At 59.9% G+C, this 230,185-nt stretch carries 209 protein-coding genes, 1 tRNA gene, 2 other RNA genes and 2 pseudogenes (2 of these 214 only partly in view); 89 read left to right on the forward strand and 125 right to left on the reverse strand.

Translation table 11 applies throughout. The annotated features are described in order from the left end of the window. The 11 genes from Q4481_RS05330 to Q4481_RS05380 form a co-directional block, all read left to right on the forward strand. On the forward strand, positions 1-17 hold the 3' portion of the coding sequence (locus Q4481_RS05330; RefSeq protein ID WP_304375283.1) for a GntR family transcriptional regulator. It extends 757 nt beyond the left edge of the window; the window shows 17 of its 774 coding nt (coding positions 758-774); its start codon lies beyond the left edge, outside the window; it ends in the stop codon at positions 15-17. A gap of 11 nt (positions 18-28) precedes the next feature. Next, the gene (locus Q4481_RS05335) at positions 29-1,039 is read left to right on the forward strand and encodes an SIS domain-containing protein (RefSeq protein ID WP_304375493.1); all 1,011 of its coding nucleotides are present in this window, start codon (positions 29-31) and stop codon (positions 1,037-1,039) included. Continuing rightward, positions 1,036-2,211, forward strand: coding sequence for an N-acetylglucosamine-6-phosphate deacetylase (nagA, locus tag Q4481_RS05340; protein ID WP_304375284.1), 1,176 nt, complete (start codon positions 1,036-1,038; stop codon positions 2,209-2,211). Before Q4481_RS05335 ends, nagA begins: the two co-directional genes overlap by 4 nt. A gap of 5 nt (positions 2,212-2,216) precedes the next feature. Further along, a complete protein-coding gene (locus Q4481_RS05345; RefSeq protein WP_304375285.1) occupies positions 2,217-3,716 on the forward strand; it encodes a xylulokinase in 1,500 nt (499 codons plus the stop codon). Positions 3,717-3,793: 77 nt separating this feature from the next. Beyond that, a complete protein-coding gene (locus Q4481_RS05350) occupies positions 3,794-4,534 on the forward strand; it encodes a GntR family transcriptional regulator (protein WP_304375286.1) in 741 nt (246 codons plus the stop codon). Then, positions 4,531-5,259, forward strand: coding sequence for an SIS domain-containing protein (locus tag Q4481_RS05355; RefSeq protein WP_304375287.1), 729 nt, complete (start codon positions 4,531-4,533; stop codon positions 5,257-5,259). Before Q4481_RS05350 ends, Q4481_RS05355 begins: the two co-directional genes overlap by 4 nt. Before the next feature lie 39 nt (positions 5,260-5,298). Further along, positions 5,299-6,579 (forward strand): ABC transporter substrate-binding protein, encoded by a 1,281-nt coding sequence (locus Q4481_RS05360; RefSeq protein ID WP_304375288.1) that lies wholly within the window; start codon positions 5,299-5,301, stop codon positions 6,577-6,579. 27 nt (positions 6,580-6,606) lie between these two features. Then, positions 6,607-7,482 (forward strand): carbohydrate ABC transporter permease, encoded by an 876-nt coding sequence (locus Q4481_RS05365; protein WP_304375289.1) that lies wholly within the window; start codon positions 6,607-6,609, stop codon positions 7,480-7,482. Beyond that, entirely contained in the window at positions 7,479-8,306 is an 828-nt protein-coding gene (locus tag Q4481_RS05370) for a carbohydrate ABC transporter permease (RefSeq protein WP_304375290.1), read from the forward strand. The genes Q4481_RS05365 and Q4481_RS05370 overlap by 4 nt, the downstream gene beginning before the upstream one ends. A gap of 12 nt (positions 8,307-8,318) precedes the next feature. Beyond that, entirely contained in the window at positions 8,319-9,413 is a 1,095-nt protein-coding gene (locus Q4481_RS05375) for an ABC transporter ATP-binding protein (RefSeq protein ID WP_304375291.1), read from the forward strand. 254 nt (positions 9,414-9,667) lie between these two features. Beyond that, positions 9,668-10,159 carry a hypothetical protein gene (locus tag Q4481_RS05380; RefSeq protein WP_304375292.1) on the forward strand — a complete coding sequence of 164 codons (492 nt, stop codon included), beginning with the start codon at positions 9,668-9,670 and terminating at the stop codon, positions 10,157-10,159. Between the two features lie 308 nt (positions 10,160-10,467). On the opposite strand, the gene Q4481_RS05385 is transcribed toward Q4481_RS05380, so the two are convergent. The 8 genes from Q4481_RS05385 to Q4481_RS05420 form a co-directional block, all read right to left on the reverse strand. Further along, on the reverse strand, positions 10,468-11,709 hold the full coding sequence (locus Q4481_RS05385; RefSeq protein WP_304375293.1) for an acyl-CoA dehydrogenase family protein: 1,242 nt from the start codon (positions 11,707-11,709) through the stop codon (positions 10,468-10,470). 29 nt (positions 11,710-11,738) lie between these two features. Then, a complete protein-coding gene (locus tag Q4481_RS05390; protein WP_304375294.1) occupies positions 11,739-12,533 on the reverse strand; it encodes an SDR family NAD(P)-dependent oxidoreductase in 795 nt (264 codons plus the stop codon). Then, positions 12,523-14,139 (reverse strand): class I adenylate-forming enzyme family protein, encoded by a 1,617-nt coding sequence (locus tag Q4481_RS05395; RefSeq protein ID WP_304375295.1) that lies wholly within the window; start codon positions 14,137-14,139, stop codon positions 12,523-12,525. Before Q4481_RS05395 ends, Q4481_RS05390 begins: the two co-directional genes overlap by 11 nt. An 87-nt stretch (positions 14,140-14,226) precedes the next feature. Further along, positions 14,227-15,735: a sugar ABC transporter ATP-binding protein gene (locus Q4481_RS05400; RefSeq protein ID WP_304375296.1), complete on the reverse strand. Its 1,509-nt coding sequence runs from the start codon at positions 15,733-15,735 to the stop codon at positions 14,227-14,229. A 1-nt stretch (position 15,736) separates the two neighbouring features. After that, positions 15,737-16,831 (reverse strand): WD40 repeat domain-containing protein, encoded by a 1,095-nt coding sequence (locus tag Q4481_RS05405; RefSeq protein WP_304375297.1) that lies wholly within the window; start codon positions 16,829-16,831, stop codon positions 15,737-15,739. After that, entirely contained in the window at positions 16,828-18,945 is a 2,118-nt protein-coding gene (locus Q4481_RS05410) for an ABC transporter permease (RefSeq protein ID WP_304375494.1), read from the reverse strand. The genes Q4481_RS05405 and Q4481_RS05410 overlap by 4 nt, the downstream gene beginning before the upstream one ends. A 78-nt stretch (positions 18,946-19,023) precedes the next feature. Next, the gene (locus Q4481_RS05415; RefSeq protein WP_304375298.1) at positions 19,024-20,052 is read right to left on the reverse strand and encodes a sugar ABC transporter substrate-binding protein; all 1,029 of its coding nucleotides are present in this window, start codon (positions 20,050-20,052) and stop codon (positions 19,024-19,026) included. A gap of 39 nt (positions 20,053-20,091) precedes the next feature. Continuing rightward, positions 20,092-21,072 carry an ABC transporter permease gene (locus tag Q4481_RS05420; protein WP_304375299.1) on the reverse strand — a complete coding sequence of 327 codons (981 nt, stop codon included), beginning with the start codon at positions 21,070-21,072 and terminating at the stop codon, positions 20,092-20,094. Positions 21,073-21,262: 190 nt separating this feature from the next. On the opposite strand from Q4481_RS05420, the gene Q4481_RS05425 reads away from it, so the two are divergent. Next, complete coding sequence (locus Q4481_RS05425) at positions 21,263-22,033, forward strand: FadR/GntR family transcriptional regulator (protein ID WP_304375300.1); 771 nt, start codon at positions 21,263-21,265, stop codon at positions 22,031-22,033. 2 nt (positions 22,034-22,035) lie between these two features. Then, positions 22,036-23,070: a phosphotransferase family protein gene (locus tag Q4481_RS05430; protein ID WP_304375301.1), complete on the forward strand. Its 1,035-nt coding sequence runs from the start codon at positions 22,036-22,038 to the stop codon at positions 23,068-23,070. A gap of 59 nt (positions 23,071-23,129) precedes the next feature. Here the strand turns inward: Q4481_RS05430 and Q4481_RS05435 are convergent, their stop codons facing one another. Beyond that, on the reverse strand, positions 23,130-23,780 hold the full coding sequence (locus Q4481_RS05435) for an alpha/beta hydrolase (protein WP_304375302.1): 651 nt from the start codon (positions 23,778-23,780) through the stop codon (positions 23,130-23,132). Between the two features lie 4 nt (positions 23,781-23,784). Further along, positions 23,785-24,741 carry a VOC family protein gene (locus tag Q4481_RS05440; RefSeq protein ID WP_304375303.1) on the reverse strand — a complete coding sequence of 319 codons (957 nt, stop codon included), beginning with the start codon at positions 24,739-24,741 and terminating at the stop codon, positions 23,785-23,787. 169 nt (positions 24,742-24,910) lie between these two features. Here Q4481_RS05440 and Q4481_RS05445 point away from each other — a divergent pair, with 169 nt between their 5' ends. Further along, positions 24,911-25,894, forward strand: coding sequence for a LysR family transcriptional regulator (locus tag Q4481_RS05445; RefSeq protein ID WP_304375304.1), 984 nt, complete (start codon positions 24,911-24,913; stop codon positions 25,892-25,894). Between the two features lie 81 nt (positions 25,895-25,975). Here Q4481_RS05445 and Q4481_RS05450 read toward each other — a convergent pair whose 3' ends face one another. The 9 genes from Q4481_RS05450 to Q4481_RS05490 all read right to left on the reverse strand — a co-directional run bounded on the left by Q4481_RS05450 (position 25,976) and on the right by Q4481_RS05490 (position 35,313). Continuing rightward, positions 25,976-26,863 carry an intradiol ring-cleavage dioxygenase gene (locus tag Q4481_RS05450; RefSeq protein WP_304375305.1) on the reverse strand — a complete coding sequence of 296 codons (888 nt, stop codon included), beginning with the start codon at positions 26,861-26,863 and terminating at the stop codon, positions 25,976-25,978. Positions 26,864-26,870: 7 nt separating this feature from the next. Further along, a complete protein-coding gene (locus Q4481_RS05455) occupies positions 26,871-28,625 on the reverse strand; it encodes an FAD-dependent oxidoreductase (RefSeq protein WP_304375306.1) in 1,755 nt (584 codons plus the stop codon). After that, entirely contained in the window at positions 28,625-29,701 is a 1,077-nt protein-coding gene (locus Q4481_RS05460) for a branched-chain amino acid ABC transporter permease (RefSeq protein ID WP_377352964.1), read from the reverse strand. Before Q4481_RS05460 ends, Q4481_RS05455 begins: the two co-directional genes overlap by 1 nt. Position 29,702: 1 nt before the next feature. Next, a complete protein-coding gene (locus tag Q4481_RS05465; RefSeq protein ID WP_304375307.1) occupies positions 29,703-30,566 on the reverse strand; it encodes a branched-chain amino acid ABC transporter permease in 864 nt (287 codons plus the stop codon). Further along, on the reverse strand, positions 30,563-31,273 hold the full coding sequence (locus tag Q4481_RS05470; protein WP_304375308.1) for an ABC transporter ATP-binding protein: 711 nt from the start codon (positions 31,271-31,273) through the stop codon (positions 30,563-30,565). Before Q4481_RS05470 ends, Q4481_RS05465 begins: the two co-directional genes overlap by 4 nt. Further along, a complete protein-coding gene (locus tag Q4481_RS05475; protein WP_304375309.1) occupies positions 31,273-31,992 on the reverse strand; it encodes an ABC transporter ATP-binding protein in 720 nt (239 codons plus the stop codon). Before Q4481_RS05475 ends, Q4481_RS05470 begins: the two co-directional genes overlap by 1 nt. Positions 31,993-32,093: 101 nt before the next feature. Next, a complete protein-coding gene (locus tag Q4481_RS05480; protein WP_304375310.1) occupies positions 32,094-33,371 on the reverse strand; it encodes an ABC transporter substrate-binding protein in 1,278 nt (425 codons plus the stop codon). Between the two features lie 23 nt (positions 33,372-33,394). Continuing rightward, on the reverse strand, positions 33,395-34,456 hold the full coding sequence (locus Q4481_RS05485) for a maleylacetate reductase (protein ID WP_304375311.1): 1,062 nt from the start codon (positions 34,454-34,456) through the stop codon (positions 33,395-33,397). Beyond that, positions 34,453-35,313 carry a dioxygenase family protein gene (locus Q4481_RS05490; protein ID WP_304375312.1) on the reverse strand — a complete coding sequence of 287 codons (861 nt, stop codon included), beginning with the start codon at positions 35,311-35,313 and terminating at the stop codon, positions 34,453-34,455. Before Q4481_RS05490 ends, Q4481_RS05485 begins: the two co-directional genes overlap by 4 nt. An 80-nt stretch (positions 35,314-35,393) precedes the next feature. On the opposite strand from Q4481_RS05490, the gene Q4481_RS05495 reads away from it, so the two are divergent. Continuing rightward, on the forward strand, positions 35,394-36,344 hold the full coding sequence (locus Q4481_RS05495) for a LysR family transcriptional regulator (RefSeq protein WP_304375313.1): 951 nt from the start codon (positions 35,394-35,396) through the stop codon (positions 36,342-36,344). Between the two features lie 213 nt (positions 36,345-36,557). Here the strand turns inward: Q4481_RS05495 and Q4481_RS05500 are convergent. The 4 genes from Q4481_RS05500 to Q4481_RS05515 all read right to left on the reverse strand — a co-directional run bounded on the left by Q4481_RS05500 (position 36,558) and on the right by Q4481_RS05515 (position 39,538). Beyond that, positions 36,558-36,633 (reverse strand) — tRNA-Lys (locus Q4481_RS05500). A 128-nt stretch (positions 36,634-36,761) separates the two neighbouring features. Beyond that, positions 36,762-37,673 (reverse strand): PhzF family phenazine biosynthesis protein, encoded by a 912-nt coding sequence (locus Q4481_RS05505; RefSeq protein WP_304375314.1) that lies wholly within the window; start codon positions 37,671-37,673, stop codon positions 36,762-36,764. Continuing rightward, a complete protein-coding gene (locus Q4481_RS05510; RefSeq protein ID WP_304375315.1) occupies positions 37,670-38,410 on the reverse strand; it encodes an NUDIX hydrolase in 741 nt (246 codons plus the stop codon). Before Q4481_RS05510 ends, Q4481_RS05505 begins: the two co-directional genes overlap by 4 nt. A gap of 21 nt (positions 38,411-38,431) precedes the next feature. After that, the gene (locus tag Q4481_RS05515) at positions 38,432-39,538 is read right to left on the reverse strand and encodes an endonuclease/exonuclease/phosphatase family protein (protein ID WP_304375316.1); all 1,107 of its coding nucleotides are present in this window, start codon (positions 39,536-39,538) and stop codon (positions 38,432-38,434) included. Between the two features lie 283 nt (positions 39,539-39,821). Between Q4481_RS05515 and Q4481_RS05520 the strand changes: the two genes are divergently transcribed. Continuing rightward, positions 39,822-40,205 carry a DUF4189 domain-containing protein gene (locus Q4481_RS05520; protein WP_304375317.1) on the forward strand — a complete coding sequence of 128 codons (384 nt, stop codon included), beginning with the start codon at positions 39,822-39,824 and terminating at the stop codon, positions 40,203-40,205. A gap of 59 nt (positions 40,206-40,264) precedes the next feature. On the opposite strand, the gene Q4481_RS05525 is transcribed toward Q4481_RS05520, so the two are convergent. The 3 genes from Q4481_RS05525 to betI form a co-directional block, all read right to left on the reverse strand. Beyond that, a complete protein-coding gene (locus Q4481_RS05525; protein ID WP_304375318.1) occupies positions 40,265-41,197 on the reverse strand; it encodes an L-lactate dehydrogenase in 933 nt (310 codons plus the stop codon). Between the two features lie 130 nt (positions 41,198-41,327). Beyond that, complete coding sequence (locus Q4481_RS05530; protein WP_304375496.1) at positions 41,328-42,557, reverse strand: aminotransferase-like domain-containing protein; 1,230 nt, start codon at positions 42,555-42,557, stop codon at positions 41,328-41,330. 150 nt (positions 42,558-42,707) lie between these two features. Further along, positions 42,708-43,337 (reverse strand): transcriptional regulator BetI, encoded by a 630-nt coding sequence (betI, locus tag Q4481_RS05535; protein WP_304375319.1) that lies wholly within the window; start codon positions 43,335-43,337, stop codon positions 42,708-42,710. A 103-nt stretch (positions 43,338-43,440) separates the two neighbouring features. Between betI and choX the strand changes: the two genes are divergently transcribed. The 3 genes from choX (at position 43,441) to Q4481_RS05550 (ending at position 48,717) form a co-directional block, all read left to right on the forward strand. Next, positions 43,441-44,385: a choline ABC transporter substrate-binding protein gene (gene choX / locus Q4481_RS05540; RefSeq protein ID WP_304375320.1), complete on the forward strand. Its 945-nt coding sequence runs from the start codon at positions 43,441-43,443 to the stop codon at positions 44,383-44,385. A 19-nt stretch (positions 44,386-44,404) separates the two neighbouring features. After that, positions 44,405-45,418 carry an alcohol dehydrogenase catalytic domain-containing protein gene (locus tag Q4481_RS05545; protein ID WP_304375497.1) on the forward strand — a complete coding sequence of 338 codons (1,014 nt, stop codon included), beginning with the start codon at positions 44,405-44,407 and terminating at the stop codon, positions 45,416-45,418. A gap of 275 nt (positions 45,419-45,693) precedes the next feature. Then, positions 45,694-48,717, forward strand: coding sequence for a calcium-binding protein (locus Q4481_RS05550; protein ID WP_304375321.1), 3,024 nt, complete (start codon positions 45,694-45,696; stop codon positions 48,715-48,717). 168 nt (positions 48,718-48,885) lie between these two features. Here Q4481_RS05550 and Q4481_RS05555 read toward each other — a convergent pair whose 3' ends face one another. The 4 genes from Q4481_RS05555 to Q4481_RS05570 form a co-directional block, all read right to left on the reverse strand. Next, positions 48,886-49,656: a hypothetical protein gene (locus Q4481_RS05555; RefSeq protein WP_304375322.1), complete on the reverse strand. Its 771-nt coding sequence runs from the start codon at positions 49,654-49,656 to the stop codon at positions 48,886-48,888. Positions 49,657-49,730: 74 nt separating this feature from the next. Further along, a complete protein-coding gene (gene ilvC, locus Q4481_RS05560) occupies positions 49,731-50,750 on the reverse strand; it encodes a ketol-acid reductoisomerase (RefSeq protein WP_304375323.1) in 1,020 nt (339 codons plus the stop codon). A 42-nt stretch (positions 50,751-50,792) separates the two neighbouring features. Next, positions 50,793-51,443: a TetR/AcrR family transcriptional regulator C-terminal domain-containing protein gene (locus Q4481_RS05565; protein WP_304375324.1), complete on the reverse strand. Its 651-nt coding sequence runs from the start codon at positions 51,441-51,443 to the stop codon at positions 50,793-50,795. Positions 51,444-51,543: 100 nt separating this feature from the next. Continuing rightward, positions 51,544-52,164 (reverse strand): TetR/AcrR family transcriptional regulator, encoded by a 621-nt coding sequence (locus tag Q4481_RS05570; protein WP_304375325.1) that lies wholly within the window; start codon positions 52,162-52,164, stop codon positions 51,544-51,546. Positions 52,165-52,262: 98 nt separating this feature from the next. Between Q4481_RS05570 and Q4481_RS05575 the strand changes: the two genes are divergently transcribed. From Q4481_RS05575 to Q4481_RS05585, 3 genes are all read left to right on the forward strand, one after another. Then, the gene (locus tag Q4481_RS05575; protein ID WP_304375326.1) at positions 52,263-52,982 is read left to right on the forward strand and encodes a hypothetical protein; all 720 of its coding nucleotides are present in this window, start codon (positions 52,263-52,265) and stop codon (positions 52,980-52,982) included. Positions 52,983-53,096: 114 nt separating this feature from the next. Further along, positions 53,097-53,786, forward strand: coding sequence for an aspartate/glutamate racemase family protein (locus tag Q4481_RS05580; protein ID WP_304375327.1), 690 nt, complete (start codon positions 53,097-53,099; stop codon positions 53,784-53,786). An 85-nt stretch (positions 53,787-53,871) separates the two neighbouring features. Then, positions 53,872-54,228 (forward strand): DUF4087 domain-containing protein, encoded by a 357-nt coding sequence (locus Q4481_RS05585; protein ID WP_304375328.1) that lies wholly within the window; start codon positions 53,872-53,874, stop codon positions 54,226-54,228. Positions 54,229-54,276: 48 nt separating this feature from the next. Here the strand turns inward: Q4481_RS05585 and Q4481_RS05590 are convergent, their stop codons facing one another. Further along, positions 54,277-54,834 carry a GyrI-like domain-containing protein gene (locus Q4481_RS05590; RefSeq protein ID WP_304375329.1) on the reverse strand — a complete coding sequence of 186 codons (558 nt, stop codon included), beginning with the start codon at positions 54,832-54,834 and terminating at the stop codon, positions 54,277-54,279. A 516-nt stretch (positions 54,835-55,350) separates the two neighbouring features. Continuing rightward, positions 55,351-56,103, reverse strand: coding sequence for a pyridoxine 5'-phosphate synthase (locus Q4481_RS05595; protein ID WP_304375330.1), 753 nt, complete (start codon positions 56,101-56,103; stop codon positions 55,351-55,353). A 543-nt stretch (positions 56,104-56,646) separates the two neighbouring features. Between Q4481_RS05595 and Q4481_RS05600 the strand changes: the two genes are divergently transcribed. Together Q4481_RS05600 and Q4481_RS05605 are read left to right on the forward strand one after the other, a co-directional pair. Next, on the forward strand, positions 56,647-57,207 hold the full coding sequence (locus Q4481_RS05600) for a MerR family transcriptional regulator (protein ID WP_304375331.1): 561 nt from the start codon (positions 56,647-56,649) through the stop codon (positions 57,205-57,207). A gap of 384 nt (positions 57,208-57,591) precedes the next feature. Beyond that, entirely contained in the window at positions 57,592-58,092 is a 501-nt protein-coding gene (locus tag Q4481_RS05605) for a DUF4405 domain-containing protein (protein WP_304375332.1), read from the forward strand. Here Q4481_RS05605 and Q4481_RS05610 read toward each other — a convergent pair whose 3' ends face one another. After that, positions 58,093-59,220, reverse strand: coding sequence for an ATP-dependent DNA helicase (locus Q4481_RS05610; RefSeq protein ID WP_304375333.1), 1,128 nt, complete (start codon positions 59,218-59,220; stop codon positions 58,093-58,095). A 154-nt stretch (positions 59,221-59,374) separates the two neighbouring features. Between Q4481_RS05610 and Q4481_RS05615 the strand changes: the two genes are divergently transcribed. The 4 genes from Q4481_RS05615 to Q4481_RS05630 are packed head-to-tail and all read left to right on the forward strand — an operon-like array spanning position 59,375 to position 62,656. Then, positions 59,375-60,538: a calcium-binding protein gene (locus tag Q4481_RS05615; protein ID WP_304375334.1), complete on the forward strand. Its 1,164-nt coding sequence runs from the start codon at positions 59,375-59,377 to the stop codon at positions 60,536-60,538. Positions 60,539-60,570: 32 nt separating this feature from the next. Beyond that, on the forward strand, positions 60,571-61,851 hold the full coding sequence (locus Q4481_RS05620; protein WP_304375335.1) for an SDR family oxidoreductase: 1,281 nt from the start codon (positions 60,571-60,573) through the stop codon (positions 61,849-61,851). Beyond that, positions 61,851-62,348, forward strand: coding sequence for a DUF2269 family protein (locus Q4481_RS05625; RefSeq protein WP_304375336.1), 498 nt, complete (start codon positions 61,851-61,853; stop codon positions 62,346-62,348). The genes Q4481_RS05620 and Q4481_RS05625 overlap by 1 nt, the downstream gene beginning before the upstream one ends. A gap of 11 nt (positions 62,349-62,359) precedes the next feature. After that, positions 62,360-62,656 carry a YwqG family protein gene (locus Q4481_RS05630; protein WP_304375337.1) on the forward strand — a complete coding sequence of 99 codons (297 nt, stop codon included), beginning with the start codon at positions 62,360-62,362 and terminating at the stop codon, positions 62,654-62,656. A 93-nt stretch (positions 62,657-62,749) separates the two neighbouring features. On the opposite strand, the gene Q4481_RS05635 is transcribed toward Q4481_RS05630, so the two are convergent. Next, the gene (locus tag Q4481_RS05635; RefSeq protein ID WP_304375338.1) at positions 62,750-63,775 is read right to left on the reverse strand and encodes a helix-turn-helix domain-containing protein; all 1,026 of its coding nucleotides are present in this window, start codon (positions 63,773-63,775) and stop codon (positions 62,750-62,752) included. A gap of 183 nt (positions 63,776-63,958) precedes the next feature. Between Q4481_RS05635 and Q4481_RS05640 the strand changes: the two genes are divergently transcribed. Then, complete coding sequence (locus tag Q4481_RS05640) at positions 63,959-64,786, forward strand: calcium-binding protein (protein ID WP_304375339.1); 828 nt, start codon at positions 63,959-63,961, stop codon at positions 64,784-64,786. A gap of 99 nt (positions 64,787-64,885) precedes the next feature. Here Q4481_RS05640 and ilvN read toward each other — a convergent pair whose 3' ends face one another. Both ilvN and Q4481_RS05650 read right to left on the reverse strand, forming a co-directional pair. Then, positions 64,886-65,458, reverse strand: a complete 573-nt coding sequence (gene ilvN, locus Q4481_RS05645) for an acetolactate synthase small subunit (protein ID WP_304375340.1) — start codon at positions 65,456-65,458, stop codon at positions 64,886-64,888. A gap of 21 nt (positions 65,459-65,479) precedes the next feature. After that, positions 65,480-67,258, reverse strand: coding sequence for an acetolactate synthase 3 large subunit (locus Q4481_RS05650; RefSeq protein WP_304375341.1), 1,779 nt, complete (start codon positions 67,256-67,258; stop codon positions 65,480-65,482). A gap of 337 nt (positions 67,259-67,595) precedes the next feature. On the opposite strand from Q4481_RS05650, the gene Q4481_RS05655 reads away from it, so the two are divergent. Further along, positions 67,596-69,617 carry an ATP-binding protein gene (locus Q4481_RS05655; protein WP_304375342.1) on the forward strand — a complete coding sequence of 674 codons (2,022 nt, stop codon included), beginning with the start codon at positions 67,596-67,598 and terminating at the stop codon, positions 69,615-69,617. Positions 69,618-69,622: 5 nt separating this feature from the next. On the opposite strand, the gene miaA is transcribed toward Q4481_RS05655, so the two are convergent. Continuing rightward, entirely contained in the window at positions 69,623-70,519 is an 897-nt protein-coding gene (miaA, locus tag Q4481_RS05660) for a tRNA (adenosine(37)-N6)-dimethylallyltransferase MiaA (RefSeq protein ID WP_304375343.1), read from the reverse strand. On the opposite strand from miaA, the gene serB reads away from it, so the two are divergent. Together serB and Q4481_RS05670 are read left to right on the forward strand one after the other, a co-directional pair. Beyond that, the gene (gene serB / locus Q4481_RS05665; RefSeq protein ID WP_304375344.1) at positions 70,518-71,408 is read left to right on the forward strand and encodes a phosphoserine phosphatase SerB; all 891 of its coding nucleotides are present in this window, start codon (positions 70,518-70,520) and stop codon (positions 71,406-71,408) included. The two genes, miaA and serB, sit on opposite strands and share 2 nt — an antisense overlap. A 32-nt stretch (positions 71,409-71,440) precedes the next feature. Continuing rightward, positions 71,441-72,007 (forward strand): GNAT family N-acetyltransferase, encoded by a 567-nt coding sequence (locus tag Q4481_RS05670; RefSeq protein WP_304375345.1) that lies wholly within the window; start codon positions 71,441-71,443, stop codon positions 72,005-72,007. Positions 72,008-72,025: 18 nt separating this feature from the next. Here Q4481_RS05670 and Q4481_RS05675 read toward each other — a convergent pair whose 3' ends face one another. From Q4481_RS05675 to Q4481_RS05700, 6 genes are all read right to left on the reverse strand, one after another. Next, a complete protein-coding gene (locus Q4481_RS05675) occupies positions 72,026-73,609 on the reverse strand; it encodes a Do family serine endopeptidase (RefSeq protein ID WP_304375346.1) in 1,584 nt (527 codons plus the stop codon). A gap of 25 nt (positions 73,610-73,634) precedes the next feature. Next, the gene (locus tag Q4481_RS05680) at positions 73,635-73,820 is read right to left on the reverse strand and encodes a DUF2065 domain-containing protein (RefSeq protein ID WP_304375347.1); all 186 of its coding nucleotides are present in this window, start codon (positions 73,818-73,820) and stop codon (positions 73,635-73,637) included. Continuing rightward, a complete protein-coding gene (gene hflC / locus Q4481_RS05685; protein WP_304375348.1) occupies positions 73,817-74,725 on the reverse strand; it encodes a protease modulator HflC in 909 nt (302 codons plus the stop codon). The genes Q4481_RS05680 and hflC overlap by 4 nt, the downstream gene beginning before the upstream one ends. Next, on the reverse strand, positions 74,722-75,813 hold the full coding sequence (gene hflK, locus Q4481_RS05690; RefSeq protein ID WP_304375349.1) for an FtsH protease activity modulator HflK: 1,092 nt from the start codon (positions 75,811-75,813) through the stop codon (positions 74,722-74,724). The genes hflC and hflK overlap by 4 nt, the downstream gene beginning before the upstream one ends. A gap of 115 nt (positions 75,814-75,928) precedes the next feature. Then, on the reverse strand, positions 75,929-76,453 hold the full coding sequence (locus Q4481_RS05695) for a dihydrofolate reductase (RefSeq protein ID WP_304375350.1): 525 nt from the start codon (positions 76,451-76,453) through the stop codon (positions 75,929-75,931). Then, positions 76,450-77,244, reverse strand: a complete 795-nt coding sequence (locus Q4481_RS05700; protein ID WP_304375351.1) for a thymidylate synthase — start codon at positions 77,242-77,244, stop codon at positions 76,450-76,452. Before Q4481_RS05700 ends, Q4481_RS05695 begins: the two co-directional genes overlap by 4 nt. Before the next feature lie 104 nt (positions 77,245-77,348). Between Q4481_RS05700 and ssrA the strand changes: the two genes are divergently transcribed. The 3 genes from ssrA (at position 77,349) to Q4481_RS05715 (ending at position 78,576) form a co-directional block, all read left to right on the forward strand. Continuing rightward, positions 77,349-77,707, forward strand: a transfer-messenger RNA (tmRNA) gene (ssrA, locus tag Q4481_RS05705). 139 nt (positions 77,708-77,846) lie between these two features. Further along, positions 77,847-78,356, forward strand: coding sequence for an SspB family protein (locus Q4481_RS05710; protein ID WP_304375352.1), 510 nt, complete (start codon positions 77,847-77,849; stop codon positions 78,354-78,356). Between the two features lie 7 nt (positions 78,357-78,363). Beyond that, positions 78,364-78,576, forward strand: coding sequence for a DUF4169 family protein (locus Q4481_RS05715; RefSeq protein WP_304375353.1), 213 nt, complete (start codon positions 78,364-78,366; stop codon positions 78,574-78,576). A 25-nt stretch (positions 78,577-78,601) separates the two neighbouring features. Here the strand turns inward: Q4481_RS05715 and Q4481_RS05720 are convergent, their stop codons facing one another. Then, positions 78,602-79,087, reverse strand: coding sequence for a thioesterase family protein (locus Q4481_RS05720; protein WP_304375354.1), 486 nt, complete (start codon positions 79,085-79,087; stop codon positions 78,602-78,604). A 108-nt stretch (positions 79,088-79,195) separates the two neighbouring features. On the opposite strand from Q4481_RS05720, the gene Q4481_RS05725 reads away from it, so the two are divergent. The 3 genes from Q4481_RS05725 to Q4481_RS05735 all read left to right on the forward strand — a co-directional run bounded on the left by Q4481_RS05725 (position 79,196) and on the right by Q4481_RS05735 (position 85,920). Beyond that, positions 79,196-80,608, forward strand: a complete 1,413-nt coding sequence (locus tag Q4481_RS05725; protein ID WP_304375355.1) for an FAD-binding oxidoreductase — start codon at positions 79,196-79,198, stop codon at positions 80,606-80,608. Positions 80,609-80,709: 101 nt separating this feature from the next. Then, entirely contained in the window at positions 80,710-84,342 is a 3,633-nt protein-coding gene (locus tag Q4481_RS05730; protein ID WP_304375356.1) for an AsmA family protein, read from the forward strand. A gap of 141 nt (positions 84,343-84,483) precedes the next feature. Beyond that, entirely contained in the window at positions 84,484-85,920 is a 1,437-nt protein-coding gene (locus Q4481_RS05735) for a methyl-accepting chemotaxis protein (protein WP_304375357.1), read from the forward strand. 51 nt (positions 85,921-85,971) lie between these two features. Here Q4481_RS05735 and Q4481_RS05740 read toward each other — a convergent pair whose 3' ends face one another. Genes Q4481_RS05740 through Q4481_RS05750 form a run of 3 tightly spaced genes read right to left on the reverse strand, consistent with a single transcriptional unit; the run spans position 85,972 to position 90,526 of the window. Next, positions 85,972-86,196: a ribbon-helix-helix domain-containing protein gene (locus Q4481_RS05740; RefSeq protein WP_304375358.1), complete on the reverse strand. Its 225-nt coding sequence runs from the start codon at positions 86,194-86,196 to the stop codon at positions 85,972-85,974. A gap of 2 nt (positions 86,197-86,198) precedes the next feature. Then, positions 86,199-89,306 carry an efflux RND transporter permease subunit gene (locus tag Q4481_RS05745; RefSeq protein WP_304375359.1) on the reverse strand — a complete coding sequence of 1,036 codons (3,108 nt, stop codon included), beginning with the start codon at positions 89,304-89,306 and terminating at the stop codon, positions 86,199-86,201. Next, a complete protein-coding gene (locus tag Q4481_RS05750; protein ID WP_304375360.1) occupies positions 89,303-90,526 on the reverse strand; it encodes an efflux RND transporter periplasmic adaptor subunit in 1,224 nt (407 codons plus the stop codon). Before Q4481_RS05750 ends, Q4481_RS05745 begins: the two co-directional genes overlap by 4 nt. Before the next feature lie 202 nt (positions 90,527-90,728). On the opposite strand from Q4481_RS05750, the gene add reads away from it, so the two are divergent. After that, the gene (add, locus tag Q4481_RS05755; protein ID WP_304375361.1) at positions 90,729-91,763 is read left to right on the forward strand and encodes an adenosine deaminase; all 1,035 of its coding nucleotides are present in this window, start codon (positions 90,729-90,731) and stop codon (positions 91,761-91,763) included. 58 nt (positions 91,764-91,821) lie between these two features. After that, positions 91,822-94,317 (forward strand): ATP-dependent helicase, encoded by a 2,496-nt coding sequence (locus Q4481_RS05760; protein ID WP_304375362.1) that lies wholly within the window; start codon positions 91,822-91,824, stop codon positions 94,315-94,317. Between the two features lie 98 nt (positions 94,318-94,415). Here the strand turns inward: Q4481_RS05760 and Q4481_RS05765 are convergent, their stop codons facing one another. Next, entirely contained in the window at positions 94,416-95,216 is an 801-nt protein-coding gene (locus Q4481_RS05765; protein ID WP_304375363.1) for a hypothetical protein, read from the reverse strand. A gap of 90 nt (positions 95,217-95,306) precedes the next feature. Continuing rightward, positions 95,307-95,627, reverse strand: a complete 321-nt coding sequence (locus tag Q4481_RS05770) for an ArsR/SmtB family transcription factor (RefSeq protein WP_304375364.1) — start codon at positions 95,625-95,627, stop codon at positions 95,307-95,309. Positions 95,628-95,710: 83 nt separating this feature from the next. Between Q4481_RS05770 and Q4481_RS05775 the strand changes: the two genes are divergently transcribed. Together Q4481_RS05775 and Q4481_RS05780 are read left to right on the forward strand one after the other, a co-directional pair. Beyond that, positions 95,711-96,910, forward strand: coding sequence for an MFS transporter (locus Q4481_RS05775; protein ID WP_304375365.1), 1,200 nt, complete (start codon positions 95,711-95,713; stop codon positions 96,908-96,910). A 217-nt stretch (positions 96,911-97,127) separates the two neighbouring features. Then, positions 97,128-98,558, forward strand: coding sequence for a methyl-accepting chemotaxis protein (locus Q4481_RS05780; protein WP_304375366.1), 1,431 nt, complete (start codon positions 97,128-97,130; stop codon positions 98,556-98,558). Positions 98,559-98,568: 10 nt separating this feature from the next. Here the strand turns inward: Q4481_RS05780 and Q4481_RS05785 are convergent, their stop codons facing one another. Both Q4481_RS05785 and Q4481_RS05790 read right to left on the reverse strand, forming a co-directional pair. Then, on the reverse strand, positions 98,569-99,852 hold the full coding sequence (locus Q4481_RS05785; RefSeq protein WP_304375367.1) for an NAD(P)/FAD-dependent oxidoreductase: 1,284 nt from the start codon (positions 99,850-99,852) through the stop codon (positions 98,569-98,571). Between the two features lie 136 nt (positions 99,853-99,988). Then, positions 99,989-100,744, reverse strand: coding sequence for a polysaccharide deacetylase family protein (locus tag Q4481_RS05790; protein WP_304375368.1), 756 nt, complete (start codon positions 100,742-100,744; stop codon positions 99,989-99,991). Between the two features lie 142 nt (positions 100,745-100,886). On the opposite strand from Q4481_RS05790, the gene Q4481_RS05795 reads away from it, so the two are divergent. From Q4481_RS05795 to Q4481_RS05805, 3 genes are all read left to right on the forward strand, one after another. Beyond that, positions 100,887-102,980 carry a S9 family peptidase gene (locus tag Q4481_RS05795; protein ID WP_304375369.1) on the forward strand — a complete coding sequence of 698 codons (2,094 nt, stop codon included), beginning with the start codon at positions 100,887-100,889 and terminating at the stop codon, positions 102,978-102,980. A gap of 369 nt (positions 102,981-103,349) precedes the next feature. After that, on the forward strand, positions 103,350-104,807 hold the full coding sequence (locus Q4481_RS05800) for a TadE/TadG family type IV pilus assembly protein (RefSeq protein WP_304375370.1): 1,458 nt from the start codon (positions 103,350-103,352) through the stop codon (positions 104,805-104,807). Positions 104,808-105,113: 306 nt separating this feature from the next. After that, on the forward strand, positions 105,114-106,475 hold the full coding sequence (locus Q4481_RS05805) for a TadE/TadG family type IV pilus assembly protein (protein ID WP_304375371.1): 1,362 nt from the start codon (positions 105,114-105,116) through the stop codon (positions 106,473-106,475). Here the strand turns inward: Q4481_RS05805 and Q4481_RS05810 are convergent, their stop codons facing one another. Together Q4481_RS05810 and Q4481_RS05815 are read right to left on the reverse strand one after the other, a co-directional pair. Then, a complete protein-coding gene (locus tag Q4481_RS05810; RefSeq protein ID WP_304375372.1) occupies positions 106,476-107,387 on the reverse strand; it encodes a c-type cytochrome in 912 nt (303 codons plus the stop codon). It lies immediately after the preceding gene. 108 nt (positions 107,388-107,495) lie between these two features. Continuing rightward, complete coding sequence (locus Q4481_RS05815; protein ID WP_304375373.1) at positions 107,496-107,933, reverse strand: c-type cytochrome; 438 nt, start codon at positions 107,931-107,933, stop codon at positions 107,496-107,498. A 240-nt stretch (positions 107,934-108,173) separates the two neighbouring features. On the opposite strand from Q4481_RS05815, the gene Q4481_RS05820 reads away from it, so the two are divergent. After that, the gene (locus Q4481_RS05820) at positions 108,174-109,376 is read left to right on the forward strand and encodes a glycosyltransferase family 87 protein (protein WP_304375374.1); all 1,203 of its coding nucleotides are present in this window, start codon (positions 108,174-108,176) and stop codon (positions 109,374-109,376) included. A gap of 21 nt (positions 109,377-109,397) precedes the next feature. Here Q4481_RS05820 and Q4481_RS05825 read toward each other — a convergent pair whose 3' ends face one another. Further along, positions 109,398-110,000, reverse strand: a complete 603-nt coding sequence (locus Q4481_RS05825) for a superoxide dismutase (protein ID WP_304375375.1) — start codon at positions 109,998-110,000, stop codon at positions 109,398-109,400. A 183-nt stretch (positions 110,001-110,183) separates the two neighbouring features. Between Q4481_RS05825 and Q4481_RS05830 the strand changes: the two genes are divergently transcribed. The 3 genes and pseudogenes from Q4481_RS05830 to Q4481_RS05840 all read left to right on the forward strand — a co-directional run. Continuing rightward, entirely contained in the window at positions 110,184-110,639 is a 456-nt protein-coding gene (locus tag Q4481_RS05830; protein WP_304375376.1) for a hypothetical protein, read from the forward strand. 83 nt (positions 110,640-110,722) lie between these two features. Continuing rightward, complete coding sequence (locus tag Q4481_RS05835) at positions 110,723-111,781, forward strand: patatin-like phospholipase family protein (RefSeq protein ID WP_304375377.1); 1,059 nt, start codon at positions 110,723-110,725, stop codon at positions 111,779-111,781. A 59-nt stretch (positions 111,782-111,840) separates the two neighbouring features. Further along, a pseudogene (locus tag Q4481_RS05840) lies at positions 111,841-111,930 on the forward strand (ZinT/AdcA family metal-binding protein); the annotation flags it as partial. A gap of 42 nt (positions 111,931-111,972) precedes the next feature. Here Q4481_RS05840 and Q4481_RS05845 read toward each other — a convergent pair. Beyond that, positions 111,973-112,347, reverse strand: a complete 375-nt coding sequence (locus tag Q4481_RS05845; protein WP_304375378.1) for a hypothetical protein — start codon at positions 112,345-112,347, stop codon at positions 111,973-111,975. A gap of 278 nt (positions 112,348-112,625) precedes the next feature. On the opposite strand from Q4481_RS05845, the gene Q4481_RS05850 reads away from it, so the two are divergent. Further along, a complete protein-coding gene (locus Q4481_RS05850) occupies positions 112,626-114,185 on the forward strand; it encodes a helicase HerA-like C-terminal domain-containing protein (protein WP_304375379.1) in 1,560 nt (519 codons plus the stop codon). 53 nt (positions 114,186-114,238) lie between these two features. Here the strand turns inward: Q4481_RS05850 and Q4481_RS05855 are convergent, their stop codons facing one another. Together Q4481_RS05855 and Q4481_RS05860 are read right to left on the reverse strand one after the other, a co-directional pair. After that, positions 114,239-115,012 (reverse strand): VOC family protein, encoded by a 774-nt coding sequence (locus tag Q4481_RS05855; protein ID WP_304375380.1) that lies wholly within the window; start codon positions 115,010-115,012, stop codon positions 114,239-114,241. A gap of 21 nt (positions 115,013-115,033) precedes the next feature. Beyond that, positions 115,034-115,765 (reverse strand): DUF899 domain-containing protein, encoded by a 732-nt coding sequence (locus Q4481_RS05860; protein ID WP_304375381.1) that lies wholly within the window; start codon positions 115,763-115,765, stop codon positions 115,034-115,036. A gap of 60 nt (positions 115,766-115,825) precedes the next feature. On the opposite strand from Q4481_RS05860, the gene Q4481_RS05865 reads away from it, so the two are divergent. Then, positions 115,826-116,272 (forward strand): MarR family winged helix-turn-helix transcriptional regulator, encoded by a 447-nt coding sequence (locus Q4481_RS05865; RefSeq protein ID WP_304375382.1) that lies wholly within the window; start codon positions 115,826-115,828, stop codon positions 116,270-116,272. 4 nt (positions 116,273-116,276) lie between these two features. On the opposite strand, the gene Q4481_RS05870 is transcribed toward Q4481_RS05865, so the two are convergent. Continuing rightward, positions 116,277-116,699 carry an organic hydroperoxide resistance protein gene (locus Q4481_RS05870; protein ID WP_304375383.1) on the reverse strand — a complete coding sequence of 141 codons (423 nt, stop codon included), beginning with the start codon at positions 116,697-116,699 and terminating at the stop codon, positions 116,277-116,279. A 112-nt stretch (positions 116,700-116,811) separates the two neighbouring features. Between Q4481_RS05870 and Q4481_RS05875 the strand changes: the two genes are divergently transcribed. Continuing rightward, the gene (locus Q4481_RS05875) at positions 116,812-117,243 is read left to right on the forward strand and encodes a MarR family winged helix-turn-helix transcriptional regulator (RefSeq protein ID WP_304375384.1); all 432 of its coding nucleotides are present in this window, start codon (positions 116,812-116,814) and stop codon (positions 117,241-117,243) included. Between the two features lie 12 nt (positions 117,244-117,255). Here Q4481_RS05875 and Q4481_RS05880 read toward each other — a convergent pair. The 3 genes and pseudogenes from Q4481_RS05880 to Q4481_RS05890 all read right to left on the reverse strand — a co-directional run. Then, positions 117,256-117,786: pseudogene (locus Q4481_RS05880) on the reverse strand (L,D-transpeptidase); the annotation flags it as partial. An 11-nt stretch (positions 117,787-117,797) separates the two neighbouring features. Beyond that, positions 117,798-118,016, reverse strand: a complete 219-nt coding sequence (locus Q4481_RS05885; RefSeq protein ID WP_304375385.1) for a hypothetical protein — start codon at positions 118,014-118,016, stop codon at positions 117,798-117,800. 77 nt (positions 118,017-118,093) lie between these two features. Then, positions 118,094-118,291, reverse strand: a complete 198-nt coding sequence (locus tag Q4481_RS05890) for a hypothetical protein (protein ID WP_304375386.1) — start codon at positions 118,289-118,291, stop codon at positions 118,094-118,096. A 190-nt stretch (positions 118,292-118,481) separates the two neighbouring features. On the opposite strand from Q4481_RS05890, the gene Q4481_RS05895 reads away from it, so the two are divergent. After that, entirely contained in the window at positions 118,482-119,867 is a 1,386-nt protein-coding gene (locus Q4481_RS05895; protein WP_304375387.1) for a TIGR03808 family TAT-translocated repetitive protein, read from the forward strand. 26 nt (positions 119,868-119,893) lie between these two features. On the opposite strand, the gene Q4481_RS05900 is transcribed toward Q4481_RS05895, so the two are convergent. Further along, positions 119,894-120,838, reverse strand: a complete 945-nt coding sequence (locus Q4481_RS05900) for a trypsin-like serine peptidase (RefSeq protein WP_304375388.1) — start codon at positions 120,836-120,838, stop codon at positions 119,894-119,896. A 172-nt stretch (positions 120,839-121,010) separates the two neighbouring features. Between Q4481_RS05900 and Q4481_RS05905 the strand changes: the two genes are divergently transcribed. Then, the gene (locus tag Q4481_RS05905) at positions 121,011-121,505 is read left to right on the forward strand and encodes a CreA family protein (RefSeq protein WP_304375498.1); all 495 of its coding nucleotides are present in this window, start codon (positions 121,011-121,013) and stop codon (positions 121,503-121,505) included. A 67-nt stretch (positions 121,506-121,572) separates the two neighbouring features. Here Q4481_RS05905 and Q4481_RS05910 read toward each other — a convergent pair whose 3' ends face one another. Together Q4481_RS05910 and Q4481_RS05915 are read right to left on the reverse strand one after the other, a co-directional pair. Continuing rightward, the gene (locus Q4481_RS05910) at positions 121,573-122,037 is read right to left on the reverse strand and encodes a chemotaxis protein CheW (RefSeq protein WP_304375389.1); all 465 of its coding nucleotides are present in this window, start codon (positions 122,035-122,037) and stop codon (positions 121,573-121,575) included. Then, entirely contained in the window at positions 122,037-124,013 is a 1,977-nt protein-coding gene (locus tag Q4481_RS05915) for a methyl-accepting chemotaxis protein (RefSeq protein WP_304375390.1), read from the reverse strand. Before Q4481_RS05915 ends, Q4481_RS05910 begins: the two co-directional genes overlap by 1 nt. A 243-nt stretch (positions 124,014-124,256) precedes the next feature. Here Q4481_RS05915 and Q4481_RS05920 point away from each other — a divergent pair, with 243 nt between their 5' ends. From Q4481_RS05920 to Q4481_RS05930, 3 genes are all read left to right on the forward strand, one after another. Then, complete coding sequence (locus Q4481_RS05920) at positions 124,257-124,397, forward strand: hypothetical protein (RefSeq protein ID WP_304375391.1); 141 nt, start codon at positions 124,257-124,259, stop codon at positions 124,395-124,397. A 134-nt stretch (positions 124,398-124,531) separates the two neighbouring features. Continuing rightward, positions 124,532-125,092 carry an SCO family protein gene (locus Q4481_RS05925; RefSeq protein WP_377353035.1) on the forward strand — a complete coding sequence of 187 codons (561 nt, stop codon included), beginning with the start codon at positions 124,532-124,534 and terminating at the stop codon, positions 125,090-125,092. Positions 125,093-125,094: 2 nt separating this feature from the next. Further along, a complete protein-coding gene (locus Q4481_RS05930; protein ID WP_304375393.1) occupies positions 125,095-125,970 on the forward strand; it encodes a 50S ribosomal protein L11 methyltransferase in 876 nt (291 codons plus the stop codon). Between the two features lie 178 nt (positions 125,971-126,148). Here Q4481_RS05930 and Q4481_RS05935 read toward each other — a convergent pair whose 3' ends face one another. Beyond that, the gene (locus Q4481_RS05935) at positions 126,149-126,286 is read right to left on the reverse strand and encodes a hypothetical protein (protein ID WP_304375394.1); all 138 of its coding nucleotides are present in this window, start codon (positions 126,284-126,286) and stop codon (positions 126,149-126,151) included. A 250-nt stretch (positions 126,287-126,536) separates the two neighbouring features. Here Q4481_RS05935 and panC point away from each other — a divergent pair, with 250 nt between their 5' ends. The 5 genes from panC (at position 126,537) to Q4481_RS05960 (ending at position 130,334) form a co-directional block, all read left to right on the forward strand. Then, entirely contained in the window at positions 126,537-127,394 is an 858-nt protein-coding gene (gene panC, locus Q4481_RS05940) for a pantoate--beta-alanine ligase (protein WP_304375395.1), read from the forward strand. A gap of 12 nt (positions 127,395-127,406) precedes the next feature. Further along, positions 127,407-128,237: a 3-methyl-2-oxobutanoate hydroxymethyltransferase gene (gene panB / locus Q4481_RS05945; protein ID WP_304375396.1), complete on the forward strand. Its 831-nt coding sequence runs from the start codon at positions 127,407-127,409 to the stop codon at positions 128,235-128,237. Between the two features lie 103 nt (positions 128,238-128,340). Further along, positions 128,341-129,264 (forward strand): hypothetical protein, encoded by a 924-nt coding sequence (locus Q4481_RS05950; protein WP_304375397.1) that lies wholly within the window; start codon positions 128,341-128,343, stop codon positions 129,262-129,264. A 75-nt stretch (positions 129,265-129,339) separates the two neighbouring features. After that, positions 129,340-130,032 carry an AzlC family ABC transporter permease gene (locus Q4481_RS05955; protein WP_304375398.1) on the forward strand — a complete coding sequence of 231 codons (693 nt, stop codon included), beginning with the start codon at positions 129,340-129,342 and terminating at the stop codon, positions 130,030-130,032. Further along, complete coding sequence (locus tag Q4481_RS05960; protein WP_304375399.1) at positions 130,032-130,334, forward strand: AzlD family protein; 303 nt, start codon at positions 130,032-130,034, stop codon at positions 130,332-130,334. Before Q4481_RS05955 ends, Q4481_RS05960 begins: the two co-directional genes overlap by 1 nt. A gap of 21 nt (positions 130,335-130,355) precedes the next feature. Here the strand turns inward: Q4481_RS05960 and Q4481_RS05965 are convergent, their stop codons facing one another. Together Q4481_RS05965 and Q4481_RS05970 are read right to left on the reverse strand one after the other, a co-directional pair. Continuing rightward, a complete protein-coding gene (locus Q4481_RS05965; RefSeq protein WP_304375400.1) occupies positions 130,356-130,862 on the reverse strand; it encodes an acyl-CoA thioesterase in 507 nt (168 codons plus the stop codon). 85 nt (positions 130,863-130,947) lie between these two features. Next, positions 130,948-132,783, reverse strand: a complete 1,836-nt coding sequence (locus Q4481_RS05970; protein WP_304375401.1) for an aminopeptidase P family protein — start codon at positions 132,781-132,783, stop codon at positions 130,948-130,950. A gap of 184 nt (positions 132,784-132,967) precedes the next feature. Between Q4481_RS05970 and Q4481_RS05975 the strand changes: the two genes are divergently transcribed. Next, the gene (locus Q4481_RS05975) at positions 132,968-134,359 is read left to right on the forward strand and encodes a calcium-binding protein (RefSeq protein WP_304375402.1); all 1,392 of its coding nucleotides are present in this window, start codon (positions 132,968-132,970) and stop codon (positions 134,357-134,359) included. Positions 134,360-134,501: 142 nt separating this feature from the next. Further along, complete coding sequence (locus Q4481_RS05980; protein ID WP_304375403.1) at positions 134,502-135,674, forward strand: calcium-binding protein; 1,173 nt, start codon at positions 134,502-134,504, stop codon at positions 135,672-135,674. Between the two features lie 102 nt (positions 135,675-135,776). Here Q4481_RS05980 and ligA read toward each other — a convergent pair whose 3' ends face one another. The 11 genes from ligA to Q4481_RS06035 all read right to left on the reverse strand — a co-directional run bounded on the left by ligA (position 135,777) and on the right by Q4481_RS06035 (position 150,508). After that, positions 135,777-137,930 carry an NAD-dependent DNA ligase LigA gene (ligA, locus tag Q4481_RS05985; protein ID WP_304375404.1) on the reverse strand — a complete coding sequence of 718 codons (2,154 nt, stop codon included), beginning with the start codon at positions 137,928-137,930 and terminating at the stop codon, positions 135,777-135,779. Positions 137,931-137,996: 66 nt separating this feature from the next. After that, positions 137,997-138,821 carry an endonuclease/exonuclease/phosphatase family protein gene (locus Q4481_RS05990; RefSeq protein ID WP_304375405.1) on the reverse strand — a complete coding sequence of 275 codons (825 nt, stop codon included), beginning with the start codon at positions 138,819-138,821 and terminating at the stop codon, positions 137,997-137,999. A gap of 82 nt (positions 138,822-138,903) precedes the next feature. Then, a complete protein-coding gene (gene cls, locus Q4481_RS05995; RefSeq protein ID WP_304375406.1) occupies positions 138,904-140,352 on the reverse strand; it encodes a cardiolipin synthase in 1,449 nt (482 codons plus the stop codon). A 68-nt stretch (positions 140,353-140,420) separates the two neighbouring features. Further along, a complete protein-coding gene (gene recN / locus Q4481_RS06000) occupies positions 140,421-142,094 on the reverse strand; it encodes a DNA repair protein RecN (protein ID WP_304375407.1) in 1,674 nt (557 codons plus the stop codon). 15 nt (positions 142,095-142,109) lie between these two features. Next, positions 142,110-142,952 (reverse strand): outer membrane protein assembly factor BamD, encoded by an 843-nt coding sequence (locus tag Q4481_RS06005; RefSeq protein WP_304375408.1) that lies wholly within the window; start codon positions 142,950-142,952, stop codon positions 142,110-142,112. A 192-nt stretch (positions 142,953-143,144) separates the two neighbouring features. Beyond that, a complete protein-coding gene (gene lpxC / locus Q4481_RS06010; RefSeq protein ID WP_304375409.1) occupies positions 143,145-144,098 on the reverse strand; it encodes a UDP-3-O-acyl-N-acetylglucosamine deacetylase in 954 nt (317 codons plus the stop codon). Positions 144,099-144,363: 265 nt separating this feature from the next. Beyond that, positions 144,364-146,172 (reverse strand): cell division protein FtsZ, encoded by a 1,809-nt coding sequence (gene ftsZ / locus Q4481_RS06015; protein WP_304375410.1) that lies wholly within the window; start codon positions 146,170-146,172, stop codon positions 144,364-144,366. A 58-nt stretch (positions 146,173-146,230) separates the two neighbouring features. Next, positions 146,231-147,562 carry a cell division protein FtsA gene (ftsA, locus tag Q4481_RS06020; protein ID WP_304375411.1) on the reverse strand — a complete coding sequence of 444 codons (1,332 nt, stop codon included), beginning with the start codon at positions 147,560-147,562 and terminating at the stop codon, positions 146,231-146,233. Beyond that, on the reverse strand, positions 147,559-148,506 hold the full coding sequence (locus Q4481_RS06025; RefSeq protein WP_377352997.1) for a cell division protein FtsQ/DivIB: 948 nt from the start codon (positions 148,504-148,506) through the stop codon (positions 147,559-147,561). Before Q4481_RS06025 ends, ftsA begins: the two co-directional genes overlap by 4 nt. Further along, the gene (locus Q4481_RS06030; protein WP_304375499.1) at positions 148,473-149,399 is read right to left on the reverse strand and encodes a D-alanine--D-alanine ligase; all 927 of its coding nucleotides are present in this window, start codon (positions 149,397-149,399) and stop codon (positions 148,473-148,475) included. Before Q4481_RS06030 ends, Q4481_RS06025 begins: the two co-directional genes overlap by 34 nt. A gap of 200 nt (positions 149,400-149,599) precedes the next feature. Continuing rightward, positions 149,600-150,508, reverse strand: coding sequence for a hydrogen peroxide-inducible genes activator (locus Q4481_RS06035; protein WP_304375413.1), 909 nt, complete (start codon positions 150,506-150,508; stop codon positions 149,600-149,602). Between the two features lie 107 nt (positions 150,509-150,615). Here Q4481_RS06035 and katG point away from each other — a divergent pair, with 107 nt between their 5' ends. After that, the gene (gene katG, locus Q4481_RS06040) at positions 150,616-152,787 is read left to right on the forward strand and encodes a catalase/peroxidase HPI (RefSeq protein ID WP_304375414.1); all 2,172 of its coding nucleotides are present in this window, start codon (positions 150,616-150,618) and stop codon (positions 152,785-152,787) included. A 54-nt stretch (positions 152,788-152,841) separates the two neighbouring features. Here the strand turns inward: katG and Q4481_RS06045 are convergent, their stop codons facing one another. Beyond that, the gene (locus tag Q4481_RS06045; RefSeq protein ID WP_304375415.1) at positions 152,842-153,591 is read right to left on the reverse strand and encodes a MauE/DoxX family redox-associated membrane protein; all 750 of its coding nucleotides are present in this window, start codon (positions 153,589-153,591) and stop codon (positions 152,842-152,844) included. A gap of 50 nt (positions 153,592-153,641) precedes the next feature. Between Q4481_RS06045 and Q4481_RS06050 the strand changes: the two genes are divergently transcribed. Beyond that, on the forward strand, positions 153,642-154,073 hold the full coding sequence (locus Q4481_RS06050) for a MerR family transcriptional regulator (RefSeq protein ID WP_304375416.1): 432 nt from the start codon (positions 153,642-153,644) through the stop codon (positions 154,071-154,073). Here the strand turns inward: Q4481_RS06050 and Q4481_RS06055 are convergent, their stop codons facing one another. The 20 genes from Q4481_RS06055 to Q4481_RS06150 all read right to left on the reverse strand — a co-directional run bounded on the left by Q4481_RS06055 (position 154,074) and on the right by Q4481_RS06150 (position 175,841). Further along, positions 154,074-154,910 carry a GGDEF domain-containing protein gene (locus Q4481_RS06055; RefSeq protein ID WP_304375417.1) on the reverse strand — a complete coding sequence of 279 codons (837 nt, stop codon included), beginning with the start codon at positions 154,908-154,910 and terminating at the stop codon, positions 154,074-154,076. A gap of 132 nt (positions 154,911-155,042) precedes the next feature. Further along, entirely contained in the window at positions 155,043-156,005 is a 963-nt protein-coding gene (gene murB / locus Q4481_RS06060; RefSeq protein WP_304375418.1) for a UDP-N-acetylmuramate dehydrogenase, read from the reverse strand. Continuing rightward, positions 156,002-157,417, reverse strand: coding sequence for a UDP-N-acetylmuramate--L-alanine ligase (gene murC / locus Q4481_RS06065; RefSeq protein ID WP_304375419.1), 1,416 nt, complete (start codon positions 157,415-157,417; stop codon positions 156,002-156,004). Before murC ends, murB begins: the two co-directional genes overlap by 4 nt. Further along, positions 157,414-158,538, reverse strand: coding sequence for an undecaprenyldiphospho-muramoylpentapeptide beta-N-acetylglucosaminyltransferase (gene murG, locus Q4481_RS06070; protein WP_304375420.1), 1,125 nt, complete (start codon positions 158,536-158,538; stop codon positions 157,414-157,416). The genes murC and murG overlap by 4 nt, the downstream gene beginning before the upstream one ends. Before the next feature lie 6 nt (positions 158,539-158,544). Further along, positions 158,545-159,705, reverse strand: a complete 1,161-nt coding sequence (gene ftsW / locus Q4481_RS06075; protein ID WP_304375421.1) for a putative lipid II flippase FtsW — start codon at positions 159,703-159,705, stop codon at positions 158,545-158,547. 117 nt (positions 159,706-159,822) lie between these two features. Continuing rightward, entirely contained in the window at positions 159,823-161,214 is a 1,392-nt protein-coding gene (murD, locus tag Q4481_RS06080; RefSeq protein ID WP_304375422.1) for a UDP-N-acetylmuramoyl-L-alanine--D-glutamate ligase, read from the reverse strand. Between the two features lie 7 nt (positions 161,215-161,221). Next, positions 161,222-162,322, reverse strand: a complete 1,101-nt coding sequence (gene mraY / locus Q4481_RS06085) for a phospho-N-acetylmuramoyl-pentapeptide-transferase (protein ID WP_304375423.1) — start codon at positions 162,320-162,322, stop codon at positions 161,222-161,224. Positions 162,323-162,354: 32 nt separating this feature from the next. Next, entirely contained in the window at positions 162,355-163,767 is a 1,413-nt protein-coding gene (locus Q4481_RS06090; RefSeq protein WP_304375424.1) for a UDP-N-acetylmuramoylalanyl-D-glutamyl-2,6-diaminopimelate--D-alanyl-D-alanine ligase, read from the reverse strand. 3 nt (positions 163,768-163,770) lie between these two features. Further along, positions 163,771-165,225 (reverse strand): UDP-N-acetylmuramoyl-L-alanyl-D-glutamate--2,6-diaminopimelate ligase, encoded by a 1,455-nt coding sequence (locus Q4481_RS06095; RefSeq protein WP_304375425.1) that lies wholly within the window; start codon positions 165,223-165,225, stop codon positions 163,771-163,773. Between the two features lie 40 nt (positions 165,226-165,265). Beyond that, entirely contained in the window at positions 165,266-167,026 is a 1,761-nt protein-coding gene (locus Q4481_RS06100; protein WP_304375426.1) for a peptidoglycan D,D-transpeptidase FtsI family protein, read from the reverse strand. After that, positions 167,026-167,418: a cell division protein FtsL gene (ftsL, locus tag Q4481_RS06105; RefSeq protein WP_304375427.1), complete on the reverse strand. Its 393-nt coding sequence runs from the start codon at positions 167,416-167,418 to the stop codon at positions 167,026-167,028. Before ftsL ends, Q4481_RS06100 begins: the two co-directional genes overlap by 1 nt. Before the next feature lie 2 nt (positions 167,419-167,420). Beyond that, the gene (gene rsmH / locus Q4481_RS06110; protein WP_304375428.1) at positions 167,421-168,443 is read right to left on the reverse strand and encodes a 16S rRNA (cytosine(1402)-N(4))-methyltransferase RsmH; all 1,023 of its coding nucleotides are present in this window, start codon (positions 168,441-168,443) and stop codon (positions 167,421-167,423) included. 17 nt (positions 168,444-168,460) lie between these two features. Beyond that, positions 168,461-168,901, reverse strand: coding sequence for a division/cell wall cluster transcriptional repressor MraZ (gene mraZ, locus Q4481_RS06115; protein ID WP_304375429.1), 441 nt, complete (start codon positions 168,899-168,901; stop codon positions 168,461-168,463). Between the two features lie 329 nt (positions 168,902-169,230). Continuing rightward, positions 169,231-169,623: RNase P RNA component class A (gene rnpB, locus Q4481_RS06120), an RNA gene on the reverse strand. 62 nt (positions 169,624-169,685) lie between these two features. After that, a complete protein-coding gene (locus tag Q4481_RS06125) occupies positions 169,686-170,870 on the reverse strand; it encodes an NAD(P)/FAD-dependent oxidoreductase (protein WP_304375430.1) in 1,185 nt (394 codons plus the stop codon). Positions 170,871-170,898: 28 nt separating this feature from the next. Then, positions 170,899-172,185: a hypothetical protein gene (locus tag Q4481_RS06130; RefSeq protein WP_304375431.1), complete on the reverse strand. Its 1,287-nt coding sequence runs from the start codon at positions 172,183-172,185 to the stop codon at positions 170,899-170,901. A gap of 35 nt (positions 172,186-172,220) precedes the next feature. Further along, a complete protein-coding gene (locus tag Q4481_RS06135) occupies positions 172,221-173,918 on the reverse strand; it encodes an Hsp70 family protein (protein WP_304375432.1) in 1,698 nt (565 codons plus the stop codon). Between the two features lie 87 nt (positions 173,919-174,005). Then, positions 174,006-174,755, reverse strand: coding sequence for an N-acetylmuramoyl-L-alanine amidase (locus Q4481_RS06140; protein WP_304375433.1), 750 nt, complete (start codon positions 174,753-174,755; stop codon positions 174,006-174,008). Beyond that, positions 174,752-175,462: a J domain-containing protein gene (locus tag Q4481_RS06145; RefSeq protein WP_304375434.1), complete on the reverse strand. Its 711-nt coding sequence runs from the start codon at positions 175,460-175,462 to the stop codon at positions 174,752-174,754. Before Q4481_RS06145 ends, Q4481_RS06140 begins: the two co-directional genes overlap by 4 nt. A 154-nt stretch (positions 175,463-175,616) precedes the next feature. After that, positions 175,617-175,841 (reverse strand): hypothetical protein, encoded by a 225-nt coding sequence (locus tag Q4481_RS06150; protein WP_304375435.1) that lies wholly within the window; start codon positions 175,839-175,841, stop codon positions 175,617-175,619. Positions 175,842-176,113: 272 nt separating this feature from the next. Between Q4481_RS06150 and Q4481_RS06155 the strand changes: the two genes are divergently transcribed. From Q4481_RS06155 to Q4481_RS06170, 4 genes are all read left to right on the forward strand, one after another. Then, a complete protein-coding gene (locus Q4481_RS06155; protein ID WP_304375436.1) occupies positions 176,114-177,325 on the forward strand; it encodes a pyrophosphate--fructose-6-phosphate 1-phosphotransferase in 1,212 nt (403 codons plus the stop codon). A 116-nt stretch (positions 177,326-177,441) separates the two neighbouring features. Continuing rightward, entirely contained in the window at positions 177,442-177,735 is a 294-nt protein-coding gene (locus tag Q4481_RS06160; protein WP_304375437.1) for a hypothetical protein, read from the forward strand. A 2-nt stretch (positions 177,736-177,737) separates the two neighbouring features. Then, entirely contained in the window at positions 177,738-178,226 is a 489-nt protein-coding gene (locus Q4481_RS06165; protein WP_304375438.1) for a phage holin family protein, read from the forward strand. Positions 178,227-178,515: 289 nt separating this feature from the next. Next, complete coding sequence (locus tag Q4481_RS06170; protein WP_304375439.1) at positions 178,516-179,391, forward strand: lytic transglycosylase domain-containing protein; 876 nt, start codon at positions 178,516-178,518, stop codon at positions 179,389-179,391. Positions 179,392-179,480: 89 nt separating this feature from the next. Here Q4481_RS06170 and Q4481_RS06175 read toward each other — a convergent pair whose 3' ends face one another. Both Q4481_RS06175 and Q4481_RS06180 read right to left on the reverse strand, forming a co-directional pair. Continuing rightward, a complete protein-coding gene (locus tag Q4481_RS06175) occupies positions 179,481-180,929 on the reverse strand; it encodes a serine hydrolase domain-containing protein (protein ID WP_304375440.1) in 1,449 nt (482 codons plus the stop codon). Between the two features lie 83 nt (positions 180,930-181,012). Then, entirely contained in the window at positions 181,013-182,602 is a 1,590-nt protein-coding gene (locus Q4481_RS06180) for a putative bifunctional diguanylate cyclase/phosphodiesterase (protein WP_304375441.1), read from the reverse strand. 193 nt (positions 182,603-182,795) lie between these two features. Here Q4481_RS06180 and Q4481_RS06185 point away from each other — a divergent pair, with 193 nt between their 5' ends. The 5 genes from Q4481_RS06185 (at position 182,796) to Q4481_RS06205 (ending at position 188,175) form a co-directional block, all read left to right on the forward strand. Then, positions 182,796-184,043, forward strand: coding sequence for a BtaA family protein (locus Q4481_RS06185; protein ID WP_304375442.1), 1,248 nt, complete (start codon positions 182,796-182,798; stop codon positions 184,041-184,043). Continuing rightward, positions 184,040-184,720 carry a class I SAM-dependent methyltransferase gene (locus Q4481_RS06190; RefSeq protein ID WP_304375443.1) on the forward strand — a complete coding sequence of 227 codons (681 nt, stop codon included), beginning with the start codon at positions 184,040-184,042 and terminating at the stop codon, positions 184,718-184,720. The genes Q4481_RS06185 and Q4481_RS06190 overlap by 4 nt, the downstream gene beginning before the upstream one ends. A 146-nt stretch (positions 184,721-184,866) precedes the next feature. Continuing rightward, positions 184,867-185,649 carry a glycoside hydrolase family 25 protein gene (locus Q4481_RS06195; protein ID WP_304375444.1) on the forward strand — a complete coding sequence of 261 codons (783 nt, stop codon included), beginning with the start codon at positions 184,867-184,869 and terminating at the stop codon, positions 185,647-185,649. 278 nt (positions 185,650-185,927) lie between these two features. Next, positions 185,928-187,124 (forward strand): lytic murein transglycosylase, encoded by a 1,197-nt coding sequence (locus tag Q4481_RS06200; protein ID WP_304375445.1) that lies wholly within the window; start codon positions 185,928-185,930, stop codon positions 187,122-187,124. Between the two features lie 127 nt (positions 187,125-187,251). Next, positions 187,252-188,175 (forward strand): DMT family transporter, encoded by a 924-nt coding sequence (locus tag Q4481_RS06205; protein WP_304375446.1) that lies wholly within the window; start codon positions 187,252-187,254, stop codon positions 188,173-188,175. A gap of 431 nt (positions 188,176-188,606) precedes the next feature. Here the strand turns inward: Q4481_RS06205 and metF are convergent, their stop codons facing one another. The 4 genes from metF to Q4481_RS06225 all read right to left on the reverse strand — a co-directional run bounded on the left by metF (position 188,607) and on the right by Q4481_RS06225 (position 193,663). Next, positions 188,607-189,506 carry a methylenetetrahydrofolate reductase [NAD(P)H] gene (gene metF, locus Q4481_RS06210; RefSeq protein ID WP_304375447.1) on the reverse strand — a complete coding sequence of 300 codons (900 nt, stop codon included), beginning with the start codon at positions 189,504-189,506 and terminating at the stop codon, positions 188,607-188,609. Between the two features lie 2 nt (positions 189,507-189,508). Further along, the gene (locus tag Q4481_RS06215) at positions 189,509-190,528 is read right to left on the reverse strand and encodes an ArsR/SmtB family transcription factor (RefSeq protein WP_304375448.1); all 1,020 of its coding nucleotides are present in this window, start codon (positions 190,526-190,528) and stop codon (positions 189,509-189,511) included. 580 nt (positions 190,529-191,108) lie between these two features. After that, a complete protein-coding gene (gene ettA, locus Q4481_RS06220) occupies positions 191,109-192,758 on the reverse strand; it encodes an energy-dependent translational throttle protein EttA (protein WP_304375449.1) in 1,650 nt (549 codons plus the stop codon). 113 nt (positions 192,759-192,871) lie between these two features. Further along, entirely contained in the window at positions 192,872-193,663 is a 792-nt protein-coding gene (locus Q4481_RS06225) for a ribonuclease T2 family protein (RefSeq protein ID WP_304375450.1), read from the reverse strand. Between the two features lie 223 nt (positions 193,664-193,886). Here Q4481_RS06225 and Q4481_RS06230 point away from each other — a divergent pair, with 223 nt between their 5' ends. Both Q4481_RS06230 and Q4481_RS06235 read left to right on the forward strand, forming a co-directional pair. Next, complete coding sequence (locus Q4481_RS06230) at positions 193,887-194,825, forward strand: alpha/beta fold hydrolase (RefSeq protein WP_304375451.1); 939 nt, start codon at positions 193,887-193,889, stop codon at positions 194,823-194,825. A 204-nt stretch (positions 194,826-195,029) separates the two neighbouring features. Continuing rightward, complete coding sequence (locus tag Q4481_RS06235) at positions 195,030-196,691, forward strand: thiamine pyrophosphate-binding protein (RefSeq protein WP_304375452.1); 1,662 nt, start codon at positions 195,030-195,032, stop codon at positions 196,689-196,691. A 52-nt stretch (positions 196,692-196,743) separates the two neighbouring features. Here the strand turns inward: Q4481_RS06235 and Q4481_RS06240 are convergent, their stop codons facing one another. The 4 genes from Q4481_RS06240 to Q4481_RS06255 all read right to left on the reverse strand — a co-directional run bounded on the left by Q4481_RS06240 (position 196,744) and on the right by Q4481_RS06255 (position 201,187). Next, positions 196,744-197,631, reverse strand: coding sequence for a calcium-binding protein (locus tag Q4481_RS06240; RefSeq protein ID WP_304375453.1), 888 nt, complete (start codon positions 197,629-197,631; stop codon positions 196,744-196,746). Between the two features lie 215 nt (positions 197,632-197,846). Then, positions 197,847-199,736, reverse strand: a complete 1,890-nt coding sequence (locus Q4481_RS06245) for a methyl-accepting chemotaxis protein (RefSeq protein ID WP_304375454.1) — start codon at positions 199,734-199,736, stop codon at positions 197,847-197,849. A gap of 228 nt (positions 199,737-199,964) precedes the next feature. Next, complete coding sequence (locus Q4481_RS06250) at positions 199,965-200,297, reverse strand: protein tyrosine phosphatase family protein (protein ID WP_304375455.1); 333 nt, start codon at positions 200,295-200,297, stop codon at positions 199,965-199,967. A 53-nt stretch (positions 200,298-200,350) separates the two neighbouring features. Then, complete coding sequence (locus Q4481_RS06255) at positions 200,351-201,187, reverse strand: DUF4432 family protein (protein ID WP_304375456.1); 837 nt, start codon at positions 201,185-201,187, stop codon at positions 200,351-200,353. Between the two features lie 138 nt (positions 201,188-201,325). On the opposite strand from Q4481_RS06255, the gene Q4481_RS06260 reads away from it, so the two are divergent. Beyond that, on the forward strand, positions 201,326-202,738 hold the full coding sequence (locus tag Q4481_RS06260; RefSeq protein WP_377353013.1) for a L,D-transpeptidase family protein: 1,413 nt from the start codon (positions 201,326-201,328) through the stop codon (positions 202,736-202,738). Between the two features lie 253 nt (positions 202,739-202,991). Beyond that, positions 202,992-204,362, forward strand: a complete 1,371-nt coding sequence (locus tag Q4481_RS06265) for an aminotransferase class I/II-fold pyridoxal phosphate-dependent enzyme (RefSeq protein WP_304375457.1) — start codon at positions 202,992-202,994, stop codon at positions 204,360-204,362. A 67-nt stretch (positions 204,363-204,429) separates the two neighbouring features. Here Q4481_RS06265 and Q4481_RS06270 read toward each other — a convergent pair whose 3' ends face one another. From Q4481_RS06270 to Q4481_RS06290, 5 genes are all read right to left on the reverse strand, one after another. Beyond that, complete coding sequence (locus tag Q4481_RS06270) at positions 204,430-205,575, reverse strand: iron-containing alcohol dehydrogenase (RefSeq protein WP_304375458.1); 1,146 nt, start codon at positions 205,573-205,575, stop codon at positions 204,430-204,432. Further along, entirely contained in the window at positions 205,575-206,957 is a 1,383-nt protein-coding gene (locus Q4481_RS06275; protein WP_304375459.1) for an aldehyde dehydrogenase family protein, read from the reverse strand. Before Q4481_RS06275 ends, Q4481_RS06270 begins: the two co-directional genes overlap by 1 nt. Positions 206,958-207,031: 74 nt before the next feature. Next, complete coding sequence (locus Q4481_RS06280; protein WP_304375460.1) at positions 207,032-208,399, reverse strand: glutamine synthetase family protein; 1,368 nt, start codon at positions 208,397-208,399, stop codon at positions 207,032-207,034. Between the two features lie 104 nt (positions 208,400-208,503). Beyond that, positions 208,504-210,051, reverse strand: a complete 1,548-nt coding sequence (locus Q4481_RS06285; RefSeq protein WP_304375461.1) for an amino acid permease — start codon at positions 210,049-210,051, stop codon at positions 208,504-208,506. 103 nt (positions 210,052-210,154) lie between these two features. Beyond that, a complete protein-coding gene (locus tag Q4481_RS06290) occupies positions 210,155-210,928 on the reverse strand; it encodes an N-formylglutamate amidohydrolase (protein ID WP_377353017.1) in 774 nt (257 codons plus the stop codon). Positions 210,929-211,055: 127 nt separating this feature from the next. Here Q4481_RS06290 and Q4481_RS06295 point away from each other — a divergent pair, with 127 nt between their 5' ends. The 5 genes from Q4481_RS06295 to Q4481_RS06315 all read left to right on the forward strand — a co-directional run bounded on the left by Q4481_RS06295 (position 211,056) and on the right by Q4481_RS06315 (position 216,017). Next, on the forward strand, positions 211,056-211,973 hold the full coding sequence (locus tag Q4481_RS06295) for a MurR/RpiR family transcriptional regulator (RefSeq protein ID WP_377353019.1): 918 nt from the start codon (positions 211,056-211,058) through the stop codon (positions 211,971-211,973). Between the two features lie 163 nt (positions 211,974-212,136). Continuing rightward, a complete protein-coding gene (locus Q4481_RS06300; protein ID WP_304375501.1) occupies positions 212,137-213,195 on the forward strand; it encodes an ABC transporter substrate-binding protein in 1,059 nt (352 codons plus the stop codon). Between the two features lie 88 nt (positions 213,196-213,283). Then, the gene (locus tag Q4481_RS06305) at positions 213,284-214,177 is read left to right on the forward strand and encodes an ABC transporter permease (RefSeq protein WP_304375464.1); all 894 of its coding nucleotides are present in this window, start codon (positions 213,284-213,286) and stop codon (positions 214,175-214,177) included. Continuing rightward, positions 214,174-214,956 (forward strand): ABC transporter permease, encoded by a 783-nt coding sequence (locus Q4481_RS06310; protein WP_304375465.1) that lies wholly within the window; start codon positions 214,174-214,176, stop codon positions 214,954-214,956. The genes Q4481_RS06305 and Q4481_RS06310 overlap by 4 nt, the downstream gene beginning before the upstream one ends. Then, positions 214,956-216,017: an ABC transporter ATP-binding protein gene (locus tag Q4481_RS06315; RefSeq protein ID WP_304375466.1), complete on the forward strand. Its 1,062-nt coding sequence runs from the start codon at positions 214,956-214,958 to the stop codon at positions 216,015-216,017. Before Q4481_RS06310 ends, Q4481_RS06315 begins: the two co-directional genes overlap by 1 nt. Positions 216,018-216,045: 28 nt before the next feature. Here Q4481_RS06315 and Q4481_RS06320 read toward each other — a convergent pair whose 3' ends face one another. Further along, on the reverse strand, positions 216,046-216,201 hold the full coding sequence (locus Q4481_RS06320; protein ID WP_304375467.1) for a hypothetical protein: 156 nt from the start codon (positions 216,199-216,201) through the stop codon (positions 216,046-216,048). A 230-nt stretch (positions 216,202-216,431) separates the two neighbouring features. Continuing rightward, positions 216,432-217,955, reverse strand: coding sequence for an MDR family MFS transporter (locus tag Q4481_RS06325; RefSeq protein WP_304375468.1), 1,524 nt, complete (start codon positions 217,953-217,955; stop codon positions 216,432-216,434). A gap of 133 nt (positions 217,956-218,088) precedes the next feature. On the opposite strand from Q4481_RS06325, the gene Q4481_RS06330 reads away from it, so the two are divergent. Beyond that, complete coding sequence (locus Q4481_RS06330; RefSeq protein WP_304375469.1) at positions 218,089-218,607, forward strand: MarR family winged helix-turn-helix transcriptional regulator; 519 nt, start codon at positions 218,089-218,091, stop codon at positions 218,605-218,607. On the opposite strand, the gene Q4481_RS06335 is transcribed toward Q4481_RS06330, so the two are convergent. Then, positions 218,602-219,648 carry a lysine-2,3-aminomutase-like protein gene (locus Q4481_RS06335; RefSeq protein ID WP_304375470.1) on the reverse strand — a complete coding sequence of 349 codons (1,047 nt, stop codon included), beginning with the start codon at positions 219,646-219,648 and terminating at the stop codon, positions 218,602-218,604. The two genes, Q4481_RS06330 and Q4481_RS06335, sit on opposite strands and share 6 nt — an antisense overlap. Next, positions 219,645-220,721 carry an EF-P lysine aminoacylase EpmA gene (epmA, locus tag Q4481_RS06340; RefSeq protein ID WP_304375471.1) on the reverse strand — a complete coding sequence of 359 codons (1,077 nt, stop codon included), beginning with the start codon at positions 220,719-220,721 and terminating at the stop codon, positions 219,645-219,647. Before epmA ends, Q4481_RS06335 begins: the two co-directional genes overlap by 4 nt. Positions 220,722-220,856: 135 nt before the next feature. Here epmA and efp point away from each other — a divergent pair, with 135 nt between their 5' ends. From efp to Q4481_RS06360, 4 genes are all read left to right on the forward strand, one after another. Then, positions 220,857-221,426 carry an elongation factor P gene (gene efp / locus Q4481_RS06345; protein ID WP_304375472.1) on the forward strand — a complete coding sequence of 190 codons (570 nt, stop codon included), beginning with the start codon at positions 220,857-220,859 and terminating at the stop codon, positions 221,424-221,426. A gap of 213 nt (positions 221,427-221,639) precedes the next feature. Continuing rightward, a complete protein-coding gene (gene tauA / locus Q4481_RS06350) occupies positions 221,640-222,647 on the forward strand; it encodes a taurine ABC transporter substrate-binding protein (RefSeq protein WP_304375473.1) in 1,008 nt (335 codons plus the stop codon). A gap of 94 nt (positions 222,648-222,741) precedes the next feature. Further along, the gene (locus Q4481_RS06355; RefSeq protein ID WP_377353024.1) at positions 222,742-223,536 is read left to right on the forward strand and encodes a taurine ABC transporter ATP-binding protein; all 795 of its coding nucleotides are present in this window, start codon (positions 222,742-222,744) and stop codon (positions 223,534-223,536) included. Next, a complete protein-coding gene (locus Q4481_RS06360; RefSeq protein WP_304375474.1) occupies positions 223,533-224,366 on the forward strand; it encodes an ABC transporter permease subunit in 834 nt (277 codons plus the stop codon). The genes Q4481_RS06355 and Q4481_RS06360 overlap by 4 nt, the downstream gene beginning before the upstream one ends. Before the next feature lie 15 nt (positions 224,367-224,381). Here the strand turns inward: Q4481_RS06360 and Q4481_RS06365 are convergent, their stop codons facing one another. The 7 genes from Q4481_RS06365 to hutC (Q4481_RS06395) all read right to left on the reverse strand — a co-directional run. Further along, the gene (locus Q4481_RS06365) at positions 224,382-225,230 is read right to left on the reverse strand and encodes a branched-chain amino acid aminotransferase (protein WP_304375475.1); all 849 of its coding nucleotides are present in this window, start codon (positions 225,228-225,230) and stop codon (positions 224,382-224,384) included. Between the two features lie 123 nt (positions 225,231-225,353). Beyond that, positions 225,354-226,103, reverse strand: coding sequence for a histidine utilization transcriptional repressor HutC (hutC, locus tag Q4481_RS06370; RefSeq protein ID WP_304375476.1), 750 nt, complete (start codon positions 226,101-226,103; stop codon positions 225,354-225,356). Further along, complete coding sequence (locus Q4481_RS06375; RefSeq protein WP_304375477.1) at positions 226,100-227,098, reverse strand: zinc-dependent alcohol dehydrogenase; 999 nt, start codon at positions 227,096-227,098, stop codon at positions 226,100-226,102. The genes hutC (Q4481_RS06370) and Q4481_RS06375 overlap by 4 nt, the downstream gene beginning before the upstream one ends. 7 nt (positions 227,099-227,105) lie before the next feature. After that, positions 227,106-228,422, reverse strand: coding sequence for a histidinol dehydrogenase (gene hisD, locus Q4481_RS06380; RefSeq protein ID WP_304375478.1), 1,317 nt, complete (start codon positions 228,420-228,422; stop codon positions 227,106-227,108). 23 nt (positions 228,423-228,445) lie between these two features. Beyond that, the gene (locus Q4481_RS06385) at positions 228,446-229,213 is read right to left on the reverse strand and encodes an SDR family NAD(P)-dependent oxidoreductase (RefSeq protein ID WP_304375479.1); all 768 of its coding nucleotides are present in this window, start codon (positions 229,211-229,213) and stop codon (positions 228,446-228,448) included. A 99-nt stretch (positions 229,214-229,312) separates the two neighbouring features. Next, positions 229,313-229,558 carry an acyl carrier protein gene (locus Q4481_RS06390; protein ID WP_304375480.1) on the reverse strand — a complete coding sequence of 82 codons (246 nt, stop codon included), beginning with the start codon at positions 229,556-229,558 and terminating at the stop codon, positions 229,313-229,315. 131 nt (positions 229,559-229,689) lie between these two features. After that, positions 229,690-230,185, reverse strand: partial view of a histidine utilization transcriptional repressor HutC gene (gene hutC / locus Q4481_RS06395; RefSeq protein WP_304375481.1) — the 3' portion only. 248 nt of this gene lie beyond the right edge of the window; only the last 496 of its 744 coding nucleotides appear in the window; its start codon lies beyond the right edge, outside the window; the stop codon is at positions 229,690-229,692.

Below are 230,185 nucleotides of genomic sequence, written 5' to 3' on the forward strand. Positions count from 1 at the left end.
TCGGAGAAACAAAGTGACCCTGTCGCTCATGAAGCAGGAGACCCGTCAGGCAGCCGATGTCGTCGCCCAGATGCTGGCGGCGGAACGAGACAATTTCGCCCGGCTCGCAGACCATTTCGAACGTCAGCGTCCGAAGGTCGTTTCGACGGCGGCGCGCGGCTCCTCCGATCACGCCGCGACCTTCTTCAAGTATCTGTTCGAGATCATGACCGGCTATCCGGTCGCCTCCATCGGCCCTTCGGTCGCATCGGTCTATGAGACCAGACTGCATCTTGAGGGCGCAGTTCACGTGACCGTTTCACAATCCGGCGCCAGCCCGGACATCGTTGCCTTGCAGAGTGCCGCGCGCAGGGGCGGCGCCTTCACTGTCGCCGTCGTCAATGTGACGGAAAGCCCGCTTGCGCGGGAGGCTGATCTGGTCATTGGCCTTCATGCCGGCCCGGAACGAAGCGTCGCCGCCACCAAATCCTGCCTTGCCGCCGCCGCGGCGCTTGCCGGCGTGACGGCTGCGATTACCGGCGATGCTGCTCTTGTGAACGCACTCGAACGCCTGCCGCAGGCACTTGCGGCAGCAACGGGCACGCCGGACAGCACCCTCGTTGACAAAATCGCCCCCAGTCATTCGCTCTATATCACCGGCCGTGGAACGGGTTTTGCTGTTGCGCTGGAAGCCGCCCTGAAAGCCAAGGAAACCTGCGGCCTGCACGCGGAAGCCTTCTCGCTCGCGGAAGTCATGCATGGGCCGATGCGCCTTGTGGAAGCCGGTTTCCCCATTCTGGCCTTCACGCAGGAAGACGCCGCGTCGACCGCAAGCGACGAGGCGATGGCACGCCTTGCCGGATTGGGCGCCGACATCATGACGATCGGCCATGACAGCGGAGGAACGCGCACGATTGCGACGCCCACGACCGGCCATGGCCTTCTGGATGCCTTGCCCGCCCTGGCGGCCTATTACGGCCTGATCGAGGCCGTAGCACAAAGGCGTGGCCTTGATCCGGACAGGCCTCGCAATCTCAGCAAGGTCACGGAGACGATATGATGGAACGCCTTGCCCTCATCGGAGCGCGAATTTTCGACGGCGAACGGTTCCATGAACACAAGGCCCTCGTGCTGCGCGGCGGGAAGATCGAAGCCCTGGTCGCGACGGCCGATCTCGACCCGACCATTCCGCGCCGCGACCTTGCGGGCGGCGTTCTGGCACCGGGCTTCATCGACGCACAGGTCAATGGCGGTGGCGGCATCATGCTCAACGATGCACCGCGTCCCGAAACGATGGCGCGCATTGCAGCGGCCCACCGGATCCACGGTACCACCAGTCTGCTGCCGACGCTGATTACCGACGGCAGGCAGGCAATCGAAAGCGCCCTCGAAGCGGCCGCCGATAGTGTGCGTTCGGATCAGGGCGTGGCTGGCCTTCATCTCGAAGGTCCCCATCTGGCGCCGGCCCGGAAAGGTGCCCACCCGGCGGAATTCATGCGTCCCGTCGTGGCGGACGATATTGCGCTCTACATATCCTTTGCCGAGCGGATCGGCACCTTGCTGCTCACGCTTGCGGTCGAACAGGTTACGGCAAAACAAGTCGCGGAACTGACCGAGGCAGGCATCATCGTCAGCATCGGCCACAGCGATGCAAAGGCGAGCGAGGCACAGGCCCTGTTCGATGCCGGTGCCCATGGTGTCACCCATCTTTTCAATGCCATGAGCCAACTCGGCAATCGCGAACCCGGACTTGTCGGCGCCGCGATCGATCATCCTTCCGTCTGGTGCGGCATCATCGCCGATGGCCACCATGTCGATCCTATCAGCCACAGACTGGCGCTGCGAGCCAAGCGCGCTGTCACAGGTCCGGGGCGGCTTTTTCTGGTCACCGACGCCATGGCGCTGGTCGGCTCGACCAGCGATCACTTTCTTCTCCATGGGCGAACCGTGCGCCGGACCCCGGGCGATCTCTGCGCCAAACTGACACTCGATGACGGTACGATCGCCGGTTCCGATCTCGATATGGCCTCGGCTATTCGCTTCTGTGTCGAACGGCTCGATCTTTCGCTCGCCGAGGCGCTCGCGATGGCGACCAGCTACCCGGCCCGTTTCCTGAAGATCACCGACCGAGGCATGATCAAACCGGGCCTGCGGGCCGATCTCGTCCATCTCGATGCATCGCTATCCGTAACGGATACCTGGCTATCGGGTCGCTCGGCTTCGGGAGCCTGACCGACATGGCGCGCTACTATGTCGGTCTCGACGCTGGTTCATCGATCTGCAAGGCCGCGATCTTCGATCGCGACGGTCGCCAGCTCTCGGAAGCCGCGCGGCGGACGCCGTTGTCGAGACCGAACCGCGGCTGGAGCGAACTCGATCCCGACACCAGCTGGAATGCCACGCTCGCGGTGATCGCCGAAGCGGTGGCATCGAGCGGCATCGATCCAGCCGAGATCGGCGGCATCGGTCTGTCGGCGGCCATGGTCGGCGCCTGGATTGTCGATGGCGACGGGATGGCGCTACGCCCCGGCATCATATGGGAAGACAGTCGCAGCCAGCCGATCATCGACGAGATGGTGGCCCGGGATCCGGGCGTGCTTTCGCGCATCTTCCTGTCATCCGGCTCTGTCATGCAGCAGGGCTGCACCCTGCCCGTCGTCGCCTGGTTAGCCCGCCACGAACCGGAGATGCTGGCAAGGGCCAGGCATGTTCTGAGTTACAAGGATTACCTGCGCCTCAAACTGACCGGAAAGGTCGCGACGGATCGCAGCGAAGCCTCCGTGATCCCCGGCAGCGCCGAAGCGCGTGACCGGTCGGACGCGATGATCACGCTCTTCGACCTTGGTCCATTCCGTCCTCTCTTTCCCGAGGTCCGGAATTCGGAGGAATTCATCGGCGGCCTGACTGAGACCGTCGCCAATCGTCTCGGCCTGCCAGCCGGACTGCCGGTGACGATCGGCGCCGGAGACGTCGCGGCAACCGTGATCGGCGCCGGCGGCCTGCATGCCGGCTCGGCGATTGCGGTTCTCGGCACCACCGTCATGGTTGGCATCTGCCACGACAGGCCGGTTTTCGCGCCTGCGGATGTCGGCTTGCTGTTCTCTCTTCCCGGCGACCTCTGGTACCGGTCCATGGTCAACGTTGCCGGCACGCTGAATCTCGACTGGGCCATCGAAACCCTGGCACCCGATCTCGCACCCCCGCCCGACCGCTACCAGCGTGTCACTGCGCTGGCCGAGAGCGTGCCGATCGGCGCGCGCGATCTCGTCTATCTGCCCTATCTCAGCGAAAGCGGCATCATCGCTCCGGTCGTCGATCCGGCGGCGCGAGCCCAGTTTTCAGGCCTTTCACCGCGCCATGGCCGGGCCGAACTGTTCCGCGCCGTGTTCGAAGGGGTGGCGTTTGCGCTCCGCGATCTCTTCGACACGCTCGGTTTCGTCGATGGCAGCGTGCTGCTGACCGGCGGCGGCGGCCGAAGCGCTTTCTGGTCGCAGATGATCGCCGACATTCTGGCCCGACCGATCGTCGTGCCGGAGGGAACCCAGTTCGGCGCGAGGGGCGCGGCCCTCCTTGCCGCAACCGCCGCCGGCGACTTTGCCAATATCCGTGAAGCCTCCGCTGCCGTCCGGGGCGGCGGCGTCACCTACCATCCGGATCTTTCACGCAGCCATGCCTATACCGAAGCGCATGCACGCTATCGCCATCATCGCGATCGCCTGCTGATGAAAGATTTGTGACGGAAGCTATTCTCGCCTCTTGACTCGGCCAATTGGTATATACCAATATGAATTTGGCATATACCAATGAGGCTTTCGTGACCGACCAGGACGCTCCGCTCTATTTGCAGATTGCCACACGGCTGAAGGACGATATCCAGTCCGGCCGCTTGAAGGCCGGCGAAAAGATCGCCTCGGAACGGGTGCTTGCCGAAGATCTTGGGGTCAGCCGGATGACGGCGCGCCAGGCGCTGCGCCATCTGGTCAACAATGGCCTCCTTGAAGCCCGCGTTGGCCAGGGAACCTTCGTCGGCGCCAATGTGATTGACCAGAAGCTGCATTCGCTCACCGGTTTCACCGAAGAAATGTCGAACCGTGGCCGCCAGGTCTCGAGCATCGTCGTTCTGTCGGAGACCCGCCAGGCGGATCCGCAATGCCGGGCCGCACTCAAGCTGCCGATGAATGCGCTCGTGCAGAGACTGGTGCGCGTGCGTCTGGTCGACGGCATGCCGGTTGCCCGGGAAACGACGGATATCCGTGCCGACAAGACCCCCGGCCTTCTCGATCTTGCGGATTTTGCCAGCCAGTCGGTTTACCAGATGCTGCGAAGCCATTTCGGACTGCTGCCGACGACGGCGGAGCAGACGCTGGCGGCTTCCGTGGCCTCCAACGAGATTGCCCGGTCGCTCGGGCTGACGGATGGCGCTGCCGTCCTCAATCTGACGCGTCTCACCTTCGACCAGCATGGCCAGCCAATCGAATTTGTCCGGTCGGTCTATCGTGGCGATGCATTCGTCATGAAGGTCGATCTCGTGCTGGATGAGAGGATTACCCAATGACCAAGGCAAGCGACCGCTATCTCGCTGACCTCACCGCCCGCCTGAGCGCCATTCGCACCACGCTCGCCGATCCGATGGCGCAAGCAGCAGCCTTGATTGTCGAGGCCGCCCGCAACGATCACCGCCTGTTCGTCTTCGGCACCGGCCACTCGCACATGCTAGCCGAGGAAGTGCATTATCGCGCCGGAGGTCTGGCCATTACCGTGCCGATCCTGGCCGGACCGACGATGGTCCACGAAGGGGCTGTGGCCGGCACCGTTTACGAGCGCATGGAAGGCATCGTGCGGCCGATCTTCGATCGCTACACGATCGGACCGGGCGATGTGCTGGTGGTCTCCTCCAATTCCGGTGTCAATGCCGCGCCGATCGAAGCCGCCCGCGTCGGTCGCGAAAAAGGCGCCAAGGTGATTGCGATCACCTCCGTTGCCTATTCGACAGCCGCCGCGCGGGGCCGCACACGTCTGGCCGATCTCGCCGACGTGGTGCTCGACAACAATTCCCCGCCCGGAGATGCCGTTGTCGAGGTTCAGGGCAGCGAACTCAAGGTCGGGCCGGTCTCGACCGCCATCGGCGTTGCGATCATGAACGCCATCCTCGCCGATGTCGCCGACCAGCTCTCCTCCGATGGGGACGCCCCGATCTATCTCAGCGCCAACATGGATGGCGCCACCGAAATCAACCGGAAACTGGTCGAGCGGTTCCGGAAGCGCAATCCGCATCTTTGATACGCCTGCCAACCGAAACAACGAAGAAAGGGAACTAAAATGATCAGACAGACCCGAATGATCCTCGCTTTCGCCGCCTCGCTGCTTTCCTCCGCAGCCTATGCCGCACCGGTCGAAGTAACCCTGTGGCACATGGAACAGCCGCCGCATCGCGTCGAGCGCATCCAGCAGCTGATCGATGCCTTCAATGCGGCCCATCCCGATATCATCGTCAAGCAGGAGCCGCAGAACTGGGGCGAAATCTACGCCAAGGCACCGGCTGCACTTTCCGCCGGCGCCGGCCCGGACATGCTGTTCGCCATCCCGGATTTTGCGCCCATCCTCAAGAATATCGGCGCGCTGACCTCGGTCGCCGATTTCGTGTCCGAGCTCGATGCCAAGCACAAGTTCGTGCCGAGCACCGTCCAGTCCTATTCCTATGATGGCGGCGTCTGGGCGGTTCCGCTTTACAACATGACCATGAACCTCTGGTACCGGAAGAGCGATTTTGCCGCCGCCGGCGTCAAGGTTCCGACCACCTGGGCAGAATGGGAAGACGTCGCCACCAAGCTTTCGAAGGATGGCGTCTTCGGCATCGGCGTTCCGGCCAACAAGCAGCTCTACACTGACCAGACCGTCTATAGCCTGATGGTCAATGGCGGCGCCACCGAACTCTATAACGAAGACGGCTCGCTGCGGTTCGACAATCCCCAGACCGTCGCATCCTATGAGTTCTACACCAAACTCAACAAGCTTTCGCCGCCCGACAGCACCTCCTGGACCTGGGGCGAAGCCGAAGCCTGCTTCGTGTCGAAAAGCTGCGGCATGATCATGCAGTTCTCGGTCATCTCGACCTACGACACCCAGGGCGGCGGCGATCCGGCCGATCTCGGCGTGGCAGCCATTCCGCATGCCGAAGGGCAGGAAGGCAACAACACCATTGCCTATGCCAATGCCGTGATGCTGCTGTCCAAGGACGAAGCCAAGCGCAAGGCATCCGAGCAGTTCATCAGCTGGCTGCTCGAACCCGAGAACTATGGCAAGTTCCTCAACATGGAACCCGGCCTGTTCATGCCCGTGACGGAAGATGGCGCCAAGGCCGAAAGCTTCTGGAGCGACCCGATGGTGGTGAAGTACAAGTCGCAGATCGAGACCGCGATCGCCAACGGCAAGAACGGCAAGCTGTTCGGCTTCACAAGCGGCCGCACCTTCCCGTCGATCGCAGCGATCTCGGCCCAGAACCTCATCGCCGCAACGCTTCAGGACATCGTGGTCAACGGCAAGGATGCGGCAACCGCCGTCACCGAAGGCCAGGCCGCGATGGTCAAGGCGTCCAACTAAGCGCTACCGGGGATCAGGATTAAACCCATGACGAATTCGCGCCTTCTGGCCTTTGCCTTTGCAGCGCCCGCCATGGCCGTCCTGGTCCTGATCCTCGGCTGGCCGCTCGTCTCGGCTTTTCTCCTCAGCCTTCAGGACGTGCGGTCCGTCGGTGCGGCCGGCCAATGGGTCGGCTTCGCCAACTACCAGAAAGTACTGGCCGATCCGGTCATGTGGCGTTCCATGGGCATGAGCCTCGCCTGGGTCTTGGCCAATGGTGTGCTCCAGACTGGCCTTGCCCTCATGGCAGCCCTGGTGCTGAACGAACAGTTCCCCGGCGTGAAGATCGCCAGAACCTGGATCATCCTGACCTGGATCGTGCCGACGGTGGTGGTGGTCATCATCTGGCGCTGGCTGTTCTCCACATCGGGCGGCATGATCAACCCGCTGATGATCAATATGGGCCTGATCGAACGCCCGGTCGGCTTCTTCAATTCGCCCTGGAGCGCGTTTGCCACGCTGGTCTTCATCAACTCCTGGCGCTGGTTTCCCTTCATCACCCTGATGCTGCTTGCCGGCATGACGCGCATCCCGGCCGATCTCTACGAGGCTGCGCGGATCGACGGCGCCAATGCCTGGAAGCGCTTTTCCCGCATAACCTGGCCGCTTCTGAAGCCGACGATGGCCGTGCTCGGCGTGGTCGGTACCCTGCTCTCGTTCAATGTATTCGACATTATCTGGCTTTTGACGGCGGGTGGCCCCGCCGGTGGCACCCGGACGCTGCCGATCCTGATCTACGAAACCGCCTTCAAGGGGTACCGGCTGAGCGAGGCCGCGACCCTTTCGGTGATCGCCACACTCGTCCTCGTCGCCTTTGCGCTCGTGACCGCGCGATCGATGGACAATGAGGGAGGCCGCACATGAACCGCTCCCCGGCCATCAACCTGCTGCTCGGACTGTCGTTCCTGTTCATTGTCCTTCTGGTCGCCTTGCCGTTCTGGTGGGTCTTTAGCGGCTCTTTCAAGTTGCCTCAGGAAATCATTGCGCGATCGCCGACATTCTTTCCGCATTCCTTCACCCTCGATCACTATATCCGGCTGATCGCGCGTTCCGCCTATGCGACCTATGTCGTCAACAGCCTCATCGTCGCGCTTTTTTCGACACTGTTCACGCTTCTGATCGCGGTTCCCGCCGCCTATGCCTTCTTCCGCATGGAGTTCCCCGGTCGGGAGACGATCTACCGGATCATTCTGCTCGCCTATGCCTTTCCGAGCATCGTCGTTCTCATTCCCCTCTTCGGCATGCTCGCCAAAATCGGCATGATCGACACCCTGCCCGCGCTGATGCTGGTCAATGTCACCTTCGCGCTGCCCTTCTCCATCTGGATGCTGCGCTCCTTCTTCGCCTCGGTGCCAAAGGAAATCGAGGAGGCCGCGATCATGGATGGCGCCGGCCCGGTGACGCTATTGCGGCGGGTGATGATTCCGCTGATTGCGCCCGGCATTGCCAGCGTCGGCATTTTTGCCTTCATCTCCTCCTGGACCGAATATGTGTTCGCCTCCGTGCTGATCATCTCGGATGTCAAACGCACCGTTCCCGTCGGCTTTTCAGGCATCATCGGCCAATATCAGATCGACTGGGGGCTGCTTTTGGCCGGCGCCGGTCTGGCTGTCCTGCCGGTCATCATTCTCTTCGCCTTCATCGGCCGCTGGTTCGTCAGCGGGCTGACCGAAGGCGCGGTCAAATAAGGATAGGCACCCATGGCCGAATTGAAGCTCAGCAATGTCAGGAAGTCCTTCGGCTCGACCGAGATCATCAAGGGCGTCGATCTCCGCTTCGGCACCGGTGAGTTCGTGGTGTTTGTCGGTCCCTCCGGCTGCGGCAAATCCACCCTCCTGCGCATGATTGCCGGCCTCGAACAGGTTTCAAGCGGCGCGATCGAGATCGATGGCATCGATGTCACCAACACCGATCCGTCCAGGCGCGGCATTGCCATGGTGTTTCAGTCCTATGCGCTCTATCCGCACATGACGGTTGAGGAGAATATGGGCTTCGGGCTCGAAATGGCCGGCATTCCCAAAGGCGAGCGCCAGCAGATCGTGCGCCGGGCTGCTGAAATCCTGCATCTCGAACCCTATCTTCAGCGTAAGCCGAAAGCACTCTCGGGCGGCCAGCGCCAGCGTGTCGCCATCGGTCGCGCCATCGTGCGCAATCCCAAGATCTTCCTGTTCGACGAGCCGCTCTCCAATCTCGACGCGGAACTGAGGGTGCGCATGCGGCTCGAAATCGCCAAGCTGCATGCGACCATCGGCGCCACGATGGTCTATGTCACCCATGACCAGGTGGAAGCCATGACGCTTGCCAGCCGCATTGTCGTGCTGCGGGCCGGCCATGTCGAACAGGTCGGCGCGCCGATGGAACTTTACGCCAATCCCGACAATCTTTTCGTGGCCGGCTTCATCGGCTCGCCGAAAATGAACTTCGTGCCCGCTACACTTGTCGGTCGCGGGGCCAATGGCAGCGCGCTCGTCTCCATCCCCTCGCTCGGCATCGCCGAGATGGCGATAGCGCCACGCAATGGCGCAGCCGATCTTCCGGCCGGGATCCTGGTCGGCATCCGCCCCGAGCATTTCCGTTCGGACAATGCTGCGGGCACCACCATTCCGGTCTCGCTGCGCTGCGATGTCACCGAACAGCTCGGCAATGTCTCCTACCTCTATTCCCAGCGCGACGGCGACGACAGCCTGATTGCCGAATGGCGCCGCCCGGACCGGCCCCAGGCAGGCAGCCGCGTCTCTCTCTGGATCGACCCGTCCGACTGCCTCCTCTTCGATCCCACCGGCCCCCGGCTCTGAAACCGGCGTTTCTGACTTTCGAACCGCGCATCTGTGAGGGGGCGACCAGCTCTTCAATTCATAGTAAGCGATGCGGCGCTGACACGCATGTTGGCTGGCTGGTGGGCCGATGGAATTTCATCCTCCAGACTGGGTGTGTTGCGCCTGCACATTGGATTTCGGGGCAAAAACAGCTGAACTTGATCAAGTTCTGGAGCTGGGCTACGAACGCGTTCGCTGCTTCGATCGTGAATGTCAGTTCCGTGGGGTCCCAGATGAGCGTTGTCGACTATTTGGCGGATCATCAATTGCCGCTATATGGAAGCTCCATTTCAGAGGCGGACGGGAAGCAGCTCTTGTCTAAGCTTCACCAGGGAATAGCCCTGGAAACCTATGTTGCTCTACTTCAATCGTTTCCGCTGTGTGGCGTCTCGTTCGCGCTCTCGGAAGACCACGACTTGTCGGGGTTTGGTGCTGAAGTTCAGATGATGAATACAACCCAGATGTTGAGTGAGGCATTCGACGCTTACCCCGGGATCGTCGTAACAAAGTTGGGATACATCCCAGTTGGCATGTGCTTGTTAGGGTCAGGCGATTACTATTATCTGAATGCCAAGGCTGGTGATCCAAGCAACCCTCCTTTAGTACGTGTTCCTCACGATGCCATGACATCGGCAACAACTTACGCTGAAGAGCAGATTGAGGTTGTATGTTGCTCGTTTACAGACTTTCTTGGAGCGGCCACGATAGATGCGCCCGCTGCCTGATTGCCAGTGATCCAGTTTGGTCGGCAGCGACATTCAGGCACGTTTATACCACCGAATAATCCTACGGGAACAGTTCCTCGATCCGACACTACTCTTTGCCGTTGTCGAGAGTGGTGCGCATGGCGGGCGGATAGGTCTGCGGTTCGATGGCGTTGGGTGTACCCATTTCGATCCACGCCTCCGTGAAGATGGCGACAATCGAACATACATTGCCTGCTCCACCGTAAGCCTGGCGCGTCGCGAACCGGATGCACGTCAACCGGCACCATGGAATGATACCGGTTGGAGAGGACGGTCGGTCGGGATCATCATTCCGTATAGAGATATTTGAGCGACTGGCCGAGGTTCTTGCCGCGCTCCTTCAACTCCATCTTGCCGATCGAGCGCAGATGTACCTCATCGGGTCCGTCGATCAGCCGCAGGGCGCGACCCCAGGTGAAGATGTCGCCGAGCGGTGTGTCGGGGCTGAGCCCCATGGCGCCGAAGGCCTGGATGGCGCGATCGGTAACCTCGCACTGCATCTGCGGGATCAGCGTCTTGATCATCGAGATTTCCTTGCGCGCGGAGCGTGCGCCGCCCTGATCGATCATCCAGGCGGTTTTCAGAACCAGAAGACGGGCCTGTTCGATGGCAACGCGCGAACGGGCGATCCATTCGAGGATCGTATCGCGCTCGGCCAGATGGCGGCCGAAGGTCTTGCGTTCCTGCACCCGGTCGCACATCAGATCGAAGGCCACTTCGGTCTGGCCGATCGAGCGCATGCAATGGTGGATGCGGCCCGGCCCCAGGCGCGCCTGCGCCATCATGAACCCGTCGCCTTCCGTACCCAGCAGGTTTTCGGCCGGAACGCGGACATTTTCAAACCGCACTTCGCAATGGCCCTCGGGCGAGAAGTGGTTGAGAATGTTGATGTTGCGCACAATGGTCACGCCCGGCGTATCGCGCGGCACCAGAACCATGCTCTGCTGCCGATGCGGCTCGGCGTCCGGATCGGTCTTGCCCATAACGATCATGATTTTGCAGTTCGGATGCGCCGCGTTGGTGATGAACCACTTGCGGCCGTTGATGACATAGTCATCGCCATCGCGACGGATGCTGGTCTGGATATTGGTGGCATCCGAGGAAGCCACGTCAGGCTCGGTCATGCAGAAGGCGGAGCGGATCTCGCCGGCCAGAAGCGGTTTCAGCCAGGCCTCGTATTGCGCCGGCGTGGCAAACATGTGCAGAAGCTCCATGTTGCCGGTGTCAGGCGCATTGCAGTTGAAGACTTCCGACGACCAGAAGACCCGCCCCATAATTTCGGCGAGCGGCGCATAATCGAGGTTGCTCAGGCCCTGACCGGGCTCGTCCTCGCGCAAGGACGGCAGAAACAGGTTCCAGAGCCCTTGCGATTTGGCAAGCGCCTTGAGATCCTCCATGAAGGAGACCGGATACTGGCCAGCCTTGACTTCCTTGTGCCAGAGCCGATCCCGGGGGATCACATGCTCCTCCATGAACTCCGTCAATTGCTGCCTCAGCGCATTGCAACGATCCGAGTATCCAAATTCCATCCGAACATCCTCTTCTCTCTGAAAGGTTCCTACATTGCGGTCAGGCCGCCATCGATTCCGAGCGCCTGTCCTGTCATGAAACTGTTGCGTGGATCGGCCGCGAACCGCACCGCGATCGAAATCTCGTCCGGTTCGGCAAGGCGCCGCATGGGAACGCCCTGGGCCAGCCCCTCGGTATCGGGATGTGCCTGCCCGGCCGTGATTGCAGCGAGCATGGGCGTGCGCACGAATGAGGGGCAGACGGCATTGATGCGAATGCCGCGACGGGCATATTCCAGTGCGCTCGATCGTGTGAGCCCGATCACCGCATGTTTCGACGCCGCATAAACCGCAAGATTCGGCGCCCCGACCAGACCCGCGACCGATGCCATATTGACGATGGCACTGTGCTGCCCGGTGTGGGAAAAGGCCTCGCTCATCACCCGGAGTTCATGCCGCATGGCATGGATGACGCCGAGAACATTGACCGCAAGGATCCGTTCGGCCTCCTCCGGCCCGGTGTCGGCAAGCCGCGTAAAGGAAGAGGCAATGCCGGCATTGTTGACGGCAATATCCAGCCTGCCGAAGGTCGCGAGCGCCGTCGCAACCATGGCTTCCGCGGTGGCCTCGCGCGTGACGTCGCCGACTGAGATCGCAACCGCCGCCCCCATAGACTGGAGTTCGCCGGCAAGCGCTTCCAGTGCTCCACCATCCCGATCGGACATAAGCAGGCTCGCGCCCTCTTCGGCGAAATCGCTGGCGATCTTGCGCCCGAGGCCACCCACAGCACCGGTGATCAGGACAACCTTGCCCGCAAACCGGGCCTCATCATTCTCACGTGTCACGCATGGCCTCCTGTCGCAGCAGGGTCTTCACCAGTTTGCCGTTCACGTTCCGCGGCAGCGGTTCGCTACGGATCGTGAACCGGTCCGGCACCTTGTAGTCGGCCACGCGAGCCGCCAGGAAAGCCCGCAGATCGTCAGCTGTGACCGCTCCATTACCATCGCCGGCAACAACGAACATATGGCCGCGCTCGCCCAAAACCGCACAGGGATAGGGAACCAGGGCGGCTTCCCGCACACCCTTCATTTCCATCAGCAGATTTTCGATCTCCGCACTGAAGATCTTGTAGCCGCCGCGATTGATCATATCCTTCTTGCGGTCGTGAATGCGGATGAAGCCGTCCGCGTCGCGGCTCGCGACATCGCCGGATTTCCAGTAGCCCTGCTCGAAGGATGCGGCATCTGCCTCGGGATTTTGCCAATAGCCCGGCACCACCATCGGGCCCTTGATCCAGAGTTCTCCCTGCTCACCCTCGCCAACATCGCGACCCTCTTCGTCAACGATCCGCAACTCGCCGCAGGGCACGGCACGACCGACGCTGTCGTTTGAAACCGATGTGCCGAGCGGAACCAGCGTCGTGGGTGACGTTGTCTCGGTGGCACCATAGGCGTTGTGAAGGCTGAGCCGCGGCAGCATGTCGGCCATGCCTTGCTTGATCGCTTCCGGCATCGGCGCGCCGCCAAAGGCGCCGATGCGCCAATCCGGCAGCATGCCGGCCTTGAGCGCCTGCCGATGCAGCAGAAGCGCATACATGGCCGGGACCATGATCGTGTAGGTCATGGCATGTTCTGTGGCCAGTTCGACGAAGCGGGTCGTCTCGAAATGCGGCATCATGATCAGCGTGCCGGCACAGCCGAACATGACCAGGATCTGCGCGCCCAGTCCCGTCACATGCGTGCAGGGCACCGCCAGAACCGTGGCTTCGCCTTCTGCGAGCTCGAAGACCATCTGGTAATGCAGGACGCTGTGCACCATGCCGAGATGCGTGATCTTGGCCCCTTTCGGCCGGCCCGTCGTGCCCGATGTGTACATCAGAACGGCACAGGCGTCCTCATCGATCGCGGGCGCCCCGAAGGGGCGAGCATCCTTGCCGGTTGCCAGAAAGGCCGCATAGTTCGTGCCGCCTTCGACCTCGACGCCAACCCCGATGCGGAGCCCGAGCGAGGGAACCTCGATCTGATCAGGTTGTTCTGCCGCGGTTTCCGCGTCGCAGAGCACGGCGCTGACGCCGGCATCGCGATAGAGCCCGCCCAGTTCGGCCCGGCGATGGCGGTGGCCGACCGGCATGGCGATGAAGCCGGCCTTGAAACATGCGACGAGACCGACAACGAACTCGATCCGGTTTCCGGTGTTGAGCGCAATCCGGTCACCGGCTTGAAGGCCTGCCGCACGCAAGGCGGAAGCAAACTGCTCCGCCTCCCGATCGAGCGCGGCATAGGTCAGCGCCCGGTCAACGTCGCGAACCGCTTCGCGATCCGGGGCGGACCGCACCGCCGCATCGAAAATGGCGCGCATGTTTTGAGGCCGTGGGGACAGGCAAAGAAGCGATCTGTCGCCGAAATGGGTTTCCCGTTGCAAGGCGACTTCGCCTGGCGCGATACCGGCCATCATATGCTCCTTCCCGCATTGCCCGTCGGGCGCCGGTGGCACCGGCGCTCCCTCCCCGACCGTCGATTTTCTTCCATGCCAACGGTGTCAGTGAACGGCGGCAAAGATGATCTTCTCTTCGCTGGCATCCTTGGCTTCGAACTCCTCCACAATCTGGCCCTGCCGCGCGACAAGGATGCGGTCTGACAGGGTGAGGATTTCCGGCAGGTAGGACGACACGACGACAACCGCGATGCCCTCGTCTGCCAGCTGTTCGATGAATTCATGGATTTCGCGGATGGCCCCGACATCCACCCCGCGCGTCGGCTCGTCAAAGATGACCAGCTTCGGCTTCTTGGTCAGCGATTTGGCGATGACGACCTTCTGCTGATTGCCGCCCGAAAGCTCGATGACCTTGGCATCGCTGCTGATCGCGCGGATATTCAGCCGCTTGATCCAGTGCTCGGCCAGCGTCCGGGCGCTGCGGTAATCGATGATGTTCCACATGCTGCGGTTGGCGACGGTGTCGCCCACCTGGATGTTCTGGCCGATCGTCATCGTTTCGAAGAAACCCTCGATCTTGCGGTCTTCGGTGACATAGACGATGCCATCCGCAACCGCAGGTCCCGGCACGCGATAGCGAACCGGCCTGCCGTCGAGATAGATGTTGCCGCCATGGAACAGGTCGCGTTTGTAAATGCCCGCCACCACCTTCATCATTTCGGTACGGCCAGAGCCGATCAGACCGAAAACGCCCGTCACCTGCCCGGCAAAGAGCGAGAAGGACGCGTTGCGAACGGCGACACCCATGGAGATGTTTTCGACACTGAGGGAACGTTCGCCCGCCGGACGTTGCCGCACCTCGCGCTTGTCGAGATTGGCATAGGCGGACTCCGACAGGTCGCGGCCAATCATGGCCTTGACGATGCGGCTGCGATCAAACTCGGCGCAGGGGCCGCCATCGACGATGCGCCCGTCGCGCAGGACGGTGATCGAGTCCGATAGGCTGAGTGCTTCCTCAAGCGCATGCGAGATGAAGATCACCGACACGCCACTTTTCTTCAGGCGTCGCACCAGGCTGAAGAAATGGTGTTTCTCCTCCGGCGTGAGCGTGGCAGTCGGTTCGTCGAAGATGATCACCCGCGCCTTGTGGTGAACGGCGCGCGCAATCTCCACCATCTGGCGCTGGGCGGCACCGAGTTCGGAGACATAGTGCGTCGGGTTGACGTGGAAATTCAGCGACTGGAGGAACTGCTGGGCCGCAATATTGAGCTTGCGCAGGCCGTTGAACAGTTTCTCGTCGCCGAGATAGATATTCTGGGCAACCGACATGGTCGGCACCAGGCTGTTTTCCTGATAGACCATGGCAATGCCCTGCGAGAGCGCCTCGGCAGGCGAACGGAACGTCACCTCCTTGCCATCCAGAAGCAGCGTGCCCGAGGAAAGCTGGTAGACGCCCGCCATCACCTTGGTCATGGTGGACTTTCCGGCCCCGTTCTCGCCGAGCAACGAGTGGATCTCGCCCGCCATGAGACGGAAGTTGATGTCCTCGTTGGCCACGGCACCGTGGAACTCTTTCCGGCCGCCACGGATTTCGATGATCGGTGTCTTGCTCATGTCAGATCTCCGCTTCCGGTAAGGCCAGAACGACGCCATCGCCTTTGGCGCCGATCCACAGATGCGGTTCGCCGCCAAGATCGGCTGTCGCAACGCTCGTGATCCCGTGCACGCGACCGTTCGCGCGGCTATGCAGGCTCGAACGCGGCCGCAAGTCCTGATCGAGGCGAACGACCAGCCCGTAGGACAGGCTCGGCGCCCAGGGCTTGAGGACGCCCATCTGCTTGACACCGCCCCCTTGCAGCACTTCGCGGAAATCACCGCCCGAACGGAGCTTCGGCGCCACCCAGAACTCTTCCGGCACGGTCGCCAGCATGCGTTGGAGATATTCCTTTTCGGCCAGGGTGAACTCGACGAGCTGATTGCGGGGCGCAAAGATGCTCAGCCAATAGCCGCCGCCCTTTGCCGGAACGATCCGCGACGGATAGCCCGGCAACCGACGAAGTGGCGTCGGTTTGGGGGCCGCGCCCGGCTGTTGCGGATCGACCAGCACCAGGCGATGCAGCCAGCTCTCGGAAACGATCAGTTTGCCATCCGGGCCGACCGCCAAGCCGTAGGGCCAGGCAAGGTCCCGGGCCAGTTCCACCGGGGTCGCAGCACCCGCTGTCCAGATGAGCACCCGCCCGGTCGTACCATGGCTCATAAGATCGCGGCTCCAATGGGCCGGTGTGTTCTTCGGCGAGCCGCTGGCGATCGCCAGACGACCATCCTGCAGGAAGAGCAGTGCCGTCGGACAGGACACATCGATCCGGGCAAGCTGTTCGCCACCGGGCGAGGAAAAGACAAGAACGCGCCCGTCGTCGAGACCAACGGCGAGACGTCCGTCCGGCGCCACCGCCAGAGCCGAGATGGCATTGTCGAACTTGGTGACGGTTTCGGAGATCGTCCCCGTAAGCCGCAGAAGCTTTGCGCCAGAGCTGGCAAGGAGCCCATCTGCGGTGGCGGTCAGATTGTCGACCGCATCGATACGATGGAGCGCCTCGCAGCCATCGAGCCGCTCGTTTGCCTTCAGCGGGCCGTCCATGACGGGCACGAAAATGCTGGCATCCCCGCGTCCGAAGACATGATCGGCGTAACGTCGGATGGCACCAATCATCGCATGTCTCCCCAGTAGGACTTCATTCCCTGCCAAGCCTGATCGGCGTCGGACAGTCTGTATTTTCCGATCCTGTTGTTGGAGATGCCGCCGAGATAAAGGTAGCCCTTGTGCTCACGCATGGACGTCACCATCGGATGATTGACGCCCCCCAGATCCCACAACGAGGTAACCACCTCGCCGGTTTCGGTGAACTTCAGGATACAGCCGGTATTGATGTTCGGAAACAGCCAGTTCGAACCGGAGACCCGGCGCGACATCCGCTTGCGGTAGTCCGGCATCTTGAGCGCCAGGTCGAGCGCAGGACCGCGCATGCCCACGAGTGCCAGCCAGTAGCCGCCGTCCGAAGCACGATTGATATTGTCGGGATAGCCGGGAAGATTGTCGATCACCACCTCGACCTTGCCCGCCTTGGGCCCGTCGAACCAGTAGCGCGAGATGCGGCAGGCCCAGGTTTCGGCAAAGAGGAAGGACTTGTTGTCACGGCTCATGCAGATGCCGTTTGGAAAGACCAGTCCGGACAGGACGGTTCGGGTGCGGTTCGTCCGCGGATCGTAGCAGACGATACGACCGTTGCCGCGGCTTTCCAGAGCATCGACCGGCCAGTTGTGCAGGTCGTAACGCTTGGTGGCTTCGGAAAAGAAGATCCGGCCGTCGTGAGCGATATCGAGGTCGTCGGCGAGGCTGAGACGGGAATCGTCGATGATCGAGGTCAGCGAACGGTTGGTCTGGTCCGTCACCTTGCGGACGTCTCCGTCCGGCGACACCGCATAGACGCCCATTCCGCCGACGCAGGTCACCAGATTGCCCTCTTTGTCGAAGGCCATGCCCAACGGGTGGCCGCCGATATGGGCAAAGACTTCATGCCGACGATAATCTGGTGCGAAGAAGCGTACGATATCGCCCTGCCGGGTGCCGGTATAGAGATTGTCGCTGGCATCGAGGATCACGTCTTCCGGACCCTCGACATCGCCAAGACCGATCAGTTCCACTTCGCGCAAGCGGTTGTTCTGGGCATAGGGCGAGCCGCTGTCGGCTGCGGTGGCAGGGGCCGGCGGCAGCGCGGAATAGGCCGGCGAAACATAGACCTTGTTGAGGATTTTGGTGCGGTTCTTGGTCCAGCGCACTTCCACGATTACCGACAGAAGCAGTGTCAGGCCGAAAATCAGAGCCGTCGCACCGCCCTGGATGCCGAACTGGATCAGACCGTTGGAGAGGAACAGGACGATCAGACCGCCCAGAAGCGCCTTGGCCACCGAGCCACGACCGCCACCAAGGCTGGTTCCGCCGAGAATGGCCGCGGTCAGCGCCACCATCTCCATGCCCATGCCGGTTTCGGCGCCGGTGCTGGCCAGCCGGGCGGCATACATATAGGCCGCGATGGCGCACAGGAGGCCGCTGACGACATAGGTGAAGAACACGGTGCGGCGGACATTGATACCGGCATTATAGGCCGAGCGGCGGGCGCCGCCGACGGAGACCAGATGCCAGCCAGCCCGCATGCGGCTGATGACGATATGCGTGAAAAGGAAAATCACCGCTGTTGCGAGGATCGTGTAGGGGATGCCGATGAGGTCGCCCTCCCCGATTTCCGCCCACAGTTCGGACTCCGGGAACACGGACGAGATCTCGACCGCGTGTTTCAGCAGCAGAATATCGACGATGGCGCGGAAGATGATCAGCGAGACGAGCGTTGTCAGAAACGCGCGCATTCTCATGAAGCCGATCAGCACGCCGTTGAAGGCGCCACAGACGATGCCCGTCAGCGCAGTCAGGACAAAGGCGGTTGCGGGATCGAGGCCGAGAGCGTGGACGCAGTAGAGCGCGACGAAATTGGAAACGGCAAAGATCGAGCCGACCGACAGATCGATACCGCCGCCCAGCATCACGATTGTCAGGGCAAGCGTCACCAGTCCGAGTTCTGCGAACTGGCGGCTGTAATCACCGAGCGCATAGGCGGAATAAAATCCCGGCAAGGAGACATAGAGCCCGATCAGGAGCAGCAGCAACGCCGTAAAGGGAATTGCATTGTCGATCCACCGCTTGGAAAGGATTTCGCCAAGGATGTGATCAGGCACGAGTCGATAGCGCCACTTTCTGTAGGTTTCCAGCATCGCCACGTTTTCTCTTCAGATAGTTGTGAGGGGCATGGCAGCGGCTGCCTGGACAGCCGCGCCTTGTCTCGGGACGCGTTACTTCGATGCGAGGCTGTCGACAGTCCAGCAGGCGCCGAAGTTGCGATACTTGTCCAGCGTCTCCGGCGTCAGCATCTGGAGCTGGGTGTAGAGCGAGTAGTTGTTCTCGCCCGGAGCCGACTTGGACTGCAGAAGGCTTGTGATGCCGTTTGCCAGATCACGGGCCTGGCCCGGGACGTCGTAGCTGATATCGAGGTCGAACACGCCATCCTTGAGATTGTCGCAGCCGGCCTTGCCGCCACCGCCGGAGGTGACGATGAAGATATCCTTGTCGCGACCGGCCTGCTTGACCGCAGCGCCGGTGCCGACATCCATGCCGTCCCAGAAGCCGATGATGCCGCAGAGATCCGGATGCTGCTGGAGCGTCGTTTCGGTGATCGCGCGCGCCTTCGATGCATCCCAGTCCGCAGCCTGGTTGGAGACGACGGTGATTTCGGGATGCTTTTCAAGGACCTGCGAGATGCCGCGCAGCTGATAGGCGCTTGCGGCTGCCGTCGGCGGACCCTGTACGATCGCGATCTTTCCGGACGTGCCGGCGCTGCACTTTGCCACCACGGCCTCGGCAGCGCGACGACCGATATCGACATAGTCGGCACCGGCGAAGACATCCGTCGAATAGGCCGACTTCATGTTGATCTGCAGCACGCGAATGCCCGCCTGTTCGGCCTTGCGCAGAAGCTTGGCATAGGTCTGGACGTCGGGGTTATGCACAACGATCGCATCGGGCTTTTCGGCGATCAGCGACGAAATGGCCCGCGAGCCGGCTTCGGTGCTCCAGTTCGGATCCCGCACATCGACGCTGATGCCGAGGGGCTCGAGCTGGTTCTTCATGCCGGCATACCAGCCGTCGGTCAGGTCGAAGCCGAGTGCGAGCGGCACGAAGACGACCTTCTTGCCCTTGAGCGCCTCATAATAGGCATCGCGCTGCGGGTCGGCCATCCCCAGTTCTTCGGCCTGCACCGCCGCGGTTGCCGGCAACAGGAATGCGAGCGCCATGGTGGCCAGTCTAGTCTTGAACGATGTCATTGCTTCCTCCCAGGATATGACAGTTGGTTTACGGTTTGGTCAGATATCGCCTTGCTGACTCGTCTGTTCGTCACGAGGATTGAGGATCGTGTCGGCAAGGATGGCGAGCAGAAGGATCACTCCCTTGATCAGGCTCTGCTCGTTGTAGGAAATGTTGAGAATAATCATGCCGTTGAGCAGCGTACCGATCAGCATCGTGCCAATCAGCACATTCTTCATGCCGCCGCGCCCGCCCGAAAGCCCGATCCCGCCGACCACGACGACCAGAAGCACGTCATAGATGAGCGTCGAATTGAACATGCGGGAATTGATGTTGTTGACGGCACCCGCCGTCAGGAGCCCGGCAAAAAAGGCGACCAGACCGGCGAAGATATAGATGAGGATCGTTGCCGGACGCGCCGGAATACCGGCCGACCGTGCTGCGACCGGATTGTCTCCCATCGCATAGATGAAGAGGCCGAGAGCCGTCTTGCGTAGCACGAGATGCGCCAGGGCCAGCACGCAGATGAAGCAGATGACCGAGATGGGAAGGCCGAAAACCTGTCCCCGCCCCAGCGTGAAGACCCAGCCGGCATCTTCCGGCAGGTAATTGGCTTCCGACCGCAGGAACAGCACCCGCCCGGCACCATAGATCACGCTTCCCATCGCAAGCGTGGTGAAGACCGCAGGGATGTCGGCGTAGGCAATGATTGCGCCCGTGACGGCGGTCGCCACCACGACGAAGACAAGCCCGAGCAGCGCGCCTTGCCAGAAGGGCAACCCGCCCACAAACGGCCCGTCCGGGCTCGACAGGACGATGGCGACGCCAGCGCCGATCACGAGCGATGCGATCAGGGACAGGTCAATCCCGCGGCTGATGACCACAACGGCCATTCCGACCCCAAGGATACCGAGAACCGAAACGCTTCTCAGCAGCGTGAACAGGTTCCCCGCCGACAAAAACCCGTCCAGAAAGACGGAAAACCCGGCAAAGAGCGCCACGGTGATCGCAATCACGATCGTTTCGTGGGTCGCCTTCACCGAACGCCCCCGACCCTGAAGAACGGCAGTTTTTCCTGAAGTTTGCGTCATGTCACACGAGCTTTTCTGTTGCCTAATGTCCATTTGTCTGACAATGTGATATTACTATAATCAGAGAAGCCGACCAGTTGCAAGGGGGGTGCGCGATTGATATTTCAATGGGCCACCCAGCTGCGGAGAAACAGGAAACATGAAATCTCGCCCCATCGTCGTTCAGACTTCCTACAGGGAGGTCTTCAACCAGCTCGAAGACGCCATTCTTCGAGGCGAACTGAAAATGGACGAGCCGCTTCCGACGGAGGCGGAACTCTGCGAGATCCTGCAGGTGAAGCGTTCAACGGTGCGCGAAGGGATTCGGCTCCTGGAGCAGAGTGGTCTCGTCACCCGTAACAGCGCGCGCCGTCTCGTCGTTTCGGCACCGAACGCCAACCGGTCATCCGAAAACATCATCCGGTCGGTCACACTCAACAAGGTAACGCTGGAAGAGCTTTGGCGGGTGCAGCGCGAGCTGGAAGCATTGGCCAGTCGGCTCGCCTGCGACAGCATCACCAAGCCGTTGCTCGAAGAACTGTCGGCGAACATCGAACAGACCCGGGTATCGCGGGACGATCCGAAGACGATCGTCCGCATCGACATGGAGTTCCATCGGCTGATCGCCCATGCCTCCAACAACCGCGCCCTGACGCTTGCCCGGGATCCGCTCGGATTGCTGCTCTATGCCTCGAGCGACTTCGTCATCACCCGGCTTGCCCAATCGACCGACCGCCTGATCGCCGCCCATCAGCGCATCTATGATGCCATTGCAGCCAACGATCCCGAAAATGCTGCCAAATGGATGCTCAAGCACATGGATGACTTCAAGCGCGGCTGCATCATGGCCGGTGCTGTTTTCGACGATCCCATACTCGACTTCGTCGATATCGATGTCCTCTCCGACCTCACGGAAGCTCTAAGAAAGTAACCATGCAAGACAGCCTGCATATTGATTTCGACCTGTCCCGTCTTGGATCCTATCTTGCCGGTATCTGGCCTGAGGCAGGCCGCCTGATCGGCGTTCAGCGCTATAAGGGAGGCCAGTCGAATCCGACCTACCGGCTCGATTTCGAGCATCGGCGCGCCGTTCTGCGCCGCAAGCCCTTCGGCACGCTGCTCAAGTCAGCGCACGCCATCGAACGCGAATACCGCGTGCAGGATGCGTTGAAGGGAACCGGCGTGCCGGTGGCACGCATGATCCATCTGTGCGAAGACCCCGCAGTGATCGGCGCGGCATTCTACGTCATGGAACATGTCGACGGCAGGATCTTCTGGGACCCGGCCCTTGCCGAAATCGACCGCTCCGACCGCCGCGCCTATTATGAAGCGATGGCGCGTGCGCTCGCGTCCCTTCATCGTGTCGATGCCCAGACAATCGGGCTCGGGGATTTCGGCCGGCCGGGCAGCTATTTCGAACGTCAGGTCGCGCGCTGGACGACCCAGTATCGCGCAAGCGAGACAGAAAAGCGCCCGGATATGGATCGGGTTATCGCCTGGCTTGCCGAAACCCCCTCGCCCGCCGATGACCGCGCCACGCTCGTGCATGGCGATTTTCGCATCGACAACATGATCTTCGACCCGGCACGGCCTGAAATTCTGTGCTTCCTCGACTGGGAACTGTCGACCATCGGGCACCCCTTCGCCGACATTTCCTATCAATGCATGCAGTGGCGCCTCCCCAATCAGGGGGTGATCAGTGGCCTTGGCGGCATCGACCGCACCGCTTCGGGCATTCCCACGGAAGACGAGTATCTAGCAATCTATTGCGAAGCGGCGGGAATTCAGGAAATCCCGCACTGGTCCTACTATCTGGTGTTCAACTTCTTCCGCCTTGCCGCAATTCTCGATGGCGTCAACCGAAGGGTTCTCGATGGCAACGCCGCCGATCCTGAGCGCGGACGCAAGATGGCAGCATCCATTCCCATGCTGGCGCAGATGGCCGTCGAAATCATCGACCGGGGCTGACCGAGCCCATTGGGCAGACTGAACCGCCCAGTGATCATCAGGTCATTTGCGCGGCGCGCCTACCACCAGGAGCCGCGCGCCATATCCATCAGCATGGAATCGAAGGTGGCGATTTCGCTGTCCGACACCTCGTGGGCGCGGTCCGGCAGCACATCGCAGCGAAGACGGGCGCGGGCGCGGGCCAGCGTTTCGGCGGCACTCACCATCGACGCGACGGGAATCCACGGATCCTTGTCCGACCCCGTGAGAAAGACCGGCAGTCGATCGAGATCGGCAAAGGGCCGGTCGCAGGTCGCAGTGCCGACCCGGCAACCGGTCAGGTTCACCATCGCGCCGTTCCAGGGGCCATGCCGCATGGCATATTCGAGCGCCAGGCAAGCCCCCTGGCTGAAGCCTGCAAGCACAAGCGGCTTGGCCTGATGGCGGCCCTCGTCGAGCCCCGTAACCAGGCTTCGCACATAGGCGATCGAATGATCGAGCTGCTGGCGGGTTTCATCGGTCAGCGCTTCGGTCGCACGCGCGCTATACCAGCTCTTGTCGCGCGCACGCGGCAGAACGAAAGCGACATCCTTCGTCTTCAGCCTGGAAATCACCTGCTCCTGCATGTCCTCGGGCGTCTGGGTACGCCCGTGAATGAACACGCAGTGAACCAGGGCCTCCCCGGGCGGAACGCCGAGGAGGAGAGGTTCATCATGGTGGACCATCGACATGATCTCAGAAATTCGCGGGTTCCAGGCCCGCTATGAGTTCCTGCTTGCGATCTTCGAACCAGGGCGGGAACACAAGCGTGGTGCCGATCTGATCGGCCGGCTCATCGAGTGCCCAACCACCTTCGACCGACCAGGCAATCTCGAACAGGGCACCGCCGGGCGAGCGCACATAGCAGGATTTGAAATAGTTGCGATCCTTCTGGTCGGAGACATCGGTGAAGCCGAGCCCCTCGAGATGCGCCTTGAGCTTGAGCTGGTTTTCCTCATTGCCGGTATTGAGCGCCAGATGGTGGATCGTGCCGCCCGCCAGCGTCCAGGTGCCCTGCGGACCGTTCGATTCGTGAATGACTTCGACGATGCTGCTCGGTCCGCCAGTGTTCGGCACACTGAACATCAGGCCTTCATCGCTGTCGGCTTCCTTCTTCATCGACATCCCGATGCCGAGGAAATCGTCCATCGCGGAACGGTCGAAAACGGCGATTGCGGCACCGTAGATACCCTTGATGCCATGGGCGGCAGAAACGCCCTGCGCTTCGTTGACGATCGACGGACGGCTGTCTGCCGGGCTCTCGACCAGTTCATGCGGAATGCCGCAAGGATGGGCGAAGGCAACGCGGGTGATGCCGAAACGCGAAATCTTGGTGGCGCCAATGCCCTTGCCGTTCAGCCGGTCGACCCAGTAATCGGCCGAACCGACCGGAATGGACTGCTGGATGATCTTCGACTGGTTGGTACCGCGACGGCCATAGACGGCAGGCTTGCGGAACGGGAATGTGGTGATGATCGTCGAGGCGTCGCCGTTCCGCGACCCGTAATAAAGGTGATAAACGGGAATGACACCGTCAAAGAGAACGGTGCGCTTGACCGAATAGAGGCCGAGTATCTTCGTATAGAAATCGTAATCTTCCTGCACACCATCGGTGCACAGCGTCAAATGATGGTAGCCGCTGACAAGAGCCATTTTGTCCTCCTCCGAAAACAGTCCCACAGTCCGGATGCGGTTCCTCAACCGCAATTTTCCGGGGCCACGGCCCGATGCTGCAACCAGCAATCATCCGTGATCGATAGGACTATAGCCGATACAATCGCCTATTGATTGACATTATTCATACGTTCTATAGCAATTTGCTATGAAGATCGTTGAAGCCCATCTCGTCCAGCTCGCAGCTGTCATCGAAACCGGCGGTGTGACGGAAGCCGCAGCCATGCTCGGAATGACCCAGTCGGCCATTTCCCGCACGATTTCGATTCTCGAAAAACGCATCGGCGAGCCTTTGTTCGTCTCCGGCCGCCGCCCGATGCAGCCGACCCCGCTCGGAGAACAGCTCGGACAACAGGGCAAATCGATCCTCGCCTCTTCAAGAAAGGCAATGGAGATCATCCGCAGCTTCAAATCCGGCTCATCCGGTCGGGTGCGGATTGGCGGGGTGCCCTTCTTCATGGATGCCGTCGTCTCGCCGATGATCGCGTCGTTCCAGCGCGACGAGCCGGGCATCATGGTCCATCAGTCCTACGGCAACTATCCCGATCTCGTCGCCGAACTGGATTCGGGCCAGATCGATCTCGCGGTGACGCCGACAGGGGCGGTGGACCTGCGCGCCGATCTCCATTTCGAACCAATTCTGCCCGCCCGCAATGTTCTGGCCTGCAGCGCCGGCCATCCGCTGGTGCACAAACGCACGCTCGCGACCGAGGATATCGTCAATTATCCCTGGGTCGCGCCCCTCCCCGGCTCGCCCCTGGTGCTCGACCTGCACAATATCCTCCTGACGCTCGGGCTTGAGGAACTCGGCCTTCGCTATGCCGGTGGATCACTCTTGAGCGTTGTGAACTATCTCGCCGGAACCGATGCACTGGCAGTGCTTCCGCATTCAGTTGCCTATGCCTTTCGCGGCGAAAACAAGATCACCATCGTTCCCGTCGACATTCCGCAGCCGGAACGGGTGCTGGGCATCATGACGCGCAAGAGGCCCTATTCGAATCCGGCCGGCCGCAAGTTCATCGGCCATCTGCGCCGGGAATTCGCCGAGCTTCGCCGCGCCGTGGAAAAACACGAGAAGACCATTCGTTGGATCCAGGGCCCGTTCATGGGCGAACGAAAGTCCGCGGAATAACCGGAATGACAAAGGGAGGCCGCCGGTTGGCGCCCTCCCTGCATTCGCTGATCAAGTATCCAGCCGGTACGGCGAAGGCTCTCAGGATGCCTTTTGCCGCGCCAGCACGAAATCATGCGTGACGTCCCAGAATTCGCCTGCGAATTCGTAGGTCCGGGCGCGTTCCGGATCATGCACCTTGTTGAATTTGGCCAGCAGGCTTTCCTTCACCCCGAACACCGCATCCGAGTTGATATAGGGATCATCGGGATCGAAGATATGCGTCGTCAGCGTTTCGAAACCGTCGGCGCTGATGATGTAATGCAGGTGTGCCGGCCGATAAGGATGGCGTCCGAGATGGCCGAGCAATTGGCCGACGGGACCATCGTCCGGGATCGGGTAGAATTTCGGCTTCACGGCCCGGAACCAGTAACGACCGTCGACCCCGGTACGAAACACGCCGCGCAGATTGAAATCAGGCTGGATGCCCTTCTGCTGCACGTCGTAGAAACCCTCGTCATTGGCCTGCCAGACATCGATGACAGCATTGGCAATCGGCTTGCCTTCCGTATCGAGGATGCGGCCTTCGATGACCATGTCCTCGCCCTTGCTGTCGAGGCAGATGTTCGACCCCATCGGCAGTTCCGGCGCATTGGCCACATGAAACGGGCCAAGCACGGTGCTCTCGGAGGCTCCGGAAGGTTTGCGATTGTTGATCGCATCGACCAGCATCGAGACACCGAGCACATCCGACAAGAGGATGAATTCCTGCCGCCATTCATTGCACATCTGACCGGTCCTGGTCAGGAACATGATGGCTTCGAACCATTCGTCCTGTGTCGGTTCCAGTTCCTTCACCGCCTCATGCAGCTTGCGGGTGATAACTTCCATCACCTGCTTCAGCCGCTCGCTCTTCGCACCGGCATTGCGTCCGGTGACGACCTCGACCGAGTTCTCCTCGGTAAAATAGCCTTTTTCATACGCTTCCATGCTCGCCTCACCGGTCCAGGATTGTTTTCAGGACGCGGCGCAGAGCCGCTTCCGGGTCAGCTGCCAGGGTTTCTGCGCGCCAGGCGACGTGATGGTCCGGTCGGACCAGAATGACACCTGAATCCCCCACCTCGCGGGCGCGGGCCCAATCGCCATAATGATCCTGCCATTTCTGGCGCGGACCGATCACATGGGTTTCGATCGGCAGGCCGAGTTCAGCCGAGAGTGTCTTCGCCGCATCGACCCATCCCTTGCCGCCGATGCCGGTCAGGATCGTGAGTTTGCCATGACCGCAAAGATCGAGCGTCGAGCGTTTCTGGTTGTTGTCGTTGAACAACCAGGCATGCGGCACACGCGCGCCGGGCCAGGTCGTCTGCTGGAAATGCAGTTCCGGATCGAGATCATAGGCGGGCTCCGGTTGGCCATCAGCAGCAACAGCCGACGACCGGTATCGATGGTTCATCTCCACGCCATGAGCGTCGAATTCATAGACCTTTGCAGCGATCGCTTCACGCAGCGCGGCGCGCTGGTTCTCTGCCGCCGGCGTATCCTCACAGCGGCGATCCATGTTCTCCTGCATCTTCACCGGATCGATCGAATCGAGCAGGCCGAGTGCGCCGAAGATCGGGCCGAATTCCTCGATCGACTTGTTGGCGCGGGTGACGATCTGCTTGGCAACCGGCGCGCGCTCTTCGCTGTAGCTTTCGAGAAGTCCCGGACCCGCCTGCCCCTTGACCACCATCGCAAGCTTCCAGGCGAGGTTGAAACCGTCCTGGATCGAGGTGTTCGAGCCGAGACCGTTCGATGGCGGATGGCGATGGATCGCATCCCCCATGCAGAAGACGCGGCCCTTTTGGGCTCGCGTGGCATAGCAATTGTTGACGGTCCAGGTCGAAACGGATGTGATTTCGATATCGATGTCCGGATCGCCGATCAGGTCGCGTGCGACGCCTTCCGCAAAGGCATTGTCGACATGGGCCACGCCTTCATTGATATCGTAGCCCCAGTTGATCAGCCATTCGTTCCACGGCCTGATCATGCGCACCAGCCCCATGCCGATGCCGCCGACATTCGAACCGGGCTGCAGCACCCAGTAAAGCACGGACGGACGGTGGGCGACATAACGCGTGAGGTCGGCTTTGAAGATGATGTTCATCGAGCCGGCCACGCCCATCTTGCCCTCGAATGGCAGGCCGATATGCTGAGCCACGAGCGAGTTGCCGCCATCGGCACCGACGAGGAACTTCGAGCGAACGGTGAATTCCTTGCCAGTCAGCCGGTCGCGACAGGTGGTCGTGACACCGTCGGCATCCTGCTCGTGGCTGACATATTCGGTCGACATGCGCGCCTGCGTTCCCCGCGAGCAGGCAGTCTTGAACAGCAGCGGCTCCATGAAGGTCTGCGGCAGGTCGTTCATTTCCGTCGGCGACGAGAGCAGATGCTCAGCCTTGGATTTCGGATGGGTTCCCCAGGTCTTGAGGCGACCGAGTTCCTCACCGGCGATGGCGGTGCAGAAAACGTTTTCGCCCATGATTTCCTGCGGGCTGCACTGCTGATAGGCTTCGGCTTCGACCTCATGTCCAAGATCGCGCAGCACTTCCATGGCGCGCTGGTTGGTAATGTGGGCGCGCGGCGTATTGGCGAGCCAGCGATAGCGGTTGATCGCCATGTTTTCGACGCCGTAGCTTGACAGCAGCGCGGCGGTTGCCGATCCCGCCGGACCGGTTCCGATAATCAATACGTCAGTTTCGATGTCAGCCATCATGCACTCCCTCGGTCGTCATTGCGTTGGCCCGCCAGAATACGGCGGACAGGAAAGATCTGGATTGCGGTTTTGTCGGTGAAGAGGCCCCAGAGGCCACGCGGCGCAAACAGCATGACCGCGATCCCGATGAGGCCAAGGATAAGCAGATACCAGGAGCCATAATCAGCGAGCAGGTTCTGCAGCAGATAGAAGACGATGACGCCGACGATCGGCCCCTCGAGCGTACCGATGCCGCCGATCACCACGATGAAGATCACATAGGCGGTCCAGTCGGGGACGGAGAAGGCGGCATCCGGCGAGATGCGGGCCTTCTGGACATAGATGATCGCACCGGCCAGCCCGGTCACGAACGCCACGACCAGATAGACGAAGGACTTCGTCCAGAGGGGATCGACGCCGACGGAGCGCGCCGCTTCGCGGTTGTCACGCACGGCGGCAAGTCCGAGCCCCTGCTTGGAGCGCAGAAGCTTGTAGATCAGGCCGATCGTCGCCACCGTCAGCAGGAGTGCCAGCCAGTAGCAGACGATGTCGGTTGCCTGCGGCCCCCTGACGCCGAGCAGGTCGGCCACGAAACGGACACCGAACATGTCGCGCGTCGCCCCCGAGGGCAGCGAGGTTCCGGTGCCGCCGCCAAGCGCCTTCCACTGCGCGAGCAACAGCCGCACGACCTCGGCGATCACCCAGGTTCCGATCGCGAAATAGGCACCATGCAGGCGAAAGACGAAGAAGGCCGTCGGCACCGACAGAAGAAGAGCGGCAAGACCGCCCAGAACGATCGCGGCAAGCGGATCAAGCCCCATCAGGCTGACGCCGGCAAACATCGCATAGGCTCCGAACCCGACAAAGGCTTGCTGACCGACCGAAACAAGCCCGGCATAGCCGGCAAGCAGGTTCCAGCACTGGGCGAGCACCAGCATGGTCAGAATGAAGAACAGATCCTGGATGACGGCCCGTGGTGCAAACAGCGGCGCCAAGGCAGCCAGAAGCACGATCGCAAGAGTGAGAATCAGCAAGACCTGCGAGCCGCGGGTACGGGTCGAAACGGTCCAGGGTGAAGAGGTGCGTTCGATCATGTCAGTCCACCGCTCTTGGGAAGAGGCCGCGCGGGGCAAACAGCAGCACGACGAGGAAGGCAATGTGGCCGGCAAGGATCTGCCATTCCGGGTTGATCGCCGCACCCAGCGTCTGCGCCACGCCGATGATGATGCCGCCGGCAAGCGTGCCCCAGAAGGAGCCAAGTCCGCCGATGATCACCGCTTCGAAAGCATAGATCAGCCGTGCCGGCCCTTGTGTTGGGTCGAAATTGGCGCGCGTGCCGAGGTAAAGGGCTGCGATCGTCACCACCATCATGGCAATGCCGGTTGCCGTTGCGAAAAGACGTTCGGCGCGAATGCCCATCAAGCCGGCCGTCGCCCTGTCATCGGAGGTGGCGCGAAATGCCCGTCCGAGCGAGGTGCGGTAGAAGACGAGGTTGAGCGCCACGATGACAGCGATCGCCGACAGGAAGGTCAGAAGCGGCATGGTGCCGATGTTCAACGGCCCGACCTGCAGGGAGGCCGTCTCGAGCGCCCCTGCCGAAATGCGCCGGCTATCGGCTGAAAAACCCTCAAGCAGGCCGTTCTGGATCACGACCGACAGACCGAACGTTACGAGCAGCGGCGGCAGGATATCATTTCCGAGCGTGCGGTTGAGAACCAGATATTGCAGTGCCCAGCCGAGCGCGAACATCACCGGCAGTGCCACCAGAGCCGCAAGGAAGGGATTGAGCCCGAGCGCGCTCACCAGCAGCAGCACGAGAAAGGCCGCAAGCACAATCAGATCGCCATGCGCGAGGTTGACGAGCCGCATGATGCCGAAAACGAGACTGAGACCGGCTGCGAACAGCGCGTAGAGACCACCAAGCAAAACACCCTGAAGAATCGTATCGAGCCAGTTCATTTCGCATGCACTCCAAAATAGGCCGCATGAATATCGTCCCGGCTCAGCGATGCGGGTGTTCCCGTCAGCGTCACCCGACCCTCCATCATGCAATAGACGCGGTCGGCAACCTTCAGGGCCTGGCCGATATCCTGCTCGATAATGACGATCGAAGCGCCGGTTGCGCGTATTTTCGGAAAGGCCGCATAGATGTCCTTGATGATGACGGGTGCCAGCCCGAGGCTCACCTCGTCGCAGAGCAACACGCGCGGATTGGACATCAGAGCACGCCCCACCGCCACCATCTGCTGTTGGCCACCCGATAGCGCCGTGCCGGGGGAGTTGCGCCGCTCCTTGAGCACGGGAAAGAGATCATAGATCGCGTCCAGCCCCCAGAGACCGCCGCCACTGCGGCCGTAGCGACCGATCAGCAGGTTCTCCTCGACGGAGAGCGACGGAAAAAGCCTGCGCCCTTCCGGCACCATGGCAATGCCCTGGCAGACCACATCGGGCGCGGGCAAGGCACCGATCTTTTTGCCTTCATAGAGGATCTGTTCGGGCGCATTGCGGATCAGGCCGGATATGGAGCGCAACAACGTGGATTTGCCCGCACCATTCGCCCCGATCACGGCCACGGTTTCGCCCTCGTCGACATGCATGTCGACACCGAACAGGGCCTGGAAATCGCCGTAGAAGGCCGTCAGTCCATGTGTTTCAATGAGTGCCATCAGACATCGATCCCGAGATAGATTTCGCGCACCTCTTTGGAGGCCATGATGGTCTGGGGATCACCCACACCGATCACACGACCGAAATTGAGCACCACCAGACGGCTGACCACCGAGGTAAGCGCGTGCAAGACATGCTCGATCCAGATGACCGAGACACCCCGCCGATGGACCGCGCGGATCGTTTCCACCAGTTGATGACATTCCCCCTCCGTCAGCCCACCGGCAATCTCGTCGAGCAGCAGCACTTTCGGATCGGTCGCAAGTGCACGGGCCAGTTCAAGCCGCTTGCGCTGCAGGAGCCCCAGCGTTCCCGCTGGCTGGTTGGCGCGGTCGATCAGCCCGGTTTCGACCAGGATATCGGCGCAGCGATCCCCAACATCCCGCTCCGCCTTGCGCGAGCCGAAGGAGGCGCCGACCAGCAGGTTTTCGAAGACGGTTAGCTTCTCGAATGGCTGGGGAATCTGGAAAGTGCGGCCGACACCGGCAAGACAGCGCGCCATCGGCGGTTGCCGGGTCACATCGTCGCCGGCGAAGGTGATGGTGCCCGCATCGACCCGAATATTGCCGGTGATCAGGTTGAAAAGGGTCGACTTGCCGGCACCGTTGGGCCCGATCACACCGAGCGCCTCGCCATCGTCGAGTGAAAACGAAATCGCATCGGCCACCTTGAGCGCACCGAAGCTTTTCGAGACATTTTCCAGGGCGAGTATCGGCATCGGTTTCTCTGCATCCGCGTGTGTCGCATCAGACCCTGGCCGAGCCGGGCTCCATAACGGAACCGGCTCGGCCAGATGTCGCGCTCAGGCAGGGCCTGTCGTCAGGCGATGGCTTCCATCTTGCCGCCCGTCGGAATGGCCGGGGCGGTCTGGTTGTCGACAATGACGAGGTCGTAGCCACCGCCGTCCTTGAGCCGCCATTGGCCGCCGACCAGCGGGGTCTTGGCAATATTCTTGGCGGCAAAGGGCGGAAGGTTCGCGCCATCCCAGGCAACCGGACCGACGATCGTGTCGAGTTTCGAGGCGGCGATTGCCGCGATCACGGCCTGGCTGTCGGTCGGATCAGCCCGCTTCATCACATCGACGGCGAGTTCGAACAGCGCATGCACGAAGCCGATCGGTTGCGTCCACGGCCTGCCGGTAGCAGCCGTGAAACCGTCGGCGAGTTCCTTGGCGCTCTGGCCGGTCAGTGACGACTTGAACGGATGGCTCGCAGACCACCAGACTTCGCAGGAGAGATTGTGCCCGTTCTTGCCAAGTGCCTCGACCGCCTGCGGAAACAGGATCGCCTTGCCGATCGACGCCACTTTCGGCTTGAAACCCTGCTGTTGGGCCTGGTTCCAGAAAGTCGTGAAGTCCGGCGGGATCATCACCCCGGTGATGACCTCGCTGCCAGCGGATTTGAAGGCATTGATCTGGGCCGAGAAATCGTCGGTCAGGTTCTGGTAGCGACCGGGATCGACGAGCGAATAGCCCAGTTTGTCGAGCACCGGCGGGAAGCCGACCGCCTTGTCGCCCCAGGCATTGCCATCACCGTCGTTCGGAAACAGCCCGCCAACCTTCTTGTTGGTCTCAACCTGGCCCCACATGTTGGTATAGACGGCAATCACATCTTCCAGACCCCAGAAGAAGTGGAAGACGCTGTTGAACGGTTTCCACGACGAAGGATCGCCGGGATTGGCCTGCTGGCCGATGAACCAGGGCTGCCAGGGGGCGGCCGTGGAAATGCAGGGCACTTCCTCGGCTTCGCAAGTCGTCGCGACCGGGTTGGTCGTTTCCGGCGTCGAGGCAACCAGCACGAGATTGACCTCGTCATCGACGATCAGTTCCTTGGCGACTTCCGCCGCCCGGTTCGGGTTGGACTGGCTGTCCTTGACGATGACCTCGAAATTGAGCCCGGCAGCCTTGGTGGCAGCCATGAAGCCGTCGATGATGAATTTGTCGGCTTCCGCAAAGGCGGCAAGCGGCCCCGTCTGCGGACTGACATAACCGAGCTTGATCGGCGCATTGGCGGCAAGCGCCGGTAGCGCAAAGCCCGAGGTCGCTGCCAGTGCTCCCGTGGCAGCGGTGGATTTGATGAAGTCGCGTCTCGTGAACATATGCTTTCTCCTCCCAAAGAAATTCAATATGGCGGCCGTGCTCCGCTCCAGGCATCCTGCAGAAGCGACCGGATCGAAGCACGATCGATCGGTCGCGGGTTGGCATAGGGGTTTTTCGTCGCGATCTCGGCCGCACGGTCGAGATCGGCTTCGGTGAGACCGAAATCCTTGAGCGCCATCGGCGAACCCACCGCTTGCGCGAAATCGTACAGACCCTGGCCGGGCGTGCCGCCGAAAATAGCGGAAATCGGCGCCATCAGCTCCGGCACCACGGATGCGTTGAAGCCGATTGTATGGGGCAGCATGACGGCATGGGTCTCGGCATGCGGCGTATCGAAGCTGCCGCCAAGCGTGTGGCAGATCTTGTGATGCAGCGACATGGTGATCTGGCCGAGAACGGTGCCGCAGAGCCAGGCGCCATAAAGCGCCTTACTGCGCGCCTCGCCATCGCGCGGACTGGCAATGATGGTCGGCAACGCCTCCTTGAGCGCGCGCATGCCTTCGATCGCCATCAGGGTGGCAATCGGGTTGCGATCCGGCGCATAGAGCCCTTCGGCGGCATGGGCGATCGCGTTGAGCCCACTGGTCACGCTCATGGTGACCGGCAGGCCAAGCGTCAGTTCCGGATCGTAGATGACGACTTCCGGCGTGATCTTCGGACTGCGGATCGTCGTCTTGATGCCGTCTTCGGTCTGGCCGAGAATAGGTGTGACTTCAGACCCCGCATAGGTGGTCGGGATGACGATCTGCTGAATATCCGTCCGCCAGGCCATGGCCTTGCCCAGTCCGGTGGTGGAGCCTCCACCCAGGGAAACAACGCAATCGGCGCCGAGTGCTGCGGCATGGGCGACCGCCCGTTCCGTGACCTCGACCGGCGTATGCATGGTCGCCTCGGTGAATGTGCCGACCGCAAGCGGTCCGAGCCTTTTTGCCAGTCGCTCCGCATCGGCGGCCTGATGTGGCGTCGACAGAACAAGGGCGCGTCGGCACTGCAAGTCCTCGACGGCCTTGCCGACCTCGGCGCTTGCACCATTGCCGAAGAGGATGCGGGCGGACGAACCCTGATAGGAAAAGGCCAAAGTCATGATGAAGCCCGCCCCTTCTTTGCCCGCACCATGACGAAGGTGAAATCGAGCGTCCAGCTGTCGCCCTTCCCCGCCGGCTCGAACGTGCCGATCAATTCCGGCTTGACCCCGAACAGGGCATCGCGACCGAGATGCGGATCGCTTGCATCATAGACATGGGTGCTGATCGGCTCGAAACCGTCGGCCTTGATGATGAAATGCAGATGCGCGGGACGCCGCATGGCAAAGCCGAGACCGCCGAGCAGTTGGCCGACAGGACCGTCACAGGGCACGGCATAGCCGCCCGGTCGCACGGTTCTGTAACGGAACAGGCCCGAAGCATCCGAGGTGAAGACGCCGCGCAGGTTGAATTCGGGCTGCTGGTCCGGCTGCTGGTTCTCATAAAGACCTTCGCCATTGGCCTGCCAGGTCTCGATCGTGGCTCCCGCGATCGGATGGCCGTCAAGGTCGCGGACATGGCCGGTCACCGAAAGAACCGAACCGACCCCATCCAGAGAAATATTGGCATCGTTCGGGAGTCGCGGCGCATCCGCCCTGTAGAAGGGGCCGCGCACAGTGTTGGGCGTCGCCCCTTTCGGTCGGCTGGTGTTGATCTCTTCGATCAGCGCCGTGACGCCAAGAAGATCGGAGAGCAGCACCCATTCCTGACGGCGACCATCACTGGCATGACCGACATCGGTGAGAAACTCGACGGTGCGGCGCCAATCGGCATGGGTGGGACGCGTCTGGCGGATGAGTTCATGCAGATGCTCGATGAACGGGACCATGAAGGCCTGCAAAGAACCGCCGGCCTGCTTGTCGAGCCTCTCGGCGACAAGCTGTGCGGAATTGCGCTCACTGAACGATTGATCTGCCATGGTTCCTCCCATGCAGAAACCTTAGCAACGGAGAACCGCGCACTTGATAATTTATTTCACGATTAATATGCATATTTGTTATGAAGTTCGATGAGAGACATCTCGTACAGCTGGCAGCGGTGGTCCAGGCCGGAGGGGTCACGGAAGGCGCAATCCTTCTGGGGCTGAGCCAGCCTGCCGTGTCGCGAACGCTTGCCATGCTGGAAAAAAGGCTCGGCGAGCCGCTGTTCATCAAGGGGCGCCGTCCTTTGCAGCCGACGCCCCTCGGCCGGGCGCTTGCCGATCACGGCCAGACCATGCTGACGGCGGCGCGCAAGGCCTCTGCGCTTGTCGAGGGCTTTCGGCATGGCAAGACCGGCCTTGTCCGCGTCGGCGGCACACCCTTCTTCATGGATGCACTGATCGCCGGCATGGTCGCGGGCTTCCAGAATTCCTACCCCGAAGTCCGGATCGAGCAGAGCTATGGCTATCTAAACGATCTGCGTTCGGCGATCGTCGCCGATCGCATCGATCTCGCCATCTGCCCGATTGACATGCTGGATGAAGGTTCGGGGATGCGTTTTCAGGAGTTGCTGCCAGGCCGCAATGTCGTCGCCTGCCGCGTCACCCATCCCTTGCTGCTCAAGCGCAAGCTCGCCGGGCCGGAACTGCTCGATTATCCCTGGATCGCGCCGCCGCCGGGCAGCCCGCTCTTGGCCGATCTCCGCAGCCTCGTCCTCTCGCTCGGCGCCACGGAAACCAAGATCCGCTATGCCGGCGGCTCCCTGACCAGTGCCATCAACTACATGAAGGAGAGCGATGCGCTGACGATCCTGCCCCATAGCGTCGTCTTCGCCTATCGTAACGACAAGGCGATCACAGCCTTGCCGGTCAACATTCCCCACCCCGAGCGGGCCCTGGGCCTTTTGACCCGCACCGGCGACCTCGGCGCACCGGCGACCGAGGCTTTCGCAGCCCATATCCGCAAGAGTTTCGAACAGTTGCGGCATCTGATCAAACGCCACGAACAATCCGTTGTCTGGGGCATGTGACAGGTGGCGACAAGGATGGAGCGCGGCTTCAAGCCACGGCACCCACTCGAGCAACATTTGCAACCGCTACAGAAGGCGATCAGGGAGATTGCGAGCAGCCCCGGTCAGCGCTCTTGCGCCTCGATAAGCGTTCCAAAGCGGAAGATAACAACACATGCGCAAGGTCGTCTTTCGACGACCACTTAACAAGTTCAATTTGCTTTTGAAGAGAGATGGTGGGTGATGTAGGGCTCGAACCTACGACCCGCTGATTAAGAGTCAGCTGCTCTACCAACTGAGCTAATCACCCGACCGGCGCCGTCGTTCCGGCGTCTGAGGGGGCGTATAAAGGGATCTGTTTTGGTTGGCAACCCCCATCGTCAAAAAACTTTCAAAAAGCCCGAACTTTTCTGCATCGGGCTTTTTTATGGTTGAAAATCAAAGGTAAAGCACGCCGGATGCAATACGTACTGCTTCACCGCCGATCCGCGCTTTCGCCACGGCACCCTTCTCGGCCTGGATATGCAGGTGAATGAGCGAGGGGCGCCCCATCTCCACCCCCTGTTCGATCAGAAGCGCGTGCTGGCCATCCGAAAGTCCATCGAAATGGTGGATTGCACCGGAAAGTGCGGCCACCGCACCGCCGGTCGCCGGGTCTTCCGCAATCCCCATATCGGGCGCAAACATGCGGGCATGAAAGGCCGCCCTGTGATCGACGCCACCGCGGCAATAGAGATAGACAGAGAGCTGCGGATGTCCCGAATGGGCCATAGCCTTGTTCCACAGCAACGGATTGAATGTCACCGAGCCGATCGTCGCCATATCCCTGACCGGCAGCATCAGGAAGGGCACGCCGGCACTCCAGACCGACGCGGCGTGATTCTCGAACCCGATATCGGCAGCACTGATGCAGAGGGCATCGGCGATCGCAGCCGGATCAAGCGTCGCTTCCAGCCGCGCCGAGAGCCGCGGCAGGTCGAATTCGGCAAAGGATGTCTTGCCTTCCTGCAAACGCACGGCGCAGCGAACCGGACCGACCTTCTCCTCCAGCACGCTTACTACGTCGATGCTGGCGCCGGCATGGTTGAGCTCGGCGAGCGCGATGGCCGTGCCGACGGTCGGATGGCCGGCAAAAGGCAATTCGCGACCGGGTGTGAAGATCCGGATGCTGGCCGTATGGGCCCGGTTTTGCGGCGGCAGAACGAAGACGGTTTCGGACAGGTTGAATTCACGGGTGATCGCCTGCATGGCGGCATCGCTCAACCCCTCCCCGTCATGCACAACAGCGAGCGGATTTCCCGCCATCGCCTCAGCGGTAAAGACATCATAGATGGAATAGGCTCGGCTCATGGTCGGATATCCTTCTGTTCGGTGAGCCAGCCGAGAATCGGTGGCATGAAGAAAGCATAGTCGTGGGCCTGCGGATCGGCCGACCGGATCGGCACTGCCGCGGAAATTTCCGGCTCGGCCTCGGAGGCTATGTGGGCGCCGATGCGTTCGACGATATCGGCTTCGGAGAGGTCGAAGCGGAATCGGCGGAAAATCGTCACCGTATTCTGCGACCAGCAGGCATGGGCGACCGGATCCGCAAGGGCATCGCCGAGATCGAGCCCGGTTTCCTCGCCGACTTCGCGCCGCATGTTGAAATCGATATCGAGACGACCATCGAACACGTCGCTCGCATCCATCGAGCCGGCGGCACAATAGACCCGGCCGGGATTGGCGGTGGTTTCGGCCATGCGAATGGCAATGAGCGCTCCATCCTTTGTCAGGATCAGCGGCATGGCGAAGAGATGCGCGGCTTCCACGGGCCGTTCGGCGCGGCGCCAGTAGAGGAAGGCGGAGAAGGGAATCATGAAGGCCCGGCCGCGGATAGCACCATCGTCATGGCTCAGCCGATGCTGCAGCACCATGCGCCCATCATAAAGGCTCGGATTGGCGGCATGCTCGGCCTGCCAGTTTTCGGCAATGGCTGTGCGCTTGTCGCACACGAACGGATGCTCGCCTTCCGCCACCTCGAGATGGAGCGAACGAACAGGAAAAATCAGGTTTTCGGCCGGAAAGCCGCTCAATGCATGATCTGGCATGGGCATGATCTGGCAGGGTCCTTAGGGAATTTCGATGGACATGACGACGGGGCAATGATCGGACGCCTTGGGACGATCCCAGCCGGTTCGCGGATAGCGTTCTTCCGGCTGCCCCGGGGGAAACGGCGTCCGATATGGCTGGCCGGCCCGTACGATCTCCGGCAACCCGTGCGGATTGGCGCGCGACAGGGCCTGGGAAAGGAATACATAGTCGAGCTGGCAGAGATGCCGCTCTTCCAGCCCGCGCGTGTGATAAAGCGTCCAGCGCTCGTCGACGGGCAGTCGGCCCACCACATTTTCGAGAAACTGGTCCTGGGTGAAGATGTCGAGCGCGCTTTCGAGCTCTCCCTCATGCGCAAAGCCATAGCCACCCTTGCGGCCGCCGGAGACGATGAGCTTCTCCTGATAGTCGTTCATGTCTCCGCAGAGAACGAAGGCACCGCTGCCGCCACCGGGACCGAAGCGCTCCTCGATGATGCGGCGAATTGCCAGTGCCTCGGCCCGCCGGAGTGGTGCCGTTGCCTGGCGCCCGTCGAGGCCGTTGCGCGGCGACGTCATGGATTTGAGATGGCTGACATAGAGCGTCAACGGCCGTCCGCCGATTCGGACATCGAGTTCCAGGCAGTCGCGCCGGAAAATCTTGTCGTCCGGCTTTTCCGTTTCGGCCAGAAGCGGATTGAAGAGATCGAACTGGCGGAAGGTGATGGCCGCGTGGCTGCGGATATCGACGAACTCGATCGGTTCGCCATCGCGGGTCTTCTCCCGCATCATCACGGCCACATCGATGCCGCGGCTGTCATTGCCGACGATGAGATATTTCTGCCGATAGCCCTCGCCCATCATCTTGTAGAGATAGCCATGCTCGAACGCATCGAGCGCTTCGCGGCTTTCCACCTCCTGCAGGCAGAGAATGTCCGCATCGACATCGGCAATCGCCAGCGCCGTCAACTGGCGCGTATCATCGGTGGAAGCCACCATGCGCGCCGCCTCAAGCTGCTGGTAGGATTGTTCCGAGGAAACCGAATAGAGCCGCATCACGCGGTCCTGTCGCAACTGGTTGCGGAAGCCGCCAAAATCGAACCGCGTCAGCAGATTCTCGATATTGAAGGTGCCGATCCTGACTGCCATGACGCGCTCCGCCTGAGTTGACCAGTGGTATAGCACGCCCGTTCCCGCAGGAAAGCCTGATGCCACCGGATGGCTTGCAGATGATCGCAGCCGCAAATTGCCACAACCGGCCGGGAACGCCTATTCGGCGGCGTTTGGTCGCATCGTCCGACATCCACAGAAGTTTTTTTACTATCCGGTCCAATATTTCACGAAAATCTACTGGACTCTCGAATAAACCCAAAACAATATTCGTTTCAAAAATGAAAGAAAACAGTGCCTTCCATCTGCAAAGGGGGATCCCATGAAGAAGCTCGCAACCAAACTGATCGTCGCATCCATTCTCGTTTCGGCAGCCGCCATGCCGGGCACCGCTCTGGCGGGTAATCTCTATGGCGCCATCGCCTATTCGCAGCAGACCAAGAACTATTCCTGGGCTACGGATTTCGCCACCCAGGAAGCCGCTGAAGCTGCCGCGATGGACGAGTGCTACAACAAGGCAAGCGATTGCCGCATCACCACCTGGTTCCAGAACGCCTGCGGCGCGCTTGCTGTCGGTGAAGATGGCGGCTGGGGTTCGCATTGGGGCAAGAACTTCCGCCAGGCCCAGAACAAGGCGCTTTCTGCCTGCAACGGCAGCTCTTACAATTGCGAAGTCGTAATCACGAAGTGCGTCTCGGGCTACTGAGCCAAAACGATCTTCGAACCGAACGGCGGGTTCTCATCGGCCCGCCGTTTTCTTTTCCGTCAGATTTGAACCGCGGTGGCCGTCGTCTTTAAAAGGGTGGCGCTGCGGTTGAGCGCCTCGGCCTCGGCCTCGTTCAGTTCCGGAATGAGCTCGGTCACGATGCCGGCCGAACCGATCACCCGCGGGATCGATAGCGCCACATCGGTAACGCCGACGATATCGCGCGTCATGGCCGATACCGACAAGAGTTCGCGCCGGTCGCCGGCGATCGCCTTGACGATGCGCGCCAGTCCCGCTCCGATACCATAATAGGTCGACCCCTTGCCGTTGATGATCTTGTAGGCGGCATTGCGCACGCCGTTATCGATCGCTGCGATGACTTCATCCGTGAACGGTTTGCCGATCTGGGCCGCGAAGGAGGCAACCGGCGTCGAGCCGGCCTGCGCACTCGACCAGGCAAGAACCTCGCTATCGCCATGCTCGCCCAGCACATGCGCATGGACCGATTGCGGCGAGATGCCGAGATGGCGGCCGAGGAGGCTGCGGAAGCGCGCCGAATCAAGGATCGTTCCCGAGCCGATGACGCGCGAAGCCGGAAGGCCGGAGAGCCGGAAGGTGATATCGGTCATGATGTCGACGGGATTGGTGGCGATGAGAAGAATGGCATCGGGTGCAGCCTTCAGCACCTCGGCCACCACCTGACGGAAAACTTCGGCATTGCGCTCGAGGAGCGCCAGCCGCGTCTCGCCGGGCTTCTGGCTGACGCCGGCCGCCAGGATCACCACATCGGCACCCGACAGGCCATCATATCCGGCGGCCTGCACAATCGTGTGCGAATGAAACGGAACAGCATGCGCGATATCTTCGGCCTGCGCCACGGCGAGATCCGAATTGCGATCGACCAGCGTGATTTCGCTTGCGATTCCGAGCAGGGCGAGCGCAAACGCCGCCGAACTGCCAACCATGCCTGCCCCAACGACACCGACCTTCATGCCCTATCCCTCCGGTTGTATCGGCATCCTTGTCGATCCTGCTTTCGCCGTCAATCGACTTTGAATGCAATGCAAAAAGCCGCCTCCCGAGTGGGAAGCGGCTTCGTCATACCATCCGAAGATGACAGGATCAGGCGGCAGCCTTCTTTTGTGCGGCGATCAGGCGGCCGAGGCGGGCGATGCCATCCTCGATCATCGTATCAGTGGCGCAGGAGAAGGACAGGCGGATCGTGTTCGCGCCCGAACCGTCGGCAAAGAAGGCCTTGCCGGGAACGAACGCCACGCGCTCGCTCTTCAGCGACTGGGCGAGCAGCGATGCACCATCCATGCCTTCCGGCAGCGTGACCCAGACGAACATGCCGCCTTCCGGACGCGTCCAATCGACACCGGCCGGCATATGGCGATCCATCGCCTCGAGCATCTTCTTGCGGCGATGGCCATAGGTCTTGCGGATCTTGGCGATCTGCTCGTCATAGAGACGTTCGGCGACCTTGCCGATCACCATCTGGTTGATCGTCGAGGAATGAAGATCGGCGGCCTGCTTGATCAGAACCAGCTTGCGCACGACATCCGAATTGGCAACCACCCAGCCGATGCGCAGGCCCGGCGCCAGCGTTTTGGAGAAGGTGCCGCAATAGAAGGTGCGGGTCTTTTCGATATCGTTGCCATTGCGGGCAAGATCGAGTGCGAGGATCGGCGGAACGCTTTCCCCCTCATAGCGGAGCGACTGGTAGGCGGCATCCTCAATGACCGGAATATCGATCTTCTCGGCCAGATCCAGGAGCCATTCGCGCTCGGCGCGCGTCATGGTCACGCCGGTCGGATTGTGGAATTCCGGCACGCAATAGGCAAACTTGACCTGCCCGCCCTTTTCACTCGCCTGGTCGATATAGGTCTGCGGCTCGCGGTTGGAGAGCGGGATGAGCTTGTCGTAGTTCGGCTCGTAGGCATTGAAGGCACCGAGCGCGCCCATATAGGTCGGCCAGGTCACGAGCGCTGTGTCGTTCTTCGACAGGAACAGCTTGCCAAGATAATCGAGCAACTGCTGCGAACCCGAGGTGATGAAGACATTTTCGGCCTTGCAGGTGATGCCGATGCGGCTCATTTCGCCGACGATCCAGTCACGCAACGGCTTGTAGCCTTCCGAAACGGAATATTGAAGCGCGGCATCGCCCTGGGCGCCCGACAGCACTTCTGCATAGGCTTCCGCCACTTCCGCCTTCGGAAACAGGTTGACATCCGGAATGCCGCCGGCAAAAGAGATGATGTCGGGCTGTTCGAGCAGCTTCAGAAGTTCGCGAATTTCGGATGCTTTCATCCGGCTCGCGCGGGTGGCAAAAACCTTTTCCCAATCCATGATGGTTTCCTCTTGGTCTTGTTTTGTCGGAGAAGATCATGCAGCACGGTTTATGTCAACATTACTGACCTATTTTTCGTGCTGCCGGATCGCTTTTTCAGACAGTGTTCGGCGCTCCCCCTCGCGGGTCACCAACTTTGTGCGCTTTCATGATCATGCCGGTGTCTTTTTCATGGCGGCGATGACCTCCGGATCCAGCATTCGTATCGAATAGTCCTGCAAAAGCTGCCGGGCTTCGGCGACAGAAATGTCGGAATCCGGATCACCCTTCCGGAGCCACAGACCATCCACCATGGCGGAAAATCCGCGAATGAAACTGTTGGCGCGTTCCCGCTCAACGAAGGGGCGCAGCGCCACGCCGAGATTGGAGCGCAGGCGCGGATAATAGGGCCGCAACAGCCGCGCATAATTGGCATTGTGCGAAGCCTCGGCAAAGAGCGAGATCCAGGCGCGCGCGGTCGGCAGATCGAATCGCCGCTCCGGAAAGTTTCCATCGATGATCGCGTTCAGCCGATCCCAGCGGGTCTCGGCCCGTTTCAGATGGATCACCACCTCTTCCATCAGGATACGATGGTTCATGCGCACCATTTCGAAGAGGACCTCTTCCTTGTCGCGGAAATAATAGGTCAGGATGCCCTGCGACATGCCCGCTTCGTGGCAGATCCGCGTGGTCGTGAGCCCCTTCAACCCGTCGCGCAGAAAGATGCGATGGGCCGCATCGATCAGTTCGACGCGGCGGATATCCTCGATTCGGGTCTTCTGCTTTTTCGTGCGATTTGCCATGGCGCTTCTTACCGCTTCAATTTTTTGTACGCTCTAACAATTTTTTGGTTGCGCAAAAAATATCCTATCCTATTGTCGATGCATAATCGACAAGGGGAACATCATGAAAAAGTTCAAGACAGCGGCCATGGCCGCGACGGCCTTCGCATGCCTTGCCACCACCGCAGTTGCAGCCGAGAAGGCCGAGTGCAAGCTCGTACGCATGTCGGACCTCGGCTGGACTGACATTGCACTCACCAACACGACCGCCGAACTCATTCTCAAGGCGCTCGGCTACGAGGTCCAGCAATCCCTGCTCGCCCTCAATGTCACCTTCGATTCGCTCAAGAACGACGATATGGATGTGTTCCTCGGCAACTGGCGCCCGGTGCAGGACCTCGACTACAAGGCCTATTTTGATTCCGGAGCCGTGGTGCCTCTGACCACCAACCTCACCGGCGCCAAATATACGCTCGCCGTGCCTCAATATGTCGCCGATGCGGGTCTCAAATCCTTCGACGATCTGCAGAAATTTGCCGACAAGCTCGACCACAAGATCTATGGCATCGAACCGGGTTCCAACAAGCCGCTGCTCGACATGATCGCGGCCAAGACCCACGGGCTGGATGGCGACTGGCAAGTGGTGGAATCGAGCGAAGCGGCCATGCTCGCTCAGGTTCAGCGCGCTGTCGCCGCCAAGGATTTCATCGTCTTCCTCGGCTGGCAGCCGCATCCGATGAACGTCAACATGGAGATGACCTATCTCGCGGGCGGCGATGCCGAATTCGGCCCGGATTTTGGTGGCGCCACCGTCCGCACGATCGCGCGCGGAACCTATCCGCAGGATTGCCCGAATGTGACGCAGTTCTTCACCAATCTGGTCTTCGATATCGATTACGAGAACACCGGCATGAACATGATCATGACCGACGGGCTCGAAGTCCCCGCCGCAGCCACCAAGATGATGCGCGACAATCCCCGCAAGGTCGAGGAATGGCTGAAGGGTGTTTCGACCATCGACGGCAAGCCGGGTTTCGACGCCGTCAAATCCGCGCTCGAGATTGAGTGAGGGTGCCCGCGTGAATGCCATGATGCGCGCCGCCGTTCTGGTCGATTTCGGCGCTCCGCTCGAGATCCGAACGGTGAGACGCCCCGAGCCGAAAGCCGGACAGATCCTTGTCCGGCTCGAAGCCTGCGGTCTCTGCCACTCCGATGTCCATATCTGGAAGGGTGAGGTTCGCCCGCCCGTTTCTCCCGACCCGTTCGTCCTCGGTCACGAGGGTGTCGGCCGTATCGAAGCTCTGGGTGCCGGCGTGACAGGTTGGTCGGTGGGCGACAGGGCCGGCGTTCCCTGGCTGCACAAGACCTGCCTTTGCTGCGACGAATGCCGCGATGGCGAGGAATCCTTCTGCCAGCACCAGACAGCCCATGGCCTGAATGTTCCCGGCGCGCTCGCCGACTATGTTGTGGTCGATGCCGATTTCGCGGTCCGCCTGCCCGGCACGGTCGACGCGGTTCAGACCGCACCGGTCATGTGCGCCGGCGTCACCGCCTATGGCGCCATCCGCCGCGCCCGGATGTTGGCCGGAGAACGGCTTGCCGTCTTCGGCTGTGGTGGGCTCGGCCTCTATGCGGTACAGATCGCGCACCGGATGGGTATCGAAGTGGTGGCAATCGACCGCGATCCGGACAAGCTTTCGACAGCGCGCGCGCTGGGTGCCAATGAAACGGAAATCGCTGACGGTGGCCTTACCGAACGGATGAGCGAACCCGGACGCCGCGTCCATGCGGCGATCAATTTCGCCCCCACCACCCGCACCTGGCCCGCCATGCTATCGGCGATCCGCCCACGCGGGCGCATCGTCGCCGCAGCCCTCGTCTCCGAACCGGTCGGTCTCAATCAGGAATGGCTGACCGGAACCGGTGTCACGATCACCGGCACCAGCGTCGGTACCCGCAAGGAAATGCAGGAACTGGTTGCCCTGCATGCGGCCAACCCGCTGACCGCTCCGATCGAGGAAATTTCCCTCGAACAGGTCTCCGACGCATTGATCGCGCTCGAAGAGGGCAAGGCGAAAGGCCGGTTTGTGATCCGATTGTAACAACCGAAGCTTGAAATTACCTGTTTTGGGTTAGCCTAGACAAGGCACTGGAATGCAACCAGAATTTCTCTATATTATTTCATTCTGAAAAAACCATGAAACATTTCTGAAACAAAAGTTACATTTTCGTCGCATAAATTGCTGTCCCCGTTCGTCATTGCAACCGTTGAGGCATTTCGAACGGATTGCTTGCGCATTTTCTATGATCGGGGATGAAACGATGCCCGTCGAATGCGTCACCACTCCGTCCGAAACGACAGAAAGGTGAATGATCTATGGCAACCAAGAATGGTACGGATTCGTCCGAAACTATCATCGGCACCAATAATGCGGATTCCATCTACGCGAATGGCGGAAACGACAGGGTCGATGGCGCGTTCGGCAGTGACAGTCTTTACGGCGGCGCCGGCAAGGACACGATTTTCGGAGGCTTTCAGGACGACAACATTTCAGGCGACGCCGACGATGATGTGATCGACGCCGGTTCGGGCGACGACTGGGTCACCGGCGGCAGCGGCACCGACAAGCTGCTTGGCGGGCTCGGCGAGGACCGGTTCAACGACTGGCTTGTTTCCGATATCAACGGCGACACGATCGACGGGGGCATCGGGCTGGATACGCTCGTCCTCAATCTCGGTTACGGCACCAGTGCCATCAACTTTACGGCGACCGACCCGACCACGCTCACGAACATCTATGGCGCTGGCGTGACCGGCATCGAGCAATTCAACGTCACTGGCCATTACAGCAAGGCCGATGTTCTGACCGGCGGTCACTGGGACGACCAGTTGATAGGCCTGGGCGGCAACGACCGTTTATTCGGCATGGAAGGCGATGACATGGTCATAGCCGGTGACGGCGCCGATACGGTCAATGGGGGCCAGGGTGACGATTACATTACCGGCGATGCAGGCCAGGACAACCTCTATGGCAGTTTCGGTCGTGACAATCTTTCCGGCGGCAGCGACAACGATCTTCTCGATGCCGGCAACGGCAACGATGCACTCTATGGTGAAGACGGCGATGACAAGCTGCTTGGTGGTGATGGCGACGATTACATGATCGGCGGCATCGGCAATGACACGATGGTCGGTGACAAAGGCGACGATTACATCATCAGCGGCGATGGTATCGACAAGATCGATGCTGGGGCAGGCAACGACGAAATCATCGTTCAGGTCGGAATGGGCAAGGATGTCATCGACGCTGGCACTGGCATCGACGAAGTCGAAATTTCCAATGTTTCCGGAACGCTCATCGTCAAGACTCCGGACCAAATCACCACCCTTTCGGATGGAACCACCATCACCGGCGTCGAAGATTTCACGATCACCGGCACAAATGGCAAGAACAAGTTCGTTACCTTGAACGGTAACGACGCGCTTTTTGGCTATGATGGCGACGACTATCTCTCTGGCGGCGGCGGAAATGATCAGCTTTCGGGCGGCATCGGCAACGACACGATGCTGGGTGGAAGCGGCGACGACAGCCTGATTGCCGGTGGTGGAAAAGACACGCTCGATGGCGGCCAGGGGCTGGATACCGCGACCATCGATCTGAGTTCAATGCATAGCGCGACGACATTCAGCATTACCGGAGCGAGCGCCAAGCTATCGAACGGCACGACCGTGGCCAATACCGAAATTTTCTACATCAGCACTGGAAACGGCAACGATCGCCTGAATGGTACCGGAGCAACTTTTGTCAGCTTCTCTGCTGGCAACGGCAACAACCAGCTGACGGGTAGCAACGGCAATGACACTCTCGGTGCCGGCATCGGCAACGACACGATACTCGGTGGCAAGGGCAACGATCTGGTTTACGATCTCGGTGGCAACAACAGGATCGAAACAGGTGATGGTAACGACCATGTCAATCTCGACGTTTTGGAAAAGCATGCCGGCGGTGATCTGACGAAACTGAAGCTGGGAGCCGGCAACGATCTGGTCGAATTCAACGAGAGGCTCGACACGCTTGAAGGCAAGCTGGAGGCCGACGGCGGCAGTGGCATAGACAATGCTGTGATCGATCGTTCGAAGACCAACAAGGACCTGAGCTTCACGCTCAAGGCGCATGCCGTTCTGGTCAATGGCGATGTGACTCTCGACAATTTCGAGCAGGTCTCCATCTTCACGGGCTCAGGCAACGACAAGCTGACCGGCGGCAAGTTGGGAGATGCGTTCTACGCCAATGCAGGAAATGACACCCTGAACGGTCTCGGCGGCAACGATTGGCTAGAAGGCGGCACCGGAAAGGACGTGATAGAAGCTGGGGATGGCGATGACTGGCTCTACGCCAACGATGGCGGCGATGATGGCGTCGCCGACACGCTCAACGCCGGTACCGGCAACGACAACCTCTATATCGCCAACCGCGATATTGCTAATGGCGGGGCGGGTACCGATACGGTTCACGTCGATCTCTCCAATCTTACCACCGGCGTCCAGTTCACATTCGACACTGGAGCAGTGAAGATCAACGCCGCTACGAGAATCTCCGGAATGGAAATCCTCGACTTCACCGGATCGAAGGTTGGCGACAAGGTGACCGGCGGTAATCTGGCCGACACGCTGCGCGGCCTTGGCGGCAATGACATTCTCGACGGCGGCAAGGGTGACGATACGCTCTATGACGGCGCAGGCAATGACACGCTCAAGGGCGGTGACGGCAATGACAGCTTCGTGCGCGACGAGTTCACGGGCAACGATGTCTTCGACGGTGGCAATGGCACGGATGCCTTGTCCTTCAACTTCTATGGCGATAGTTCGGTGTTGATCGACCTCGCCAACAGCAGCAAGAATGACGGCCTGGCCAAGGGCCTGACGGTGAAGTCGATCGAGCAGGTGACAGGCACCAGCGAGGATGACGCGATCTATGGTTCCAACGCCAACGAGCGGCTGTATGGCGGCTATGGCGGCGATGTTCTCAACGGTCGTGGTGGCAACGATTTCCTCAACGGCAATGGCGGCGCCGATCTCCTGACCGGCGGCAGCGGAAACGACCAGTTCATCTTCGACGACTTTAGCGCCGGCGGTGATTTCGTGACCGATTTTGTGCGCGGGCAGGACAAGCTGGTGATCGATGACGAACGGTTTGGCCTGTCCGAAAACTACAAGCTGAAGCTGGAAACCGTTACCGAACCGGTCACAACGGCGTCTGGACCGGTCTTCCTGTTTGAAAAGGACACAAGCCGGCTTTGGTTCGATGCCGATGGCAAGGCTGGCGACGCAGAAGCCTATCTGGTCGCCACGCTAGACGGAATCAAGACGCTTTCCGCAAGCGATTTCGACTTCATGTGATCGCGGGAGGTGGCTGGCGGCTGCGCCGGCCACTTGGGCTTTGCATGTTCGAAACCTTGCGGCGACCGAAGTAAAATCCGGGAGGGGCAACCTTCCCGGTTCTCTCTTTTGCCGAATTGTGACCGCTACCGCCAAAACGACAGCGACGACTACAGGCGAGCAGAAAAGCTACCCGCCGTGCCTTGAGGCAAGCACCTCCCAGGCCTGGCCGAAAAGCCAGCGATCCCGCTCGGGAACCTCCTCCTCCTTTTCGAGCAGCCAGAGCGAAACCTCTTCGCGGCCGAGCCATTCGATGATTGCGGCGCGAATTCCCGGCGACACCTCTTCCCAGAAGTCCTTGGGATCTGCCAGATTAGCGGTCGAGATGACGAACTGCACGAACTGAACCATGGAACTGGGCAAAGTATCGGCAAGCCAGAGATTGAGTTTGGGAAGGATTTCCAGATTCAGCATCGCCGCCGCGCACAACCATTCCCCAGCATCGCATTTGTCCGGATGATTCAAGTGAAGCCGTGCCCAGGCGGCTTCAAACACCTGGATGATTGCGTCTCGCTCGCGATCCGGCCAATCACGCCAGCGGGCGTAGATCAGCTTGGAGGCGATCAGAGTGGCATCAAGTCCTGGTTGCCCATGGTTACCCAAGACGGCGAGATGCACGATGCGTGGCAGGAAATGCTTGTACCCGGCGACATCGCCAACAGTCGTCAGAGCGAATGAGGCATAGGGCCCCAGCGCTGCTGCGGAGAGCGCATTCAGAGGAGCAGATCTCAAATCGGCAAGAATTGCTTCGCCATCCCTGAGGGAAGACGCATCGAGCTTTGATGGCGTGGCGTAGCCGGCAAGGGCAGCATAGAGCGCAGCCAACGCCTCAGAAAGGTCTCGATTCCTGCGGGTGATGAGTTCAGCTTGATCCGTCATGGTTGTCGGCTTAGCAAACACCCTTTGCAACCGTCAAACAAAAACCGGGAAGGTTGCCCTCCCCGGTTCTTTCGTTCGCCGAAGGGCGATCGATCTTAGTTGCGGGCCTTGTCGACCAGCTTGTTCTTGCCGATCCACGGCATCATGCCGCGGAGCTTTTCGCCAACCTGCTCGATCGGATGCTCGTCGTTGAGGCGGCGGGTAGCCTTGAAGCGGGCAGCGCCCGAATGCCATTCCTGCATCCATTCCGAGGTGAAACGGCCGGACTGGATGTCCTTCAGCACGCGCTTCATTTCAGCCTTGGTTTCAGCCGTGATGATGCGCGGACCGGTGACATATTCGCCCCATTCGGCCGTGTTCGAGATCGAGTAGTTCATGTTGGCGATACCGCCTTCATAGATCAGGTCGACGATCAGTTTCACTTCGTGCAGGCATTCGAAATAGGCCATTTCCGGTGCGTAACCGGCTTCGACCAGGGTTTCGAAACCGGCGCGGATAAGCTCGACCAGACCGCCGCAGAGAACGACCTGCTCGCCGAACAGGTCGGTTTCGCATTCTTCACGGAAGTTGGTTTCGATGATGCCCGAACGGCCGCCGCCGACGCCGCAAGCGTAGGAGAGCGCGAGTTCAAGTGCATTGCCCGAAGCGTTCTGGTGAACGGCAACGAGGCACGGCACGCCGCCGCCCTTCTGGTATTCGCCGCGAACCGTGTGGCCCGGGCCCTTCGGCGCGATCATGACGACGTCGACCGAAGCCTTCGGCTCGATCAGGCCGAAATGGACGTTGAGGCCGTGGGCGAAGGCGATCGCAGCACCATCACGGATATTGCCGGCGATATCGGCCTTGTAGATGCCGGCCTGCAGTTCGTCCGGGGTTGCCATCATGATGAGGTCGCCCCACTTGGCGGCTTCGGCAACGGTCATGACCTTGAAGCCATCGGCTTCGGCCTTCTTGATGGTGGCCGAACCCGGCTTCAGCGCGATTGCCACGTTGGCGGCGCCGGAATCCTTGAGGTTGAGCGCGTGAGCGCGGCCCTGCGAGCCGTAGCCGACGATGACCACGTTCTTGGACTTGATGAGGTTGAGATCGGCATCACGATCGTAATAGACGCGCATGTTGGTTCCTTCCCTTTGCTGTCTTGTTGACTTGTCCGGCGGTCAGTCCGCCAGAGCCTTTCTGGTTCCAAACAGGCGCAGGAAGGCGTCGACCGCCTTGTCCGCCCGGGATCCGAATTCCTTGCGAAGCACGCTTATATCCTCGCCGAGCAGCATGCGCACGTGCAGATCGCGCACGATCAGCCCATAGAGCACTTCATAAGCATCGGCTGCCTCATCGAAATCGAGCAGGCCGGCGCGTTTTGCGGCCACGAGCAGGTTCATCGCCCGCTTGTCGATCTGCCGGCGACCGCGTTCGAGAAGCATCGCGCCCAGCGCCGAACCATCGCGGCTCGATTGCCCTATCGCCAGCCGGTTGAGCGCCAGCGACACATCGCCGGAGAGCACATCGAGCAGATCATGCGCAAAATCCGAAAGCGCCTTTTCCAGCGTTTCCCGCGTCAGATGGGTATGAGCCCCTTCGCCCGTCCGCACCTTGGACGCCTGATAGGAAATCATTGCTTCCATCAGCCCATCACGGTCGCCGAACCATTTGTAGAGGCTTTCCTTCGAACAGTTGGCGGCACGCGCCACACCCGCTGTCGTCAAGGCCTTTTCGCCACCCGATACGAGCAGCCGGAGTGCCTCTTCCAGAACCGCATTCTGGCGCGGCGAAAACTTCTCCGTTCCCTTGCTCTCGATCTTGTCCAACATTCCGCCTCCCGGGCGCTCAGTTACGTACCGTACGGTACGGTTCTGTACCTTGATAAAACCGGGCCAAGTCTCTGTCAAGCGGGTTTGTGAGGAATCGATATCAGGGGCGACGATAGAAGGCAGCGATCATCGCCACGAGTTCGTCCTCGAACGAACTACGGCCGAGCATGTCATCCCGGAACATGACGGCAGCCCGGATGGCGCCAATCGCCGCCCGAAACATGATGAAGCGCGCTTCGGGGCCCGGCTCGGCAATGTAGTCCGTGGCCTGGGCAAGGATCTTGGCATGCAGGGCGTCCGTCAATCGCTCGATCATCTGGTCGAACCGGCGCGGGACCGTGCTGTTGCCCGCCATGTGACGCAGAAGCCGGCGGCGAACTTTCAGCCGACCCGCAAACGGTTTCAGAGCATGGCGGACCAGGATCCGCACGATTTCGTCCACCCGATCGGCCTTGCTCTCGGCAAGGGCGGCGAGAATGTCCCGTTCCTGTCGTTCCATCTCGTGAATGGCCATGGCATTGAAGAGCGAAGCCTTGGAGGAGAAATAGCGATAGAGCGTACCGATGGAAAAGCCGGCCCGTTCGGCAACATGGTTGGTGGTGATATCGCCGTCGCCCGACCGTTCCAAAAGCTGAGCAGTGGCTTCAAAAATCGTTGATACCGTCTCCTGAGCACGAGACTGGGTCGGACTTTTTCTCGATTTTTCAGCACCTTGATCCATGATGCCAGAATAGGAAATTCGCCTCTCCAAGTCGAGTAGAAGGTGACGGCAACTTTGGGCATTTTCATTGCCGATCCATATTCCTTCTGGAGACTGCCATGAAAGAGAGCCTTTTCCGTTCGTCCCATACTGCCAGCCGCTGGTTCGTCACTGTCACACTAAGCCTCGCGCCTTTCCTCACCGAGGCCAAGGCAGGCGAGGTTACCTCCGGCCTTTTCGATCAACGCTATTGCGAAATTCTCACCATCAAGCGCGATGGGCTGAAAGCCCATGTCACCGTCTTCAACACGATCGGCCATAACCTCTGCCCGGATGCAGACTGGAAGGCGCTCGACCCGAAGGCGATCAAGAGCGACATGGGCCTTGATGGCGTCAAGATGAACGGGCCACGCCACTGGCTCGTCGATGGCATCGAGGGACAGGGCGTTTCGGCGACCGGACACCAGGCCACCTTCGGCAAGATCGCCATGTCGGAACGCGCGACGCTCGAACTCGGACTGCTGCAGGCCAAATCCGGAGGCACGCGTTACAAGCCGACGGAAGTAAAGCGCGAGACCACCTGGATCTTCAAGGCCGGCGCCCCCGTCTTCGAACTGACCGATCCGGACGGCAAAATCTACATCATGCAATCCTATGCCCAGATCGTCGATCCCGCCCTGTCGGTCGAGAGCCTTGGCACCTTGGGCACACGCCTCAAGCTGCCAAAGGGCTGGCATTATGCGAACCGCATCCTCGAGTCCGAATACAGGCTGGTTACGGCCGGCACCGCCTACGTGATCCAGGACGAGTTCGAGAACACCTACCAGCGCCGCAATTGACGGATCGCATCTCGCTCATCCAACGGCTTCACGATCACTCGATCGCCTTGACCGGCCCCGGCCGGTCTGGCACCCCTCGGAAAAGGCACCGTGTGCTTGCCAAGGGAGAAAGACATGAAGAGGATCGGCCTGATCGGCGGCATGAGCTTCGAAAGCACAGCCGTTTATTACGAGCGGCTGAACCGGCTGGCGAATGCGAAGGCGGGCGGTTTCACCTCGGCCGAACTGCTTTTGCATTCGGTCGATTTCGCCCCGATCGTGACCATGCAGAAGGAAGGCCGTTGGCATGAGGCCGGTGAACGCCTTGCCGATATAGCCGAAAACCTGCAAAGGGCAGGTGCGGATCTTGTTCTGCTCTGCACCAACACGATGCACAAGGTTTCGAGCCAGATTCGCGCGCGCATCTCCATTCCCTTTCTCGACATCATCGATTGCACTGCCGACGAAATCGTTCGACGGGGATGCCGCCGCCCTCTCCTGCTCGCGACCAACTACACCATGACCGACGGTTTCTATCAGGACCATATGCGTAAGCGAGGAATCGAGATCGTCACGCCGGCGGCGGAGGATCGCACAGAGGTCCACAGAATCATTTTCGAGGAGCTTTGCGCGGGAAAGATACTCGGCTCCTCGCGTGACACGCTCTTTCGCATTATAGATCGCGCGCGCCACGAGCGCGCCGATTGCGTCATTCTCGGCTGCACCGAAATCTGCCTCATCCTCGATCCAGAAAAGCTGGCACTGCCGGGGCTCGACACGACGGCGATCCACTGCCACCGCGCAATCGAGATGGCCTTTTCCTGACGGTCATCCGTGAAATTGCCGGCAAAGCCCCATTGAACTTGGCACGGCCAAATGCATTATTGCGCCATCAATGCGAGGATTTGCCATGAAAAAACTGATCGTTCTGTCGCTTGCCGCCCTGCCCCTCCTTGCCACCACAGCCCAGGCCGAAATGCGCTGCGGCTGGATCGAAAACCCGACACCGGGAAACTATTGGTTGACCGACCGGGATGCGTCCTGGGTTATTTCCGCCCAGGGCGGCTATGAAGCGCCGGGAATGGAAATGATCGGCGATATCTCCGCCGGCGACTATGTGGCAACCAACGGCAATTACGGTTACGGCTGCGCCTGCATGGACGTTATGACAGACCCGAACGAAAAGCAGATCACCATGATCCATTCGTTCAAGCAGCTTGCGATCTCAAAATGCGAAAACGACAAGAACCTGCCTGCCGTCGAGTGAAAGACGGAGTGCCTCCCTGCCTCAGGTATCGGGAGGCGCCGTCGATCCTTATTGGTCCGCCGCCCCCGGCTTGAGCAGCATGGCAATCTCTGTCCGCCATTTCTCGGGCTCCGGCTCGATCGGCGGCGACACATGATGGATCTCGATGCGGCAGCCGTAAATCGTGCCGCTTTCGTTGACGTCTCGATCAACCCTTAAACTGTTTGCATCCACCCAGGCCGACATCAGCCGCTGGACCTCTTCGAGATGGGTATAGGCACCAATCCAGGTTGCGGAAAGATAGGAGCCCGACGGCAGGATGCCGGAGCGAATCGGACCAGCGCCCGGGTGCAACTTCTCGGTGAAATAGCCAAATTCCATATCCATCTCGCCGTCAGTATCGACGGCGTTGAACCGGAAAAAACTCGGTCCAGACGGCTGAATTCCGCGCGAATTCATGAACGCGAGAACTTCGGCGATGAACAAAGGCGCCTGCTTGGAAATCTGCCGACGCAATAGTCGCGCACGAATCGCAAGATAAGGCTGCTTTTTGCGCCTGACCTTGGATGGAAGAGTGAGCATGCGGATTTCGTTCCCCGGACGACCAAAAGTTATCGTGAGTATCAATCAGATTTCCGTTATAGTTACGGAAACGGAAAAAGAAAAGAACAAGAATGCGCATAAATCGGTTAGCACAAGCACCCGTATATCATTGATAATTAATACAATTCATAAATGGTTTTACAATGAGACAGGAGGCGCTGCCTTTATCGACATCACCAATATTTAATTGGCATTTATCAAATTTTAAAGATCTTATTGACGATATCCATTATTTATCAAAAGTATTTATTGCATCAATTTAAAACACCTGAAAATATTTTTCTAAATTCGTAATTTTATAGTTACAGAAAATCTAAAATAATACTACGTCTTCCAGTTAAACAAGAAAATCATAATAAAAGATTCGCAGGCATCTTTCTGGTGAAAAACAGGGATTGCCTCAATGCGGGACACAGTTTTTTTGTGACTATTTCGCATGCGGCAGCATGTCGCAGCTAACTGACCGAAAACACAACCGATAATTTTAATTTTAGAAACTCGAAATTATTACATTTGTATACGGGAGGCATTACAAGCCATTCAGATAAGATCCCCGATCGCCCGGCGGAAGCGGCGGACAGTCTCGGCCATTCCGAATTCGAGAGCGTCTGCGGTCAGACCGTGACCGATTGAAACCTCAGCAAGGTCCCCGATTCGTGCGCAGAGCGCCGGCAGGTTGGCGACGGTGAGATCATGCCCAGCATTGACGCCGAGACCGAGCGCACGGGCCAGATCGGCGGTATCGCCCAGCTTCACGATCCATGCGGTCGCAGCGGCAGCATCATCGAAACAACCGCCATAGGGACCGGTGTAAAGCTCGATACGATCGGCACCGACCGCCTTTGCAACGCTCAACTGGTCGGAACCCGCATCGCCGTCGGCGAAGAGCGACACGCGCATGCCACCCCGCTTTAGGCGACCGCAGACAGTCGCCAGCAGTTGCTCGTTTTCAATGAAATTCCAACCATGATCCGATGTCGCCTGGCTCGGATGGTCCGGAACCAGCGTCACCTGATCGGGACGGTGTTGTTCGACCAGATCGAGAAAGGCCTCCGTTGGATAGCCTTCGATATTGAACTCGCGATCCGGAAAATGGGTCCGGATCAGATCAAGCAAAAGCGGCAGATCCGAAAACCGGATATGCCGCTCGTCCGGACGCGGATGCACGGTCAGCCCCGCAGCCCCGGCTTCAAGCGCAATCTGGCCAAACCGCACCACATTTGGCCATGGCAGATCACGGCGGTTCCGCAGCATGGCGATAGCATTGAGGTTGACCGAAAGTTTCGTGGGCATGGGCAAATCCGGAGGCTGGAACGGTTATCCAAACTGACGCCTGCGCTTGAGCAGATGCAGACCACTGACAAACGTCAGCTATGACCGGTATAGAGCAACCGCTTTGAAGCAGCCAGCCAATTTTCGATATGAATTCATGCTTGTATGTGATCGGTTCGCCATCAGGCACTCGATCATTAGGCCAATCGCGGCCATCCATTGCGTTTTTTCTATTCGACCAAATGGCGAGAGCCGATCCGTAAAAACACGTTACAGAAGCCGTAACTTGCGCTATAAATGCCATGGGTAACGTTGCGTAAGCAATTGGTTCGGGTCGCACGGAGGGGAGAACGGGCGGACCGAATAGCAACGACCACCGCAGTGCATGGAGCATGAAAGCGAGGCTCCTTCTTCAGGGCGCCGCGCCGACGTCTTTGGGAGGACGAACGCATGCCGCAGCCAGGAAATGCATCCACGCGTCAATCCAGTGTGCAGCAGAGTTTATTGTTGCCCAGGCTTCCCCTACCACCCCACTTGCCGGAGCCACCGATCGCGATCGCCGAGATGGCGGATGCCTTCGGCGTCACCCACAGGACCTTGCATTTCTACGAGGAAAAGGGGCTGATCCATCCGACCCGCTCCGGATCGATGCGGACCTATCCGACCGATCAGGTAACGCGCATGGCCTTCGTTACTTTCTGCCGTGAGACCGGAATGCCTGTCGCGCAGATCCAGGATCTTCTGTCTGAGATGGAAACGGCCACCACGCAGGAACAAACCGAGCAGATCTTCCGCCGCGCCTTGGTCGAACGGCGCGCGGAACTGGCGGCCAACCAGGCACTGGTACGTCGTCAGATGCAACAGATCGCCGAATATCTGGCAGATAGCGTCAGCGATCGCGGAGACGAAGACAGTGATGAGCGCCTGCCCTTTCTCACCGAGTTCGAAAACACTTGTCTCGCCTTGATGGCAGAAGGCTATACGCCGGTTCGTATTGCGGCAGCGACGCGACGCAACATCGACGAGATTCTTGACGTGGAAGCCTCCGTCATCCGCAAGTTCGGCTCATCCAATCGCTTTCAGGCAGTCGCAAAGGCTGTTCTGCTCGGACTCGTAGGCGAGTAGCCCGCCAATAACATATACCAAGCGTCGATGATAGGAACCGATTGCGCCGGAGCGATTTTGGTATCCGGCGAGGAGAAAACCACAGACGGACCAAAAGGTCCGGCGCGGATTTTCGACGATGTCCGGAGGACAAAAGCGCCCGGTCCTTCGGATGGGTCGGACATCCTTCCCCGACTTTGTCGCAATCCTCGATCGATGCCTTTGCATCGCTCTCCGGTCTGCTCCGCGTCGGATGAAGGCGTCCGGTCCCACGCAATCGGTTTCTATCATTGACGCTTGGTATTAATGGCGATCTGACGATCTCCAATTCTAACAGACATTTAACTCGACATTGCAGCAGGCGATGCTGCAAATGCGGACGGGAGGCTACATAGGAGATTTGAAATGTATAGAGCCATGATGCGTTACGCGACCCCCTTCATTACAGGGCTTTTCGTCATCAGCCTCGTTTCGGGCGTTGCCCTGTTCTTCCACCTGGGAACCAGCTATTTCCGCGAAATGCATGAATGGCTGAGCATGGTTCTGATCATTCCGTTCGTTCTCCATCTCCTGAAGAACTGGCGCCCGTTCCTGATGTATTTCAAGCATGCGCCCATGGCGATCGCGCTGGTCCTGTCACTTGCAGCAGGTGGATTCTATGCCTGGGAAGGCGCCCAGGGTGGCGCAGGCGGCAACCCGATGATGGCCATTGCCAATGCCATGCAGTCCAGTTCGGTTTCCACCGTCGCCCCCCTCTTCAGCTTGACGCCGGCCGAACTCACAGCCGCCCTGGTGTCCAAAGGCTATAAGGTCGACAGTCCCGACAGCAAGATCGGCGATATCGCAAAGGCTTCCGGCAAGGATGCCTTCGCCATCATCGGCGATATCACGTCTGCCAAGAAGTGATCAGCGAACGATCGTCAACGTTTCCGCCGCGCGGGTGATGGCTGTATAAAGCCAACGCTCGCGCGTGTCGCGAAAGGCCCAGGCCTCATCGAACAGCACCACATCGTTCCACTGCGAGCCCTGCGCCTTGTGCACCGTCAGCGCATAGCCGAAATCGAACTCGTCGTAGCGCTTGCGCATCGACCAGGGGATTTCGCCATCCACCTCTTCAAAGGCAGCTTTGAGCAGCTTGATCTTGGCCGCGCCGCGATCCATGTCATCGTCTTCGGGGCGCACCAGCAGATTGATGCCGGGCTTTGTCGTTTCCCTCGACGCCGACATGACCTGCCAGAGCGAGCCGTTCAACAGGCCCTTGACCTGATCGTTGCGCAGGCAGACCAGCTTGTCGCCGGCTGCGGGATAGGCATTCGGAAAGCCCTTGAGTTCGCGCAGACGCTGATTGTAGCGCTTGCGCGTTTTGTTGGTTCCGACCAGCACCTGATCGGCACCGAGAACCATATCCTGCGTGACATCCCCCCGGCTGATCACCTTGGCGGTGCCATAGTCGCCATGCATGATTTCCTTGCCCTCGCGCACATGCATGGCAAGCTGGATAATCGGATTGTCGCGCGCCTGGCGATGGATTTCCGTCAGCAGATAATCGGGTTCCTGCTCGGTGAAGAAGCCACCGCCGGAAACGGGCGGCAGCTGTCCGGGGTCGCCCAGCACCAGCACCTTGGTGCCGAAACTCAGAAGGTCGCGCCCCAGCGCTTCATCGACCATCGAACATTCATCGATGACGATCAGCGGCGCCTTGGCGACCGGGCTTTGCCGATTGATGGAAAACATCGGCGCGATGTTGGTCTTGCCTGTCACCTCATCCTCGACCTCTTCCTCGCCCTTGGGACGATAGATCAACGAATGGATGGTCTTGGCATTGGAAGCGCCGCGCGAACGCAGAACCTGGGCGGCCTTGCCGGTGAAGGCGGCAAACAGCACCTCGCCATCGACATTTTCGGCAAAATGGCGGGCGAGCGTGGTCTTGCCCGTGCCGGCATAGCCGAACAGGCGGAACACCTGGCTGCGGCCATCCTTGAGCCAGCGGGCAACCGCCATCAGCGCTTCATCTTGTTGGGTCGAAAACTGCATGGCCGGACTAGGCAGGATTCGGGGTCGCGATGCAAGTGCCGCCAGACAAACGGGCACAACCGGATAAGGAAACACGAATCCGAAACAGGATGACGGCATGCCTCTTCGCATGTACCCTGCGGCGATTGAAGCCAATCCGATTGAGGAGAGGAAGATGGCAACCATCGACATACGCCGGGATCGCACCTCAACCTACAGCATCGATGCGGTCGGCGATCGCTTCATTCTGCATGAGGGGGTGGCGATTGTGGCAATCGATGTTGCGATGGAGGAACTGTCCACATCCCACGATAACAGGATTGAGATCCGGGGCACGCTGCGCTCCGACGATGATTGCTTCGCGTCTACGGGCGACAACACAACCTTTATCGTCGCCCAGACAGGACGGCTTTTCGGAGCCGACGGCATTTTCACCGCGGATGGTGCGCACCTTGTCAACCGGGGCGTCATCCGTTGTAGCGATGAAGCGATCACCACAGGGTCGAAATCGGTATTCGAGAATTTCAATCGTCTCATCGGCGACACCGGAGTCTCGATCGATGGTGGACGGATCGTCAACCACGAAGGCGCAATCATCAGAACATCTGCTGGCGGCGTGGCGATCGAGAGCTCTATATCGCTCACTGTCATCAATGACGGAATGATTCAAGGCGACTTGTACGCCATTGCGGGCGGTAGCGGCCAGGACGTGGTGATCAACCGAGGGACTATGGAAGGTGCCATCGACCTCGGTGACGGCAACGACAGTTTCGACAATCGCGGCGGCACGATCGACGGCGACATTACCGGCGGTGGCGGCGACGATGTGTTCATAACCGACAGCAGCGTTTCGCGCCTTCTTGAAGTTTTCGCTGGCGGCTCCGACACGGTCAGATCGACCGTCAGTTACGTCCTGAGCGCCGATGTCGAGAAGCTGGTCCTGCTCGGCATCGGCAACACCACCGGCAAGGGCAATTCGAGCGGCAACGGCCTGACCGGCAACAGCGGCAACAACAAGCTGTTTGGTTTCGCCAACAACGATTTCCTCGATGGCAAAGGAGGCAACGACACACTGTCCGGCGGCAGCGAAATGGGTGATGAAGACACGTTCTATTTCAAGACCGGCTATGGCCGTGACACGATCATCGACTTTCAGGACGATACCGACAAGCTCGCATTGAAAGGCCTGGATGGCGTGACCGGATTTAATGACCTGAAGGCCCACCATGTGATGGAGAATGCAGCGGGCGATCTGGTGATCTTCTCCGGTCAGGACCGGCTGATTGTCGAAGACATGACGATCACGAAACTGACGAGCAATGACGTCTATTTCGATTGATCGCCGAAACCATTCCGGACCGAGAGATCTGCATGCACATTCTTGTCCTTGGCGCCACCGGCTTCATCGGATCTGCGGTTGCGACACGCCTCATTGCCGATGGGCACGCCGTAACCGGCCTCGGCCGGGATCTCGCGCGGGCAAGCCGTTTGAATCAGAATATCAACTGGCTGAAAGCCGATCTCAGCAACCTCACGCAAGCCTCTGATTGGACTCCTGTTCTCGCCGATATCGATATGGTCATCAATTGCGCCGGCGCGCTGCAGGACGGGCTGCGCGACGATCTCGCCGCCGTGCAGGCGATGGCGATGATCGCGCTCTATGCGGCTGCGAAACCTGCCGGGATCCGCCGCATCATCCAGATCTCCGCCGAAACCGAAGGCGCCGCCAGCGATACCGCCTTCCTGGCCACCAAGCGTCAGGCCGATGATGCTCTCAAGGCTTCGTCGCTCGAATGGGTCATCCTGCGGCCATCGCTCGTGATCGGCCGCAACGCCTATGGTGGCACCGCACTTCTGCGCGGGCTGGCCGCCCTGCCCTTCGCATTGCCGCTCGTCCATGCCGATCGACGGGTGGCGACCGTTGCACTCGATGATGTTGCGGAAGCAGTCTCGCGCGCGGTCTCCGGTGACATTGTTGCCGGAAGTGATTACGCGCTGACCGGACCAGAGACCATGCGGCTTTCCGACGTGGTGATCGCGCATCGGCGTTGGCTGGGTCTGAGAGAGGCACCTTTCATCGCCCTGCCCGACAGCTTTGCTCGGCCCATTTCCGCCATGGCCGATCTGGCCGGCTGGCTCGGCTGGCGATCTCCGCTGCGTTCCACGGCCATGCGGGTGATGGTCGAAGGGGTTCATGCAACGTCTGAAGTGGCGCCGATGCCATTTCTGTCGCTGGATTCGACACTTGGCCGCCATTCTTCCGGAATCCAGGATCTCTGGTTCGCGCGGCTCTATCTGCTGAAGCCGATCCTGATTCTGATCTTGAGCCTTTTCTGGCTTGTCTCTGGATTGGTTCCGTTTTTCGCTCTGGATCAGGCTGCAAGCCACTTCCACCCCTTCCTGTCGCCCGCCTTGTCGACGGCGACAGTCGTGGCAACGTCGCTTGCCGATATCGCACTCGGCCTCCTGCTGCTCTATCGCCCGACGGCGCGCCTCGCCCTTCTCGGCCAGATCGGGCTGGCCACTGCCTATCTTCTCGGCGGAAGTCTTCTGGAGCCCGCGCTCTGGCTCGATCCGATCGGCCCCTATGTGAAGGTCCTGCCTGCGATCCTGCTCACGCTGGTCACCCTGGCCATACTTGAGGAACGGTGATGGATCTCGAAACCGTCCTCCGCCTCCTGCATGTCATCGGCGCCACCGTTTTGTTCGGCACCGGTGCCGGCATCGCCTTCTTCATGGTGATGGCACATCGCAGCGGTGATCCGCGCCTGATTGCCCATGTGGCTGGTACGGTGGTGATTGCCGATACGCTGTTCACGCTGACGGCCGTTCTCGCCCAACCGGTGACCGGCTATCTTCTGGCCCGCGAAATCGGCTGGAGCCTGAGCGAAGGCTGGATCCTGCTGTCGCTGCTGCTTTATGTCGTCACCGGTCTCTTCTGGCTGCCGGTGGTCTGGATCCAGATCCGGCTGCGGAATATCGCTCGCGCCGCCGCAGCATCGGCAACGGCCCTGCCCGCAACCTATTTCCGCCTTTACAGAATCTGGTTCGCTTGCGGCTTCCCCGCCTTCTTCGCCGTCATCGGCATTCTCTGGCTGATGCTCGCAAGGCCGGAGATCTCGCTGCCAATCGTGTTCACCTCATCCTGATCGGAGGCCCCATGCGAAACATACCGCCCTTTCGCCTCGCCCTGGTTCCCCTCGACGATGAAGCTAGACAGCTCGAAGGATTTCGTTGGGCGGGTGCGGAGATAGGAACGCGCCACAAGCTCGGCGGTCAACCAGACTTCCTCCAGGGCGAGGAATACCCCATCTGCGATGCCTGCAATCGGAAAATGCAGTTTTACGCTCAACTCGATTCCATCAATGACGATATCATCATCGCCGATTGTGGGATGGTTTACGTGTTCCTCTGTTTCGACTGCCTCGAGACGAAATCCGTGATCCAGTCCTCTTAGGCGACAACCGGCCTTTATTGTAGCATCGGCCGCGGGTCATCGCCGCGTCGAGACACCGCTATCCTCGCAGTCACTAGACGTCGAGTGGCAGGATCAGACGAGACCTTGCGGACCGAGAAGTTCCTTCCACTGCCGGAAAAGCGAGACTTCGTCGACGTCTGCATTGAAGCTCAATCGCCTTTGCATCAGTTTTGCGCGTCGCGGCGGAAAACCATACTGTTTTTTGAATGCCCTGCTGAAGTGCGCGGCACTGGCAAAGCCGAAATCGCGCGCGATATCGCCAATCGCATGCACGTCCCCGCCTATTCTGGCATGGATGGTTTCGAGCCTTCGCCTGCGGATATAGTTTCGTACGCCGCCCTGATCGCAGAAAGCTCGATACAGGCTCGCTTCCGAGGCCGCCAAATCCTTTGCCAATGACCGAAGATCGAGTCTGTCGGACGTCAGGCTCTGTTCAATATGTATTTCTGCACGGCGGCGCAAACTCGCGGCCCCCCGGCCGGCGGTACGGGCCTTTCCAGGACCCTTCGCTTTCAGCGCCGAGACCAAGAGCGCGACAAAAGCCGACGGCACGGTTTCGATTTCGTCTTTCAACATGGCCGGCGCCTGGCGTACCAGCGAATTCAGAAAATCGGCAATGAGACGGCCGAAGGCTCCGTCGACCCTCACCCCGTGGCTGGAATAGGGGTCGAAACCAGCCTTAACAAAAGGACGCCGGGAAATCGTGCACGTGATGCACTCGGCTGCGGATGCATCGGTCCTGAGATACCGCAAGGCATCGAAGACCGCGAGTTCGCCGGGTCGCAAGGTTTGTGCTTCTGCGCCATCTCCAGTATCGAAATCCACGCGACCGGAAATCAGCAGAACGACCTGAACCCAATCTCGACCGTCCAGGCGAGCCATCTCCTCGTTTCGAAACATGCAGGCCGCGCCAATACGAGAATGCGTGAGGACGAGATCGCCGAGTGTCCACGCATCGACAACCGCTTGGAAGGGCGCAGGATCATCGAGCGGGCGTGAGACCTGATGTGTCGTCACAGCAGAGCGCCAGATATCGAACCTCTCGGCTTCGGGATATTGCGCCGTATCAAAGTGGACGCTGGGAACGGTGACGACCAACGGCTCGACCCTTTCATGATTATACAACATGGGGGGCAGACTTGACTGCACGGTTCGCTGAAATTGCTTGTTCCAATCAATCTTTGCAACGGGATTGTTAGACTTGTTCGCACCTGTTGCGAGTGTAACAGACGCTGTCTAATACCAGACGCCTGAGCCCGACCAGCAACGAGGAACAGGATCATGACGACCTCAATCAATATTCAAGTCGAAGATGGCGATGGCGTTGATTTGTCCTGGATGTTTCCGGGCAGCCTCGCCATCAAGCCGCAGGGAACATCGAGATCAGGCGGCGGCATCGAGGCAACCGTTGAGTATATCGCCGGCGGCACAACATATCTCCTGCGCGCCGAAGGCGTAAACTTCAGCAGCCCTGCCTATGGACTGGACATCAAAGGTATCGCAAGCAGCCTAGCGCTTTACCGTCTTGATGATTCGAATGTCGAAACCAAACTCGTCGATATCACCTTCGCGCTGGACAATGTCATTCACGATACCTACGGGGGCATCCCGATAAACTCTCTGCTTAGTCTGACCTCCAATTCGCTGGTGAACCTGCTCTCGGCGCATGTAGACATCGAGTTCAACATCTATGGCAACAGCGGTAACGACACGCTTCAGGGCAGCGGCTATTTCGATTTCATCGATGGCAAGGAAGGCAGGGATATCCTGACGGGTGGCCTGGCGGGCGACACATTTTTCTTCGGATATTTTGGAAAAGAAGATCGGGACCGCGTGACGGACTTTCGTCACGGCGTGGACAAGATCGCAATCGACGGCAACATTATGGCCGGGATACTTCCCGCCAACCTGAAACGGACCTTCCACGATATTACAGAGGGCGGCATGCGATCCGAAGATGCCAATGACCGGCTGCTCTACGACGGGAATACGGGCAAATTGTACTACGACCCCGATGGCAATGCCTCGAACGGCGCCCGTGCCGAACTCGTTGCCATTCTGGATAACCACGCCCACCTGACGATCAGCGACTTCCAAGTATTTCTCTGAGCGAGCGATGCCCGCAATCGCGGGGTGTCCCACGCTGTCACTGAAAAATATCAAACCCGGCACCATGAGGACAATCCACACGGTGCCGGGCCAATCGTCTCACATGCCCTGGGCGCCGCGGTTCATGGCAGCGACACCGGTGCGGCAGACCTCGATCAGGCCGAGTGGCGCCATGATTGCCAGGAACTGGTCGATCTTCGAGGACTTGCCGGTGATCTCGAACACAAAATGGCTGACGGTGGCATCGATGACCTTGGCATGGAAGGCTTCGGCAAGACGCAGTGCCTCGACGCGATGCTCGCCATTGCCGGCCACCTTGACGAGCGCCAGTTCACGCTCGATCGGCCGTTCCTGGCCCATCTCGCGGGCACGTACGGTGAGATCGACGACGCGGTGAACCGGCACGATGCGCTCGAGCTGGCTCTTGATCTGCTCGAGCACCTGCGGCGTGCCGCGCGTCACGATCGTGATGCGCGACAGATGCGATTGATGTTCCGTCTCCGATACGGTGAGGCTTTCGATATTGTAACCGCGGCCGGAAAACAGGCCGATCACGCGGGCAAGGACACCCGGTTCGTTGTCGACCAGGATCGACAGTGTGTGGCTTTCGACCAGTGCGGTTTCCTTGGAGATGAAATAGGCCGAACCGGTCGGCTGTAGCTGGGCATTCATGGGCTTTCCCCCGACATCTGGTTAAACGAGCTGGCGACCCTTGGCGTCAATGGCATTGGCCACGGCCTCATCGGTCGCCTCATCCGGCAGCAGCATCTCGTTATGAGCCTTGCCCGACGGGATCATCGGGAAGCAGTTGGCGAGATTGGCCACGCGGCAATCGAACAGCACCGGCTTCTTCGACTCGATCATTTCCATGATCGCATCGTCGAGCTTGGCCGGGTCTTCGCAACGGATGCCGTGCGCGCCATAGGCCTCGGCGAGCTTGACGAAATCCGGCATCGCTTCGGTATAGGAATTCGACAACCGGTTTCCGTGCAGAAGCTGCTGCCACTGCCGCACCATGCCCATATACTGGTTGTTGAGGATGAAGATCTTGATCGGCGCATTGTACTGGATCGCCGCCGACATTTCCTGGATACACATCTGGATCGATGCGTCGCCGGCAATGTCGATGACGAGGCTGTTCGGATGCGCGATCTGCACGCCGAGTGCCGCCGGCAGACCGTAGCCCATCGTGCCGAGACCACCCGACGTCATCCAGCGGTTGGGCTCCTCGAACTTGTAGAACTGCGCCGCCCACATCTGGTGCTGACCGACTTCAGTCGTGATGTAAGTGTCGCGATCCTTCGTCAGTTCGTAGAGCCGCTCGATGGCATATTGCGGCATGATCACGTCATGGCTCATCGAATAGGCGAAGGACTTGCGTGCCCGCCACTTTTCGATCTGTACCCACCAGTCGTTGAGACGGGCCTTTTCGGCCGTCTTCGACTGGGCGCGCCAGATGCGCAGCATGTCTTCGAGCACCGAAGCGGTGTCGCCGACCACCCGGACATCGACGCGGACATTCTTGTTGATCGACGACGGATCAATATCGATATGGATCTTCTTCGAGTTCGGCGAAAAGGCGTTCAGACGGCCGGTGATACGGTCATCGAAGCGGGCACCGACGCAGAGCATGACGTCGCAATCATGCATCGCCATGTTCGCCTCGTAGGAACCGTGCATGCCGAGCATGCCGAGCCACGCCGGACCGGAGGCCGGATAGGCACCGAGACCCATCAAGGTCGAGGTGATCGGAAAGCCGGTGAGTTCGACGAGTTCGCGCAGCAGCTTTGAGGCAACCGGGCCCGAATTGACGACACCGCCACCTGAATAGATGATGCCCTTGCGAGCGCCGGCCATCAGGGCAACAGCCTTTTCGATTTCCGTGAGATCGCCCTGGATCTTCGGCTGGTAGTGCGCGCCGGCCGGAACGGCCTCCGGCGGCACGTAGGTGCCGGTGGCGAACTGGACATCCTTGGGAACATCGACCAGAACCGGACCGGGACGGCCGGCCTGCGCGATGCGGAAAGCTTCATGGATGGTGCGCGCGAGCTCGTTGACATCCTTGACCAGCCAGTTGTGCTTGGTGCAGGGCCGGGTGATGCCGACCGTGTCGCATTCCTGGAAGGCATCCGAACCGATGAGCGACGTCGGAACCTGACCCGAAATGCAGACGAGCGGGATGGAATCCATCAGCGCATCCTGCAGCGGCGTCACAGCATTGGTGGCGCCGGGGCCAGATGTCACCAGCATGACCCCGACCTTGCCGGTGGAGCGCGCATAACCTTCGGCAGCGTGGCCGGCACCCTGTTCATGACGAACGAGGATATGTTCGATTTCTTCCTGCTGGAAGATCTCGTCATAAATCGGCAGAACCGCACCACCCGGATAACCGAATATGTGCTTGACCCCGTTGTCCTTCAACGCGCGCAGAACGATTTCCGCACCCGTCATCTGCATATCGTTGCCCGTCATGTCCTTGTCTTCCTTCCCTTCCGGTTGTCGCGCGCATTAGCAAGTTTCAAGACATAAAAAAAGGCCCCCGGAGGAGCCTCGATCTGCGCATGGGTGGCTAACGCCTGGCGGTCACACCGCCATGCCCATGCGCTTGCCTACTACGAGAATGTTCGCAATCTTTATCATGGTGCGGTTTCTAGCCCCAAAAGCTGCAAGCGTCAATCGCTCAAATTCTGATCGGGCAACAAATTGCCGTCAGCCAAAACTTACGCCCGGGTTAAGATTGCATCGATTGCGTAATGTCGCATTAACCCGACTGCCATAATCTGGCCTCTGAGCAGTTCGGAGTCGATCATTGTTCACCAATGAAACGGGAGACAGGCAGGAGCGCGACAACTGGGAGCGCCGCGCCGGCGATATGGGGCATGACCGCGTCATAGGCTATGTGATTGCCTGCGACGGCGCACATGCTACCGTCGCCTCGACGAGCCGTGACTCGAGCGCAGCGGGCGCCGCCGCCTGGTCCGTCGGCAAGCTGATCAGCATCGCCGTCGGGAGCAATCGCGTTATCGCGATGACTCGTTCGATGCGAGCGGTTGCCCATAGCTGGAACGTGCGGACGGAAAACACTTTCGAAGCCGAGCTGGAGCTTCTGGGCGAGATCCGCTGTTTCGATGACGGTACCGAACAATTCTCGACCGGCATTTCGACCTATCCGATCCTCGGTTCGCAGGCCCATCTCATCCGCGCCACCGATCTTGAGAAGATCTACGATCGCGGCGCGCTCGAAACCTGCGTCATCGGCAGCCTGAGCCAGGATGAGAAGGTCGACGCCGCCATTCATATCCCGTCGCTCTTGTCCAAGCATTTCGCGATCGTCGGTTCGACCGGCACCGGCAAATCGACGGCCGTCTCGCTCCTGCTCAACAAGATGATCGATGCGGATTCGAAGTTGCGCATTCTCATCCTCGATCCGCACAACGAGTTTGCAGCGGCCTTCCCGGAGCGCGCCCAGATCATCGATACCGACAATCTCGATCTGCCGTTCTGGCTGTTCCGGCTCGATGAATTCGCCGAGGTGATCTTCCGCGGTCGCCCACCGGTGCCCGAGGAACTCGATGTTCTGCGCGATCTGATACCCGAAGCCAAGAAATCCTTCCGGGGGACCGAGCCCGCCAACCGCCGCCCCACCGACCGCAATGGCATGACCGCCGACACGCCGGTTCCCTATCGCATCGCCGATCTGCTCGCCCTGATCGATGACCGGATCGGTCGCCTCGAAGGCCGAAACGAAAAGCCGGTGCTGCGCTCGCTGAAGCTGCGCCTGGTCGCAGCCGTCAACGATCCGCGTTATCACTTCATGTTCTCGTCGAACACGATCACCGACACCATTCTCGATACAATCGCCACCATCTTCCGGATACCGGGACAGGACCGGCCGATCTCGACCTTCCAGCTGGCCGGCATTCCCTCCGAAGTCGTCAATTCGGTCGCCTCGGTTCTCTGCCGCATGGCCTTCGAAGTGGCACTCTGGAGCAACGGTGCGATCCATATTCTCGTCGTCTGCGAAGAAGCCCACCGCTACGTTCCCGCCGATGCGAGCCTCGGCTTCCTGCCGACCCGATTGGCCATCGCCCGCATCGCCAAGGAAGGCCGCAAATATGGCGCCTCGCTCGGCATGATCACCCAGCGCCCCGGCGAGCTCGACCAGACCATCCTGTCGCAATGCTCGACCATCTTCTCGATGCGGCTCTCCAACGATCATGACCAGGCGATCATCAGAAAGGCGCTGCCCGGCGCCTCGCTTTCGGCCATGAACTTTCTCTCCTCGCTCGCCAATGGCGAAGCAATCGCCTTCGGCGAAGCCTTGCCGGTGCCGATGCGGCTGAAATTCGTCCGGGTTGCCGAAAACAAGCTGCCACGGGCCCATGGAGCCGAGGCTGTCGAGACGGCCGTCGATCCCTCCTCGCTTAATCTGGGTGCGATCGTATCGCGCATGCGCGCCGGAACCGCACCGGACATTTCCGATTTCCAGAGCCGCATCCAGGCCGCTGAAGCCTCCCTGCATGAAGCGGTTTTTGCCACCACCTTTGACGAATTTGGCGAGACATCGGCACCCGAAAGCGTCAAGCCTGCGACTGCGGGCTCCCTGCCCTCCTATTCACCCTCCATGCTTCCAGGCACGCTTTCGCAGGACGAGGAGACCGATGCACTCAGCCAGCGTCTCTCCCGTTATGGTAGCCTGTTGAGAAACGATCGCGCTCCGGCATCCTCTCCGGATATGGTGCAACGCGTGCCGAGCGATAACCCGACACCGAACCAGTCCCTGCGCGAAAGCCTGTTCCGCAAACCGAGTTCAGGCCTCTTCAAGCGATAGAACCGTCAAATCAAGCGCAGCCAGTCATCGCCCATCTGGTTGCGGAACCAGGTCATCTGGCGCTTGGCATATTGCCGCGTCGCGGCGGATGCCTTTGCGATCACGGCATCGCGGTCGAGACGCCCCGCAAGGTATTCGATGATCTGCGGAACACCGATCGCCTTCATCACGGGGGCGGAGCCCGGCAGGCCGAGCGCCAGCAACGCTTCGACCTCCTCGACAGCCCCCGCCTCGAACATCGAGGCAAAGCGGCGATTGATCCGCTCATGCAGGAGAGCGCGATCCGGCAGCACGACCATCTTCATTGCACGATCCGGATCGATAAGTGCCGGCGCGGCCGCCCGCTGGAAGTCGAGAATGGATCGCCCGCTGGCATCGAGAACTTCGAGCGCCCGGATCAGCCTCTGCCCATCCATTAGGTTCAGCATCGCAGCCGCTGCCGGATCACGTTTGGAAAGCTCCCCATGCAGAAAGGGCGCTCCCTCCTCCGCATGACGCTTGCGCCAGTGCTGGCGGAGATCGGCAGGAATGTCCGGCATTTCGGCAAGCCCTTCGGTGAGCGCCTTGAAATAGAGCCCGGTACCGCCGATGATGATCGGAACCTTGTCCCGCGAGCGGAGATCGGCCAGCACGGAGGCGATCTGCCGCAGCCATTCGCCGGTCGAATAGGGTGCCGCCGCCGGCACATGGCCATAGAGGTGGTGCGGAACGCCCTCCATCTCCGCATCCGATGGACGCGCGGTTAAAACTCGCAGCGTGTCATAAACCTGCATGGAATCGGCATTGATCACCTCGCCGTCATGCTTGCGAGCCAATTCAATCGCCTTGGCGGACTTGCCGCTGGCGGTAGGCCCGGTTATCAGGATCGCATCGTTCGTTTTCAGGTCAGGGAAAGAATTCATGGCCCTCGTTGCCACGCTCATTGCCAATCCGTCAAATCCTGTACTCGTTCCGCACCTGGCTGAAAAGTGCGCGCTCGCCGTCAAAGCCTCCGGCCTCTACTGGCTCGCCGATGGAATTGCCTGCGATATCGCCCTTCCGGAAGCCGCGGTGGCTGATGAAGCCGACGCTGCAATCCGCGCGGCATTCGGCGATCTTCCGATCGATCTTGTCATCCAGGATGCCGACAAACGGCGCAAGAGGCTTTTGATCGCCGACATGGATTCGACCATGATCGGACAGGAATGTATCGATGAGCTGGCCGCCGAAGTCGGGCTCAAGGAGATGGTAGCGGCCATTACCGCCCGCGCGATGAATGGCGAGATCGCTTTCGAGCCGGCCCTGCGCGAACGCGTGGCGCTTCTCAAGGGCCTGCCGGTGTCGGTGATCGATGATGTCATCGCCAAGCGCATCACGCTCACCCCCGGCGGCAAAGAACTGGTCGCGACGATGAAGGCCCGCGGCGGCTATACCGCACTTGTCTCGGGCGGCTTTACCGCCTTTACCGCCCGCGTGGCAGCGATGATCGGTTTTGATGAAAACCGCGCCAACATTCTCGAAGAGGAGAAGGGTCATCTCGCCGGCACCGTGACCGAACCGATCCTCGGCAAGCAGGCCAAGGTGGATGCGCTGGAAGAGATCACAGCTCGGCTTGGCATCTCCACCGAAGATGCGATCGCCGTCGGCGATGGTGCCAACGACCTCGGTATGCTGGGTGCGGCGGGATCCGGCGTCGCGCTGCATGCCAAGCCTTCGGTTGCTGCAGCCGCCCGCATGCGGGTCGATCATGGCGACCTCACGGCGCTTCTCTACATCCAGGGCTATCGAAAGCACGAGTTTGTGACCGGCTGACCGACCCGAAACCAAGCGGAAGGAACAGAGGGATGTTTCTCAAGACAGAAAGACTGATCCTCCGTAACTGGACCGATACCGATGCCGACCTTTTCTTTGAGATCAATTCCGATCCTGAGGTAATGGAGTTTTTCCCTTTCCGGCGCAGCCGCGAAGAGTCGGACGAACTGCTTGCGAAAGTCCGTGCTACGATTGCCGAAACAGGCTTTGGTTTCTATTGCCTCGAACTGGCGGAAGCCAGCAAGCCGATTGGCTTCTGCGGGCTGGCCCGCGCCAACATCACCCCGCCCTTCTCTCAAGACGCGATCGAGATCGGTTGGCGGCTCGCACGCCCCTACTGGGGACTCGGACTTGTAACCGAGGCGGCGCAAGCGCTGCTTGCCTATGGGTTTGGCGAAAAAGGACTACCCGAAATCGTCTCTTTCGCAGTCCACGACAACCGGCGTTCGACCGCTGTCATGGAACGGATCGGCCTGAAACGCGATTCGTCACGTGATTTTCTGCATCCGCGCGTCCCGGACGCAGTGCCGTTGCTCAAACCGCACGTGACCTACGCCCTAACCCGGGATGTTTTTCTCGCCAAGAGTGCCCGCGCTTGAGCGGAATGGCCGCGCCGCTCAATCGAGCGGAATGGCCACCAGACGGAGGGCACCGGTCTTGTCGGCAAGCATCAGGTAGGCATTGCGGCGATCGGCCGATTTCAGCTCGGCGATCTTATCAGCCACATCATCGGGGGATTCGACGAAGTCCTGCGCGATCTCAACGATGACATCGCCCTTGACGATGCCCTTTTCCTGCGCCGGCGATCCGACCGGAACATCGGCTACAAGCACGCCTTCCACCGTTTCCGGAATGCCGAACGCCTTACGGTTTTCCGCCGTCAGCGTTTCGAGCGTGAGTCCGAGCAGATCGGACGGCTGCGGCGGCAGGGCTTGTTCATCCGGTCCCGGATCGGTCTCCGTACCATCCTTGCCGGTCTCCGGCGCATTCTCGACGACCGGTGGCTTGGCGGACGGATCGTCGGACGTCGCCGCCGGCTTGTCCTTTTCCTCCTCCGGCTGGCGCTTCAGCGTCACGTCGATGGTAATTTCCTTGCCCTTGCGCAACAGCACCGCCTTGAGCGGCTTGTCGATCGGGCTTTCGGCAACGATCCGCGGCAGATCGCGCATTTCGTTGATGTTCTCACCATTGAACTGCAGCACGACATCGCCGATTTCCATCGATCCATTGTCGACCGGGCCACCGGTGATGATGCCGGAAATCAGCGCACCGCGCGGACGGTCGAGCTTGAGATCGGCGAAAATGTCCTCGGTCACCGGCTGGATACGGACACCAAGCCAGCCGCGCCGGGTTTCACCGAATTCGCGCAACTGGCTCACAACAGTGGTTGCGATCTCGGTCGGGACGGCAAAGCCAATGCCGATCGAGCCACCAGTCGGCGAGATAATAGCCGTATTGATGCCGATCACTTCGCCGAACATGTTGAAAAGCGGTCCGCCGGAATTGCCGCGATTGATCGCTGCATCGGTCTGGATGAAATTGTCATAGGGTCCGGCATTGATGTTGCGGTTTCGCGCCGAAATGATCCCCACCGAGACAGAACCGCCAAGCCCAAACGGATTGCCGATCGCCATCACCCAGTCGCCGATCCGCATCTTGCGCGAATCCCCGAAGGCCACCGCTTTCAGCGGCTTCTTCGGCTCGACCTTCAACAGCGCGAGGTCGGTCTTCGTATCGGTACCGACCAGCTTGGCATCGAGCTTGCTGCCATCGGCGAAATTCACCTCGATCTCGGTGGCACCTTCGATCACGTGATTGTTGGTGACGATGTAACCCGCCGGATCGATGACAAAGCCGGAGCCGAGCGACGAGACCTTGCGAGGTGCCTTGTTGGCATCCGGGTTCTTGAAATAATCGTCGAACAGATCCTGGAACGGCGCATCTTCAGGGAAGTTCGGCGAGGGAAAGCCGCCGTCGGCATCGGTTTTCGAGGTCTGGGTAATCGCAATATTGACGACGGCATCGATCAGCGACTCTGCGAGATCGGCGACCGATTCCGGCCCCCGTTGGGTGCTGTGTTGCGCCGCCTCTTCGGCATGAGCCACAGAGTTGCCGGGTGGCAGAACCGAAACCGCGCTCGCCCCGAACAGCAAACCGATTGCGGCTGCCGATTTCACTGCCTGTCCATTCTTGCGCAACATCTGATCCTCATGCCAACCGGTTTCATCAACCGCGTATCAACCACACCATTGCCACGCCGAGAGCCATTGCGGCAAGGCCGGACAACCGCAATTGCCCTTCCGGCATATGGGGCAGCAATTGTGCCAGTCTTTTGACGAAAGAAGGGGCCACTGCGTACAGTAGCCCCTCGATCACCAGAAAGAATGCTAGACCGACGACAAAGTCGCTCATTGCGCCTGACCAGGCTCCTGGTTCTTCCGCACCTGTTCATTGTTGAAGTACTGGAAGAACTCGGAGTTCGGCGAGACGACCAATGTCGAATCGCCCGTGCCGAATGCGGTCGTGTAGGCACTCATCGACCGGTAGAAGGCATAGAATTCCGGATCATTGGTAAAGGCTTCGCCGAAGATGCGGTTGCGTTCGGCATCCCCTTCACCGCGCAGGATCTGGGCATCCTTGCTGGCAGCAGCAACGATTTCCACCTTGCCACGGTCGGCAATTGCCATCCGCTTCTGGGCGCCTTCGTTACCGCGCGCACGAATGGATTCAGCCTCGGCGAGACGTTCCGCCTTCATGCGGTCGAAGGTCTGCTGCGAGACTTCCTTGGTCAGATCCGTTCGGCGAATGCGGACATCGGTGATGTTTAGGCCGAGCGATTCGGCATCCTTGGTGATGTCCTCGCGGACTTCCCGCATCATCGAGCCGCGCTCTTCCGAAAGAGCGGCTTCAAATCCGCGCAGACCGTAAACGCGACGGAGGGCGGAATCGAGACGGGTCTTCAGGCGGGATTCTGCCTGCGTGACGTCACCAGCCACCACTTCACGGAACTTGCGGGCATCATTGATGCGATAGACCACGAAGGCATCAACCTCGTAGAACTTACCGCCAGAGACCTGAACGCGCATATTGTCGATATCGAGCCGCAGTTCCTGGTTCGACACATACTGCACGCGATCGGCATCAAGGAAGGCGAACGGCAGTTTGAAATAGATGCCCGGTTCGGTCTTCACATCGGTGATCTGACCGAAACGGATCACGATCGCCTGCTGACGCTGGTTGACGACGAAAAACGAGGAGAAGACACCGACAAGAACGATGACGAGCGCGACGGCTCCGATTGTCAGACGATTGCTCATTGCTGCGCTCCCTTGTCCGCCGGGCGCGTCAGATCATTGAGCGGCAGCAGGGGCAGCACGCTGTTGGAGCCCAGGTTGGTATCGGTCACGACCTTCTTGGACGAACTCAGGACCTTCTCCATTGTTTCGAGATAGATGCGCTTGCGGGTAATATCCGGCGCCTTCTTGTACTGTTCATAGACCGACAGGAACCGCTGCGATTCACCGATCGCTTCTGCAACGACACGGTTCTTGTAAGCTGCCGCCTCTTCGCGGATCTTGGCGGCTTCACCGTTGGCCTGACCGCGCACCTTGTTGGCATACTGGTTGGCCTGTTCGAGCATACGGTCTTCGTCCTGCTCGGCCTTCTGCACTTCATCGAAGGCGCTCGACACTTCGCGCGGCGGCGACACGTCTTCGATCGAAACGGTGTTGACGACGACGCCGACGCGGTAACGATCGAGCGTTGTCTGGATCGCTTCCTTGACCTCCTGGGCGATGGCCTGGCGGTTGTCGCGGAAAATATCCTGCGCCGGACGACGACCGACATATTCGCGCATGACGGAATCGGCCACCTGGGTCAAAGTCTTGCCAGGTTCGGCAACGTTATAGAGATAGGCGCGCGGATCAATGACGGAGAAAAGCAGCGAGAACTGCACATTGACGATGTTCTGATCGCCCGTCAGCATCAGGCCTTCGCCCTGGCGGTCATTGGCCGAAAAGCCGATCCGCTGCTGCTGTTCGTTGACATTCACGAGTTCGACGGTTTCCACCGGCCACAGCATGAAATGCAGGCCGGGACCCGAGACATCGTCCTTCGGCTTGCCGAACACGGATTCAACGCCGCGTTCATCCGGCTGAACCGTGTAGACCGCCTGGGTCAACCAAAAACCGGCCAGAAGCAGAATGACGATGATGCCGATTCCGCTGTTCATTCCGCCCGGCAACAGGTTCTTCAGCCGATCCTGGCTTCTGCGGATGATCTCGTCGAGATCGGGCGGAGTGCCGTTACCGCGCGGGCGGTTGGGTCCCTGACCCCAGGGTCCTTGGTTCTTTCCGCCGCCGCCGCCCCATGGGCCGCCGCCGCCGTTCTGATTGCTCCAGGGCATTCATACCTCTCGTTTGCTGTTTCCTGGCGCCGCTGTCGGCGGTCGCACTTGACACCGTTATAGGTATCGGCGGGCACGGTTTCAACGCATGCGCCGGACGATCGCTGCAATTTCGCTAATTATGCTTGAGTTGCGACGAATGGCGCCGGTATCGGACATAGCGGGAAGGATAGTCATCCTTCTCGCCGGCCGGCACGGTTTCAATCTCTTCGGCGCGCCAGATTTCCGGATCAATGGCCGGAAAATGCGTGTCGCCTTCTATCTCGGCATCCACATGCGTCACATGCAGAATGTCGGCGCGGTCCATCGCCTGCGCGTAGATGGTCCCACCACCGATCACGCAAATTTCATCGACGCCGAGCCGGGCTGCCTCGATTTCCGCCCGCGCCATCGCCGCATCAAGCGACGGGCAGACGATCACCCCCTCTGCTGCAAATTCGGGATTGCGGCTGACGACGATGTTCGGTCTGCCGGGTAGCGCGCGTCCGATGGAGTCGTAATTCTTGCGCCCGAGAATGATCGGCTTGCCAATGGTCAGTGCCTTGAAGCGCTTGAGATCGGTGGAGAGCCGCCACGGCAGATCATTGTCGCGACCGATCACCCGGTTCTGCGCCATCGCCACAATCATCGAGACGATCATACCGCCACCGGTGCCTTGATATGCGAATCCGCCTCATAGCCGATGAGCTCGAAATCCTCGAACCGGAAGGCAAAGAGATCCGTGACCGCCGGATTTATGCGCATTACCGGCAAGTCCTTCGGCTGCCGCTGCAACTGCAGTTTCGCCTGCTCGAAATGGTTGGAGTAAAGATGCGCGTCGCCGAGCGTATGAACAAAATCGCCCGGCTTCAGGCTAGTCACCTGCGCCAGCATCAAGGTGAGCAGCGCATAGGAGGCGATGTTGAAGGGGACTCCCAGGAAGATGTCACCGGAACGCTGGTAGAGCTGGCAGGACAATTTGCCATCGGCGACATAGAACTGGAACAGGCAGTGGCAGGGCGGCAGCGCCATCTCGTCCACCTGTGCCGGATTCCAGGCGCTCACGATATGGCGGCGCGAGAAGGGATTGGTTTTCAGCCCCTCGACAAGACGGGCGATCTGATCGACGTGACCGCCCTCCGGCCGGGGCCAGGAACGCCACTGGTAGCCATAGACCGGGCCGAGTTCGCCATTCTCGTCGGCCCACTCGTCCCAGATCGAGACCCCGTTTTCCTTCAGATAGGCGATGTTCGTATCGCCGCGCAGGAACCAGAGGAGTTCATGGATGATCGACCGCAGATGCAGCTTCTTGGTCGTCAGCACCGGAAAGCCCTGGGCGAGATCATAGCGCATCTGATAGCCGAACACCGATCGCGTGCCCGTGCCGGTCCGGTCGCCGCGGTCGGTTCCATGCTCGAGCACATGTCCGAGAAGATCGAGATATTGTTTCATGGGGCGCCTCATATCTGGTAGCGCCACTATATCATGCGTCTTGCCACGATTCCCAGCCTGCAGCCGAAGCGTCACCAGATTTGTGTATCCAGAATTCTGCAAGGGGCCTTTGCAACGAATGTCATTACCCCTATATAGAGGGTGCCGGTTCGCCGGCTATGGCAATAAACGGGCGGTGTAATAAACCCATTGGACCCGGGGGCGGTACCCGGCGCCTCCACCAAAAACTGTTCAGCCGAACAGTTTTTGATGGGGGCGAAATAGGATCGACAAGGGCGTAAAGATCGACTTTTTGCTCGGCATGATACCACCGTTATCGGGTCAACAGAGTAGTTGCAAACGACAACAACGCTCAGGGTTACGCTGTCGCTGCTTAATCGCGGTGCCAGAAACCCAAATTAAGTCCTTACGGGTAGCACTGTAAGGCGGGGTCCGAAGGCACCTGGCAACAGAAGCCTTCACTTCTCTTTTCTCCGTTTCGCTAGTCTTTCCAACCATGTCGCTCCCTGCCCTGGGCAAGACAATCTGAATATTGGCGTTGCCAAAGTGCCGGAAAATGGCATAGTCAGGCGAAAGATCATTTGCGTGAACAGGAATCGGACATGGGGCAGGATCACATCCGCTACGATATTTTGGCTCAGGACGCGCTTCGCAGCGTGATCCGCAAGGTATTGTCTGAAGTCTCCGCGACCGGCAGTCTTCCCGGCGATCACCACTTCTTCATCACCTTCCTGACAACAGCACCGGGCGTCAGGATTTCCCAGCATCTGAAGTCGAAATATCCCGAACAGATGACCATCGTCGTGCAGCACCAGTTCTGGGATCTCAAGGTCAACGATACCTATTTCGAGATCGGCCTTTCCTTCTCCGACAAGCCTGAGAAGCTGACAGTGCCGTTTGCCGCCATTCGCGGCTTCTATGACCCGTCGGTGAATTTCGAACTCGAATTTGATGTCGCCGTTGCCGAAGAAGCGGAAGTCGAAGCCGAGATCACGGCCTATCCGGTTCAGCCGGCCGAAACCGCAGCCGCTGCCGAGCCGGCCGGCGAGAATGGCGAGGCAAAGCCCGGCGCCTCGGTGGTGTCGCTGGACGCTTTCCGCAAGAAGAACTGAGGCACGGATGAGCGGCGACGTCGTCAATCTTCGCCAGTTCCGCAAGGCCAAGGCGCGGAACGAAAAGGAAAAGACCGCCGCCGAAAACCGCATCCTGTTCGGCCGCACGAAGGCTGAAAAGAACCTCACCAAAGCGCTCAATGCCAAGGCAGAGCGCCAGCTTGATCAGGGCCGGCTGGACAAATCGTCGAAAAGCGAAGCGGACGACGGATCCGATTGACACCGCAAACAATCCGGAAAGTGCGTCAAGTCAGTCCGCGGATCCGCCCCATATGTTTGGTGCGTGGCAGCGATCGATGATAGCGCAGCATCGTCATCGCATCGGCAAAAGCCATCTCCGGCATCGCCACGACGCGATTTTCCTCAAGATCCAGATTGAGATGGACGCTTTCAGCCGCAGCGGCGAGCCAGCCATCGAGATGATAGATTTCCTGATAGACATGGAGCCGCCGATCGTCCGCATCGATGAGACGAAAGGTCACGCGCACGCTATCGCCTTCTTTCAGCCCGCGAACATAACTGACATGCGTTTCCGCAGCCATCAGCGCCGACTTGTTGGCAATTAAATGGCGTTCGCCGAGATCGAGGATCTCGAGCGCCTCAGCCATAGAGCGGTCGAACAGGGCGCCGTAGAAGGCCGATTGCATGAGACCGGCGGCACCGATCCAGCGAGGGTCGACGATGATGGTCGGACCGATGATCGGCGTGTCGAAACGTGCGATTTCATTCATTTTCTGGTCTATCCGATGCTGGACAAGCTGGGGACTTTGCCACATTACTTTGACGCATTTTTTCGCCATCGTGGCGAGATCATTTCGAATTTGCAAGGTCTCGAATATATGGGCATTTCTTCGATCCGTCCGGGTATCCGAAACGAGGAAGGCCTGGCCAGTGCCGGGCAGGTTCTCCGACAAGTCTTCGGTGATCGATTCCAGACTGGCGAATCGATCCGCGCCCAGCATGCACACACGACGACCTGGGTGCCACCGCAATTGCCCGATGGGGTGGTTTTCATCGAAACTGCTGCCGATGTACGCGAGATCGTCCGGATTGCCACGCAACACCGCGTGCCGCTGATCCCATTCGGTACCGGCTCGTCGCTGGAAGGACAGGTCAATGCGCCGAATGGCGGCTTCTCGCTTGATTTCAGCCGCATGAACAAGGTTCTCGAAGTCAATCCCGACGATCTCGACTGCACCGTCGAGCCCGGCGTGACGCGCGAGGAGCTCAACAGCCATCTGCGCGACACCGGTCTCTTCTTTCCGATCGATCCCGGCGCCAATGCCTCGATCGGCGGCATGACATCGACGCGCGCCTCTGGCACCAATGCCGTCCGCTACGGGACGATGAAAGACAATGTTCTGGCGTTGACGGTCGTAACCGCCAATGGCGAGGAAATCCGCACCGCCCGCCGCGCCCGCAAATCCTCGGCCGGATATGACCTCACACGGCTCTTTGTCGGCGCCGAAGGATCGCTCGGCATCATCACCTCCGTGACGCTACGCCTGCAGGGCATTCCCGAACAGATCGCCGGCGGCTACTGCAATTTCCCCACGCTTCGCCAGGCTTGCGAAGCGGTCATCATGACGATCCAGATGGGCATTCCCGTTGCCCGTATCGAGCTTTTGAATGCGCTGCAGGTCAAAGCCTGCAACAGTTATTCCGGCCTGAACCTGCCCGAACAGCCCTCGCTTTTCGTCGAGTTTCACGGCTCGCCGGATTCCGTCCGGCTGCAATCGGAAGCCTTTGGCGAGATCGCCGCCGAAAACGGATCGAGCCCGTTTGCCTGGAGCGCCAACCCGGAAGAGCGCGCCCGCATGTGGAAGGCCCGCCACAATGTCTATTGGTCCGCCAAGGCGCTTCGTCCCGGCGCCAATGCTATCGCCACGGATGTCTGCGTGCCGATCTCGCGCCTTGCCGAATGCGTCGCCGAAACCGAAATCGACATTGCAGAGCATGGGCTGCTCGCACCGATCGTCGGCCATGCCGGTGACGGCAATTTCCATGTGTCGCTCGTTATCGACGACAAGGACCCCAAGGAAATTGCCATCGCCGAAGCCTTCATCGCCCGGCTCAACAAGCGCGCCCTCGCCATGGATGGAACCTGCACGGGCGAACATGGCATTGGCCAGGGCAAGCAGGAGTTTTTGAGCGACGAGCTCGGCGGTTCTGTGGACATCATGCGCCAGATCAAGAAATCGCTCGATCCATTGAATATATTCAATCCCGGCAAGATCTTCGCTCTGGATTAAATGGGCCGAAGGGGATGATGCGCTTGCTCCGGGCGCCAAATCCCCTAACCTAGGTTCAGCCAGCCTGTCGGGATCGTGAAGGCAATTGGGAAGGGAAATCGGTGCTCAGCCGCATATTCATCGTCGTTGGCGGTCTCCTCGCAGTTGCGCTGTTTGTCGCCCTGATCGGGCCCTATTTCATCGACTGGACCGGCTTCCGCCAGGATTTCGAAAACCAGGCGAGCCGAATCATCGGCAAGAAGGTCGTCGTCCATGGCACGGTCGATGCGCGCCTTTTGCCCTTCCCGTCCGTGACGATGACCGACGTGCGCATCGGCGAGGCCGAAAACGGCGAAGCGCTGGTGACCGCCGAAAGCTTTTCGATGGAGAGCGAGTTGGCTCCCTTCCTGAGCGGGCAAGCACGCATCTACAACATGCGGATCGAACAGCCGAAACTCAGGCTGGAACTCGGCGAGGATGGACGCCTCGATTGGGTGCGCACCGGCACGCCCCAGATCCCGGCTTCCAGCGTCACGCTCGAAAATGTGTCTGTCACCGGCGGCGAGATCCTGTTCATCGATCGCCAGACCGGTCGCAACCGCCATGTCACCGGCCTCAATCTGAACGTCTCGGCACGCACGCTCGCCGGCCCGTGGAGCGTCAATGGAACCGGCGCGATCGACGGCAAGACAGGTCGTTTCGTGCTCAATACCGGCATTCCTGAAGCGGGCAAGCTGCTCGTCAAGCTCAGGCTCGCCCCCGATGATCCGGCCGTCGTTACCGATCTTGACGGGACGCTCGCACTCGCCGGCGACCGGCCGCAATATGTCGGCAAGTTCCGCCTCCGGGGCCAGTCGCGCAGCGAAGGCGCTACGACAGGCGAGGAAACGGCCGAGCGCAAGTCCGCGTCTCCGCGCGTCGCCGGCGATTTCGAACTGATGAATGACCGGCTGCACATACCAGCCTATGAATTCAGCGTCGGCAATCCGGACGATCCCTACATCGTCACCGGCGAAGCGACCATCGATGCGGGCCGCAACCCTGAATTTCTCCTGACGGCGGAAGGTCACCAGATCGACCTTTCGCAATTCGGTCAGCAATCCGACGGGACGTCCGATGCCCAGCCGGTCGCGTTCGCCGATCGGGTGCGGGCGCTTCTCACCATCGCCGCCGATATCCCCATCCCGGCCCTTCCGGGGGAGGCGAAGATCCGCCTGCCCGGCCTTGTGACCAACGGCACCACCATTCGCGACATCACGCTCACCATGCATCCGGACAAGGATGGCTGGCTGATCGACAAGGCCGAAGCTCAGTTGCCGGGCCGGACGACCCTGTCGGCGGCCGGACGTCTCGCACTCGGTGAGACCAAATCCTTCATCGGAGATCTGCTGATCGGTTCCCAGCAACCGTCCGGATTTGCCGACTGGGTGACGGGCGACGTGCCGGAATCGATCCGCAAGCTGAAGACGGCCGGCTTCTCCGCCAAGGTGAATCTGACGCCGGACCTGCAGCGTTTCGAGGATCTCGAAATCGTCATGGGTGCGGCCAATCTGCGCGGCCGTCTCGAACGCCAGATCGCCGAGGACGGCATGCCTGCGCTGTCAGTCGATCTCAAGGGTAACGATTTCGATCTCGATACGATCCGCGCTCTGGGCGGCCTGATGACCGGCGAGAAATACACCGGCACCCTGCTCGGCCATCGCATTGCCGCCAAGTTGAAGATCGATCATTTCTCTGCCTTCGGGCTCGAAGCCAGCGGCCTCGACACGGCCTTTTCGCTCTCGGAAGGCGCAGTTTCCGAGCTCCGGCTCGATCTCGCCGACTTCTATGGCGCGACGATCCATTCCACAGGCGGGATCGCAAGCCTGGCGGGAACGCCGAAGGGCGAAGCCCAGATTGCGTTCAAGTCGAAAGATCCAACAGCGTTCCTTGCCTTTCTCAAGAGCCGCATCCGGGCGCATCCGGCGCTGGCCCGCCTTGTCGCCAATGCGAGCTACTTCACCGACAGCGACATGAACCTCAAGCTGCGGCTTGGTCTCGGTGACTGGCCGGTTGAGGCCAACCTCGAAGGCACGGCCCGCGGCACCCGGGTTGCGGCAAAACTGGCGGCGCAGACGCTCAATCTCGCCGATTCCGGCGGCCTTTCGCTTGATGCGACCGTCGAGAACCCGCAAGCATGGATCCTGCTTGGGCAGATGGGCCTGCCGACAATGCCCTTCGATGCCGATGAAGACAGCCGGATTGTCCTAAAACTGTCGCAGGCGCCGGAAAGCGAGCCTCAGGTTTCGCTCACCTACAGTTCGTCAACCACATCCCTGTCGGTCGAGGGCCAGGCGGCACTCGACGCCGCCCGCTTTCTCGAAGGCTCCTACGCGGTCGAACTCGACAGTGGCGATCTGGCACCCTACCTGCTGATGACCGGGCTGACGCCGCCGCGGATTACCGAAGGCCTGCCGGCCAGACTGACGGCCAATGTCTATGTGCAGCCGGAAGGAATTGGCGTCGAAAGTCTCGATGCCGATCTCGACGGCAACAAGATTGCCGGAATCCTCAGCATCGATCGCCGTATGGCCAAACCAACCTTCGCCGGAGAGTTGACGGCCAGCACGCTCGATCTTGCCTGGTTGTCCGAAACGGTGTTCGGCCAGGTGGTCGATCCGCTGTCGGGTGGATTGTCGTCCACGCCGTTCCTCAAGAACCAGACATTGCCCTTCAACACGGATCTGGCTCTCTCCGGCGATACGCTGCATCTCGGCACCCTCGGCGACGTGACGGCCTTCCGGACCCGGCTCGCCTTGAAAGATGGGCGCATCACCCTGAGCGATGCCAGCGGCAAATTCTCGACCGGAACCTTCTCCGGACGTGCCGAGTTCGGCAACACGGAGGGCAACGGTTTCTTCCGCAGCCGGATCGATATCCGTCAGGCCCGCTTTTCGACCGCACTCTGGCAGGTGGCGGACAAGCCGGCCTTGCAGGCCACGGCTGATCTGTCGCTTGTGCTCGACGCATCAGGAACCAGCACCGCATCCATGCTCAACAATGCCACCGGTTCGGGCACGCTGACACTCGGCAAGGCTACGATCAACGGTCTCAACGGCAAGCTACTGCCCTCGCTTCTGGCCTTTGCGGATGCGACCGACGGCGATGTCACGGATGCCAAACTCCGCGCAGAGGTCGACAAATCCCTCTTCCAGGGCAGTATCACGCTCGATCGCATCGACCTGCCTTTTGCGCTGGCGGCCGGAAAATTCCGGGCAACCGATCTTCATGGCAGCAATGAAGATCTTTCCTTCGGTGGTGAAGTGGATCTGGCAATCGATCCCGCCACGATCGATGCCAATCTTGCCCTGACCTATGCCGCCGGTGACAATGCACTGGCCGGAGCCGACCCGACCATTGCCCTGCACTGGAAGGGCGCGCTCTATAGCCCGGACCGCAGGATCGACCTCACGGCCATGACGGGTTTCCTGTCCTTGCGCAAATTCGAACAGGAACGGCGAAGGGTCGAGATCCTGCAGCAGAACATCGCCGAAAAGCAGCGTTTGCGCCGCGAGGCAGCCCTATACAGGGCAAGAAATGCGGAACGGCAGCGTCTGAAGCTCGAAGAGGAAGCCGCCGAAAAGGCGCGCCGGGAGGCTGAGGCGCTCAAGCGTCAACAGGAGCTTGAGGCGAAAGATCCCGCAGCCCCGGCCGTCAATCCGGACAAAGCCGATCCAGCCATCGAGATACCGCCGTTAGATCAACCAATACAATGAATGGTCGGACTTACCACGCGACATACTTGTACTTTCCGGAAGTTTGACGGTTTCGGAAAGATTTCAAGAAATATTTAACCAATCCGCCGCATCCTCGGTCGCAGTTTACTTACCCATGAATTTGCCACTGCGGAGGATACTATGGCATTTTTCAGCAAGCACTCTTCGGGGGAGTTCCAGGCGCTTTCCCAGAAATACCAGAACCTGAAAGAACGCTCGGATCTCCTTGATGAATCCTGTGGCATCGGTCTCTGGGAAGCGGTCCTCCACAAGGGCGATGCCATGCATCCCGAAAGCATCTGGACCTGGTCTGCCGAGTTCCGCCGGATGGTCGGCTATAACGACGAACGGGAATTTCCCAATGTCGTCCAGTCCTGGTCGGACCGTTTGCATCCTGATGATGTTGCACCGACATTTGCCGCTTTCGGTGCCCGTCTCGAAGACAAGTCCGGCAAGGCCCGTTACGATGTCACCTACCGCATGAAGGTGCGCGACGGCTCCTATCGCTGGTTCCGCGCCACCGGTGGCTGCCGCCACATGCCCGACGGCATCACCATTCGCGCCTGCGGCTCGCTGAGCGATGTCCACAACCAGAAACTTCTCGAGCTGGAAGTCGAGCGCAATACGAAGGATGGCCAGATTGCCATCGTCAACATGGCAGAGGCGCTCGCGGCAATGGCGCGTGGCGATCTCGCCTTCCGGATCACGACCCAATTCCCGGAGCGGACCGAACCGCTGCGTCGCGACTATAACGCTGCCGCCGAGAAGTTGCAGCAGATCATGATCGCGGTCGATGGCGCACTGCGCCAATTGCAGAGCGGCACCGAGGATATTTCCGGTGCGACGGACGACCTTTCGAAACGCACCGAACAGCAGGCGAGCTCGCTGGAACAGACTGCCGCAGCTCTCGAAGAGATCACGGCGACCGTACAGAAGACAGCCTCAAGCACACGGGAACTGACGAGCTTTACCAGCAAAGCCCGTCTCGCAGCCGAGGATTCCGGAAAGGTCGTCTCCACCGCCGTCAAGGCAATGGCCGAGATCGAGAAATCATCGAGCCAGATCGGCCAGATCATCGGCGTCATCGACGAGATCGCGTTCCAAACCAACCTGCTCGCCCTCAATGCCGGTGTCGAGGCCGCCCGCGCGGGCGAAGCTGGCAAGGGTTTCGCCGTTGTGGCGCAGGAAGTGCGCGAACTCGCCCAGCGTTCCGCCAACGCCGCCAAGGAAATCAAGTCGCTGATCTCGACCTCCTCGGAACAGGTCGCCCACGGCGTTTCGCTCGTCGACAAGACCGGTGGCGCGCTGGAAAACATCATCGTCGAAATCAACAACATTGCCCATTCGATCGAGGAAATCGCCCACTCGGCCCAGGAACAGTCGACCGGGATCAACGAAATCAACAGCGCCGTCAACCAGATGGATCGCATGACGCAGCAGAACAGTTCGATGGTGCAACAGACGGCGTCCTCAAGCCACGGTCTGGCCAACCAGGCCCGTCACATTGCCGATCTCATTGCAGGTTTCAACCTCGGTCAGGATAGAAACACCCAGCAATCGCGCCGCCGCGCGGCCTGATCCGGCAAGGCCATTCTAGACAATCCAGAAGGCCCGGATCCGTCCGGGCCTTTACCGTTTTTCGCCGCGCTCACGCTTCAGCTGCCGAAGCACTGCGAGCCGAAGCGCCGAGGAGAGGTTGTCGCTCTCCTCCCGTCCGTCGTCGATTTCGGCAATCAGTCCGGCAAGCGGCAAGCCGCGCTGTTCGGCCATTGCCTTCAGCTCAGTGAAGAACTCCTCCTCAAGCGAGAAGGAGGTTCGGTGGCCATGCAGGCTGATCGAGTGTTTGCGGATCATGGTCACTCCGCCGCCTGGCGCAATTCGCGGTCGAGCCGTTCGGCCTCATGCGCATGCGGTTTCGACAGGCCTGCGAGCAGGAGATAGGCGACCGGCGTGATATAGAGCGTCACGAGCGTCGCAAGACCCAAACCGCCGACGATGACCCAGCCGAGCGCGATGCGCGCTTCGGCCCCTGCACCATGGCCGAGCACAAGCGGAAAGCCGCCGAGAATGGTGGCGATCATCGTCATCATCACCGGCCGCAGACGGATGCGGCAGGCATTCTCGATCGCCTTGCGGACGGTCTGCCCCTCATCGCGCAGCTGGTTGGCGAATTCGACGATCAGGATACCGTTTTTCGCCATGATGCCCACCAGCATCACGAGCCCGATCTGGCTATAGATATTGATGCTCTGGCCGGTCAGCAGCATCGCGAAGATGGCGCAGGCGAGCCCGAGCGGCACCGTCAGCATGATGATGATCGCCGACAGGAAGCTCTCGAACTGCGCCGCCAGCACAAGAAGGATGATGATGAGCGCAAAGCCGAACACGGCGGCCATGCCGGACGAGTTTTCGTTGAGCGTCGCGGCCTCCGAAAGCGGCATCAACCCGACATCCGGCGACAGTTGCTGCGAGGCAAGCTCGCTCACCAGCGCAAAGGCATCGCCCAGCCCCAGATCAGCCTTCGGAGTCGCCTGGATCTCGACCGAACGGGTCTGGTTCTCGCGCGCGAGCTGCGGCGGAATCGCACGTTCCTTCAAGGACGCAACCGTCGACAACGGCACGAATTTTCCTTCCTCGGTCTTGAGGAAGATGTTTTCGAGATCCTGCGGATCATTGATCGGGTTGGACGAGGACATCAGCGTCATACTGACGGAGCGACCGTCAACATAGACATCACCGATCGATTTCCCATCGAGCATGGCCTGAAGGGCATCGGCAAGCCCATTGATATCGACGCCGATATCGGCCGCCTTGGCCCGGTCGATATTGACCGAGATCTGCGCCTGGGTCGGGTCTGCCTGCAACCGCACCAGTTCGAAACGGCCGGTCTGGTTCATCAGGTCGATGAGTTTGCCGGCCTCGGCATAGAGTTCGTCATAATCCGCGCCCGTGAGTGCGAATGTCAGGCCGCCACCACCACCGCGAATGCCCAGACTGTTGGGCTGCATGATGAAGGCCTGAAGGGCGGGCGCCGAACCGAGCGCCTTGCGCACATCGTTAGCGATCTCCACCTGGCCGCGTACGCGTCCCTCCCATTGCGCCAATGTCAGAACCATGAAGCCGGAATTGTTCGCGCCACCCATACCGGTGATCGAGAAGATGTTGGCGATTTCGCCGCTCTGCCTCAAAGGTTCGAGCTTCTCTTCGATGCGTCGCATCTGGTCTTCGGTATATTGCAGGCTCACACCCTGCGGCGCCTGGGCCCGGAGCATGATCATCGAACGGTCCTCGGACGGCGTCAGCTCCTGCGGCAGCGAATAGAAGAGCGCGAGCGCCGCCGCCGACAACAGAACCGATACGGCAATGACGACCGCAGGCGCGGCAAGAACAGCACGCAGCGTGACCCGATAGAACCAGGCGAAGGCATGGCCGAAAGCCGCCAACGGTCCGGTCGCATGTTCGCCCTCGAGCTCCGTCTTGCCGATGAAACGCGAGGCGAGCATCGGACAGAGTGTGAGCGCGACCACGCCCGAGAGCATGACGGCAACCGCAAGCGTAAAGCCGAACTCGCGGAACAGACCACCGGCCTGACCGGGAAGGAAGGCGAGCGGCACGAAGACAGCGGCAAGAGTGATGGTTGTCGCCACCACCGCAAAGAACACCTGGCTGGTTCCCATGACCGCAGCGGCCCGTGGTCCCATACCTTCGGCACGGCGGCGCATGATGTTTTCAAGCACCACGATCGCGTCATCCACCACCATGCCGGTGGCAAGCACGATCGCCAGAAGCGTCAGGATGTTGATCGAAAAGCCCGCGAGATAGATTGCCGCCAGCGTGCCGATCAGCGCCACCGGCATGGTGATTGCCGGAATGAGCGTCGCACTCAGACTGCGCAAGAACAGGAAGATGACGGCAACCACGATCAGAACCGCAAGCACCAGCGAGTTGATCACCTCGGCGATGGCGCCGCGAATGAAGGTCGCATCATCGCTGGTTACCCGGATCGCCATGCCCTTGGGCAACGACTTCTGCAGTTCTGCAACGACGGCGTGAACGCCACGCGAGATGTCGAGCGTATTGGACTGCGCCTGCCGTAGCACGCCGAGCCCGACGCCCGGCGCACCGTTGGAACGCATGGTCGAGGTGCCGTTTTCCGCCCCGATGGAGACATCGGCGACATCGCCCAAACGAACCTTGCCATTGATGATCACCGCCTCGAACTCTTCTGGTGTGGTGATATCGGAGGTCGCGCGGACGACGATATCGGTCTGGGCGCTTTCGATCGACCCGGCGGGCACATCAAGCGCCGCATTGGAAAGTGCGGATGTCAGCGTCGCAACCGTCATGCCGCGCAGAGCCAGCTTGGCCTGGTCGATATCGATGCGGAATGTCTTTTCGCGATCGCCGAAATACTGGACGTCGGCAACACCTGTAACCGAGGCCAGCCTCGGTTCGATCCTGTCCTCGATGAAGATTGTCAGGTCTTCGCGTTTCATCGTTTCCGACGTGACGGCCAGCCGCATGACCGGCTGGGAATCCGCATCCGCCTTGATGATCCGCGGTGCATCTGTCCCCTCCGGCAGGGCATTGGTGATGCGGCTGATCGCATCACGCACATCGGCGGCGGCTGTCGCCAGATCGGTATCGGCAGAAAACTCAAGCGTGACGCGGCTATTGCCGAAGGACGAGACCGAAGAGGCCGATTTAAGACCGGTCACGCGGGCGGCAGCGCCTTCGATCACGTCGGTCACTTCCCGGTCGATCGTCTCCGGCGAAGCACCGTCTAGCGTTGTCCGAACGGTAATGACGGGTTGGTCGACCGAGGGCAGTTCGCGCACCTCGATACCCTGCCAGGCGGCAAGCCCCGCCACCACGATCAGGGCGTTCACCACCAGCGCCAGGATGGGCCGGCGTACAAACAGAGAGGCAGAAAAGGCCTGCCCGATCTGGGACACGGCACTCATTGCGCCGCTCCCTTGGGAGTGGCCGGCGCTTTGACCTTCTCTGCGGCGCTCGCGGTCTTGTCCGCTTCGGCCTTTTTCGGCTCGGAGCCGAACAGCTTGACCTCGATACCGTTTCTCAGTCGCTGTAACCCTTCGACGACGATCTGCTGTCCTTTTTCGAGTTCGCCGCTGACCAGGACGCTATCGGGGTTGCGCGCGATGACCTTGACGGAAACCCGCTCGACCTTCATGTCCTTGAGGCGCCAGACGAAAGCTCCCTGGCTGTCCCACTGGATTGCCAGCGGATTGACCGACGGATAGCGATCACCGGGAAGCGCAAGCGCGACTTCGAAGCCCTGCCCGGCCCGGAGACTATCGTCCTCGTTGCCGATTTCCGCCTGAATGCGCATGGTGCGGCTGGCTGCATCGATCCGGTTGTCGATGGCAACGATGCGACCCTGATGGCTCTTGTCGGGTCGGGCGATCGCGGTTGCCTCGATCATCTGTCCTTCGGCAAGCAGGGGCGAGAACCGTTCCGGCACCCAGAAATCGACCAGCAGCTTCGAGCGGTCATCGATGGTGACGATCGTCGAGGAAACGGTGACATAGTCGCCCGCATCGACATTAACGATACCGGCAATGCCGGCGATCGGAGCCCGGATCGTGCGGCGATCAAGGTTGAGTTCGGCTTCGGCGACCGCAAGCCGCGCCGTTTCGACCGTCGTCTGCGCATCCTGCAGATCAGCCTGCGAAATGATCTTCTTCAGGCCCTCGTTACGCGTGAGCTTGTCCGCAGCACTTTGCAGCGCAACCTTGCTCCGTTCGAGCGCGATCTTCTCAACGGCATTATCGAGCCTGGCGATGACATCGCCGGCCGCGAGCTTCTGGCCCGGCTTGACGAGAATCTCGGAAATCTGGCCGGAAACGAGCGGCGTGACGTCCACCGAACGGATGGCATCGCCGTCCCCGATCGCCGAAAGCCGATCATTGACGCGCCCCTCTTCAACGACGGCGACCACCACAACCGGCGGCCCCTGCGGTCCGCGGCGACCGGCATTGGCGCCCGGCGCCTGCGCCTTCTCCGAATGGTCGGAGGCCGGTCGACCGATCGCAACGAGAATGCTGTCGGGAACACCGATCTTCCGGGCGATTTCGGGGCCGCCAGGCAGGGCATAGGCCAATGCCAAGAGGCCGATCGCCAGGACGATAACGCCGGTCAGGAGTTGGACAAATAGGCGCATTCATTCGCTCCGGATCTGAGTGTTTCGCTCTCCCCTGTTGCGCTTATCGGCAATTCGACGCCGAGCGGCAAGGCCGCAGGGAAGAGATGAACGAATTGTAATGTTGCGATGATCTGACATCCCCCCTTGACGGCCTTATGTGAAAGAGCGAAATTTTATGCAGTTTTATGATTGCCTGTATTTTCATCAGATTGGACCCTCGATGCTGACGTTGCGTGAATTTCTCCACCGCCTGCCAAAGATGGAACTGCACCTGCATCTCGAAGGCGCGATCCTGCCCGCGACCGCTGCCGATCTGGCGCGCAAGAACGGCGTAACGCTTCCGCCGCATGAACAGGTCGAAGACCTTTATCACTATCAGGACCTCAAGGAGTTTCTCGACATTTATACGGCGGTCTCCGACAGCGTGATCACAGCCGATGATTATCGCCGCATCACCTACGAGATGCTGGAAAGCTGTGCCGCCAACAATGCCCGCTATGTGGAGTTTTTCTTCTCGCCGCAGGTCCATTTCAAAAATGGCGTCACGTTCGATACGATGATCGATGGCATCGCGGCCGGCATGGATGATGCGAAGGCCGATTTTTCGATCGACAGCCGCATCGTGCCTGGCGTCAACCGCGAACTCGGCCCGGCTGCAGGCGAGGAATTGCTCGACATGATCCTTGCGCGCAAGGAAGAGCGCCTGATCGGCATCGGTCTCGATTTCCTCGAAGCGCCCTTCCCGCCCGAGCCCTATGCCAATCTCTTCGAACGCGCCCGCAAGGCCGGGCTCAATGTCACCGCCCATGCCGGCGAAAGCGGGCCGGCCGTCCATATTTCGGGCTCGATCGATGCGCTCGGCGTCAACCGCATCGATCACGGCTATCATGTCGTCACCGACCCGGTGCTCATGCAGCGCTGCAAGGATCTCGGCACACTGTTCACCGTCTGCCCGTCGACCGCCGCCGTCACATCGCCCTGGCACGATCTGACACCGGATCATCCGATCAAACAGATGGCGGATTTCGGCCTCAGGATCATGATCAATTCCGACGATCCGCCGATGTTCGGCACCGATCTCGGGCTCGAATATATCAAATGCGCCGAACTGATGGGCTTTACGCCCGCCGACTTCCGTCGCGCGGCACTCGATTCCATCGATGGGTCCTGGCTGGACGATAGCGAGAAAGCCAGCCTGTCGCGCGAATGGGCTGCCGAAATCGATATGCTGATCGCCGAACTTCAACCGGCCTGAACAAAACAAAAACGTCCATATCTGGTCATTGGCAGCCGAATCACTACATTAAGGCCCGATGACCAGAGGTTTTGACGATATTCCCTTCTTCGACGAGGAACCCGCCCCGCGCCCGGCCAAGCCGCAGGCACAGCCTGCTGCCGCCAGCGGCGGGCTGGCCGCCCGCGCGCTTGCCGCCCGCAATGCCGCCGCACCCAAGCCCTCCTATCTCGAAGGATTGAACCCCGAACAGTTGCGCGCTGTGGAAACGCTCGATGGCCCGGTCCTGGTACTGGCTGGCGCCGGCACTGGCAAGACGCGCGTTCTGACCACCCGCATCGCCCATATTCTGGCGACCGGACGCGCCTTTCCGAGCCAGATCCTCGCCGTGACCTTCACCAACAAGGCGGCGCGCGAAATGCGCGAGCGCATTTCCCATCTTGCCGGCGCCGCCGTTGAAGGCATGCCCTGGCTCGGCACCTTCCACTCGATCGGGGTGAAATTCCTCCGCCGCCATGCCGAACTGGTGTCGCTGAAATCCGACTTCACCATTCTCGATACCGATGACGTGATCCGGCTGCTCAAGCAGCTGATCCAGGCCGAGGGACTGGATGACAAACGCTGGCCAGCCCGCCAGTTTGCGCTGATGATCGACAACTGGAAGAACAAGGGGCTTGATCCGGACCAGATCCCGGAAGGCGATTCCCGTGCCTTCGGCAACGGCAAGGGCCGCCAGCTCTATACCGCCTACCAGAACCGGCTGAAAACGCTCAATGCCTGCGATTTCGGCGACCTTCTGCTACACCCGATCCGCATCCTCAAGAACAATCCCGATATTCTCGCCGATTATCGCGACCGCTTCCGCTACATTCTGGTTGACGAGTATCAGGACACCAACACCGCCCAATATATGTGGCTGCGGCTTTTGGCCCAACGGCCGAGAGCAAACAACACCGCTCCTTCTTCTCATCGCTCCGAAACCGTCAACATCTGCTGTGTCGGCGATGACGACCAGGCGATCTATGGCTGGCGCGGGGCGGATGTGGACAATATCCTGCGCTTCGAAAAGGATTTTCCCGGCGCAACCGTCATCCGGCTGGAATGCAACTACCGTTCGACCGCCCATATTCTCGGCGCCTCCGGTCATCTCATTGCCCATAACGAAGGCCGGCTCGGCAAGACGCTGTTCACCGAAAGCCACGATCCGGACGACGAGAAGGTCATGGTCCATGCCGCCTGGGATTCGGAAGAAGAAGCCCGCGCCATCGGCGAAGAGATCGAGCAGCTGCAGCGTCGCGGCGCCAAGCTCAACGATATCGCGATCCTGGTGCGCGCCTCTTTCCAGATGCGCGAATTCGAAGACCGGTTCGTCACGCTCGGCCTGAACTACCGCGTCATCGGTGGCCCCCGCTTCTACGAGCGGCTCGAAATCCGCGATGCGATGGCCTATTTCCGCCTTGTCTGCCAGCCGGCAGACGATCTCGCCTTCGAGCGGATCATAAACACGCCGAAACGCGGGCTGGGCGACACGACCGTGCGCTCGCTGCATGACTATGCACGGTCCCGGGATATCCCGATGCTGGCCGCTGCCGCCGACATGGTGGAAACCGAAGAGCTGAAGCCAAAGGCCCGCAAGTCGCTGTTCGACGTCGTGCAGAACTTCAGGCGCTGGAGCCAACTGCTTGAAACGACTCCGCATACCGAACTGGCTGAACAGATACTTGAAGAATCCGGCTATACCGACATGTGGAAGGCCGACAAGACGGCTGAAGCGCCGGGAAGGCTCGAAAACCTGAAGGAACTCATCCGCTCCATGGATGCGTTCGAAAGCATGCGCGGTTTCCTCGAACATGTCTCGCTGGTCATGGATGCCGAGCAGAACGAGAATCTCGATGCCGTCTCGATCATGACGCTGCATTCGGCCAAGGGTCTCGAGTTCGAAAATGTCATCCTGCCCGGCTGGGAGGAAGGGCTGTTTCCGCATCAGCGCGCGCTCGACGAAGGCGGACGCAACGGTCTCGAGGAAGAGCGACGGCTCGCCTATGTCGGCATCACCCGCGCCAAGCGCCGCTGCCATATCTGGTTCGTTTCCAACCGCCGCATTCACGGGCTCTGGCAATCCACCATCCCTTCGCGCTTCCTCGATGAACTGCCCGAAGCCCATGTGGAAGTGGCCGAGGTCGAACAGAATTACGGCGGCTATGGCCGCAATGCCTATGGCCAGTCACGTTTCGACCGCCAGGAACCGTTCGCCTCCTCCTATTCCTCGCCCGGCTGGCAGCGCGCCCAGCAGAACAAGACCGATGCCACCCGCACCAACTGGGGCAACCGCTCCGGCCTGTCGGTGGAACGGATCGGCTATGGCGAGGCCGGCCCGACCGGTCGCGTCATCCAGGGAGAACTGGTGGCGAAATCCAAGGTCGAGACCGCTTCGGCCTTCGCCGTCGGCGACCGCGTCTTCCATATCAAGTTCGGCAACGGCAATGTCTCGGCCATCGAGGGCAACAAGCTGACGATCGATTTCGACCGCGCCGGCCAGAAGCGCGTGCTGGATGGGTTTGTCGAGAAGGTGTGAGACTATTGGGTATGCGGAAGCACCTTAGGATTGCGCATCGGTGCGATGGTTGAATTTTATGCCTCGTTATGCTATGAAGGCAAGCAATAGGAGATTGGTTATGCGGAAGCCTTTGCCTCCACTAGTTTAGTTTTTTGGTCCTGCGCTTTGCCCTCGAGGGCGGCAAAGGCCTGTTCCATTTGCGCTGCGATTTCCTTTTCAGCAATAAAGCTAAAATCCAGCAGCGTCTTTTCACCATGAAGTTTATACGAACCGGGAGAGCCATATGTCGGCTTTTTCCCGTTGCGAATCCGACCTTCCTCAATTGAAATATTCAGACTATTGAACAATCTCCTGTTTCTCGACTGTAGCACTTCGAGAACCTGAATGGAGGCTTGGTAGTTTTTCCCGAGCGCTTCAACAAACCTTAAATAGGCCTTGTGTTTGCGGTCGAGCGGAAAGGCGGCAAACACGTCGCTCGATATGCTTTCCATGGCACCGTCCAACTCTTCACCCCTTTGCTGGCATCGAAGAATTGACTGAATTTCATCCGGCTCCATTCGGTGGCTGTAATTCGAAATCATGTTCGAATATTTTTCGGATTGAGCTGGAAGCATATTAAACTTGAAGTTGCTGGAGCTTCCTATCTCCTTCAGATGCTTATGCAAAATTTCGGATGAATAATTTGTGGCTTTATCTTCCAGTTCAACCACCGCGTCGCAGATGAACAGAACCAATGCAGCCTTGAACTTTCGCCTTTCCACAAAGTAGCCGTATCCGATTTCCCAGAATTTCACACCAAGAAACCCGACGGTAGCAATTACGGCAGGCCACCAAAGGTCGGCGCTATCTTGCTTTGGAATAGCAATCTTTTGGCTTAACAGTTTGAACAGGAAGTCAAACGCCTCAAGTAATGCCATAGACCAAGACCTCTGAAGCCAGCTCTAAATCTCAAAGTACATAACATCTTATTGATGCAACCTCAATACGCAACGCCGGATAAGCGCACCCTATCCCAGCACCGCATCGAGCAAGCCGGGGAAGCGGGCATCGAGATCGTCGCGGCGCAGCGTGAGCAGGCGTCCGCGCGCCAGGGCTTCGTTGCGGATGACGCCCGCCTCACGCAGCACCTTCATCAGATGCGATTTCGTTGATTTGGCGATACTCGGATCGAACGGATTGCAGCGCGCCGCCTCGATCGGCCCGCCGGCAAGCTGGCGCACGATTTCGAGCCGCGCCGGATCGCTGAGCGCAAACAGCACCTCCGTCAGCACGATCTCATCGCGCGCCGGATGCGGCAGGTCGGCGGTTGGCTGGGTCTTTTCCTCCATCATGGTTCGAATATAGTTGAACCATTCGGGAAAAGGTAGTAGCAAATGGTTCGAATTTATTCGAACAAATTTTCCGGGATATCATGGCCTCCATCGTCACTCAGGATGCGCAGCCCTTGCGCGCCCGCACCGGCTTTTTCATCACGCTCGCCGGCGTCACCATCATGATGGCAGGCGCAAGTGCGCCGTCGCCCTTCTATCCGGTCCTGCGCGAACAGATGGGCTTTTCGCCCGCCATGATGACGGCCATTTTCGCGGTCTATACCGTGGCCCTGCTCCTGTCTCTGCTCGTGGCCGGTTCGATCTCGGATCACGTCGGACGCCGTCCCGCCCTTTCTGCAGCTTTCGCCCTGCTTGCCCTCTCTGTCTATCTGTTCTGGCAAGCCAAGGGTGTTGACGGATTGCTGATTGCCCGCGGCGTCCAGGGCCTTGCCTGCGGCGTGCTGCTTTCGACGCTATCAGCCGCAGCCGTCGATCTCGAACCGGTTGAACGACCGGGTTCGGCCTCGGTCTGGAACGCCGTTCTGCCCCTGATCGGCCTCGGCGTCGGCTCGCTCTTTGCCGGCGCGGTGATGGACTATGGTTCGGCGCCAATGGACGAGGTGTTCGGCACCTTCCTGATCCTCTATATCGCGCTCACAGGTCTGGTCTGGATTGCCCCGGAAACCGCCCCTCGCCATGAGGGCCTTCTGCAGGCGCTCGTTCCCCGCGTCGGCGTTCCATCCGCCGCCCGCCGCGCCTTCTGGCGCGGTACACCTGCCGTGATGGCAGGCTGGGCTACCGGTGGCCTCTATCTGTCGCTCGGCGCTCCGATCATGGCCTATCTCGGCGTGACGGACTTTCTCCTGCAGGCGTTGGTCATCACGCTTCTTGCCGTCACCGGAGCGCTTGCCTCCTTCATCGCCCGCAAGGCCCCGGCACGAAAGATCACCCTGTTCGGCACCAGTGCGCTCGCCATCGGCACCAGCATCGCCATTGCAGCACTCCTCCTTCAGTCCCTGCCGGCCTATCTGGTGGCGGTGATCGTTGTCGGCATGGGGTTCGGCACCTGCTTTCTCGGCATCCTGCGCTCCGTCGTGCCGATCACGCCGGCGGATGAACGTAGCGAACTCTTCGCCTCGCTTTTCACCATCAGCTATATCGCCTTCGGCCTGCCCACTCTCATTGCCGGCTCCCTTCTGCCAATTCTCGGCTTCAGCGCCACGATTACGGGCTATGGAACGCTGATTGTCCTCATGTCGACGGTCGCCGGTTTGATGCGGAAATTCGGCGATCAGATTTAGAAACCCAAAACTCAACTCACAATTGACGTTACGTGAGGCAGCTTCGGCCCAACACCAAAGTTTACATTTGCTAACATGGCGCATTTCTGAGGCACTACACGCCCTGACCGACAAGGCTTCCCGCTTGAAATTCACGATCCCTTAATCATTCGGGAAGACAATCAAGCGTGGAAAAGACGTGATCTGGTGAGGGACAATGACCATTCCGGCGACAGCCATGGCTTATGATGAAACGCTGAATGCGGATCGTCCGGATGTGGCCGATGCCGCGCGGCTGCAGGGCATCATTCGCAGCCTGTCACGGGAAGCCTCCTCGCTCGGCATCGACCTTGTCGATATTGCCGGTGCCATTCAGGATGTTGCCTCGGTATCAGGCCGTCACCAATCGCTTTTCGGCGATGTCTTGCGGTCAGCCCAGGCCATTGCCGCCGGCAACCGCGATATAGCGGCAACACTTGCGCGCACCGACGAAACCGCGAGCCGCGCCCGCACCGTGCTCGGCCAGTCGTCCAGCGAACTGAGCCGATCGATCAGCGAAATCGGCGCCCTCGCCTCGACATCCGGCATGATGTCGAACGAGATCGCAAGCTTTTCGAGCGCTTTGACCGATGTCGACAAGTTCGCATCCGAAATCGCCCAAATCGCGCGCCAGACCAATCTTCTGGCGCTGAACGCGGCAATCGAGGCAGCACGCGCCGGTGAGGCCGGCAAGGGGTTTGCTGTTGTCGCCGCCGAAATCCGGGCCCTCTCGCTCCAGACATCGCAGACGACCAGTTCCATCCAGGAAACCTTGAACGGTCTCAAGGCCAAGATCCATTCGCTGGCGGAGGCCGGTGGCGCTGCCATGCGCAATGCCGAAAATGTCAGCGCCAATTCGGGTGCGGTGAAATCGAGCTTCGACGAGTTGCAGGGCGTGATGCTCGACATTCTCGATTCCTCGGCCTCGGTCGCCAACATCAGCCGCGATATCGATGCCCGCAGCACCAGTTTCGTCAATACGCTTGGCGATGTGTCGCATGACATCGTCCAGTCCGGCGCTACCCTGCAGAAGGCAGCCGCCAGGACAGGCGATGTGGTTTCGCTGTCCGAGCGCCTCATCCAGCTCACAGCGAGCGCCGGTGTAGAAACGCCGGATACGCCGTGGATCAATCGCGCCGTAGATACGGCGGACGCCATCTCGCATTTGTTCGACCGGGCAATCGATGCAGGACAGATCCGTATGGATGATCTTTTCGATCGCAACTACCGGCCGGTTCCCGGGTCCGATCCGCTGCAATACATGACCCGCTACACGGAATTTACCGATCGGGTGCTGCCGGAACTGCAGGAACCGGCGCTCGCCCTGTCGGATCGCGTCGCCCTGTGCTGCGCTGTCGATGAAAACGGCTATCTGCCGACCCACAACCGCATCTATTCGCAGCCGCAACGACCGGGCGATGCGGTATGGAACACCGCCAACTGCCGCAACCGGCGCATTTTCAACGATCGCGTCGGGCTTGCGGCCGGAAGAAGCCTGGAACCTTTCCTGGTCCAGACCTATCGCCGCGATATGGGCGGCGGCCAATTCGTGCTGATGAAGGATATTTCGGCGCCCATCTTTGTCAAAGGCCGCCACTGGGGCGGCCTGAGACTGGCGATCAAGCTCTGAGAAACAGGTATCAGTCGAACTTCACTTCCTTGAGCTTGTCGATGCCGAGCACCTGCAGTGCCAGCTTTTCATAGAAGGGCTCGGACTTGCCGACCCTGATCTTGCGCAGGAAGTATTTCTCGAAACCGATTTTTGCCAGGTGAACCCACTTGCCGGACGACGCCCAGTTGACGTTGCGCGGTGGAATTTGCGGCTGGGCAACGAAGGCCACACCGGAATCGCCGAAATCGGCAAGGCAGACAGCATTCCAGCTCCCTTGCGCATTCGGCTCCTTGTTATTGGCCAAGGCCGCAATATTGTGGGCGGTGGCCGTCACCATGCTCTCGATCATGAAGCCGGTCTTCGGCACGCCGACCGGAACCGGCGTCGGCCCCATCGGCGGAATGGCGACGCAGACACCGATGCCGAACACATTCGGGAAGGTCGGATTGCGCTGATGCTTGTCGACGATGATGAAGCCGCGCGGATTGGTCAGCCCTTCGATGCCGCGAACCGCTGCAACGCCGCGGAAAGCCGGCAGCATCATCGAAAAGGCAACAGGCAATTCATGGGTCTTGGCAACGCTGCCATCGTCCTTGATCTCGTCGGCAATGATCTTGCCCGGCTCGACCTTCTGAACCTTGGCATTGGTAACCCACTTGATGTGATGCTGGCGCAACTCGCTTTCGAGCAGGCCCTTGGTGTCGCCGACCCCATCGAGTCCGAGATGGCCGATATAGGGCTCGGAGGTCACGAAGGTCATCGGAACCCGATCGCGCACCTTGGCATCGCGCAGCGCCTTGTCGAGAATGAAGGCGAACTCATAGGCAGGGCCGAAGCAGGAAGCACCCTGGACGGCGCCGATAACCACCGGACCCGGATTAGCCACCAGCCTGTCGAAGGCCGACTTGGCCGCAAGCGCATGATCAATATGGCAGACCGACTGCGTGTTGGCCTCGGGGCCGAACCCTTCGATTTCATCGAAAGCCAGCTCGGGACCGGTGGCAATCACGAGATAATCGTAGGAAACGCTCTCTCCCGTCGTCAGTTCGACGCGGTTCTCCGACGGATGGACCCGGGCCGCACCTTCCGGCCGCAAGGTGATCGAACGCTTTTCGAACACAGGCTTGAGATCAACCTCAATCGTCTCGCGATCGCGCCAACCGACAGCCACCCACGGATTGGACGGCACGAAAGAATATCTGTCACCCTTGTTGATCACGGTAATCTTGTCATCGCGCCCCAACTGGTCGCGCAACTCGTAAGCCATGATCGTGCCGCCCAGGCCGGCACCCAATACCACCACATGCGTCATGTAAGATTTCCTCCCCGGAACTGAGCATCCATTCAGGATTGCTCTCCAGACTCATATAATAAACAATATATATTATTCAAGCTATGTTTTCCATCCCTAGACTAAGGATGGAGGGCGCGATGGTCTGGGATCACCCTCAGTTCACGTGGCCCGCAACCGAAAACCGGTCGAGTTTGAGGAAGACGACCCCTCTGGCTTTCAGGGCCAGCAGCGCCTTGGCCACCCCTTCCCCTGAGGAACGATCGGGCTGGTTGACATGGGCGATGATAACGTCCCCGTCCTTTGCGGCGCTGATGCGACGTTCGACCGTGCTCGCCTTGAGCGTTGCGCCCATATCGCCGTTCAGGGAGAAGCCGGCGATCTGGTATCCCATGGCCTTGATTTCAGCCATCGATGAGGCCGTGTATTCGGCCGTGGCTCCCCGGAACCAGCGCGGCCGCTGAAAGCCCGCCGCAAGAATTGCCTGTTCGCCGCCCGACACTTCCAATTCTACGGAAGCGGGCGAACCGGCAGCCGCGATGCCAAAGATGCTGCCGGGCCGGTCGACCGCCGGAATATGGTTAGCGCCGTGATTCTCGATCTCGAACAGATCGGGATGCGCCTTGAGCCTGGCCAGCGCCACCGGGTTCTTGTTGATCCAGCGAGCGGTGACGAAAAAGGTTGCGGCGATGCGGTTGTTAATCAGCGTATCGACGATCCGGTCGTCGGTCTTGCCCATGCAGGCATCGAAGGTGAGGAAAACGGACGGAGCGCTGCCGGACAGGCTTTTCTGCGCCGTCATATGCAGTTCGATCAGATCCTTTTCCGCCAATGCCGGAGTGGCCGTACCCAGCACCAGTGCGAGGAGCGCCGGAATGGCCCGCGGCCTAGGCTTCACTGAAAGGATCATCATCTGTCTCTGTCGTGGCGGCAGTCGTCGCAAGCCGCCGCTCCGCAATAGGGAAACTGTGGTTCTTGAACTGCATCGTTCCTATCTTTATGTCTGGTCGATATGCCGATCCTGGCAAAAGTTCAACCTGTCGAAAGAATGTGTCTTGCCAAGCTTCAAGAATTTGCCTGCCGCGCCGAAAGCCAAGAAGAAGCCTGTGACGACAACCCATCACGGCGTGGCGCTGACCGATGATTATGGCTGGCTGCGCGCTGACAACTGGCAGGCCATGTTCCGCGACACATCGATTCTCGATCCGGAAATCCGCGCCCATCTCGAGGCAGAAAACGCCTATCAGGACCAGATCATGTCCGAGACTGCGGCGCTGCAGAAAACCTTGTTCGCCGAGATGAAGGGGCGCATCAAGGAGGATGATTCCTCCGTGCCGATGAAGGATGGCGCCTATGCCTATGGAACGCTCTTTGTGAAGGGCGGCGAACAGGCGCATTATTTCCGCACACCGCGGGCCGGCGGCGCGATCAAGGAGATCCTTCTCAATGGCGACAAGGAGGCGAAGGGCAAGGACTATTGCCGCATCGCCGGGCTTGCCCATGCGCCGGGCCATGACAAGGGCCTGTGGGGTTATGACGACAAGGGCTCGGAATATTTCACCCTGCGCATCCGCGACTTCAAATCCGGCAAGGATCTCGATGACGTGATCGAGAATACCGGCGGCGGCGGCGTCTGGGCACCCGATGGCAAGAGCTTCTTCTATACGATGCTCGACGAGAACCACCGTCCGTCGCGCATCTATCACCACATTCTCGGCCAACCGCAATCCAAGGATCGTCTGGTTTACGAGGAGGACGATGCCGGCTTCTTCATGGGCGTCGGCGGCTCCCTGCTCGACGATTATATTTTCATCGACATCCACGACCATGAAACATCGGAATACCGCATCCTCTCGACCAAGGATCTTTCCGCCGAGCCGAAGCTGGTCGCCGAACGCCTGACCGGCATCGAATATGAGATGTGCGAAGGCGGCGATGTCTTCTTCATTCTCACCAATGATGGCGATGCCAAGGACTTCAAGATCATGCAGACGCCGGTCGACCAGCCCGGCAAGGCCAACTGGCGCGAGGTGGTTGCCCATCGTCCGGGCACACTCATCCTGTCGGTCAATGCCTACAAGGATCACCTGGTCTGGATGGAGCGCCACGAGGGCTTGCCGCGCATCGTGATCCGCGATCGCCGCACCGGTGAGGATCATGCCATTGCCTTCGAGGAGGAAGCCTATTCGCTCGGCTTCAGCGGCGCCCTCGAATATGACACCGACTGGGTGCGCTTCAGCTATTCGTCGATGACGACGCCGACGCAGCTCTATGACTACAACATGAAGACACGCGAACGCATTCTGCTGAAGACCCAGGTCGTTCCGTCGGGACACGACATCTCGAAATACGTCACCCGCCGCGTGTTCGCGACCGCGCCGGACGGCGAAAAGGTGCCCGTCTCGCTGCTCTACAAGAAGGATATCGCGCTCGATGGCAGTGCGCCCTGCCTTCTCTACGGTTACGGCGCCTATGGCATTTCCATCCCCGCCTCCTTTTCGACCAACTGCCTCTCTCTCGTCGATCGCGGCTTCGTCTATGCCATCGCCCATATTCGCGGCGGCAAGGACAAGGGGTTCGCCTGGTATGAGAACGGCAAGATGGACAAGAAGAAGAACACCTTCTCCGACTTCATCGCCGCCGCTGACTATTTGGTCGACCAGGATTTCACCTCGCACGACCGTATCGTTGCAGAAGGCGGCTCCGCCGGCGGCATGCTGATGGGCGCCATTGCCAACATGGCGCCGGAAAAGTTCGCCGGCATCATTGCCGCCGTCCCCTTCGTCGATGTGCTGAACACGATGCTCGACGACACCCTGCCACTGACGCCGCCGGAATGGCCCGAATGGGGCAACCCGATCGAGAGTGCACGCGACTTCGCCTATATTCGCTCCTATTCGCCCTACGATAATGTCGCGGCACTGGCCTATCCGCCGATCCTCGTCCTGTCCGGCTTGACGGATCCCCGCGTCACTTATTGGGAGCCGACGAAATGGGTGGCAAAATTGCGGGAACTGACGACCAGCAGCAACCCGATCATGCTCAAGACCAACATGGGCGCGGGCCATGGCGGCAAATCCGGCCGTTTCCAGAGGCTCGAGGAGATCGCCTTCGAATATGCATTCGCGCTGAAAACAGCGGGCAAATAGCCTCGGAACCACCCAGCCGGAACAACACAGCTTCCACAAGGCCCGGGCAACTGTCCGGGCTTTTTCTTCCACGATAAATTGTACCCCAACGAAGACGGAGCAATAATTGGTTGCGCTCATGCAGGCATCTCCACGGGCTGTTGGGTCCCGCAAAAAGGGAAACTCTTAGAGGCCCTCTGTATTCAAAAATATTTTCTATTTAAACGCGATCTTTCAAATCGTTTCCTAAATACAAAATTCGAATGAAACTCATGTTTTTCAATAATCTTGTCGCCTTATTAAGCACGCAATGGTTGCCTTGTTCACCAAACATTAGGATCTACTCGACATGCTTTCCGTCACATTGATGATGGAGCGTGATGTAAGAGCATGTTTTCGAATTTTTCAGCGAAGGGCGCAGCATTGTTCTGTGACATGAAGCGAAACCTCCGGGCATTGGTCGAGCAGCGTTCCGGCAACTTTGCCTTAGCTTTTGCACTAACAGCTTTACCCTTGATTGTCGGCATCGGTGCCAGCTTCGACTATGCTATGGCCTACAATGCGAAGCGGCGGATGGAGGCTGATCTTGATGCTGCCCTGCTCGCAACAGTCAAGAGCGTTGGCACCGACGATGAGGATGAGATCAAGGAAAGTATCGCGAACTGGTATGCGGCTCAAAGCAGCGTCAGCGCGATTGACGATGCGGGAGGCGATACCGACATGACGTCGACTTCCGGCTACACCCTGGATCCCGACGATATCATCCTTGACACGTCGGGGCACAATGTCACCGCAACAATTTCGGCGCGAGTTCCAACGACGCTACTGCGCATTTTCGGCAAGAACTATGTAAAGGTGCGGGTTTCCAGCACTGCCATGGGCACTTCGACCGATTATATCAACGTCTATCTGGCTCTCGACAAGTCCGCGTCCATGCTGCTTGCGGCGACTACAGCTGGTCAGGCTGCCCTCATCAGTAAGACATCCTTCTACACATCGAGCAAAAGCAACAGCGACGGCTGTGTCTTTGCATGTCATACATCGCAATATTCCGGCCGTTCTTCGAACTATGCGATCGCTGTGGCTAACGGCATCACGCTGCGAACCGATGTTCAGCTGACCGCAGTGAAGAACGTTCTGACCCTGGTCAATACCGCCAACTCTGAGAAGCAGCATGTCAAGGTTGGGCTATACACGCTCGGAACGTCTACCACCGGGACAAGCCTTCTAGCCTCGAGTTACAAGACCAAGAATGGCATCCACACCGTACAGGATCCAATCTACAGCTATTCGACCCTCACCAGTCTACTCTCGACCAGCAGCGAATTATCCTCGGCCAGCGCATACAATTCTACCGATTTTCGCGCTCTTGAGGACCTTGCCGATATTGTTGGCGAACAGGGCGACGGGGCCAGCGAAAGTTCTCCGCTCAAGATCGTCATGTTGATTACCGACGGTGTTCAGTCTTCCATGAGCTTCGTCGGAACCAGCAGCAATGCAAAATATATCGTGCCGATGAACCCATCTTGGTGTTCTGACATCAAGACGAATGGCGCGACTATGGCCGTTCTCTATACGGAATATCTGGCTGTGACTGCCGGCGACGACGTCGATAACTACAAGGCATCCCTGGGAGCAACCATGGCCTCGAGCTACTGGACAAGCAAATGGTCTGGCGCATCCTCAGCGCTCACCAGCACCACACGCCACGATTATATCGAAACGGCTCTGACCGGCTGTGCCAGCAGCAACGACTATTTCATTTCGGCTGCATCGCAGAGCGCAATCGAAGCCGGCTTCAGTGAGCTATTGACGACCTATCTGTCCGCGATTCGATTGACACAGTAGGTCTTCAAACGGGATTTCGTTTCACTTCGGAACATTCAAATCGCCTGAAACGTTACAGTTTATGAGGATTATTCACTAATTCATAAGCATAAAACAATTTATGCTTACATCCACGACCATAAGAATGAAAACGATATGACCAAAGGCGTATCGTTTACCTCGGCTTATACATTCGACGCTCAGATAAAGGCTGCAGGGCTGTAACCTGTCTGTTGAGGGATGATGTCGATGTCCGTGTTTTCGAAAATGCAATCTTTGCTTGGAAACGTCTCCGCGCTCTTGCGCGATCGTTCCGGGAATTTTGCCTTGTCCTTCGCACTTATTGCCGTTCCGATGCTGGTTGGCATTGGAGCGGGGATCGATTACGCAACAGCCTACAATACCAAACGGCGTATGGAATCCGATCTCGATGCGGCGCTGCTCGCGACCGTCAAGAGCATAGGCGTCAAGAATGAGCAGGCGATCAAAGAAAGTATCGCGAAATGGTATGCCGCGCAAACCACGATCAGCTCGATTGACAATGCAGGCGACGATGACGAAGTCTCGTTGACATCAGGCTACACACTCGACCCAGACGACATCATTCTCGACACAACAGGTCGGAACATCACCGCCACCATCAAGGCGAGAGTGCCGACGACACTGATGCGTATTGTCGGCAAAAACTACATCAAGGTCGCCGTGTCCAGTTCGGCGATGGGATCAACAAACAACTACATCAACGTTTATCTGGTCCTGGATAAATCAGCTTCCATGCTGCTCGCAGCGACCACCGCAGGTCAAACCGCGCTCATCAGCAAGACCGCATTCTACTCATCGAGCAGGAACTATAGTGACGGCTGCGTGTTTGCTTGCCACACTTCGCTCTATTCGGGAAGGCAGTCGAACTACGATATTGCAGTGGCCAACGGGATCACATTGCGCACCGATGTGCAGTTGAACGCTGTCAGAAACGTCCTGAACATGGTCAAGACGGCGAACTCCGAGAAACAGCATGTGAAGGTCGGCCTTTACACGCTCGGCACATCCACGACCGGAACAAGTCTTCTGTCCTCCGGCTACAAAACCAAGAACGGCATCCATACCGTTCAGGAACCGATCTACAGTTACTCGACACTCACCGGTCTCCTGACGAGCAGCACAGAACTCTCCTCGGCAAGTGTCTATAATTCGACCGATTTCCGGTCGCTTCAGGACCTGGCCACCATGATCGGCGATCAGGGGGATGGATCGAGCGAAAGCTCTCCCCTCAAGATCGTCATGCTGATCACCGATGGGGTACAGTCATCGATGGCCTTTGTTGGAACCGGCTCTAGTGCGAAATACATCGTTCCCATGAACCCTAGCTGGTGCTCCGACATCAAGACCAAGGGCGCCACAATGGCGGTGCTTTACACGGAATATCTGGCCGTGACGGCTGGCGACGATGTCGCCAACTACAAGGCATCTGTCGGAGCAACGATGTCATCGAGTTACTGGACAAGCAAATGGTCGGGTGCGTCCTCGGCTTTGACCAGCACCACTCGACACGACTATATCGAGACCGCTTTGTCCTCATGCGCAACCAACAAGGATTACTTCCTGTCCGCCGCATCGCAATCGGCGATCGAGGCCGGTTTCAGCGAACTCCTGACCACCTATCTTTCTGCCATTCGCCTGACCCAGTGATCACCGGGCAGGCAGCGCCTTGAGGTAGGCAGCGATCGCTTCGCGATCGTCCTTCGTCAGCTTGGCCATGTTCTTCTGCACCTCGACCATGCTGCCGCCGACGGAATCGAACTCCGGCGTGAAGCCGGTCTCGAGATAGTTGGCGATGTCGCCGGCGCTCCAGGATTTGATCGTTCCGCCGGGGGTGATGTTCGGGATCTTGCCTTCACCGTCCGGGTTGGCGGCACCGGCCAGCCACTGGTCGCTCAGGAAACCGCCGAGGCTGTTGCGCGGCGTGTGGCATTCGCCGCAATGGCCCGGCCCTTCCACCAGATACTGCCCGCGTTTGATCTGGTCATCTGCTTTGGCGAGCGTGACGCGCGGCTGGTCGCTGAAGAAAAGAAACTTCCAGCCACCCAGCGCCAGACGAATGTTGAAGGGAAAGCCGATCTCATGCGGTGGTGCAACCTTGTCGCTTTTCGGCAATGTCTTGAGATAGGCAAAGAGGTCTGCGACATCCTTGGCCGTCATGCGCGCATAAGACCCGTAGGGCAAGGAAGGGTAGAGATGGCTGCCATCGCGGCCAACGCCGCGCGTGAGCGCATCGCCAAACTCTGCCAAGGTCCAGCTGCCGATGCCGGCCTTTTCATCCGGCGAAATGTTCGGCACATGAAATGTTCCGAAATCGCTCTTTATTGCCAGGCCACCCGAAAGCACGAGTTCCGCCTCGCCGCTGGCACCCGGAGCCTTGTGGCAGGAAACGCAGCCTCCCATTGAGAAGACCTTTTCGCCATTGGCGAGATCGGGGCTGCCAAGCCCTTCCCAGAAGGTCGGAGGATGCGGTTGCGGTCGGGTGATCACCACAAAGGCCGCCACGCCGGCAACGCCAAGAACGGCCAGCGCACCAATGGATTTCATCAACCTGCCGGCCATCTCAAACTCTCCCGAAAATCAAGTCCCATCCCCAAATTGCACCGGGCCCGTGGAGGTACGGGCCCGGCAAGTCCGCTGCCGAATGGGGGGATAAGGCAGCGGCAGAAATCACTTCTTGATGCGGAAGGATTCGTGGCAGCTCTGGCAGTCACCGCCGAGCTTGCCCATGGCTGCACCAACGGCAGCCTGATCGGCCGGCAAAGCGGCAAGAAGCTCATCGGCATCACCGCCGAGCTTCGCGGCCTTGGCCTTGAAATCGTCCATGGCTTCCCAGATCTTCGGGCTGGCTTCTTCGGAATCCTTTTCCGAACCGACCGGGAAGAGGTCAGGGAAGGTCTTGATCTCGGTGGAAATCGTGGTCAGCGCACCTTTGACGGTTTCGGCATCATAGGGCTTTTCGCCCTTGGCAATGGCACCGAGCGCGCCCATGGCGCCGCCGATCTTCTTCATGGTGGCTTCACGGCTTTCGCCCATGCCGGCCGCCGTTGCGACAGCCGTGGCGCTCAGGAGACAGAGGGCGGCAATTGCCAGGGTCTTCATTTTCATCGCAGATCTCTCCGGTTCGACGCCGCTCGGTTTCTCCCGGCGTCATTGATTTGGCCCCATCATAAAGAGCTCAAATACGGTCGGATTGGAAAATAACATTTTCTTGATCCGTCGTGATGAGAGATCGAAACCGGCACCTGTTCCTCAGATAAGCCGCAGCCGCCGCATTGTTCACCAAATGAAAACGGATCGTCAAAGAATTTGCCGCAAGATCGCCGAAAAGACAATCCGGCGGATGACATGAACGCAAAGCCCAGCCTGACATTTCCATTGCCTGCTCGGCTGGCGATCATGTTCCTTCCCGTAACTGTCGGTCTGGGCTTGGCTGCGGCCATCCTTTCACCGGCGGAAGCGCTTCTGCCTTATGCGGTGAAGAACCGGGATTTTGCCAATTACTGGTTTTCCGGCCTCGCCACCGTAACCCACCGGACCAGCCTGCTGTTCGGAGATCCGGCTGCCTACCATGCGGCATTGAAGGCGATCTTCGGCGCGGACTATCCCTGGCATAACTGGAGCTATCCGCCGCATCTGCTTTTCCTTACTGCACCACTTGGCATGATGGGTTACCTGCCGGCCATGGTGATGTCTCTGGGCATAACGCTGGCTTTCTATCTTTTTGCCATCGGCCTGCTTCCACGCCGCACCGACTGGCTGGCTCGGTTCCTGCTGCTGCCATTCCTGTTCACCAACATAGCGATCGCGCAGAATGGCTTCCTCACGGCCGCCCTTGCCATCACCGGTCTTGCCTTGCGACAGGAGCGCCCTCTTCTTGCCGGGCTCGCATTCGGCCTTCTGACGATCAAGCCGCAACTCGGCATCCTCATTCCATTTCTTCTGATTTACGAGCGGAACTGGAAGGCAATCGCTTCAGCAGCGCTTACAACCCTCATCCTGATCGGCGCCTCAATGCTGGTCTTCGGGTTTGACAGCTGGCGTGGTTATGTCGAAATCATCCTGCCCTACCAGACCTTCGTCATGAACGAACTGGGCGGCGATTTCGTCCATATGCTGACCTCTCCGTTCGGCGCGCTCCGTTCGCTCGGCGTCAGCGCCGGGCCAGCGATGCAACTCCACATCCCGATCGCGCTGTTGAGCCTGCTGCTCTTCGGATGGAGCCTGCGCCGTTCTGCTGATGCTGGAAACCGTGCTTTCGCAACCATTCTCGCGACCTTTCTCGTCTCGCCCTATGTGACGGCTTACGATCTCGGAGCGCTTGTCGCCTTTGCCATCTTTGGTGGTTTTTCCGACCGACAGAATGACGTCGGAACGGGTCGCCGGATGCTGGTGACCGCACTGGCTATCCTGCCCGTGCTCATGGTGCCGCTCGGACAGGCAGGCCTGCCGCTGGCGCCGATCCTTCTTCTGGCTGCTCAGCTGACGCTCGTCTTTTCCGCTGCGGACCAGCCAAAGAAAAACCCCACCCGGCAGGACCGGATGGGGTGAATTTCATAGAGTGACGCGAAATTACTTGGTCGCGGCTTCGTACATTTCCAGCACGTAATCCCAGTTGATCAGGCTGTCGACGAAGGCTTCGAGATATTTCGGACGCGCATTGCGGTAATCGATGTAATAGGAATGTTCCCACACATCGACGCCGAGGATCGGCGATGCGCCATGAACGAGCGGGTTTTCGCCGTTCGGGGTCTTGGAGATTTCGAGCTTGCCGTTCTTGACAGAAAGCCAGGCCCAGCCGGAGCCGAACTGCGTGGTGCCAGCTGCAACGAAATCGGCCTTGAACTTGTCATAGCCGCCGAGATCGGAAGCGATTGCAGCTTCGAGCTTGCCCGGAAGCTTGGTGCCGCCGCCATCTTTCTTCATCCACTTCCAGAAATGAATGTGGTTGTAATGCTGGCCGGCATTGTTGAAGAGACCGGCATTCTTGCCGTAAGACTGCTTGACGATTTCCTCAAGCGACAGACCATCCATGCCGGCTTCAGCGGCAAGCTTATTGCCGTTGTCGACATAGGCCTTGTGGTGCTTATCGTGGTGGTATTCGAGCGTTTCGCGCGACATGAACGGGGCGAGCGCATCGTAATCATAAGGAAGGGGCGGAAGTTCAAAAGCCATTTTAGTCTCTCCTTTGTAAGGCCTTGCGACCAATCTTGAAACCGGACTGGAACATAGGTTTGCCGAAGGCGTATGGCAACCGCTGCCACAATAAAAACCACTATTCGCTTGATCCTCCGGATATGACGATTTGCACAAGTAAAAAAGTTCGTGCAGATTTCCCCAGAACACGGAGGACTGCCCATGAAGACCACGACAAGACTGACCCTCGCCGCCAGCCTGCTCATCGGCCTGACGGGCGTCAATGCCCACGCCTCGTCACCCGAAGCCTGGAGTGAATTTGCCAAGACGGTCGAGACCAAATGCCTCGAAGCCGCCGAAGGTCTGTTCCGCAAGCCCCGCATTGTCGTCGATCCGATCGGCTCGGAAAAATACGGTATCGCCGTGCTTTTCGGCCGTAGCAAGGGCGCGAAAACGCGCGCCAGCATCATCTGCATCGTCGACAAGCAGACACAGGCCGTCGAACTCGGCAGCGAACTCGGCGAAGACAAGCTGCGCATGAGAATGCCGCGGCCGCTCGGCCCGGATGGAAAGCCGCTGCCGCCCAAGAACCAGCAGCAGGATGCGCAGAGTCAGTCGGGGGCCTCCCAGCCCGAGACAACCGACGAAGACGAGGATGAAAACACCGACGCGCAATAAGTTGCGCATGGAATTTTATCAACTTTAGATATTGTCATTTCAGCATTTCGGCATATCCTCCCCTTGAATGGGGAGGATGGGACATGGCGCATTTCATACTGACAATCGATGGTGGTGGTATCCGGGGCATTGTTCCAGCAATGATTCTGGCAGCGCTGGAAAAGACACTCAAGGCAATCGGCAAGAATGATGCTCTGCATCAGTGTTTTGACCTGATTGCCGGCACATCAACGGGCGCAATCATTGCGGCAGGGCTGACCTGCCCCAATCCGCATAATGCGAAAAAACCGGCGGCGTCGCCGGAAGCGCTTGTAAAGCTCTACCTTGAAGATGGGCCGAAAATCTTCGAGGAAACGATCATCGACAAACTGAGATCAGGCTTCGGATTGGGCGAAGAGCGATACAGCGCGGATTTCCTTGAAACGCGCCTGAAAGATATGCTCGGGACAAAATACCGGATCAGCGATGCCCTGACAAAAGTGCTGATCACCGCCTATGACATCAAGAACAGGGCGGCTGTGTTTATAACCAATGCAGATAACGAAAATGCGAATTTTCTATTCTGGCAGGCGGTCAGGGGATCATCGGCTGCACCGACATATTTCGAGCCCGCGCTTGTTGAAGATCTGTCTTCACTGAAGGATGGAACCACGACATCTCTGCCACTCATTGACGGTGGGACATTTGCCAATGACCCGACCATGGCAGCCTATATTGAAGCGCGCAAAAAGTCCTGGCCTGACGAGGATCTGACAATCCTCTCCATCGGAACCGGTCATCAGAACAGGGAGATCCCCTATCAGCAGGCAAAAAAATGGGGCGCCTGGGGATGGATTGATCCGTCCAACGACACCCCGATAATTTCAATACTGATGCAGGGCCAAGCCTCCACAACCTCCTACCAGATGAACAAGTTGCTCAATCCCAAAGGCACCCGATTTATGAATGGGGCAACAGAGGTGACGTCCGCGAACGCTTCGACGCTGAGATATTTCCGCATCAACGGACCGTTGGCCAAAGCATCCGACTCCCTTGACGATACCAGCCCGGGCAACCTGAGAGAACTTTCATTGTTCGCTGAAAAACTCATCAGGGACTTTCAGCCGACCCTGGATGAGATTGCGAAGAGACTTGCAAACTGACGTCGTGGGCACTGCAGACGAGGGATTTCGTACATCTGTACTAGGGTGAGGATCGCGAGAAAATCCTCGAAGAATTGACCAATTGGCCAACCTACTATCCTGCTTCATACGATCGGAAGCAGATCGTCGACGAAATGCTGGCGCATTAAATCGAAGATGGGGCCGATCGGCCCCATCCTCAGGATTGTCAATCACACGAACTGGCTGAGGCCCGGCACCGAGGCAACGACCTGATCGACGATATCTTCGCCGGCATATTGCTTGGCGACCGAAATGATTTCCTTGGCGAGGCCGGTGATCTGGCCCATGCCGAGGCCGAGGCTCATCAGCTGCTGGCCGAGGCCCATGATGCCATTGCCAAGCAGGCACGCAAAGAATCCGCCGTCGCCCTTGCCGCCGTGGGCAGAGAGAAGCTCGGCCGCACCCGGAACGGCGGCAATCATCTTGGCAGCGAGATCGCTGTCGCCTTCGCGCTCGAGGAAGCCGAGCATCATGCCGATGGCCTTCTCTGCCACTTCGGGCTCAAGGCCCACTTTTTCCGCCACGCTGGCGACCAGTTCACTCATTATTGCCTCCGCACAAGTGTTACGTTTACGTCTAGGTAACAGGTTTTCATTCGAATGCAACAGGCCCATGCCTGCACAGATTCCGGTCCGGTTCGAAGGTTAGCGCAACTCTTCTTCCGGCGCCATGCGCCCTTCCCTCCTCCGTCCCGAAATCGAACAACGCGTGAGCAACATAGCGGTTCAATTTTGTTATTGGATGACGTAATGCTGAAATGAGGTCGAGCCGGAATCGAGCCATTAGCAAACCCGGCAGAACAGATCAGCAGAGGATTTCATTCATGCTAGAGCAGGGCAAGATCTATCTCGGCACCAGCCGCAAACCCGATGATCAGATCAACAAGCCGGAATATCTCGAGCTCAAATACGGCAACCGCCACGGCCTCGTCACCGGTGCGACCGGCACCGGCAAAACGGTGACGCTGCAGGTTCTCGCCGAAGGATTTTCCAATGCCGGCGTCCCGGTCTTCTGCGCCGATATCAAGGGCGATCTTTCCGGCATTGCCGCCATGGGCGAATTCAAGGATTTCCTCGACAAGCGCGCCAAGGACATCGGATTCACCGACTACGATTTCCAGGAATTCCCGGTCATCTTTTGGGATATCTATGGCGAAAAGGGCCATCGCGTCCGCACGACGCTGACCGAAATGGGTCCGCTCCTGCTGTCGCGCCTCGTCAATGCCACCGATGCGCAGGAAGGCGTCCTCAACATCGCCTTCAAGATCGCCGACGAAGGTGGTCTGCCACTTCTCGATCTCAAGGATCTGCAGGCGCTCCTGAATTATATGGGCGAAAACGCCCAGGAATTTTCCAACAAGTTCGGCTTCATCTCGAAAGCATCCGTCGGTTCGATCCAGCGCGAACTGCTGATCCTTGAACAGCAGGGCGCCCATCTCTTCTTCTCCGAGCCCGCGCTCAAGATCACCGACATCATGCGCACCACCAATGACGGGCGCGGCGCGATTTCGGTCCTGGCTGCCGACAAGCTGATGATGAACCCCAGGCTCTATGCGACTTTCCTGCTCTGGCTCCTGTCGGAACTGTTCGAACAGTTGCCGGAAGTCGGCGATCCGGAAAAACCCAAGCTGGTCTTCTTCTTCGATGAGGCACATCTGCTCTTCAACGATGCGCCGAAGGTCCTGATCGAGCGCGTCGAACAGGTCGTCCGCCTCATCCGTTCCAAGGGCGTCGGCGTCTATTTCGTCACCCAGAACCCGCTCGATGTGCCAGAGACCGTGCTGGCACAGCTCGGCAACCGCATCCAGCATGCGCTGCGCGCCTATACGCCGCGCGAACAGAAGGCCGTCAAGACGGCAGCCGAGACCTTCCGTCCCAACCCGGATTTCGATTGCGCAACGGTCATCACCACGCTCGGAACCGGCGAGGCGCTGGTCTCGACCCTTGAGGGCAAGGGCATTCCCTCGATCGTTGAACGCACCCTGGTTCGCCCGCCCTCCTCGCGCATCGGGCCGCTGACGGAGCCGGAACGGCGGCAGGTGATGTCGGTATCGCCGGTGCGCGACATGTATGACGAGGATTTCGACCGCGAAAGCGCCTTCGAGATTCTGACCAAAAAGGCCGAACAGGCTGCCCAGGCGGAAGCGCAGGCCGAGAAACAGACCGAAGAAGCCAGCCAGAAAACCACCGGCACCATCGGTGGCTGGACACTGCCTGGCTTTGGCACCGGCGACGATAGCAAGCCGGAAACCAAACAGCAGAAAAAGTCCGGCTATCAGCGCGAAACGATCGTCGAGGCCGCGATGAAATCGGCTGCCCGTTCGGCCGCAACCGCCATTGGCGCCGCCATCGTCCGCGGCATTCTTGGCAGCCTTCGCCGCTAATAGAAAACGGCCGGTCTCCATGAGACCGGCCGAAGGTCTTTTTTGACCGGAAATCAGCGTTTGGCGGATGTCAGGCTGAAGGCCGCACCCTGCGGGTCGAGGCAATTGACGATGAAACTCCCGCCCGGCACTTCATGCGGACCGTTGAGCACCTTGCCGCCGCGGGACGTGGCCCGGTCGATGGCCGCATCGAGACCATCGACGATGAAATAGAAGCCCCAGCAGGCCTGCGGCACCCCTTCCGGTTTCGGCATCATGCCACCGATCGCGGTGCCATTGACTCCAAAGCACTGATAGATGCCCATCGGCCCCATATCGACCGCCATTTCCTTGCTCCAGCCGAACATATCAGCATAGAAGGCGAACACTTCCTCGCCCTTGCCGGCATAGAGCTCGTTCCAGCCGACGGCACCCGGCACCATGCTGGGCATATCCGGCGACTGGCCTTCCGGCATCTGGGGATCCATGATCGCAAAGACGGCTCCGAACGGATCGGCGACGATCGCGAACCGTCCGACGCCGGGAATATCCTCCGGTGGACGCTGGATCGTCCCTCCCTTGGAGGCAAGTTTCGCCGCCATTGCATCGACATCATGGACCAGCACATATCCGGTCCAGTTCGGCGGCATTCCTTGGGCGCTGAACTCCTCTGTCAGTTTCATCATGCCGGCGACACCCATCTGATAGCCATCAACATGGAAGACCGTGTAATCCATGCCCGGCATTCCGGAATCCTTCGGGATCCAGCCCACGACCGCGCCATAGAATTCGGCCGCGGCGGCGGTATCCGGCGTCATCAACTCATACCAGAAGAAACTTCCCTGCATCTCAAACTCCTTACATCGATCTCATGAATGGCAGCAGGAGGACGCCTTCGGCTTGTCCTCATATTCATCATGGCGCCGGACGAAATCCATCGTCGAACCCTCGTTGCGCCCAAGCGGAGCGACATCGAGGAACATCATGGTCCCGAGCGTCTCTTCACCGCCGCGGGCATATTGCGAATAGGTGTGGTAGATGGTGCCGTCGGCATCGCGATAGAAGCTCGAAAGACCGGGAAGCTCATCATTGCCACGGTCGGATGGCAGTTTGGTGAAGTTGTATTCAATTTCACCGGATGCCAGTTGTTCCGGTGTGAAGGAAACATGGAAATCGTAATTGAAATCGCTCCCGAAGGACGACACCCAGGGGAATTTCCAGCCCATGCGACGCTTGTAGGCCAGGATCTTTTCGAGCGGCGCCCGCGAGACAGCAACCAGCGTCACATCATGGTTGTTGAGATGCGGCAGCGTGCCATCCATATGGTCGGCACCGAAGGAGCAGCCCGGGCAACCGGCATCCCAATCGGGCCCCAGCATGAAATGGACGACCAGAAGCTGGCTGCGGCCATCAAAAAGCGCGCCGATCGATTTGCGGCCGCTCTCGGTATCGAATTGATAATCCTTGTCGAGCCGGACCCACGGCAGCGCCAGCCGTTCCGCATTCACCGCGTCGCGTTGCCGCGTCAGCGCCTTTTCCTTGAGAAGAAGCGCCTTGCGCGCCTCAAGCCACGCATCGCGCGACACGACAGCATGATCCATTGCTCGCTCCCTTCACAACGGCTCTGGTATTTAGGTTGATATCAACATATAATGGAAACCATGTCAAACCCGCGTCCCGTTTCCTTTGCGACCACACTACTGGTGAAGGATACCTGCCTTTGCCTGCATGCGCAGCGCGCCGCCCGCGCCCTTGCGCGTCGGTTCGACAAGGCACTTCGCCCGCACGGCCTGAATAACGGACAGTTTTCGCTTCTGATGTCGCTGAACCGGCCGGAGCCGCCGCCGATGTCTGCGGTCTCGGAGCTTCTGGCGATGGACAGGACAACATTGACGGCGGCAATAAAACCGCTGGAGCGGGATGGCTTGCTTGAAATCGTTGCAAGCGAAAAGGATCGCCGCAAGAAATTGCTCCGGATCACCGAAGCCGGGCTTCAGCGGCTGGCGGCCGCCCTACCCGCCTGGATCGAAGAGCATGGCGCCCTCGACATGGAATTGCCGCAGGGCGAAATCGATCGCCTGCGGCAAGCCTTGAAGAAAATCAGCTGATAGATCAGAGCACGGAAACCGCAACTTCGGTCGACGTACGCATGGCATGGCTGTAGGGGCAAACCACATGCGCCTTGGCAACCAGTTCTTCCGCCTGGGCGCGATCGAGACCCGGAATATCCACGGCCAGCGACACTTCGATGCCGAAGCCGCCGCCATCTTCACGCGGACCGACGCCGACCGTCGCGGTAACATTGGTTTCGGCCGGGATCTTCACCTTGGCCTGGCCGGCCACGAACTTGAGCGCACTGAGAAAGCAAGCCGAGTAACCAGCGGCAAAGAGCTGCTCGGGATTGGTGCCCGGCGCGCCATCGCCACCCAGTTCCTTCGGCGAGGTCAGGGTTACGGAAAGATTGCCATCTTCGGACTTCGAGGAACCGACGCGGCCGCCGGTGGAGGTTGCACGGGTGGTATAAAGGATGGGCATGTCGTTCTCCTTGGTTGATGCATTTTATATAGCGCATAATTATATTGCGCGCAATATAGTTTCGCAAAATTATAGAATCCTGCTAATGTCACACTCAATCAAGGAGATGCGGATGGACAAGGACATCCTGACGCTGGAAAACCAGCTCTGCTTTGCCGTATATTCGGCGTCACATGCTTTCACGCGGGCTTACAAGCCGCTTCTGGCGGATCTCGGGCTTACCTATCCGCAATATCTGGTGATGTTGGTTCTCTGGGAGCGGCGATCGGCCACGGTCGGAGAGATCGGAGCGGCTCTGTCGCTCGACAGCGGCACCCTGTCCCCTCTTCTCAAGCGGCTGGAGACGGCTGGTCTCGTGCGCCGCGAGCGCAGCCGTGAGGACGAACGCCAGGTCACCGTCCATTTGACGGCAGAAGGCGCTGCCGCACGCAGCAAAGCCGAAAAGGTCATGGCGGGCATTGCCGAGCGGGTCGGCTGCAGCCTCGATGAGATGGTTGCGCTGAGGGAAAACCTCAACAGCCTGCGGAAGCATCTCGAAGGCTAGACCAGAATCCCGTCAGCGAACGATGATTTGAGCGCCATCGCGCACCCGCGCCGCCAGATCGATGACATCCTGGTTGAACATGCGGATACAGCCGGAAGACACTTCCTTGCCGATCGATTGCCAATCCGGCGTTCCATGGACGCGATAGAGCGTGTCCTGACCATTCTGGAAAATATAGAGCGCCCTGGCGCCCAGCGGATTGTTGACGCCGCCGACAAGACCACCATAGGAGGCGGAAAAGATTTTCATCTCCGGCTTGTCGGCCACATAGGTCTCCGACGGCGTCCAGCGCGGCCAGGACTTCTTGTAGCGAATGGTGCCCTGCCCTTTCCAGGCATGCCCCTGGCGGCCGATCCCGACGCCATAGCGCATGGCACGTCCATTCCCGAGCACGAGATAGAGATGGCGCTCGGCCGTATCGATGATCAGAGTGCCGGGCCGCTCGCTGCCATCATAGGCAACCTCCCGCCGCAGATAGCGCGGATCGACCTCATCGACCGGAATGGCCGGCAGCCAGTGGCCCGCGTCATTCAGCGGACCATAGGCCGGGATGTTCAGTTTTTTTTTACGAGCGGATAATCGGAATCGGCTTCATAGACGACCTGCGTCGTCACCACCCGGCGGCGGTTCCAGACCGGCGTGGTCTGCTCGACGAAACGATCGGCATCCGTCGAGCCATTGTCGTAAAAATCGATATCGCGAACGCTGGTAATACAGCCGGCAAGCGGCAGCAGCATTGCAACACCGAGAAGGGAAAGCAGCTTTTTGGCCATGATCGCGAATCCGGACGTTTAGGACACGGCAGAATTCGCATAGGCGTCTGGCGCGGAGCTTGCCATCCGAACGAAGATCAGGCCTTGCGGCCGATATTGGCATAGACCTGCTTGGCAACCAGCCAGGCAACCGGCATGGCCACAATTGCCGCAGCGATAGCAGCCGATGCGATCATGCTGCCCTTCAGCATATTCATGCTGAGCAGTGCAGTCACAACGACGCCCGCAAATACAGTGGCAACGAGTACATAGATGATAGCGGCGAGTCGGAACATGTCTTTCCCCTGTCCTTTTCAAAGCACGAAGCATCTACCATGACGACGAAATATCGCATTGATTTGGAACAATGGCTTTTCTTGACGGAGGTCAGTTCACCGCCCGAAAGAATTGCGTGACGGCTGTCCGACGACTGGTTGTTACAGATTGGGACAGGTCTGGCTGGCACGGCATTTGCTGGATGAAGGGATGAACTCGAACCGCTCTTTCATCTCGCGCCGTACGCTGCTCGGCGGCCTCGCGCTGACCTTCGCCGCCGATCGCGGATGGGCGGCAGAACAACCGCTCGTGCTTGCCAATGCCGATTTCCGCGGCAGCCTCGATGCCAGCCATTTCGGCATCCAGCCGGGTGATGCCGATCAGAGCGCCAAGGCGTTCAATGCGATGTTGCAGGAGGCCGCAAACCGCGATCAGCCGGTCTTCCTGCCGCCGGGCACCTATCGCCTCTCCAATATCATTCTGCCCACCAACTGCCGGCTAACCGGCGTCCCCGGCCTCACCCGGATTCATTATTCCGGCGACGGCGCCTTCTTGACGGCCAACGGTGGCAAACGGATTACCCTGTCGGGTCTGTCGATCGACGGCGCGAACCGGTGGCTTGCCGACGACCAGCCCGGGCTTCTGACATTCCGCGATGTCGACACGCTCGATCTCACTGACAACGAGATCACGGGGGCGGCCCGAAATGCCCTGTCGCTCGAGAAATGTGGTGGTCGCCTCGGCTCGAACAGGATCTCCGGAGCGGCGGACGCCGGCATCTACGCCGTCGAGAGCCGATCGCTCACGATCAAGGACAATTGGATCGCCGATTGCGCCGATGGCGGCATCCTCGTTCATCGCTGGTCGAACGCAACCGACGGAAGCGTTATCTCGGGCAACAGGATCACGGGCATCGGCGCCCGATCGGGCGGCACGGGCCAATATGGCAATGGCATCAATGTCTTTCGCGCCGGCAATGTCCAGGTTTCGAACAACCACATCTCCGATTGCGCCTTCACCGCCATCCGCGCCAACTCGGCCTCGAATATCCAGATCACGGCCAATCAATGTCTCGGCAGCGGCGAGACGGCAATCTACTCGGAATTCGCCTTCGAAGGCGCGATGATCACTGACAATCTGATCGATGGTGCCGCCAATGGCATCGCGTCGGTCAATTTCAACGAAGGCGGCAGGCTTTCGCTCATCAACAGCAACATCATCCGCAACCTGCGCCTGACGGCACCCTACGAGATGGACGGCAACTATTTCGGCATCGGTCTTTCGGCGGAAGCCGATACCGTAGTCGCCGACAATCTGATCGAGAATGCGCCGCGCTGGGGCATGGTGCTCGGCTGGGGCCCCTATCTCCGCAATGTCAGCGTCACCGGAAACATCATCCGCAAGGCTGGCGTCGGATGTGCGGTCTCCGTTGTCGAAGGGGCCGGATCGGCCCTCATCAGCAACAATCTCTTCTCCGATATGGCAGAAGCGGCCATCGCCGGCTTCCGCTGGCAGGAGCGCGCGAGCGGCGACCTCATTTCGTCCGGCGCCACCGCGTTCCCGCACCTGACACTCACCGGCAACCGCGCCGCCTGACAGGCAGGCCATACTATCGTTTCCCGTCAGAAACCCGCGAGAATGCTGGCGACATCATCGATTGCCGGCAGACCAAAATCGAGCTCGATCGGCCCATCATTGTCATTGGCCGGGGCAGGCGCTGCGAAATCGAATTGATCGTCCTCGGAAGCGGCCAGAACCTTGCGTCCATGGTCCTGTTCGGCCTGGCGGCCAAACGAGTAGCCATCCTGTTTCACCCAGGCCCGGATCTGCTTCAGCACATCATTGGTGATCAGCGTCGCCCAGCTGGTGGTGGAACAGAGACCCACCACATAGGGTTCGACGCCCTTGCCGGGATCGCGATCGACCCAGATCGGGCCACCGCTATTGCCGCCGACCGCATGAAAGTTCAGGTAATCCAGAACATCGTAGTTCGAATTTCGGTCCACAGAACCGCGCGTATCCTGCTGGACACCATGCAGCGTGCTGGGATAGCCGGTCATGTGCGCCTTGCCGCCACTATACTCGGTCATGATCCCGAACCACGAATTGAACTTGTGCTTCGTGTTGATGACCGCATAGTCCCATTCACTTTCGGCCCGGGTCATCGTGCCGTCGCGGCCGACATTGTAGTAGTGAATGCGCGAACGCCCATCGACGGAAGCCGGTGAATCGGGATCCGGATAGTGGTTCTGGCTGTAGCGCATGAAGAGTTCCCAGTTGTCCGCGGTCTTGCCGCCCGGGAACATACCGTGCGATGCAGTCAGCACCGTATGCGGGCCGACCACGACGCCCGAACAGACGCCGAAACTGCTCTGCCCCTTCACAGTAAATTCGATCAGAGGTACGCTGTTGTAAGGGTATTTGTTGATCGAGTAACGGGCCGAAAAATCCGTGTCCGCCATGGACAAAGAATAGTCCGTAAAATCGGCCTGCAAAAGTTCGTCGTGATAGGTGAACGAAAATTGCATTTTCTCAAGAAATGCATTGCGGTCTGCGTTCTTTTTCATGGCCGCTCCCCCAAAATGCCATTGCTCATCTTAAATCGTCGAAAGAACGGACGCAACTGCCGCTATCGTCGCAGGCAGGATCGAAAGAATGTGGCAAAGGATCCCCTTGAAATCGCATGCGGCGCATTCCACGTTTGCCGCACATTGAGTGATGGAGATGAAGATGGGACATATGCTGGCGAAGGCATTTCTGGCTGCAGGTCTGGCCATGGCCACTCTTACCCCGGCAAACGCTGCGGATTCCGAGCGCGTCGGCGAAGTGGGCGTCGATTGGACCGGCAATGATATCGTGATCGATGCCGTCAGTGATCCCAAGGTTCAGGGCGTCACCTGCCATGTGACCTATTTCGATCGCGGCATCATCGATCGGCTGAGCAAGGGTAACTGGTTCGAAGACCCGTCCAACTCATCGATTGCGTGCCGTCAGACCGGCCCGATCGTCATTGGCGATATTGATTTGTCGATGGAGGGCGAGGAAGTTTTCAAGTCCGGATTGTCGCTGATCTGGAAGAGCCTTGTCGTCAACCGCATCTACGACAAGAAAAACGATACGCTGATCTATCTCATCCATTCGCGCCAGGTCGTGGATGGGTCTGCCAAGATGGCCATTTCCACCGTGCCGCTCTTCAATCAGACCGTTACCTGGTCGGAAGGCAAACCGCAGTAAGCATCGGAAACGCCGAAAACCCGGTGCGCCCTGGCGCACCGGGTGGTCCCGGCCGATCGGGAAGAGATCAGGCTGCCTGCTTCAACTCGTCGGCGATGACCGTATCGAGATTGAGGAAGCAGACCATCGACTTTTCGAGCGCCACGATACCGCGGCAGAAGGCACGCTGGGCTTCCGGAATGATTTCCGGTGGCGGCTGCAGGTCTTCGCTCTTGATCGTCATCATGTCCGAAACCTGCTCGACCAGCAGGCCGACAAGCTTGCCGCCGATATCGGTGACGATGATGGCGGACCGTTCGGACGGTTCGGTCATTTTCATGCCGAGGCGGCAGGCCATGTCGATAACGGGGATCACTGCGCCGCGCAGGTTGATCAGACCCAGAACATAGGCAGGCGTATGCGGCATCGGCGTCACCGGCGCCCAACCGCGAATTTCGCGGATCGCCATGATGTCGATGCAGAATTCCTGATCGCCCAGATGGAACGATACGATTTCCAGATAGGCTCCGGATTGCTTGATTGCAGTATTCATCAGAACTCTTCCCATTGATTGGCCGCAGCAGCGGATGCTGACTGCGGAGCCGGTTTGCTGTTGAAGGCGCCTGCAAGCTTGTTCACCAGGGTTCTTGCGGGCGACGACTGGGGTTTGGCCGAGGCGGCGCTAACCGCCTGCGGCACATGGCGCATCGGCGCCGGTGCGGCGTCGACCTTGAATTGCGAAACGATCCGCGTCAGGCTGGAAGCATCCTGCGCCAGCGTGTGGCTGGTCGCATTCGTCTCCTCAACCATAGCGGCATTCTGTTGCGTCATCTGGTCCATCTGGTTGATGGCAGCGCTGATCTCCTGAACGCCAAGAGACTGTTCGTTGGCAGACGTGGCGATGGCGCCGACGATCTCGTTGATGCGGGTCACGTCTTCCGAAATATGGGCGAGCACCTCACCAGCCGCGGAGACGAGTTCCACGCCGGAACGGACTTCATCGCTCGAACGCGCGACCAGCGCCTTGATATCCTTGGCAGCACCGGCGGCACGGCCAGCCAGTTCACGCACTTCCTGTGCCACGACGGCAAAACCTTTGCCGGCTTCGCCGGCGCGCGCGGCCTCGACACCGGCATTGAGCGCAAGAAGGTTGGTCTGGAAAGCGATCTCGTCGACGACGTTGATGATCTTGCCGATTTCGTTCGAGGCGTTTTCGATCCGGTTCATCGCGGCAACCGCTTCGGAGACGACCTTGCCGGATTTTTCGGCATTGGCCCGGGTGCCGTCGACCATACGGGCGGCGTCCGTTGCCCTCGACGAGGTCACCCGGACCGTCGATGTGATTTCATCGAGCGCGGCAGATGTCTCTTCGAGCGAAGCGGCCTGCTGTTCGGTGCGTCGGGCGAGGTCATCGGCCGACTGGCGCATCTGGTTGGCATTGATCTCAAGCGAGCCGCTCGATTCCTTCACTTCGGCGATCACCGTCTGCAGCTTGCCGACGGCAAGGTTGAAATCCTGGCGCAACCGATCGATATCGTCGCGGAACGGCTGGTTGATCTGGACGGACATGTCGCCCTCGGCCAGTCGCGACAGACCACTGGCCAGCGCATCGACGGCAAAACGGATCTGCGTCTCGTCTTCGAGACGTGCAGCCTCCCGGCTTGCCCGCTCGCTGTCGTTGCGTTCGCGTTCGATGCGGGCGGTCTCGGCCAGCCGGCCACGTTCGCGCAAGGTGTTTCGCAGGCTTTCGGCCGAACCCGCCATGAAGCCGAACTCATCACCACGGTCCGCACCGGTAACGCTTGTTTCGTAATCGCCGCCCTGAAGTCGCTCCAGGCTTTCCCGCACGCTTTGCACACCGCGGCGGATCGCCGTGGAATGAAGCGGGAAGAGAGCTGCCATCAAAAGCAGGCCGGAAACGCCGATGATCATCTGCAGATAGAGCGACCAGTCCGAAAGCTCCTGCGCATGGGCAACTTGCGCATCAGCCAGAGCCCGGCCATCCGCGACCAGCGTCTTGAAGAGAGTGGCGACGACTTCGCCGCTACCGTCAATTGCATCGTCAATCGCGGAGAAAGCCTCGTCGCCAGCGCCACTCTCGATAAGTTTCGGGAGTTCCGATGTAACGGCTTTTTCCACAACCAACAGATCGGCCATGTAATTGGCTGCGATCTGGCTTTTTCCCACCCGGCTCGCCATGCTCCTGACCAGAGGCTCGCCCGTCTTCAGGGTTGCGATCGCATCGGCCATGATCTGGACGCGCTCTGGTGCGATCTTCAGATCGCTCTTGTCGACGATGGAATCCATCGCAGCCAGAACCATATCCAGATTGACGACGCGCAACTCGTTGATGTTCGATACATCGTCGCGAATGACCTTTTCGTCGGCAAGCGCGGCCGACAATTGGGAATTCTGGTACCAGCCCACGCCGATGATGGCGCCGAAAGCACAGAAGCTGGCAATACCGAGCGTCATCAGACGCTGGTTAACTGTAAGGGAGCGTTTCAAATTGTCTCTGCTGGCTGACATGGACATTCCCAATTGCTTGCTGACATTTGTTGCCGCCTGGATACCCAAAGACAGTCAGAAGGAGGCTCAGGCCTTGGTCCTCTTCCGATATTCTGAGCTAGTTTTCACCCAGAGCCGTTAATGATTGGCTAACTGAACCGCGATGATCGCGAAAATTGCGCCAAAAAGCGCCCGCTCCCGCGTTTTACGGGACGAATTGCTATCTGTTTCCGTCTTGACTAGAATGCAGTCATGGAAAGCAGAATGACCTTCACCCGTTTTGGCGCCCTCGCGATTGGTGTCGCGATTGCATCTTTGCTTGCAGTCTCTGCCCTGGGCTGGTCGGTCTATGGAAGTTCGATCCTTCTTGACATGGCCGCCGGCGGTCTTTCCTGGTGCCTTTGATCCTGACGCGGAATTGATCAGAATTCCCTTTGCCACCGGCAGCCGAAGGGATTAAAGCCGGACCGATCGTAAATTCTTGGAACTGGACTGAGATGAAAACTGTACGGATCGTGCTTGTCGTCCTGGCCGCACTCATGGCTGGCCTGTTCTTCTGGCTTTGGCGCGAAGCATCCAACCAGACAAAGAGCCTGGCCGAAGCCCCCTTCGGCGTGCCCTTTTCACTCACCCGTCAGGATGGCCAGCCGATTTCCGAACAGGCATTTCGCGGCAAACCGACGGCCCTTTTCTTCGGCTTCACCCACTGCCCTGAAATCTGCCCGACGACGGTCTATGAGCTGACGGGCTGGATGAATGCGGTCGATCCGGACAAGAGCAAGCTGCAGGCCTTTTTCGTGTCGATCGACCCCTCGCGTGACACGCCGGAACTGCTCGGTACCTATCTTTCGAACGTGACCGATCGCATCACCGGCATCTCCGGAGACCCCAAGAAAGTCGAGGAGATGGCGCGCGGCTTCAAGGTCTATTTCAAGAAGGTCCCGAGCGATCCGGCCAAGCCGGATGGCGAATATACGATGGACCATACCGCCTCCGTCTTTCTGATGGACAAGGAAGGTCGCTTCGTTGGCACCATCGCCTATGGCGAAAACGCCGAAACCGCCCAGCAGAAACTGAAAAACCTGATTGCGAGAAACTGATCGTGAGCGAAATCCGCCTTTATGTGAGCACGACCGAAGCCCGGGCTGAAATCGTTCTCGATGCCCTATCCGATCTGTTCGGCGACGAAGACTATGCGGTTGCAACGCAGGAAGTCGACGAGGACAAGGGGATCTGGGAAGCCTCGATCTATATGACAGCGGACGACGAAAGCGACATTCGCGCGCGTTTCGACGAACTGGTGAAGGAGAGCTTTCCCGATCTTGCGATCGAACGCGAGATCCTGCCGGATATCGACTGGATCGCCAAATCGCTGGAAGGTTTGAAGCCGGTTCGCGCCGGTCGCTTCCTCGTCCATGGCAGCCATGACGCCGACAAGGTGCGTGAAAACGACATCGGCATCCTGATCGAGGCGGGTCAGGCTTTCGGAACCGGACATCACGGCACCACGGCCGGATGCCTCAACATGATCGGCGATGTGCTGAAATCACGGCAAGTGCGTAATGCGCTCGATCTCGGCACCGGCTCTGGCGTGCTGGCGATTGCCGTCGAGCGTCTGGCCCGCATTCCGGTGCTCGCCACCGATATCGATCCGGTGGCCGTGAAGGTGGCGCGCGACAATGTCCGTCTCAACCAGGCGGCCAGCGGCGTCAGTCTTGCCACGGCTCCGGGGTTTCACCATCCGGCTTTCCGCCAGCATGGCCCGTTCGATCTCATCATCGCCAACATTCTGGCGCGTCCGCTGATGAAACTCGCACCGGAACTGGTGCGCCATCTCGCCGACAACGGAACCGTCATCCTGTCGGGCATTCTGGCAAGCCAGCGCTGGAAGGTGATTGCCGCCTATAACGGCGCCGGCCTGAAGCATCAGCGCACGACCTGGCTGAACGGCTGGGTCACGATCGAACTGACCCGATAAAGCGGAGTTCGACCTGATCGAAACAAGAAAGGCGACGCTCGGGAGGAGAAGCGTCGCCTTTGGATCAGCTGGGCTGATCTTGTCTTCGGGACATGGGAGGAGTTGTCCCGAAGAGAGTGCCAATCGACTGACTTGCGGCATGGCAGGGGAAGCAAGGCCGCAATCAGGATCTGGCGAATTACTTCATACGAGCCACTTCGACCTGGCGAACCCGTTCCGGCATCTGAGAGATATAGCTTGCAACAATCCGCTGCGCCTGGCGTTCTCGGGCTGCCATCATGTTTGCATAGGCCTTCTTGAAGAAACCATCCTGCATGTTCTGCTCCTGTTGAGCGACCATCAGCGCCCGTTGATGGTTATTGGATACAACAATGAGGCAGCTGCAGTTAGAGGGTCTCGCACATGGGAGGCATGCGTTCCGCGCATATTATTGATCAATTGGTCAAAAAATCAGCAAATGCAGCCACATTCAGCAGCAGAATGCCCAAACCACGTCCATTCGGACAATTGTCATTTCGCAGCGCAGCATGTAAGAAGATCCGCCATCGCCTGAAGGGGGAAATCTATTGCAGGTCCTTACGACGATTTCAGCACTTCGCGAAGCGCTTGAGCCTGCCCGCCGACGCGGAGCGACGATCGGCTTCGTGCCGACCATGGGCTATCTTCATCACGGCCATATGACACTGGTGGCCCGTGCCCGCGCCCAGAATGACATCGTCGTCGTCTCGATCTTCGTCAACCCGCTGCAATTCGGTGCCAACGAAGACCTCGCCCGCTATCCGCGCGACCTCGACCGCGATGTCGCCATGCTGACCGAAGGCAAGGTCGACTATGTCTTCGCCCCCACGGTGGAGGACATGTATCCGCGGCCGATCGAAACAACCGTCGACGTGCCGAAACTGGGCCGCATGCTCGAAGGCGAGGTTCGCCCCGGTCATTTTGCCGGCGTCGCCACGGTCGTGACCAAGTTATTCAACATCGTGGGCGCCGATCGCGCCTATTTCGGCGAAAAGGACTGGCAGCAGCTGCAGGTCATTCGCCGCATGGTCAGCGATCTCAACCAGCCGGTCCGGATCAACGGCGTGCCGACTGTTCGCGAACCGGATGGTCTCGCCTGCTCGTCCCGAAATGTCTATCTCTCCTCGGCCGAACGCGCCGCCGCCGTAATTGTACCGCGTGCACTCGAACATGCGGACAATTTGCTCGGCGCCGGCGAGCGGGATCCCAGCAGGCTCGAGGCGGCGGTGCGCGCCTTCATCGAACGCGAACCGTTGGCGCGGCCGGAAGTGATTGCCATACGGCATCCCGAAACGCTCGAGCCGATGGATGTGATCGGCGACGAGCCGGTCCTGCTGTTGCTCTTCGTGCGCTTCGGTTCGACCAAGCTGCTCGATAACCGCGTTCTGACTGCCCATCTTGCCTGAAGGGAGCATTCCATGAGTGTGCAAACCATCCAGAAGCGACGCACGGCGTCCGCCATTCGTACTCTCAAGGGCGAGCGTCCGATCGTTTGCCTGACGGCCTATACGGCGCCGATCGCCAAGCTGCTCGATGCTCATTGCGACCTGCTTTTGGTCGGCGACAGTCTGGGCATGGTCGTCTATGGAATGGAATCGACTGTCGGCGTGACCATGGAGATGATGATCGCACATGGTCAGGGCGTTATGCGCGGTTCGAAGGCTGCCTGTGTCGTTGTCGACATGCCGTTCGGCTCCTACCAGGAATCGAAGGAGCAGGCCTTCCGCAATGCCGCCCGCCTGATGCAGGAGACCGGCTGTTCGGCCGTCAAGCTCGAAGGCGGCGAGGAGTTGGCGGAAACCGTCGCCTTTCTGTCCCGTCGCGGCGTTCCGGTCATGGGCCATGTCGGGTTGATGCCGCAATCGGTCAATGCAACCGGCGGCTACCGTTCGCTCGGCCGCTCCGATGAGGAAGCCGAAAAGATCCGCCGCGATGCGCGCGCCATCGATGATGCCGGCGCCTTCTCGATCGTCATCGAGGGGACGGTCGAGCCGCTGGCCCGCGAAATTTCCGCAAGCCTCAACGCCGCCACCATCGGCATCGGCGCTTCGTCCGCCTGCGACGGACAGGTTCTGGTCGTCGATGACATGCTTGGCATCTTCACCGATTTCAAACCGCGCTTTGTCAAACACTTTGCCTCGCTGGCGCCCGAGATCGATCGCGCTGTGGCCGATTATGCCGCAGAAGTGAAGGCCCGGACCTTCCCGGCCGAAGAGCATACATTCCAGATGAAGCGGCAGAAGCTCTGACCACCGGAGAGTGGGCCAGGACAGCTTCGCCGCATCCTGGGCTTGCAAAACTGGAGGAAACGGGTTCAGTCTCGTTTTTTAAACGTTTGGCGGCTCGGACTTTATGGCGGACAGGATTGCGATCAGCGGTGCGGTGGCGGATTTTGCCGACGATATCGATCGTCTGAGCCAGGCGGCTCTGATGCCTGTTGCCGTTCGCCAGTTCGCCCGCGATTTCATCGATCATTTCGAGCATCGCCCCCTGCTCAATATCGTCATCAGCGACCGCGGTCGGGTGCTGATGTCGTGGATGGCGCTCTATTTCGATGCCTGCCATGATCCTGACGATCCCAATTCGGGCCTGACGGTCAACCGCTTCAAGGCAGCCTGCGCCGAAACCGGCCTTTGCAGCCCGGGACGGGCCGCGGCGATGATCGGCCTCATGCGGTTTGCCGGCCAGATCGAACCGGTGGCCGAAGTCCGGCGCGGCTACCCGTTGCGTCTTGTTCCCACGGCCAAGATGCGGGCCGCCTTCAACAGCCGCATGCGAAACGCCTTCCGCGCCATGGCTCTGGTGCTGCCGGAAGGCGAAGCCGGTCTCGCCAACATCGACAATCTCAGGTTCGAAAAAAGCTTCATCCGCATGGCTTGCGACGAATTCCTGCTGCGGGAAAGGGCAATCGACTATGCGCCCTCCATACCGCCGATCTATGAAAGCAAGGCAGGCGTTCTCATCGTTTTCAGCCTTCTCCTCTCGACCGACGATGACGGTCTGCCGCTCGACAAGCCGATGACGATTTCCATTTCGGCCCTGTCGCGTGCTTTTTCGGTGTCGCGTCCGAGGATCAAGGACCTGCTCCGGCGCCTCCTGTCCGAAGGGTTGCTGCTGCCCGGCAACAGCGAGACGAGTTTCTATCTATCCGAAACCCTGAGGCGCGACATCATGCGGCTGATCGCGGGCTACTGGATCGTGACCGCCTGTGGCATCCGCGCCGGGCTGGCGAGCCTGAAAGCGGAGCCGGTGGAACGGCATCATCAAACCGCCTGATAATTCGATCAGAAATGCGCGATTGTCATTGTGTCGCTGGCCGATTAGATCCTGTCATCGAACGGGATCCCATTCATGAATCGCGATGAAATTCTTTCCGGCATCCGCACGGCCCTGCCGATCCTGCTGGGTGCCCTGCCCTTCGGCGTTCTCTTCGGCGCCGTCGCAACCGGCATGGGCATATCGACCGGCGAAACGGTGCTGATGAGCATGACGATCTATGCCGGCGCCAGCCAATTGGTCGGCATCGAACTGTTCCAGCATCATGTTGCCCCCTGGCTGGTGGTGCTATCGGTCTTCGCCGTCAATTTTCGCCATGTGCTCTATTCGGCAGCGCTCGCCAACCATATCGACCATTTCTCTTTCGGTCAGAAGGTGATCGCCTTCTTTCTTCTGGTGGATCCGCAATTTGCCGAAAGCCTGAAGCGCGGCGAAAGCGGTATCAAGGTCACCTTCGTCTGGTACATGGCCTTTGGCCTCACCTTCTATATCTGCTGGAACTTTGCCGCCTTCCTTGGCGCGATCTTCGGCAAGTTCGTCGGCGATCCGAAGGCACTCGGCCTCGATGTGCTGCTGACCGTCTATTTCCTTGGCCTCGTGCTTGCCTTCCGCAAGAAGGATCACTGGTTGCCGACTGTCGCGGTCAGTTCGGCGGCAGCCATCGCTGCCTACCATTTCGTCGGCTCGCCATGGCATGTCTCAATCGGCGCGCTCGCGGGTATTGCTGTCGCCGCGCTTCTGCCGGTCAAGACGCGGGAGACTGTCTGATGGATCCGGTCCAGACGCTCACCATCCTGGCGGCAGCTCTTGCCACCTACGCGACGCGTGTGGGCGGCTATCTGCTGATCAAGTCGATGAAGACCATTCCGCCGCGCATGGAGGCCGCCCTGAACGCGGTTCCGGCCGCCGTGCTTGCCTCGCTTGTGGCCCCGAGCTTCGTCTATGGCGGGCTCGATGTGACGGTGACGCTGATCGTGGCCCTCATCATCGGCCTGCGCGCCCATTCGCTTGTCATGCTGGTGGCGAGCTGGGCCTTCGTCATCGCTTTCCGCCATTTCAGCGGGCTTTGACGCCGCATAGCTTCGACCCACTCAGGCAGGATCACCCTCCTCGCCACTATCCTTGACCTTGCGGAAGCGGGCTTCGAATTCGTGGCGAAGGGCACGCCGCTCCAGGGCCGCCTTCTCCCGCTGCCGCTTGATCGGCGTGTCGAGGGCAAGCTTGGGAACCGTTGTCGGCTTTCCCTCGGCATCGACGGCCACCATGGTGAAATAACAGGAATTGGTGTGGCGGCGGCTGCCGGTTCGGATATCCTCGGCTTCGACGCGAATGCCGATTTCCATTGAGGTGCGTCCGGCATAGTTCACCGAAGCGCGGAATGTCACCAGTTCTCCGACATGGATCGGCTGTCGAAACATGACCTGATCGACCGAAAGCGTCACCGCATATTGCTGCGAAAAGCGCGAGGCACAGGAATAGGCGACCCGATCGAGCAGGTTCAGCAGCGCGCCGCCATGCACTTTGCCGGAAAAATTGGCCATATCGGGAGTCATCAGCACGACCATCTCGATACGGCTGGGATCATGCGCTCGGTCCATGGCCTGCCCTTTCTGTAGCGGAAGCCCTGCTCTTAGCAAGACACGCTCTTGCGGGAAAGAGCAGGTGCAGCATTCCGCGCCGCAGTCAGGATGCAAACGGCTCGGTCGCGTCGATCAGCCAGCTTTTCACATCCTCGCCATCGATCAATGGCATGAGCTTGTCGCGGACCTGGACGTGATAATCGTTCAACCAGTCCCGTTCCTCGACGGTGAGTAGCTCGGCCACGATCAGTCGGCGATCAATCGGACAATAGGTCAGGGTCTTGAAGGCCAGCATTGGCCTGTCGCCGCCCGCAATCATCTCGGCATCGAGCACATAGACGAGGTTTTCGATGCGGATACCGAAGGAACCGGGCCGGTAATATCCTGGCTCGTTGGAGAGGATCATGCCCGGCAGCAATTCCTGCATGGCGGCCCGCGATATGCGCTGCGGCCCCTCATGCACCGACAGATAGGAGCCGACGCCATGGCCCGTCCCGTGGCCATAATCTGCCCCTGCCTTCCAGAGTGCAATCCGGGCGAGCGGATCGAGATCGACGCCACGCGTGCCCTTCGGAAACCGGGCCAGCGAGATGCCGATCATGCCCTTGAGAACAAGGGTAAAGAAGCGTTTCTGCTCTTCGGGTACCGAACCTATCGCCACCGTTCGTGTGATGTCGGTGGTGCCGTTGACATATTGCCCACCGGAATCGATGAGGAACAGTTCGCCTGCCTTCAGCATCCGGTCAGTCTTGTGGGTGACGCGATAATGGATGATTGCGCCATTCTCGCCCGCCCCGGCGATCGTGTCGAACGAGACATCGCGCAGCGGGTTCTGCATCCGCTCGCCGACGCGGGCACGGCTGGCTTCGAGTGCCTGGACGGCTCCGATCTCCGAGACCGTTCCCGGCTGCTGGCTATCGAGCCAGTACAGAAACTCGACCATCGCCGCCCCATCCTGCAGATGCGCCTGCTCCGTGCCGGCAAGCTCGACCACATTCTTGCAGGCGCGCGGCATCCGGGCCGGATCGTCCGCCTTCACCACCCGGCCACCGGCATTCTCGACCGTCTGGATGAGCGCATAGGGTGCGAGTTCCGGATCGAGCATCACCGCCATTCCGGCGGCGCCGAGATCTCCGAGCCGTTCGAGAAATTTCGCGGGCGGTTGCTGGATCGCCATCTGCGCAAGATAGGCGCGCGCCTCGATGCCGGTCTTTTCCGCATCGAGAAAGATCTCTGCGGTACCATCGCCGAAGACGATCGCTCGCGCCAGCGGATGCGGCGTATGCGGCACATCATCGCCGCGGATGTTAAAGGTCCAGGCGACGGAAGACGGATCTGTCAGCACCACGGCATCCGCACTCGATGCCAGGACACTTTCGGCCATGGTCCGGATCTTGTCGATCGCAAGCACACCGGCATGGTCATGGTGCTGGATCGCGACCGCACCCATCGGCGCTGCCGGTCGGCCGTCCCAGATCTCGTCGAGCGGATTGTCGATGAGGAAGATCAGCTCGCCGTCCTGCTCGGCAAGCGCCTTGCGAAACCGTTCGATTTCGGCGTTGGTGTGCAGCCAGGGATCGACACCGAGCCGAAGCCCGATCGGACCATGCTTTGCAATCCATTTGTGCGGCGGCTCACCGACCAGATCGCCGCCGATGAAGACATTGCCGTCGACCTGTTCCTTGAGCTGGGTCGTGTAACGTCCGTCGACGAAGACGATCGCCTGATCGGAGAGCACCAGCGCCACGCCGGCCGAACCGGTAAAGCCGGTCAGCCAGGCCAGCCGTTCGGCCGAGGCCGGAACATATTCGCCCTGAAACTCATCGGCACGCGGCACGAGAAAGCCGTCCACCCCATAGTCGGCCATCTTCTGGCGCAGCCGTGCGATACGTTCGGCACCGAATTGCGGTTCGGACGTGGTTTCGAAGGATTGGAACATGAAAGGACCCCGGCAACTGACGATTCGAAGCGACTGTAGCGGAATTCCGCACCCGAGGTGAACCCCGGCGAGGCACTGCTGTTTGTGCTTGCGGATCGAAGGAGAACGATCGAATTTTATGATTTGCGTTTACAGAATCGCCCGATTTGCCGGCGATGCTGCGGCAAGACATCAGGAGGACCGCATGAACAATCCCAAAACGGGTATCGGTGCCGACCTCGACGGCGCCCGGGCCTTTTCGCAATATAGCGAATGGAACATGCGGGTCGACTATACGCCGCTGGCGCGCAACTCGGACCGGATCATCAATGCCATCAATCCGGATGCCGGCCTGCATGCCGATTTCGGGTCCGGCAAATGGGAGGGAAAGCCGATCGGCATTCCCTATATCGTCGTGCCGGAAGGGCAGAAACTCGTACGGTTCGTGGAAACGCTCTGGCCGGAGGAAGGTGATGACGGTCCCTTCCCCATTCCGGACAATGCCCCCATCGAAGGTGGCAGTGACCATCATGTGATCATCGTCCAGCTCGACAGTTCGGCACCCAACGGCCTGGGCCGGCTCATTGAACTGTTTGATGCGCGTTTCAACGGCAAACGCTGGAGCGGCCAGGCGGCGGTGTTCGATCTGCAGGGAGGCGACCACCAACGCCCGGATGGCTGGACGTCGGCAGATGCCGCCGGTCTGCCGATCTTTCCGGGCCTGGCCCGCTATGACGAGGTGGCGCAGGCCGTCGCCGAAGGCGGCACGCTCGGCCATGCTCTGCGTTTCACGCTCAGCCAGGCCTTGACCGCCATGGAGGCTGTGGGGGCCGCCAGCCATTGGGCCGACAGTCTCGATGGACCCGCGCCCTTCGGTATGCGCGTTCGGCTGCGGTCGGATTTTCATATTCCGAACGATGTCACGCCCGAAGTGCGCGTCATCATCAATACGCTGAAACAATATGGCATGATCCTGGCCGACAACGGTTCGGACTGGTTCGTCTCCGGCACGCCCGACAAACATTGGGACAATGAGGCGCTGCATGCGCTTTCCATGATCAAGGGCGGCGATTTCCAAGTCGTCGACAATGACAAGATCGGCGTCGTTTATGTCGGCGGCAGTTCCGACGACAGGATCGAGGCGAATGATCGCCAGAACAGGATTTTCGGCTACGACGGAAACGATCGGCTGGCTGGACTGGGCGGTGATGACTTCCTCAAGGGCGGCGACGGAAATGACCACATCGCCGGCGGTCGTGGCGTCGACAGATTGTCCGGCGGTGTCGGCGCTGACACATTCGTTTTCGATACGATCAGCCACCGGCAACTGGATACGATCGCCGATTTCGGTGCCGGCGATGATCGGCTTGCCCTCGATCGCACCGTCTTCCTCGGCCTCGGTGGACAAGGCCATCTCGACGCCGATCGATTCCACAAGGGCTCACTTGCAACGGAGGCCGATGACCGGATTCTCTATGATCGATCGTCGGGGATTCTTCGCTACGATGCAGACGGCAAGGGTGGCGATACAGCCGAGGTCATCGCCAGACTGGATGGCCACCCCAATCTCACGGCAGCCGATATCTGGGTCGTATAACACTCTCAAAAAGCGTGAATTGCGACAAGGCCGCCCCTCCTGATTGCGAAACAATTGAAACATTATGCCTGAACGGACGAATTCTTTCTGAAACAATCCATCGCCATTTTGGGTGAGCGATAGTTGAGGAAAGGATAGAGGCATGCCCGTCGTTGAAATTGGTCAGAGCTCTTATACGGTGGAAGCGTTCAACGCGGACACCACCTATCACGTTGCCTCCAATATCAACAATCTGGTGAGCGGTATTGCTATCAACGGTTCGGGGAGTGCCGCAAACCGCATCTTCGATATTGAAGGCCATATCACCGGCACGTCTTACGCCATCAATCTCGGGAACTCGGTCGCCACGGGCAACACTGTTCTGGTTGGCACCACAGGCATGCTCGAGTCTTCAGCCGGAACATCCGTCCTTGTTACAGGCAGCGCCTCGAAAGTCGTCAATGATGGCGGCATCGTCGGTAGTGTCGGGGTCGCCATCATTGGCGATGACAATCGCGTTATCAACCGCAGCATTGTCGCCGGTGACAATACGGGCGTCTCGATGAATGGCGACGACAGCAAGTTGACCAACAGCGGAACGATCACCGGCACTGCTGCAGTCAAGTTTACCACGGATGAGAACGAGAATGCGCATCTCCTGAACACAGGCAAGGTGTATGGCGACATCTGGGCTGTTACAGGCAGCGCTGGCCGTGAGATCATCGACAACCGCGGCATCCTCGGCGGCATCGTGCAGCTCGAAGGCGGCAACGATGTCTTTCGCTGTCGCGGCAACGGCTATGTAAGCGATGAGGTGCGCGGAGGCCTTGGCGATGACAGATATGTCGTCAACCGCAACACCTATCACCTTGTCGAAAAGTCAGGGGAAGGCAACGACACGATCGTCAGCACGACCAACTATACGCTCGGGGACTATTTCGAACATCTGACACTCGCCGGCAAGGGCAATATCAGCGGCACCGGCAACGGCACGAGCAATCATCTCATCGGCAATGGTGGCAACAATGTCCTCAAGGGCATGGCGGGTCTTGATGAACTGTCCGGCAAGGCCGGTAAGGACATTCTCTGGGGCGGCGATGCTGCCGACACCTTCATCTTCAACCCGAATTCGGATCGCGAAGTGGTTGCCGATTTTACCGACGGCACGGACCGGGTGCGGTTCATGGCGGGCAAGGATGTGACGTCATCGATTGATCTGCTGGCGAACCATGCCACCGAGGTGAACGGCAATGTCGTCCTCGAGGCCAATGGCACGACGTTCGTCATCAAGAACATCGATCTCGATCATTTCACCATTTCGGATTTCATCTTCTGAACAGCCAGCCGATCCACGACAGAAAGCCCGCACGTCGGTGCGGGCTTCATAATTCCAGCCCTGTCCGATGGACCAGGCCAACCCGAAGCCGGGCCGCGCCCCTCACCCGCCGATAAATGCCAGCCACTCATCCTCGTCCATCACGGTGACGCCGAGTTCGCGCGCCTTGTCGAGCTTGGAGCCGGCTCCGGGACCAGCCACGACATAGTCCGTCTTCTTCGACACCGATCCCGCCACCTTGGCGCCGAGCCCTTCGGCGCGCGCCTTGGCCTCATCACGAGTGAACTTTTCCAGCGAACCCGTAAACACCACCGTCTTGCCGGCGACTGGACTGTCGGTGGCGATCTGCACTTCCATCGCCTGCGGGGTCACTTCGGCGAGAAGCCGCGTGATGACATCGAGATTACGCGGCTCCTTGTAGAATTCCACGATCGAGCGCGCCACGACCTCACCGATACCCTCGATGGCATTGAGCTCGTTCCAGGCCTCACCAGCCAGGGAAGCGGCCTCCTTCATGCCGTTTTCGAAGGATGCATAGGTCCCATAGGCGCGGGCCAAAAGCTTGGCGGTCGTTTCCCCGACATGGCGAATGCCGAGCGCATAAATGAAGCGGTTGAGCGCGATCGCGCGACGGGAATTGATCGCCGCATAGAGCTTGGTGACGGAGGTCCTGCCCCAGCCATCCCGGTTCTCGAGCTTGGCCAGCGCGTCAGCCTGTCGCCGTTCGAGCGTGAAGATATCGGGCGCAGTTCCGATCTTCACCGCAGGGTCGTCCGCAGTGAAGAAGAACTCGATCTGCTTGGCGCCTAGCCCCTCGATATCGTAGGCATCGCGCGAGACGAAATGGCGCAGATGTTCCATCGCCTGGGCAGAGCAGACGAAGCCGCCGGTGCAGCGCCGCACCGCATCCATCTTGCCGGTCTTCTCGTTGACTTCGCGGACCGCATGGCTGCCGCAAACCGGGCAGGTGCGGGGAAATTCGTAAGCGCTCGCCTCGGCCGGTCGTTTTTCCAGTACCACATCGACGATCTGCGGAATGACATCGCCGGCACGCTGGATGATCACCGTATCGCCGATGCGGATATCGCGACCCTCGCGGATCGCCTCACCGGCATTGCCGATACCGCGAATGTAATCCTCATTGTGCAGCGTCGCATTGGTCACCACCACACCACCGACCGTCACCGGCTCCAGCCGCGCCACCGGGGTGAGCGCGCCGGTGCGACCGACCTGGATGTCGATGGCGGTGAGTCGCGTAAACGCCTGTTCGGCCGGGAACTTGTGGGCTGTAGCCCAGCGCGGGCTGCGGGAGCGGAAGCCGAGACGCTGCTGCAGATCCAGCCGGTCGACCTTGTAGACGACGCCGTCGATATCGTAGTCGAGCGTCGAGCGCTTGAGGCCGATATCCTTGTAATGCGCCAGAAGCTCCTCGGTGGAGCTCAACCGCCGCATCAGCGGATTGACCGGAAAGCCCCAGGCGCGGAAGGCTTCCACCATGCCCATCTGGGTCTCGGCCGGCATCTCCGACATCTCGCCCCAGGCATAGGCAAAGAAGCGCAATTTGCGGTTCGCCGTCACCTTCGGGTCGAGCTGGCGCAAGGACCCCGCTGCCGTGTTGCGCGGATTGACATAGGTCGGCTTGCCTTCGGCAATCATCTGCGCATTGAGCGCCTCGAAATCGGCCTTCGCCATATAGACTTCGCCGCGCACCTCGACGATAGCCGGTACGCCTGCGGGCAGCACCTCAGGGATCTCGCTTATCGTGCGGATGTTGGCGGTGACATTTTCACCCACAGTCCCATCGCCGCGTGTCGCGGCCGTCACCAGGCGGCCATTCTCGTAACGCAGCGACATCGACAGACCATCGATCTTCGGCTCGGCGGTAAAGGCAATCGACTGGTCCGGAAGAATGCCGAGAAAGCGATAGATGGAGGCGACGAAATCCGTCACATCCTCATCGGAAAAGGTATTGTCGAGCGACAGCATCGGCCGCGCATGCGTCACCTGCTGGAAGCCGGAGGCCGGCGCAGCCCCGACCCGGCGCGAGGGGCTTTCCGCCAGAACGAGATCGGGAAAGGCGGCTTCGATCGCATCATTGCGCCGCTTCAGCGCATCATAATCGGCATCGGAAATTTCCGGCGCATCCTTGCCATGATAAAGAGCATCATGATGGGCAATCTCGCGTGCCAGCCTTTGCAGTTCCGCCCGTGCCTGATCGAGCGTCAGGTCCTCCACCGCAACGATTTCATCAGCCATGTTCATCTCCAGCAAGTCGAGAGCATTCCTTAGCCGAATTTGACGGAATGAAAAGGCCCCGTCCGCTCATCCCACCAGCGCCGAAAGGGCAATCTCTGCCTTGATCGGCAGATGGTCGGACGCCACCCGCGACAGCGGCGTATCATGGATGGTGAGCGACGAAATCAGGTCCTGCCGGTTGGCGAGAATCCGGTCGAGTGGCAGGACCGGCAGACGGGCCGGGAAGCTCGGCAACGGCGGCGGCAGCGGTCCGAAGACAGAGGATAGCCGCTGCAGCGACGAATTCTGCCCCATCCGCCATTCGTTGAAATCGCCCATCAAGAGGGTCGGCCGTTCACGCCGGCTCTTCATCATGTCGACGATCATGTCGGCCTGCTGATGCCGCGAGGATTTGAGGAGCCCGAGATGGGCGGCGATGACCCGCAGCGAGGCGCCGGCATCGAGATCGATCTCGACCACGGCTGCCCCGCGCGGCTCAAGTCCGGGCAGCGCGATCTGGTGCACATCACCGATCATGCCCTGCTTGAACAGCATGACGTTGCCGCGCCAGCCATGCGACTTTGCAAGCGTCGTCAATGGCACGCGACGCAGACCCGTCTCATGTTCGAGCAGCGGCAGGTCCATCAGCCCTGCCCGCTCGCCGAAACGTTTGTCGGCCTCCTGCAGCGCGATCACATCCGGATCGATCTCGCGGATCACCCTGAGGATCCGCTCGGGATCGAAGCGGCCGTCATTACCGACGCATTTGTGAACATTGTAGGAGGCGACCACAAGACTGCGGCTCGGATCGCGCTCGATGGCCCGGTGCTCGGTCGGCCGGTTCTTGCGGTTGCGGATGGATTCAACCACCGTTCTGGCCAGCGTGGGCTTTTTCGTTTTCTGGACCGTCATCGTTTCCGCAACATTTCCAATTCGCTTGCCCTACCATAGCCATCCGGCAAGACGCTTCCAAGTCTCCATTCCCGAACTGTGCTCAGAGATAGGGCGAGGCAAGCCAGAGAACCCGGTCGAACAACCGATAGAGGAAGGGTCTCGATCTGAGCGAGGCGAGCGTCACCAGTCTCGCCTCGGCATGGCTGCGCTCGATCCGGTCGCCGACCAGGCGGGCAAAATCGCGATCATAGATTTCGAGATCGATTTCGAAATTGAGCCTGAGCGAGCGCGAATCGAGATTGGACGAACCGATATAGGCCCACGCATCATCCACCACCAGCAGCTTGGAATGATCGAACGGACCCGTCGCCCGCCAGATCCGGCATCCGTCGCGGATGAGCGGTTCGAACTGGGCATTCATCGCATGGCTGACGAGTGCGAGATTGTTCTTCTCTGGCACGATGATATCGACCTCGACCCCACGACGCGCGGCGGTCGCAAGGGCACTCGCAAGATCGCTATCCGGCAGGAAATAGGGCGACATGATGCGGATTGACCGTTCGGCCACCGAAAAGGCGCCCATCATGATCTTCTGATTGGTCTCGAGATGCCGGTCGGGGCCGGAGACGACCGCCCGCAAGAGCAAACCTTCGCCCGGCTCGGCATGATCGACCGTCAGGCGCCATTCCGGCCCTTCAAACCCCTGCCCGGTTTCATAGGCCCAGTCATCGGCGGCAACGGCAAAGAGATCGGCGACCACCGGACCCCTGACCCGGAAATGGGTGTCGCGTGCTGCCTTGGGCCCGGTGAAACCTGCGCGGATGTTCATGCCGCCGACGAAGGCGACATGGCCATCGACGACGAGGATCTTGCGGTGCGTCCGGAGGTTCGAATAGGGAAGCCTGAGACCGAAGATGACCTTGCCGTTGAAGGCATCGACCTCGACGCCGCCATCCTTCAGATAGCCGAGAATGGAAGGCGTCGAGTAACGCGCGCCGACGGCATCGACGAGTACCCGTACCGCGACGCCGCGTTTGCGGGCGGCGATCAGGCAATCGGCAACCCTGAGGCCGATCGGATCGCGGTCGAAAATGTAGGTCTCGAGAAGGATCCCGTGTTTGGCCGCTGCGATTTCCGCGCACATGGCATCATAGGTGGCATCGCCACTCTCGAACATGACGATCTGGTTTCCCGATGTCACCGGATGGTGGGACACCTTGTCGCCAACCGTCTTCAACGCTTTGAGGCGGCCTTCGGTCTTTTCGGTAAAGACCTCTGCATCGACCGCATATTGTGACAGGACCCGCTCGAGCGCCTTGTAGCGCGCAGAACGGCGGGCGATCTTCGTTTCCCGCCACATGCGATTGACGCCGGCGATAGCATAGATGAGCGCGCCGACGATGGGCGACAGCATGATCACGCCCACCCAGCCCGCCGCAGAGCGCACGTTGCGCTTGGTCATGGTGGCATGGATGGCCGCCACCGTTCCCAGAACGAGGGAGATGGCAGTGAGGAAATGGGGCCAATAGGTGGAAAGGAAATCGCTCATGAAACCCAGGCGGCAAGACTGGCTTCAATATAGAGTTCTAAAGCCACAAATAAAGGGCAGCGAGGAGGTTAATGGTCGCCTTTCAGGAGCTTGGCCGCAGCCGCCCGCGCCTCTTCCGTGATTGAGGCACCGGCCAGCATGCGGGCGATCTCCTCGCGCCGCTCCTCATCCGTCATGGTCGCGACCCGGGTTGCGATCCGGTTGTCGCTATCGCTCACCGGTCCCTTGGCGATCAGGAGATGGGTCGAGGCGCGCGCGGCGACCTGCGGCGCATGCGTGACGGAAAGCACCTGTACCCGTGAAGACAGACGCTTCAGCCGCTGGCCGATCGCATCGGCAACCGCTCCGCCCACGCCCGTATCGATTTCATCGAAGACCAGAGTCGGCGCCGAACCGCGATCAGCAAGCGCCACCTTGAGCGCGAGAAGAAAGCGCGAAAGCTCACCGCCCGAAGCGACCTTCATGATCGGACCGCCACGGGTTCCGGGATTGGTCTGGACATGGAAGGAAACGAGATCGATGCCGGCTGCACCCGCATTGTCCTCGTCGGTCGAGATTTCGGTCATGAAGCGGGCGCGTTCGAGCTTGAGGGCGGGCAACTCCGCCATTACCGCTTCGGAGAGTGCGCCACCCGCATTGTTGCGCTTTGTCGACAGCGACCGGGCTGCCTCGAAATAGGCTTCGCGCGAACGGCGCTCGCGCTCTTCCAGCGATTTGAGGATTTCCGCTCCGTGATCGAGTGCCGCAAGATCGGCAATCATGCGGGCGGCAAGCGCCGGCAGGTCCGACACCGGAACCGAGAATTTTCGGGCCGCCGCCCGAAGGCCGAACAGCCGTTCCTCGACCCGCTCCAGTTCCTTGGGGTCGAATTCCGTCCGGCGCAGCGCCTGCTCGACCAGGTTCTGCGCATCGGAAAGATGATTGAGCGCCGCATCGAGTGCTACAACCGTCTCCTCGAGCAGACCCGGCGCTTCTGCGGCCTTGCGTTCAAGCCGGCGCACCAGCGAGGCAATGTGCGGCACCGGCGAAGCGGTACCGTTGAGATAATCGGACGCTTCGGAAATGTCGCCGGCGATCCGTTCGGACTTCATCATCCGCGAACGCCGTTCGGCCAGATCCTCCTCCTCGCCATCGATCGGCGCGAGCTTTTCCAGTTCCTCGACGGAAGCGCGGAGATAGTCCGCTTCGCGCGCCGCGGCATCGACCCTGGCCCGATGGCTCTTCAGCTCGCGCCCATTGTCTTTCCAGTCCTTGTAGAGGCGACCAAGCGCGTCGGCTTCCTCGCTGAGGCCGGCAAAGGCATCGAGCAGCATCCGGTGCGCTTCAGGATCGACAAGCGCCCGGTCATCATGCTGGCCGTGAATTTCCACCAGCATCGCGCCCGCCTGGCGCATCAGTTGCACGCTGACCGGCTGGTCGCAGATAAAGGCACGCGTCCGCCCGTCGGCAGACTGGACGCGGCGGAAAATGATGTCGCCATCGTCATCAATGCCGTTTTCGCGCAAGAGCGCCCGGAGCGGGTGATCCATGCCGATATCGAAGACGGCCGTCACCTGCCCCTTGTCCTCGCCATGACGGACGAGGCCGCCATCGCCGCGGCCACCGAGCGCCAGCGATAGAGAATCAAGCAGAATCGATTTGCCGGCACCGGTCTCGCCGGTCAACACGGAGAGGCCCGGCTCGAACGTCAGGTCAAGCCGGTCGATCAGGACGATATCGCGGATCGACAGCTGTGCGAGCATTCTGCGACCGAAGCGTCAGGTTCCGAGGACGATTTTCTTGGCGGCGCGCGAAATCCAGGAATTGGAATTTTCACGCGGTTCGAGACCATTGCTCTTAAGGAGCTTCACGCTATCCGCATACCATTCGCTGTCGGGATAGTTATGACCGAGAACCGCGGCTGCCGTCTGGGCTTCATCCACCAGGCCAAGTGCGAAATAGGTTTCGCAGAGACGGGCCAGCGCCTCTTCCACCTGGTTGGTGTTGGGGAAGGATTCGACGACGTTGCGATAGCGGGCGATCGAGGCCAGATATTCGCGGCGCTCCTGATAGTAGCGGCCGATCTGCATTTCCTTGCCGGCCAGCTGGTCACGCGCATAGCGGATCTTCGACTGGGCGTCGTCGACATATTCCGATTCAGGATAGTTTTCGACCACCTTCATCATCGCTTCGATGGTCTTGGCGGCGGTGCGCTGGTCCTGCGTGACGACCGGAATCTGCTTGGAATAGGCGAGACCGATCAGATACTGCACATAGGCCGCATCCTTCGTCTGCGGATAAAGGCCCATATAGCGCTCACCGGATGTGATCGCAGCCGTATAGTCGCCCTGTCGGTACTTGATGAAGGTGCTCATCACCAGCGCCTTGCGGGCATATTCGGAGAAAGGATGCTGCTTGTCGATCGCATCGAACTTGCGGCCGGCTTCGGTCGCCTTGCCAGCCTGCAGGTTCGCAAGGCCTTCATTGTAAAGCTGCTCGGGCGGATCAGTGGTCACCGCAAGCTTCGTGATGTCGTAGTCCGGATCGGTAGTGCAGCCTGCGACAACGGCGCTGCTTCCTAAAACAAGCGCCAGAAACACGTTGCGCACGGATACTGTCATAATATCTCTTCCTGCATTTCCCCAAGGGGGTGGATTGGACGTCAGCATCTACCAACCGCCCCTCTCGACTAGTGCGTTACTAGCCACAAAACCACCACGACCGCAACGTCATGAAAGGCAATTCATGCAATTTTGTGGCAAAGGCGCGTTCATCCACGCCTTTGCATCCGCAGGAATGAGACGATTGATCGCTCAAGCCGTCCAGGGGGCGTATTCCTGCGCCGAAACCGTCGTCATTTCCGGCAGTGCAACGCGCGAGCGCGAGCCGTTGGTTTCAACGATCTCATAGGCCGACCGGTCCGACAACAGCGCCTTCAGCGCCAGGGCATTGACCTTGTGGCCACCGCGATAGGAGCGATAAAGACCGAGGAACGGAGCACCTGCAAGCGCGAGATCGCCCACGGCATCGAGCGTCTTGTGACGTACGAACTCGTCCGGATAACGCAGGCCTTCCATGTTGATGACACGGTTGTCATCACCGATGACCACCGAATTCTCTAGCGATGAGCCGAGCGCCAGGCCAGCCGCCCACAGCCGTTCGACATCGCGCATGAAGCCGAATGTGCGCGCGCGCGACAGTTCGTTGCGGAACGAAGTCGGCGTCAGATCGCCCTTCCAGGACTGGCGACCAATGGCCGGAGAATCAAAATCGATCTCGACTTCGAACCGTGTGCCGTCATAGGGCGAGAACTCGGCCCAGGAGGTGCCCTGCTCGATCCGAACGGTCTTGCAAACCCGGATATAGCGACGCTTGACGCCGAGCGAACGGATGCCGGCCTGCTCGATTGCTTCGACGAACTCGCGCGAACTGCCATCCATGACCGGCATTTCGGCGCCATCCACCTCGATGACCGCATTGTCGATACCGAGCGCATAGAGCGCCGCCATCACATGCTCGACCGTTGCGATCGAACGCGCCGGCGAGAAGCCGAGAACGGTGCAGAGATCCGTGCTCCCGACCGAGGCCGAAACGGCCTTCAGGTCGGTGACGTCACCATTGGGGCTGATCCGCTGGAACAGGATGCCTGTTCCGGCATCGGCGGGGTTGAATGTTGCTGTCACGGCCACGCCAGAATGGACGCCGATGCCCTGAATCGAAAACGGGTTCGCGAACGTTGTTTCGAAACCCAGAAGTCCTAATGCCATGTAACCCCGCTTTTCCCGGCTGCGTATAACGCTGCCAGCCCGGTCTCACCGGTCGTCTGTCATCTTGTTGTCACCACGCCAAGCGTGGGCCCATGCAAGGGATTTGCCCCTGAGGGATGTGCGCTAAAAATAGAGACGCCTCTTCGGCAAACCAAATCAATGTTTCTTTCGAATTGTAACGAAGCTGGCCATCAGGAATTTGCCATCCCGAAACGCGATCGGGCCCGGCGATGGCCGGGCCCGATCAAGCTTTATTTGCGTGAGGTCAGTTGCTCTGGCGACGCAGGAAAGCCGGAATGTCGAACTCGTCGTCATGCGACTTCTGCTGTGCCGGAACCTGACGACCCTGGTCGTCGAGATTGCCGCGGCGCGGCGCATAAAGGCTGGCTTCAGGCGACAGCGGCCGGCGCTGCTGGGAAGCGGCAGCCGGAGCACCGGCCGTCATGTCGGACGGTGCGGCTTCGTCTTCCTTGCGACCAAGCGACGAAGTGAGTCGCTTGAGCAGGCCCATCGGGCCGCGCTCTTCGGCGTGGCTTGCGGTCTGCGGCGACGAGCGGTGCTCGATTTCTGCCTTCACCACCGGCGGAAAGTCTTCGACCTTCGGCATCCGGGTCGTTTCGGCTTCCATGCGAACCTGCGCCATCAGCGAGGGTTCGACCCGGACCGGCTGCACCGGCTGGGCCGGAGCAACGTCGGCAACGGTCGCCACGGGGGCAACTTCCGGAACAGGCTGGCGAATCGGAGCTGCAACCGGAGCCTGACGCGGGGCGGCTTCAGCGACCGGCGCGGTAAAAAGCTTGGAAGCCGGACGGAATTCCGGAGCCTGCGACTGTGCCAGATCGGCCATCATCGGCCGGGCAACGGCGATTTCGAGTTCGCGTTCCATTTCCAGTTCGGCAGCGCGAATCGTTTCGGCGACAGGATCGACCGATGCGACCGGCTCGACGACCGGGGCCTGCTCACGCATCACCGGAGCCGGTGCTGCGGCCGGCATCGGTATGGAAACCGGAGCCGGAGCGGGTGCTGCTGCAGAAATCGATGCCGCGGGACGAGATACCGGCCGCGAAACCGGTTTCAATTCAAAAGGGCGGGCGTCCCCCGCACTTGCGCTCCGATCGATGCCGGTTGCGACCACAGAGACGCGGATGATGCCTTCCAGCTCTTCGTCGAAGGTCGCGCCGAGGATGATGTTCGCATCCGGATCGACTTCCTCGCGAATGCGGGTAGCGGCTTCGTCGACTTCGAACAGGGTCATGTCGCGACCGCCGGTGATCGAGATCAGCAGGCCCTGGGCGCCCTTCATCGAGGTTTCGTCGAGAAGCGGGTTGGCGATTGCGGCTTCGGCAGCAGCAAGAGCGCGGCCCTCGCCCGAAGATTCGCCGGTGCCCATCATCGCACGACCCATTTCACGCATGATCGAGCGGACGTCGGCGAAATCGAGGTTGATGAGACCTTCCTTCACCATCAGGTCGGTGATGCAGGCAACACCGGAATAGAGGACCTGGTCGGCCATTGCGAAAGCATCGGCGAAGGTCGTCTTGTCGTTGGCAATCCGGAAGAGGTTCTGGTTGGGGATGACGATCAGCGTATCGACGGACTTCTGCAGTTCGAGAATACCCTGTTCGGCAAGCCGCATGCGGCGCTGGCCTTCGAAATGGAACGGCTTGGTCACGACGCCGACCGTCAGGATGCCCTTGGAACGGGCGGCCTGGGCGACGACGGGAGCCGCACCGGTGCCGGTGCCGCCGCCCATGCCAGCGGTGACGAAGCACATATGGGTGCCGGTCAGGTGATCGACGATCTCGTCGAGGCACTCTTCGGCGGCCGCACGACCGACTTCCGGCTGCGAACCGGCGCCGAGACCTTCGGTAACCTGTACGCCCATCTGGATGATCCGTTCGGCCTTGGTCATGGCCAGAGCCTGGGCATCCGTATTGGCAACGACGAAATCAACGCCCTGCAAGCCGGCGTTGATCATGTTGTTGACGGCATTGCCGCCGCCGCCGCCGACACCGAACACGGTGATACGGGGCTTAAGCTCGGTGATATCCGGCTTCTGCAATTTGATGGTCATGGTACCCGTCCTTCCTCTAGTCTGGCCGGATTGCCATCCCGGCCTGATTCCTGAAACTTTAGAAACTGCCTTTGAGCCACTGGCTCATCCGGGCGATCCGTCCTGTGCCGCCAGCAAGCTGGGCCAGCACGCCGCGATCCTCGGCATGGATTTCGATGTCCGCGAACTGCGGATAGATGAGCAGACCGACCGCAGTCGAAAAAGCCGGCCCCTTGGCCGCCTGCGGCAGACCCTTGACACCCATCGGACGGCCGACACGCACATTGCGGGCGAAGATCTGCCGCGCAAGATCGGGCAGGCCCGTCAACTGGCTGGCGCCACCCGTCAGAACCACGCGCTTGCCGACGATCGGCGAAAAGCCGGAACTGCGGATGCGATCGCGGATGAGTTCGAGCGTTTCCTCGACACGGGCGCGCACGATCTTGGAGATCAGAGCCCGCGGCACCTGCATCGGCGGCTCGTGATCGCCTTCCGAGATCGGCGGCACCGAGACCAGTTCGCGGTCGTCGGTGGAATTCGAATAGGCCGAGCCATGCACGACCTTGATCCGCTCGGCTTCCTCGATGCGGGTCGACAGGCCTCGAGCGAGGTCCGTCGTCACATGGTGACCGCCAAGCCCGATCGCATCGGCATGCACGAGCTTGCCTTCGGCAAAGACCGAGATCGTGGTTGTGCCGCCACCCATGTCGATGGCGGCGCAACCGAGTTCCAGTTCATCATCAACGAGTGCGGCAAGACCGGATGCATAGGGCGTCGCCACCATGCCTTCGACGGAAAGATGGGCGCGGTTGACGCAGAGTTCGATATTCTTGACGGCGAGCCTTTCGGCGGTCAGCACATGCATGTCGACGCCGAGAGCTTCGCCGAACATGCCGAGCGGATCGGAAATTCCACGTTCGCCATCGAGCGAGAAGCCGGTCGGCAGCGAATGCAATACCGCCCGTTCATTGCGCTGGCTCTGATGGCAGGCCGCAACCAGCACACGCTTGACGTCTTCCTCGTCGACTTCCTGGCCGCCCAGATCGATCGTCGCGGTATAGATGTCGCTCTGCAGGCGTCCGGCCGAAACATTGACGATCAGACTGTCGACCGTCAGCTTCGCCTGGCGCTCTGCCGCGTCGACTGCATTGCGGATGACGCCTTCGAGCGCATCGAGATCGGAGATCACACCCGACTTGATGCCGCGCGATTTCTGATGGCCGATGCCGATGATCTCGATCTTGTGCGTACGGCCCGGCAGCACTTCCGACGCTTCGCGCGGCGTCAGCTTGGCGATCATGCAGACAACCTTGGTCGAGCCGATATCGAGCACCGAAACGACATGAGACCGCTTTGAGGCGAGTGGCTTCAGACGGGGCGTTGAGGATGACGTGGGACGGAACAGACTCATAACTCGATCCCCGCTTTCTTGAACGCCTTGGCACGAGCCTCCACAGCCTGCTTGCGGCGGGCTGCAGCCTCCGGCGTCAACTGGATCGTGGTGCGATCGTTGAGCCTGAAATCGACAGCAGCGATATCGCGCTCGAGCAACTGATGATCGCCTTCAAGAGACGCGAGCATTTCCATGGCACGATCGACACCATGCTCCGGCAGCTTCACCATCACGCCATTGTCGAGCAGAAGATCCCAGCGACGACCGGCAACCCGCATATAGGCCTTTACCCGCGACTTGACGGCGGGCCAGCGATCGAAATCGGCAACCACATCGGCGGCACCCGTCTTGGCATCACGACCGACAAACAGCGGCAAGGAGGCAAACTTGTTGTCGCGAAGCGGCGCGATCACGCTGCCATCCTGTTCGATCAGGGACAGTTCCTCGCCATGCTGCCAGATGCCGAAAGCCTTGCGCTCGGTCAGCTTGATCTCGACCGTATCGGGATAGACCTTACGCACCTCGGCATCCTGCACCCAAGGCAGGCCGCGCAACGACGTGCGGGTGGCAGCCACATCGAGCGCCATCAGCGACGTCGTGCCGTCAAGCCCGAGCCGTTCGAGAATGTCGATTTCCGACGTCTCGTTGTTGCCCGACACCTTGACATTGTTGATCGCAAAACCGGCTGCCGACGTGACGGACTGGGAAACCGTCGACGTATCGCCGTTGAGCGCGAAGGCATAAAGGCCGGTAGCGGCATAGAAAGCCAGCACGGAGACGGTGCCAAGATGGCGCGGAATATCGACACGACCGGAACCCAGGCTCCCGAGAAAGCGTACGACGCGGCGAAGCGGCTTCGGCAGCACCAGGCCGCCACCGCTGCCGGCGGCATCGTCAAGGCTATAGCGCTCGTCTTTGTTCGACCTCTTCAACGCAAGCACGAAGCGTCCTCCACCATCCACCGCAGGAACTCACCGAAGGAATGGCCGGCATGAGCGGCCATTTCGGGCACTAGCGAGGTGGGCGTCATGCCGGGCTGGGTATTGATTTCCAGCCAGATCAATTCGCCATCTTCAGACTGACGATCGTCATATCGGAAGTCGGAGCGACTAACTCCGCGGCACCCCATGGCTTCGTGCGCCTTGAGTGCCAGCATTTGTACTTTTTGGTAAATTTTTGGTGAAATTGGCGCCGGCAGAACGTGACTTGAGCCACCTGCGGCGTATTTTGCCTCGAAATCATAAAAACCGTGGCCTTGCGGCACCACTTCCGTCACCCCGAGGGGCTTATCACCCATCACGCCACAGGTCAGCTCGCGACCATAGATGTAGCGCTCGACCATGACGGTATCGCCGTAGCGCCAGTCGCCCGACGAAATCACCTGCGGCGGATGCGACTGATCTTCCTTGACGATCACGACGCCGAAGCTTGAGCCTTCGCGCACCGGCTTGACCACATAGGGTGGCGCCATCGGATGTTCGGAAACGATATCGAAGCGGTTCATAACTTTCGCTTCGGCGACCGGCACCCCCTGGGCAGCGGCAACGCATTTGGCCCGCTCCTTGTCCATCGCAAGGGCGGAAGCCAAGACACCGGAATGGGTGTAGGGAATCTGGAGATATTCGAGAACACCCTGAATGGTTCCGTCCTCTCCAAACGGTCCATGCAGCGCATTGAAGGCAACGTCAGGCTTCAGGCCGGAAAGGACATCCGCAACATCATGACCGACATCGATGCGGCTGACGCGGAATCCTTCCTTTTCAAGCGCATCCGCACAGGCATTCCCGGAGGAAAGGCTCACCGGCCGCTCCGAAGAAAACCCGCCCATCAAGACTGCGACGTGCTTTGCGCCCATCGAAATTCCCCAATACTCCAACAAATCGTAACGGATGGCGCTTGCTCGGGACTTTCGTAATGTTTCGAAACATCCGCACCGCGCTCCGTGGGAAATCACTAAAACCGATTAAGGTTAACGAACCGTTTACCTGTGTTAACCTTGCGCGGGGATTTCGCAGAAAATTCGTCGGGCCTCGGAATGACGATTTCGTCAACGGGTCAGGATTGATCGAGAAGTCCTGAGGCAGCTTCCGCCACCAGTTCGCCCAGCGCCTCGAATTCCCGGCGTTTGGCGGATGCGCTCGACCGCCAGACCAGCCCGATCCGCCGCGAAGGCTGCGGCTCGGCAAAGGGAACGATGCGCATGCGGTTGCGCGTTCGTTCATCCCGGACAGCGATTTCCGGAATGAGCGTTATGCCCATGCCATGGCTGACCATCTGAAGCAGCGTCGCCATCGAGGTGGCCCCATAGTTGGCGACCCTGCGCCCCGCAGCCGTTCCGCACACGGCCAGCGCCTGATCGCGCAGGCAATGGCCCTCCTGCAACAGGAGCAACCGTTCGACATCGACCCGGTCCTGCGTCATCGGCGACAGAAGGATCGTGCTTTCGTCTTCCGCGCTCGCGATGAGGAAACGGTCCTCGAAGAGCGGCGTCGAATCGAAATCCTGCGCCTCGATGGGCAAGGCCACGATCGCACAATCAAGTTTGCCGTGGCGCAGCTCATCCAGGCAATCATCGGTCAGGAGTTCCTTGAGCTCCAGGTTGAGATCCGGATAGCGGCTCCGGACTTCAGGAATCAGGACCGGGACGAGATAGGGCGCAACGGTGGGAATGATGCCAAGCCGCAACCGGCCCTTGAGCGGTCCCCGCCCCGCTTTCAGCTTGGCCTGCAGCCGGTCGACACGCTGCAGGATGTCGCGAATGTCGGGCAGGAGTTCCTCGCCCTCGCGAGTCAGGAACATGCCGCTTCGGTTACGCTCGACCAGCCGCGCATCCAGAAGCCGCTCCATTTCCGCAATCTGGGCCGACAGGGCCGGCTGGCTGACATTGACGAGCTTGGCCGCCTTTCCGAAATGCCCGGTGCTGGCCAGCGCATCGAAATAGCGCATTTGACGAATGGAAATCATGATAAGACTTTCCTATCATAAAATCCAATAAATACAATTGGAATTTATCAAAACTAGGGTCGATAGTAGCGCCACTTCGTTCCAAGAAACGCAGACAGGAGGAAATCATGGACGCCAAAGCAGACAATTCCGGCAAATGTCCCGTCATGCACGGTGGCAACACCGAGGTGGGCAGCACCGTCATGGCCTGGTGGCCGAATGCACTCAATCTGGACATTCTGCACCAGCACGACACCAAGACAAACCCGCTCGGCAAGGACTTCGATTATCGCAAGGCCGTAAAATCGCTCGATGTCGCAGCCCTCAAGGCCGATATGAAGGCCTTGCTCAAGGACAGTCAGGTCTGGTGGCCCGCCGACTGGGGTCACTATGGCGGCCTGATGATCCGTCTTGCCTGGCACTCGGCAGGCTCCTACCGTCTGGCGGATGGTCGCGGCGGCGCCGGCACGGGCAACATCCGGTTTGCCCCGCTCAACTCCTGGCCGGACAATGCCAGCCTCGACAAGGCCCGTCGCCTTCTCTGGCCGCTCAAGAAAAAATACGGCAACAAGATCTCCTGGGCCGACCTCATCATCCTGGCCGGCACGATGGCTTACGAGGATATGGGCCTGAAGACCTTCGGCTTCTCCTTCGGCCGCTCAGACATCTGGGGTCCGGAAAAGGACGTCTATTGGGGTGCGGAAAAGGAATGGCTGGCGCCGTCCGACAACCGTTATGACGATGTCACCAAGCCCGACACGATGGAAAACCCGCTTGCCGCCGTGCAGATGGGCCTCATCTACGTCAACCCGGAAGGGGTGAACGGCAGGCCCGACCCGCTCGCCACCGCCGCCCAGGTGCGCGAGACCTTCGCCCGCATGGCGATGAATGACGAGGAGACGGCTGCCCTGACCGCCGGCGGCCACACGGTCGGCAAGGCCCATGGCAACGGCGATGCAAAGGCGCTCAGCGCCGAACCGGAAGCCGGAGCAATTGAAAACCAGGGTTTCGGCTGGATGAACCCGAACCAGAACGGCAAGGCCAGCCAGGCCGTGACCTCGGGCATCGAAGGCGCCTGGACCGCCAACCCGACCGTCTTCGACATGGGCTATTTCGAGATGCTGTTCGGCTATGAATGGGAACTCACCCGTAGCCCGGCCGGTGCCCAGCAATGGCAGCCGATCGGCATCACCGAAGAACACATGCCGGTTGACGCCTCCGATCCGTCGATCCGTCGGATGCCGTTGATGACCGACGCCGACATGGCCATGAAGGTCGATCCGACCTACCGCGCCATCTGCGAGCGTTTCATGGCAGACCCGCAGTATTTCAAGGATACGTTTGCGCGCGCCTGGTTCAAGCTGACCCACCGCGACATGGGACCGAAGGTGCGCTATATCGGCCCGGATGCTCCGACCGAAGATCTGATCTGGCAGGATCCGATCCCGGCCGGCCCGACCAACTACGATGTCGGTGCCATCAAGTCGAAGATTGCCGCCTCGGGTCTCTCGGTTTCCGAGCTGGTCGCGACCGCCTGGGATAGCGCCCGCACCTATCGCCAGTCCGACATGCGCGGCGGTGCCAACGGTGCCCGCATCCGGCTTGCGCCGCAGAAGGATTGGGAAGGCAATGAGCCCGCCCGTCTGGTGAAGGTGCTCTCCGTTCTCGAGCCGATCGCAGCGGAATTCGGCGCCAGCGTCGCCGATGTGATCGTACTTGCCGGCAATGTCGGTATCGAACGGGCTGCCAAGGCCGCAGGCTACAATGTCGAAGTGCCGTTCGCGGCAGGCCGTGGCGATGCGACGGCTGAACAGACCGATGCCGAAAGCTTTGCGCCGCTCGAGCCGCTCGCAGACGGTTTCCGCAACTGGGCCAAGAAGGACTATGTCGTCAGCCCAGAGGAAATGCTGCTCGATCGTGCACAGCTCATGGGTCTGACCGGTCCGGAAATGACCGTTCTGCTCGGCGGCATGCGCGTTCTCGGAACAAACCATGGCGGCACCAAGCACGGTGTCTTCACGGCCCGCGAAGGACATCTGACCAACGACTTCTTCGTCACGCTCACGGACATGAGCTACAGCTGGAAGCCGACGGGCAAGAACAGCTACGACATCTGCGATCGCGCGACCGGGGCAACCCGTTACACCGCGACCCGCGCAGATCTCGTCTTCGGCTCGAACTCCATCCTGCGCGCCTATGCGGAAGTCTATGCCCAGGACGACAATGCAGAGAAGTTCGTGCACGACTTCGTTGCAACCTGGACCAAGGTCATGAACGCGGACCGCTTCGATCTCGCCTGATCGATCGCTGGTCCGACGGTGAAACGCCCGCGGAGCGATCCGCGGGCGTTTCCTTTACATGGAGTGCCCACCCGATCCGAATGCCATCCAGAGCGCCATGGCGATCATCATCAGGTTTTCAAGAAGCGAGACGAAGCCGAGCGGAACATTGGTTCCACCGCCGACGCAGGCACATTTGAGGCTTCTGCGATCGATATAGACCGCCTTGAACACCGAGACCGCCCCGATGCCGCCGATGAAAAGCGACACCGGCACCGAGAGCCAGACCAGTTTTCCCGAAATCATCAGCAGTCCGGCCAACCCTTCGGCGAACGGATAGATGTAGCCGTAGCGAACCCAGCGCCGCGCAAGGAGGTCGTAGTTGAGGAACATCGTCGCAAACGAATCGATGTTCTGCAGTTTCAGGATCGCAAGAACCACCATCGAAAAGGCGATGAACCATTCAAAGCTCTGTAACGGCAGCACGGTTCCAAAAGCCGAAACGCTGGCGGCGACTGCCATCAGCGCCGTCATGGAAAAGACCGCGATCACCGGCCGATAGCTGGTGGCGCCGGGTTCGGCGACCGAAAGCCCGAAGAAGCGGCGCAAGTCATCATAGCCGCCAATGCGGCGACCATCGATGAAGACCTGCGGCGTCGTCTTCACCCCCTGTTCGACTTTGAAGGCATCGGTCTCGGCCCGACTGGTCAGATGCCGGTCGTCGACGTCAAATCCCTTGCGTTTTAGGAGATCCAGCGCTTTGAGTCCGTAGGGGCAGAGATGCTGATCCTGGACCATTCGATAGAGCGTAGCCTGTCTAGCCATGATTTTTCCCTTGTTGGCGAAACGGATACACCCCATATAGCTTCCGTACCATGGTACGGAGTCAAGCGATGATTTTGACAATTGCAAAACTGGCCGCTGCAGGCGGCGTTGGCGTCGAGACGATCCGCTATTATCAGCGGCGCGGATTGCTGGTTGAACCCGACCGTCCGGCAGGCGATGGTCCTGCGGGCGGAATTCGCCGTTATGGCAAAGAGGATCTCCGGCGCCTGCGCTTCATTCGGGCGGCCCAGACTGCCGGCTTTTCGCTTGAGGAAATTGCCGAACTGCTCGCGCTGGATTCAGGCCAGGATCACCATCGTGCGCGCGAATTGGCCCAGACGCGCTTGCAGGCGCTCGAAGAGAAGATCGCCGATCTCGAGCGCGCGCGCTCTTCCTTGCAGCGGCTTTCCCAGGCTTGCAGGGAGAATGCCGGCGGCCCCTGCCCGATCATCGAGGCTTTCGAACATCCGATCGCGGACTGATCAGGCCGACCGTTGTTCGGTTGGCAGGTTTGCGAGATATTCGCCCAGTCCCGGCCCGGACAATTCATCGGCTTCGACAATCCGGTTTCGCCCGGCCGCCTTGGCGATATAGAGCGCCCGGTCGGCGCTGTTAAGGAGCACAGAATAGGCCAAGGTTCCATTCGCCTCGGCAACACCGCCGGAAATCGTGACGACAAATGAAAGATCATCGCGCTCGAAAAGCCGGTTCGCCAGCCCGGCGCGGAAGAGATCGACCTGTTCCAACGCTGCTGCGCGCGGCATGTCGCAAATCACCACACCGAATTCTTCACCACCAAGTCGCGCCACATAACCCGTTGCTGAAAAATGCTCCTCGAGCAGACGGGCGACATCGACCAGAACCCAGTCGCCAACCGGATGGCCGAAGCGGTCATTGATCGACTTGAACCGATCGATGTCGAAGAGAACAAGCAGATAAGGCGTTTTGGTCTGCTCGATCTTCTCCACAAAAGCGCGGCGATTGAGCAAACCGGTCAAGGGATCGATGCGGCTCAGCCGTTCAAACGAATCCCTCGAGAGAGCAAGCGAATGAATGGCCTGCCCCATCATGGCGAAAGCCAGAAAGGAGATCGGACCCGACACAAGAAGCGTTACGAACGCATCGGCAACCGGACTGCTCGGCACTGGCACCTTGATGATGCCTGCTGGTGCCAAAACGAAATAGATGAAGTGGTTGAGCCCGACCGCAGCGAAACTCGTGATCGCCCCGCGCGACAGCGCGAACAAAAGAACATCGCCGCGCTGTTGAAAACGACCGGTCTCGATCTTGCGTTCAATCCATGACTTCAGAATGTTCATCACTGGCGCTACCGTTTCCGCTCACGCCAATTCATAAAACATAATGTGCTAACAAGCCGTTTCACGCAGGGATTGAAGACTCAAAAGAGCCTTCATCCTGCCAGAAAAACAGGCTCAACAACCCTGATTTGCTCAGGGATGGAAGGCCGCAATCTCCGCACCTGGCATGAAACTGCCCAGACGCTTGATCTCCCATTCAAGCAGAATGCCCGAATGTTCATAGACCCGCTGCCGCACCGTCTCGCCGAGTTTCTCGAGATCGTAGGCACTGGCATGGCCAATATTGATCATGAAGTTGCAATGCAGCGGCGACATCTGCGCGCCACCGATCTGCAGGCCGCGGCATCCGGCTTCGTCGATCAGCTTCCAGGCAGAATGGCCTTCGGGATTCTTGAAGGTCGAACCACCGGTCTTTTCACGCACAGGCTGCACCGTTTCGCGATGGTGACGCACGGCATCCATCTCCGCCCGGATCTTCGCCTTCTCCTCGGCAAAGCCTTCAAACAGGCCATGCGTGAAGATCAGCCCTTCCGGCGGTGCCGAATGGCGGTAGGAATAATGCATGTCGGCATTCGAAAGCGTGATCCGGTTGCCCTTGCGGTCGACCGCTTCCACTTCCACGAGCCGCTCGCGCGTTTCGGTACCATTGGCACCAGCATTCATGCGGATCGCGCCACCGATCGAACCCGGAATGCCGTAATAGAATGCAAAACCGCCAATCGAATTATCGAGCGCCATGGCCGCAATGTTTTTGTCTGGGCAGATCGCGCCGGCGCGGATGCGGTTTTCGCCCGCAAGTTCGACATCGCCGAACCCCTTGGCCGACAGGCGCAGCACCACGCCCTTGATACCGCCATCCCGCACCAGAAGATTGGAGCCGACACCGATGACGGTCAACGGAACGTCCTCGGGAAGCGCTTTCAGGAAGGTCACGAGATCATCGACATCGTGCGGCTGGAACATCAGTTCCGCAAGACCGCCCGCACGGAACCAGGTTACCCTGTCCATCGGCGCATCCGGCGTCAACTTGCCGCGAACTGCTTCCATTGCGCTGCCGAGCCGAGCCAGCAGCTTTTCTCCATCAACCTGCTTCATGCCTTCTTCCCTGAAAGAGCCACCAGTTCCTTCGGAAGTGCTGCGGCCCAATATGTAATACTGCCTGCGCCTAACATGACCACAAAATCACCGGGTTGCGCAATGGCGGCGACATAGGGCGCCAGCACATCAGGCGACGCCAGGAAGCGCGCATCACGATGTCCGCCGGATTTGATCCGCGAAACCATTTCTTCCGCAGTCACGCCCTCGATCGGATCCTCCCCCGCCGAATAGATCGGCGCAATGAAAATCGTATCGGCATCATTGAAACAGGAGGCGAATTCCTCAAAAAGGCTTGCCACGCGGCTGAAGCGATGCGGCTGGTGAACAGCGATGATGCGGCCCTGGCAACTGTCGCGCGCCGCCTTCAGAACCGCCTTGATCTCGACCGGATGGTGGCCGTAATCGTCAAACACCTGCACGCCGTTCCATTCGCCGGTGAAGGTGAAGCGCCGCTTGACGCCACCGAACGAGGCTAGGCCGCGGGCGATCGCCTCTTCGGAGACGCCGAGCCGCTGCGCGACCGCAATGGCCGCGGTGGCATTGGACACATTGTGCCGGCCTGGCATCGGCAGCGCCAGATCCTTCATTTCGATGACCTGACCCGTGCGGCGACGGCGGATTTCGATATCGAAGATCGACTTGGGGCCCTCATGCCGCACATTCTTGAAGCGTACATCGGCCTGCGGATTTTCACCATAGGTGATGACCTTGCGGTCCTCGATCTTCGAAACCATCGTCTGGACCTCGGGATGATCGAGGCACATGACGCCGAAACCGTAGAAGGGCACATTCTCGACGAACTGGCGGAAGGCCGCCCGCGCATTGTCGAAGGTGCCGTAATAATCGAGATGCTCGGGATCGATGTTGGTCACCACCGCCACATCGGCTGGAAGCTTGAGGAAGGTGCCGTCCGATTCGTCGGCTTCCACCACCATCCACTCGCCCTCGCCCATGCGGGCATTGGTGCCATAGGCATTGATGATGCCGCCATTGATGACCGTCGGATCAAGACCGCCGGCTTCGAGCAGAGTTCCGACCAGCGAGGTCGTCGTCGTCTTGCCATGGGTGCCGCCGATGGCGATCGCATTGCGGAAGCGCATCAGCTCGGCCAGCATTTCGGCACGACGCACAACCGGCAACAGCTTCTCGCGCGCAGCCACCAGTTCGGGATTGTTCTTCTTGATCGCGGTTGAGACGACGACAACCTCGGCATCGCCGAGATTTTCCGCCTTGTGACCGACGAAGACATCGATGCCCTTGGCTTTCAGGCGCTGCACATTGGCGCTGTCGGCCTGGTCGGACCCTTGAACCTTGTGGCCGAGATTGTGCAGCACCTCGGCAATACCGCTCATGCCGATACCGCCAATGCCGATGAAATGGACGAGCCCGATGCTCTTGGGCATTTTCATGGATGTACCTCTTTGAATTGCTGGACCGATCCACCGGCCGCAATCGTCTCGACCAGATCGGCGAGATGATCGGCGGCGGCTGGCTTGCCGGTCTTGCGGGCAGCGGCTGCCGTTCTGGCAAGCCGATCCGGCTCGGCTATGGCTGCGGTGATCAGGGATGCGATCTTTTCAGGCGAAAGCGCCGCTTGCGCAATGACTTCGGCGCCGCCCTCCGCGCGAAGGGCCGCCGCATTGGCAGCCTGGTCATGATCGAGCGCATAGGGATAGGGGACGAGAATGGAAGGCCGGCCGATGACGGCAAGCTCTGAAACAGTGGACGCGCCCGAGCGGCAGATCACCAGATTGGCAGAAGCGATTTCCGCCGGCATGTCATTGAAGAACGGCGCAACACGCGCCTCAAGCCCGAGCTTGCCGAAGCAGGTCTGGACGCTTTCAAGATCTTCCGGACGCGCTTGCTGCGTCACAACGAGGCGCGCGCGGGCCGGCTCGTCGAGAAGGCAGAGCGCCGAGGGAATAGCGCCGGAGAAAAACTGCGCACCCTGGCTGCCGCCGAAGACGACGAGCTTGAAGGGATCGGATGGTCCGGACGGCGTGTAGGGCAACTCGGCTGCGGCAAGCACATCGGGACGGACCGGATTTCCGGTCACCACCACTTTCTGGTCTCCACCGGCAGCACCTTCGGGCAGAAAGCCGCCGGCGATCGCACGCACACGCGAGGCCAGAAGTCGGTTGGCGCGACCCATCACGGCATTCTGTTCATGGATGAGGGTCGGAATGTTCATGCCGGCTGCAGCAAGCAGCGGCGGCACCGTCGGATAGCCACCGAAACCGATCACAGCCTTGGGCCTCAGGCCCGCAAAGAGACGGCGCGCCTGGCGCATGCCTTTCCAGAGCGTCAGGAGGGCCTTGCCGACGGCAATCGGGCTCTTCGATCCGAAGGTTGCCGAGGGAACGACATGGATCGCTTCAGCCGGAAACTTGCCGGCAAACCGCTCAGCCCGGCTGTCGGTAACCAGATGCACGGACCAGCCGCGTGCCTTCAGCTTGTGACCCAAGGCTTCGGCGGGAAACAGGTGTCCACCCGTCCCGCCCGCGCAAAGCACGATGATGCCTTTTTCCATGTAAACTTACTCCGCCGGAACGCCGTAGCCCGATCCGGACCGGAACAGGCTGCGCTCCTGCGCGCGCGTCTCCGGCCTCTGGCGGGTCAGCGCCAAGATGAATCCAGCGGTCACGCATATGGCAATCTGTGACGAACCGCCATAGGAAATCAGCGGCAGCGTCATGCCCTTGGCCGGCAGAAGCTCGAGATTGACCCCGATATTGATGATCGACTGGAAGCCGATCTGCAGCACGAGGCCGGCCACGGCAAAGCGGGTAAAATCGTTGCGGTCGCGAAGCGCATGGTTGAGGCCCCGCATCACGACGAAAAGATAAAGCCCCACGAGGAGCATGCAGAAGAGAATTCCGAATTCTTCGGCAGCCACGGAGAAGACGAAGTCGGTATGGCTGTCCGGCAGGATGCGCTTGACCGTTCCTTCGCCCGGACCCATGCCGAAAAAACCGCCGCGCGTGATCGCTTCATGCGCCGTATCGACCTGGAACGTATTGCCCTCCCCGGTGAGGAACTGGTCGATACGCTTGGCCACATGCGGAAACACATTGTAGGCGAAGAAGAGGAAACCGGCGGCACCGCCCGCCATGAGGATGATCCATACCCACGGCATGCCGGCCATGAAGAACATGCCGCCCCAGACGGCGGTGATCAGGATCGTTTGACCGAGATCCGGCTCGGCCACCAGCAGAGCTGCAACGATGACGAACAGGATCATCGCAAACAGATTACCCGGGATATCGGGCTGGCGCTGATGTTCGGCAAACAGCCAGGCGCAGACGACGACAAAAGCGGGCTTCATGAATTCGGACGGCTGGATCGAAAGAGCGGAAATCGAAATCCAGCGGCGCGAACCCTTCACTTCCATGCCGATGAACAGCACGAGCACAAGGGCAACGAGCATGACCACGAACATGATCATGGCCGTGCGGCGCACCTGGCGCGGGCTCAGAAAGGAGAGGCCCACCATGACCGCGATCGAAGGCAGCATGAACAGCGCGTGGCGTTCGACGAAGTGGAACGTGTCGAGGCCGATGCGCTCGGCAACGGCCGGAGAGGCCGCGAAGGACAGCATGAAACCGGCACCGAGCAGCAGGATGAAGGCGGCCAGGAAAAACCTGTCGATCGTCCAGAACCATTCCGCCAACGGTCCTCTTTCGGCTCTGCTTACCATGTCCAAACCTCTGTTTTTCCGCAGAATGCAGAAAATCCGTTAACAGCCCATTAACCAAGCCTGCCCATCGTAACGAACGGAGCGTGAGGCAGGCTTGCGTGTTCGGCGAGGCCGGTTTCAGACCAGCATCGAAACGCCGTCAAGGCCGGCAACCAGTTGAACGAAAGCATCGCCACGCACTTCGAAATTCTTGAACTGGTCGAAGCTGGCGCAGGCCGGCGAGAGCATCACCACCGCACCCTGCCTTGAGTCGCGCGCAGCATCTACCGCTGCATGACGAACGGCATTCTCGAGCGTTCCGGCAATTTCGTAGGGGACATCATTCCCGAGCGTGGCAGCAAATTGCGGCGCCGCTTCCCCGATCAGATAGGCTTTGGCAATGCGGGAAAAGAGCGGCTTGAGGGCGGCGATCCCACCCTCTTTCGGCAGACCGCCCGCGATCCAGTAGATCGTATCGTAGCTCGAAAGCGCCGGCGCTGCCGCCTCAGCATTTGTGGCCTTGGAATCGTTGATGAAGACGACATCGCCAATGCGGCCGATCGGCTGCATGCGGTGCTTGAGGCCCGGAAAGGAGGCAAGCCCGGCACGAATTTCCTCTTCCGTCAGACCGACAGCCAGGCAGGCACCGATGGCTGCAGCGGCATTCTGGGCATTGTGGGCGCCGCGCAACGTGTTGATTCCATCAAGATCGGCAAGAAGCCGGACCGCACCGCGTTCGGCCAGCATGATCTTCGAGCCGTCGGCAAAGAGACCGTCGGAAAGCGGCTGACGCTTGGAAATGCGCCGAACCTGGTTGCCGGCCTGTTCGATCCTGTCGCCGATCAGCGCGCAATAGCTGTCGTCAATGCCGACGATTGCCACTTTCGAGCCCGCCACAAGGCGTTCCTTGATATCGGCATAGTGCTGCATCGTGCCATGGCGATCGAGATGATCGGGCGTCAGGTTGAGCAGGATACCGGCCGTCGGATCGATCGTCGGCGCCAGATCGATCTGGTAGGAGGAGCATTCGACGACATAGTAACGATCGTTTGCCGGCGGATCGAGCGTCAGCACGGCCGTGCCGATATTGCCGCCGAGCTGGGTGTCCCGTCCCGACGCCTTTAGGATATGGGCAATCAGCGCCGTCGTCGTCGATTTGCCGTTGGTGCCGGTGATGGCGATGAAGGGGCAACTGGGCGCCAGCGCCCGCCGTTCGCGCACGAAAAGCTCGACATCTCCGATGATCTCGACGCCGGCAGCCTTGGCAAGCTCCACCGTCCAGTGCGGCTTGGGATGGGTGAGCGGTACGCCAGGCGACAGGACGAAGGCGGCAAAGCCAGACCAGTCGGCCGAACGAAGATCGCCGACGCCGATGCCGCGCCCGCTCGCCTTTTCAACCGAATCCGGATTGTCATCCCAGGCGGTTACGATGGCGCCACCGGCAGAAAGCGCTTCTGCCGTGGCAAGGCCAGATCCGCCGAGGCCGAACAGCGCGACCTTGCGGCCCTTGAAACTGGAAACGGCGATCATCGGAACCTCAACGGATCTTGAGTGTAGCGAGCCCGACCAGGGCCAGAATGACGGAAATGATCCAGAAGCGGATCACGACCTGGCTTTCGGTCCAGCCCTTCTTTTCGAAATGGTGGTGGATCGGCGCCATCAGGAACACCCGCTTGCCGGTCATCTTGAACGAGCCGACCTGAATGATGACCGACAGGGTTTCCATAACGAAGACCCCGCCGATGATGGCCATGACGATTTCATGCTTGGTGGCCACCGCAACCGAACCGATCAGCCCGCCGAGCGATAGCGAACCGGTATCGCCCATGAAGATGGCGGCTGGCGGCGCATTGAACCAGAGAAAGCCCAGCCCGGCCCCGATCACGGTTGCGACAACCACGGTCAGTTCACCGGTGCCCGGCACAAAATTGATCTGCAGATAGTTTGCAAACACCGCATTGCCGGCGAGATAGGCGATGACGCCGAACGAACCGGCTGCGATCATCACCGGCACGATGGCAAGACCATCAAGGCCGTCGGTGAAATTCACCGCATTGCCCGCACCGACGATGACGAAAGCGCCGAAGATCACGAAGAAATAGCCGAGATTGAGCAGCAGGTCCTTGAAGAAGGGAAAGGCAACCGAGGTGGCCATCTTGGAGGCATCCGGGCTTCCGGCGCCTGCTGCCTGCATCATGAAGAACACGGCGATGCCGGCAATCACGAATTCGGTCAGCATGCGCATGCGGCTCGAAAAGCCCGCTGTCGTCTGCTTGGTCACTTTCAGATAGTCGTCATAAAAGCCGATCAGGCCAAAGCCGAGCATCACGAGCAGGCAGGACACGACATAGACATTGCCGAGATCGGCCCAGAGCAGCGATGAAACGACCACCGAGACCAGGATCATCAACCCGCCCATGGTGGGCGTTCCGGCCTTTTTCAGATGCGTCTGCGGTCCATCGGCCCGGATCGGCTGACCCTTGCCCTGCCGCACCCGCAAGGACGCGATCATCGACGGCCCGAACAGGAACACGATGAGCGCCGACGTGAACAATGCCGCTCCGGCCCGGAAGGTGATGTAGCGGAATAGATTGAAGATCTGCAGGGAATCAGCGAATTCCACCAGCCAAATGAACATGCAATGTCCCTCAATATGAGTTCGCGGGGCCGTCAGGCCGGCGGAAACTTTTCTTTCAGCGCCGCAACGATGCGACCGAATCCGGATCCGTTGGATGATTTGACCATGACGACGTCCCCGGGCTTGATGTTGGCAAGGGCGTAAGCGGTCAGTTCATCGGCGGAATCGCGATAAATCGGTTCTTTAGCCTGTTGCAATGCATCGCGCAAATAGGCCATGTCGGGACCCGCGATCCAGATCTCGTCAATGCCAGCGGCAATCAGCGGTTCGGCGAGACCGGCATGCACATCCGCCGAAAATTCACCCATTTCCAGCATATCTCCGAGAACCGCGATCCGGCGACCGCCCTCACCCGGCATGCTCCCGGCAAGAAGCGCAATCGCCGCCCGCATCGAGGCCGGGTTGGCATTGTAGCTCTCATCGATCAGCGTGAAGGCACCATCGCCAATCGCCAGACGAATCCTCTGACCACGGCCCTGTCCTGCCGTCACCTCGGCAAAAGCGGCAACCGTAGCGTCGAGATCGGCACCGGCGAGCGTGGCGGCCGCCAGAACAGCAATCGCATTTTCAGCGATATGGCGCCCGGGAGCTGCAATCGACACTTCGACGGTGCGACCGCCGATCGCGGCCCAGAACACGGCGCCGTCATTATCGCCCTGATAATCGACAAGGCGGTAATCGGCCTTCACGTTGGCACCGAACGAGTGGATGTTGGCGACGCCCACGCGTGCAGCCGTGGCTTCGAGAAAATCGAACTGGGCGATGTCGCGGTTGATCAGCGCATGGCCATCGTCCGTCAAACCCTCGAAAATCTCGGCCTTTGCAGCGGCGATTTCCTCGATATTCTTGAAGTTGCCGAGATGGGCGGCAGCAACGGTGGTGATGATGGCCACATGCGGCCTGACCATGCCGACGAGCGGCCGGATTTCGTCCGGATGGTTCATGCCGATCTCGAAGACGCCGAAATCGGCATTGCGCGGCAATCGCGCCAGCGTCAGCGGCACACCCCAGTGATTGTTGAACGAGGCGGGCGAATAATGGACGGTTCCGGATGCGGAAAGCACCTGGCGCAGCATTTCCTTTGTCGTGGTCTTGCCGACTGAGCCGGTGACGGCAATGATCTTGCCACGAGCACGAGCGCGCGCCGCCCGACCGAGCCTTTCGAGCGCTTCAAGAACGTCATGCACCACGATCAGGGGAGCGGCCACACGCCCGAGCGCCGGCAACCGCGCCTCGCTGACCACGAGAAGCGATGCGCCATGGGCCGCGGCCGAAGTGACGAAATCGTGCCCATCGACGCGATCGCCCTTGATCGCAAAGAAGGCCTCGCCGGGTTTGACGGCACGGCTGTCGATCGAAATTCCCGAGATGCCCGCAGGCATCGTGCCCATCGGACGGCCTGCCATGGCGGCAACGAGCTCGTCGGTGGTCCAGAGAAAATCCATCGCTCAGCCTCCCAATGCTTTCCTGATTTCTTCGTGGTCGGAGAAAGGCAGCGTCTCGGTTCCGACGATCTGGCCCTCTTCATGGCCCTTGCCGGCAACGATCAGCGTATCGCCGGAGCGCAACATACCGACAGCATCATGAATGGCCCGACGACGATCGCCGATCTCTACCGCACCCGGAGCCGCCGCCATGATCTCGGAACGGATCACGGAAGCCACTTCGGTACGTGGATTGTCATCGGTAACGATGGCGATATCGGCAAGACGGGTTGCGATTTCGCCCATGATCGGGCGCTTGCCCTTGTCGCGATCGCCGCCGCAACCGAAAACGACAATGACACGGCCGGTGGTGAAGGGCCGAACCGAGGTCAGCACATTCTCGAGCGCTTCGGGCTTGTGCGCATAATCGACATAGCAGAGCGCGCCGTCGCGAGTCTGCCCGGCAAGCTCGAGCCGCCCCGGTGCGCCCTTGATATGGTGAAGCGCGGCAAAGGCGGCTGATGGCGCAACGCCGGTAACGATGGCCAGACCAGCTGCGACCATGGCATTGGCAACCTGGAAATCGCCGGCAAGCGGCAGATGCACCTCGTGGATCGCCGATCCTTCATGCACCTCGATGACCTGCTTGTCGCGGAAATGCTCGATACGTTTGACGGTGAGGAAATCGCCATGGCGACCGACCGTATTCACGGCAAGGCCAGCGTTCCGGGCCGCCTCGGCGGCCTTGTCCGACCATTCGTCATCGGCAAAGATGATCGCGGGCGCTCCCTTCGGCATCAGCGTGTCGAACAGGCGCATCTTGCAATGGAAGTAATGCTCGACCGTCGGATGATAATCCATATGGTCGCGACCGAGATTGGTGAAGGCGGCAGCCGAAAGCGAAACGCCATCGAGCCGGCGCTGGTCGAGACCATGGCTGGACGCTTCCATCGCCGCATGGGTCACACCTTCGCTCGCAAGCTCCGCCAGCAGCGCATGCAGCGTCACCGGATCCGGGGTCGTCAGCGAACCATAATCGTTGCGGCCCGGCGCGATCACGCCGGTGGTGCCGATCTGCGCTGCGGCAAGGCCGGCATGTGCCCAGATCTGGCGCGTGAAGGAGGCGACAGAGGTCTTGCCGGCCGTGCCGGTCACCGCCACCATCGTCGCAGGCTGCTTGCCATAGAAGCGGGCGGCAGCAAGCGCAAGCGCCCGCCGCGGATCGTCGCTGACGATCACCGGAACCGATGTTGCATCGTCTGAGGCATGGGCCGTCAGAACCGCCGCCGCACCACGTCCGATCGCATCCTTGATGAAAGCCGCCCCATCCGCCTTGCTGCCCGACAGCGCAATGAAAAGATCGCCCTTGGCGATTCGGCGGCTATCGGCGCTCAAACCGGCAATATCGATATCGCCGGACACGCCGGCAACCTGAAGGGCCGCAGCATGTTCCGGCCCGAGAAGATCCTTGAGTTTCATGGCCCCCGCCTGATCTGTTGGTGTTCCGTCTTCTTACCGGTCAATAAGACACAAGCAAGGCAGAACCGTCGGGTCCGAACTGCGGCTTCACACCCAGAAGCGGCGCCGCACGCCGAATGATGTTGCCGGCAAGCACACCGGCATTGCAGCCGGCCGTAACGCCGCAGCCCTGCTTGGCCTTTTTCGGTTCGTCGACGATCACCAGAACTACATATTTCGGATTGTTGATCGGGAAGGCCGAAACGAAGGCGTTGAAACGGACATTGCCGGCATAACGGCCATTGACGACCTTTTCGGCGGTCCCCGTCTTGCCGCCGACGAAAAAGCCCGGAATATTGGCGCGGCTGCCCGAACCATCGAGCACGTTGGCACGGAAGAGCGTCCGCATGTTCTCGACCGTTTGCGGCTTGACCACCAGTTGCGCGATCTCGTTGGCCTGTTCTTCTGTTCGCGGAAGGAAAGTCGGGTTGATCAGCTTGCCGCCATTGAGAAGGGCAGCCGCGGCAACCGCGGTCTGCAATGGCGTCGTCGCCGCGCCATGACCGAAGGCGATCGTCATCGAGTGGATCTTCTTCCACACCTTGGGCTGGCTGGGTGACGCCACTTCCGGCAGTTCGGTCTGCATGCGGGTGAGCAGGCCGAGACGAGTCAGGAACTCGCGATGGCCGTCGATGCCGACGATGTCCGCCATCTTGGCCGAGCCGATGTTGGACGAATGGATGAACACGTCGGTGGTCGAGAGAATGCGGCGGGTGGCGTGAAAGTCATGGATGGTTCGACCGCCGATATAGAGCGGACGCCGGGCGTCGAAGGTCGAGTTCATGTTGACCTTACCGGAATCGAGCGCCATCGCTGTCGTAAAGGTCTTGAAAGTCGATCCCATTTCGAAGATGCCCGCCGACATGCGGTTCATGTCGTTGTGGGTTCCCTTCGGATTGTGATCGATCGTCGCCCCGGGATTGTTGGGGTCGAAATCAGGCAAGGATGCCATGGCGAGAACTTCGCCGGTATTGACATCGAGAACGACGCCGGCCGCCGCGATGGCATCGAAATCGACAAGGCCCTGGTGCATTTCCTGGTTGACGATCGCCTGGACGCGCAGATCGATCGACAGTTTCACCGGCTCGAGCGGCGAACCGGTCATGCCGAGTTCGGCGAGATCGGCCAGACCCTGCTGGTCGAGATATTTTTCCATGCCGCCGATGCCGCGATTGTCGACATTGACGTAACCGACCACATGCGAAGTGATATCGCCAGCCGGATAGAAGCGGCGCTTGGAGGGCCGGAAGCCGATGCCCGGAATGCCGAGCGCCAGAATTTCGCTCTGCTGCTTGGGCGTCAGCTGCCGACGCAGCCACTGGAAATGTGACTTGTTGGTGAGCTTGTCATAGGTCGTCTTCGGATCGATATCCGGCAGCACCGTCGACAGAAGCTCGACCGCCTCATCCGGATCGACGATCTTGTGCGGTTCCGCATAGAGCGAGACGGTACGGATATCGGTCGCCAGCACTTCGCCGTTGCGATCGAGAATATCGGGACGGGAAGCCACCTGGTTGACGTTCGGGCCGATGGAAGCCACCGCGAAAGACCCTGTCAAACCATACTGGATCAGCCGACCGCCGATGATCGAATAGACCACGGAGAAACAGGCGATGATGATGATGAGCCGGTTGCGCGCCTGGTTGCCCGCCTTCTTGCGCGTTCCCTGGAACCGCATCGCACCGGTCGAAAGCCCGCCACGCGCATCCGCGTTGAAGTGGGCCTTGCGTTTCAGAACCATGATCCGTGAGAGAAAAGACATCAGCGCTGCACCGATCCTGTGGAAATGTCATCGGTCTTGGTCTTCTTGACCTTCTTGTCGGCATTGGCCGTCTTGTCGTCTTCCGGCTCCTTCGCCGGCACATCCGCCTTCAGCATCGGCAGTTCGGAGGGCTGGGCCAGTTGCATCGGATCTGTCGGCACGAGCTGCAGTTCCGCCTGATGGGCGGTGATGAGCTTCTGCAACCGGCCGGGCTGGGTGAGCAGCGCCCAATCGGCCCGCAGCAGGTCGATCGTGTCGTGCTCCAGGCGGATATCGGCCTCGAGCTTCTGCACTTCCTCAAGCTTGAGCTCGGCCCGGTGCTTGATCGTATAGGTCACCGTGGCCATGGCCGTCATCAGAACGATCAGCAATATGTCGAGGGTACGAAGCATGATCAGCCCTTCAGTCTTTCAATATCCGCGAGATCAGGCAGGTCGAAGATCGACAGGTCGGTTCGTCCGGCGGGCGCCTCGGTACGAATACCGGAACGAAGTTTTGCCGAGCGCGCACGCGGATTTTCCGCCGCTTCCGCTTCGCCGGCCGCCACGGCCTGACGCGACAGCGGCTTGAAGATCTCCGGTGCCCGGACCATCTCCGGCAGATGGCGCGAACCACTGGCCTTGCCGGCGCGATCGGCGAAATAGCGCTTGACGATCCGGTCTTCGAGCGAATGGAAAGTGACGACCACCAGCCGGCCGCCGGGCTTCAGTGCCCTTTCGGCGGCAAAGAGCGCATCGGCCAGCTCGCCGAGCTCGTTGTTCACGTAGATCCGCAGCGCCTGGAAGACCCGGGTTGCCGGATGGATCTTGTCGGTCATCTTGCGCGGGGTGACGATCTCGATCATGCCGGCTAGATCGCGCGTGGTCTCGAACGGCTTTTCGAGCCTGCGCTTCTCGATCGCGCGAGCGATACGGCCAGCCTGACGTTCTTCGCCGAGAAAACCGAAGATGCGGGTGAGATCGCTGACCTTGGCACGATTGACGACATCGGCGGCGGAAACGCCGGCCTGGGCCATGCGCATGTCGAGCGGGCCGTTGCGCTGGAACGAGAAGCCGCGATCGGCTTCATCGATCTGCATCGAGGAGACGCCGATATCGAGCACGACGCCATCGAGCCCGCCTTCGGGCGCGAACCGGTCGAGCTCGGAGAAATTACTATGGTGAAGCTGGAAACGGCCGGGATAGTCTGCAAGCAGTGCCGCGCCGCCGGCAATCGCATTGGGGTCGCGGTCGAGCGCGATGACATCGGCACCCGCCTCGAGGATGGCGCGGCTATAGCCGCCGGCACCGAAGGTTCCGTCGAGAATGGATTGACCGGACGCTGGCGCGAGGTGCTCCAGCACCTCGGCCAACATCACCGGTATATGACGGATCGGTCCGCCAATGGCATCGTCTGTTCCGCTGCCATGATCCGTCATACTGCCTTCGCCCCACACTACCTGGAGCTTGTGCCCGAAAGCTTCAGCCCCGCTCTTGCCGCCGCCTGCGCCGCCAGAAATGCATCCGGTCGCCACAGCTGAAAAAACTCCGCCCGCCCGGCGAACGTCACTTCGTCCTCGATCCCCGTATGGACCCGGAAGAAGTCGGTGAGCGCCAACCTCCCCTCCTTGTCGAGACGGACGAACACGCCGCCGCCATGAATGAGCAGCGAAAGATCGTTCGCCTCCTGCGTGAAAGGATCCAGTTCCGCCAGTCGACGCTCGAACCGGGCAAGAAGCTCCGGGCCGCCGATGTTGATCGCCGGAAAGTGAAAATCCTGGAAGCAGTACAGCTCTTCCACATCCATGGACGCAAGAACACTGCGAAAGGGCGCCGGCACCGAAACGCGCCCCTTGGCATCGATCTTGTTCGTGGCGTTGGATAAAAACCGGCTCATGACGCGATACTTCCGAAACGGTTACCCAGACCCGAATACACGCGGCCGCCAAAGGACTGAAATATCGAATGGAATTGGGAAAATCCGCCCCGTGCGCAACAAATGCACCATGCACCGGAACCGGGCTTCCGCATCCTTCAAACCGGACCACTTTCGGCCCTCTCTCAGTATGGTTTTGGGATATCATGGGCAAATTTGGGCGTCAATGGGAAAATCCCTTTTCCCGGGGTTGGATAGATTCCATATTCATAAGCCGTTAAGTTTAACGAAAGGTTATGATGCTGCCCGCCGAAGCGGGCCGCAGCCTTTGATTTTCCACCTGAAATTGAAAAGCCAGTTGGCCTGTAAGCCGGGTTCTGTATGGCTCCGGTTGTGCCGGAACGTGGCAGCCATTCATCTGGGACGCTGTTTGCACAACGCCTCGCGCAACCCACCCGGACGACGGACCCGGAAACAGGCCTGGCGCTTGCGCGCACATGTCATCCCTATTCGGTCTTGCTCCCGGCGGGGTTTACCATGCCGGTCCTGTTGCCAGTCCCGCGGTGGGCTCTTACCCCACCTTTTCACCCTGACCCGGCAAGCCGGGCGGTCTGTTTTCTGTGGCACTTTCCCTGGGGTCGCCCCCGCCGGACGTTATCCGGCGCCGTGTTTCCGTGGAGCCCGGACTTTCCTCACCCTGCGGCCTTTCGACCATTGCAAAGCGCGGCTGCCCGGCCAACTGGCAGCCGCTCTTTAGACGAGGCCGGAGACCAAGGAAAGCCCTAAACGCAGGAAAGCGGACGGTTCAGACAAAGCGAGGGGCGAAATCGGCCTGATAGGCCTCGTCGACGATCCGGCCATGCAGGAGCAGTTCGGCACCAAGCCGGCCGATCTCGTCCGAACTCTTCGCCGCAGCACCACATCCGCCGGTCAGAACCCCGATGCGGGCTTCGGAGGTCCAGCCGATCGCCGGATAGCCGGTCGGCGTGTAGGATGTGACGCAGGAGGTGCTGGAGATCGACCGAACCGCAAGGCCCGGCACCAGATCTCCCATATTGGCGATAAGATGGTCGCGCGCTGCCGGATCGCCATCGGTGCGGAACCAGTCTCGCCTGTCCTTGTCGGTTTCAAGCGGGATATCGGTCGGATCGCCACCAATCTTCAGATAGATGCGGCCGTCCGGATAGCGGATTGGCGGCAGCATATAGATGCCAGCCATGATATCCTCGGGCTCGTAGATGAGCGACGGCATCGCGGAGAGCCGATCGGCTTCGGCCTCATCGACCTCGAAGAACACCACCGTTCGGCCATAGACCTTGAGATCGAGCGGCTCGGGAAGCAGGCCGGGACGATTGGTGAACCCGCCCGCTGCCAACAGAACCCTGTCGACCTCGATCAGTTCCCCGGCCGATGTCTCGACCGTTACGCCGGACGGCCGAGCCTTCAGCCCGACCGCATAATCGGAAACGATGCGCGCGCCGGCCTTTTCCGCGAGAATGGATTGCGCGGCAACCAGCCGGCGCGGGCTGATATAGCCGGCCGACTGCGGCTCGAACACCGCATCCGACCCTTCCGGAAACCGGAAATAGGGGAAGATGTCGGCAAGTCCTCGGTCATCAAGATCCGACGTTACGGCATTCAGCCGCCGGGCGGCATCACGGATATTGGCGACATATTGCTGGCTGCGCCCCGTGGTCAGGCCCGAAATCAGCGCCCCCTTTTCACCGAAGAAGGAGATGCCGCTCCGCGCTTCTATATCGCGGTAGCGCGCAATCGACCGATTGGCGAGCCTTGCCCAGGTCTCGTCCGGATCGATGGTGCGGGTAATCCGTCCCTCGTCGTAATGGCTGGCAAAGACACCCTGATGGTGCTGACGCTCGACCGGTTCATCCGGCCCGATCAGAACCACCGAGGCGCCGCTTTCCGCCAGATGGCGAGCCGCCGCCGCTCCCATCATCCCGCGTCCGACAATGGCAAAGGTTTGCTGCATGGCTCGTCCTTACTCTGATCTCTTGCCTTCACCGACTGAGGTAACGCAAGGCGCCAACAACCAGCAAGAGGCAAATACCGCCCAGCATCGCCATTTGATTTGGCTGACCCCAGCGCCGCACTCGACGTAACAGCTCCTCTTGACCTGCCGAAGCAGGCAGTTCCGACCTGCAAACCTCATGAAGGGCCGAGATACGCATCTGGCGCAGAAAAAACGCGGCATAGAGCGCGACAGCGAAATAGAGAATCGTGAACGTCGGCGTGAACGGAAAGGATCTGTTGACGCCATCGACGAAACGAAGGCTGGCGATCGTCAGAGACAGAACGCTTGCGAGGATCGCGAGCGGGTAAAGCCGGTAGCGAAAAAGAACCGGAATGGGAAAGAGTAGCGCCGGAAGAGAAAAGGAAGGGGAGAAACGATCCAACATCTTCGCCTTCCTGTAGTAATGCGCCATGCGCTCATCGGACCCGAACGCGGCCGAGAACACGGTGTCGGGGATATCCGGAACGGCAGTCTCTTGGGTCTGGAGAGTGAGGCTGACCGCCTGCCGCGGCATGACACGCTCCATGGCTTCCAGCAGATAGTCGGCCTTGTCGTTTGAGAGCCGCTCATAGAGGACGCGGTCATGATGGAGGAACTGAAAGCGCAGCTCCATGTCCTCAAGGATTGTCCAGTAGTCTCCCATACGCTCGCGCATTGCCGCGGGCGTGAGAAAATGCACCTCACCTTCCTCCAATGGCCGAATATCGCGCTGCATCGCATCAACGAGATCGTTGAGCATCACCGACGTCAGCCAGTCGGCATCCTTGAACGGCGTCGCTTCGAGCGCGTCGAAAACCGCCTGCCATCTCGAGCGTCGCGTTTCCCAGGGCTTGCGTTGGTCAAGCGCCTGCAGAAGCCTGATCACTTCCGGATCGGCTCCCTGCTCACTTGAAGCGATCAGCTCAACCGGTTCGGTCCCGATGCCATCTTCCATCGGTTCGGAGACGGCTTGCAGATGCTGCCTTTCCTCTGAAGAGAAAAGATGGCCGGACAGCTCTTCCGGCTGAGGCGAGCCGTTGTCCGACGTTTCCGACGATGGCTGGTCAACAGGTGTCGGCTCATCCTCACCCGAGCGATCGTCGGCAGCAGACAGAAGACCGGTCTGGGCGAGATAGATGGCAAAATCCCGCGCCTCGACCAGCCGCTGAAACCCGTCAGGATCTTCGTCGGGCCGTGTCTGACGCAAGCGAACCGCATAGGCCTTGCGGATCGCCTTCGGATCATCGGTGACGTTAATACCGAGCGTTGCCCAAGGCTCTTCGTTTTCGCTCATGCCTGACACCAGGCTTCTTTCATCAACACTTGATTTTAGTCCTCGCGAAAGACGAAAGTATCGAACTGGTCGAGAAAGCGCCGGAACTCGGCTCGCACTGCATCAAGATTGCGTATCTTCTGATCCTCAAGCTCTGCATGAAAGCGCATGAGACCATCAGCGATCACCTGGCGGTCGTCGCCGAGCGCTTCGGCATAGAGACGTTCCGCCCGCGAGATCAGTTCTCGATTTTCCTGCTGGTCACGGGGCGCAAGCTTGATGGCGGCGAGCGCCTCGAACCGGCGCGCGAGTTCCTTTTCGTCAAGTCCGCTCGTATTGGCGAAGACTGCCGTCTGCCTGTTCTGGTTGGAATCGACGACAGCCTCGACCTGCAGGGCGCCATTGATATCATAGGTGAACCGCACCGAGATCGTTTCCCGTCCCGCAGGGCCCTTCGGAACCGCCACTTCTATTTCCCCGATCATCACATTGTGCTCGGGTCGCAGATTTTCACCCTGATAGATCGGAAAGGCCACCTTGGTCTGATCGTCGCTGACCGTTGTGAAATTCTCCGACCGGCTGATCGGCACAATGGCATTGCGGTGAATGATCGGCGTTACGATCCGTTCGCGCTGACCATCTGGCCGGTCGCGTGACGAACCGACACCCAGCGTGAACGGGCAGATGTCCGTGAGAAGCACATCTTCTACCGCCGCATCGCGCGCCTTCAGCGCCGCCTGAATCACCGCCCCGCGGGCAACCACTTCATCCGGATTGATGTTGGTAAAAGGGAACTTGCCGAACAGCCTTGCTACCATCTGCCGCACGAGCGGCATGCGGGTGGCTCCGCCAACGAGGATGATCGCATCCAATTCGGACGGATCGATCGCGGCATCGCGCAGCGCCCGTTCCATCGGATGCCGCAGCCGCCGAACCAGATCCTCGCAGGCCGCCTCGAACTCGCTGCGGCTGACATGGCCCTCGATTTCGCCTCCCGACAGCGGAAAACGGAATTTGGCCTCATCCACCATCGACAATTCGATCTTTAGCTTGTCGGCGGCCCTGAGAATGCGCACCCGATCACCACGCGAGAGATCCTCGAAGGACAGGGCTGCCTTCCGGGCCATGATCTGGCCCAGACGATCGCTGAAATCGTTGCCACCGAGAAAATTGTCTCCGGAGGACGCCCGGATTTCGAAAACGCCATCGAACTTGTGCATGATGGAGACATCGAACGTGCCGCCACCCAGATCCAGCACGAGGAACTGGCCATCATCCTTGACCTCCAGCCCGTAGGCGAGGATGGCAGCGGTTGGTTCGTTGATCAGCCGGTCCACCTTCAGGCCCGCCAGATGCGCCGCCTGAAACGTCGCCTTGCGTTGGGTATCATTGAAATAGGCGGGACAGGAAATCACGATTTCGTCGATCGTCTCGGACGACTGTGATCTGAAATCCTCCATCAGCGAACGCAGCACGAGCGCCGACAGCTCTTCGGCACGGAAAGTTTTCTTGCCGATTTCGACTGTCTTTTCCGTCCCCATCCAGCGTTTGAAGGAGGACACTGCGGCAGTCGGATCGGTGAGCGCCATCTCGCGTGCTGCCGCCCCCACAACGACATTGCCATCCTTGTCTACGGCAACAACCGATGGGGTCAACAACGAGCCATGGGCATTGGGAATGAGAACCGGCCCGCCATCCTGAAAGACGCCGATGAGGGAGTTGGTGGTGCCAAGATCAATGCCGATCAATGCCATACTGAAAGCCTGTACAGAATGAATAGCCGCCCCAGTCGGCAAGCACGCCAACTCTAAGCACAACAAAGAATGGCAAGTCCAGTGCGATCACAACGCTTTAAGCAGGCGGTGCAGCGTGTCGATGGTCGAGAAATCGGCGACGCCATCGACGCGCTCGGGCCGGAAATGACGCTGGAAGGCAGCGACGTCGCCCTCGGTCCGCTCGCAGAATTCGCCGCTGACAGGCGTGTTATAGCCATAAAAGCCAAGCATGGCCTGCAACGCCTCCACCGGCGGACCGGCATCGCCGCGCTGGAAGAAGCGACCGCCCGCAATCGCGGTCGGTTCGATCCAGTGACCGACACCGGATTGCGCGAGGAGTTTCCAGGGAAACTTTTCGCCCGGATCAATCTTGCGCACCGGCGCGACATCGGAATGACCAAGAACGCGCTCAGGGACAATCGCGTGACGGGCAATGATATCCTGGCATAGCGCGATCACCGCATCGATCTGCGGCGCATGAAAATCCGGAAGACCGGCCGGATGACCGGGATTGGCGATCTCGATGCCGATCGAACAGGAATTGATGTCGGTCTGGCCCTTCCAAACGCTCTTGCCGGCATGCCAGGCGCGTTTTTGTTCCGGCACCATCTGGACCACGCGGCCGTCCTCGAAGACGAAATAGTGGCTCGAGACCTGGCTCTCGGGATTGACCAGCCAGTCGAGCGCGCCCTGCGCGGACGGCATGCCGGTATAGTGCAGGACGATCATATCCGGCTTGAGGCCATTGGCGCGCTCACCGAAATTCGGCGACGGCAGGACGCTCGCCCTGGCATAATCAGGCGCAAACAGGCTCATGCGGCGCGCAGTTCTTTCTCGATCGCCGCATAGGCCGCGTTGAAGCGCGCCATCCGGTCATGCGCGATGGCATGGAAGGATTGCGGCACCCCGCGCGACACCAGAAGATCCGGGTGATGCTCGCGCACAAGCGCGCGATACTGCCGCCGGATTGTCTGCAGGTCATCCTGCCGCGACACACCGAGAACCCGATAGGGATCGTGGCCGCCGACAAAGACATGCCGCGCCGTGATCTGCTCGAAACGCTCCTCGCTCATCAGAAAGATGGCGGCGACATTTTCAAGAAACTGCATCTCGTTCTCATGGATGGCGCCGTCTGCTTTGGCGATATGGAAGAGGCCATCGAGAACATTTTCGAGAACCGGGCAATCCTGCGCACCGCTGGAGCAAAGACCCGCCAGCTTTCCGGCATAGGCTTCGTAACCCGCCACATCCTGCTTGGCGAGATTGTAAAGCCGTGCCACATTCTGCGCTTCGCTTTCCGGATAGTCGAAGATCTGCTGGAAAGCCTGCACTTCACCGGATGTCACGATGCCGTCGGCCTTCGCCATCTTGGCCGAAAGCGCAATCACTGCCACCGAAAACGCGACCTTGCGACGGGTTTCCGGATCACCTTCGAAAACCGTCCGGATCGCTTCGATAAGCGCATGAAGTGCATTGGAGGCCTTATCTGCCACCGCACCCAGCAATTTTTCCCAATAGGACATGAGATCGTCCGGTTCCGAATATCTGTTCAACCTTCGACAGGGTGACCAGTTATGAAGGCAAATGCAAGGCAGCAACAGCATGAAATTTTCGTAATGCTGAACGGAGCGGAAATGATTTTCCGCCCCGTTCGAAAGCCCGTGTGATCTCGCGGAATCAGCCGCAGATGCGCTTCTTTGTAACGACCGACTCACCGCGGTTGTTGACAGTTTTGGTGATCTTGGTACGGCACTGGACCGGAACCAGAACCTTCGGCACCGGTGTGACGACGACAACCTTGGGCTGCGGCTTGACCACCTGGATGCGAACCGTATCGGCAAGGCTGGGGGCGGCCATGGCCGTTACGCCAAGCGCCGTGCAAACTGCGAGCATGATCTTCATGGTTCTCTCCTTCGTTTGTTGCGATACACGAAGGGAAAACGCGTCCATCCACTTTCGGTTCCTTACCACGCGACGCGAATGCTGATCCGCGCGGTTTTCCACAGGACCGACGAAACGGAATTCGACTGAAACGATTATATTCGGCGCCACCTGCCAGACGATGGAAAAACATGCCTCAAATGCCCGATTTTCTTGAATTCTTCACTTTACAGATGCGTCCGGCTGCATCATCCATTCGCCCGAAACAGACCGTGAGATGAACGGAGACAACAATGGCCAAACAGAAAGTCGCAATGCTGACCGCCGGGGGGCTCGCTCCCTGTCTATCTTCCGCCGTGGGCGGTCTCATCGAGCGCTACACCGATATCGACCCCGATGTTGAACTGATTGCCTACAAGTCGGGCTATCGCGGCCTGTTGATGGATTACAAGATCGAAATCACCCGCGAGATGCGCGAGAAGGCCCATGTGCTGCACCGCTACGGCGGTTCCCCGATCGGCAACAGCCGCGTCAAGCTCACCAATGTTGCCGATTGCCTCAAGAACGGCTTGATCAAGGAAGGCGAAAACCCGCTCAAGGTGGCGGCCGAGCGCCTGGCCAAGGATGGCGTCACCATCCTGCATACAATCGGTGGTGACGACACCAACACGACCGCAGCCGATCTCGCCGCCTATCTTGGCGCCAACGGTTACAAGCTGACCGTGGTCGGCCTGCCGAAAACCGTCGACAACGATGTCGTACCGATCAAGCAGTCGCTCGGCGCCTGGACCGCCGCCGAAATCGGCGCCCGCTTCTTCGATCATGTTTCCAACGAACAGAGTGCGGCACCGCGTACGCTCGTCATCCATGAAGTCATGGGGCGCCATTGCGGCTGGCTGACGGCGGCAACCGCCCGCGCCTATATGCAGCGGACGGCGCATAACGAATATATCGAAGGCTTCATGATGAATTCGCAGCTGAAGAACATCGATGGCCTTTATTTGCCGGAAACGCATTTCGATATGGAGGCCGAAGCCGCCCGCCTCAGGGACATCATGGACCGCACCGGCTTCGTGACCCTGTTCGTCTCGGAAGGCGCCTGCCTCGATGAAATCGTCGCCGACCGCGAAGCAGCCGGCGAGGAAATCAAGCGCGACGCCTTCGGCCACGTGAAGATCGACACGATCAATGTCGGCAACTGGTTCCAGAAGCATTTCGCCAAGCTTCTGCAGGCAGAGCGCTCGATGGTGCAGAAATCGGGCTACTATGCCCGTTCGGCCCCGGCCAACTATGACGACCTGCGCCTGATCCAGAGCATGGTCGATCTCGCCGTCGAAAGCGGCCTCAACGGCGTCTCGGGCGTCACCGGTCATGACGAAGAGCGCGGCGATCGCCTGCGGACGATTGAATTCGAACGCATCAAGGGTGGCAAGCATTTCGACACATCTGCACCCTGGTTCGGCGAAATAATGGACGCGATCGGCCAGCCCTGGAAGGCCCATTGATTCATTCGGGCGGGGCCAAAACCCCGCCCTTTTCTTGCTCGACTACTATATTGATATAAGTCAAGGCGCTGGGGCGCCCGAATGCCGATGATCTTCTCACCAGACAGGAGATCCGCATGGCCGGCATCGAAACAATCCGCACCGAGATCGACGCGATCCTCAAGGAGCTTGAGGCGGCGCAGACGCGGGCTCAAGCAAGCAGCAAACCGGAAAGCGATGGCGCCAAGCCAGACGAAAGCGGTCCGCCCATCGATATCGCAAGCGCCATCGAAGCGTTGGGCGAGTTGCGCGATCAACTGGAAAAGGCGGCGGGCGAAGCAGGCGATGCCATTACGGAACATCCGATCGCCGCGACTGCCGCTGCCTTTCTTCTCGGCCTGATCATCGGCCGTATATCCAAAGGACTATGACCATGAAACCGGATCGCTTCGACAATCTCAGCCGTCTGGCCGGACTGCTCTACAAGGTCGATTCCACCATCGCCAGCATAAGGTTGCGGCTTTATGCCACGCGGACAGGGCTTGGCCTCGCCGCTGTTCTTTTGTCCGTGTTCGGCCTGACCATGCTCGGTGTTGCCACCTTCTATGCGCTCGAGACATTGTGGGGACCGATCGTGGCGGCCCTGATCGTCGCCACAGCCGCTTTTGTGATCGCCATCATCCTTGCCGTGGTTGCCGCGACCGCCAAACCGGGTCGCGAACATGATCTGGCAATGGAACTGCACCAATCCTCTCTGGATGCGCTCCTGGCGGAGGGTCGTGCGGCCACCCGCGACCTCACCTCGATCGACCTTCGGCATCCGTTCGACAATGCCCTGCTGGGACTCGTCGGACCGCTCGCATCGATTCTGGTGAAGGGGATCCGCAAAACGCCGAAAGACGACACGAACAAACCGGCTTGACGCAGATTTCGGCATTCAAAGTCGAGCCCGGCGTGGAGCTATGCAATTCTTGCAAGCTTTACCGATTGTTAGCGTTACTTTTTCGTCAATACGGGCTTAAGGATTACCTGATATACCACAACCATAGGATTGCGTCACCGGTCGCTTAAGCGAGAAGAGTGCGCACCTTTTCGCCCACCCTTGCCCAAAGTGATCGAATGAGGTATCAGGGCGTTAAGAAACGTGAACGCAAGGCGCGCTGAAAGCTGGCCGAAGCCATGCAAATTGCGCGATACAGCGGAGCTGGAATATGAAGCTTGTAGCACGGATTGCCGTCATATCAGGAACTTTGGGTATGCTGGCCTCCTGCACGACGTCGAAGGTGACGTCTGTCGTGCCGGATTCCAAGCCATCGGCCCAGGAACTGGCAGCCCTTCGCGCCACCTATGGCGCCGATGCGACGGCGACAGACAAGCCGGTAACCGATGCCAACGGCAAGCCGGTCGTCGAGACCAAGCCGCTCGATCTTGCCACCGACAAGACCGTTGCCATGGCCTATGCCATGCCGGCGCCCCGTCCGGACATCCAGCTCGCTGCGGCCGATTCCCAGCTGAATGCCACCCTGGCGGCAGTGGAAAACGGCGCAACCGTTGCCTCGCCCGTCTCTCTGCAGGAAACGGCTTCGCTCGATGCGGAAACCGCAACCACGGAAGTCATTGCCGCTGCGGTTCCGACGCCGGCTGATCGGTCCGACGCTGCAATCACCACCGCATTGGTGGCCGATGCACCGAAGACCCGTTCGCTGGATGCCTTTGCCGCCGCGACGACGACCAGCAGCAAGAACCCGAATCTCAATCACCTGATTTCGAAATATGCCGCACTCTACGATGTGCCGGAACATCTGGTGCATCATGTGGTCCGCCGCGAAAGCAACTATAATCCCGGTGCAGTCCATCGCGGCAATTGGGGTCTGATGCAGATCCGCTACAACACTGCCAAGGGCCTCGGCTATGACGGTTCGGCAAGCGGTCTTCTGGATGCCGAAACCAACCTGAAATATGCCGTGAAATATCTGCGTGGCGCCTGGATCGTCGCAGAGAAGGACGCCAAGAAAGCCGACTGGCTTTATCGCACCGGCTATTATTACGAAGCCAAGCGCAAGCGCCTTCTCGACCGGCTCTATTGAGAGTTTGATATCCGGGATAGTTCAAAGGGGCCATCGGCCCCTTTTGCTTTTGGTGTTTCCTGAACCTTCTCGTTCAGTGATCTTTGGCCTCACTCTTCCGCAGGCGCTTCGAGCTGCGGCACAGCGTCGGGATCGGCATTCACCGGTTCGCTTTCCGGCGGCAATTGCGGCACCCGGGCCGCTTCCATGACCTTGGCCACCAGCTTCTGCGGCAGATATCCGAGATCGGATGGCGTCAGCCCCAGCCGCACGACGACCAGTTTCTCCGATGGAATGACGGCAATCGACTGCCCGTCATGGCCCCTTGCCCAATAGGTATCGACCGGCAGACCGAAGTCAGCGTTCGGCTTGTCATCGGGCCCGAGCTTCCAGGCCTGCGCGCCGGTATATTCACCCTTCGAGACCTCTGTCCCGGTCGAAACCAGCTGCATATAGTCCGGAGACAGGATCTGGTTGCCGTTCCAGTCGCCACCATTGAGCAACAGCAACCCGAAACGGGCCCAGTCGCGCCCCGTCGCATACATCAACGAACCGCCGGAGAAAGTGCCGCGACTATCGGTTTCCATGACCGCGCTGCGCATGCCGATCGGCCCGAACAGAGCCTTGCGCGGATAGAGAAGCGCTTCCTGAACATCGGTGAACGTATTCATCCACATCCGGGTCAGCGCCACCGCCGATCCGGTCGTATATTCGAACTTGGTGCCCGGCGGCGCTTCAAGCGGCTTGGAGCGGACGAAAGCAGTCTGATCGGGCTCCAGGAAAAGCATGCGCGTCACATCATTGACGTCGCCATAGGTTTCCTCGAGATCGAGCCCGCTTTGCATGGCAAGAAGGTCGGAAAGCTTGATGGCGGCACGGCCATCCGGCCAGTCGGGAAAGAGCTTGTCCTGTCCATAGGAAAGCTTGCCTTCCGCGACCCGCATTCCGACAAGCGCGCCGGTGATCGTCTTGGTCATCGACCAGCCCAGAAGCGGCGTATTGGCGGAGAAACCCGCAGGATAGTACTCGCCGATGATCCTGCCATCCTTGACGACGACAACGGCCCGCACACCGGGGCCGGCAAGCGCCGGATCAGAAATGATGGCGTTAACCTGCTGGTGATTTGCGAGACTGACTTGATCGCCGAGCGGCCATTCGAAATCGGATTCCGGCGCAATGACCGGCTCCGCCGCAAGGCTGATCGCCTTGACTGCAGCGAGATCATGATCGGGAACGCTTGCGCAGCCCAGTCCGGCGCGATTGACGGCATATTCGGTGGCAAAGATGCCGAAAATGCTGGCGCTGAAAGTCGCATCATCGACCTGCTTGACGCTGACATATTTCAGGATCGGATGGCCCGGCGCCTGAACGTCGACTGCCAGGACTTCCGCAGGATCACGTTTGGCAAGAAAATGGTTGGAGCAAACCATCTTGACCGAATAGGCGGTCGCAACGCGCAGCAGTTCGGGCGGCGAAACATAGAGCCAACCGGCGGCGCCCAGACAGAGGATCAGGACGAGAAATACAAACCATTTCAAAATTCTGGCGACAATACGCATGACAGGCTCCAAATTCCCGTTGAGCAGAACAGGAATAGACGCAAAGGGGAAGTGCGAAAAGCTGCCTTTCCAGACTTTTCACATTATGCCGAAAGCGCACCGAAGGATGAGTCTGTCCTGACGACAAAGGGTGCAACCGCGCTTGCCGGAATGGGGCGCGAAATCAGGTAACCCTGAATCGCGTTGGCGCCCATCTGCCTGAGGCGTTCCAGCTGCGCTTCGTTCTCCACCCCTTCGACGATCGTGGGCACCCCAAAGGCCCGCCCCAGCCGCATGATGACATCGATCAGCTGCATGTCCCGGCTGTCATCGATAAGCCCGCGCGTGAAGGATCGATCGACCTTGATGGAATCGATCGGAAACTGTCGCAGATGGCTGAGCGAGGAAAAGCCCATGCCGAAATCGTCGAGCGCCACGCGGACGCCGATCTGACGCAACTGTTGGAGCACGGTTCGAACGATGCCCGGATCGAGCGTGAAGATGGATTCGGTGATTTCGATGGTGAGCCGCGACGGCGCGATCCTATGTCGATCGAGCGCATGTTGCACTTCAATGACATAGCGGGGATCGCTGAATTCGTCACCCGAAACATTGACCCCGACACCGATCATATCGGGCCAGGCCGCGGCATCCGCAAGGGCGCGCTCCAGCACGAACCGGCCGAGCGCCATGATATGGCCGGTGCGTTCGGCAATCGGAATGAATTCGTCGGGCGCGATGATCCCCCGCGACGGATGCCGCCAGCGAACCAGCGCCTCGAAACCAGTGACATCGCGGGCAGATGCCGTCACGATCGGCTGATACTCGACAAAGAAATCGCCATCTGCAAGGCCCCGCGCGATGTCCTGTTCCATCTGCATCAGGCCGAGGACGGAGCGCGCCATCGCATCATCATGAAAAAGATGCGCCGAGCCGACAATCTCCTTGGCCCCATAGAGCGCGGTGTCTGCCTTGCGCATGAGGTCGGCAAGGCTACTGTCCTCCGGTTCGAGCCAGGCGATGCCGATGGAAAGTCCGATAATCGCCCGGCCATGCGCCAGTTCAAACGGCTCTTCCAGCAACGCCTCCACCTGCCCTGCCAGGCGCTCCAGAAAGGCTCGGTCGTGGTTCTGCCGCACCAGGAGCACGAATTCATCGCCACCGAGCCGATAGAGGGTGGAAATCCTGCCGAAGGCCTGCGCGAGCCGTTGGGCAAACTGGCGCAGCAATTCATCGCCCGCCGCATGGCCCTGCGTATCGTTGACATGCTTGAACCGGTCGAGATCGAGCAAGAGGATCGCCGGACGATAGCGTCCGCGATGACGCGCCTCGATGCAGGTTGCGATATCGCGTTCCAGCGCCTGACGATTGGCGAGACCGGTCAACGTATCGCGCAAGGCCATGTCCGAAATCAGCCGCTCACGGTGACGCTGGAGACGAAGTTCCCGCAGCAGACGTTCACGCTGAAGCCCGAAACGATAGAAGAAGAGACCAAAGATGATCGGCATCAGCGCCACCAGCATTTCGGCCGGATTGTCGAGCCCGATTGCAAGCGTATGCGTTGAAAGCCCAATCTTGAGAGGGCCTTCGAGTGCCTCAAATGAAAAAATGACGAGGGGCAACAGCGCCCCGATGGCCGAGCCTGCGAAAGCATATCGCAACGGAATACCCGGCAGCAACGTCCGTAACATCATGTTAGTCGCTCCTGCTATATGGCGGGAACGCTATCGACGAAAGCTTAACGTTTTCTTATCCCGGTCGAAACGCTGTCAGATTACGGCACATCAGGAAGACCCGACCTTTCCCACAGCCACATTAGACCGCTGTCATGAAAGTTTCGTGGAACTGCAATAGGCCGTGCATAGTGATCATCTTCAGGGATCAACGATGGAAATCTACGGCAAGACACCCCGTTTCGGCATGGATGAACGCCTCAAGGGCGCGCTGTTGCAACACAAGCCGCTGACGCGGGCCGGTCTCTCCGAGCGACTGTTCGGCTGGATGTTCTCAGGTCTCGTCTATCCGCAGATCTGGGAAGATCCCGAAGTGGATCTCGCAGCGATGGAACTTAGGCCGGAACACCGCATCGCCACCATCGCCTCCGGCGGCTGCAACATGCTGACCTATCTCGCAGCCGGTCCGGCCTCCATCGATGTCGTCGATCTCAACGCCAGCCACATCGCGCTCAACCGTCTGAAAATCGCTGCCTTTGCCCATCTGCCGAACCATGCCGATGTCATCCGCTTTTTCGGCCGTGCCGATGAGCGCGCAAACTCCGTCGCCTATGATCGCTTCATAGCCGAAAAGCTCGAACCGTCAGCACGGCGTTATTGGGAAAGCCGCCGGCTGAACGGGCGTCGGCGCATCGATCTCTTCAACCGCAATATCTACCGCTCGGGACTTCTCGGACGCTTCATCGGGGCCAGCCACATGGCCGCCAAGGTCTATGGCGTCGACCTGACCGAACTGGTGCGCGCCCGCGGGCTCGATGAACAGCGTCAGTTCTTCGACAACAAGATCGCTCCGATCTTCGAACGCAAGACCGTGCGCTGGATCACTGCCCGCAAGAGTTCTCTGTTTGGGCTCGGTATTCCCCCGCGCCAGTTCGATGAACTTGCAAGCCTTTCGAGCGAGAAATCGCTCGCCGGTGTGCTGCGCCAGCGGGTCGAAAAGCTGGTCTGCAATTTCCCGCTCGAGGAAAATTACTTCGCCTGGCAGGCCTTCGCACGTCGCTACCCAAGGCCCGAAGAGGGCAACATGCCGCCCTACCTTGCCGAGCGCAACTATCGCCCGATCAAGGACCGGCTCGACCGCGTCACGCTTCATCATACCGATTTTGCCACAATGCTTTCGGTAAAGCCTGCCCGATCGATGGATCGCTATGTCCTGCTTGACGCCCAGGACTGGATGACCGATGCCCAGCTCGCCGGTCTCTGGAGCGAAATCAGCCGCACCGCGCGCGATGGCGCCCGCGTCATTTTCCGCACCGCCGCTGAAAAGAGCATCATCGAAGGCCGCCTGCCCTATGGTATTGCCAGCCAGTGGACCTATCTGTCCGAACGATCCGCCGAGCTCAACGAGCAGGACCGGTCGGCCATCTATGGTGGCTTCCACATCTATGAGAAGATCGCATGAACGGACCGATCGCCGAGACCAGTCTGGCCCATGCAGACCTGATGGACCGGACTTACCGCTATCAGAAATATATCTATGACCTGACGCGCAAATATTATCTGCTCGGTCGCGACCGCACGATTGCCGGACTGAACCTTGCTCCCGGTCGGAGCCTGCTCGAAATCGGTTGCGGCACGGGGCGCAACCTTGCGATGGCAGCCCGGCGCCATCCTGGCGCAGTCTTCTACGGCCTCGATATCTCCGCCGAAATGCTTGCACTGGCCCGGGCCCGGCTGGGCGAAAACCTGCTCCGTCCAGAGGATCTGAAACTCCTTGATGCGGCAAGCTTCCGCCCCGAAGATTTCGACACCGACGGTTTCGACCGGATCCTGATCTCCTATGCACTGTCGATGATACCGGACTGGCGCGGAACGATCGAGCGTGCCGTCGATGCGCTAGCGCCCGATGGCGAATTGCACATCGTCGATTTCGGCGAACAGGATCGCCTTCCCGCTTGGTTCCGCAGGGCCCTTCGCAGCTGGCTCGCCCGCTTCCATGTCACCCCGCGTGCCGAACTGCCCGCCATGCTTGAAGCCATTTCCGCCAAGCGTAATCTGACACTACACAGCACGACTCTCGTGCGCGATTATGCCCGGCTCTTCATCCTGAAACGCTCCTCCGCACAGGTTGGCGGCTGAAACCGCCATCCCTGTGCCAGTTTTCGCTTGAAACTAACGCATTTTTTACGATGATGTGGGACAACGGAGGTTCAAGCCTTCGGTGAGGCCGCGAACGCGCTGGCATGGTCGGAGGCAATGTTCAAGTGCGTCAAGTCGGGAAGAACATGCGCCGTCTCGCGAACCTCGTGCTGCCGTTGCTTCTGGTAATGGCCTCCTGCTCCACCGTGGAATATGATCTCGTCGAGACTGCTTCGGTGCAACCGAAGTTCCATGACACCGATCCGCAGGATTTCGGTCCCAAGACCCCGCATCATCACTCCGTTCACGGCATCGACGTGTCGAAATGGAATGGCGATATCGACTGGCGCAAGGTCAAGGCCTCCGGCGTCTCGTTCGCCTTCATCAAGGCAACAGAGGGCAAGGATCGCGTTGATCCGAAGTTCTCCGAAAACTGGCGCGGCGCCTCGGCTGCTGGCGTCGCACAGGCGCCCTATCACTTCTACTATTTCTGCTCGACGGCAGATGAACAGGCCAACTGGTTCATCAGCAATGTGCCGAAAGAATCGAGCTATCTTCCGCCGGTTCTCGATGTCGAGTGGAACGGCGAATCCAAGAATTGCCGCTACCGCCCCTCCAAGGAAACGGCGGTTCAGGAGTTGCAGCGATTCCTCGACCGGCTGGAAGCGCATTATGGCAAGCGCCCGATCATTTATACCTCGGTCGATTTCCACCGCGACATTCTGGTCGGCGAGTTCAAGCGCTATCACTTCTGGCTGCGTTCGGTCGCCAACCATCCGAACAATGTCTATGAGGATCGCCGCTGGGCCTTCTGGCAATATACCTCGACCGGCGTGATCCCCGGAATCGACGGCTCGACGGACATCAATGTCTTCGCAGGCTCGCGCAAGAACTGGCAGAACTGGGTCACCTCGGTTTCGGGCGGCTGATGCTCAGCCGGATACGATGATCAGGACAGCCTGATTCTTGCCAGCGGCTTTGCCAAACAGATCTCTGTGTTTGCTGGCAACTTTGTCTCGTTTACACTTGAGCGTGACTTGCATCTGCCGCATTCTTCTGGAAAAGCTCACATCTCGAAACGTCGTCTGGCCGGAAAACAGCCTGACGACGCTCTGGTATTGAAAAGGTTGCATGATCATCTTGACCGAATGGGCTTTTCTTCGGCCAAAATGACCATGCATCGTCAGCGATTTCGGAAGGATTGTTCATGCATCTGCCCCGCCCCCTGGCAATTCTGTGCGCAGGCGCACTGTCCCTCGCATATCCTGCACTCGCATCGGCGCAGGCAGCGGCCTGTGGTGGCGATCTCGCATCCTTTCTGGATGGCGTGAAGGCAGAGGCGATTGCCAAGGGCCTGTCGGCAGAAGCGGCCGACCGGGCGCTCGCAGGAGCGGCGATCGACAAGAAGGTGTTGAGCCGCGATCGCGGCCAGGGCGTGTTCCGCCAGACATTCCTCGAATTTTCCAAGCGCACGGTGAGCCAGCCCCGTCTTGATATCGGCCGCCAGAAGATGAAGGCGCATGCCGCGACCTTTGCCAAGGCTGAAGCCGACTATGGCGTGCCGGCACCGGTGATCACCGCCTTCTGGGCCATGGAAACCGATTTCGGCGCTGTGCAGGGTGATTTCAACACTCGCAACGCGCTCGTGACTTTGGCGCATGATTGCCGCCGCCCGGAACTTTTCCGGCCGCAACTGCTCGCCCTCATCGCAATGGTCCAGCATGGCGACCTCGATCCCCAGACCAACACCGGCGCCTGGGCCGGCGAAATCGGCCAGGTACAGATGCTGCCGAAAGACATCATTGCCTTTGGCACCGACGGCGATGGCGACGGCCATGTGAACCTGAAGAAGAGCGAAGACGACGTGATCCTCACGGCGGCACGCTTCATCCAGAGCCTCGGCTTCAAACGCGGCGAACCCTGGATCCAGGAAGTCACGATCCCGCAGACCCTGCCCTTCGAAAAGACCGGCCTCGGTGGCACGCTCACGGCTGCCGACTGGTTCAAGCTCGGAGTTCAGCCGCGGGATGGCAACACCCAGTTCGGCACCCTGCCCGCAGCCCTGGTTTTGCCGCAGGGCCGTTTCGGACCGGCCTTCCTGACCTATCCGAACTTCGGCATTTATCTCGAATGGAACCAGTCCTTCATCTACACGACCTCGGCGGCCTATTTCGCCACCCGCCTTGCCGGCGCCGAACCCTATATCAAGGGCCAGCCGCAGGAAGGTCTTTCCTCTGATGCAATGAAGGAATTGCAGACCAAACTGCAGGGTCGCGGCCATGATGTCGGCAAGATCGACGGTATCCTTGGCGGCGGCACACGCGTTGCCATCCAGAAGGAACAGCAACGGCTTGGCATGCCCGCAGACGGATGGGCAACGCAGGATCTGCTCAACGCCCTCTGATTTTCCCAAGGCAAACCGGCGCTGATTGACGGCGCCGGATGATCAATCCGGCAGGCCATTTCAATTTCGGGTGGCTGCCGGAAACGACTCCTGATAGCGCAATGGCATCTCATGTGAAGGGATTGCCATGACCGCGCCGAAAAGCACCACGATTTCGCCTCTTGCCTGGATGCTGTTGATCATCCTCGGTCTTCTGTGGGGCGGATCCTTCTTTTTTGCCCGCTTTGCCATCGGCCATGTGCCGCCGCTGACGCTCGCTTTCCTTCGCTTCATCCTCGCAGCGATCGCATTGCATCTCTTCATCGCCGGTCGCTACGGCATCTATCGGGAATTGCTGGCCCGCTGGCGGTCCTTTGCCCTTCTCGGGCTGATCAACAATGTCATTCCGCACAGCTTCATCTTCATCGGCCAGACCGAAATCGGCGCCGGCCTCGCCTCGATCATCAATGCCACCACCCCGATCTGGACAGTCCTCGTCGCCCATATGCTCACAAGCGACGAAAAGCTGACGCCGGCCAAGGCATTTGGCACGCTGACCGGCCTCGCCGGCACCATTCTGCTTTTCCTTCCCCATATCGGCGAAAAGGCCGGTGCGCCGTTCTGGGCTCTGCTTCTGCCGCTCCTCGCAGCTGTGAGCTATGGATTTGCCGCCATCTTCGGCCGGCGCTTTCGCTCCATACCGGCCCCAGTGACAGCTGCCGGCCAGCTGACCTTCGCCTCCATCATCATGGCACCGGTTGCGCTGGCACATGACCTGCCCTGGACCCTGCCGATGCCCCCGTTCAGCGTGATTGCTGCAGTGCTCGCACTGGCATTTGCCTCGACCGCACTCGGCTATATCCTCTATTTCCGCCTGATCACGCTCGCCGGTGCCACCAACACATCACTCGTTACCCTCCTGGTGCCGCCGAGCGCCATCCTGCTCGGCGTACTCTTTCTCGGCGAACAACTCGATCTCTTCGAAGGGCTCGGACTGCTCGCGATCGCTTTCGGCCTGGTTATCCTCGACGGCCGGCTGGTATCGAGACTCGCTTCATCATTGAGACGATAGGAAGGCGGATTGTGTCGGACCGGGCCTATCCACAGGTTCAGAACTGGCGTTTGTTAACCAATGGTTGATTTCTGTGAACAAAAAATTAAACGCAAAAGAACGTGGAAAATCATGCCATTATCTGCGGAAATATGAGTAATCTTTCACAGAATCGTCGCAATGCAGCATAAAAATGGCTTTCCATTGCTCGAAAAATGGCCCTAATATTAACTCCGTCAACAGTTGAAGGAGGTCCATATGGGGCTGACACAATCCTTGAACGCCGTGTTGGTTGGCGCGGCATTTCTTTTCGTAACGATGATGCTGTTCATCTGAGAGGACGATAGAAAGACGCTGCTACTTTACCGGGCTCGATTTCGCCCGTGACAAGAATTCAAGAAGGCGCCGGTTGTTTCCGGCGCCTTTTCCATTTTGCCCACCCTGCATGTCGATCAGGCTGCGGCTGTCTCTTTGCCAAGCGAACGGCTGAACCCGCTCTGTTCCAGAACGGCTTCCATGAGCGGAACCCGGTTCATGGTGTAGAAATGGAATTCGCTGATGCCGAGATCGATCAGGTCCCGCACCTGCCGGCTCGCAAGTTCCGCCGACCGAAGCGCGCGTTCGGCCGGGTTGTCATCCACCGGCCCGAGCACATCCTCAACGAAGCGGGGAACGCTTGCGCCGCAGAGGCCGGCAAATTTCTTCACCTGGGCCAGATTCTGGATCGGCAGAATGCCGGGCAGGATCGGGATCTCGATCCCGGCAGCCCGGACGCGTTCGAGATAGCGGGCGAACACGGCATTGTCGAAAAAGAACTGGGTGATGGCACGTGTCGCACCGGCATCGACCTTGCGCTTCAACATGTCGATATCCGCATCGATATCGCGGCTTTCAGGGTGCTTTTCCGGATAGGCAGAGACCGAAATATCCCGGATGCCATGGTCAGCGAGACCGGCAGTCAGCTCGGCTGCGTTGGCAAAGCCGCCCGCCGGAGGTTGATAGGCGCTTCCGATGCCGCCCTGCGGATCGCCGCGCAGCGCCACGAACCGTTCAACGCCAACTTCCTGGAACTGTCGAACCACCGCCAACACCTCTTCCCGCGAGGCGCCGACGCAGGTGAGATGCGAGGCCGTTGCCAACCCCTCGGCGGCAATCATGCGGGCGACGGTCGAAAGGGACGTATCGCGGGTGGTGCCGCCGGCGCCATAGGTCACGGACACGAACTCCGGCCCCCAGCTTTTCAACTGCGCAACCGTTTGCCAGAGCTGGCCATCCATCTCCGCATTCTTCGGCGGAAAGAATTCGAAGCTGAACTTGACGGATTTGCCCGCCTGATCGCGACGCTTTGACATGGTTACACTCTCCTGGTTTGTCCAGCGGATCTGGTGCCCGCCTCGCCGGCTATTTCAATGCGGCGGTCACGCGCCAGCCAAAGAGTGACCGTCAGTTGCTCATCCCCATGCTCGGGTTCGAGATCCATGACGCTGACGAGCTCGAGCCCGCATTTGGCAAACCACGCCTGCATCTGTTCATGCGAAAAACCGAGCCGGGCATGGTGATGTTCCGAGCGCAGCGCATCGACTGAATGCGGCGCGAAATCGACCACCACCAGACGCCCGCCGGGACGCAGCATGCGGCTGGCTTCTTCGAGCGCGATTTCAGGGTTTTCAAGATAGTGGAGAACCTGGTGGATGGTGACGAGATCGAACTGGCCGCCATCGAGCGGCAGATTGAAAATATCGCCCTGACGGATAGAAGCCTTGGCCACGCCTGCCTTTTCCAAGCTGGCGCGCGCGATCGACAGCATTTCCCGGCTGGCATCGATGCCGACGCCGCGACGATAAAGCTTTTCGAACAGTTGCAGCAGGCGCCCGGTACCGGTGCCGAGATCCAGAAGCGCATCGACCGGGCGTTCGCCAACCATGGCGAGAAGTGCAGCTTCTACCTTTTCTTCGGAAACATGCAGGCGCCGCAAATCATCCCAGCCGGTGGCGTTCGCACTGAAATAGGCTTGCGCCTTCTCCGCCCGCGCCACGCGTACCTGTGCAAGGCGCCCCTGATCGCGCGTGATAATCGCGTCGTGCCGCGACGTTTCCTCGATGATCTTGCGCGCCAGAGCCGCCGCATCGCCTTCGCGCCGCAGCCGGAACCAGGCCCAGGCACCCTCCTGATAGCGCTCGATGAGGCCCGCTTCTGTAAGCAGCTTGAGATGGCGCGAAATGCGCGGTTGCGATTGGCCGAGAATTTCGGTCAGATCGGAAACGGTCAGGTCGCCGGAGCTTAAAAGCACAAGCAACCGCATGCGCGTCGGCTCTGCCGCTGCCTTGAGAATATCGACCAGTTTGTTGAGGGAAAAACCCTGCGCTCGGCTCATACGTCACCCAATCAAGATATAAAGATATCTTTATATAACATTAGAGACTGACGCAAGTGGAAATGTTTCTGGCGCGTTTGCATCATAAGAGCTGCAAGCGCACCGGATCGCTCGCCCGAATGGATCAGAACCAGTTCCCCGATAGTGGCGCCGGAATGCAGATGCGGTCGCCACGCCGCTCCGGGAGACCGCGTCGGCATGTCTTCCGCCCATCCAACCAATCAAGAAGAACCTGCCAGCAGGGTTGGTCTGTCGAAGACCAAGGGCGGATGCGCGCCGTGGCAATCGCGACGATTGGCGAAGATCGCCAGCACCGAAAGGAAATGATGACTGTTCGGGAGAAGGACCCGCGCGGCCCCTCTTCAGGAGAAGGCAGCGCAAGTCCGGCGGCCTCGCCGATCTGCCAGCCGCCGATTACACATCAACCAAGCCGCAGAAAACCCTTGTCCTTCGGCAAGTGAAGCGCCTTCAACAGCCTGTCAGCCCGCCAGGAAGCCGCCAACGGCCCCGCATTGGTCAACGTTGGCCAAAGGCGGGAAATCCGGCGCCCAACAGGAACGGGCGCCGGCAATGACAGCGATCAGCGCGTCAGGCGCTTGTAGGTGACCCGCTTCGGATTGACCGAATCCGGACCGAGGCGGCGGATCTTGTCCTTTTCATAGTCCTCGAAATTGCCTTCGAACCATTCGACATGGCTATCCCCTTCGAAGGCGAGGATATGCGTGGCCAGACGATCGAGGAACATGCGATCGTGGCTAATGATGACCGCGCAGCCGGCGAAATTTTCCAGCGCATCTTCGAGCGCACCCAGCGTTTCGGTATCGAGGTCGTTGGTTGGTTCGTCGAGCAGCAGGACATTGTAGCCACCCTTCAGCATCTTGGCGAGGTGAACGCGATTGCGCTGGCCGCCCGACAGGTTGCCGACCTTCTGCTGCTGATCGCCCCCCTTGAAGTTGAAGGCGCCGCAATAGGCACGGCTGTTCATTTCGAACTTGCCGAGCTTCAGCACGTCATTGCCGCCGGAAATCTCTTCCCAAACGGTCTTGCTGCCGTCGAGTGCATCGCGGCTCTGGTCGACATAGCCCATTTCCACCGTCTCACCGATGGTGATCGAGCCGGAATCAGGCTTTTCCTGGCCGGTGATCATGCGGAAGAGCGTCGTCTTACCGGCACCGTTCGGACCGATGACACCAACGATGCCACCCGGCGGCAGCTTGAAGGTGAGGTTCTCGATCAGCACCCGGTCGCCATAGGCCTTGGTGAGCCCCTCGGCTTCGATGACGGTGTTGCCCAACCGTTCGCCGACCGGAATGATGATCTGCGCATCGCCCGGACGACGTTCCGAAGCCGCTGCGACCAGTTCGTCATAGGCCTTGATACGCGCCTTGGACTTGGCCTGACGGGCCTTCGGGCTCGAGGCAATCCATTCCTGTTCGCGCGACAGCGCCTTCTGACGGGTCGCTTCCTCGCGGGATTCCTGCTGCATCCGCTTGGCCTTGGCCTGCAGGTAGGCGGAATAGTTGCCTTCATACGGGATGCCGCGGCCACGGTCGAGTTCGAGGATCCAGCCTGTGACATTGTCGAGGAAGTACCGGTCGTGGGTGACCATCAGGATGGCGCCCGGATATTCGCGCAGGTGCTTTTCGAGCCAGGCGATGGTTTCGGCATCGAGGTGGTTGGTCGGTTCGTCGAGCAGCAGCAGATCCGGCTGTCTGAGCAGCAGCTGGCAGAGCGCGACGCGGCGCTTTTCACCGCCCGAAAGCGATGTCACGTCGGAATCGCCAGGCGGGCAACGCAACGCGTCCATTGCCATTTCGACCTGGCTTTCGAGGTCCCAGAGATTCTGGCTGTCGATGACGTCCTGCAGCTTGGCGCCTTCATCCGCCGTCTCGTCGGAATAGTTCATCATCAGTTCGTTGTAGCGGTCGAGAATGGCCTTCTTGTCGGCCACCCCTTCCATGACATTCTCGAACACGGTCTTGGTCGGATCGAGCTGCGGCTCCTGCGGCAGATAGCCGAGCGTGGCACCCTCGGCGAGCCAGGATTCCCCGGTCCATTCCTTGTCCAGACCGGCCATGATCTTGAGAACGGTCGACTTACCGGCGCCGTTCGGGCCGAGAATACCGATCTTGGCGTCCGGATAGAACGACAGATGGATATTGTCCAAGACCTTCTTGGCGCCGAAAGCCTTGGTCAGCCCGGCCATGTGATAGATGAATTGACGTGCCATGCCCTGTCCTCGAATTGATCGGGTGAAATGTGCCCGTTCTTTAGGACAATTGTCGGAGCCCGGCAATTGCCAAAGGGGTGGTTCTCCCAAACACTTCGCCCGGTTCTTAGAGGTCAGTCACTCTCCGCCGGAGCGTAACCGCTGACGATGCCCTCGCGGCAACCGAATTTCGTCTTGCCGGCAGCGGCAATCAGAACCGGAAGCGCATCCTCGTCATCGCTTCCGAGACCGATCGTCAGCCCGGTCACCACCTGGCGCGTGCCGACCTTGCGGCAACGCATGCGGACCTTGTCGCCGGCTCCTGCCCCGAACGCACTGTCGAATGCCTGTTTGACAGCCGCTTCATCCACCGTCTGGCCGATGCTTTTCTCGAACAGGGCGCGGACCGCCGACTGGTTGAGGGCAGCAAGCAGCGCCAGCGAATGGCGGTAATAGTCGCTCGCCAGACGGCCCGAACAGGTTCCATGCATCAGCCATTCATGGCGCTCGAGCCCGGAAGCCATGCCGGGCATCGCCTGCACCAGCTCTGCCTTCACCCCTGCCTCGAGGGCAAGTTCCGGCAGTTCAAGCCATTTACGCTTCTTGTCAGTCGCCTTCATTGCTGCGTCGACACCACAATAACGCTTCTTCGGCGTCCAGAGACCATGCAGCGAAAATTGTCGTCCGGACAGGGCTTGCGCGTCAACGTTAGCGCATTCGGTGGATTTCGGCCGCGCGGCGCAATAGCCAGGCTGCCAGGACACGCCGAGGATAAGCCGTGTCTTTGGCGCTCTTTCTGCGTCACTCGCCGCATCGCGGCTCATCTCCGGCTGGGCGGCACCAGCGAGAACGGGAATCGAAAGCAAGGAAAAGGCAATCAGAAATGCGAGAAGCATGGGATGCGTGGAATTCCGTGTCTGGCGCATGACATTCCCCCAATAAGAACATAACGGGAATAAAATGCACACAAAGATAGAATATTGCAACCGGATTCTGATGGAAGTCACATTATACAACCATATTTGCCGCATTGCATCGCTTCCCAAGCATCAGGGCTTCTGCTAGCGCTAGTGGAACGAACGCGGGGGCGCTGCGAGTGGCAGCAAAAACTAAAATCAGACCAAAAGGCCGGACAATCGGGAGGACAGAATGGGATTTGAAACGTTCGAGCGGATCGACAGTCCGACAGGCGCCACGCTGGCACTGCGTTCGGAATTGGCGACGAGCGAAGCACGCGCCATTGTAGTGATCTGCCATGGGCTTGCCGAACATTCCGCCCGTTATGCGACCTTTGCCCGGCTTCTCTCATCGCGTTTCTATCACGCCTATGCGCCGGACCATCGCGGACATGGCGAAACGACGGCGCCGGGTGCCGAACTCGGACGTTTTGCGGAACGGAACGGCGCCGAACGCGTGGTGGAGGACATATCCTTCGTTCGCGACCTGGCGGCGTCACGGCATCCCGGCCTACCGATCATCCTGTTCGGCCATTCGATGGGCGGCATGATCGCGACCGCGGCGGCCGAAGCCTCGCCGGACCGTTATGATGCGCTGGCGGTCTGGAACTCCAGCCTCAATCCTGGGGCGGCCGGTCAGGTCGGCATGCTGCTCCTCAAGGCCGAACGTTTCTTCAAGGGCTCCGATGTGCCGAGCCGGCTCGGGCCGAGCCTCACATTCGATGCCTGGGCGAAAACGGTGCGCGGAGCAAAAACACCGTTCGATTGGCTCAGCCATGATGCCGCACAGGTCGCACGCTACGTCGCCGATCCGCTTTGCGGCTTTGACGCCTCGGTATCCATGTGGATCGATGTCATCAGCCTTGCTGACCGCGCAGGCACGAAAACACAGCTGGCGCGTCTTGGGCCCAATCTGCCGGTCAATCTCGTCGGCGGCGGTGAAGACCCGGCCACCAATGGCGGTCGCGCCATGACCTGGCTTGCCGAACGCATGCGCTCGCTCGGCATGATGAATGTCCAACTCACCCTTTACCCCGGCATGCGCCATGAGACGCTGAATGAAGTGGGCGCAGAGGAAGCCATGAAAGCCTTTGTCGCCTGGGCCGACGGTGTGACATCGCGTCTCGCCTGATTGTGGGGCTTTTCGACCATTTCCAGCGCGCGGAGCCTTGCGAAGCTGAGCCCGGCGCCCTATCACCGAAACACCGCATCCATTGCGGAATTCCCGCGCGCAACCCGCGCAAGAAAGGGCCAGTAGGCAAGATCCGCACCGGAACGAAGCTTGCAAGGTCGAGAGCGCCGGGAATGGGATGGAACAAACCAGTGAGTGATCGACATGCAGAACAAAACCGGTGGCCAACTGATCGTCGAGGCGCTGGAGGCCAATGGCGTCAAGCGTATTGCCTGCGTTCCCGGCGAGAGCTATCTCGCTGTGCTCGATGCGCTGCATGACAGCAAGATCGATGTCATGGTCTGCCGCCAGGAAGGCGGGGCGGCCATGATGGCGGATTGCTGGGGCCGGTTGACCGGCGAACCCGGCATCTGTTTCGTCACCCGCGGACCGGGCGCCACCAATGCCACCGCCGGGCTGCATGTCGCCCGCCAGGATTCGGTACCGATGATCCTCTTCATCGGCCAGGTTCAGCGCGATGCGCGCGAACGCGAAGCCTTCCAGGAAGTCGAATATCGACGCGCCTTCACCGAATTCGCCAAATGGGTTGCCGAAATCGATGATGCGCGCCGCATTCCCGAAATGGTCACCCGTGCCTTTGCCGTGGCAACGTCGGGCCGGCCCGGACCAGTTGTTCTGGCACTGCCGGAAGATATGCTGACGGATCTCGTCGAGGCCCCGGTCGCCAAGCCCTATATGCCGGTGCCAAGCCATCCGGCCGCAAGCCAGATCGCCGAACTCGGCGCTCTGCTTGAAAAGGCCGAACGGCCGATCGCCATCATTGGCGGCACGCGCTGGAATAGTGAAGCCGTGGACGAATTCACTGCTTTTGCCGAGCGCTGGCATCTGCCGGTCGGCTGCTCCTTCCGCCGCCAGATGCTGTTCGACCATCTTAATCCTATGTATGCGGGCGATGTCGGCATCGGCATCAATCCGAAACTCGCCGATGAAATCCGAAATGCCGATCTTGTCCTCATGGTCGGCGGCCGTTTCTCCGAAATGCCGTCCTCGAGCTATACGCTGATCGACATTCCCTATCCGCGCCAGACGCTGGTGCATGTCCATTCCGATGCCGGCGAACTCGGACGCGTTTACCGCCCTGATCTTCCGATCAATGCCGACCCGGTCAGCTTTGCGAAGGCGCTGGCCTCTCTGGCGCCGCAGAGTAAGCCGCGCTGGGCCGAACGGACCGCGTCCATGCATGCCGCCTATATCGGCTGGTCAACGCCGCCGATGACCGGTCCCGGCACGGTCGCCATGGGCCCGATCATGCAGTGGCTGGAAGAACATCTGCCGCAGGATGCGATTCTTACCAACGGTGCCGGAAACTACGCGACCTGGCTGCATCGCTTTCATCGCTTCCGCCGTTTTGCCACTCAGGCGGCGCCTGCCTCCGGCTCGATGGGTTACGGATTGCCGGCGGCGGTGGCCGCCAAGGCGCTTCATCCCGAGCGTGAAGTGGTCTGCTTCGCCGGTGATGGCTGTTTCATGATGCATGGGCAGGAATTCGCCACAGCCATCCGCTACGAATTGCCGATCATCACCGTGCTGGTCAATAACGGCATCTATGGCACCATCCGCATGCACCAGGAACGCGAATATCCCGGTCGCGTCAGCGGAACGGGCCTTACCAACCCGGATTTTGCGGCCTTCGCCAAGGCCTATGGCGGCCATGGCGAGAAGGTTACCCGCACCGAGGATTTTGCCGCCGCCTATCTCCGCGCCCGAGAAAGCGGCAAACCGTCGATCATCGAGGTCATGCTCGATCCGGAAGCGATCACGCCTGCTCGGTCGCTGAGCGATATCCGAGCCGCCGCCCAGAAATGAACGACAAAGGCCGGGCCGACTTCAGTCGCCCGGCCTTCTTTTGCCATGCTCTTCAGAGCAGGAAGTCGCTTTCCTGCAGGCTCGTCATCGTGGCATCGTCGAGTTTGACAATGATGTCGAGATCAGCGTTACCGCCATCGACATTCATGAAAACCCGCTGCTGACCGTTGGACGCCGCGCCCAGCCAGAGGGTGCCCGCAATAGTGCTGGGACCATCGACGAAATCGAATGTCTGATTACCCGAACGCAGGCTGTTGGCATCGACCGATTGCAGATCGATCCGGTCGAGCTCGGTGCGGGAAAAATCGCCGATCATGTCGGAATGGCCGAAGACGAAATCGTTGATATGGTCGAAGACGAAGGTATCGGCTCCAGCCTCGCCATACATGATATCAGCATTGCCGCCACCGCTGATACGGTCGTTGCCATAGCCACCATAAAGATAGTCGCGCCCCTGCTGGCTGGTACTGCTGCCATCGTGATCGCCGTAGAGTTCATCATTACCAGTGCCGCCGTAGATCATGTCGGTACCTGCTCCGCCGAAAAGCTTGTCGTTGTTGCCGCCACCGCGGATCGTATCGACGCCGATGCCGCCCTGGATATCGTCATCGCCGGACCCGCCGGAAATCGTGTCGTTACCTTCGTCACCATACAGACGATCGCGACCGGAGCCGCCCGACATCGTGTCATTGCCGCGGCCTGAAAAGACGAAATCGTCGCCGGAACCGGTATGGATCGTATCATTGCCGAGGCCAATCAGCTGGATCGTATCGGCGCCCGACTGGCCGTTGAGCCGAAAACTCTGGTTGGCCGACGATGAGAAGGCATCGTTGCCCCCCATATTCTGGAAACCGGCCCGGTTCATGTCCTGCAGCCGTTCGGCAGAACGTTCGATGAAATCTTCCATGAAGGCGGATGTTGCATTGATTGTCGTGACCATTGTCTGTTCCTCGGTTGGCTGTGGTTTCAAGGACCTCGTGTCCGTTGAAGCCAATCAACCAAATTCGGGACCGGGGCACAGTTCCCGGGGAAACACCTCCGCAATTTTGGGCGAATAAATCCCGTAGCTCATCCGTATGCGGCGGCTGCTGAACGCGACAAAAAACCCGCCTGAGTTCAGCGCAGGCGGGCTATGATTCTGATTTATCTGGAAAATCAGGCGGCGCGACGACCGGATTGACCCTGCTTTTCCTCGACCTGGAAGCGCGAAATCAGTTCGACCAGGCGGGTCGCTTCTTCCGAAAGCTTCATCGTGGCTGCAGATGTTTCCTCCACCATGGCCGCATTCTGCTGGGTGGCATTGTCGATCTGGTTGATCGCCTGATTGATTTCGCCGAGGCTGGTGGCCTGGTCGCGGGCGGAATCGGCGATTGCGTGAATATGACCATTGATGCCGAGAACGCGACCTTCGATTTCCGACAGCGCCTCACCGGTTTCGCGAACCAGCTTCACCCCGGTCTGCACTTCATTGCCCGACTTGGTGATCAGCGCCTTGATGTCCTTGGCGGCATTGGCCGAACGCTGGGCCAGTTCACGCACTTCCTGGGCTACCACGGCAAAACCCTTGCCGGCCTCCCCGGCGCGGGCCGCTTCGACACCGGCATTCAATGCCAGCAGGTTGGTCTGGAAGGCGATCTCGTCGATCACATTGATGATCTGGCTGATTTCGCGCGAGGCCTGCTCGATGCGCTCCATGGCATGGATCGCATCGCCGACGACCTGGCCGGCATTGCGGGCATTGTCGGTGGCTTCGTTGACCATGCGCGCCGCTTCCTGGGCCTTGGTCGTTGCTTCGCGAACCACATTCGTGATTTCCTGCAGCGCTGCGGATGTCTCCTCGAGCGCTGCCGCCTGCTGTTCGGTCCGGCGCGACAGGTCCGTCGTCGAACTGCCAAGCTCACCGATATTGCCGTTGATCGAGTCCGACGACCCGAGAATGTCAAACACAGTGCCTTTCAAGCTCGAAAGGGTGGAGTTGACGTTGGTCTGGAGTTCCGCGAAGGCGCCTTCGTAACGGCCGCTCATCGAGTGGGTCAATTCACCTTCGGCCAGATGGCGCATTGCAGTCCGCATGGCGCTGATGCCGTTATCGACATTGGTCAGCAACTGGTCGACATCGTTGGCGAACCGATTGAGGTCGCCATCCCCGAAATCGCGATTGATACGGCGGGTGAAGTCACCGCTCGCCGCCGAGCCAACCACCACGGAGAGCGAACGCTGCAGCTCATCGGCCCGGGCACGCTGGGCTTTTTCCTGCTGGTTCATGCGCTCGACGGCCTTGCCGTTTTCCTTGAAGACGCCGACCGCAGCAGCCATTTCCGCAATTTCATCCTTGCCATCGATATAGGGCACCTGGACATCGAAATTGCCATCGGCGACCTCGCGGATCGTATCGGTAATGTGGGCGATCGGACGGCTGAGATGCACACGGGCGATGAAGACGCCAAGAGCAGCGCCGACAGCCGTTACCAGACCAGCCATCGCAATCATGAAGGTGAAGATGAAGCTCTTGAACGCGGCAACTTCGGCGCGGACATTCTGAAGCGCCTCAAGGTCGGTCTTCACGACAGCATCGATTTCCTTCTGGAATGCCTTGCGGTTGGCGCGGTTGGCCTCATTGTTGCCCTGCTCGTTTGCGGCTTTCGGATCAACCTCGGCGCCAAGCCTTGCGGTCTCCGAGCGGAAAGTCTTGAACTCCTGCGACCGGGCAAACAGCGCATCGAAGGCGCTCTTTTGCGTTTCGGGAACCAGTGGCTTCCATGTTGCGAGCACCTTGTCCATCTCGCCGAGATTTTCGAGGATCCCGTCAGTGAACTTCTTAGCCTTCTCGGTCGAAGCCGAAGCATAGACACCGCGCGCTTCCATAACCACGGCCGTCACATATCGGTTCAGTCGTTCGCCAAGATAGGCACGATCGGCCGCCAGCTCATAGGCATCGAGTTTCTTGCTGTATTCGTTGACGGCATAAAGGCCCGTCACGCCGATCAGCAATGCCGACCCGCACAGCACGGCCACCAGGCTGTAAATCTTACCACTTATCCGCACGTTCGTACCCCACTCGACAACCCGGCAAATGTGCCAGCAATTGCTAATAAAGTAGGCGGGATAGGTTAATTGATGATTACGCAATCCATGCTCATGCGCAACGCAAGCGCAATCAATCCATGGTTGCCGTATATTTTACGGATCGAACGGCATGAAGCCCCATAGAGCGTAGATCGGCCTGAGCCACTTTCATGGCCATTCCAGAATGCAGTTCATGCGATAAAGGAATTATCGCTTGTTCAGCGTCTGCTGGTAGATGATGGTCGAGCGGTTGCCGGAACGGCAATAGCTGAGCATCGGCTTGGGAAGTTCCTCTAGAACATCCACCATCGCCAACACGGCTTCAGCCGGCGGCGGACCACTGATCGGCACATGAGCGGTTTCCAACCCGAGTTCTGCGGCACGCGCAGCAATCGCTGCAAAGGAAGGCTGACCGGGATCCTCGTCGTCCGGGCGGTTGCACACTACGGATTTGAACCCGAGCGCCTTGATCTCTTCGAGATCTTCAAGCGCGATCTGAGCCGTAACCGAATATTCGTCGTTGATCTGGCGGATTTCCATGGCAGCCACTCCGGAGTTTTTTCCTCTCTATTCAGCAAGTGCCGGAAGGTCAATCACTGGAAGCTGAAGCTCAGCCGATAAATCCGGAACTCGCCCGGGGCAATCACCTCCATCAGGCCCATCTGTTCCAGCTCCTTGCGGTTCGTCCAGGGATGGCTGACCGGCTCGATGCCGATGACATTGCAATGGCCGGCCTGGTTGCGCCACATCTGCAAATGCGGAATCGTGTCGGTCGCGAACCGGACATGCAGCGATTTGCCGCCGATCGCATTGATCGGGCCGAGCACGACGCGGGCATATTCGCTGCCCGGCTCCGGTTCCGCCGGGACGCAGAAGACATGGCCTTCACCCTCGCCGAAAACCCAGCCGATGCCGCCTTCGGGAAACATCGATCCCGTGAGCCTTGTCGCATCATCGAACAGATGCGCTCCGAGATTCATATGATACATGAGCATCGGAGGGAACGGACGCGTTCCGGAGTTGCTGACCCGGTCTTCGAGATCCACTTCACCGGTATCGGCATTCATACGCCAGCGACGCAGCACCGTCGCCTGGCCGCCATCGGCCAGATGAACCGTCGTGTTGGCGATGACCTCCACGCATTCCGGTCGCGACAGATGCGAAAGAACCGTCGCGGGCGAGGCAGCCATCGATCCATGCAGCGGGTATTTCGCTCCGCTCCCGTCCTTGAGCGGTTCGGGATGGCGGATATGATCCGGACCGCAGGTGAAGAGAAAGCCTGCAACCGAATGCAGGATGCGGGCATCGCCATCATCTGGAACAGCGTTGCCAGGCGCAAGCTCGACCCCTTCAAACTGGCACGAGCCGATATCGAGCGCCGAAGACTCGTCCAGTTCGAGCAGCGGACCAACTCCGGCATGAAACAGCATATCAATTCCTCATCACTCGTTATGTCCAAGCCATATCTCATTTTTTCATGATTCATTCACCATCGATTCAGAGATTCCACAATAGAGTCAAAATTCCCGTGTTTGAGCATGCTTTCCATTCGAGCAAGAAATCCGACGATGCGTAAAATGATGAAACCGGCCGTTCTGGCGCTTCCGCTGCTGGCAATCCTGTCGATGACCTCCGTTTCCGCACAGGAATGGCGTCTCGACGATCCGCGCGACATGGTGCTGGTAACGCCCGATGGCGAACTCCTCGACTATATTCCCGATGCGGCCGATGTCACCATCAAGGTCAATCGCCGGGGCGACCGTGTCCTGATCGACCACTACGGCAATGTTGTCGCCACCGAAATGACAGCACGCCGCTATGCCCGCGGCCTCCGCCGTGGCGATACATTTGCGGCAAGCCCGCGCTATGAGCCGCGGCAGAACGAGGATTTTGCCTCGAGCGGCGGCAATACCGACTATTTCCCCGAAGCGCCCGCCGAGGGCGACAATTCGGGCGAAATCACCGGCACTGTTCCAGGCATCGAAGACCGGTCGACATTCGAAGACCAGCCGCTTCCGGGCGATGGTATTCAGAACGACAATCTGGATGGCGATACGGCTGCGCTCGAAAACCCCGCAGAGACACCCGACACCCCGGCGCTGCCGAACGATCCCGTGATCAAGCTCGACGGCAAGAAATCGCGCTACGAGATCACCGCGCTGCAGACATTCCTGGATCGCGAAGGCGCCTCCCCTGGCGTCATCGATGGCAAGATGGGCTCAAACGTCACCAAGGCTATTATCGCCTACGAGAAGATTACCGGCGAGACGCTCGATCCGAACAATACCGAGGACATCATGACCCGCCTCGGGTTCAATGGCGGCCTGCCGATTACCGAATATACCATCACCTCTGCCGATGCGGCCGGACCCTATATTGCGTCGGTGCCTGAGGACTATTCGCACAAGGCCGCCCTTCCCGCCATGTCCTTCACCTCGGTGACCGAAGCGTTGGCCGAACGTTTCCACATGGACGAGACCTATCTCAAGGAACTCAACCCGGGCGCCGATTTCACCATGCCCGGCACGGTGATCAAGGTCGTCAATCCGGGTGCCACCCGAAAGGGAACTGTCGCGCGGATCATTGCCGACAAGGCACGCAAGCAGGTCTTTGCCTATGACGAGGCCGGCGCCCTGATTGCCGCCTACCCCGCATCCATCGGATCGGCCGACACGCCCTCGCCTTCCGGCATTGTATCGGTCGAACGGATCGCTTTCGATCCGAACTACACTTACAATCCCAAGATCAATTTTCAGCAGGGCAACAATACCAAGGTTCTGACCATTCCGCCCGGCCCTAATGGTCCTGTCGGCACGATCTGGATTGCCCTGTCGAAACCGACCTACGGCATCCATGGTACGCCGGAACCGTCCCGTATCGGCAAGACACAGAGCCACGGCTGCATTCGACTGACCAACTGGGATGCAACGGAACTGGCAAAAATGGTTAAACCAGGAGTTACAGTCGAGTTTATCGACTAAAACCCCTAAATTTTTAGGGGTCAATCAAGCGCCATCCACCCGGGTGGCGCTTTTTTGTTAACCATAGGACAACGAATATTCCCGCTTTGGGACATGTCTCGCTATGGGACAATTGACTTCGGTAAATGCTTTGTTAAAGTTTATAAAAGGTTAACGCGAATTCCTAAACAAACAAGGAAGCTCGCGAACCCAAATTCGAGTGCTTTGACCTATCCATTCGGCCTTTGCCTGAAGTTTCGTATGAGGAAGTCCCATGTTTGAGAATATTCCAGATCCATTGAGAACAAGTCTTCCGGCTGCGGAAAAGCACAACCACAAGACTAACCTGCTCGACCGCTGGACAGAGTCCGGCGCGTGGTGGGAAGAGCGCATCCAGCATAAGATCGACCCCTACCAGAAATACTCGACAAGCCGGGTCGGAAGCTTCATCGAAGGTGCGCACCGTGACGGTTCGACTTTCGCCGGGCATAATTTCGCGAGCCAGGACTACCTGTCTCTGGCCTCCCATCCGTCGCTCATGAAAGCGGCCAAGGATGCAATCGACATCTATGGCCTTCATTCGGCCGGTTCTGCCGCACTGATGGGCAACACGAAGCTGTCCGTGGAACTGGAACGCCGGCTGGCATCCTTCCTCGGTTATGAAGACGCGGTCCTGTTCCCGATCGGCTGGGCCGCCGGCTATGGCGCTGTCAAGACGCTGGTCGGCCCGACCGATCATGTCGTCATCGATATCCTTGCCCATGCCTGCACCCAGGAAGCCGCACGCGATGCGACGCCGAATGTGCATCTTCATTCGCATCTGAACCTGAAGGCCGTCGAAAACCGCCTCGCCCGGATTCGCCGCGACGATCCGTCCGGTGGCATTCTGGTGGTGACCGAAACCCTGTTCTCGATGGACAGCGACGTTCCCGACCTCGCCGCCATGCAGGAGATCTGCCGCAAGTATGACGCCACGCTGCTGGTGGATTGCGCCCATGACCTCGGCTCGCACGGCAAGACCGGTCGCGGCATCCTCGAAGACCAGGACATGGTCGGCAAGGTGGATATTCTGGTTGGCGCCTTCTCCAAGAGCTTTGCCTCGATGGGCGGTTTCGTTGCCACCAACAACAAGGGCTTCCGGTTCGCGCTGCGTGGCCAGTGCGGTCCGTCGACCTTCACCAACGCCATGTCGCCGATCCAGGCAGCCGTCGTGCTGGCTGCGCTCGATGTCATCGAAGGTGACGAAGGTCGCGAGCGCCGCGAAAAGCTGATGCACAACAGCAATCGCCTGCGTGCTGGTCTTGAAGAGGCCGGCTTCGAAGTGCTCGGCAAGCCGTCGGCCGTGGTGCCGATGCTGATCGGCGATGTGCTTCTCGCCCGCCTGATGACCCGTTATGCGGTGGAATTGGGCGGCATCGTCAATCTCGTCGAACATCCCGCCGTGGCCCGCAATGCCTGCCGCTGGCGCCTGCAGGTGATGGCCGATCACTCCGACGCCCAGATCGACGCCATGATCGAGATTGCCGCCAAGGCGCGCGAGATGGCGGAAATGCACTGCGAATGGCTGTCCGCCAACGACAATTCGGAAAAGGTCCGCCGCTTCATGCCGGCAAACGAGACCACGGGCAACGTTGCTGCAGAGTAAGGTCTGCAGCACATACAGAATCGAAAACGGGGCCTTGCGGGGCCCCGTTTCTTTTCTGACAGCGATTTCAGATGCACTCGATGAACAGCTTGCGGGCCGCTTCCACCGTCAGCTCGACCGGGTTTCCGCCCGTCGAAGGATCGGCGACCGCCATAACGGCCATTTCATCGACCTTGTCGGTGCCGACGCCGAGCGCCGACAGCTTGTCCGGAATGCCGAGATCTTCCCTGAGCTTCAGCACGAAGTCATAGAAGCCGTTGAAGCCGCCGGAAATGCCGAGATAGGCGGCGGCAGACGCAAGCTTGTCTTCGATGGCCGGACGGTTGAAACGCAGCACCGGCGGCATGACCACCGCATTGGTGGTGCCATGGTGCGTATGATACATCGCGCCCACCGGATGGCTGAGCGAATGGATCGCACCCAGGCCCTTCTGGAAGGCGACCGCGCCCATGGCGGCAGCGCTCATCATGTTCGTGCGGGCTTCGATATCCGTACCATCCTGATAGGCGCGCGGCAGATAGTCCTTGACCAGCCGCATGCCTTCAAGCGCAATGCCCTGGCTCATCGGATGATAGAAGGGCGAGGAGAAGGCTTCCAGGCAATGGGCAAACGCATCCATGCCGGTGCCGGCCGTGATCGACTTCGGCATGCCGACCGTCAGTTCCGGATCGCAGATCGTCACCGACGGCAGGAACTTCGGATGGAAGATGATCTTCTTCGTATGCGTTTCGGAATTGGTGATCACCGAAGCGCGACCGACTTCAGAACCGGTGCCGGCCGTGGTCGGCACGGCAACGATCGGGGCAATGCCTTCGACCGACGCACGCGTCCACCAGTCGCCGATATCTTCGAAATCCCAGACAGGCCGGGTCTGGCCCGCCATAAAGGCGACGCACTTGCCGAGATCGAGGCCCGAACCGCCGCCGAAGGCGACGACGCCATCATGGCCGCCATCCTTGAAGGCCTTGACGCCGGCTTCAAGATTCTTGTCGTTCGGATTGGGATCGACATCGGCAAAGATCGCACGGCCAAGACCGGCGGCTTCGAGAATGTCGAGTGCATTCTGGGTGATCGCCATCGGTGCCAGACCGCGGTCGGTCACCAGAAGCGGCTTCTTCATGCCGACGGCCTTGCAATGGTCGGCGAGTTCCTTGATGCGCCCTGCCCCCATCTTGATGGCGGTCGGGTAGCTCCAGTTAGCGGAAATAGACATCAGAGTGCTTTCTTCAGGTGGTAGGATTTCGGACGGGTCAGGTTGTGGAAGCCGATGACCGACAGCGAGCCGCCGCGACCGGTTTCCTTGCAACCGGTCCAGCACAGGCCGGGGTCGAGATAGTCGGCGCGGTTCATGAATACGGTGCCGGTTTCGAGTTCGCGGCCGAGACGGGCGGCACGCACCGGATCCTTGGTCCAGAGCGAGACGGTGAGGCCGTATTTGCAATCATTCATGAGATCGAGCGCTTCGGCATCGCTCTTGACCTTCATGATGCCGACGGCGGGACCGAAGGTTTCCTCGTTCATGATCGACATCGAATGATCGACATCGACGAGGATCTGCGGCGCGAGATAGGCGCCGCCATCATCGGTGGGGAAAAGCTTCGGATCGACCAGCGCCTTGGCGCCCTTGGCGAGCGCTTCATCGATCTGACCGCGCACAGTCACGGCGAAGCGCTTGTTGGCCATCGGTCCGAGCGTCGTTTCCGGATCGAGCGGATTGCCGAGCTTGTAATTCGATACCCAGGCAACCGACTTCTCGACGAAGGCATCGTAGAGGCTTTCATGGACATAGATGCGCTCGATACCGCAGCAGCACTGGCCGGAATTGTAGGTCGCGCCATCCATCAGCGTATCGACGGCGGCATCGAGATCGGCATCCTCCATCACATAGCCCGGATCCTTGCCGCCAAGTTCGAGACCGATACCCGTAAAGGTTCCCGCTGCCGCGCGTTCGATCGAACGTCCACCTTCCACCGAGCCGGTGAAGTTGATGAAGTTGAACGATCCGGCCGCAATCAGCTTCGAGGTCGTATCGTGGTCGAGGAAAATGTTGAGGAACACATCCTCGGGAACGCCGGCTTCGACGAAGGCGCGGACCATGCGCTCGCCGACCAGCAATGTCTGGCTTGCATGCTTGAGCACGACCGTGTTGCCGGCCATCAGCGCCGGTGCCACCGTGTTGATGGCGGTCATGTAGGGATAGTTCCATGGCGCGATGACGAAGACGACGCCATGCGGTTCGCGCTCGATATAGCGCTCGAAGCGGTCCGAGCTTTCGACCACGATCGGGGCGAGCGACGAGGCGGCAATTTCCGCCATATAGTTCGAGCGTTCGTTGAAGCCCTTGAACTCGCCGCCGTAGCGAACCGGCCGCCCCATCTGCCAGGCGAGTTCCTTGACGACGTCGTCGGCCATCTCGTTGAGACGTGCAACACCCTTGAGCACAAGCGAGACGCGCTCTTCGAGCGGCCGCCGCGCCCAGGACTTCTGCGCCTTGCGGGCGCGATCGACGAGGGCCTTTGCGTCCTCATAGCCCATGGCAGGCCGCTCGGCATAAACCGAACCGTCCACCGGCGAAATGCATCGGATCATGGTCATGATCAGGTTCCTGACTTTACTAAAATGGGACTCCGAACCAACGGAATCCCAGGTTTCCATCGATATGTTGGTTGTTACGCTCTCTCGAAGCCGCGCGCCACTTCCCAGTCGGTGATGCGACGATCATACTCTTCCTGCTCCCAGCGGGCCGCACGGGTGTAATGATCGACGACATCGCCGCCAAGCGCGTCGCGCAGAAGGTCGGATTTCTCGAAAATGTCGGCGGCTTCGCGCAGGGTCTTCGGGATTTCGCGCACATCGCGGGCGCCATAGGCATCACCGGTGAAGGGATCCTCGAGCTCCATCTTCTTCTCGATCCCGTCGATGCCGGCGGCCAAGAGCGCTGCGAATGCAAGGTAGGGATTGAGATCGGAACCGCCGACGCGGCATTCGATGCGGATGCCCTTGGTGCCATCGCCGCACAGGCGATAACCGGCGGTGCGGTTGTCCTTCGACCAGATCGCCTTGGTCGGCGCAAAGGTGCCGGCAACGAAACGCTTGTAGGAATTGATGTAGGGGGCGAGCGCCAGCGTGATCTCGCCGGCATGGGCGAGAAGACCGGCGACATAATGTTCCATCAGCTTCGACATGCCGTAACGGCCGTTCGGATCGAAGAACAGCGGCTTGCCGTCGAGCGACCACAGCGACTGGTGGATATGGGAGGACGAGCCGGCAGCCGAATAGTTCCACTTTGCGAGGAAGGTGATGGCCTTGCCGCGGCTCCAGGCAATTTCCTTGCAGCCGTTCTTGATGATCACATGGCGGTCGGCCATGGTCAGCGCCTCGGCATAACGGACATTGATCTCTTCCTGGCCGGCCGAAGCCTCACCCTTGGAGTTTTCCACCGGAATGCCCGCGCCCTGCAGGCCGTTGCGGATCGCCCGCATCACATCCTCTTCCTTGGTGGTCTGGAAGATATGGTAATCCTCATTGTAGCCGGAGACGAGGCGCAGATCGCGGTAACCGCTTTCGCGCGCATCATCATAGGTCTGGTCGAACAGGAAGAATTCGAGTTCAGTGGCCATGAAGGCCTTCATCCCCATCGCTTCGAGCCGCTTGACCTGCTTCTTCAGGATCGCGCGTGGCGAATGCGGCACCTCCTCGTGGGTATGATGGTCGAGCATGTCGCACAGAACCATCGCCGTGCCTTCGAGCCAGGGAATGCGCCGCAGCGTCGCAAGGTCCGGCTTCATTGTATAGTCGCCATAGCCCTTTTCCCAGGATGTCGACTTGTAGCCGGAGACCGTCTCCATCTCCATGTCGGTGGCAAGCAGATAGTTGCAGCTATGGGTTTCCTCATAGGCACTTTCGACGAAATACTGCGCCTGGAAACGCTTGCCCATCAGGCGTCCCTGCATGTCGACCTGCACGGCCAGAACCGTGTCGATCCGGCCTTCGGCCACATCTTTCTTGAGGTCGTCGAATGAATAGGCAGTGCTCATGAGGAAATCCATTCTTGTTTTTTCGGACGTGACGCCCGTTGCTCCCGGTTGGTTTAAAGATCCCCGGCCCGCTGGCGGACCGGGGACGATATGCATTTTCTTGCTTAGATTTCGCCAACGGCCTTTTCGGCAGCGGCAATTTCCGCCTGGCGCTTCTTGACCTCATCCCCAATCGGCGGGCCCTTGAAGCGGCGCTGTTCGAAGGCGAACCAGATCACTACGGCCAGCACGATGAAGCCGAGCGTGATTTCGCCTACGGTGTCGTTCGGTGGCTGGATGGCAACGAAAATGATGATCGCCATAGCAACAACAGTAAGAACCGAGATCAGCTTGAATAGTCCTGCGCCGAGATTCCACGGACCGGGAGCCGGCCATTTCGGCGTGCCGTACGCGAAGAAGCCGAGCACGATCGGGATCGCGAAGGACAGGAAGAGGAAGATCAGCGTCGCGTTCACCACGGTGACATACAACGAGGCTTCACCGATCTTGATCTTGAGCGCCAGGAACACGAAGGCGACCGCGAGCGCGGCGGCAGTCCAGATGGCGGTGACCGGCGAACGCAGCTTGGGATGCACGGTTGCGAGCGACTTTGAACCGACCGGCATGCCGCCGTCGCGCGAGAAGGCGAAGATCATGCGGGAGGCCGATGTCACCGTAGCCAGACCGCACAGGAACTGCGCGATGAAGATCGCGATGTAGATGATCTTAGCGAGCCATACCGGCATGATGGCAGACATGGTACCGAAAAATACGCCCCAGCCAGAAGCAGCGCCGGCATTCATGTCCGGAATGGCGATGACGAAGGCGGAAAGCATGACCCAACCGGCAAGCGACGACCAAAGAACCGACATCACAATGGATTTCGGCACAGAGTGGGCGGCCTTGTGGGTTTCTTCCGACGTATGCGCGGACGCATCGTAACCCGTGATCGTGTAAACCGGCAACAGCAGGCCAAGCATAAACACGTAGAGCATGCTGTCGGATTTCGGCCAGACCGAACCGCCCGTTTCACCCGAATAGTTGGTGAATGTCCACAGACGCGAAAAATCATGCGTCGGTGCCAGAACGAGGCAAAGCACCGTGATGACCGCTGCCGTGATCATGATCAGCGTACCAGAAAAGTCCGTGAGCTTTGCCGTCAAGCCGATACCGAAATGGTTGATCAGCGCCTGAATGGCCGTAATCACCAACACGATGACCATCTGTTCGTTCTCAGAACCCGTAAGTCCGAGTTCAGGGAACGCACCGGCTGCGAAGAGCGCCGTGCCGATATTGATGGCACCCAGCACGGTGATGAGGCCGAGGAGATTGAGCCAAGCGGTAAACCAGCCGGTGAAACGGTTACCGAGAATGGAAGCCCAGTGATAGAGGCCGCCCGCCGTCGGATAGGCCGAGGCGATCTGTGCCATGCCGAGCGCGAACACCGCCGACACCAGGCAGCCAACCGGCCAGCCGATGCCGATACCGGCGCCACCGACGCCCGATGTCGCCTGCGCAAGCGAATTGATACCGCCCGAAAGAATGCAGATGATGGAAAACGAGATGGCGAAGTTGGAAAATCCGCTCATCCGCCGCTCGAGTTCCTGGGCATAGCCCATGGAATGCAGGATATGAAGATCCTGCTTTTTATCATTATCAGTATAACCAGACATCATTGTGCCCCTGTTCCCCTGCCGACCGCACTATTACGGCCGGGCTTGCGTTCATGCATGCTTTGGGTCCCGCTTGGTTGCGGAAACCCAGGAGATCATTGTCTTACGTCGTCGTTTCCATGCTTTTGCGCAGCAAATCGACGAGGAAGCTCGCCACGACCTCTTGGCCAGCTTCATTGGCGATCAGGTCGTTGCGGACCTCGATCATGACATTCGCCAGCCCATTTTCAAGGCCGTGAAGTTTGAGTGTATGGGTCACGCCGTCTGCGGGCCCATAGGGCTCGTTGCGGCGAATATCGTAACCGCCTCTGCGGCCCCCCTCTTCGAGCATGACATCTGCGATGCGACTGTCGCTGTCATGCAGGATGCCGATCTCCACCGAACGATGATTGCCCTTGTAGATCGGCGTGAAGGAATGCACCGTCACCAGAACCGTCTTGCGGCCAGCCGCCTTGCGGGCCGCGATGGTCTTTTCGAGCGCCGCCTTGAAAGGCGTGTAGATCTCGGCGATCCGCGCGTCGCGTTCGTCTGTCGGGATATCCTGGTTGCCGGGGATCTTGTAGATCTCGCTGAGCGCCGGCATCGCATCGTCGGATTCAGGCGGGCGGTTGCAATCATAGGCAAGGCGCGAATAATTCTGGTGGATGAGATGGGCATCGAGCGACCGCGACATCTGTCTTGCGACAGCAAGCGCTCCCGGGTCCCAGGCGATGTGGGCGACGAGTGCTTCGGGACCGAGGCCGAGTGTTCCGAGCGCGCGCGGCAGCGTCAAGCTCGCATGTTCGCAAACCAGAAGGACATCCCCTGCCCCTTCCGGATTCACATTCGCGACCGTCGGCGCTTCATCCCCCGCAAGCAACTGCATTGATCCCGTCATCCCCATCCGGCCATGCCATTTCTGTAAAGAATTCTTCAAATCGAAAAATCTGTCAATCGGGGGATTGGAAAATACGATCCAAAAAACCTGTTGACTCCCAACCCTGTTTCCATTTGAATTTTCTCAAATGATCCAGCGAAGACTGGAGTGGGGAACACGCCGCGTGCCAAGCGCAAACAAGACCGTATCAGACATGATCACCGCGCGTTACGATTCCATGACGCGTGCGGAAAAACAGTTGGCCAACAGCCTTCTCGACAACTATCCGGTGTCGGGCCTGGGTTCGATCACGACTGTCGCAGAGGCGGCGAAGGTATCGACCCCCACCGTCGTGCGCATGGTGCAGAAGCTGGGGTTCAAGGGATTCACCGAGTTCCAGGGGCGTCTCCACAACGAGCTTGAGGAGACGATCTCCAATCCCATCACCAAGCATGAGCGGATGGCGCCGAACGCACCGGGCGCCCATATCCTGAACCGCTTTGCCGATGCGGTGATGAACAATATGCGCCAGTCCCTCGGCTCGCTTGATCCGGCGGAATTCGATGCCGCGGCCAAGCTGATCGGCGACCGCAAGCGCGCGATCTATCTGGCCGGCGGCCGGATTACCGGGGCGATCGCCGAGTATTTTTTCACCCATCTGCAGGTCATTAGGCCGGGCATTACCCGCATTTCCACCAATTCCGCGAGCTGGCCGCACTATGTGCTGAACATGAGCCGCGGCGACGTGCTGATTCTGTTCGACATCCGGCGTTATGAAAGCCAGCTCGAGGTTCTTGCCCGCGTGGCAGCCGAACAGGGTGCGGAAATCGTGCTCTTTACCGACAGCTGGGGCTCGCCGATCACCAAACATGCCCGCCACACGTTCCGGCTCGATATCGAGGCACCGTCGGCGTGGGATTCTTCCGTTGTCACGCTTTTCGTTGTCGAGGCGCTGATCGAGTCCATCCAGGCCTCGCACTGGGAAAAGACCCGCGAACGCATGAGCATGCTGGAAGGGCTTTTCGAAGCGACGCCGCTTTTTCGAAAGGCGCACAACAAGGAGTAACGGGAGGGGAGAGAAACGTCACTCGATATGCGCCTGTCGAAAAACTGTCACACAGGCGTCATCAAGCAAAACTAACAGCCTCATCACGCTGAACCAAACCAAGAGGAGAAGATCAGTGAACACCAAGTTGAACTCCGTCATCGCGCTCACCTGCGCCGCCCTGATGTCGACCACGGCCGTCGTTCGTGCCGATTCCATGGAAGACCTGGTAAAGGCTGCGGAAGCCGAAGGCATGCTGACGACGATCGCGTTGCCGCACGACTGGTGCGGTTACGGCGCCGTCATCGAAGGCTTCAAGGCGAAGTATCCGAAGATCACCGTCAACGAACTGAACCCGGATGCCGGTTCGGCCGATGAAGTCGAAGCCATCAAGGCCAACAAGGACAACAAGGGTCCGCAGGCTCCGGACGTTGTTGACGTCGGTCTCGCTTTCGGCCCGCAGATGAAGGCCGAAGGCCTGACGATGCCCTACAAGGTATCGACCTGGGACGAAATTCCGGAAAACATCAAGGATGCCGACGGCCACTGGTATGGTGACTATTACGGCGTCATGTCCTTCATCGTGAACAAGGATCTCGTCGCCACCACTCCGAAGGATTGGGCCGACCTCCTGAAGTCCGATTATGCCGGTCAGGTCGCTCTCGCCGGTGATCCGCGCGCTTCCAACCAGGCCATTCTCGGCGTTCTCGCCGCTGGTCTCGCCCAGGGCGCCAAGGCTGGCAAGGATGCCGGCGAAGCCGGTCTGAACTACTTTGCCGAACTCAACAAGGCCGGCAACTTCGTTCCGGTTATCGGCAAGTCCGGTACGCTCGCCCAGGGTTCGACCCCGATCGTCGTGGCCTGGGACTACAATGCCCTGTCCTGGCGCGATACGCTGGCCGGCAACCCGCCGGTTGACGTCGTGGTTCCGGAAAAGGGCGTTCTGGCTGGCGTCTATGTCCAGGCCATTTCCGCCTACGCTCCGCACCCGAATGCAGCCAAGCTCTGGATGGAGTATCTCTATTCGGACGAAGGCCAGCTCGCATGGCTGAAGGGCTATTGCCACCCGGCTCGCTTCAACGCGATGTCGGCTGCCGGCAAGATCCCGAAGGAACTGCTCGACAAGCTGCCGCCGGCTGCCTCCTATGAAAAGGCCTACTTCCCGACGCTCGAGGAAGTGGATGCCAACAAGGCTGCCGTTACCGGCGGTTGGGACAAGGTCGTTGGCGCCAACGTCAAGTAAGACCTGAATAGAAAGGACCCGTTCCCGCAACCATGCGGGGGCGGGTTCGTCGCATGAAGCAGACGGTATCCGACGGAGACGAAAGCGCATGGCATCAGCCAGCCCCACGGACCAGACGCCCTTGCCAAGGGCCAGGAAACTCTCGCTGAACTGGGTCGGCATCCTGCCGTTCGCGGTCTTCGTGCTGCTGTTTCTCATTCTCCCGACGATGAAGATCGTCATTGGCGCCTTCCAGACGCCCGATGGCAGCTTTACGCTCGACAATGTCATTGGCCTGTTCACGACCTCGACGCTCTCGGCATTCTGGGTGTCGGCAAAAGTGAGCGTGGTTTCAGCGCTCGTCGGATGCGCCATTGGATTTGCTATGTCGGCCGCAGCCGTGTTTGGCGGCTTGCCGCGATTTGTGCGCGGTCCGCTCTTGACCTTTTCGGGCGTTGCCTCGAATTTTGCCGGTGTTCCGCTCGCCTTCGCCTTTCTCGCGACCATTGGCCCGTCTGGCTTCATCACGATGTATTTCCGGTCGAATTTCGGTTTCGATCTTCGCATCCATGGCGGCTTCAATCTGCTGTCCTTCTGGGGCCTGACCGTTACCTATCTGTTTTTCCAGATTCCGCTGATGATCCTGATCATCACCCCGGCGCTCGATGGCCTGAAACGCGAATGGAAGGAAGCGGCCTCGATCCTTGGCGCGACCGGGTTCCAATACTGGCGCTATGTGGCCTTCCCGATCCTGCTGCCGTCGCTGCTGGGCACATTCGCGCTACTTTTCGCCAACGCATTCGGTGCCGTCGCAACCGCTTTCGCCCTGGCCGGACCGGCGCTTAACATCGTGCCCATCCTGCTGTTTGCCCAGATCCGCGGCGATGTGCTCGGTGATCCCCATCTCGGCTATGCGCTGGCCTTCGGCATGATTGTCGTCACCGGTATCGCAAATGCTCTATACATCTGGCTGCGTGCTCGCAGCGAAAGGTGGCTGAAATGACCCGCGTCTGGTCCTGGGGCGCCCTCTTCTTCGGGCTACTCTTCTTTGCCCTGCCGCTGATCGGCATGGCGAACTTTTCGCTGAAAATGCGCCGCGGCGTCTATTCCTTCGATGCCTATGGCAAGGTGCTCATGGACCCGAGTTTCCAGGCCACCTTCGGCTATTCGGTGATCATGGCGCTCTTCACTATCATCTTCGGCGTGTTGCTGGTGGTACCGACGACCTACTGGATCCGGCTGAAAATGCCGTCGATCCGGCCCTATGTCGAGTTCATCACGCTGCTGCCGCTGGTCATCCCGGCAATCGTCATCGTCTTTGGCTACATCCGGCTCTACAACACCTCGAGCTGGCTGCCGCTGACGGGCACAGCCATGGGCACCAATGTGCTGCTGATGTTCGGCTATGCCACGCTCGCCCTGCCCTACATGTACCGCGCCGTCGATACCGGGCTGCGCACCATCGATGTCGCGACGCTCACCGAAGCAGCCCAGAGTCTCGGCGCCGGCTGGGGCACGATCCTCTTCCGCATCATCCTGCCGAATGTGCTGGTCGCGGTTCTGTCGGGCGCGTTCCTGACATTTGCGATCGTCATCGGCGAATTCACCATGGCGGCTCTGCTCAATCGTCCGGCTTTCGGACCCTACATGCAGTTGCTCGGCGCCAACCGCGCCTATGAACCCGCAGCGCTTGCGGTGATTGCCTTCGGCATCACCTGGGCCTGCATGGGCCTCATTCAGCTCGTCACCCGTTTCTCCAAGCATACAAGGGCACAGACCTAATGGCCTTCCTCGAAATAGAACACCTGGAAAAAGTCTTCGGTCCCCTGAGGGTGGTGAAGGATTTCAACCTGTCGATCCAGAAAGGCGAGTTCATCTCGCTGCTCGGCCCGTCGGGTTGCGGCAAGACCACCGTGCTGCGCATGGTCGCCGGCTTTGAGACCGCGACTTCAGGCGCCATCCACATCGACGGCAAGAACGTGGTCGACAAGCGACCGAACCAGCGCAACATCGGCATGGTGTTCCAGGCCTATGCGCTGTTTCCGAACATGACGGTTGCTGAAAATGTCGGCTTCGGCCTCAAGGTCAAGGGCGTGGCGGGCTCGGAAATCGCAAGCCGCGTCACCGAAATGCTGAAGCTCATCGGCCTGTCGGAACATGGCAGCCGCTATCCGTTCCAGCTCTCCGGCGGCCAGCAGCAGCGCGTGGCGCTGGCTCGCGCTCTGGCGCCGCGCCCGCAGGTTCTGCTGCTCGACGAGCCGCTCTCGGCGCTCGATGCCAAGATCCGCGTGTCGCTGCGCGAAGAAATCCGCGAGATCCAGAAGAAGCTGGGCATTACCACCATCTTCGTGACCCACGACCAGGAAGAGGCGCTTTCGATCTCCGATCGTATCGTCGTCATGCACCAGGGCATTGCCGATCAGGTCGGATCGCCCTTCGAGATCTACAATCGTCCGGCGACCAAGTTCGTCGCCACCTTCGTCGGTACGCTGTCGATGCTCGAAGCGACCGTCATCGATGCCGCTTCCGGCAAGGTGAAGATCGGCGAAACCGAAGTCACCCTCGCAGAGCCAGTCACCGGCCACAAGGCAGGCGACAAGGTCTCGCTCGCGCTCAGGCCAGAAGCATTGTCGATGGAAAAGACCCAAGCCCGCGAAGGCAAGGTGCGCGGTGTCGTGCAGTCGGTGAATTTCCTCGGATCCGTGATCCGCACCAAGATCGATGTCGCGGGCAACATCGTGTCGTTCGACATGTTCAACAACCCGGCCTACAAGCCGCCGGTTGTCGGCGAAACCATCGATGTCTGGTTCGCCAATTCGGATCTGCTTCTGGTCAGGGACTGACCAGAAGCCTCCGGTTCCGGAACATTCTTCAGCCGTTCGGCTTGCTGCGATCGACGCTATAGGCGATCGATGAGGGCGTATAACAATGCCAGGCACTGATCGGCGCATGATCGAGCGCCGATATTTCATCGTTCCGCGAGAAGGTTTCCGCGCATCTGCGCAAAATTTCACCAAGCAGCTTCATGACCGATCTCCGCAATGGGTTGCGGAGACATCGAAGCAAGCTCTATGCCAGTAATACCAAGCGTCAATGATTGAAACCGATTGCGTGGGACCGGACGCCGTCATCCGACGAGGAGCATACCGGAGAGCGATGCAGAGGCATCGGTCGAGGATTGCGACAAAGTCGGGGACGGATGTCCGGTCCCACGCAATCGGTTCCTATCATCGACGCTTGGTATATCAGGCCCGCTTTCAGGCCTTGATGGTCGGCAGGCGGATGTTCTTGAGCATGAGGGCCGCAATCAGGCCGATGCTGATGACGATCGCCATGGTCACGAAAACCGACTGGAAGGCATTGCCATAGGCGACCATGATCTGCTGGCGCGCTTCGAACGGCAGCGCGGCCACCGCCGCAGGCGTCAGTTCGGCGACATCCTTGACGCCCGGAATGACCGGCAGCGTTCCGGCGATCGCCGTTCCCAGCACCGCGCCATAGATGGAGATCGCGATCGAAGCGCCGGCCATGCGGGTGAGCGTCACGACACCCGTGGACGCGCCGACATCGCGGGGATCGGCGGCATTCTGCACACCGACGACCGGGACCTGCTGGCCGAAACCGGCGCTCATGCCCTGCAGAATGAACAAACCCACGATCACATAGAGCGGCGTATGGGCAGGAAGCAGCGCCAGCGTGATGAAGGCGATCAGGAATCCGGATGCCGAAATGATCGAGAAGATCTTGTAGCGGCCGGTGATCGAGATCAGGCGACCGGCGGTCAGCGATCCGGTGGCGATCCCCGCGGTAAAGAAGATGAAGAGAAGACCGGCGACGGACGGCGTCAGGCCTGTGGTGGTCTGCAGATAAAGCGCCAAATAATTGACCGATCCGATGCCCACGGCGCCGCTGACCAGAGAAATGATCAGCAACAGATTGACGGTCTGGCTGGAAAACAGGCTGAGCGGTATGACCGGTTCTGCGACACGGCGTTCGACGGCAATCCAGCCGAACAGGCAGACGAGACCGAAGGCGACGACCGCGAGGCTCTGAGGCGCAACGAGCGAACCGAACACCTGGCGCGCATCTGCCCACAGAACCACGCTCGCCACCGCTCCGGCGAGCAGCAGGGCGCCGGCGAAATCGATCTGCGGCTTGCGGTGCGGCTTGCGATAGGGCAGCAGCAGACCAAGCCCGATCAGAACAAGCGCGCCCAGCGGCAGATTGATGAGGAAGATCGAGCGCCAGCCGAAATAATCTGACATCGCCCCACCCAGGGTGGGGCCGATGGCACCGGATGCCATGAGCACAAGGCTCGAATAGCTCTGGTAACGGGCGCGGACACGCGGCTCGAACAGATCTGCATTGATCGAGAAGATCGACACCATGATGCCGCCGCCGCCCAGCCCCTGCAGCACGCGCGCCGCAATCAGCGTATCCATGGAGACCGCAAAACCGCAGGCCGCAGAACCCAGCGTGAAGATCGCGATCGCAGCCATCATCACATATTTACGTCCGAACAGATCGCCGAGCTTGCCGTAAAGCGGCATCACCGTGCTGGTGGCGAGCAGATATGCCGAACCGACCCAACTGAACCGTTCAAGGGCGCCGAACTCACCCACGATCGTCGGTAGCGCTGTCGAGACGATCTGGTTGTCGAGCGTAGCAATGAACATGCCGCCGAGCAACATCAGGAAAACGGCGATGCGGCGGCGATGATCGGGAACGAGCGATGTGAAGGCGGCGGCCGCCTCAGGGGCGGCTTGAACATGAGCATCCATGGTGATGACCTGACAATCTTCAATATTTGATTTCGGCAATTTATGTGCTTTTCGCATATATATGTCAACGACACATATGTGACAAAAGCATATTTTTCTTGGATGCTGACACATTCTCTGCTAGGAAGGCGTCATGACGATGGAAAATGCAGCCAACCAGAACGAACGAAACCCCGATATCGACCGGATCGGCACCGCGATGGCGCGAATGCGCCTGATGATCGGTCGTCGCTATATCGGTCGGGTGGCGATCGCACGTCTCGGCGCAGGCATGGAACTGTCCGACCTCGATGTGCTGAGCCTCGTCAACCGGCTGGGTCGCGATCGCGAGATCACAATCGGCACTGTGGCCGAAAACATGCGCGTCGATCACTCCCGTGCCAGCCGGGTCGTAGCCGATCTCGTCAAGCGCGGCATGTTGAAACGCGAGGTTTCGCAGGAGGATGCGCGCCGTACCATCGTTGCGCTGACTGCGGAAGGCCGATCCTATGTCGATCGCGTCCAGGACATCAAGCAGGACGTTTTGTCGACAGCGCTCGCCGACTGGCCGGCCGAAGATATTGCCGAATTCGCCCGCCTCTACAATCGCTTCATGCTATCGATGGAGCAGCAGGCCAATGCCTTCGAGGAAGAGCAGTCGAGATCGTCATGAGACGTCGCGATAGGTCTTGATCTCGCCCTTGCGGCTTTCGATCTCATAGATGCCCTCGCCGACCGCCATCACCGGGCTTTCGCTGAGCGGAACCTTTCCCGCACCACCTGGCACATCGAGAATGTAATGCGGCATGCAGAGACCAGAGACGCGCTTGCGCAAGGCGGCGACCAGCGCCCTGCCCTGCCGGATCGACAGGCGGAAATGGCTGGTGCCTGGCGCCAGATCCGGATGGTGCAGGTAGTAGGGTTTGACGCGCAGCTCCACGAACCGGCGCATCAGAGCTTCGAGCACATCAATCTTATCGTTGACGCCCTTGAGCAGAACCGTCTGCGAAACCAGGACGATACCGCCATCGACAAGCTTTCCGATCGCTGTCGCCGCCTCCGGGGTGAATTCACGCGGATGGTTGGCATGGAGCGCAACATAGACCGTCTTGCCGGAGGACCGCAGTGCCGCCACCAGCGCATCATCGATGCGACCCGGATCGGCAACCGGCACCCGGCTATGAAAGCGAATGATCTTGAGATGGGCGATTTCGCCCAACTGACGCATCAGGCCTTCCAGCCGGCGGGGTGACAGAACCAGAGGATCGCCGCCGGTGACGATCACTTCCCAGATCTCCCGATGCGAACGGATATAGGCAAGCGCTCGCTCGAGTTCAGCGCCGGCCAGCATGCCATCGCCACTCGGCCCCACCATTTCGCGGCGGAAACAGAAGCGGCAATAGACCGGACAGACATGCACGGCCTTCAGCAGCACCCGATCCGGATAGCGATGCACGATGCCCTCGACCGGCGAATGCGGATGATCGCCGATCGGATCGTCGCTTTCCTCCGGCAGGCGGTGAAGCTCGCGACCATCCGGCACATATTGCCGGGCGATCGGATCATCGGGATCATCCCGGTCGATCAGGCCGGTGACGCTTTCCGTCAATGCGATCGCATAACGTTCGGAGACGCGATCGATCTCCGCCCAGCGGTCGCTGCCGATCAACCCGGCCTCGATCAGTTGCACCGGCGTCGTCAGAGGCTGGCTCATCGCTGCCACCTGACGGGCGTCCAGATGACCTGCTCGATCCGGCTGGCGCCAGCCGCCAGCATCACAAGCCGATCGAAACCGAGTGCCGCACCCGATGCATCCGGCATGATCGCAAGCGCCTCGAGAAAGGCCTCGTCGATCGGATAACGCTCGCCGTAAAGGCGCTCCTTCTCGTCCATATCGGCCTCGAAGCGACGGCGCTGTTCCTTCACGTCGGTGAGTTCCCCGAACGCATTGGCGAGCTCGACACCGCAGGCATAGAGCTCGAAGCGTTCCGACACGCGGCCATCGCGACGGGATTTGCGCGCCAGTGCTGCTTCCGACACCGGATATTCATAAAGGATCGTCGCCCGCCCGATGCCGAGATTGGGCTCGATCTTCTCGACGATGACGCGCGAAAAGAGATCGGACCAGCTGTCGTCTTCGCTCGTTCGGATGCCCGCCTGTTCGACAGCAGCCTTGAGACCGTCGCGATCGGTCGTTCCGTTCTTGGCGATCGTCGGCAAAAGTTCGATCCCGGCATGACGACGGAAGGCTTCGGCAACGGTAAGCCGCTCCGGTTCCGCATAGGGATCGCATTCCTTGCCGCGGAAGCGGAACAGGCTTTGACCGCCGGCCTCGGCGGCAAGCCGCAAGATCTCGGCACAATCGATCATCAGCGACCGATAGGTCTCGCCGGTGCGATACCATTCCAGCATGGTGAATTCCGGCTGATGGGTCGGTGAGGTCTCCCGGTTGCGAAACACATGCGCGAAGGTGAAAAGCCGGCGCTCACCAGCTGCCAGCAGTTTCTTGCAGGCAAATTCCGGTGATGTATGGAGATAAAGCGGCTCGCGGTCGCCCTTCTCATCGATCAGTTCGGACGAAAAGGCATGCAGATGCGTCTCGTTGCCCGGGCTTGTCTGCAGGATGGCCGTATCGACCTCGATGAAATCATCGGCGGCGAAAAAGGCCCGCAAGGCAACCTGGATGCGATTGCGCGCCAGAAGAAAGCCGCGCCGGTCCGCATGCACATGCGGCTTCCACCAGGGGGAAGCCACCGCTTCCCGTTCATTATCGGCAATGTTTCTCATCGGAAATTTCGATTCTGTCTGGCTATTTTGGCGTTTTCGGGTTAGGAGCGCGCCACAAACCCTCTATCGGCGCTTTTCGGGCACGGAACGATCCCGTCCTTTAGTGCGCGTTACAACAAGATACAAGGAAGTCTTATGGCAAAGGTCATCGCCTCTTCCGTTCGTAAGGGCAACGTGCTCGATATCGACGGCAGACTTTACGTCGTTCTCACCGCGCAGAATTTCCACCCCGGCAAGGGCACGCCCGTGACCCAGGTCGACATGCGCCGCATTTCGGATGGCGTGAAGGTGTCGGAACGCTGGAAGACCACCGAACAGGTCGAGCGCGCCGTCGTCGAAGACATCAACTTCCAGTTCCTCTATGCCGATGGCGAAGGCTATCACTTCATGAACCCGGAAAACTACGACCAGGTCGTGGCCACCCCGGACATGATCGGCGACGACAAGGTCTACCTGATCGAAGGCATGACGGTCGTTCTGTCGATCCATGAAGGCAACCCGATTGCCATGGAACTGCCGCGCCAGGTGACCTTCGAAGTCGTGGAAACCGAACCGGTCGTCAAGGGCCAGACGGCTTCCTCTTCCTACAAGCCGGCAATCCTCAACAACGGCATGCGCACCATGGTGCCGCCGCATATCGATGCCGGCACGCGTATCGTGGTGCTGACCGATGACGGCTCCTACGTCGAGCGCGCCAAGGACTGAGCCGTCCGATCCAATCACAATCCGAACGGCCCGCCCTGTGCGGGCCGTTTCGATTCAGCCCCGGAATATTTTGCCCCGTTCGACCCTCGATTTAGACTGACACTTCGCCTACCGGTCATCCGATGGGGTTTCAGTTCTTTATTGTATATATTTTTTATATACATTATATTTTATCGCATGGAGCGAAAAACGCAATTTCACAGGGAGATCTGAATGTCCATTTCACGCCGCAGCCTTCTGGCAGCCACCACATCGATCACGCTTGCGCTGTCGTTCGGCGCGACCGCCATGGCCGAAGAGCTTGCCATCAATATTGCCTACCAGCCCATCGTCGAGCCCTCGCGCGTACCGCAGGCCGACGGCACCTATGAGAAGGCGACCGGCGCCAAGATCAACTGGCAGAAGTTCGATTCCGGCGCCGACGTGATTGCCGCCCTTGCCTCGGGCTCTATCGATATCGGCTATGTCGGCTCCTCGCCGCTGGCCGCGGGCGCAAGCCGCGAACTGCCCTTCGAAACGATTTTCGTTGTCGGCCTGATTGCCGATGCGGAAGCGCTGGCCGTGAAGGGCATCGACAGTCCCGGACAGCTTGCCGGCAAGAAAATTGCGACGCCCTTCGTTTCCACCGCTCACTACAGTCTGCTAACCGCTCTCAAACATTGGAATGTCGATCCGAAGTCGCTCGAGATCCTCAATCTCCGGCCGCCGGAAATTGCCGCAGCCTGGGAACGCGGCGACATCGATGGTGCCTATGTCTGGGATCCGGTCCTGAGCCAGATCAAGACCACAGGCAAAGTGCTGGCAACCTCGGCCGATGTGGCCAAATGGGGTGGCCCGACCTTCGATGCCTGGATCGTATCGAAGAAATTCGCCGCCGAGCATCCCGAGGCCGTAACCGCCTTCGTTCGGGTCACCGGAGACGCTTATGCCGCCTATCTCGCCAATCCGGCGGCCTGGAACGCGGCTTCCCCGGAGGTCGCCAAGATCGCACGCCTGACCGGCGCCAAGGTGGAAGAGGTTCCGGCTCTGCTCACAGGCTACACCTTCCCGAGCCTGGAACAGCAGGCATCGAGGGACCTGCTCGGTGGCGCGACCATCGACGCGATCGCCAAAACCTCTGCCTTCCTGCTTGAGCAGGGCAAGATACCGGCGGTTTTGGCCGACTACAGCCCCTACGTCTCCGCTCGCTGGGCCGAATCCGCCCAGAAGGGCACGCAATGACCCTTTTGGTCTGCCAACAGTCCCTCCAGGCGCCGTGCGGCAGACCAACCGTTACGTGGAAGCCCCAGGCTTCCGCGTAACGGACCCGTTTAGAATGAGGACCGCCATCACCATGCTGACCCTGAGCAATATCGGCCTTGACTATGCCACCGGAGGCCTGCCCGTACTTTCCGGTATCAATCTTTCGCTCGCGAAGGGGGAATTCGTTGCCATCATCGGTCGCTCGGGATCGGGCAAGACCAGCCTGTTGAACATCGCCGCCGGTTTCGTGCAGCCAACCAGCGGCATTGCTTCCATCGATGGTCGTCCGATCACCGGACCTGGCCGCGACAGAGCCGTCGTCTTTCAGGACGATGCCCTCTATCCCTGGCTTGATGCCCGCGAGAACGTGGCCTTTCCGCTTAAGCTGCGGGGCATATCCCATAAGGTGCGAGCCGCGGCTGCCGATACGCTGCTCGACCTGGTGGGCCTGCCCGATGCCGGTCATCGCAAGATCTGGGAACTCTCCGGCGGCATGCGCCAGCGGATCGGCATTGCGCGTGCATTGGCCTCCGAACCGCAGTTCCTGTTACTGGACGAGCCGCTCGGGGCGCTCGATGCACTGACACGCACCAACATGCAAAGCTTTCTGCTCGACATGTGGTCTCGAACCGGCACCGGCGCCATGCTGATCACCCATTCCATCGACGAGGCCCTGTCCCTTGCGACGCGGGTGGTAGTGCTCGCACCATCGCCCGGACGTATCATCGCCGACATTCCGGTTGATTTCGGACGCCGCCACCTCGCGGGCACGCCGCTCGCAGCTCTGCAGTCTGAAAATGCCTTCAAGGCCGCACATGCGCGGTTGACCGCGCTCATCCAACAGCCTGCCGCGGAGTTTGCAGCATGAGCCTTACGCAAACAGCCGCAATCGGTTCGAATGAAACAGGACCCGTTCGGAAGAAGCCCCAAACGCGTGACCTTGCCCTGATCTGGTCTGCCGCAACCCTGTCGTTCCTGCTTGCCCTTTGGCTGGCAAGCGCAACTTTCGGCTGGGTCTCGCCCGTGTTCCTGCCCGGCCCGGCCAAGGTGTTTGCGGCCTTGCATGGGCTTGTCTTCACCGGGTTCGTCGATGCCACTCTGGCCCAACATGTCATTGCGAGCCTCGGACGCATTTTCGGCGCCCTGCTGGCTGCAATCATCATCGGCATTCCGGCCGGGCTGGCAATCGGAACGAGCCGGATCGGTAAGGGCATTCTCGATCCGATTGTCGAGTTTCTGCGGCCGCTGCCGCCGCTTGCCTATCTGCCGCTCATCATCATCTGGATGGGGATCGGCGAAGCATCGAAGATTACCGTCATTGCTCTCTCTATGCTGCCGTCCGTCATCATCTCCACGGCAACCGGGGTTCGCTCGGCGTCAAAGGATCATGTCCATGCAGCGCAATCCTTTGGCGCCAGCCGATCGCAGGTCATCCTGCATGTCATCCTGCCCGGCGCCCTGCCCTCGATCCTCACCGGCATCCGGATCGCGCTTGGCGCCGGTTGGTCGACCCTGGTGGCCGCGGAACTGATCGCGGCCAGCCGCGGGCTCGGCTTCATGATCCAGTCGGCAGCGCAATTCCTGGTCACCGATATCGTCATCGCCGGCATTCTGGTGATCGCCCTGATCGCCTTCCTCTTCGAACTGGCCGCCCGGTTTCTCGAGCGCAAGCTCGTTCCATGGGCAAGCTTGCGCTAGAGAGTTCTGCCGTCCTCAGGCGTGCGCCCAGTCCCAGTAAAGCGCGCGCGCCTTGCGGGCGAGCGGTCCGAACTGGAACTGCCGGTCATCGAAAGCGGTGATCGGCACGACCTTCGACATGTTGCCGGTCGAGAAGATCTCGTCGGCCTCACGGAAATCCTCGACCTTCAGCGAAATCTCGTGAACGGTCACGCCCGCACCACGCAGAAGTCCGATCACCCGCTGGCGGGTGATGCCATTGAGGAACGAGCCCGACGGAACCGGCGTGAAGACTTCACCACCCCGCGCCATGAAGATATTGGCGGTCGCCAGCTCCGCGACATTGCCGATCATATCGGTGACGAGCGCATTCTGGAACCCCTTGGCCTTGGCCTCGCGCAACATGCGGGCACTGTTGGGATAGAGGCAGGCCGCCTTGGCATTGACCGGCATCACTTCCATGCTTGGACGCCGGAAGCTTGTGGTGGTGATGCCGAAACCTTTCGGCTCCACCATCGGGATCGCTTCGAGGCAAAGCGCGAAATCCGTCGACTCCGGATCGGGAGAGACGGTGCTGAAACCGTAATCCTCTGCCCAGTACATCGGGCGGATATAGATGTCGGTGCCGACCGGAAACTTCTTCAGCCCCTCGAACACCAGCGCCTGGATTTCCTCGGGCTTGTAGCCCGGAATGAGACCGAGCGCTTCGGCAGAGGCGTTGATGCGCTGGCAATGCCGGTCAAGATCCGGCGACACGCCTTCGAACAGTCGCGCGCCATCGAAGACGAGCGATCCGAGCCAGGTCGCATGCGAGGCGGCGCCGAGAATGCGGACATCGCCCTCGTGCCATTCGCCCTTGTAAAATGTCCAGCTGGCATTTGCCATGATCGGTCTCCTCTAAGGCTTGCAGGTCGGTTTGCGGATATGTCCGCACCATTCTGCCATCCGTACCCGCGCAAAACCGCAATGAAAAGTCAAAACCGGCCAACCGGCCAATCTGGCCCGGCGTCACGCCTGCTGCAGGCCGCTCCGAACGGACGCGGGCTGGTAGCGGCTCGCAAGCGCGATCCGGTTGCCGGCATAGGTGAAATTGTTGACGGTCACCACAGCACCATTCCACCAGGTCCGGCGAAAGAGATGAATGCAGGCAGACCGCGCCTCCACCTCAAGCAGGGCCGCAATGTCATCCTCCGCCGGGATCGCCGAAATCACATGCTCGACCTCGGTGAGCGGCACCCTTTTGGAGAGATAGTCATAGGTGGTGGTTTGCGCAAAATCCTGCTCGATGTAATGCGGCGCAAGGGTCGCATTGACGAACCGCTCCTCCAGAAGCGCCGGCTGGTCGTTTTCGAAATGCAGGACGACCGAATGGGCGATCGGCAGATCTGCCTCCGCTTCGAACTGGGCGAGCAGGTCCGGGCCCGGAGATGCAAAGGTTTCCAGCAACAGCACTTCGGCACGGTGATGGCCGCCGCGGGCGCGGATTTCCTCGGCAATATCGTTGATTTCGATCAGAGCCGCCTGCGGACGCTTGGGGGCAGCGAAAGTGCCAAGCCCCTGAACGCGCATGACATGGCCTTCAGCCATCAGTTCGCGCAGGGCGCGGTTGACCGTCATCCGCGACACGCCAAGTTCAGCCACCAGTTCATTTTCGGACGGCAGCTTGCGCCCCTCTTCCCATTTGCCCTCGGCAAGCTGGCCAAGAACATGCGCCTTGACCTTCTCGTAGAGCGGCTCGGTCGTCGTCTCCGGCTTCATTCGGAGCCGATCGCGATGATGGTCTTCAGACCTGTCGCCTCGCCCGCAAGGAGGCGAGCATAGGCGTCGGGAACCTGCTCGAGCGTGATGCGGCGATCGATGAACTGTTCCAGCCGGTCGGCGAGCGCGGGCAACATCGACACCGCCTCGGGTAGCTCATCGATATAGGCGTGGCAGCCGATCAGCGACAGTTCCCGCTCGACCAGGATGTTGGGATCGAGGCCGATCTCGCCATGCGAGATGCCGGCAACCGCAATCGAACCACAGCCGCCGACAAGATCGATCAGACGCCGGATGACCGCGATGTTACCGGTCGCATCCAGCGCATAACGAACGGAAAACGCATCCAGCGCATCGAGATCGACGACCCTGGCGCCGGTGACATCGGCGACCAGAGCTGCGCGCGCCGCATTGCGGTCTGCCACCAGAATATCCTTCGCCCCCAGCGCAGAAAGAAGCAGAGCCGCAAGACCGCCAATCGGGCCGCAGCCTGCTACCAGCACCGGTTCGCCCGGTTCGGCATTCAGCCGCCGCACAGCATGCAGCGCAACGGCGAGCGGTTCGGCAAGGGCGGCGATTTCCGGCCTCACCTGCGGGCTTGTCGGCACGACAAGTCGCGCCGGCAGCACGCATTCCTCGGCAAAGCCGCCATCGCAGACTTCGCCGACGAAACCGAGGCTTTCGCAGACATTGCGACGGCCCGCCCGGCAGGCCCGGCACTGGCCGCACCAGTAACGCGAATCCGCTACCACCGGATCGCCGAAGGAAAGGCCGCTGACATCGGCGGCGACTTCCGTGATCGCGCCGGCAAATTCGTGCCCGGCAACGGAAGGGCTGCGCGAGATCCATTGGCCGGTGCGGAAATTATGCAGGTCCGATCCGCAGATACCGGCAGCCAGGACCCGGACCCGGACCTCGCCTGCCTGAAGCGCGCCGGGTGAAGCGATCTCCTCGACCCGGAGATCGCCCTTCGCGTAAAGCCGAACCGCCTTCATCATCGCCTCACAGATAGGCCTTGCGGACATCGCTCACCGCATGTTCGTGCGAGGAGAACCCCTCATAGCGCGCCAGAACATGCGCATGGCGGGCAAATTCCGGATAGGCCGATGCCGTGACATAACCGATCGACGAACGCTTGACGAAATCATGCACCGACAAGGGGCCCCAGCTGCGCGCCCAGCGGCTGGTCGGCAGCACGGCATTCGGGCCGAGGCCGAAATTGCCGATCGACACCGGTGTATGCGGTCCCATGAGAATTTCCGCCGCCTCGGTGATGCGTCCGAGATAGGCAAAAGCGTCCGTCGACAGGATTTCGAGATGTTCCGGCGCATAATCATTGATGAAATCGATGCTCTGCTCGGCGCTTTCGGTGAGGATGATGCCACCGTAGCGTCCGGTCAGAACCGTCTTCGAGAAATCGACACGCTGCTCCGTCATCCGGCCCCAATGTTCGGGAAGGGCGGCGAGCGCCTCCTCCATCACCCGGCGCGAATGGGTGACAAGATAGGCCGAGGAATCCGGGCCATGCTCGGCTTCGATCAGGAGATCGAGCGCGGCGAGCCCGCCATGCACCGTATCGTCGGCGAAGATGATCGCTTCGGAGGGACCTGCCGGCAGACCGGGATCGATGATGCCGGAGAGAAGCCGCTTGGCAGCCACCACCCAGGGGCTACCGGGGCCGACGATCTTCACCGCCTTGTTCACCGTCTCGGTGCCATGGGCAACCGCAGCGACCGCCTGGGCGCCACCGCATTTGTAAACGGTCGAGACACCGGCAATGCGGGCGGCGACCAGTGTGGCGGCATCGACCGAACCATCCGCTGTCGGCGGCGTGACGATGGCAATATCGGGAACACCGGCAACAACGGCCGGAACCGCCGTCATCATGGTCACCGAGGGGAAGGCCCCCTTTCCGCGCGGAATGTAGAGCGCCACCGAACGGATCGGCGTGTAGCGATCGCCGGCAAAGGCGCCCGGGCGCATCTCCTTCAGCCACATGGCTTCCGGCTTCTGCTCTTCGTGGAAATGGCGGATGTTGGAAATGCCGAACTCGATCGCCTCGACCACCTCCTTCTCCACCTGGGTGAACGCATGGTCGAATTCCGCTTCCGTGACCTTGAGATTGCCCGGTTTCACCTCCGCCTTGTCGAAGTCGCGCGCGAAACGGTAGAGCGCTGCATCGCCCTCTGTGCGAACCGCCTCAATGATGGGGGCGGCCTTTTCGAGGAAGAAGGAAAGATCGGCCTCCGAACGGCGCACCAGCTGGGCGCGTTCGTCCTTCGAAAGGCGAGCATAATCGTGAATGGTAACGTCAGCCATGGAATGTCTCATTTCAGGGATTGTCAGATCGAGGCGAGGAAGCCGCCATCGACGGGAATGCAGGCGCCGGTGATATAGGCAGAGGCGGCCGAAGCGAGGAACACGACGACGCCGCCGAGATCCTCCATGGTGCCGAACCGTTTCTGCGGGATCTTTTCAAGCATCGATTCCTGCCAGGCAGCATTCTCGTAGAACACATCGGTCATGGCGGTGCGGAAATAGCCCGGTGCGATGGCATTGACGCGGATGCCGGCCTGGGCCCATTCGGCGGACAACGCATGCGTCATGCCCAGCAGACCGGATTTCGAAGAGCCATAGGGAACGGCGGTCGGAATGCCGACATAGGTCGTCAGCGAGCAGAGATTGATGATCGACCCGCCGCTGGCGCTTTCGGTCATGATGCGGGCCGCTGCCTGGGCAACGAAGAAGGCACCCTTGAGATTGGTTTCGACGATCCGGTCCCACAGCATCTCGTCGACATCGAGAGACGGGCGGACCTCCTCGTAACCGGCATTGTTGACGAGAATATCGAGCCCACCCATTGCGTCCGCTGCCGCATTGGCCACCGGCCCGATGCTGGCAATGTCACGCACATCGAGTTCAAAGGCATGCGCCTTGCGGCCATGCGCCCGGATACGGTCTGCCGTATGAACGAGCGATCCTTCATCGCGTGCCGTAATCGCCACATCGGCGCCTGCTTCGGCGAGCGCCACGGCAATCGCCTGGCCGATGCCGCGGGATGCTCCCGTTACCAGCGCACGCCGTCCCGTCAGATCAAAACTCGCAAGCATGCCCAACTCCGTTTCTGCAAGAAGCAGAAATGAAGCACAGCTTTCAGAACTTGTCTATACAAGTTGCTCGATCAGTTGCGAATTGCCGCAGAGGCCTGCTCAGGCTGCGAGGTCCTGGAGCCGCGTCACCTGCTCGACCATCGCACCGATGGTCTGGAATGTCTGACGATTGAGCAACTCGTCGGGAAACTCGATGGAAAGCGTATCCTCGATCGCGATCATGATCTGCACACAGGCGAAGGAGGCAAGCCCGAGATCAAAGAGATTGTCGTCATTGCGGATGTCATCGATCGAAACCGGCAATTGGCCCGACTTTGCGACAATGTCCCGAATGATCTTTTCCACCTGTTGCTCCTGCCCGATCTACCGCTTCAATATTTCCTTCAGCAAAAATAGTTATTCCGCTGCATGAACGAGCCTTCACGATTCCAGTGAAAGTTTAATTCATTATGTATTGAAAACACGAGATATGGTGATCAGACCTGCGTAGGCGCGAAACTGGCAACAAGCTCAAAGGCATTGCCAGGATATGTGAGTTCGACACGCGTTATATAAGCGCCCGCAAAAACTGTTCGGCGGATAACCCTCAGACAGGCCGAACCTTTGGCAACTTCAAGCTGGCGGGCATGCCTGTCATCGGCGCTGACAGCCAGGATGCGATGTTCCGCAGCACTCCACGGCACCTGCCGGATGAGCCATGGACCCGGCGCCGTTTCCTCAAATGTCTCGTCCCGGCTTTCCGGCACGGCTTCGACGTTGATCAGACGCTCCTCGAAGCAGAAGGGCTTACCCCCGGCGCTATGCAGGCACTGGATGGCGATGACGCGGGCGTCGGCTGCAAGCTCAAGGGAGCTCCGCTCATTCTCGCTGGCCTTTCGCAGGCTGCGGGAAATCAGGTGGTAGCCATAGTCGAGCCCGAGTGAGGTCACCTCCTCCCGGATATCGCGGATCTCGAGCACTGCCGACTGGACA

Origin of the sequence: Fluviirhizobium alvei, from assembly GCF_030551875.1 — a bacterium.
In the GTDB taxonomy this organism is placed as follows: domain Bacteria; phylum Pseudomonadota; class Alphaproteobacteria; order Rhizobiales; family Rhizobiaceae; genus Rhizobium_E; species Rhizobium_E alvei.

Bases quoted from the DNA above. Each gene is read 5' to 3' on its own strand.
- Q4481_RS06185 (WP_304375442.1), top strand. From the start codon at position 182,796: ATGGAAATCTACGGCAAGACACCCCGTTTCGGCATGGATGAACGCCTC.
- Q4481_RS05915 (WP_304375390.1), bottom strand. From the start codon at position 124,013: ATGTCAGCCAGCAGAGACAATTTGAAACGCTCCCTTACAGTTAACCAG.
- Q4481_RS06135 (WP_304375432.1), bottom strand. From the start codon at position 173,918: ATGGCATTGATCGGCATTGATCTTGGCACCACCAACTCCCTCATCGGC.
- Q4481_RS05710 (WP_304375352.1), top strand. From the start codon at position 77,847: ATGGGGCAGGATCACATCCGCTACGATATTTTGGCTCAGGACGCGCTT.
- Q4481_RS05720 (WP_304375354.1), bottom strand. From the start codon at position 79,087: ATGAATGAAATCGCACGTTTCGACACGCCGATCATCGGTCCGACCATC.
- lpxC (WP_304375409.1), bottom strand. From the start codon at position 144,098: ATGGCATTAGGACTTCTGGGTTTCGAAACAACGTTCGCGAACCCGTTT.
- ligA (WP_304375404.1), bottom strand. From the start codon at position 137,930: ATGGCTGATGAAATCGTTGCGGTGGAGGACCTGACGCTCGATCAGGCA.
- Q4481_RS05820 (WP_304375374.1), top strand. From the start codon at position 108,174: ATGAACGCAAAGCCCAGCCTGACATTTCCATTGCCTGCTCGGCTGGCG.
- Q4481_RS05415 (WP_304375298.1), bottom strand. From the start codon at position 20,052: ATGACATCGTTCAAGACTAGACTGGCCACCATGGCGCTCGCATTCCTG.
- Q4481_RS05900 (WP_304375388.1), bottom strand. From the start codon at position 120,838: ATGAAAAAGAACGCAGACCGCAATGCATTTCTTGAGAAAATGCAATTT.
- Q4481_RS05960 (WP_304375399.1), top strand. From the start codon at position 130,032: ATGGATCCGGTCCAGACGCTCACCATCCTGGCGGCAGCTCTTGCCACC.
- Q4481_RS05405 (WP_304375297.1), bottom strand. From the start codon at position 16,831: ATGATTGGTGCCATCCGACGTTACGCCGATCATGTCTTCGGACGCGGG.
- panB (WP_304375396.1), top strand. From the start codon at position 127,407: ATGAGTGTGCAAACCATCCAGAAGCGACGCACGGCGTCCGCCATTCGT.
- choX (WP_304375320.1), top strand. From the start codon at position 43,441: ATGAAAAAGTTCAAGACAGCGGCCATGGCCGCGACGGCCTTCGCATGC.
- Q4481_RS06200 (WP_304375445.1), top strand. From the start codon at position 185,928: ATGCATCTGCCCCGCCCCCTGGCAATTCTGTGCGCAGGCGCACTGTCC.
- Q4481_RS05595 (WP_304375330.1), bottom strand. From the start codon at position 56,103: ATGCCCACGAAACTTTCGGTCAACCTCAATGCTATCGCCATGCTGCGG.
- Q4481_RS05525 (WP_304375318.1), bottom strand. From the start codon at position 41,197: ATGAAGGTCGGTGTCGTTGGGGCAGGCATGGTTGGCAGTTCGGCGGCG.
- Q4481_RS05895 (WP_304375387.1), top strand. From the start codon at position 118,482: ATGAACTCGAACCGCTCTTTCATCTCGCGCCGTACGCTGCTCGGCGGC.
- tauA (WP_304375473.1), top strand. From the start codon at position 221,640: ATGTCCATTTCACGCCGCAGCCTTCTGGCAGCCACCACATCGATCACG.
- hutC (WP_304375476.1), bottom strand. From the start codon at position 226,103: ATGAAGCCGGAGACGACGACCGAGCCGCTCTACGAGAAGGTCAAGGCG.
- Q4481_RS06275 (WP_304375459.1), bottom strand. From the start codon at position 206,957: ATGACCATGATCCGATGCATTTCGCCGGTGGACGGTTCGGTTTATGCC.
- Q4481_RS05355 (WP_304375287.1), top strand. From the start codon at position 4,531: ATGACCAAGGCAAGCGACCGCTATCTCGCTGACCTCACCGCCCGCCTG.
- Q4481_RS05765 (WP_304375363.1), bottom strand. From the start codon at position 95,216: ATGGCATTACTTGAGGCGTTTGACTTCCTGTTCAAACTGTTAAGCCAA.
- Q4481_RS05955 (WP_304375398.1), top strand. From the start codon at position 129,340: ATGAATCGCGATGAAATTCTTTCCGGCATCCGCACGGCCCTGCCGATC.
- Q4481_RS05870 (WP_304375383.1), bottom strand. From the start codon at position 116,699: ATGCCCATCCTTTATACCACCCGTGCAACCTCCACCGGCGGCCGCGTC.
- Q4481_RS05470 (WP_304375308.1), bottom strand. From the start codon at position 31,273: ATGGCACTCATTGAAACACATGGACTGACGGCCTTCTACGGCGATTTC.
- Q4481_RS06165 (WP_304375438.1), top strand. From the start codon at position 177,738: ATGAAACCGGATCGCTTCGACAATCTCAGCCGTCTGGCCGGACTGCTC.
- Q4481_RS05975 (WP_304375402.1), top strand. From the start codon at position 132,968: ATGAACAATCCCAAAACGGGTATCGGTGCCGACCTCGACGGCGCCCGG.
- Q4481_RS05970 (WP_304375401.1), bottom strand. From the start codon at position 132,783: ATGTTCCAATCCTTCGAAACCACGTCCGAACCGCAATTCGGTGCCGAA.
- Q4481_RS05735 (WP_304375357.1), top strand. From the start codon at position 84,484: ATGGCATTTTTCAGCAAGCACTCTTCGGGGGAGTTCCAGGCGCTTTCC.
- Q4481_RS05875 (WP_304375384.1), top strand. From the start codon at position 116,812: ATGGACAAGGACATCCTGACGCTGGAAAACCAGCTCTGCTTTGCCGTA.
- nagA (WP_304375284.1), top strand. From the start codon at position 1,036: ATGATGGAACGCCTTGCCCTCATCGGAGCGCGAATTTTCGACGGCGAA.
- Q4481_RS05335 (WP_304375493.1), top strand. From the start codon at position 29: ATGAAGCAGGAGACCCGTCAGGCAGCCGATGTCGTCGCCCAGATGCTG.
- Q4481_RS05640 (WP_304375339.1), top strand. From the start codon at position 63,959: ATGACGACCTCAATCAATATTCAAGTCGAAGATGGCGATGGCGTTGAT.
- serB (WP_304375344.1), top strand. From the start codon at position 70,518: ATGGCCCTCGTTGCCACGCTCATTGCCAATCCGTCAAATCCTGTACTC.
- efp (WP_304375472.1), top strand. From the start codon at position 220,857: ATGGCAAAGGTCATCGCCTCTTCCGTTCGTAAGGGCAACGTGCTCGAT.
- Q4481_RS06035 (WP_304375413.1), bottom strand. From the start codon at position 150,508: ATGATTTCCATTCGTCAAATGCGCTATTTCGATGCGCTGGCCAGCACC.
- Q4481_RS05430 (WP_304375301.1), top strand. From the start codon at position 22,036: ATGCAAGACAGCCTGCATATTGATTTCGACCTGTCCCGTCTTGGATCC.
- Q4481_RS06295 (WP_377353019.1), top strand. From the start codon at position 211,056: ATGATCCAGCGAAGACTGGAGTGGGGAACACGCCGCGTGCCAAGCGCA.
- Q4481_RS05965 (WP_304375400.1), bottom strand. From the start codon at position 130,862: ATGGACCGAGCGCATGATCCCAGCCGTATCGAGATGGTCGTGCTGATG.
- Q4481_RS05625 (WP_304375336.1), top strand. From the start codon at position 61,851: ATGGATCTCGAAACCGTCCTCCGCCTCCTGCATGTCATCGGCGCCACC.
- Q4481_RS05605 (WP_304375332.1), top strand. From the start codon at position 57,592: ATGTATAGAGCCATGATGCGTTACGCGACCCCCTTCATTACAGGGCTT.
- Q4481_RS06090 (WP_304375424.1), bottom strand. From the start codon at position 163,767: ATGGATTTTCTCTGGACCACCGACGAGCTCGTTGCCGCCATGGCAGGC.
- Q4481_RS06095 (WP_304375425.1), bottom strand. From the start codon at position 165,225: ATGAAACTCAAGGATCTTCTCGGGCCGGAACATGCTGCGGCCCTTCAG.
- ilvN (WP_304375340.1), bottom strand. From the start codon at position 65,458: ATGAATGCCCAGCTACAGCCGACCGGTTCGGCCTATTTCATCTCCAAG.
- Q4481_RS06330 (WP_304375469.1), top strand. From the start codon at position 218,089: ATGACGATGGAAAATGCAGCCAACCAGAACGAACGAAACCCCGATATC.
- Q4481_RS05515 (WP_304375316.1), bottom strand. From the start codon at position 39,538: ATGGCAGTCAGGATCGGCACCTTCAATATCGAGAATCTGCTGACGCGG.
- Q4481_RS06285 (WP_304375461.1), bottom strand. From the start codon at position 210,051: ATGTCTGGTTATACTGATAATGATAAAAAGCAGGATCTTCATATCCTG.
- Q4481_RS06215 (WP_304375448.1), bottom strand. From the start codon at position 190,528: ATGAGCCGAGCGCAGGGTTTTTCCCTCAACAAACTGGTCGATATTCTC.
- murD (WP_304375422.1), bottom strand. From the start codon at position 161,214: ATGATCGCCGTTTCCAGTTTCAAGGGCCGCAAGGTCGCGCTGTTCGGC.
- Q4481_RS05485 (WP_304375311.1), bottom strand. From the start codon at position 34,456: ATGACTTTGGCCTTTTCCTATCAGGGTTCGTCCGCCCGCATCCTCTTC.
- Q4481_RS06265 (WP_304375457.1), top strand. From the start codon at position 202,992: ATGTTTGAGAATATTCCAGATCCATTGAGAACAAGTCTTCCGGCTGCG.
- Q4481_RS05865 (WP_304375382.1), top strand. From the start codon at position 115,826: ATGTCAAACCCGCGTCCCGTTTCCTTTGCGACCACACTACTGGTGAAG.
- Q4481_RS06290 (WP_377353017.1), bottom strand. From the start codon at position 210,928: ATGACGGGATCAATGCAGTTGCTTGCGGGGGATGAAGCGCCGACGGTC.
- betI (WP_304375319.1), bottom strand. From the start codon at position 43,337: ATGGCAAATCGCACGAAAAAGCAGAAGACCCGAATCGAGGATATCCGC.
- hflC (WP_304375348.1), bottom strand. From the start codon at position 74,725: ATGAGCAATCGTCTGACAATCGGAGCCGTCGCGCTCGTCATCGTTCTT.
- Q4481_RS05450 (WP_304375305.1), bottom strand. From the start codon at position 26,863: ATGGAAGCGTATGAAAAAGGCTATTTTACCGAGGAGAACTCGGTCGAG.
- Q4481_RS05445 (WP_304375304.1), top strand. From the start codon at position 24,911: ATGAAGATCGTTGAAGCCCATCTCGTCCAGCTCGCAGCTGTCATCGAA.
- Q4481_RS06235 (WP_304375452.1), top strand. From the start codon at position 195,030: ATGCAGAACAAAACCGGTGGCCAACTGATCGTCGAGGCGCTGGAGGCC.
- Q4481_RS05850 (WP_304375379.1), top strand. From the start codon at position 112,626: ATGCTAGAGCAGGGCAAGATCTATCTCGGCACCAGCCGCAAACCCGAT.
- murC (WP_304375419.1), bottom strand. From the start codon at position 157,417: ATGAAAATGCCCAAGAGCATCGGGCTCGTCCATTTCATCGGCATTGGC.
- epmA (WP_304375471.1), bottom strand. From the start codon at position 220,721: ATGAGAAACATTGCCGATAATGAACGGGAAGCGGTGGCTTCCCCCTGG.
- Q4481_RS05425 (WP_304375300.1), top strand. From the start codon at position 21,263: ATGAAATCTCGCCCCATCGTCGTTCAGACTTCCTACAGGGAGGTCTTC.
- Q4481_RS05855 (WP_304375380.1), bottom strand. From the start codon at position 115,012: ATGCAGGGAAGTTTCTTCTGGTATGAGTTGATGACGCCGGATACCGCC.
- Q4481_RS05815 (WP_304375373.1), bottom strand. From the start codon at position 107,933: ATGAAAATGAAGACCCTGGCAATTGCCGCCCTCTGTCTCCTGAGCGCC.
- Q4481_RS05950 (WP_304375397.1), top strand. From the start codon at position 128,341: ATGGCGGACAGGATTGCGATCAGCGGTGCGGTGGCGGATTTTGCCGAC.
- Q4481_RS05890 (WP_304375386.1), bottom strand. From the start codon at position 118,291: ATGTTCCGACTCGCCGCTATCATCTATGTACTCGTTGCCACTGTATTT.
- rsmH (WP_304375428.1), bottom strand. From the start codon at position 168,443: ATGACGGATCATGGCAGCGGAACAGACGATGCCATTGGCGGACCGATC.
- Q4481_RS05395 (WP_304375295.1), bottom strand. From the start codon at position 14,139: ATGGCCGGTATCGCGCCAGGCGAAGTCGCCTTGCAACGGGAAACCCAT.
- Q4481_RS06050 (WP_304375416.1), top strand. From the start codon at position 153,642: ATGGTACGGAGTCAAGCGATGATTTTGACAATTGCAAAACTGGCCGCT.
- Q4481_RS05745 (WP_304375359.1), bottom strand. From the start codon at position 89,306: ATGAGTGCCGTGTCCCAGATCGGGCAGGCCTTTTCTGCCTCTCTGTTT.
- Q4481_RS05465 (WP_304375307.1), bottom strand. From the start codon at position 30,566: ATGAACTGGCTCGATACGATTCTTCAGGGTGTTTTGCTTGGTGGTCTC.
- Q4481_RS06280 (WP_304375460.1), bottom strand. From the start codon at position 208,399: ATGAGCACTGCCTATTCATTCGACGACCTCAAGAAAGATGTGGCCGAA.
- Q4481_RS05565 (WP_304375324.1), bottom strand. From the start codon at position 51,443: ATGTTGGACAAGATCGAGAGCAAGGGAACGGAGAAGTTTTCGCCGCGC.
- hisD (WP_304375478.1), bottom strand. From the start codon at position 228,422: ATGGCTGACGTTACCATTCACGATTATGCTCGCCTTTCGAAGGACGAA.
- Q4481_RS06055 (WP_304375417.1), bottom strand. From the start codon at position 154,910: ATGAACATTCTGAAGTCATGGATTGAACGCAAGATCGAGACCGGTCGT.
- Q4481_RS05615 (WP_304375334.1), top strand. From the start codon at position 59,375: ATGGCAACCATCGACATACGCCGGGATCGCACCTCAACCTACAGCATC.
- Q4481_RS06045 (WP_304375415.1), bottom strand. From the start codon at position 153,591: ATGGCTAGACAGGCTACGCTCTATCGAATGGTCCAGGATCAGCATCTC.
- Q4481_RS05700 (WP_304375351.1), bottom strand. From the start codon at position 77,244: ATGAAACAATATCTCGATCTTCTCGGACATGTGCTCGAGCATGGAACC.
- murB (WP_304375418.1), bottom strand. From the start codon at position 156,005: ATGAAGCAGGTTGATGGAGAAAAGCTGCTGGCTCGGCTCGGCAGCGCA.
- Q4481_RS05435 (WP_304375302.1), bottom strand. From the start codon at position 23,780: ATGTCGATGGTCCACCATGATGAACCTCTCCTCCTCGGCGTTCCGCCC.
- Q4481_RS05835 (WP_304375377.1), top strand. From the start codon at position 110,723: ATGGCGCATTTCATACTGACAATCGATGGTGGTGGTATCCGGGGCATT.
- Q4481_RS05785 (WP_304375367.1), bottom strand. From the start codon at position 99,852: ATGACGCATGTGGTGGTATTGGGTGCCGGCCTGGGCGGCACGATCATG.
- Q4481_RS05935 (WP_304375394.1), bottom strand. From the start codon at position 126,286: ATGCAGGATGGTTTCTTCAAGAAGGCCTATGCAAACATGATGGCAGCC.
- Q4481_RS06130 (WP_304375431.1), bottom strand. From the start codon at position 172,185: ATGAGCGAAAACGAAGAGCCTTGGGCAACGCTCGGTATTAACGTCACC.
- Q4481_RS05990 (WP_304375405.1), bottom strand. From the start codon at position 138,821: ATGACGGTCCAGAAAACGAAAAAGCCCACGCTGGCCAGAACGGTGGTT.
- Q4481_RS05845 (WP_304375378.1), bottom strand. From the start codon at position 112,347: ATGAGTGAACTGGTCGCCAGCGTGGCGGAAAAAGTGGGCCTTGAGCCC.
- katG (WP_304375414.1), top strand. From the start codon at position 150,616: ATGGACGCCAAAGCAGACAATTCCGGCAAATGTCCCGTCATGCACGGT.
- Q4481_RS05440 (WP_304375303.1), bottom strand. From the start codon at position 24,741: ATGGCTCTTGTCAGCGGCTACCATCATTTGACGCTGTGCACCGATGGT.
- Q4481_RS05830 (WP_304375376.1), top strand. From the start codon at position 110,184: ATGAAGACCACGACAAGACTGACCCTCGCCGCCAGCCTGCTCATCGGC.
- ftsA (WP_304375411.1), bottom strand. From the start codon at position 147,562: ATGAGTCTGTTCCGTCCCACGTCATCCTCAACGCCCCGTCTGAAGCCA.
- Q4481_RS05545 (WP_304375497.1), top strand. From the start codon at position 44,405: ATGATGCGCGCCGCCGTTCTGGTCGATTTCGGCGCTCCGCTCGAGATC.
- Q4481_RS05375 (WP_304375291.1), top strand. From the start codon at position 8,319: ATGGCCGAATTGAAGCTCAGCAATGTCAGGAAGTCCTTCGGCTCGACC.
- mraY (WP_304375423.1), bottom strand. From the start codon at position 162,322: ATGTTCATTTGGCTGGTGGAATTCGCTGATTCCCTGCAGATCTTCAAT.
- Q4481_RS05775 (WP_304375365.1), top strand. From the start codon at position 95,711: ATGGCCTCCATCGTCACTCAGGATGCGCAGCCCTTGCGCGCCCGCACC.
- Q4481_RS06250 (WP_304375455.1), bottom strand. From the start codon at position 200,297: ATGGAAATCCGCCAGATCAACGACGAATATTCGGTTACGGCTCAGATC.
- Q4481_RS06180 (WP_304375441.1), bottom strand. From the start codon at position 182,602: ATGATGTTACGGACGTTGCTGCCGGGTATTCCGTTGCGATATGCTTTC.
- Q4481_RS05905 (WP_304375498.1), top strand. From the start codon at position 121,011: ATGCTGGCGAAGGCATTTCTGGCTGCAGGTCTGGCCATGGCCACTCTT.
- Q4481_RS06125 (WP_304375430.1), bottom strand. From the start codon at position 170,870: ATGCAGCAAACCTTTGCCATTGTCGGACGCGGGATGATGGGAGCGGCG.
- Q4481_RS05575 (WP_304375326.1), top strand. From the start codon at position 52,263: ATGAAAGAGAGCCTTTTCCGTTCGTCCCATACTGCCAGCCGCTGGTTC.
- Q4481_RS05455 (WP_304375306.1), bottom strand. From the start codon at position 28,625: ATGGCTGACATCGAAACTGACGTATTGATTATCGGAACCGGTCCGGCG.
- Q4481_RS06355 (WP_377353024.1), top strand. From the start codon at position 222,742: ATGAGGACCGCCATCACCATGCTGACCCTGAGCAATATCGGCCTTGAC.
- Q4481_RS06225 (WP_304375450.1), bottom strand. From the start codon at position 193,663: ATGCGCCAGACACGGAATTCCACGCATCCCATGCTTCTCGCATTTCTG.
- Q4481_RS06005 (WP_304375408.1), bottom strand. From the start codon at position 142,952: ATGACAGTATCCGTGCGCAACGTGTTTCTGGCGCTTGTTTTAGGAAGC.
- Q4481_RS05490 (WP_304375312.1), bottom strand. From the start codon at position 35,313: ATGGCAGATCAATCGTTCAGTGAGCGCAATTCCGCACAGCTTGTCGCC.
- Q4481_RS06375 (WP_304375477.1), bottom strand. From the start codon at position 227,098: ATGAAGGCGGTTCGGCTTTACGCGAAGGGCGATCTCCGGGTCGAGGAG.
- Q4481_RS06195 (WP_304375444.1), top strand. From the start codon at position 184,867: ATGCGCCGTCTCGCGAACCTCGTGCTGCCGTTGCTTCTGGTAATGGCC.
- Q4481_RS06145 (WP_304375434.1), bottom strand. From the start codon at position 175,462: ATGTCCTATTGGGAAAAATTGCTGGGTGCGGTGGCAGATAAGGCCTCC.
- Q4481_RS05715 (WP_304375353.1), top strand. From the start codon at position 78,364: ATGAGCGGCGACGTCGTCAATCTTCGCCAGTTCCGCAAGGCCAAGGCG.
- Q4481_RS06160 (WP_304375437.1), top strand. From the start codon at position 177,442: ATGGCCGGCATCGAAACAATCCGCACCGAGATCGACGCGATCCTCAAG.
- Q4481_RS05760 (WP_304375362.1), top strand. From the start codon at position 91,822: ATGACCAGAGGTTTTGACGATATTCCCTTCTTCGACGAGGAACCCGCC.
- Q4481_RS05650 (WP_304375341.1), bottom strand. From the start codon at position 67,258: ATGACGGGCAACGATATGCAGATGACGGGTGCGGAAATCGTTCTGCGC.
- Q4481_RS05460 (WP_377352964.1), bottom strand. From the start codon at position 29,701: ATGATCGAACGCACCTCTTCACCCTGGACCGTTTCGACCCGTACCCGC.
- Q4481_RS05365 (WP_304375289.1), top strand. From the start codon at position 6,607: ATGACGAATTCGCGCCTTCTGGCCTTTGCCTTTGCAGCGCCCGCCATG.
- Q4481_RS06315 (WP_304375466.1), top strand. From the start codon at position 214,956: ATGGCCTTCCTCGAAATAGAACACCTGGAAAAAGTCTTCGGTCCCCTG.
- Q4481_RS06140 (WP_304375433.1), bottom strand. From the start codon at position 174,755: ATGAGCCTGTTTGCGCCTGATTATGCCAGGGCGAGCGTCCTGCCGTCG.
- ettA (WP_304375449.1), bottom strand. From the start codon at position 192,758: ATGGCACGTCAATTCATCTATCACATGGCCGGGCTGACCAAGGCTTTC.
- Q4481_RS06260 (WP_377353013.1), top strand. From the start codon at position 201,326: ATGCGTAAAATGATGAAACCGGCCGTTCTGGCGCTTCCGCTGCTGGCA.
- Q4481_RS05725 (WP_304375355.1), top strand. From the start codon at position 79,196: ATGGGCATTTCTTCGATCCGTCCGGGTATCCGAAACGAGGAAGGCCTG.
- Q4481_RS06100 (WP_304375426.1), bottom strand. From the start codon at position 167,026: ATGTCTTTTCTCTCACGGATCATGGTTCTGAAACGCAAGGCCCACTTC.
- recN (WP_304375407.1), bottom strand. From the start codon at position 142,094: ATGCTCGCACAGCTGTCGATCCGCGATATCGTCCTGATCGACCGGCTT.
- Q4481_RS05505 (WP_304375314.1), bottom strand. From the start codon at position 37,673: ATGAGCCGAGCCTATTCCATCTATGATGTCTTTACCGCTGAGGCGATG.
- murG (WP_304375420.1), bottom strand. From the start codon at position 158,538: ATGGAAAAAGGCATCATCGTGCTTTGCGCGGGCGGGACGGGTGGACAC.
- Q4481_RS05510 (WP_304375315.1), bottom strand. From the start codon at position 38,410: ATGCCAGATCATGCATTGAGCGGCTTTCCGGCCGAAAACCTGATTTTT.
- Q4481_RS05860 (WP_304375381.1), bottom strand. From the start codon at position 115,765: ATGGATCATGCTGTCGTGTCGCGCGATGCGTGGCTTGAGGCGCGCAAG.
- Q4481_RS06305 (WP_304375464.1), top strand. From the start codon at position 213,284: ATGGCATCAGCCAGCCCCACGGACCAGACGCCCTTGCCAAGGGCCAGG.
- hflK (WP_304375349.1), bottom strand. From the start codon at position 75,813: ATGCCCTGGAGCAATCAGAACGGCGGCGGCGGCCCATGGGGCGGCGGC.
- Q4481_RS05570 (WP_304375325.1), bottom strand. From the start codon at position 52,164: ATGGATCAAGGTGCTGAAAAATCGAGAAAAAGTCCGACCCAGTCTCGT.
- miaA (WP_304375343.1), bottom strand. From the start codon at position 70,519: ATGAATTCTTTCCCTGACCTGAAAACGAACGATGCGATCCTGATAACC.
- Q4481_RS05600 (WP_304375331.1), top strand. From the start codon at position 56,647: ATGGCGGATGCCTTCGGCGTCACCCACAGGACCTTGCATTTCTACGAG.
- metF (WP_304375447.1), bottom strand. From the start codon at position 189,506: ATGTCAAAGCGTCGCGATCAGGCGGGCAAATCCGTCAAGTTCAGCTTC.
- Q4481_RS05630 (WP_304375337.1), top strand. From the start codon at position 62,360: ATGCGAAACATACCGCCCTTTCGCCTCGCCCTGGTTCCCCTCGACGAT.
- Q4481_RS06300 (WP_304375501.1), top strand. From the start codon at position 212,137: ATGTCGACCACGGCCGTCGTTCGTGCCGATTCCATGGAAGACCTGGTA.
- Q4481_RS05800 (WP_304375370.1), top strand. From the start codon at position 103,350: ATGTTTTCGAATTTTTCAGCGAAGGGCGCAGCATTGTTCTGTGACATG.
- Q4481_RS06190 (WP_304375443.1), top strand. From the start codon at position 184,040: ATGAACGGACCGATCGCCGAGACCAGTCTGGCCCATGCAGACCTGATG.
- Q4481_RS06270 (WP_304375458.1), bottom strand. From the start codon at position 205,575: ATGTCTATTTCCGCTAACTGGAGCTACCCGACCGCCATCAAGATGGGG.
- Q4481_RS06360 (WP_304375474.1), top strand. From the start codon at position 223,533: ATGAGCCTTACGCAAACAGCCGCAATCGGTTCGAATGAAACAGGACCC.
- Q4481_RS06175 (WP_304375440.1), bottom strand. From the start codon at position 180,929: ATGCGTATTGTCGCCAGAATTTTGAAATGGTTTGTATTTCTCGTCCTG.
- Q4481_RS05925 (WP_377353035.1), top strand. From the start codon at position 124,532: ATGGCTGGCCTGTTCTTCTGGCTTTGGCGCGAAGCATCCAACCAGACA.
- Q4481_RS05750 (WP_304375360.1), bottom strand. From the start codon at position 90,526: ATGCGCCTATTTGTCCAACTCCTGACCGGCGTTATCGTCCTGGCGATC.
- Q4481_RS05495 (WP_304375313.1), top strand. From the start codon at position 35,394: ATGAAGTTCGATGAGAGACATCTCGTACAGCTGGCAGCGGTGGTCCAG.
- Q4481_RS05620 (WP_304375335.1), top strand. From the start codon at position 60,571: ATGCACATTCTTGTCCTTGGCGCCACCGGCTTCATCGGATCTGCGGTT.
- Q4481_RS06170 (WP_304375439.1), top strand. From the start codon at position 178,516: ATGAAGCTTGTAGCACGGATTGCCGTCATATCAGGAACTTTGGGTATG.
- Q4481_RS06325 (WP_304375468.1), bottom strand. From the start codon at position 217,955: ATGGATGCTCATGTTCAAGCCGCCCCTGAGGCGGCCGCCGCCTTCACA.
- mraZ (WP_304375429.1), bottom strand. From the start codon at position 168,901: ATGAGCCGGTTTTTATCCAACGCCACGAACAAGATCGATGCCAAGGGG.
- Q4481_RS05770 (WP_304375364.1), bottom strand. From the start codon at position 95,627: ATGGAGGAAAAGACCCAGCCAACCGCCGACCTGCCGCATCCGGCGCGC.
- ilvC (WP_304375323.1), bottom strand. From the start codon at position 50,750: ATGCGCGTCTATTACGATCGTGATGCCGATCTCAACCTCATCAAGTCC.
- Q4481_RS05680 (WP_304375347.1), bottom strand. From the start codon at position 73,820: ATGAGCGACTTTGTCGTCGGTCTAGCATTCTTTCTGGTGATCGAGGGG.
- Q4481_RS06255 (WP_304375456.1), bottom strand. From the start codon at position 201,187: ATGCTGTTTCATGCCGGAGTTGGTCCGCTGCTCGAACTGGACGAGTCT.
- Q4481_RS05675 (WP_304375346.1), bottom strand. From the start codon at position 73,609: ATGTTGCGCAAGAATGGACAGGCAGTGAAATCGGCAGCCGCAATCGGT.
- Q4481_RS05610 (WP_304375333.1), bottom strand. From the start codon at position 59,220: ATGCAGTTTTCGACCCAACAAGATGAAGCGCTGATGGCGGTTGCCCGC.
- Q4481_RS05810 (WP_304375372.1), bottom strand. From the start codon at position 107,387: ATGGCCGGCAGGTTGATGAAATCCATTGGTGCGCTGGCCGTTCTTGGC.
- Q4481_RS05385 (WP_304375293.1), bottom strand. From the start codon at position 11,709: ATGGAATTTGGATACTCGGATCGTTGCAATGCGCTGAGGCAGCAATTG.
- cls (WP_304375406.1), bottom strand. From the start codon at position 140,352: ATGAGCGATTTCCTTTCCACCTATTGGCCCCATTTCCTCACTGCCATC.
- Q4481_RS06320 (WP_304375467.1), bottom strand. From the start codon at position 216,201: ATGAAGCTGCTTGGTGAAATTTTGCGCAGATGCGCGGAAACCTTCTCG.
- Q4481_RS05345 (WP_304375285.1), top strand. From the start codon at position 2,217: ATGGCGCGCTACTATGTCGGTCTCGACGCTGGTTCATCGATCTGCAAG.
- Q4481_RS05400 (WP_304375296.1), bottom strand. From the start codon at position 15,735: ATGAGCAAGACACCGATCATCGAAATCCGTGGCGGCCGGAAAGAGTTC.
- Q4481_RS06335 (WP_304375470.1), bottom strand. From the start codon at position 219,648: ATGAGCCAGCCTCTGACGACGCCGGTGCAACTGATCGAGGCCGGGTTG.
- ftsZ (WP_304375410.1), bottom strand. From the start codon at position 146,172: ATGACCATCAAATTGCAGAAGCCGGATATCACCGAGCTTAAGCCCCGT.
- Q4481_RS05360 (WP_304375288.1), top strand. From the start codon at position 5,299: ATGATCAGACAGACCCGAATGATCCTCGCTTTCGCCGCCTCGCTGCTT.
- Q4481_RS05825 (WP_304375375.1), bottom strand. From the start codon at position 110,000: ATGGCTTTTGAACTTCCGCCCCTTCCTTATGATTACGATGCGCTCGCC.
- Q4481_RS05410 (WP_304375494.1), bottom strand. From the start codon at position 18,945: ATGCTGGAAACCTACAGAAAGTGGCGCTATCGACTCGTGCCTGATCAC.
- Q4481_RS06155 (WP_304375436.1), top strand. From the start codon at position 176,114: ATGGCCAAACAGAAAGTCGCAATGCTGACCGCCGGGGGGCTCGCTCCC.
- Q4481_RS06240 (WP_304375453.1), bottom strand. From the start codon at position 197,631: ATGGTCACGACAATCAATGCAACATCCGCCTTCATGGAAGATTTCATC.
- Q4481_RS05480 (WP_304375310.1), bottom strand. From the start codon at position 33,371: ATGTTCACGAGACGCGACTTCATCAAATCCACCGCTGCCACGGGAGCA.
- Q4481_RS05980 (WP_304375403.1), top strand. From the start codon at position 134,502: ATGCCCGTCGTTGAAATTGGTCAGAGCTCTTATACGGTGGAAGCGTTC.
- Q4481_RS05885 (WP_304375385.1), bottom strand. From the start codon at position 118,016: ATGGCCAAAAAGCTGCTTTCCCTTCTCGGTGTTGCAATGCTGCTGCCG.
- Q4481_RS05790 (WP_304375368.1), bottom strand. From the start codon at position 100,744: ATGATGATCCTTTCAGTGAAGCCTAGGCCGCGGGCCATTCCGGCGCTC.
- Q4481_RS05695 (WP_304375350.1), bottom strand. From the start codon at position 76,453: ATGATCGTCTCGATGATTGTGGCGATGGCGCAGAACCGGGTGATCGGT.
- Q4481_RS05670 (WP_304375345.1), top strand. From the start codon at position 71,441: ATGTTTCTCAAGACAGAAAGACTGATCCTCCGTAACTGGACCGATACC.
- Q4481_RS05580 (WP_304375327.1), top strand. From the start codon at position 53,097: ATGAAGAGGATCGGCCTGATCGGCGGCATGAGCTTCGAAAGCACAGCC.
- Q4481_RS06310 (WP_304375465.1), top strand. From the start codon at position 214,174: ATGACCCGCGTCTGGTCCTGGGGCGCCCTCTTCTTCGGGCTACTCTTC.
- Q4481_RS06030 (WP_304375499.1), bottom strand. From the start codon at position 149,399: ATGGGCGCAAAGCACGTCGCAGTCTTGATGGGCGGGTTTTCTTCGGAG.
- Q4481_RS06230 (WP_304375451.1), top strand. From the start codon at position 193,887: ATGGGATTTGAAACGTTCGAGCGGATCGACAGTCCGACAGGCGCCACG.
- ftsW (WP_304375421.1), bottom strand. From the start codon at position 159,705: ATGGTAAGCAGAGCCGAAAGAGGACCGTTGGCGGAATGGTTCTGGACG.
- Q4481_RS05920 (WP_304375391.1), top strand. From the start codon at position 124,257: ATGACCTTCACCCGTTTTGGCGCCCTCGCGATTGGTGTCGCGATTGCA.
- Q4481_RS05780 (WP_304375366.1), top strand. From the start codon at position 97,128: ATGGCTTATGATGAAACGCTGAATGCGGATCGTCCGGATGTGGCCGAT.
- Q4481_RS05585 (WP_304375328.1), top strand. From the start codon at position 53,872: ATGAAAAAACTGATCGTTCTGTCGCTTGCCGCCCTGCCCCTCCTTGCC.
- add (WP_304375361.1), top strand. From the start codon at position 90,729: ATGCTGACGTTGCGTGAATTTCTCCACCGCCTGCCAAAGATGGAACTG.
- ftsL (WP_304375427.1), bottom strand. From the start codon at position 167,418: ATGCTTCGTACCCTCGACATATTGCTGATCGTTCTGATGACGGCCATG.
- Q4481_RS05475 (WP_304375309.1), bottom strand. From the start codon at position 31,992: ATGCCGATACTCGCCCTGGAAAATGTCTCGAAAAGCTTCGGTGCGCTC.
- Q4481_RS05550 (WP_304375321.1), top strand. From the start codon at position 45,694: ATGGCAACCAAGAATGGTACGGATTCGTCCGAAACTATCATCGGCACC.
- Q4481_RS06365 (WP_304375475.1), bottom strand. From the start codon at position 225,230: ATGGCAAATGCCAGCTGGACATTTTACAAGGGCGAATGGCACGAGGGC.
- Q4481_RS05740 (WP_304375358.1), bottom strand. From the start codon at position 86,196: ATGATCCGCAAACACTCGATCAGCCTGCATGGCCACCGAACCTCCTTC.
- Q4481_RS06385 (WP_304375479.1), bottom strand. From the start codon at position 229,213: ATGCTTGCGAGTTTTGATCTGACGGGACGGCGTGCGCTGGTAACGGGA.
- Q4481_RS05910 (WP_304375389.1), bottom strand. From the start codon at position 122,037: ATGAATACTGCAATCAAGCAATCCGGAGCCTATCTGGAAATCGTATCG.
- Q4481_RS05520 (WP_304375317.1), top strand. From the start codon at position 39,822: ATGAAGAAGCTCGCAACCAAACTGATCGTCGCATCCATTCTCGTTTCG.
- Q4481_RS05370 (WP_304375290.1), top strand. From the start codon at position 7,479: ATGAACCGCTCCCCGGCCATCAACCTGCTGCTCGGACTGTCGTTCCTG.
- Q4481_RS06150 (WP_304375435.1), bottom strand. From the start codon at position 175,841: ATGAAGATCATGCTCGCAGTTTGCACGGCGCTTGGCGTAACGGCCATG.
- Q4481_RS05380 (WP_304375292.1), top strand. From the start codon at position 9,668: ATGAGCGTTGTCGACTATTTGGCGGATCATCAATTGCCGCTATATGGA.
- Q4481_RS06205 (WP_304375446.1), top strand. From the start codon at position 187,252: ATGACCGCGCCGAAAAGCACCACGATTTCGCCTCTTGCCTGGATGCTG.